Raw genomic sequence first — 230,686 nt, 5'->3', positions numbered from 1 at the left:
TCAATGAAGAGTGGCCGGAGATGGCACAGCAGAGAGCGACGCTGTCGCTTTTGCCCACGGCCTTGATTGGTGCGCTGCACGACACCCTCTCGATGAAAGCAGCCGACGATCGGGAACGAGCCGCACAACCCGAAATGATCAGGGCGCTCCAGTCAGCGCTCGATGCGAGACGTCAGCGCATCGTTATCAGCGAGTCTGCTGTTGGTGAGGTCAAATGGGTAGGGATTTTGCTTCAGGCACTTTGCACGTTGCTCGCCATCGCTATGGTTCACAGCGATAATCGGCGTGCCTGCGCGATATCGTTGACGCTGTTCGCGACGGGCATCGCGCTGTCGGTGCTGCTCATTGCCGCTTACAGCCGTCCCTTTACGGGCGCAAACTCCGTCGGACCGCAGCTGCTAAAACAGGTGATCGCGAGCATTGACCCCCTTCCAGCTGAAGTCCGCTAAGGGCCATTAGTAGACATGCAGTGTTGCAGACGCTCGCTTGCCGCCCGGTCTACTCCTTTCCTAGAGCGGAAAGTGTCGGCAACCACGGTCGTGTGTCCGTAACCTCTAGAGAGAAGACGGACTCTGAGGTTCGGGAGATCATGTTCGACCCACTCGTCTGAGGCGTGTTGGGTGTGGTTCGTTACGCCCCGCAACGACGTTCGCTCTCGCGTAAAGCTATTTGACTTCCAGAAGATACAGCGCCCAGACCCAGGTCGCTTCCACCTCCTGCGAGACTGCCTTGCCGTCGGTGCCGTGGATCAGCCAGGCCGGGCCGCGGCCGCCGATCGACAAGGGCGCGCCGTCGGCGCCGATGGCCAAGATCCAATCGTGTGCGGTTCTCGCCTCGGGCGTCAGCTCGATGTTGTAACCGTCGAGCGCGGTCGCGACGATGGTGGCATCCGCTGCGACGCCGGCCGCGGCCAACGCATCGAGCAACCGCGGTCCTTCGAGTTCGATCTTTCCCGGCCAGCCTTCGACGTTGGTTGAAATCTTGGTTTGCGGCAGAGACGCGAGTGAGGAGCGCGTGAAGACAAAGGCCTTCGTAAAGGTCTTGTCCTTGTGACTTAGGAATGCGTCGCGGAACGGGTCGAGTGCGCCGCGATTTGGATGCGAAATTTCGCCCGCGATCGTCAGGATCGGTGTTTCCGGCTCGGCGGAGGCGCTCGGTGCTCCAGCGATCAGCAGCGTGACAATGGCCGTCGCGATCGAAAGAAATTTCTGCACTCTTGCCTCCTCGGGTCGCCATCTAGCGACGGTAACCCTAGTGGGCCATCGGCATGGCGGCAATTGTGCGTTGCGATTATCCGAACCGGCTTTTGCTTAAGACTAACCGGGTGGCAGATGAGCCTTGGCGTTGTTTTGGATTGCGGGCCGCTCGGGTTGGTCTAGTCTTCAGCCGTTTGATGAGCTTTGCGGGAGGAGCGCTTGCGGAGAGGTTCAATTGGACTAGCTTCATCTCTGCGGTTGGGTATCTGCATGGCAATCGCTGGCATCGCGCTTCTCGCCTTGCCCGGAGGAGCGACTGCCAAATGCTTGTCGCCCAATGATGCTGTCGCCGGCACGCTGCGCAAAGTCACCATTCGGCATCCGGAAAACAGTCAATTGATCACCAATTGGCACATCGTGCCGAGCGAGCCCGTTTGCGTGACGATTGGCGACGTAACCTGGAAAAACCAGCTCGACATCCAAATCGATTTCGCGAAATCCGTCGATCTCGCGAAGATGGACGAGCAGTTGGGTATGCCGATTGGGTTCAAAGGCAAGATCGTCGGCTTTCGCGACGCGCGCGATACCGCAGATATTATCGTGACTGATGCCAAGCCTTATGGGGAACTCGACGATGCCGGAGAGCTCAAGCGCTGAGCGGTCGCGATGGCGTATCACTCCGGCCTTCATCGCATGGCATTGGAAGGGTGAAGCCCCATTCTGGCTGGGGCTGATCGGATGGACGCTGGCGCTGACGATATCGGTCTATGTCGTTGCCATGCTGTGGCTGACGCAATGGTCGCTGCAGGATACGCCCGTGTCTCGCATGATCCAGGGTGTGATCGCAGCCGTGCTGATCGGAGGCGTTGCGATCTGGCAGCTTGTCGGCACATGGCGGGCGAGTGCGCGCACGAAGACGCCGGAGCGCTGGTGGATCAGCCGCTGGATCGCGCGGTCGGTGGCAATCGTCGTTTGTATCGGCGGTCTGTTGATGCTGAGCGGGATCCCTCGGGGCATGTCGTCGCTTTATCTGCAGGCGACGGATCAGGACTGGATCGGCCAGAACGGTTATTCCGTCACGATCGAGGATGAGAACCTTGTCATCTCGGGACATCTGGCTTGGGGCATGCTCGATGCCGTGTCGCGTGAACTCTCTGCCAATCCTGGTATTCAAATGTTCATCTTGAACAGTCCGGGCGGGCATGTCGGCGTCGGGACGCGTCTCTACGATATCATCAAGTCGCGCGGGCTCGATACCTATACGACGGAGCTATGTGCGAGCGCGTGTATCATCCCGTTCCTTGCAGGCAACAACAGGTATCTGCAGAAGGGCGCGAAGTTGGGGTTTCACGCCGTCGGTGGCGAAGCGGGCAATTCGATTTCAGCAGGCACTGAAAAAGTGCTGTCGGTCTATCGGGCGGCGAATGTGCCCGACCCATTTATTGAGCGCATGCTCGCTACGCCAGTCGAAAGCGCCTGGTATCCTAGCCCCAAGGAGCTGACTGCGGCGAACGTCGTCACAGAGCTGGTCAATTGAATGCGGATCTCAGCCCTTCGTGAAACGGTTTCACGATGTGCGGCGCGTAAACGTCCGCTCAGTATCGGCATGAGGAGTTACAATGGGCATCACGCTTGTCGCCATCGCGCCCGACGGGAGCGTCGACACCTCGGTTGAACTCAGCCAACACGCTGCGCCAGTCATCTTAGCGACGCTCGACAACTACAAAGCGCGCGGCAACTTCGCGCCGTGGCTTTGCTATATGACATTCGATGCTGGCATCAATGTTGGAACCTGCGGTTTCACGATGCCGCCGACAGGCGACGTGGTGGAGGTCGCCTACTACACGTTTCCAGAACACGAGGGAAAAGGCTTCGCGCAACAAGCGGCGCAGGCGCTCGTGCGCATCGCTCAGGACGCGAAATCAGGGCTCGTGATCACCGCCCACACGTTGCCGGAGGAAGGGCCTTCTTGTCAGGTTCTTCGCAAAAGCGGCTTCACGCGGACGGCGTCCATCGACCATCCTGAAGACGGGCCTATTTGGGTGTGGACTTTCACAAGATCGTAGCCGCGGTCTTTCGGCGGATCAGCCATGTGAGGCTGCACGCGCACGGGTTCTACCGGCGGAAAGAATCGATCACTCGCTCCACGTCATGGACATCATAGCCGCTCGGCCGCAGAGCGGAGGCGATGCGCACCGATATGCGCACACGATTGACGTCCTCCGGAACAATCCTCTGTGTACTTATAGCTAAGCTCAAATAATTTGAATCGCATTCAACAGGTGATTCTACCTGTCATCAGAGGGGGAGCTGTCATGCGATTCAAACTGACGCTGGCGATTATTGCGAATCTTTTGGCGGCTCCGGCTATCGCTGCCGACAGCCCGGCACGCGGTATCTACGCCGGCGTTTTCGGCGGGGCGAGCTTCAGCAGCGCTACTGATGTCAGCCAGCTCGGCACCGCATTTTTTACTGAGGCCGAGGGAGGTCCGTTAGCCGTCAATGCAACGGGGCGAACCGACAGCGGTGGCGGCGGGTTTGTCGGTGGGCAGGTCGGTTATGAATTGGCGTATCCCTCGGTCGTGCTGCCCGCTTTCGAGATCGAAGGTTTTTATCTCGATACCGGGACCCGGCGCGCGACGCTGCAAAACCCGACGAACCGGCTGCCCGAGCATACGTTCGACACGACCTACCCAATGAATAGCGCCGTTTTTCTGGCGAATATGGTTTTCAGTTTTCCGACGTCCTATCCGGGTGTGACGCCCTATATCGGTGGCGGCATCGGCGGCGCGCGCGTCTCGATCGAGGGCGCGAAATCGCTCCAGACCGATCCTTCGGAGGGCAACCTGAATCACTTTAATTCCAGTACTGATTCAGAGGCGTGGACCTTCGCGGCACAAGTCAAAGCCGGTGTTCGCATCGCTCTTGGCCGCAACGCCTACGTGTTCGGCGAGTATCGCTATCTGTATGTCGGCTCCGTCGATCAGACGTTCGGTCCCACCGTGGATGCCAGCCATGTTCAGACCAGCGCGTGGACGGTCCGCTTCGATGGTACGTCTCACCACTTGGCAACCGCCGGCATCGGGTTTGATTTCTAGTTTGACGCCGTGGATGTGCCGCCGGGATACCGCGTCTCGGCGGCTGCGAAGTGTCACGAGCTGGCGAGGGCAGAACGCTTGACCTTGCCGTTCGGGGTGCGGGGGAGGGCGTCGAGGAAGCGGATCTCACGCGGGCATTTGTAGGCGGCGAGGCGCTCGGCCGCGAAGGCGAGCAGATCGGCGCTGTCCGGTTTCGCACCCGGTTTGAGCACGACGAACGCGCCGACCACATGCACATCGGCGCGCACGGCGACCTCGGCGCAGGCGACTTCCGCAACATCCGGATGGGTCGCGAGCACGGATTCCACTTCCATCGGCGAGACGCGATAGCCGAGGGCTTTCATGACGTCGTTGTTTCGCCCCAGGTGCGCGATGTAGCCCGCTTCATCCATGAGCCCCAAATCCCCGCCGGTGAACCACTCGCCGCGGCACACGTCGATCTGCTCGTCCGGGCGGTTCCAATAACCGAGCATCAAACCCGGATCGGAGCGGTGAACGGCGATGAGGCCTTCGGTATTCGGCGGCAGGGGCGTGTCGCCTCCGTCGGCCGGCAGGATGGCGACGCGTCGGCCAGCCTGCGCCTTGCCGACTGTGCCGGGCTTTCTCGGTACGTGCGGCCCGGTCGAGATGTAGGTCGAGATCTCGCTCATGCCCAAGGCTTCATAGAGCGGCTTGCCGGTGCGGCTCGTCCAATCCTCGAACAGGCCGGGAGGGGGTGCTTCGCCGGCCATAAGGGCGTGACGGAGCGTCGGCATCGCGGCGGGGGCGAGGTCGGCGTATTTGAGGATCTGCCGGAAGAGGCCCGGCACGCCTGCGAACAGCGTGGCTTCGGTGGCGTCGATCAGGCGCGGCCAGAGCGCCGGTTCCTTTTCGCCGGTGAAGATGAGCGCCGTTGCGCCGTTGGCCCAGGGGTCCGTCAGTCCGACGCCGAGCGTGAAGGTCCAGTTGAAGGCACCGGCATGGAGCACGCGATCCGTGGCGCCGATGCCGTACCAGCCCTGATACATCGGGCGGCGGCCGAGGGCTGCGCGCTGGGCGTGCAGCACGCCTTTCGGATTTGCGGTGGTTCCCGATGTGTAGATCAGAAACGCGGGACTTTCGGCGCGGGTCGCGGCGTAGTCGATGCGCGGGCCTTCGCGCATCATGCGGGCCACATCGTCGGGCGAGAGGATGAGCGGCGCTCCGTTGGTGGCAGTGAACGGTAGTGCGCTTGCGCACGCAATCGCTGCCGCGCCGCTGTCTTCGAGCAGGAATAGAGCCTCGCGGTCGGTGAGCTGGCTCGAAGCCGGCAACGCGACGAGGCCCGCCGCGATGGCGCCGAAGAAAAGGATCGCGTAGGCGCTGGTGTTGTCGAGGCGGATCATCACGCGGTCGCCTTCGACGAGGCCCGCTTTGCGCAGCGCGCCAGCCGTGCGCAACACCGCGTCCTCGAGATCGGCGTAGGACCAGACCTCGAGCGGCGGCGCGCCGACTTCGCCGATCACGATCAGCGCAGGCTTGTCCGGCGTCGCGGAGGAGCCTCCCGCCAGGCAATAGCGGGCCATGTTGAAGGGAGGATTTTCGGCGGGCGTAAAGAGCGGCGTCAGCATGTTCTTGTTCTGAGTGGCGGCGTGCTCCACCGCTTTTAGGGTCGGGCCCACCAGGTGTCGAGATTGAAGCCGAACAGCGGGATCTTGCCGGGATGGGCGAGGCGCTTCCAGGAAGCGATCCACTGGGCAGGCGCGTGAAACAGCGGGATCACATACTGGCCCGATAGCAGCACGCGGTCGAGGGCGCGGACGGCCGAGACGAAATCCTCGTTGCCTTCGGCGGCCAGCATCGCGGCGATCATGGCGTCTGCGGCCGGGTTCTGCACACCGGCGTAATTGTAGGAGCCGGGCGACGCGGCGACCTTCGACGACCAGCGGAACAGCTGCTCGTTGCCCGGCGACAGCGACGATGGCCAGGTGAACTGGATCATGTCGAAGTCGTAGTCTTTGAGGCGGGCCTGGTATTGGGCGCTGTCGACCACGCGGATGCGTGCGGCGATGCCGATCTTCTGCAGGTCCGCGGTAAAGGCACCGAGCAGGCGTTCCTGGCTGGTGGTCGCGGCCAGGATTTCGAAGGCGAGCGGCTTGCCGCTCTTGTCGACGAGGCGTCCGCCTTGCAGGGTATAGCCGGCGGCTTCGAGCATCTGATAGGCGCGGCGCGCGTTGGTGCGGTTCTGGGGGGTCCCGTCACTTTCGGGGACGCGATAGGTGCCGTCCAGGATGTCGGGGCGCACGGCATCGGGGAACGGTGCGAGCAGCGTATGTTCGCGCTCGTCGGCGGGCTTGCCGGCCGACGACAGCATCGAGCGCTCGAAATAGCTGGCGCTGCGCTTGTAGAGGCCGTTGAAGAAGCTCTTGTTGACCCATTCGAAGTTGAACAGGAGGATCAGCGCCTCGCGGACGCGCGGATCGGCGAAAACGGCACGGCGGGTGTTGAAGACGAGGCCGGTCATGCCGGCGGGGAGCCCGATCGGCATTTCCTCGCGCACGATGCGCCCATCGTTGGCCGCCGGAAAGTCGTAGCCTTTCGCCCAGAGCGCGGGATCGTCTTCGTTGCGGAGGTCGATGGCACCGGTCTTGAAGGCTTCGAACAGGGTCGATCCCTCGCGATAATAGTCGAAACGGATCTCATCGAAATTGAAGCGTCCGCGGTTGACCGGCAGATCGCGGCCCCAATAGTCGGGGTTGCGCTGATAGGTGATCGAGCGGCCGGGATTGACGGCGCTGATGCGGTAAGGCCCCGAGCCGATCAGGGGGGTGAGCGTGGTCTCGTCGAACTTTTCGAGGCTCATGGCATGGCGCGGCAGGATCGGCATCAGCGCCAGGATCAGCGGCAGCTCGCGATCCTCGGCGTCCTTGAACTGGAAACGCACCTCGTGGTCCGAGAGAGCTTCTGCCTTGGTGACCTTGGCGTAGTAGGTGCGGTAGTTGGGACGGCCCTTGTCGCGCAGAGCTTCGAACGAGAACAGCACGTCGGCGGCGGTGAGCGGCGTGCCGTCGGAAAATTTCGCGCGCGGGTCGAGCCGGAAGGTGACGCTGTCGCGGCTGTCCGGAACGTCGATCGATTGGGCAATCAGGCCGTAAAGCGTGAACGGCTCGTCCTGGCTGCGGGCCATCAGGCTTTCGATGACAAACTCGCGGATGCCCTGGACGGGCTCACCGCGGACGATCATCGGATTGAGGTTGTCGAAGGAGCCGGACGAGCCGAGCGTGATACGCCCGCCCTTGGGGGCATCGGGGTCGACGTAAGGGAAGGCCGTGAACCCTTCGGCAAGCGCGGGGTCACCGTGCATGGCAATCGCGTGTGCCGGCTCGGCCCGGGCGTCGGGGCTTGCCAGCAAGGCTCCGAGGATCGCGGCGAAGGCCAAAAGACTTGCGCAGGTCAGTCTTTGCACGGAGGTCTCCTCGACCGGATCGGACGTTTGGGCCGCGGCGCCGAGCCCTACCACTGCATAGATACCTGATTTGTCATGGTTCTAACGTGTCGAGCTCGTGTGTCCCGGCGTTCTCGTCGCTGTAGAGCCGCTTGGCAAGGTGTTGGATTTGCTGGCGTCGTCAAGCGTCCGTAGCAGCGCGGAAAGGCTGCTCCAAGGCAAGCGGTCGGTGACAGAGCGTTGCGGGTTTGCAACGCTCTGTTGCTACGGTTGTTGAATATGCCCGCTTCGTTTCTATGGCCACGGGATTGCCGTATTCCGGGCTTTACTGCCGGGCCGGATGACGCCGCGAGCGTCAATACGAGCGCGCCCAGGAATTGCCGATTTGAGCGCTGCGAAGTGGGGCTGAGTTGCCGGCTGGGGAACGCTGGGCGGCTCGTGAACTGGCTGAAAACGAAAGGTCGAATTCCTTATGTCACACAGAGATGGCATCGCAACGGGTTTGGGGCGCAGCGTTTTGGCGTGCGGCGCCACACTCGCCCTGATTTTTGGAATCGCTGCAGGTGGTCCGGCGTACGCACAGGACAAGAAAGACGCCGCTCCCGCGGCTAAGGATGCCAAGGGCGGTGCACCGGCTGGCAAGCAGAGCGCCTGGGTCAAGCTTTGCGAGAAGTCGCCGCTCGTGAAGAAGGACAAGGACGGCAAAGAGGTCAAGGAAGAGAAGGATATCTGCCTGACGCACCACGAGCGCCTCGATGGCAACTCGGGCATGGTGCTGGTTTCGGCAGCGATCCGTCAGGTCGAGGGCAGCGAGCATGATCACCTGATGATCATGGTTCCGCTTGGAATGGCCATTCCGCCGGGCATCAAGGCCGCTGTCTACTCGAAGGACCAGTGGGAGAAGGCTGCCAAGAACGAGAAGATCGAAGACAAGGATCTGAAGCCGATCGATCTCAAGTTCTCGCTCTGCCATCCGTCGGGCTGCACGGCTGAAGTCGAGGCGACCAAGGACATCGTCGATCAGATGAAGACGGGCGGCGGTATCATGGTTCTCGCCATGAATGCGCAGGCCCAGCCGATCGGCTTCCCGGTTCCGCTCGACGGCTTCACCGAGGCATTCGCCGGCAAGCCCGTCGACAACGCCGAATACAAGAAGGCCCGCGGCCAGCTGATGGCGCAGATCCGTCAGCGTCAGCAGGAAGCTTACGAGAAGTACAAGGCCGAGCAGATGAAGAACCTGCCGCCGCAGCCGGGTGCCGAAGGCGTTGCAGCTGCCGGCAAGGATGCAAAGAAGCCGGCCGAGAAGAAGTAAGCCGATCTCTTCTTAGAACGTTAGACATGGAAAAGGCCGCCCTTTCGGGCGGCCTTTTTCGTTTGAACGGGGCTCGATCAATCGTCTCCGAGCCGGCGGACGACCTCAGTGCGGTTGGAACACCGCGCGATAGCGGCCGTCCTCATCCTCGACGAAGTATTCGCCCAGTTGTGGATGGCGCAGCGGCTCTCCGCTGGTGTCGGCAAGCAGGTTCTGCTCGGAGACGTAGGCGACGTATTCGGTTTCCGCGTTCTCGGCCAGCAGATGATAATACGGCTGGTCCTTGACCGGACGGATCTCGGCCGGAATCGATTGCCACCAATCCTCGGTGTTGTTGAAGACCGGGTCGATGTCGAACACCACGCCGCGGAACGCATAGACGCGATGGCGCACGACCTGGCCGAGCGCGAATTTCGCCTTCCGGATTGCGGGAGACTTTTTCCCCTTGGCGGGCGTGCGCGTGGCGCGCTTGGTGCGGGGGCGGCGCGGTGTTGTCGTCGATGCGGGTTTGCGCGGCATAGCTTCGTTCCTAGGAATTTACATTCGAAGGGACGGTGCTCCGGATGTCAACGGTTCTGTGTAACATAGTTGATTGGCTATGGTTCCTGGCCGGCGAGCCGGCGTGATCCGCTTCGAATCGACGGGATCCGAAGCGGTCATTGGTTTGTCGTCAGACTTGGGAATTGCGCTGCAGGCGGTCAGGCCGAAGCGACTAAGGTTTAGAACCCGTAGGCAGTCGCGCGCTCCGGGTCCTTCTTGGCGACAAGGCGGGCGAGATCGACGATGACCTTGGCCTGCTTCCAGGTGGCGTCGTCCTGCATCTTGCCGTCGATCATCACGGCGCCGGTGCCGTCCGGCATGGCTTCGAGAATGCGCCTGGCGAAGGCGACTTCCTTCACGTCCGGCGAGAACACGCGCTTGGCGATATCGATCTGGGTCGGATGCAGCGACCAGGCGCCAAGGCAGCCCTGGATGAAGGCGTTGCGGAACTGGGCTTCACAGGCGGCGCCATCGGAGAAATCACCGAACGGTCCGTAGAACGGCTTGAGGCCGTAGGCGAGGCAGGCGTCGACCATCTTGCCGACGGTGTAGTGCCAAAGATCCTGCTGGAAGCGGGCGCGTGCGGCGCCTTCGCCGCCGGCGTCCTCAAGCACGTAGTAATCCGGATGGCCGCCGCCGACGCGGGTCGTCTTCATGCCGCGCGAAGCGGCGAGATCGGCCGGGCCGAGGCTCATGCCGTGCATGCGCGGGGAAGCCGCGGCGATGGCTTCAACATTCTTGACGCCTTCGGCGGTTTCGAGAATGGCGTGGATCAGGATTGGCTTGGTGACGGCGTACTTGGCTTCGAGCTGAGCGAGCAGCTGGTCGAGGTAGTGGATGTCCCACGGGCCTTCGACCTTTGGCAGCATGATTACGTCGACCTTGTTGCCGGCTTCGCGCACGATTTCCGTCACGTCGTCGAGCATCCACGGCGAATTCAGGCAGTTGATGCGCGTCCAGAGGCCGGTCGTGCCGAAATCGTTCTCGCGCGCCATCTGGATGAAGCCCTTGCGTGCGGCTTCCTTGTCGCCCACGGGGATGGCGTCCTCGAGGTTGCCCAGCACGACGTCGACCTGGGAGGCGATATCCTTGATTTTCGAACGGATCTTCTCGTTGTGCGGCGGCACGAAATGGATCATGCGCTCGATGCGGACCGGCAGCGCGCGATAGGGCTCGGGCGCGCCGATGGCTAGGGGCGCAAAGTGCTTCGCAGGCGTACGGACAGCGCTCATCGGGCGGACCTCAAGATTTCGGATCGGATGGGAAGGTTGGCCGCAATCTAGTGGGTGGGCGGCAAGAGTCAACGCGACGGGGCGCGGCATGAAATGCCGCCGTTAAGGGGCCGGATGGCCCCGCGTTTAGCGCCCAACCGGAGGCGTTAGCCAAAAATCAGCGCGCGGAGCCGTTCGGCGGGGTGGCGACCTGATGGGTGCGCCAGTCGACGACCTGTTCGCGCGCCTGATGCAGCGACCGGTAGGGAAGCGGCATTTTGGTCTCGTCGCTTCCGGTGCGGCGCTTGAATTGGACGGTGCGGATCATTTCGCGAATGCGCGGCTGGATCTCGGTGCGCCAGCGGGTGCCGCTAAAGACGCCGTAATGTCCGACGCCCGGCTGGACGTAACCATAGTGTTCGTCGACCGGAATGTTCGGACAGAGGTCGTGGGCGGCTTGTGTCTGGCCGAGGCCACAGATGTCGTCGCGCTCGCCCTCGACGGTCATCAGCGCCGTCTTGCGGATCGCCGAGCAATCGACGCGCTCACCGCGGTGCATCAGCTCACCCTTCGGCAGCAGATGTTCCTGGAACACGGCCTTGACGGTCTCGAGATAGAAATCCGCGGGCAAGTCCATGACCGCGAGGTATTCCTCGTAGAAGGCCTTGTGCTGGTTGACGCTGTCGCAGTCGCCTTTGACGAGGTTCTCGAACAGCTTCATGTGCGCCTGCGTGTGGCGCTCGAGGTTCATGGTCATGAAGCCGGTGAGCTGGATGAACCCCGGATAGACGCGGCGGCCCATACCCGCGTTCGGGAACGGCACGTAGTTGATGACGTTGTTCTCGAACCAGGAGAGCGGCTTCTCCTCGGCAAGCTTGTTGACCTGGGTGGGATTGCGACGCGTATCGATCGGACCGCCCATCAGCGTCATGGAGGCCGGCTGAGCGGGATCATCCTTGGCGGCCATGACCGCAACGGCGGCAAGCGCGGGAACCGCAGGCTGGCACACCGCGATCACGTGGGTGTTGGGACCGAGGAACTGGATGAACTCGATGATGTAGTCGACGAAGTCGTCGAAGCCGAAGTCGCCTTCGTACATGGGGATGTCGCGCGCGTCGGCCCAATCGGTGATGTAGAGATTGTGCTCCTTGATCATCGCATCGACGGTGCCGCGCAGCAGCGTCGCGTAGTGGCCCGACATCGGCGCGATGAGCAGCACTTTCGGATCGTAGCGCTTGCCGACGACGCTCTCGTCGCGATTGAAGTGAAGAAGATTACAGAACGTCTTCTTCAGCACGATCTCTTCCGTCACCGGGACGGTGAGACCGTGGATCTTGGTTTCCTTGATGCCGAACTCTGGCTTGCCGTAACGGCGCGTCATGCCCTCGAAGACTTCGCAGGCCGCGGCGATGTTCTTGGCAAATTCAGTATTGGCAAAGGGATTAAAGGGCGCCTCGACCTGAGCCTTGACCGCGCGGGTCATGAGGCGCACCGGGTGCATCAATGCGTGAGCAAGCTCATAAGAGTAATAGTGCATTCACCTAGCTCTCCCGAAGCCCCGGACATGTGCAATGCAGCAGGGCCATCCCCTGACGTCAAGCTTTCCGTCTTACAATTGTCGCAATTGATGAAAGCGCAGGCAATTATGTGACTAATCTTTAGTCGAGATGCCTCCAGAACCCGGCTTGACCATCAATTGCCTGACAATGCAGCATCGCTGCAATGCACAATACCAGCCTCAAGTTGTTATTTTGTTGTTCTTGCTTTGCTTTCGCCGGTCAGCCTTAATTTTGGTCGTGCTTCGCACCGGAAATCCGGTCTCTGTTCCGGAGAAGCACTTGAGAGGTTCTCGCCAGCAATGGCCATCCTAACCAGCCTGCATCACGTTACCCGCTACGTTTACGACCGCCCCGTCGCACTCGGGCCGCAGATCATAAGGCTCAGGCCGGCCGCGCACTGCCGGGTGCGAATCCCGAGCTATTCGCTGAAGGTCTCGCCGGAAAACCACTTCATCAATTGGCAGCAGGATCCGCACGGCAATTGGCTCGCGCGATACGTGTTTCCCGAAAAGACGACGGAATACAGCGTCACGGTCGATCTTCTGGCCGAAATGGCGATCGTCAATCCGTTCGATTTCTTCGTCGAGGGGTATGCGGAAAGTTTTCCATTTGCCTACGCCGATGCGCTCGAAGCCGACCTTGCGCCTTATCTCGTAACGGAGAAGGCCGGGCCGATGCTGAAGGCGCTGCTGGCCAAGATCCCGCGCAAGGCTGAGCGCACCATCGACTATCTGGTCGAACTCAATTCGCTGATCAATCGCGAAGTCAGCTATCTCATCCGCATGGAGCCCGGCGTGCAGACGCCGGAAGAATCGCTCGCGCTCAAGTCGGGATCGTGCCGCGATTCCGCTTGGCTGCTGGTCCACGTGCTGCGCCACCTCGGCCTCGCGGCGCGCTTCGTTTCCGGCTACCTCATTCAGCTCAAGCCCGACATCAAGTCGCTCGACGGTCCTGCGGGAACGGAGGTCGACTTCACGGATCTTCACGCCTGGACGGAGGTCTATCTGCCGGGAGCGGGCTGGATCGGACTGGATCCGACCTCGGGCCTGTTTTGCGGTGAGGGGCATATTCCGCTTGCCGCCACGCCGCATTATCGCAGTGCTTCGCCGATCAGCGGCAGCGTCGACCCGTCGGAGGTCACGTTCTCGTTCGATATGAAGGTCACGCGCGTCGCCGAGAAGCCGCGCGTGACATTGCCGTTCTCCGAGGAGAGCTGGGAGCAACTCGTCGCGCTCGGCGACAGGGTCGATGTCGATCTCGAAGCCGAGGGCGTCGGTCTCACCATGGGCGGCGAACCCACGTTCGTCTCGATCGACGACTACGAAACCGCGGAATGGAACACCTCGGCGGTCGGACCGACAAAACGCGCGCGTTCCGACGATCTCATTCGCCGGCTCAGAGCGAAGTTCGGGCCGGGCGGATTTCTGCACTACGGGCAAGGCAAGTGGTATCCGGGCGAAAGCCTGCCGCGGTGGACGTTCTCGCTTTACTGGCGCAAGGACGGGAAGCCGATCTGGCGCAACGATGCGCTGGTTGCCCGGGAAGGCTATCGCGCGCCGACCGACGTTGCGGGTGCCAAGGCTTTCTCGGACGGCATTGCCGAGCGCCTCGGCGTCGGGCGCGAATACATTATTCCGGCCTACGAGGATCCGGCCCATTGGATCGTGAGAGAAGCCCAGCTTCCGGTCAACGTCGATCCGCTCGATAGCAAGCTCGACGACAAGGAGGAGCGGGCCCGCATCGCACGCGTCTTCGATCGCGGCCTCGGAACTGCGTCGGGCTTCGTGCTGCCGATCCAGCGCTGGAACTCGCGCGCCGGAATCGGCTGGATGAGCGAGAAGTGGAAGCTTAGGCGCGGACAGCTCTACCTGACGCCGGGCGACAGTCCGCTCGGACTGAGGCTGCCGCTCAACGGTTTGCCGTGGCTGCCGCCACTCGCGGTTCCGCAGGTCGTCGAGGACGATCCGTTCATGGAGCGCGGCGAGCTTCCCGATCCGGACGAGGTCATGCAGGTCTATCGCCGGGTCGGTGACAATCCGTACCGGCAGCCGTTCCCGCTGTCGCAGGATATCGAAGGCGCCTCGGTACGGACCGCGCTCGCGGTCGAGCTCCGCGAGGGCAAGCTCTGCGTGTTCATGCCGCCGCTCGCTGCGCTCGACGACTACCTCGAGCTGTTGACGGTGGTCGAGGCCACGGCCGAGGAGCTTGGCGTGCCGGTGCATATCGAGGGCTATCCGCCGCCGGCCGACTATCGCCTGAACGTCATAAAGGTCACGCCGGATCCGGGTGTCATCGAGGTCAACATCCATCCGGCCGCGACGTGGCGCGAGTGCGTGAACACGACGGAGACCGTCTACCACGAGGCACGGCTCTCGCGGCTCGGCACCGACAAGTTCATGACCGACGGGCGCCATACCGGAACCGGCGGCGGCAACCATGTGGTGGTCGGCGGGGCGACGCCCTGGCAGAGCCCGTTCCTGCGCCGTCCCGACCTGATGAAGAGCCTGGTCGTGTTCTGGCAGCGGCATCCGTCGTTGTCGTATCTGTTCTCGGGACTGTTTATCGGGCCGACGAGCCAGGCGCCGCGTGTCGACGAGGGGCGCCACGAAAGCCTCTACGAGCTCGAGATCGCGCTGGGCATGATTCCCGGTCCGGGCGAGGGGCCGCCGGCCGCGCCGTGGCTGCTGGACCGGCTGCTACGCAACCTGATGGTCGATTCCTCCGGCAATACGCATCGCAGCGAGATCTGTATCGACAAACTCTATTCGCCGGACAGCACTTCGGGACGGCTCGGGCTCGTCGAGTTCCGCTCGTTCGAGATGCCGCCGGATGCGCGCATGAGCCTTGCGCAGCAGCTTCTTCTGCGCGCGCTGATCGCTAAATTCTGGAAGGCGCCCGAGCGCGGAGACCTCGTGCGCTGGGGCACGGCGCTGCACGACCGCTTCATGCTCGAGCATTATGTGTGGGCCGATTTTCTCGATGTGCTCGACGTGCTCAGGCGGGCAGGCTACGCTTTCAAGACAGAATGGTTCGAAGCGCAGCGGGAGTTCCGCTTTCCCTACTACGGGGCCGTGGAGCACGGTGGCGTGAAGCTCGAAGTGCGCCAGGCGCTCGAACCGTGGCATGTGATGGGCGAGGAAGGCTCGGCGGGGGGCACGGTGCGCTACGTGGATTCCTCTGTGGAACGGCTTCAGGTGAAAGCTGACGGCTTCAATCCGCGCCGGCATATTCTCGCTTGCAACGGGCGGCGCGTGCCGCTTGCCTCCACCGGGCGTTCGGGAGAGTTCGTGGCAGGTATTCGCTACAAGGCATGGTATCCCGCCTCGGGGCTGCATCCGACGATACCGGTGCATGCGCCGCTGACGTTCGACGTACTCGATACGTGGAGCCATCGCTCGCTCGGTGGATGCGTTTACAGCGTCGCGCATCCGGGCGGGCGCAGCTACGACACGTTCCCGGTCAACACCTACGAGGCCGAGGCGCGCCGGCTGGCGCGATTCCAGGACCATGGCCACACGCCGGGCCTGATGACGGTTCCGCCGCTCGAACGCAACGACGAGTATCCTTGCACGCTCGATCTCAGGCGGCCGCCAGCATGACGCACGGATTTGCGATGCCGTCGTGCCTGCTTCGGCCTTCCGAGGCTGGGGCTCCGTGTGATGTGCCGTGACGTTTGAGGCTGCGAAGATGTCGGAAGCTGGGGCGAGCGAGGCGTTGATCGCCGGCTATCGGCCACTGCCCGGCGTCTATGACGAGATGGTCGATGCGGCGGGGCGGGTGCGTCCGCATTGGACCGCGTTCGTCGACCGGCTTGCCGCGGAAGGGCAAGCGTCTCTTGCTCAGCGTTTCAACGCCGCCGACCGCTATCTCAAGGATTCCGGCGTTTACTATCGCGTCTACGACGATCCGACGGCCGGAGAGCGGCAATGGCCGCTGAGCCATGTACCGCTTCTGATTTCGCCGCAGGATTGGGCGGCAATCGAAGCGGGCGTGATCCAGCGCGCCAAGCTCATCGAAGCGGTGTTGAAAGACGTCTACAGCGGCGGGCGGCAGCTTTCGGCGCTGGGGCTTCCGGCGTCGCTGATTGCGGGCAGCCCCGACTTTCTCCGGCCGCTGGTGCAGACCGACCAGCCGTCGCCGCGCCAGCTGCATCTCTATGCGGTCGACATCGGCCGCAGCCCGAACGGGCAATGGTGGGTTCTGCGCGATCGCACGCAGGCGCCTTCGGGGGCGGGCTTCGCGCTCGAAAACCGGATCGCGCTGTCGCGGGCGATGGCGGACGTGTTTCGCGGGTTCGATGTCGAGCGGTTGGCGCCGTTCTTCGACGCGCTCAGGGTAGAGCTCGCAAGCCACCGGGAAACGGATGACGCGGGCGTGTGCCTGCTGACCCCAGGCCCGCTCAACGAAACGTATTTCGAGCACGCCTATCTTGCGCGTTATCTCGGCTTGCGGCTCGTGGAAGGCATCGATCTTCTGGTGCTCGGCGGATCCGTGTACCTGAGGACAGTCGGCGGATTGCGCAAGGTGAGGGTTCTGCTGCGGCGCATAGATGGCGACTTTGCCGATCCGCTGGAGCTCAACGGGCGTTCGCGGCTCGGCATTCCGGGTCTCGTGCAGGCCGCGCTTCGCGGCAATGTCACGCTCGCCAATGGCCTCGGATCGGGACTTGCGGAAGCGCGCGCGCTGCTCGGGTTTCTGCCGACGCTCGCCGAGCCGCTGATCAACGAGCGGTTGACGCTGCCGAACGTCGCGACGTGGTGGTGCGGCCAGCCTGCCGCGCGCGAGGCCGTGCTCGAATCCCTCGGTCAACGTGTCATTGCGCCCGCCTATTCACGCGTCGCCGGCGGTATTCCGCAGGGCGGGCCGTGGGTGATGCCGGATCTCGACGGGTCGCAGCGTGAGACGCTGCGGGCTGCCATCGAGCGCCGCGGCGTCGACTTCGTCGGGCAGGAGATGCTGAAGCTCTCGACGATGCCGGTGTGGGTCGATGGCCGGCTCGAACCGCAGCCGTTCACCTTCCGCGTGTTCGTGGCGGCGACGGCAGACGGCTACAAGGTGATGCCGGGCGGGTTTGCTTTGGTTGGGCCTCACGATCTCGGCGCCGTCTCGATGCAGCGCGGCGCGCGATCGGCGGACGTGTGGGTGCTTTCGGACGGCCCGGTGCAGCAGACGACGCTGATCCCTTCGGAAACGCAGATCGTCGTGCGGCGCGCGGCGGGCGTGCTGCCGAGCCGGGCCGCTGACAATCTGTTCTGGCTTGCCCGCTACATCGAACGCGCGGAAGAAACGCTGCGGCTGGTTCGTGCGCTTGCCGTGCGGGTTTCGGCCGAGCGCAGCGAGGGATTGCCTGGTGTCGGGGGGATCGCGGAACTTCTAGTGCGCTGGGGGGCGGCGCCGACCGACCCGCACGCCAATCCCGCGCTGATCGGTTTGACGGCGCTGGCTCGTTCTCAATTCGACGGCGCAGTGCCGGCGTTGGTTGCGGCGGCGCGGCGGGCGGCGTCGGTGACGCGGGACCGCTTTCCGGCCGATGCATGGCGCGCGCTTGAAGATCTCAACGCCTTCCTGCTTTCGCCCGAGACGCGCGAGATCGCCGAGGTCGCGGTTCTCGAAAAAGCGAGTACCGCGATCCGCCTGATCGCGGCGGTTACAGGCTTTCAGCTCGAGACTATGAACCGGCAGGCAGGCTGGCGGTTCGTGAAGCTCGGGCTCCGGATCGAGCGGGCACTCGCGACCTGCCGCTTCGCGCGCCAGTTCGCGCGGGCGCAAGGTGGGTCGCGCGACGAACTCGATTTGCTGCTCGAACTCAACGATTGCCATATCACTTATCGTTCACGCTATCCGCTTGGCGCCGCGTTCGCGCCGGTCATGGATCTCGTGCTGCTCGACGAGAGCAACCCGCGCTCGCTCCTGTTCCAGCTTTCGCGCCTCAAGGGGCACGTGCTGGCGCTGCCGCTGTTGCCGCCCACCAACCGGCCGTCGCCGGCACTCGCGGTGGCCGACCGGTTGCACGCGATCGTGTCCGTTCTCGATCCGGTGAAAATCCGGCACGACGATATTCTCGGCATCGAGAACGGCCTCATGCAGCTCTCGGACGAAATCTCGATGTCGTATTTCCGCGTGCGCGATCCCTTCGCGACGGAGGGCGAGGCGTCGTGATCTATGACATTCGCCAGACGACTTCGTATGCCTATGGCTCGTTCGTGCCGTTCGCCGCGCACGTTTTGAGGCTGATGCCGCTTTCGAATGCCGGTCTCGACGTTCTCGAATGCGACATGATCATCGATCCCAAGCCCAGCGAGTACGCGGTAACACGGGATTTCTTCGGCAACGCTACGACCCACGTCACGCTCAAGGCGCCGCATAACCGTCTCGTGGTGGAAAGCCGGTCGGTCGTGCAACTCGCCGTCGGACCGCTGATCGATCCCTTGACGACGCCGCCGTGGGAAGCGGTGCGCGGTGCCGCGCATGCAACGCCGAGCCTCGCGCCGCGATCGCCGGCGCATCAGATTTTCGCTTCGAAGCACGTTCCGATCGATGCAGCGTTTCTCGACTACGCCGCGCCGCTGTTTGCCCCGGGTCGGCCGATCCTCGCGGCGGCGATCGATCTCATGACGCAGATCCACACAGATTTTCGCTACGATCCGGCCGCGACCGACGTGATGACGCCGGCACGCGACGCGTTCGCGTTCCGGCGCGGCGTGTGCCAGGACTTCGCCCATATTATGATCGGCTGTCTCAGATCGCTCGGTCTCGCGGCTGCTTATGTCAGCGGCTATCTGCGGACGCATCCGTTGCCGGGCATGCCGCGGCTCGAAGGCGCGGACGCAATGCATGCGTGGGTGTCTGTCTGGTGCGGCGAGCGCGCGGGGTGGCAGGATCTCGATCCGACCAACGCGATCCGCGCCGGCGGCGGGGATCATGTTCCGCTCGCTTTCGGACGGGACTATTCCGACGTCTCGCCGATCGATGGCGTGATCTTCGATTCCGGTCGCCATTCGGTTTCAGTGGCGGTCGACGTCACCGAACGGGCAGAGGCGTAGTACGCCGCACGCCCTCCGGTCGATCGCGCGTGTCCTATTGGAGGACGGGGATTGCGGCCGGGCCCGTATCGCGGACCGGCAACGTTACTAGCAAGGCGGTTCCGGCCGGTTGCAGCGGTTCGATGACGAGCGTGCCGGATTGGGCGCGGACCCGCTCGCGCATCCCGGATAGGCCGAAGCCGATGGCTGCGCTTTCGGAGATGCCCACGCCGTCGTCGGCGATGCGTAGCCGGATACCGGGTCCAGACGGTGCTTCCTGGACGGCAAGGGCGATCGATACCAGCTTGGGCTTGCCGTGGCGCATGGCGTTGGTCAGTCCCTCTTGGACGCAGCGGTAGAGCGTGAGGTCGATGTCCTCGCCATAGCTTGCGGCGAGCCCCTGGAATTCGTGCGCAAAGCGCGTTCCCGAGTGGCGACGCTCGAAGGTCAGGATCAACTCTTCGAGCAGCTGGGACAGCGTCACGCGGCCGAGTGCGACGGGCCGCAGGCGGTTCAGAAGCGATCGGGTGAGACTTTTCAGGCGATCCGAGACGTGAGCGATCTCGGTGACGCAGGACAGGATGGCCGAGGACTGCGGCTCGGGCAGATTGCGGGCGTGACGCTCGATGGAGCCGGTTCCGGCGGTGATGCCGAACAGGCAGGGGCCGAACTCGTCGTGGAGATCGCGGGAGATCTGGCGGCGCTCGTCCTCCTGGACGGCGATGAGCTGGCGATAGAGGCGGCTATTCTCGGCGTTGGCGTTGTCGAGAGCTTCGGCGAGCGTGTTGAACGAGCCGACGATCGCAGCCAGCTCGCGGACTTTCGGCTGCGGCTCGATGCGGAGGCCGTAATGACCGTCCTCAAGTTCGCGCATGCCGTCAGCCAAGGTGACGAGCGGATCGAGGACGAAGCCGAGTACAAAATAGAGTCCCGTCATCATCAGCGCCGTGCCGCCGAGCCACAGGATCGACATCAGCTCGAGAAGCTCCCAGGCCTCCGCGATCTCGTCGTCCGGCTCGCCCTGAATGAGTACGGTGCCGAGGCGTTTTCCTTCGGCGGTGATGGGCACGCTTTGGACTTCGCTCGCGGGCTTTGCGAGATCAATGAACCATTGCGGGGCTGCCTCGCGCTCACCGCGCGCGGCGACTGTTCTTCCGTTCTGGGCTTCCGCCAGCGGCTTGTCGTTGGCATCGAGCACGCGGATGGTGACATGGCGCACCTGTGCCATCTCGTGGGCGAGGCGCCAGGAGAAGGGCGCGAGGTCGGCCGGTGCGTCGATCTCGCGGGCTTGCGCCGCAATGTGATGGCGCCACAGCTCGACGTTCGATTGCGTTTCGATGGCGGCGCGGTTGCGGGCGTCCAGGACGGCGAGGACGCCGCCGATGAGGCCCGTGAACATCGTCAGCAGCGTAATTGCGATCAGGATCTGCCAGCGGAACGGACACGCGTACCAGCCGTTCGATATGTTTTCGAAGAGGGCCTGGGCGCGGTTGCCGGTGCGGGCAGCGGCGGGGGGCTCCGATTGGCTCGGGGTATTGGGCATTCCGGGGTCCGGACAGGAGGGCCGCGGGTGGTGCCGCGGCGGCTGTGATCGAGAGCGCTAGAGACACCATAGGTGCGGCGCCTCGTCGTATCACAACTATGTTATATAGTTTCCTCGCGAGAGGCGACCTCGGAAGCGCCGTGGCGGGCTCTCACGTGCCAAGGAGAACGGACGCCGGGATCGGCCGGGATTTGACGTCGCGCAGCACAAAGCTCGAGCGGAGCCGGGTGACGCCAGGCAGCCGCGACAGCTCTTGCTTGTGGATGCGCTCGAAATCGGAAAGGTCCCGTGCGTGGACCGTCAGCAGGTAGTCGTCTTCGCCCGACATCATCTGGCAGCGGATCACGGATGGCGCGGCAAGGACGGCTGTCTCGAAGCTTTCGAGTTGCTGCTCGCTCTGGTTTTGCAGGCTGATGAAGACATGGACGGTGATTTCCAGGCCCATCGCCTTGCGGTCGATACGGGCCTGGTAGCCTTGGATGATGCCGCCCTGTTCGAGGGCGCGAATGCGGCGGGCGATGGCGGTCGGCGAGAGCGGAATGCGCTCGGAAAGCTGGACCTGGCTCAACCTGCCATCTTCGAGAAGAGCTGCGACAATGGCGCGATCGAGCGCGTCGAGGTTCTGAGGCATTTGATTTCTGCGAAAAACTTATGATCTGCGCAGATTATCTGCGCTAATCGGCTCCCGTTCAACGAAATTTGCGGAGTTCTGATGTCGGATGTTTGGTAAACTTCTATCTGTCATTTGAATTGCGCCGCCCCAAGGAGGCTTTCATGCGCATCGGTGTGCCGACTGAGATCAAAAGCAACGAGTTCCGCGTCGGATTGGTGCCGGGATCGGTGCGGGAACTCTCCGCGCGGGGGCACGAGGTGTTCATTCAGTCCGGCGCCGGTGGCGGTATCTTCGCCGATGATGCCACCTACGAGCGAGCAGGCGCCAAGATCCTGCCGACCGCCGAAGCGGTGTTCGACATGGCTGAGATGATCGTCAAGGTGAAGGAGCCGCAGGCGGTCGAGTACCAGCGTCTCAAGCCGCACCAGATCCTGTTCACCTATTTGCATCTGGCTCCGGATCCGGAGCAGGCACGCGGGCTGCTCGCCTCCGGCGCGACGGCGATCGCCTATGAAACAGTGACCGACGCCTCGGGTGCGCTGCCGCTGCTGGCGCCGATGAGCGAGGTAGCGGGTCGTCTCTCGATCGAGGCTGCTGCGATTGCCTTGCGCCGCCCGACCGGCGGGCGTGGTGTTCTCATGGGCGGCGTGCCTGGCGTGCGTCCGGCCAAGGTCGTCGTACTCGGCGGCGGCGTCGTGGGCACGCACGCGGCACGTATGGCGGCAGGGCTTGGTGCAGACGTCACCATTATCGACAAGTCGCTGCCGCGCCTGCGCCAGCTCGATGAGCTGTTCGAGGGCCGCGTGCAGACGTTGGCGTCGACGATGCATGCGATCGAAGAAGCGGTGCTGGATGCGGACGTCGTGGTCGGAGCGGTGCTCGTTGCGGGCGCGAGTGCGCCGAAGCTCGTTTCGCGAGCGATGCTGAAGTCGATGAAGCGCGGCGCGGTGCTGGTCGATGTTTCGATCGACCAGGGCGGTTGCTTCGAGACCTCGCGGCCGACGACGCACGCCAATCCGACGTTCGAGGTGGATGGCATCATCCACTACTGCGTCGCGAACATGCCGGGCGCAGTGCCGGTCACCTCGGCGCAGGCCCTCAACAATGCGACGCTGCCGTTCGTCCTCAAGCTCGCCGACAAGGGCCTCGCGGCATTCGATCGCGATCCGCATCTGGCGGCCGGGCTCAACGTCAAGGGCGGGCGGATCATGCATCAGGCGGTGGCGGCTTCGCTGGGCTTCGATCGCCTGGACGACGCCAAGGCGCGGCCGGTCGCGGCGGCTTAAGGTGGCCTTAAGGTAGGAAGGCGAGAAACCACTCAATTCGGGCGCGTCCTCCCCCCGTGAACACCCACGCGCCCGCCTCCCGGAGTGCCTGTGATCGGCTCACCGATCCCGACATCCAAGCGGCACTCCCAGCCGGCCCGTCCCCCGCGGGCCGGCTTTTTTCTTTGGTGCTCCGGCATTTGAGATGTGCCTTGCGGCTCTCACAATTGCCAACCAGTATCGCGCCGCGCTGGAATGGGGGGAACGATGCAGGATCTGGCACCGGTGGCCGAGATGGATCTTTCGCAGGCCGAGCAACAGCTCGTGCAAGCGATCCTGAAGGGGCGGCGCGCCGAGATGGGCGGACAGACCGTTCGTGCGTCCGTGCTGCGCGCGCTCGCAACCGAAAGCCGGTCCGACTGGGTGGTGCCGTTCGCGGGCCTTACCATCCACGATGCGACGATCGAAGGATCGCTCGATCTCGAAGGCTCCACCGTCGACAAGCCGATCGTGTTCCTACGCTGCCGCTTCACGCCGGCTGCGGGAGAGCGTTCGGCGCTGAGCCTGCGCGACGCGCGTCTGAAGCGCATCGCGCTCTACGAATGCACCGTCAACGGCGCGATCAAGGCGGACCGGTGCTTCATCGAAAGCGCGTTCTTTCTCACGACCTCGACCGTCACCGGGCTCGTGCGGTTGCGCGGCGCCTCGATCGGTGAAGCGCTGGCGATGGATGCTTCGACGATCAGCAACGGCTCGGATACGGCGATCCTGGCGGATGGACTCAAGCTTGGAGGCCCGTGGATTCTGCGGGCGGCAAAAGTTTCGGGCGAAACGCGGTTCGCCGGCGCGCGGATCGGTGGCGGCCTGCTTTGGGAGGAGGCGGAGCTCGGCTCGCCTACGGTCGCAATCAACGGCGATGGGGCGATGGGCGAGGGCGCCTGGATTTTGCGCCGGGCCAAGATCAGAGGCGCGGTGCGCGTGCGCGGCCTCGCGATCAAGGCCATCGATGCGCAGAACATCGCGATCACGGCGCCAGGCGAAGCATTGAACGCGCGGGGCGCGGACATCGGCAGCGACGTCATTCTCGACGGGGCGCGGATCGTCGGCGGCGTTCTGCTCGGGCGCACGCGGATCGGCGGAGAGCTTTCCGTTCGCGGCGCGGAGATCTCCGGCTCGGGCACCGACTGGGCGCTGGCGGGCGCGGGGCTGATCGTCGATCAGGGCGTCAACCTCGCCGGCGCGACGCTTACGGGCGGTGTGTCGCTAGCAGGCGCGCGCATCAGCCAGGGCATTCACGCCAACGACGTGACCATTGATGGTCCCGGACGGGCCATCGAGGCGGATGTGCTGCATCTCGGCGGCAACTGGATCATGCGGAACGGCAAGATCAAGGGCAGCATTCGCTTCGCGGGCGCGCAGATCGAAGGGCAGATCGGATTCACGGCGAGCCAGATCGAAGGGGGCGGCGATCTCGCGATCCGCGCTGACGGCGCGCAGATCCAGGGCGGGTGGTTCATGGGACGGGCGCAGATCCGCGGTCTCGTGCGGCTGCCTGCGGCGCGCGTCGGTAACGAGCTGCGGCTGCGCGATACGAAGATTTTCGTTACAAGCGGGCCGGCTTTGTTCGCCAACGGCGTGCGCATCGCACGCGAACTCGTGCTCGACGGCGGTTTCCAGGCGACGGGCGCGATCGCGCTCGATCACGCGCAAGTGGACGGAACGATCGATTTCAGCGGCAGCCAGATTGTCTCGGCCAAGCTTGCACGGGGCGATGCGCCCCACGCCAGCAACTACGATCCGGTGCTCGATCAGCGCTACGACGAGCTTGCAATCAGCCTTGTCGATGCGCGCGCCGACCGGCTCGTCATGCCGCATGCGGCCGCTGACCGGCCGCGTGGCATCATCGATCTCTCGCGGGCACACGTGGGCAGCTACGAGGATGCGGCCCAGGCGTGGCCGCCGCCGGCGCGTGGCAAAGGCTCCGAGAAGCGAGGGCGCACTTCTGACGGCCGCGACATCGATCATCTCGTGCTCGACGGCTTCCGTTACGAGCATTTGGAGCATCCCGCCGGGCAACCGGGCGACGACGATCCGAAGGCCAAGGGCGAGCGCAACGCCGCGCTGATGCGTTCGCGCTGGCTCGAAGGGCAAAGCGCAACCGACCTCGATCGCCATTTCAAGCCGCAGGCGTGGATGCAACTTTCGCGGCGGCTCGCGGCGCAAGGCTATCAGGACGAGGCGCGCGAGATCGCCATCGCGCGCCGCCGCCGCCAACGCCGCAGTGTTTCGGTCGGGCGGCTTCAGCGGCTCCAGAATTGGTGTCTCGACGTGTTCGCGCTTTACGGATTCAACCCGTGGCGCACGGTGATCTGGATGGCTGTGTTCGTACTGACGTTCGGCGCGATCTGGTCGTTTGCGGCACAGGGGTGCAGCCAGCGCGACTGCAAGGACGAGCAGGTGTTCGTCATGGCGCTCAAGGGCAACTTCGGCCAGAACGACGCGAAGTCCGAGGCCAACTATCCGCCGTTTGCACCGCTTGCCTATTCGTTTGATCTATTTGTGCCGTTCGTCGATTTCGGCTTCGAGGGGCATTGGCGGCCGCGGCTTGGCTATAAGCCGCTGGTGGAAATCCCGGCGCCGGAGTGGCTCGCCACAGGGGACGGCAACGGAGGACCGCGTCTCACGATAACGGCGGGCGTTCTGCTTTACATGCTCTCGGTGCTGGAAATGATCCTGGGTCTGGTGCTGACCTCGCTCGCCATCACGGGCTTCACCGGCATGCTCAACACGGAGGAAGATCCGCGATAGCGCACACAACGTGCCGTGCTCGCTTGTGCGCCTCTGCGATGCTTGTGGCGTCTTCTCAAATGACGGCAGCACGAATTCGCATAATCAAAGGCGTGCGGGGCTGCATAGATTTGCATCTCATCTTCGTTAGGGAATGTATCCCGATGTGATTTCCTTTTCTTCCCGATCCGCGACATGGCGAAGCGGCAGCGGGAATAGAAGGAGGAAATAAAACATGCAACGCAGCTCAATTGCGGCTGCCTTGCTGGGAACGGTTTTGCTATCGGCCCCGGCATTGGCGAACGACGAAGTTCAGAAGCTATCGGACGACCCCAACAACTGGGCGCAGCAGAACGGCGACTATGCGCTCACTCGCTATTCGAAACTCGACCAGATCAACACCTCGAACGTGAAGGATCTCAAGGTTGCGTGGACGTTCTCTACGGGCGTTCTGCGCGGACATGAGGGCTCTCCACTGGTGGTCGGCAGCACGCTCTATCTGCACGCTCCGTTCCCGAACACGGTGTTCGCCCTCAATCTCGATGACGAGCAGAAGATCATCTGGAAGTACGAGCCCAAGCAGGATCCGTCCGTCATTGCCATCATGTGCTGCGACACCGTCAATCGCGGTGTGGCCTATGCGGATGGAAAGATCTTCCTCTATCAGGCCGATACGGCGCTGGTCGCGCTCGATGCGAAGACCGGCAAGGAAGTCTGGAAGGTCGTCAACGGCGACACCAAGCGCGGCGAAACCGCGACCAGTGCACCGGTTGTCGCGAAAGACAAGGTGATCGTCGGCATTTCGGGCGCCGAGTTCGGCGTGCAGGGCTACATCACCGCCTATAACATCAAGGACGGCAAGCGGGCGTGGCGCGGCTATTCGGTCGGACCCGACGATCAGATCCTGTTCGATCCGGAAAAGACCACGTCGCTTGGAAAGCCGGTCGGCAAGGACAGCTCGATCAAGACCTGGACCGGCGATCAGTGGAAGATCGGCGGCGGCACGACCTGGGGCTGGTACTCCTTCGATCCCAAGCTCAACCTGATCTATTACGGCACCGGCAACCCTTCGACGTGGAACCCGGCCCAGCGGGCGGGACCCGACGGCAAGGCCATCGACCAGAAATGGTCGCTCTCGATCATCGCGCGTGACGTGGATACGGGCGTGGCGGCGTGGTCTTATCAGCTGACGCCGTTCGACGAGTGGGACTATGACGGCATCAACGAGTCGATCCTTGTCGACGACGTCGACATCAAGGGATCGAAGCACAACGTGCTCGTGCATTTCGATCGCAACGGCTTCGCCTATACCCTCGATCGCAAGACCGGCATTCCGCTCGTTGCGGAGAAGTACGATCCGGCGGTCAACTGGTCGACGGGTGTCGATCTCGATCCGAAGAGTGCGACCTACGGGCGTCCGAAGGTGGTCGCGAAATATTCGACCTTCCTCAACGGCGCGGACGTGAACACGAAGGGCGTCGTTCCGGCGGCGCTCGGTACCAAGGATCAGCAGCCGGCCGCCTACTCGCCGCTGACAAAGCTGTTCTACGTGCCGACCAATCACGTCGCGATGGACTACGAGCCGTTCAAGGTTTCGTACACGCCGGGTCAGCCGTACGTGGGCGCGACGCTCTCGATGTTCCCGCCTGAAGGCGACAGCCATCTCGGCAACTTCATCGCCTGGGATCATGCGACGGGCAAGATCGTCTGGTCGAACAATGAGCCGTTCTCGGTGTGGTCGGGTGCACTCACGACTGCCGGCGGGCTAGCCTTCTACGGCACGCTCGAAGGCTACATCAAGGCCGTGGACCAGAAGGATGGCAAGGAGCTGTTCCGCTTCAAGACGCCCTCCGGGATCATCGGCAACGTGTTCACCTATGCGCACAAGGGCAAGCAGTTCGTCGGCGTCTATTCGGGCATCGGCGGCTGGGCGGGCATCGGCCTTGCGGCCGGTCTCGACAAGCCGACGGACGGCCTCGGTGCTGTCGGCGGCTACTCCGGCCTCAAGCAGTTCACCGCGCTTGGTGGCTCTCTGACTGTTTTCTCGCTGCCATAAAAACTGGCCTCGCATCGCGCGGCGGACGTCCGTCCGTGCGATGCGAGGCCGGCGCTTCCTCCGAAGTTCTGGTTGCGAGCCACTGGGCCGGCATGGATCACGCTCCATGCCGGTCCTTTTTATTTCGGTCTTGTGCGATGTTTTGCGGTTGAGACGGGCTCAGTGGCCAGCGAGCTTCGAGGCCATCACCGAGATTGTGCGCTGGTAGACCTCGGCTCGGTTCCAGTCCTTGATGACGGCGTAGTTCGCGGTGCCAGGATGCCAGGGTTGCCCGGCCTGCCAGCCGTGCCCCTTCAGGAAGTTTGCGGTGGAGGCGAGGATGTCCGGCACGCTGTGGATCAAATCCTTTTTGCCGTCGCCGTCGAAATCCACTGCGTATTTGACGTAGGGTGTCGGCAGGAATTGGGTCTGGCCGATTTCGCCGGCCCAGCCGCCGCGCAGCTCGTCGGGCGACATGTGCGCGTTGTCGATGATGCGCAGGGCGTCGAGCAACTGGCCGGTGAAGAACGGCGAGCGGCGGCAATCGTAAGCCAGCGTTGCGAGTGAGCGAAGGATCGAGAACTTGCCGCTGGTATCGGCGCCGAAGTTGGTTTCGAGGCCCCAGATGGCGACGACGATTTCGCGCGGCACGCCAAACTGCTTTTCGACCCGGTCGAACGTGGCGCGATGGGTCTTGAGACGGGCGCGTGCGCGACCGATGAGGGCGGTGCCGACGCGGCGGGCGTAGAACTGCTCGAACGACAGCTTGAAGGATTTCTGGTTGCGGTCGAGGCGGATGATGCGCGGATCATAGGAGACGCCAGCGAGACCGGCGGAGATGGAGGACGCCGAGATGCCCTGTGCGGCCGCCTGCTTCTTGAAGCTTGCGAGCCACGAGCCGAAGCCGCCCGGGCCGTTACCGCAGGTGGCGGCGTGGGCAGGGGCAGCGGCTGCGAGTAGAAGCGCAAGCGGTGCAACGAAGAAGGCTGCGGTCTTGTGGGTCATGGTTTGGCGTCCTCACGTTTTGGGCGGGACGTTAGCGGGATGAGGCGGATTGGGAAAGCCGCCTCGGCGCGGCACTTTTTCCCGTCCATTGTCATCCTCGGGCTTGTCCCGAGGATCCATGGTCCGTGGGTTTGCGGCTCTTTTTTCTACGGAGCCTTCCCGTGCTGAGATTTGGTTCCTAGGCACAAGGCCTAGGATGACAGGGGAGGAGAGCAAATCGGCGCTGACGCGGGTTGCTCACGCCGTGGCGATGAGGTCTTGCAGACGGCGGCGCTGTTGGCCGAGGCCGTCGAAATTCGTGGGATCGAGCCAGCCTTCGTAGGCGCGCTTCAGCTTGGGCCACTCGCTGTCGATGATCGCATACCATGCGGTGTCGCGGCTCTCGCCCTTGGTGATCATGTGCTGACGGAAGAGTCCTTCGGGCTTAAACCCAAACCGCTCCGCTGCCCGCTTCGAGGCGTCGTTGCGGTTATTGCACTTCCATTCCCAGCGGCGATAGCCGAGGTCGTCAAAGGCGTGGCGCAGGAACAGGTAGTGGGCTTCCGTTGCGGCCGGCTTGCGGGCGATGGCCGGACCCCAAAGGATGTGGCCGATCTCGATGCAGCCATGAGCCGGCTCGATGCGCAGAAAAGTCTGCCGGCCGGATGCCTTGCCCGACGCCTTGTCGACGACGGCGAAATAGAGCGGATCTTCGCTCGCCTCAACCTTTTCGAGCCAAGCCTGGAATTCCGCCCGGCTCGTGGGCGGCTCCTCGCGCAGGTAGCGAAAGCGGTCGGCCGCGTCGGGCGTCGTCGAGATCTCGAACAGATCATCGCCGTGGCGCGCGGCATCGATCGGCTCCAGCCGCACGAAACGGCCTTCGAGCGTCGAGCGGGCCGGGCGCGGTCTCGGAGTCCAATGCTTCAGATCCGGCGCCGAAGCCATCCGCCTCAGTTCCGGCCGGTGAAGTTGAATTCGGCGCCGGAGCGGATGCCGGTCGGCCAGCGGGCGGTCACGGTCTTGATGCGCGTGTAGAAGCGCACGCCCTCGGGGCCGTAGACGGCATGATCGCCGAACAGCGAGCGCTTCCAGCCGCCGAACGAATGATAGGCGACCGGTACCGGGATCGGGACGTTGATGCCGACCATGCCGACCTCGATACGGTCGGCGAAGGTGCGAGCGGTATCGCCGTCGCGGGTGAAGATGGCGGTGCCGTTGCCGTATTCGTGGCTGTTCACGAGGTCGGCGGCCTCATCGTAGCTTTCGGCGCGGACGACCGAGAGTACGGGGCCGAAGATCTCCTGCTTGTAGATCGTCATGTCGCGCGTCACGTGATCGAACAGCGTGCCGCCGAGGAAGAAGCCGTTCTCGTAGCCCTGCAGCACGAGATCGCGGCCGTCGACGACAAGCTTTGCGCCTTCAGTGATGCCCGCACCGATGAGATCGGTGATGCGGCGCTTGGCTTCGCCGGTGACGACCGGGCCCATCTCGGACTCCGGATCGGTGGCAGGGGCGACCTTGAGCGCGCGCACACGCGGCGCCAGTGCTTCGACCAGACGATCAGCGGTTTTCTGGCCGACGGGGACCGCAACCGAGATCGCCATGCAGCGCTCGCCGGCCGAGCCGTAGCCCGCGCCCATCAATGCATCGACGGCTTTGTCCATGTCGGCGTCGGGCATGACGATCATGTGGTTCTTGGCGCCGCCCAGGGCCTGCACGCGCTTACCGGCTGCGGCGCCGCGCGTGTAGACGTATTCGGCGATCGGGGTCGATCCGACGAAGCTCACGGCGCGGACGTCCGGGTGATCGAGCAGCGCATCGACCGCGGTCTTGTCGCCGTGGACGACGTTGAACACGCCGGCGGGGAAGCCCGCTTCCTGGAACAGCTCCCAGATCAGCATCGGCGCGGAGGGATCGCGCTCGGATGGCTTCAGCACGAAGGTATTGCCGCAGGCGACGGCGACCGGGAACATCCACATCGGCACCATGGCCGGGAAGTTGAACGGCGTGATGCCGGCGACGACGCCGAGCGGCTGGCGATCGGACCAGCTGTCGATGTCGGGGCCGATGTTGCGGCTGTACTCGCCCTTCAGAAGATGAGGGATGCCGCAGGCGAAATCGACGACCTCAATTCCGCGCTGCAACTCTCCCAACGCGTCGGGGTGGGTTTTGCCGTGCTCGGTCGAGATCGCGCGGGCGATGGCGTCGGCGTTCTTCTGCAGAAGCTCCTTGAAACGGAACATCGGCGCGACGCGCTTCATCGGCGGCGTCGCGCCCCAACTCGCGGCGGCGGACTTGGCAGCGGCGACGACGGCGTTGATCTCGTCCAGCGTCGAGAGCGGGAGCTTGGCTACGACCTCGCCGGTCGCCGGATTGAAGACGTTCGCCGTGCGGGGCGACGCGGAGGCGACTTTCTTGCCGCCGAAGGCGTTCTCGATGATGCGCATGGGACCCTTCAGTCGGCTTCCTTGAGGACTTCGGTGACGACGTCGAACAGATGATCGATCTCGCTCTCCTTGATGATGAGCGGCGGCGAGAGCGCGATGATGTCGCCGGTCTGGCGGACAAGCACGCCGCGCTCGAAGCATTTGACGAAGCGATCGTAGGCGCGCTTTGCGGGCGCGTCGGCAATGGGCGCGAACTCGATGGCGCCGATCAGGCCGATGTTGCGGATGTCGATGATGTGCGGCAGCCCTTTCAAGGCGTGCAGGCGCTCTTCCCAGTAAGCGGCGAGCTTTGCTGCGCGCGTCAGCAGGCCTTCCTCGTGGTAGGTGTCGAGGGTGCCGAGCGCGGCGGCGGAGGCCATCGGGTGGCCCGAGTAGGTGTAGCCGTGGAAGAGATCGATGATGTTCTCCGGGCCGGTGGCGAAGGCCTCGTAGAGGTGGCTCTTGAGGAACACGACGCCCATCGGAATGGTGCCGTTGGTGACGCCCTTGGCGCCGGTGATCATGTCGGGCGAGACATCGAAATAGTCGGCGCCGAACGGCGTGCCGAGGCGGCCGAAGCCGGTAATGACCTCGTCGAAAATAAGCAGTATGTCGTGCTTGCGGCAGATGGCTTCGAGGCGCTTCAGGTAACCCTTGGGCGGGATCAGAACGCCGGTTGAGCAGGCGACGGGCTCGACGATGACGGCGGCGATGGTGGAGGCGTCATGCAGCGCGACGAGGCGCTCGAGATCGTCGGCCAGCTCCGCGCCATGCTCGGGCTCGCCTTTCGAGAAGGCGTTCTTGGCGAGATCGTGGGTGTGGCGGAGATGATCGACGCCCGCGAGAAGCGAGCCGAACATCTTGCGGTTGGGTGAGATGCCGCCGACCGACGTGCCGCCGAAGTTCACGCCATGATAGCCGCGCTCGCGGCCGATGAGGCGCACCTTCGAGGCGTTGCCCTTGGCGCGGTGATAAGCGAGGGCGATCTTCAATGCGGTCTCGACCGACTCGGAGCCCGAGTTGGTGAAGAAGACGTGGTCGAAGCCCTTGGGCGCAATGTTGACGAGGCGGGAGGCGGCTTCGAACGCCTTGGGGTGGCCCATCTGGAAGGTGCCGGCGAAATCCAATTCGGCGGCCTGCTTCTGGATGGCCTCTACGATGCGGGGACGGCAGTGGCCGGCGTTTACGCACCAGAGGCCAGATGTGCCGTCGAGAACCTTGCGGCCGTCTTCGGTGAAATAGTTGGTGTCCTTCGCGGAGGCGAGCAGGCGCGGCGCCTTCTTGAACTGCCGGTTTGCGGTGAACGGCATGAAGAAGGCTTCGAGGTCGTTGGTCTTGAGCTGAACGGTCATGGGTGTGATGTTCCCGTCGGGTGAAACGTGAGCGCCGGATGCGTTGTGGGGCCGATCGCGTGGTTACGCTGGCGGCGCCGTCACTGAAGCTTGCTGACGGCCTCGGTCAGGCTCGCCTCGAAGACATCCATGCCTTCCTTGACCAGTGTATCGCTCGCGGTCAGTGGCGGCAGGAAGCGGATGACATTGCCGTAGGTGCCGCACGAGAGCAGGATCAGGCCGCGCTCGTTGCCGGACTTCAGCACTTGTGAGGTAAGCTCGGGGGCCGGTTCGCCGCTGTTGGTGTCTTTCACGAACTCGACCGCGCACATGGCGCCGACACCGCGCACGTCGCCGATGCAGTTGAGGTTCGAGCGGGCGGCCAGCTCGCGACAGCGGCCGAGGATGATCTCGCCGATTGCGGTCGCGCGCTCGCAGAGCTTTTCGTCCTTGATGATGTCGAGCACGGTGTGGGCCGCGGCGCAGGCTACGGGGTTGCCGGCGTAGGTGCCGCCGAGGCCGCCGGGGTTGGACGCGTCCATGATGTCGGCCCGGCCGGTGATGGCCGAAAGCGGCAAGCCGCCAGCAAGGCCTTTCGCGAGCGTCACGACATCGGCCTTTACGCTGGTGTGATCGAGCGCGAACATCTTGCCGGTGCGCGCGAAGCCGGTTTGGATTTCGTCGGCAATGAGAACGATGCCATGCTCGTCGCAGATGGCGCGGAGGGCTGCGAGGAAATCAGGCGGCGCGATGTTGAATCCGCCCTCGCCCTGCACCGGCTCGATGATGATGCCGGCGATGCTCGACGGGTCGGCCTGGTGCTTGAAGAGAGACTTCAGCGCCTTGATGCTCTCGGCCACCGAGGTGCCGTGATAGAGGTTCGGGAAGGCGACATTGTAGATGTCGGCCGGGAACGGACCGAAGCCCTTCTTGTAGGGAACGGCTTTGCCGGTCAGGGCCATGCCCATATGGGTGCGGCCGTGGAAACCGCCCGAGAACGAGATGATGCCGGGGCGGCCCGTGAAAGCGCGCGCGACCTTGACGGCATTCTCAACGGCTTCGGCGCCGGTGGACGCCAGCATCGTTTTCGCAGGCCCAGAGACGGGTGCGATGGCATTCAGGCGCTCGGCAAGCGAGACGTAGTTCTCGTGCGGCGTAACCTGGAAGCAGACGTGACTGAACGACTTCATCTGCTCGGCGACGGCCGCAAGAATACGCGGGTGTTGATGGCCGGTATTGACGACGGCGATGCCGGCTCCGAAGTCGATGTAGCGCTTGCCGTCCTCGCTCCAGATCTCGGCGTTTTCGGCGCGCTTGGCGTAGATGGCGGTGGCGTGGCCGATGCCGCGAGGGACGGCTGCGGTGCGGCGTGCGTGAAGTTCGGCTGAGGTCGCCATCGGTCTCACCCTTCGTAGCTTGTGAGGCGGCGCGCGAAGCGCTCGGCCGCATCAGGTTTGCTCATTATTTTGAGCTGCAGACGCAAATTACTCTACAGCTTATGGCCGTTCAAGCACTGTGTTTCACGCCTAAAGTCGCAGTTGTGTGTTCGTTCGATCAATAAATTGATCAAATGTAGTCGTTTCAAAGTGGCGCCTTGTGCTAGGGTTTTCGCTTCGAACGCGACAGGTGGAGCCGGATCGGCATGGCACGACGCAAACGTTCCAGGGACGCAGGGCACGGGCGCAGCTCTGTCGATGTCGGAGCACGCCTCAAAGCGCTTCGCATCAAGGGCGGGTTCACGCAGCGGGATCTTGCGGGGAAAGCCGGCGTCACGAACGGCATGATCAGCATGATCGAGCAGAACAAGCACAGTCCGTCGGTGGCGACGCTGAACCGCCTGACCGACGCGCTGGGGCTTTCGTTCGCGGAGTTCTTCTCGATTGCGCTACCAGAGGCGCCGCGCGTGTTCTACCTCAAGGAGGAGCTTGTGGCGCTCACCGAGGGGAAAGTGCGCTTCATGGTGGTGGCCGGCGAGCGGCCGGAAAAGGCATTGCAGATCCTGCACGAAGTTTACGAGCCGGGCGGCGATACCGGTGCCACGATGCTGACCCACAAGGGCGAAGAGGGGGGGCTCGTGCTTTCGGGCCACATCGAGCTGACGGTCGGCGACCAGCGGCGCGTGCTGGGGCCTGGAGATGCGTACTACTTCGAAAGTACCATCCCGCATCGGTTCCGCAACGTCGGCAAGACGGCCTCGGTGATTATCAGTGCCTGTACGCCGCCGTTCATGTGACCCCGCGGCGGGCAGGATCATTCGGTGCGCAGGCGCGTCATGCTCTCGTCAAACAGGCGGGAAATTTCCTGCCCCGCGTATCGCGGGTATTCGCATTTCGCCATGACTTCGGCCGGCGGGAAAATGACGGGATTGTTCCTGTAGCTCTCGGGCATGAGCGCGGTTGCGGCCGCGTTGGGCGAGGGGAACTTGATCGTGGTGAAGATGTCCTTGCCGACGTTGGCGTCGAGCAGGAAGTTGATGAAGGCGTGGGCGTTCTCGGGATGCGGGGCGCCTTTCGGAATCGCAAGCGTATCGGACTGCTTCAGCGCGCCTTCCTTGGGCACGACGAAATCGATGTCGTCGTCCTCTTCCATGATTTGAGCGATGTCGCCGTTGTACTCCATCACGAGATCGACCTCACCGGAGAGCAGGAGGTCCTGGCCGTTGTCCTCGTGGAAGGATTTGATGTAGGGCCTTTGCATCGCGAGAATTCTTTCGGCCCTTTTGATCAGCTCGGGGGTCGGATTGTTTGCGGATTCACCGAGATACTTGAAGACATGGCGATAGAGCTCGCTGGCATCCGACACTACCGCGATGCGGCTTTTGTATTGATCCGAGTCGAACAGAACTTTCCACGTATCGGGAACGCTCTTCACGCGGCTTTTTCGATAGCCGATGCCGATTACGAGGTAGGTGTAGGGGAGGCTGTAGACGCGGCCCGGGTCATACGGGGCGTCGATGATGAACGTCGGGTCGATATTCTTGATGTTCGGAATTCTTGCGTGGTCCAGCGGCTCGAGTAGGCCGGCTGCGATCATCGGCTCCACGAACTCGCTCCCGGGCACAACAACGTCGAAGCCGGAGTTGCCGGAGCTGAGCTTGGCGAACAGTTCGTCGTTCGTCGCGTAGAGGCTCATGTTGACGTCGATGCCGGTGGCATTCTTGAAGTCGTCGAGCGTCGTGTTTCCGATGTAGGTGTCCCAATTGTAGAAATTGAGCTTCTTTTCCTCGGAAGCGCGAGCGTTTCGGGTAAAGGTGAGGCCGACGGCGGCCGCGCCAAGGCCGGCCAGGAACGAACGGCGGTTGGTTCGCCGGTTGAGCTTGGAAGCGAACGCGTTCGCCATTCGTGACTCCCCGTTTTCAGAAGCCGGATCGTTCAGGTGCCGAATCCTGAACGGTCTACAGGTTCTTGTCCTGTCGCGCATCCTGCCGGAAAACGGTTTCCCATCCCTAAGGTGTTAGGGTGAACGCCGGGAACGGGTTTTGGAGTAGTCAGATTTTCCGGGATGCACTCAACACGACAATAACCGGGCTTCGTGAAAACGGTGTGCGGAAAGTATAGTCACTGGCGGGTTTTGCTGCCTCGTTATGCGGCGATGCCTCCGAGGCAGATGAACTTGGTCTCGAGGTATTCATCGAGGCCTTCGGCAGCACCTTCGCGTCCGAGGCCGCTCTCCTTTACACCGCCGAAGGGTACGGTTTCGTTGGAGAAAATGCCTTCGTTGACGCCGACCATGCCGGCGTCAAGGGCTTCTGCAACCCGCCAAGCTCGGCCGATGTTCTGGCTGAAAAGATAGGCTGCCAACCCAAACGGCGTGTCGTTGGCGAGGCGAATGGCTTCCTCTTCTGTTTCGAATCGGATGAGGGCGGCGACGGGGCCGAAAATCTCCTCGTGCACGATCGTCATGTCGGGGGTGACGCCGGTGAGAACGGACGGCTGATAGAACAGCGGACCGGCCGGCGCGGGCGCGCCGCCGACGACGACCTTGGCGCCCTTGCCCACTGCATCGCGGACGAGGCCTTCCACTTTCTTGGCGGCTTCCGCGTTGATGAGCGGACCGATCACGACGCCTGCGTCACGGCCGGGACCTACCGTGAGCTTCTTGACCTCGGCGGCGAGCGCTTCGGCGAAACGATCGTAGATGCCGGACTGGACGAAGACGCGGTTGGCGCAGACGCAGGTTTGGCCGGCATTGCGATACTTCGAGGCCATGGCGCCGGTGACGGCCTGTTTCAGATCGGCATCGTCGAACACCAGCAGCGGTGCGTTACCGCCGAGCTCGAGCGTGAGTTTCTTCACGGTGCCCGCGCACTGGCGGTAGAGCGCCTTGCCGACTTCCGTCGAGCCGGTGAACGAGAGCTTGCGTACGCGCGGATCTTCGCACAGCACGGTACCGACCGGCGGCGCATTGTTGGTGGTTACGATGTTGAACACGCCGGGCGGTACGCCGGCATCGAGCGCGAGCTTGGCAATGGCAAGCGCGCAGAGCGGCGTGTCCTCGGCCGGTTTGACGACAATGGTGCAGCCCGCGGCGAGCGCCGGGGCGACCTTGCGGGTGATCATCGCGATCGGAAAGTTCCATGGCGCGATGGCGGCGACGACACCGATCGGCTGCTTGATGGTGATGTAACGCTTGCCCGCCATCGTGGTCGGGATGGTGCGGCCGTAGGCGCGTTTTCCTTCCTCAGCGAACCACTCGATGAAGGAGGCGCCGTAAGCCACCTCGCCACGCGCTTCGGCCAACGGCTTGCCCTGCTCGGCCGTCATCAGCTGCGCGAGATGCTCGGTTTCGGCGGTCACGAGATCGAACCAGCGCTTCAGGATCTGCGCGCGCTCCTTGGCGGTCTTGGCGGACCAGGCCGGCAGCGCCTTTTCGGCGGCATCGATTGCCTGCTTGGTTTCGGCCGCGCCGAGATTGGGGACGCGGGCGATTTCGGCGCCGGTTGCGGGATCAAGCACCGGGAACGTGTCCGGCGCCGTGACCCATTCGCCGCCGATGAGGGCTGCGCTCGGATAGCGGGGAGGAGAGACGTTCATGGGGCACCTTCAGACCAGCGTGATGGAGACCGATTTCAGGTCGGCATATTTGTGGAGTGCGTGGAGCGAGCGGTCGCGGCCGAAGCCCGATTGCTTGAAGCCGCCGAATGGCATGGTGATATCGCAGCTGTCCCAGCCATTGACCCAGACGAGGCCGGCGCGAATCTCGCGCGCGGCCCGATGGGCGAGGCTGACGTCGCGCGTCCAGAGGCCGGCCGCGAGCCCGAACGGCGTGTCGTTAGCGAGCTTCAGGGCTTCCTCGACGCCTTTGAAGCGGGTAACGGCGAGCACAGGACCGAAGACCTCCTCGCGGGCGAGGGTGGCGGAGGGGGCGATGTGGTCGAATATCGTCGGTTCGACGTAGAAGCCGCCGCTTTCGATGCGCGTGCGGTTGCCGCCGAGGCGAAGCGCGCCGCCTTCCTTGTTGGCGGTGTCGATGTAGCGGAGCGCAGTTTTCATCTGCTCGGTCGAGACCATCGCGCCGAAGACGGTGGCGGGGTCGAGCGGATCGCCCGCTGCGATGGTGCGAGCGACACCGAGCAGCTTGTCGACGAAGGCGTCGGCAATGCTCTCGTGAACCAGCAGGCGCGAGGCGGCTGTGCAGACTTCGCCCTGATTGTAGAAGATGCCCCATGCCGCATGCGTGGCGGCGGTTTCGAGATCGGGGCAATCGGCAAAGATGATGTGCGGAGATTTGCCGCCGAGCTCCAGGCTCACGCGCTTCAGGTTGCTTTGGCCGGAGTACTGCATCAGCAGCCGGCCGACGGCTCCAGAGCCGGTGAAGGCGATCATGTCGACGTCGTTATGAAGAGCGAGTGCCTTGCCGGCTTCGCTGCCCATGCCGGGCACGACGTTGAGCACGCCGGGGGGAAGGCCGGCTTCGAGCGCCAGCTCGCCGAGTTTCAGGGCGGTCAGCGGCGATTGCTCGGCGGGCTTCAGCACCACGGAATTGCCCATGGCAAGCGCGGGCGCCACTTTCCACATCGCCATGTGAAGCGGGAAGTTCCATGGCACGATCGCGCCGATGACGCCGAGCGGCTCGTGGACGGCGAACGAGAAGCGGTCCGGCGTTTCGGGGCCTACTTCGCCGTAGATCTTGTCGAGCGCTTCGGCGTAGTAGCGGGTGGTGCGGATCGCCTGCGGAATATCGGCCGATAGCGTGTTCGAAATCGGCTTGCCGACGTCGAGGCTTTCAAGCAGGGCCAGCGTTTCGGTCTCGCGTTCCATCAGGTCGGCGAGCTTGAACAGGATCCGCTTCTTGTCCTTGTACGACAGCTTGCGCCAGCGTCCGTCCGCGAAGGCGGTACGGGCGCTCTCGACAGCGATGTCCACGTCCGCCGCGCCGCACGCCGCAACCTGATTGAGGACGCGGCCGTCGCGTGGGGAGACGTTGTCGAACGTCGTGCCGCCGACCGCTGCAACCTTATGCCCGCCGATGACGGCTTTGCCGGGCAATGCGATGGAGCCGGCTAGCTTTTCAAAGTGCGCGAGGGTGCTTTGCTTCGTCATCGGTTTCCTCGTTCGCCGTCGGTTTCGGCACCCTCGCTTGTTTTGTTGTCGTGCTTCTTATCGGAAAACCGGGTTCCACTTTTCCGGAAGCACTCCGTCGAGGTCATGGGCGTGCCTCATGCAACATGAGCGTACCAGAGGTGGTCGAGCGAGGTAACAATGCGTTCGAAGTTCGCGCGCTCGGTTTCCTTGAGGCGCGTGAACACGTGCTGGAAATCGGCGCCGAACGCTTCGCGGACCACAGCCGACTGCTCGAACTGCTTCAGCGCTTCGGTCCAGGTCGTCGGCAGCGGCGTTGTTTGGAGCTTCTCGCTGTTGCCGTTGACCTCTGGGCCGGGGTCGATCTTGCCGGCGATACCGTGCGCCGCGCCCGCAAGGATCGCCGCAATCACCAAATAGGGATTGGCGTCGGCCCCTGCAACGCGGTGCTCGACGCGGGTGGCGGGCCCGCCCTGGTCGGGAATGCGCAGCGCGACGGTGCGATTGTTGAAGCCCCAGTGGGCGGCCATCGAGACGTAGGATTCGGGTACGTAGCGCCGATAGGCGTTCGCGGACTGGGCCCAGACGGCCATGAAATCCGCCATGGTGTCCTTGAGGCCGCCGAGCACGTTGCGGAACAACGGCGAGATCGGCTTGCCGGCGAACACGTTGGCGCCTGCCTTGTCGACGATGCTCATGTGAATGTGCATGCCCGACCCTGCCCAGTCGTGGTGGGGCTTGGCCATGAACGTGGCGACGAGGCCATGAGCGCGGGCGGCGGCCTTCACGGCGCGCTTCAGAAGCAGACCGTCGAGCGCGGCCTTCACCGCGTCGTCGCAATGCTTGAGGTTGATCTCGAACTGGGACGGACCGCTTTCCTGCGTCAGGGCATCGACGGGAAGTCCCTGGGCTTCGGCGATGCGGTAGATGTCGTCGTTGAACGCTTGCAGCGCGTCCATGTCGTCGAACTGGAAGGTCAGCGGGATGTCGGTCTCACGCGAGACGCCGGGGGGGATGTCGAGCGTGAACTCTCCGTTGGGGCCCGGCTTCGTCACGTAGAACTCGAGCTCGACGGCGGCGACGGGCGTGTAGCCGGACGCCTTGAGGCGCGCCTGCTGGGTGGCCAGCACGAAGCGCGGATCGAGCGGATCGTCCTTTTCGGGGACGATGACGCACTGCGCGAAACGGCCGCCGTCAACCGAAACAGGACCCAGCGTTCCGGCGAGAATGCGGAAGTTATAGTCGGGGTCTCCGGTCTCCCACAAGCGGCCGGTCTCGGCGATGCAGTTGCCGCGCGGGTCCATGATGAATACGGAGCCCGGCATCATCATGCCGCCCTTGGCGATGCCCGGAAGATCGTCGCGGCGCAAACGTTTGCCGCGCGGATGCCCGTTCATGTCGAGCACGAATGCATCGATCCACTGCACGGACGGGTGGGTGGCGAGGAACGCTTTTGCCTCGTCGACGGTAAGGAACGTGTTGGTCATTTAGAGGAACCTTTGACGGCGTCGCCGAAGCGGCGAAACAGCTCGACGGATGCGGGGTTGTTTCGCGCCTGGAATTCGGGATGCCATTGGACGCCGAGAAAGAAGGGATGCTCGTTCGGGCCGCGGACGGCTTCGATCAGTCCGTCCTTGGCGTGGGCTTCGGCGGTCAGGGGCGGGGCGAGACGCTGGATGCCCTGCCAGTGGAGCGAGTTCACGATGATCTCGTCTTCGCCGATCCAGTTCTTCAAGGTGCCAGAGAGCCTGATCGGATGGGCGGGGCCGAAGCGGTCGTCGATCGGGACGTCGGAGCGCTCGCGGTGATCGTGGCGGCCGTCAACGGTATGCACCGCCTGATCGAGCGTGCCACCGAGGGCGACGTTCACTTCCTGGAAGCCGCGGCAGATGGCAAACAGCGGCAGCTTGCGATTGAGCGCTTCGCGAACGAGCGGCAGCGTCAGCGCATCGCGCTGATGATCGAGGGCGCTTTCGTTGAGCGGCGGCTCGTCCAACCCATAGAGGCTCGGGTGGACGTTCGAGATGCTGCCCGAAAGCAGGATGCCGTCGGCGATATCGAGGAGTGCGCCCATGTCGAGCATGCTCGGCCCCAGAGGAGCGAGCAGCGGCTGACATTCCGCGACCTCGGCGACCGCCGACGAGTATTTTCTACCCACCGCATCGAAGGTCATGGTTTCGATGACTTTGGTGTCGGCGGGGATAATGACGATAGGCCGGCTCATGCAGCGAGTTCTCCGGCGACGTCAGCGAGCGTCAGATCGAGGCACTTGCCGATGATGCGCTCGGCCTCCGCGAACTCTTGGTCGCCCCAAATGAGGGGTGGGGCGCAGACCATGGTGTCGAAAACGGCGCGCATGATGAAGCCTTCGCGGAAGAAGTGGTCGCGGCAGATGAGACCGACGCGGCCGGGGTTGTCGAAGCGGCGCCGTGTGCGCTTGTCGGCGACGAGCTCGATGGCGCCGAGCATGCCGACCGAGCGGACTTCGCCCACAAGCGGATGATCTTTGAACTTGGAGAGCACTTTGGCGAGGGCGGGGCCGGCATAGTCCTTTACGCGCGGGACAAGCTTCTCGCGCTCCATGATCTCGAGGTTCTTCAGCGCCACCGCACACGCCACGGGATGGCCCGAGAAGGTGTAGCCGTGGTTGAAGTCGTCGTTGTGGCCCATCAACGCTTCGACGATGAGATCGTCGATCAGAAGGCCGGAGAGCGGGATATAGCCCGAGGTGGCAGCCTTGGCGAAGGTGATCAGGTTCGGCTTGAGGCCGTAGTAATCCGACGCGAACCAGGTCCCGACGCGGCCGAAGCCGGTGATGACCTCGTCGGCCAGGAACAGGATGCCGTACTTGTCGATGATCTTCTGGACCGCGGGCCAATAGGTGGCGGGCGCAATCTTGACGCCGCCGGCGCCTTGCACCGGCTCGCCTGCGAACGCGGCGACATTCTCGGGGCCAACCGCCAGGATCTCGTCTTCGAGCGCCTGGGCGGCGCGGAGGCCGAATTCTTCCGGCGTCTCTCCGTCCTTGCCTTCGCCGTACCAGTACGGGTCGATGATGTGGCGGAAGCCCTCGTAGACCGGATAGCTGTGCTGGTGGACGTGGGACATGCCGCCCATGGAGCCGGCGGCGATGGTCGAGCCGTGGTAGGCTTGGCGGCGTGAGATGATGATGCGCCGCTTCGGCTCGCCCTTGAGCGTCCAATAGTGGCGGATCAGGCGAATGGCGGTGTCGTTCGATTCAGAGCCGGACGAGCCGTAGAACACCTGATTGATGTGGGGCGGGGTGATCTCGGCCAGCTTCTGCGAGAGCGCGATGACGGGCGGGTGCGTGGTCTTGAAGAAGGTATTGTAGAACGGCAGCTCGATCATCTGATCGCGAGCGGCGTCGGCCAGTTCGACACGGCCGTAGCCGATGTTCGTGGTCCATAGGCCTGCCATGCCGTCGAGGATGCGATGACCTTCGCTGTCCCAGATGTAGGACCCCTCGCCCTTGACGATGACGCGCGCGCCGCTGCCGCGGAGCGACGCATGGTTGGTGAAGGGATGCAGATGATGGAGAGCGTCGAGATCCCGCAGCTCGGTGGTGCTATTCTTCAATTTGGTGGGGGATTTGTCGGTCTGGGACATGGGGGATGTTCCTCCAGCGTGAGCGGGGGCCTTAATCGGTGATGCGTCTCGCTTGAAAGCCGGCTCCGGCTTGCCGGGGACACTGGCTTTAGCGAGCACTTGTTTCCTTGTGCGTCTTCGGATTGCCACCTTGCGGCGGCAGCGGCTCAGACCGGCAATGGCGGCGTAAAGCCGATGCGCGCGCAGAGTTCGAGAAGCTCCGTCTTCCGCGTTTTCGAGGCTTTGCCGATGGCTGGCGTTACGCTTTCCAATTCCTTTGTCCTCAACGGGCTCTTGCTTCGGCGGTTGCGTCCGATCAAACGCTGAGCAAGAGATGCTCGCGCTCCCAGGGACTGATGACGCGCATGAATTCCTCGAACTCGCTGCGCTTGAGCTCCAGATAAACCTGGCAGAAGCGCTTGTTGAGGATGTCGTGCAGGTCGGTCGAGTCCTCGAATTCGGTCAAGGCCTCGAGCAAACCGCGGGGGAGCTGATGGGAATTGCGATAAGCGTTTCCGATCACTGCATCCCGCGGCTTCAGGCCCTTCTTCATGCCGAGGTAGCCGCAGGCGAGGCTGACGGCAAGAGCGAGATACGGGTTGGAATCGGCGCCGGCGAGGCGGTTCTCGACGCGGCGAGCGCTGTCGGGCGAGATCGGCACGCGTAAGCCTGCCGAGCGGTTGTCCTGGCCCCATTCGACGTTGATCGGCGCGGCGCCGTTCGGCACGAGGCGGCGGTACGAGTTGACGTAGGGCGCGAGGATGCACATGGCGGGGGGTAGGTAGGTCTGCTGACCGGCCAGGAAGTTATAGAACAGCTCGGTCGGGCCGCCGGCGTCGTTGGTGAAAATATTGCGCCCGGTTTTCGTGTCGACGATGCTTTGATGGATGTGCATGGCGCTGCCGGGCTCGTTGGCGAGGGGCTTGGCCATGAAGGTCGCGTAGCAATTGTGCGTGAAGGCAGCTTCGCGGATGGTGCGCTTGAACAGGAAGATCTGATCGGCGAGATCGACGGGATCGCCATGCACGAGGTTGATCTCGAGCTGGGCGGCGCCGCCTTCCTGAATGATGGTGTCGATCTTGAGATACTGGCGTTCGGCGAAATCATAGATGTCGTCGACGATCTTGTCATACTCGTCGACGGCGCCGAGGCTGTAGGCCTGGCGGCCCGCGCCGGGGCGTCCGGAGCGGCCCATCGGCGGCTCGAGCGGGTAGTCCGGATCCGGGTTGGTCTTGGTCAGATAGAATTCAAGCTCGGGCGCGACGACCGGTTTCCAGCCCTCCTGCCGATAGAGATCGACGACGCGCTTCAGGACGTTACGCGGGGAGATCTCGACCGGGTCGCCGTTCTGCCATCTGGCGTCGTGAATGACCTGCGCCGTCGGGCTCGAAGCCCAAGGGGCGGGGCGGATCGTAGAGAGATCCGGCACCATGATGAGGTCGCTTTCGGCGTAGAGGATCTGTTGGGCGCCCTCCTCGAAGCCGACGTAGTCGCCGGTAATGGTCTGGTGGAAGATCGAGATGGGCAGGTGGACGGCGCCGAGCTGGGCGAATTTTTCGGCTGGCATGGTCTTGCCGCGCGCGACGCCCGCGATATCGGGCACCGCACAATCGACCTCCTCGATGCGGTGATGGCTCAGCCAGGCCCGTAGGTTCTCGGGTTCCGTTCCGACCGTGAAGGTTTCGGAAGAGGAGCCAATCGTTCCGTTATCGGCAGACATAAATCACCTTGGTCAGACGGCCACTTCACGCAGTCGGGTGCACACCGGCGGGGAGACGCAGAAGGTGCGCCGCCTTGCCATGGGCTCGCCGCTGGGTGGCCCGGGTATCAGTCGATGATAATGTGATCACAAAAAGGACGCAAACTCAAGCGGCGGCGCGAGCATATCATGCTGGTTGCGGCAAGCAGCCTTGGAGTTCAAGTCTTTAGGTCGGGGCGCTTCAGGACGGCTTCGCCGATGAAATTCATGCCCTGGACGATGTCGGCTGTGATGGCCGCCTTCAGGGCCTTCCGGTCGCGATGCTCGATGGCGGCGATGGCGGCCTGGTGATGATCCTCCAGCAGCGAGGTGCCAATACGTCCGTAAGCCATGCGCATGAAGGGACCGAACTGGAGCCAGATGCTCTCAACGAGTGCAATGAGGATATCGGCGTGCGCCCGCTGGTAGATGGCGAAATGGAAGCGGTAATTGCCGCGCATGTAGGCCTGCACATCGCCCACGCCCATGGCGCGATCGACGGTCTGATCGATGGTCTTGATGGCGCGGATGTCGGCGTCGCTGATGTTGTCCAATGCGCGCGCGGCAAGCTCGGGTTCCAGTGTTTTTCGCGTAAAAACAATTTGTTCGAACGCTTCTTTGGTCATTGGGGGGACCAGGACGCGTCGGTTGTCCTGCAGCTTCAAGGCGCGTTCCGCGATGAGCCGGCGCACCGCTTCGCGAATGGGCATGGGACTTACGCCCATGGTTTCGGCCAAGCCCCTCAGGGTGACGGCGCTGCCGGGGAGAAAACCGCCGAAGAGAATGCGGTCACGTAAACCTCTGTACACGTTTTCGTGTGTGGTAACGCCAATGTCGCCCGTCTCGACAGGCAGCAGCTGTTCGGCTTTGACGCGAGTGCGAACAAGCGTTCTCTTGGTGCGATCTGTCGTGTGGCGCTGGGACATAGACCTCGTCGTCACCTCACACTTTTTCGTTTGCCGAACAAACTCTGCCTCAACCTTGGGCACTCAGCTTTCGATGCAGGCAGAGGCACGCCGTTATGTGCGCCGAATGCATTTGTTTGAACGAAATACTTGTAGCGCGCCATTAATGTGATCACAATGGGGAGGTTCAAGCCGGTGGCTGGGACGTGGAGGCTCGCGCCTTCGCCCCGCCGCGTGTAGGCTCCCTTGGAGGTCGCTGATGATCACTCTCAGAAGTTTTCGCTCGCCGATTGCGGGCTCGATTGCACTGGTTGCGTCGCTCGTTTCCGGCGTGGCTTCTGCGAAAGAGGTACGTATCTATAACTGGTCGGACTACATCGACGAGGAGGTTCTCAAGGATTTCGAAAAGGAAACCGGGATCAAGCCCATCTACGACGTGTTCGATAGCAACGAGCTGCTCGAGACCAAGCTGCTCGCCGGTGGCAGCGGATACGACGTCGTGGTGCCGACGGGGCCGTTCCTGGCGCGCCAGATCTCGGCGGGCGTTTTCCAGAAGCTCGACAAGTCGAAGCTTCCGAATCTCAAGAACACCTGGCCGCTCATCCAGGAGCGCACAGCGCTCTACGATCCCGGCAACGACTACTCAATCAACTACATGTGGGGCACCACGGGCATTGGCTACAACAAGGCCAAGATCGAAGAGCGCCTGAAGGATGCGCCGGTAAACTCGTGGGACCTGATCTTCAAGCCTGAGATAGTCTCCAAGTTCAAGGATTGCGGTATCTTCCTGCTCGACGCGGCCGACGACATCCTTCCGATCGCGCTGCTCTATCTCGGTCTCGATCCGAACAGCAGCGATCCCAAGGATCTCGAGAAGGCGGGCGCGCTGCTCCAGTCGGTCCGTCCAAACATCCAGAAGTTCCACTCTTCGGAATTCATCAACGCACTCGCCAACGGCGATATCTGCATCGCGGTCGGCTATTCGGGCGACATCCTGCAGGCGCGCGATCGCGCAGAAGAAGCCAAGAACGGCGTCGAGGTCGGCTATCACATCCCGAAGGAAGGCGCGCAGATGTGGTTCGACCAGATGGCCATTCCGGCGGACGCGAAGCATGTCGAGGAAGCGCACGCCTTCCTCAACTACATCCTGAAGCCCGAGGTGATCGCCAAGGCGTCGAACTACGTCAATTACGCCAACGGAAACCTCGCTTCGCAAGCCTTCATCAACGAGGAGATCAAGAGCGACACGTCGATCTTCCCGGACGATGAAACGCTGAAGCGGCTGTTCGTCAAGAAACCCTACGATGCGAAAACGCAAAGGGTCGTGACGCGCATCTGGACCAAGGTCGTTACCGGACAATAGAAAACAAACCGCGCCCGAGCCTCTCGGGCGCGGTTTTCTTTCAGAGGCTGCAGTTGGCGCCGGTTTGCCTCGCCGGAGGGATGTTGAAGGATTTTCATCATGAGTGAGGCTGCCGTGTTGGGCTCGTCGCAAACCGCCACATCGGGACCGGGCCAGAAGTCTCCGGTCCGAACGCCGGCACCTCAATCGGGCTTTGCGCCCTGGAAAGATCCCTCGCGCGAGCCCATCGTGCGCTTCCAGAACGTGGTGAAGCGGTTCGGCGATTTCGTCGCCGTCAAGGACTGCACGCTCGACATCTACGAACGCGAGTTCTTCGCGCTGCTCGGGCCCTCGGGTTGCGGAAAGACCACGCTGCTCCGGATGCTTGCGGGCTTCGAGAAGCCGACGAGCGGTCGCATCATCGTGGGCGGTCAGGACATCACCGACCTGGCTCCGTACGAGCGCCCCGTCAACATGATGTTCCAGTCGTACGCGTTGTTTCCGCACATGACGGTCGAGCAGAACATCGGCTACGGCCTGAAGCAGGATGCGATGGCGAAGCCGCTGATCGAGAAGCGCGTCGAGGAAGCCATGACGATGCTCGAGCTCAATCGTTTCGCCAAACGCAAACCGCATCAGCTTTCGGGCGGACAGCAGCAGCGCGTTGCGCTCGCCCGCGCGATCGCGAAGAAGCCGCGCATCGTTCTTCTCGACGAGCCGCTGGGTGCACTCGACAAGCGCTTGCGTCAGCAAGCCCAGTTCGAGCTGATGCGCATTCAGGAAACCACCGGGACCACGTTCATCATCGTTACCCACGACCAGGAAGAGGCGATGACGGTGTCGTCCCGCATCGCGGTCATGGATCACGGCGAGTTCAGGCAGGTCGCAACGCCCGGCGATATCTACGAAGCGCCGAATTCGCGCTATGTGGCGAACTTCATCGGCGACGTGAACCTGTTCGAGGGCAAGGTCGTCAAGGTGGACGGTAACTTCGCGGAGATCGATTGGGGGCCGGGGCTCGCGCGCTTCAAGTCGCTGGCGCCGGAGGGCTGTACTGGGGACCAGCAAGTGTGGCTCACGCTCCGCCCCGAGAAGATCCGCATCGCCTTCGAGAAGCCGTCGGATGCCAGCAATGCCGTGCCCGGCAAGGTGGTGGATGTCGGGTACCTGGGGTCGATCTCGCACTATCACGTCGAGCTCGGCAACGGGCAGCGGGTGAAAGCGCTCCGCGCCAACTCGGCGCGCACCGTCGAACGGCCGATCAGCTGGGAAGACAACGTCTGGCTCGAGTGGCCGCCGGAAACCGGCATCGTCGTGACACGCTAGGTCAGGGAGGGTCGCATGCGTCGCTGGCTGCTGATTTCGGTGCCCTACCTGTGGCTCGTGGTCTTTTTCCTCGTTCCGTTCTTCATTGTTTTCAAGATCTCGCTGTCGGATATCGCAACGGCGATTCCGCCGTATACGCCGACGTTCGACATCACCGATATCAGAGGGTTTCTCTCTCAGCTCGATTTCGAGAATTATGCGTTCATCTTCAGTGACTCCCTCTACGTGAATGCGTATTTCTCGGCGATCAAGATCGCCGCGATCTCGACGCTGCTCACGCTGCTCGTCGCTTATCCGATCGCCTACGGCATGGCGCGGGCACCCAAGGAGTGGCAGCCCACGCTCGTCATGCTGGTGATCCTGCCGTTCTGGACCTCGTTCCTGATCCGCGTCTATGCGTGGATCGGCATCCTCAAGAAAGAAGGGCTGCTCAACCTGTTCCTGATGAACCTCGGCGTGATCAGCGAGCCGCTGACCATCATGAATACGACGACGGCAGTCTATATCGGCATCGTGTATTCGTACCTTCCGTTCATGATCCTGCCGCTCTACGCGAGCCTCGAGAAGATCAATCCGTCGCTGCTGGAGGCGGCCGCCGATCTCGGCTCGCCGCCGTGGAAATCGTTCTGGCAGGTGACGTTCCCGCTTTCGCTGCCAGGCGTCATCGCGGGTTGTTTCCTCGTTTTCATTCCGGCGACCGGTGAGTTCGTCATTCCGGATCTGCTCGGCGGATCGGAGACGCTGATGATCGGCAAGACGCTGTGGGGTGAATTCTTTTCCAACCGCGATTGGCCGGTGTCGTCGGCTGTGGCGGTGGTGCTGCTCCTGGTGCTGGTGGTGCCGATCGTACTGTTCCAGCGAAACCAGGAAAAACAGCGGGAGGCCGCGTGATGAGACGGTTCAGCTGGTTCAACGCAACGTCCATCGCGCTGGGGTTCGCGTTTCTTTACATCCCGATCCTGCTGCTCGTGATCTACAGCTTCAACGAGTCGAAGCTCGTCACGGTGTGGGGCGGCTGGTCGACCAAGTGGTACGGCAGCCTTCTCGAAAACGAGGGCATCCTGAATGCGGCGTGGGTGACGCTCAGGGTCGCGATCGTCTCATCGACGCTCGCGACCATTCTCGGGACGCTGGCGGCTGTGGTGCTGGTGCGGATGGGCCGGTTCCGGGGCCGTACGCTGTTCTCGGGGCTCATCTTTGCCCCGCTCGTGATGCCGGAGGTAATCACCGGCCTCTCGATGCTGCTCCTGTTCGTTGCGCTCAACATGGACCGCGGATTCTGGACCGTCGTCATCGCGCACGCGACGTTCTCGATGTGCTTTGCAGCGGTGGTGGTGCAGGCGCGGCTCTACGATTTCGACAAGTCGGTCGAGGAAGCGGCGATGGACCTCGGGGCCACGCCCGTGAAGACGTTCATGGAAGTCACGCTGCCGATCATCGCGCCGTCGGTGATCTCGGCGTGGCTGCTCTCGTTCACGCTGTCGCTCGACGATCTCGTGATCGCGAGCTTCGCGACGGGACCGGGCGCGACCACGCTGCCGATGAAGATCTACAGCCAGGTTCGGCTCGGCGTGACGCCGGAGATCAATGCCATCTCGACGATCATGATCGGTCTCGTGACGATCGGCGTGCTGGTCGCCTCGTATTCGACCAAACGCGCAAGCCAGCGGCAGGAGCGGGAGTTGAAAGCCGTCGACGCAGGCGCCAAATAGCTCGGAACGAGAAGGCGCCGAGGTCTGCGACGCGCCCTTGCTCGGGCACGATTGATCGATCCGAGCCACGCTTCGCGTGATCAATCGGGCAATCCGTTCCCGCTCCCCAAGGGAGAGGACAAGCGGGGCGCGTTGTTATTCCTTCTTTCCCCGGTTGGGGGATGCGCCGTCGTGCAAGCTGGTGAGAGTGTTCCAACCGTCACCGAAACATCCTAGACAGGCTTCATGGCAGCCACCCATATCAATTCCTACTATGCCGCCACGGCGAATGACGGCGCGTGTTACCCGACGCTGAAAGGTACGCACAAGGCCGACGTCTGCGTCGTCGGCGGCGGCTTTTCCGGGATCTCGACGGCGCTGAGCTTGGCCGAGCGCGGCTATCAGGTGGTGGTTGTCGAAGCGCTACGCGTGGGCTGGGGTGCCTCAGGGCGCAACGGCGGGCAGATGATCGGAGGCATCAGCGGCGAGCATCGCATCGAGAGCCAGCTTGGCGAGGCCGGGCGGAAGATGCTCGCGGATATCCGCTATCTCGGACACGACATCATCGAGGACCGTATTCGCCGGTATCAGATCTCCTGCGATCTCAAGCATGGCTGGGCGGAAGTGGCGGCGCGTCCGCGTCACATGGACGGCCTCAAGGCTTATGTCGAGGAACGCCGTGCGGCGGGCGATGGGGATTATCTCGAGGTCGTCGAAGCCGATCGGATGGGCGAGGTGATCGGCGCGAAGATCTATCACGGCGCGATGGTGGATCGGCGCAGTGGGCACCTGCATCCGCTCAATCTGTGCGTCGGGGAAGCCCGCGCGGCCGCGGGGCTTGGTGTCAGGATTTTCGAGGAGTCGCCCGTCACGGCGTTCGGCGGCGGCGCCAAGCCCTTCGTCGAGACGGCGGAAGGGCGGGTCGAAGCCGCTTCGATCGTGCTCGGCGGATACATGGATCCGGCGTTCCAGCGCGGTCTGCTGCATGGGATCGCGTTTCCGACCGGCAGCTACATCGTTGCGACCGAGCCGTTGCCGGAAGACCTCGCGAAGGCGATCAACCCGCAAGACCTCGCGATCGCCGACAGCAATGTCGTGCTCGATTATTTCCGCTTGTCTGCGGACCGGCGCCTGCTGTTCGGCGGGCGCTGCAACTATTCCAATCGCGATCCAAGCGATATCCGCGAGACGCTGCGCCCGCGCATGGTCGAGGTGTTTCCGCAACTCGCCGACGTCGCGCTCGATTTCGCCTGGGGCGGCAAGATCGATATCGTGATCTCGCGGGTTCCTGCCATCGGCCGGCTCGAGCCGAACGTCTACTTTATGCAGGGCTATTGCGGGCACGGGGTCAACGCGACGCATATCGCGGGGCAGATCGTGGCGGATGCCATCTCAGGCACGATGGAGAGGCTCGATCTGTTCGAGCGTATCCGCCATGTGCGTCTGCCGATCGGGCAGTTTCTCGGTAATCAGATGCTGGCGCTGGGTATGCTGTACTACCGCCTTCGAGACCTGCTTTAGCCGCTCGTCAGAGTTTGCTCGTGCCGCCAAACGAAAGAGGCGCGCTTCCCGGTGAAGCGCGCCTCTAATTTGTTTAGCCGGTTCCCAGGGTCTAGAGCGTGGCGGCCTTTTCGAGCAGGCGCGCGATCGCCTGGTGGGCTTTGACGATGGCTTCGTCGCAGGCCACGTAAGCCGGCGTCGCGGCGCCCCAATTGCGGTTGCGAACTTCGTCGACCATTTTCGTGGCCTGGGTCTGCGCCGTGGAGAGGGCCTGCGAGAGGTCGGCTGCGAGTGCGGAGCCGCTGCCGGTCGCCTTGCAGAGCTCGTCGGCTTCGACCATGACGCCGGCTTGGGGGAGCTGAGGCGCGGTGGACGGGGTCGGAAGTGCGCCTAGCAGGATCTGGGCGAGCTGGCGCTTCCACGAGATGGCCTCAGCGCCGACGCGGATGAGCGCGGGGCAGCGAACCGGAAGCTCGACGTTGTCGAAGGCCTTGCGGAGCGTGCCTTCGCAATCCTCGAGGCGCTTGCCGATCTTCTGGACTTCGTCCTTGCTCTTGGTGGCCTTCTCGGAGATGCGGACGACGTTCTGGGTAATTTCGGTGGTGGCAGCGCGCTGCTGTTCGAGCACGTTGGAGAGGCCGCGAATGCGCTCGGCGACCTCGGCGACTTCGTCGCCCATGTTTTCGATGATGGTGCCGACCTGGGTGACGACGGCGCTGCCGGAGCTGACCGACTTCAGGCTGTCGGCGACGGCGTGGCGGATCTCGCGCATTTCGCGAGTCAGGGCCTCGACGCGCGAGCGAATTTCCTGGGTGGCCTTGCCGGTTTCGACGGAGAGAGTCTTGACCTCGGCGGCGACCACGGCAAAGCCGCGTCCGGCTTCACCTGCACGGGCGGCTTCGATGGTGGCGTTGAGGGCGAGGAGGTTGGTCTGGCGCGCGATCGAGTCGATGCTCGTCGCCATCTCGCCGATCTGATCAACGGCGCTTTGCAGAACCGAGACCTGTTCGCCGATCTTGCTCGACTGGCCCTGAATGTTGGTCATGGCGTCGACGGCAGCGCGGGCATCGTTGATGCAGCTGCGCATCGTATCGCGGGCGTTTTCAGTCTGGGTCGCGCTCGCGGCCGATACGGTCGACAGCTCGGCGATGGAAGCGGCCATCTCCTCGACGGCGCTCGAAATGGAAACGGTCGACTGGGCGACCTCGCCGAAATCGTGGGACAGCCAGCCGATGTTGATCGCGGCCTCGCAGGCTTCCTTGCCAAGGTCGTTGGCCAGCAGCAGCTGGTTGGTGTTTGCCGATTTCACGAGATGCACGAGGCGTGTCAGAGCGTTGCCGACAGCGCCATCGATTGCAACGTTCGAAGCGAGCTTGCTGCGGATCAGCGCTTCCAGGGCTTCGACGAGATGCTTCTCCGAAGCGGCGGAGGCGTTCGGTGACAGGGCGGCTTGTGAATTTTGGGGCTCGCCGGGGCGGCGCATTGCAAACACGGGCTTCTCCTTGGCAGGCGCTGTCGACCATTTTCGCGCCCAGGAAACCGAGCGCGAGTTGGAAGGACGATTCTTTGAACACCGTACCTGGACTTTAGTCAGCAGCCGTTAAAGGCCGCTTAACTGAGATGGAGACAACTGTATTTTGTTTGATCGCGGACTATTAATGTCTGATATGGCGCAGCAATTTTGCGCCTATTTTCGATAAGCCGGCAGCTTGCGCAGGAGGTTCTCGATCGGATTGTCGACCCAGGCCTGGGTGACGAAGCTGCGATGCGAGACATTCTCTCCGCCAGAAAGAAACGCGACGTCGCCCTGGTGAAGGGGGCGGTCCAGCTCGGTTGCATAGTCGATGTCGCGAGCGGTCAGGATGCCGGCCAGCTCGGAGTTCTTCTCGCGCGTCGAGCCAAGATAAGCGCTGACGAAGAAGGCCGAGCGATCGTTCTCGATCCACGAGGTGAACTTGCCAAGCTCGCCATAAAGCGCGTCGAGCAGTACCACGCCGCGCAGCCGCTTCTTGAGGCCGCCGTTGACGGCACACGAAGCCGCCGCGAGGTAGCCGCCGCTATAGGCGACGAAAATGACCGGGCTCGATGCGAAGCTGCGGACGCTCTTGGGATCGCCGTGCAGCTTGGCAAGGGCTTCGGCTGCCTCGCCCATGAAGCGCCCGAAGGCGCCCGGTTCCCAGAAGCGTCCCGCGCTCGAATCCGCGGCATCGACGGCAAACTGCGGGGCAATCAGCACGGCGTTGGCGCCGGACCGCGTGATCTGGTCGGCGACCTGCTGCCGGCGTACGACATCGCGCTCGAGGGTGGCGCCATGGCCATGGAAGAACACGATCATGATCGACGGGCGACGGATGTCGAAGCCCTTCGGAATATGCAGGAGCACGCGATTGTCGTTGTAGGTCTCGTCCTCCCAGTAGTGGCGGCCATAGGGGGTAACATGAACGCGCCGGCCATCCTCGGCGACCTCGAAGAACGGCTTGCCGGTGCCGGGTACATTGCCGTTGTAGGGGAAGGGTGCGGTCTGGAAGGGGACGAGGCTGGTTTTGGTTCGCTTCAAGGGGGCGGAGCGGGACTGGACCTGATGAGGCTCGGGAACCATGGCTTGCGCCCCGGCGCGGGCGGAGCGGGCTTCGGCCGAGGCAAGGCCGGTCGCGAGCGTGCTCAGCGCCACGGCGGCAAGCGCGGCTGAAACTCCCCTCCGATATGATCTGGCCCAGGGCCTCATCACGCGCTTATCCGACGTTGATCCTGTTCGGTGGGCCTTCCCAGGAGTGGGCTCGGCCATGGTGAACAAAAAAACAACCCTAAGCCCGGAATGGTTTCACGATGCTTGATGCCTGTTTTCTCGGCTCAGCTATCTGGGCTCAGCGGGCTTTCCAAGGCGATAGCGGCCAATCATGTCGACATCGGGGAGACGGATTGTGGCGCCCGGGCCGGGTGGGAGGTGCAATTCTGCAACTCGTTTAGCTCATTTTGCCCTTCGCCTTGTTGATCCGTGCCCGCACTCCTAGGGTGGATAACCCTTTCATGTCCCGGGTTTCCTCATGACATCGTCTGCTCCCGTTTCTCCGCCGGCCGAAGGTCTGGCCGCGCCGCACAAGAGAACGGTTTCGGTTACGACAGCCACCGCGATCGCGGTCGCCGATATGATCGGCATCGGCGTGTTCACGAGCCTCGGCTTTCAGTTGGGTGCCATCCCGTCGGGCTTCGCGATCCTCATGCTGTGGGTCATCGGGGGATTGGCCGCTCTCTCCGGAGCGCTCGCCTATGCGGAACTCGCGGTGGCGTTTCCCCGCTCGGGCGGCGAATACAACTTCTTATCGCGCATCTATCACCCGGCGCTCGGCTTCATGGCCGGGTGGATCTCGGCCACGGTTGGGTTTGCAGCGCCGGTCGCGCTGGCCGCGATGGCGTTCGGGGAATACTTCGCAGGTGTTGTGCCGGGTGCGCCGCCGCTGCTCGTCGGACTTGCCGTTGCCTGGGCGGTGACGCTCGTGCTGCTGTCCGGGGTCAAGCTCAGCACCACGTTCCAGAACGTCGCGACGTTCATCAAGGTCGCGCTGATTACGGTATTTGTCGTCGCGGGGTTCGCGATCGCCGATCCGCAGCCGATCTCGTTCCTGCCGCAGCCCGGAGACCTGGCGCATATCCTGAGCGCGCCATTCGCAGTGAGCCTCGTGTTCGTCATGTACTCCTATTCGGGCTGGAATGCCGCGACCTATATCGCGGGCGACGTGCGCGATCCGGAGCGGAGCCTGCCTATTGCGATGCTGGTCGCGACGTTGATCGTCATCGCGCTCTATGTCCTGCTCAATGCGGTGTTTCTTTACACGACGCCGGTGGCGGCGATGGTGGGGCAGCTCAACGTCGCCCAAATCGCGGGCGCGCACATCTTCGGCGAAGCGGGCGGACGCGTGGTGGCGGCGCTGATCTGCGTCGGCCTCGTCTCGGCGATCAGCGCGATGATGTGGATCGGCCCGCGCGTGACTGTGGCGATGGGCGAGGACTTCCCGCTGCTCGGCGTCTTTTCGCAGCTCTCGAAGAAGGGCGTGCCGACGACGGCGATGCTTCTGCAGATCAGCGCCGTGACCGTGCTGCTTCTGACCCAGAGCTTCGAGACCGTGTTGGAGTTCATTCAGTTCAGCTTGACGCTGTGCTCGTTCCTGGCGGTGCTCGGTGTCGTTGTTCTGCGCGTAACACAGCCCAATCTCTCGCGACCCTATAAAGTTTGGGGCTATCCGCTGACGCCGTTCGTGTTTCTCGGCGTCACGGGGTTCATGATGTATTACCTGTTCTCGGAGCGTCCATTGCAATCGTTGGCAAGCCTCGCGCTGATGGCGTCGGGCTTGCTGCTGTTCGTCTGGTCGCGGCGCGAAGGTAGCAAATCGCAGGCGCTGCAACGCGCGATGAAGGGATGAAAAGTCATATGAAATGTTTTGCGGCTCTTTTCGCAGCTCTGTTGCTGCTCGTGCCGGTTGCGGCTTCCGCGCAAGGTCCGGCTACGGCCGACGATACGGCGCGCGTGCTGGCGGGGCTTTCACCCGCAGCTGGATCTCCGCTCGAGACCTTCACCAAGGAAGCGTCGTGGCAGTCTCATGCCAAGTATTTCGACAAGGCGTGGGCGCAGCTCGACGAACGGCAGCTGACGAAGATCCGCACCTGGTCCACCAAGAACGTGCCGGCCCGCAAGCCGGTGCTGTTCTACATGTTCAGCGGTCCCGACTTCCTCTATGCGGACGCTTTCTTCCACGGCGCTTCGACCTATGTGCTTTCGGGTCTCGAGCCGGTCGGGCAGGTGCCGGATCTCGCGCCACTTTCGCCTAAGGCGCTCGGACATGAGCTTCGCGGGCTCCAGAATTCGCTCAACTCGGTTCTTTCGTTCAGCTTCTTCATCACCAAGAAGATGAAAACGGAGCTGCGCGACGGACGCCTCACCGGCACGCTGCCGATCCTCTACACGTTCCTCGCGCGGTCGGGCAAAACCATCCGTGAGACGACGCTCGTTTCGCTCAATCCGGACGGCACGGTAACGCCGCTCGCGGGCGAAATCGCGAAAGGATCGAGCCCGGGCGCCAAGATCTTGTTCTCGTCCAACGGCGGCCCCGAGCAGACGCTCTACTATTTCAACACCGATCTTTCTGACGGCGGCATCAAGACCAGCGGGTTCCTGACCTTCTGCAAGGGGCTTGGCCAGGGCGACAGCTTCGTCAAGAGTGCCTCCTATCTCATGCATTCGGACAACTTCTCGCTCGTCCGCAGCTTCCTCGTCGAGAACACGGCAACACTGGTTCAGGACGATTCCGGCGTGCCGCTTCGCTTCCTCGACGAGAAGGATTGGCGTCTCGCGCCGTACGGCCGCTATGTTCAGCCGCTCGGGATTTTTCCCAAGGCCTACCAGCCGAAGATGCGGGATCTGTTTGCCAAGGGACGGGCACAGCCGTTGGATTTCGGCATCGGCTATCGCTGGCGGCCGAACGAGTCCAACCTGCTGTTGGCGATCCGATCAGGAGAACTCAAGGCCGATGCAGCGCATTGACGAGACCGATGATTCACGCTTCGGACCGATAAGGTCCGAAGCGATCATGGTCTAAGGTCATCCCGGACGTGACGACGGCGGGCGGGGGCGGCGAAGATCCAGGAATATTTCTTGCTCCGCCGCCGGACGAAGGGTTTTGCCTAGCTTCAGTCCACATTGTACCGTATCGCCCGATTTCGCCGTGGGGTTTCGTTCCAATTGCCGCCGCCCGCCGGATTTCAAAGCTCGAGGACGGGTGGGTTCATAATGGTTTCGAGGGCCTGATCCAGTGTTCGGTGCGTGCCTAGCCGGGGCGCATCTCGAACGGTCGGGGCTCGTCGCGTAGGGGAGGTTGATGTGGCCACCGTCGTCACTGTACACGGGACGTTCGCGCATACGGCAGGGACGGCAGACGCTCTCAACATCGGCGAGCAGAGTGAGCCGCAATGGTGGCAAGAGGGGAGCGCGTTCGACGCCGACCTCAAGGCCTTCGCGAGCGGCGCCGAAGGGCCTCTCTATTTCATTCCTTTCAGCTGGAGCTCGGCCAACAGCGAACTCGACCGGCGCAAGGCGGGAACCGACCTTCTCCATGTGCTGCGCCAGCTCGACGCGCAGGAGGAGCCCTATTGCGTCGTGGGGCACAGCCACGGCGGATCGGTGATCGCGTCGGCGCTGATCGAGAGCGTTGCCAGGAAACGGCCGCTTACGCATCTCAGGAAGTGGATCACGGTCGGCACGCCCTTCGTCGGTATGCGCAAGGAGCGCTTCCTGTTCACGCGCCTTACGCTCACGCGTAAGGTGATGTTCGTCGCGTCGTTCATGCTGTTCATGATGTTTTTGTTCTACGTCGGCGCCGAGGCGCTCGACGATGCGCAGCATTTCCGCAACGAGCGCTACTACACGGCGATCCTGTTCTCCGGCGTGATGATGACGCTGCCGATCGTGTTCTTCTATCTCGTGTTCCGGTTTCTCGATAACCGGGAGTTGATGGGATACAGTGCGGGTTCAGTCGAGCGCGCGAAGCAGTACTATCAGGACAAGTGGCTGCCGCTTTGCCACAAGGACGACGAGGCGGTGCAGGGACTTCGCGTTCTTCCGAACGTGAAACTGCATTTCTTCGCCCCGGATTTCGCCACCTCGACTCTGACGAAGGCGTCGGTCATCGCGTTGCCTCTGCTTTATCTGTTCGTCGTGACCTCGCCAACGTTCATGCTCGCGATCTCGGATTTTCTACAGACGCGGGTTTACGACGTACAGGCGTTCGCGAGAGAGGACAGCTCCGCGACGCAGGCGCGCGATGAACTCAGAAACTTGGGCCGACGCATGCGCGACGCGCGCGAGCAAGCCGAGCGTGGCGGGTTGGAGCCTGCTTCGGCGGAGGAAGCGCGAAAGCGGGCGGACGAATTGCGTAGAGAGCTGTTCGCGAAGCGCCAGCAACTCGAGCAATCCTTCCCGGAATTCTCCAACGTGGAGCGCGCGCAGCGCTTCAAGCGGCGCTTCCTGCAGCGTGGAGGCCGTCCGCCGCAGCCTTGCGAGCAGAACCGTCTATGCGGTTTGGGACACGACTATGCGCTGAACAGCAAGCTGCTGTTCCATGTGGTGACGGACGAGCTTTCGGCCTCGGTCGTCGATGATGACGCTTTCGGCGGTGCCGTCGGCGGCATCCTGCGGTTGTTCGCTCCGGTCGTGCTGGTGCCGCTGGTGTTTGCCGCCATCGCGCTCGGCGTTCTTGCGATCATCCAGTACATCGCGTCCCACGTCAGCGGGTGGCTGAGCCGCGTGCTCAACTATCTGACGCTTTCGGAAGTCCGACGCTCGACATTCGGCAACGATACCGAGGGCGAGATCGTCGTCGGCGCGGACTATGGGCCGACCTGGCTCGAGCCCGTGACATTCATGCTTCCGATCGAGATCTCGGATCTGATCTCGGCGCACTCGAACACCATGGCCGCGCAATCGATCGCCAAGTTCCGCAATGCCATCAGCACGCTCGCGTTCGCGGAGGGTGAGGACACCAAATCCGGGCTGATCTCCAACTATCTCTCGTGGAAGGAGCTGGTGCACACGTCGTATTTCGATGCGCACGAGTTCCGAAAGATCATCGTGCAAGCCATTTCTCAGTCCGACGGGTTCATGCCGACGGAAGAGTTCAAGCGCGACGGCGATTTCGACCGCACGGCGCTCTGGCTCTCGGAGCTCGGCAAGAAGGTGGATCCCACGACTGGGCTCGTGATTGGAGAAACGCCGGCGATTTCGTCGTTGCCGTCTTGATCGGATCGGAGTGGGAACGCGGCTCTACCAACAGGCCGCGTTCCTGCGTCGCTCAGGATGACGCCCTGCTCAGGACGATGCCTTGATCTCGAGGAACTCGACCTCGGGATTTTTGCCGGCGTTGTAGTTGAGCGTGAAGATCGAGCTCGGCAGATAGACGTAGTCGCCGTCGAGGTCGGTGGCGACTGACGAGCGGTTCTGCTCGATGAATTTCTTGAGGGCCGCCGGGTCCTTCGAGCGGATCCAGCGGACCGCGTCGCAAGGGGCTGGATCGAAATCGGTCTTGAGGCCGTATTCGTGCGTCAGGCGGTCGGCCAACACATCGAGCTGCAGCGCGCCGATCACGCCGACGATGGGCTGGGTGCCGTCGACCGGGCTGAACACCTGCACGACGCCTTCCTCGGCCATCTCGCGCATGGCATCCTTGAGCTTCTTGGCCTTGATGGCGTCCTCGAGGCGGATACGGCGCAGGATCTCGGGGGCAAAGCTCGGAATGCCGAGGAAGGTGATGTCCTCGCCTTCTGTCAGCGCATCGCCGATGCGCAACGTGCCGCGGTTCGGAATGCCGACGACGTCGCCGGCGAAGGCTTCCTCGGCGATCGAGCGATCCTGGGCGAAGAAGAATTGCGGCGCCGAGAGCGCCATGATCTTGCCCGAGCGCACGTGCTTCACCTTCATGCCGCGCGAGAGCTTGCCCGAGCAGACGCGCATGAAGGCGATGCGGTCGCGATGGTTGGGGTCCATGTTCGCCTGGATCTTGAAGATGATCCCGGTCATGGCCGGTTCCGTCGCCTGGATTTCGCGCGTGGCGGCGTGCTGGGTGCGCGGCGGCGGCGCATACGTCTTGAGCGCGTCGAGCACGTCGCGGACGCCGAAATTCTTGAGGGCGGAGCCGAAGAACACCGGCGTCAGCGCGCCGTGCTGGAATTTCTCCAGGTCGAACTTTCCGCAAGCTGCCGCGACCAGATCGATTTCCTCGCGCCAGCGCTGGTAGGCGTCTTCTTCCAATAGCTCGGCGAAAAGCGGATCGTCGGGGCCGGTGATCGGCTGGCCGTCGAAGTTTTCGTCAAGGCGGCGTACGCGCGGCTGATAGAGGTCGTAGGTGCCGCGGAAGTCGCGGCCCTTGCCGATGGGCCAGACCATGGGCGCGGTATCGAGTGCGAGCGTCTTCTCGATTTCGTCGAGCAGGTCGAGCGGCTCCCGCGCTTCGCGGTCGAGCTTGTTGATGAAGGTGACGATCGGGATGTCGCGCATGCGACAGATCTCGAACAGCTTGCGCGTGCGGGTCTCGATGCCGCGCGCCGCGTCGATCACCATGATGGCGCTATCGACGGCGGTCAGCGTGCGATAGGTGTCGTCGGAGAAGTCTTCGTGGCCCGGCGTGTCGAGCAGGTTGAAAACCGCGCCGCCGTATTCGAACGTCATAACCGAAGTTGCGACCGAGATGCCGCGCGCCTTCTCAATCGCCATCCAGTCGGATCGCGTGGCGCGGCCGTCCTTCTTCGCCTTGACCTGGCCGGCAAGCTGAATCGCGCCGCCGAACAGCAGCAGCTTTTCGGTCAGCGTCGTCTTGCCGGCGTCGGGATGCGAGATGATCGCGAACGTGCGCCGACGATTGATCTCGTCCGCGAACCGCTGTCCCGCCGCGCCGGCTGGCTTGGCCGCCGGGGCTGCTGCCGTCTCAGCCGTATTGTTTTCGCTCATTTTATTCTGCTGAGTCCTGCTCAGAATGGGGTTTGGCGGGCTCTATAGCATCGATTGGCCAGAAAGCGAGACTCCCGTCCCTGTCGCAGAGTGTCGGGCGGCGGGACGTCGGGAGGCTATGCCAGCTCAGCGAGGACACATTTCAGGATGCCGTAGCTGAAGCGGCCTTCGAGGGCGGCATGGGCCGGGCCGAGCTTGCCGCTGTCGATGGTATCGTGGCGCTCGAAGGCGGCGTGGATCTCGTCGAGTTCGACGGGGTCGAGGTCGAGCACGGCATCCGCAACCAGGATACCGGCTTCGATGGCTTCGGCGAAATGGGTGTAAATGGTGCCGACATCGAGACCGCGCACTGCGGCGATGTCGTCGGCGCTTTTGCCTGCGAGATGCAACGCAAGCGTCTGGTTGACCGTGGACGACAGACGGTTGTCGAGCGCTGGGTTCGGCTTGAACGAGGCGATGATCTCGAGGAACGCTTTGCCGTAGCGCTTGATCTTGCTGGCGCCGAGGCCGGTGATGCCGTGCAGGCCTGCGTCATCTTCGGGGCGTTTGCCCGCCAGCTCGACGAGGGTCGTATCGTGGCAAATGACGTAAGGCGGCAGTTGGGCCTCGGTCGCGAGCCGGAGGCGCAACGCCTTCAGTGCGTCGTAGAGCGGGCGATCGGCGGCGTCGACCTTCTGGGCTGAGGCTGATGCGCTTTTCGATTTCGACTTGCGCTCCTTTATCGGAGCGATGCGCTGCATGAAGCGCTCTTCGCCGCGCAGGAGCGGGCGAGCCTTTTCGGTGAGCTGCACCGTGCCGTGGCCTTCGTCGTCGGAGGCGAGGAAGCCCAACGCCGTGAGCTGGCGGAAGAGCCCGCGCCAGACCGTCGCCTCCGTATCCTTGCCGATGCCCCACACAGAGAGGCGGTCGTGGCTGTTGCGGCAGGCGCGCTCGTTTTCTTTTCCCTGCAGCACGTCGATCAGATAGCCGACGCCGAAGCGCTGGCCGGTGCGATAGACAGTCGACAACGCCATTTGCGCAAGCACGGTGCCGTCTACGGTTTGCGGCGGGTTCAGGCAGTTGTCGCAGTTGCCGCACGGCTGGCTGCCGGTTTCGCTGAAATAGGCGAGCAGGAGCTGGCGGCGGCAGCTGGCTGCTTCGCAAAGGCCGACGAGGGCGTCGAGTTTCTGGCGCTGGGTGCGCTTGAACAGCTCCGAGCCTTCGCTTTGCGCGATCCACTGGGTCTGCTGGATGATGTCCTGCATGCCGTAGGCGAGCCAGGCGTTGGCGGCTTCGCCGTCGCGGCCGGCGCGGCCCGTCTCCTGGTAGTAGGCTTCCATCGAGCGCGGCAGGTTGAGATGCGCGACGAAGCGGACGTCCGGTTTGTCGATGCCCATGCCGAAGGCGATGGTGGCGACCATCACGATCGCGTCTTCCTTCAGAAAGCGCTCCTGGGCTTGCCGGCGCACATCGGCATCGAGGCCGGCATGGTAGGCGAGCGCCGTGCGCCCCTTGCGCGCGAGCCACGCCGCCGTTTCCTCGACCGATTTGCGGGAGAGGCAATAGACGATGCCGGCGTCGTTCGGGTGCTCCGTCTCGATGAACGACCACAGCCGCTCACGGGCGCTCATCGAGCCCATTTCGGCGATGGTGTAGCGGATGTTCGGGCGATCGAAGCTCGCGACGAAGCGGCGCGCGTTCTCCAGGCTGAGCTCGCTCGCGATCTCGTCGCGCGTGCGGTCGTCGGCGGTGGCGGTCAGCGCGATGCGCGGGGTGTTCGGGAAGCGCTGGGCCAGCACCTTGAGCTGGCGATACTCGGGACGGAAGTCGTGCCCCCACTGCGACACGCAATGGGCTTCGTCGATGGCGAACAGAGCGACTTCGGCGCGCTCGATCAGGCGCAACGTGCGGTCCTGCACGAGGCGTTCGGGCGCGACGTAGAGGAGATCGAGGTCTCCTGTGGCAAGCCGGCGTTCGATGGCCTCCTGCTGGTTGCGATCCTGGGAGGAATTGAGGAACGCGGCCTTGACGCCCGCTTCCTTCAGCGCATCCACCTGATCCTGCATTAGCGCGATGAGCGGCGAGACGACAATGCCGGTGCCGCGGCGCACGAGCGCCGGGATCTGGTAGCAGAGCGATTTGCCGCCGCCGGTCGGCATCAGCGCGAGCACGTCGCCGCCGGTAATCAGCGTTTCGATGATGTCCGCCTGATGGGGGCGGAAATTCGGATAGCCGAACACCTCCTCGAGCACGTGCTGGGCCTCGACGAGGCTCGGTGCGGGAGCGAGAGGGGCGATGGACGATTTCCGCGCGGCGGCAGGCGGCATGAAGGGACCCTGGGCCGTCGCCTCGGGGCGGATCGGCGCGTTTCGAGATGCTGCGTCAACACCTAGCGCGATTCTCTTGAGCGCCCGACGTGGCAACCGGGTTCATCCCGCGCTTTCTGCGCACCAAGCCCGAGACCTGTTTCGCGGGGATGGGATGTCGTAAACTCAGCCGGCGCCAGGGGTCTCATTTCACCCCGCCCTCCGTGGCGCCATTCGCTCGGAGGGGGGTGGCCCGAATATGCCGAATACGGCCGCAGGGCTCCTGGCGTCCTCGCGATTCCGGGAATGAATTCCCGAAAATTGGCGATGGACCCGTGTTCGGGTTGCTGTGGCGCAACAATCCGTTACGATTTTCCCCGGCGATCCTCTGTTGGCCTCCTAAACATAGTTTTGCAACGGTAGAATCACGCTAGGCAGAAATCTGCTTTTTGGTCGAAATCAATCAATCCATTGCAGATTTTTTCGGGAATGGTCATGACTTACAGCCGTTTTGCCAAGTCGGTTGCGGGGCTTTGCCTGGGTGTGGTGGCTGCGTTTTCGATATCGCCGGGACAGGCGCAAGCGCAGTCCACGCCGTCGCCGTGCTACTATCAAGCGATCGACACCAACCCGAGCTCGCCGACCTATAACGAGCTGGTCACCTACAACAGTTACAGTGAGTGCCATGAATCCGTGGGAGCGGTTTCAGCGATCGGCTCCGTGCTGTCGGGAATCGGCGAGGGCCTGGTCCAGCAGCAGCTCAATTTCGGTGCGGGTATTGGCTCGTTCGTCAATCCGACCGGGCGCCTGCGCCATACGCGGCACGACGGTCTGACCGAAAAGACGACGGGCTCTCAGCTCGAAGGTTTCGAGACCGACGAGGGGTCGGTGTTCGCGAGCGGGAGCTACGATCTGCCGGGCACGTATTTCGGCGGCAAGGTCCGGATCAACGGGCTGCTCGGGTATGACCGGCTCCATCAGGAAGCCGACGTCACAAACGGCAAAACACTGATCGACGCCTTCATCTACGGCGGCAGCTATCTCTGGAGCAAAGGCTCCTTCTACAGCATGTCGCTGCTCATCGGCGTCAGCGGCGAGGCCGATGGCCGTGCCGGTGGGGGTGTCGCGGCGGGCGATACCTATTCGTACGATGTCTCGGGTTACTTTTCGAACAGCGTGATCGGCTACACGTTCGATCTGCCGAATGCCTGGAAGTTCGATCTGCGCGGCGGCATCGGTCATTACGACGTGAGCACCGACAAGTTTGCTTTTGCCAATGCGGCCGGCTTCATCAAGGGCAGTGCAGAAGCGTGGAACGCATCGCTGACGGCGACTTTCTTCTCCATCCTGCAACTCGAGGGTGGCGTCGCACGGCCCTACCTGCTGCTCTCCTACAAGAACGTGTTCGATGAGGACATAAAGGTGAAGGGCGACGCCTTCGCGGCCTTCGCGCAGGCTGATGACTTCGGCAAGATCGAGATCGGTCTCGACTACGTGACCGGCCCGATGACCTACGGCGCGGCCGCCTATACGGAATTCTCGGAGGACGAGAGCACGATCGGGTTGCGGCTCGGGGCGTCCTACAAGTTCCAATAAACTCAGCGCTGGCGCACGAAGCCGGCCGGCAGGTTTGGTTAAGGATCGAGGGCGGGCGTGCTGGGCATGTCCGCCTTTTTTCTGCTTAGGTGCCCGCGATGGCGCAGGACTGTTTCGCAGGGAACAGACCCCGGCTAAGCGGCTGTGGTGTCTGGAAGAAAGATCTCGGCACGTCGGGGCGGGTTTGGGCCTTTGGTCGTGCTTCGAAGCAAGCCCGCTACTGGTCAGTATGCCGCCGATGGGGTACATTGTCCGGCGTTTTCAGGAGGTTCCGATGACGTATTGTTCCTATCGGTTGCGGGGCGCGGTTGCGGCGCTCACGCTCGCGATGAGCTTCGCGGCGCCGGTTGGGGTGGCATTTGCCGACCAGGCTGGAACGCCGTCGGTGCAGGACATCGTGGAGGCCTTGAAGCCGCGCAAGACGCGCGGGCTTTCGGTCAAGCCGACACAGGCCGAGATCGAGCGGGCCAAGACCATCGAGGACCTCAAGACCAAGGCGGCTACGCGTGGGCTTTCCGTTCCCGAGCGCAATCAGCTCGCGGATGCCGTCAGCGATAAGCCGCAGCTCGATTTCGTGATCTATTTCGATTTCAACTCCGCCACGATCTCCAGCCGCTCGAAGGCGTCGCTCGATGCGCTCGGCACGGCGTTGCAGGACGATGCGCTCAAGGGCGCGTCGATCATGGTGGCCGGACACACGGATGCGAAGGGGCGTGGCGAGTATAACCAAACGCTCTCGGAGCGGCGTGCCGATGCCGTGCGGACGTATCTCAATGACAAGTTCAACGTCGCGCACGATACGGTGACCGTTGTCGGTTACGGCGCCGAGCGCCTCAAAGACAAGGTCTCGCCCTATGCGAGCGTCAACCGCCGCGTTCAGATCGTGAACCTGACCGACAAGACCGCTTCCGCAAGCAAGCCAGTGGGTGATGCGGTCGCGCCGTGAGAGCTTCTGCCTGCGCTGTGGTTTGAGACCCGAGCCGAGTACGAGTTGAGAGGAGAGAGACAATGAGACCGAGCCTCGTTCTCCGTTCCGCGTTGTCCATCGCGGTCGTGGCCGTGTTGGCTGCCGGCACATCGGCTGAAGCAGCCGGGCGGCGCCTCGCGCTCGTCATCGGCAATTCGACCTATCAGCATGTGGCTGAGCTCACGAACCCGCAGAACGACGCCGCCGACGTTGCCGAAAAGCTTCGCAACCTGTCGTTCGACGTGATGCTCGGGACGAACCTCTCGCGCGAGCAGATGCACGAGGCCTTCCAGAAATTCTCCGAGGAGCTGAAGCCGGGCGATGAGGGACTGTTCTTCTACGCCGGCCATGGCATCTCGCTCAGCGGCGAGAATTTTCTGATCCCTGTGGACATGCCGGGCGAGATTCAGGTCGAGGACGAAGCGCAGAGCAAGGATGCGCTCGACAAGAACCTCGTCAACATTTCCTCGGTGATCGAGCCGCTGCAAAAGGCCAAGCTCGGCATGATCTTCCTCGACGCCTGCCGCAACACGCCTTCGCGCGAGGAGCTTGGTTTGCAGATCGTGGCGAAGGACGGCGAAACGCGGAAGGTTCGCTCGCTGTCGTTCAGCCGCGGCATGACAAAGGTCAACGTGCCGTCGACGAGCGGCGCATCGGGCATTTTCCGCGCTTACGCGACACAGCCGAACAATGTTTCGGACGATGGCGGCGGCCGCAACAGCCCGTTCACCAAGGCGCTGCTGAAGCACCTCGGCACGAAGGGCGTGGACGTGCACCAGATGATGATCAAGGTGCGGCTCGACGTGCAGAAGGAAACCAACGGGCGGCAGGTTCCGTGGGAAGAGAGCGCGCTGACCGACGTCTATTACTTCACGCCGACGGCGCCTGGCATGGCTGCGCCGCTGCTGCCGACCTACAACGGGGATGCAACGCCGGGCTCGGGCAAGAGCGGCAAAGCGACGGCGCAATCGCCGCGGAAGAACAAGAATGCCGGCGGTGGCGGGGCGCCTCGTCAGGCGCGCCGCAGCGGCCCGCCGCCGGGGCTTGGCGCTGGTGTCGGCGCGGGGCTTTAGAAGGCCGTCTGAGCTGTTCAAACGCTTTCGTCATCTGAGGCGATTGTGCCTGTGATCCAGGCCTCGCTCGAGGCGCGCTCGCTTTAACTGATCCTCGGTATTTGTGGCTGGCTGGATCCTCGGGACGAGCCCGAGGATGACAGTATGCGACAACGCACGCGCTCAGTTGACGCCGAGGCGGCGTAGGCCTTCGCTGCTGCTCACGCTGGCCGCGTCGAGCGAAAGGGCCTTGCGATAGTCGCTGATGGCGGCGCTTTTGGCGCCGCGCGCCTCCTGGATGTGGCCCCGCGTGTCCCAGATATAGGCCTTCGTGCCGTCGAGCGTGACGGCGCGGTTGGCGTCCTGCAAGGCCGAGGCGAGGTCGCCGGTCTTGTAGTAGGTCCAGGCCCGGTTGTTGACGGCTTCGGCAAGATTGGGGCGGATCTTCAGGGCTTCGGTGTAATCCTTGATGGCCTGAGCGAAGTCGCCCTTGTCGAAGTAGGCGATGCCGCGGTGATTGTAGGCGTCGGCGGTGCGTTTCAATTCGATGGCGCGGTTGTAGCTCTCGATGGCTTTATCGGCGTCACCCTTGTCGCGGAGCGCGCGTCCGTATTTGTAGCGGATGGTGGCCTGATCCTCGTCGGTGAGGCCGCCGGTGTCGATCAGCCCTTTGCAGGCTTCGACCGCGACATCGGCGTTGTCGCTCTCGTGACAATCCTTCCATTGCCGCGTCAGCACATAGCGCGACGCGAGTGGGTTCGGCGCGGTGCGGAGTGCGGTGTCGGTTGCCTGCTTAGGATCGGCCGTTGGAGGGGTTGCGGGTTCGCGCGCACTCTCGGCGGCGGGTGCCTGCGTGACATCGACAGGTTCGGGTGGCGCGGACGCGGGCTGTGGCGTGTCTTGCGTTGCGCGGGGGAGATATTCGTAGGCGTAGACACCGGCGAGAACCACGGCGAGGCCGGCAAGCACGAGCGTGACCCAATTGGATTGGAGATTGGCTTTAAGCTGTGCTGCTGCTGCCGGGCCTGTGGCTTTGGCTTGCGTCGTCTCCTTCGGGCCCGGTGGCTGCAACACGACCGCACCGGAGTTGGTGCCTTCGATCGACAGCGTGTAGGCGTGCACGCGCTCGGGAATGTTTTTCAACGCCTGGGGGCCGGCGTCGGCGAAGCGCAGTGTCATTTTGCTGGCGACGGCTTCATGAACCGAGCGCGAAACGCAGATGCCGCCGGGCGGCGCCACCGATTCCAGACGGGCTGCGATGTTGACGCCGTCGCCGAGCAGATCGCCGCCTTCGCGCTCGACGACATCGCCGATGGTGATGCCGATGCGGAAGTTCATATGGCGGCTCGGTGGGTAGGCGAGGTTGCGCGCCTTCAGACTTTCCTGGACGTCGACGGCACAGCGCACGGCTTCGACCGCGCTTTGGAATTCGGCCAGAATGGCGTCGCCCGCCGTGTTGAAGATGCGCCCGCCGCCGCGATCAACGAACTCGCTGAAGACGGTGCGATAGCCCTCGAAACGGCGGAGCGTTTCTTCCTCGTCCTCGGCGATCAGGCGGCTGTAGCCGGCAATGTCGGCCGCGAGAATGACCGCGATTTTCCGTTTCAAGTGAGCATCCCCGATTCTGCGCCGGTCCCGGCGAAGTGTTTCATAGTCGAGGTGTTCGGTGCAAGCGCGGTTGGCTGGATCGATCGCGCTGTGTTCGCCAAAAGGAAACGGCCACCGACGTTGCCGCCGGTGGCCGTTTTTCACGCGCTCAGGGGGAGTGGTGGGGGGAGTTAAGCGCGTGCGAGTTTGGCTGCGATGGTTGCGACGTGCTTGCCCTGGAAACGCGCGCCGGCAAGCTCGTTCTCGCTCGGCAGGCGCGAGCCGTCACTGCCGGCGATGGTGGTTGCGCCATAGGGCGAGCCGCCGCTGATTTCGGAAAGCGTGGTCTGGCCCTGGAACGAATAGGGCAGTCCGACGACGACCATGCCGTGGTGCAGGAGAACGGTGTGTGTCGACAGGATCGTGCTCTCCTGGCCGCCGTGCTGGGTGGCGGTGGACGTGAACACGGAACCGACCTTGCCGATCAGCTTGCCCTGGAACCAGACGCCGCCGGTCTGATCGAGGAAATTCTTCATCTGCGCGGCCATGTTGCCGAAGCGCGTCGGCGTACCGAGGATGATGGCGTCGTAGTCGGCGAGCTCGTCGACGGTGGCGATGGGGGCTGATTGGTCGAGCTTGAAATGGCTCTTCGCGGCAACCTCCTCAGGGACCAGCTCGGGCACACGCTTGACGTCCACTGACGCGCCCGCTTCGCGGGCCCCTTCGGCGACGGCCTCTGCCATGCGCTCGATGTGGCCGTAGCTCGAATAGTAGAGAACGAGGACTTTGCTCATGATGTTCGGCTTTCGGTTCGGGTGAATTCAGCAGCTCGGGCGAGCGCGGAAGGAAGGGCCGGGCGGCGATCAGGCCGCCCGGCAAAGAAGGGCTAGAGCGAAGGCGTTACGCGCCGATGTCGAAAAGGAGGACCTCGGCGTTGTCGTTGGCGGCGATCTTCACCTCCGCCTCGTCGGTCAGCGCGGCGCCGTCTCCTTTGCGGACGACCTCGCCGTTGACGGTGACCTCGCCGCGAGTCACCTGGACCCAGGCCTTGCGGCGCGGGGCCAGCGTGTGGGTGACGGCATCGCCCTTCGCGAGATTGGCGACGTGCAGATCGAGATCCTGGTGGATCGTCACAGCGCCGTCGCGGCCATCGCTGGCTCCGACGAGCTGAAGGCGTCCCTTGCGGGCCTCGGGCGGAAACGATTTCTGCTCGTAGCTCGGGGTCAACCCGCGCTGTTTCGGAAGCACCCAGATCTGAAGGAAGTGCACGGGATCGCTTTCGGAGGCGTTGAACTCGCTGTGGGCGATGCCGGTGCCGGCCGACATGCGCTGCACGTCGCCGGGGCGGATCACCGAGCCGGTTCCAAGGCTGTCCTTGTGCTCGAGCGCGCCTTCGAGAACGTAGGAGATGATTTCCATGTTGTCGTGCGGATGGGTGCCGAACCCGGCGCCGCCGTCGACGATGTCCTCGTTGATCACGCGGAGCGTGCCGAAGCCCATGTTCTTCGGATCGTAGTAGTGACCGAAGGAGAAGGAATGCTTGCTGTCGAGCCAGCCGAAATTGCTGGCGCCGCGCTCGTTGCTTTTGCGAATTGTGATCATGTCGAATTCTCCTTTCCTGCCGACGAGCCGCCTTGGCCGTCGCTGTTGAGGAGAAGATGTCATCGATTAATCTGAGAACCAATATAGTTATTTTGAAATAGATTGGTTCCTGTTTGGCGACAAATGAAAAAGGCGCCCATGCTGGCTGGGCGCCTTTGGTTTTCTGTCTATCGGCGCCCGTCTCGAGCGCCTTGGCTTACGCTCAGGCGGCCTTGGCGCCGAGGGTGGGATAGTCGGTGTAGCCTTCCGCGCCGCCGCCGTAGAACGTCGCCGGCTGCGGCTCGTTCAGCGGAGCGCTCTGCTGCAGGCGCTCGACCAGATCCGGATTGGCGATGAACGGGCGGCCAAAGGCGACGAGGTCGGCGTTGCCGCTTTCGACGGCATCGACGGCATGCTGGCGGTCGTAGCCGTTGTTGGCGAGGTAGGCGCCTTTGAAGCGGCTGCGCAGACTTGCGATGTCGGACGGGGATACCTGATCGCGCGGGCCGCCGGTCTGGCCTTCCACGAGATGCAGATAGGCGAGCTTGAACTCGTTCGCCTTGGACACGGCCGCGCCGAAGGTGCTCAAGGGGGCGCTGTCGGAAATGTCGTTGTAATTCGAGAACGGGCTGAAGCGGACGCCGACGCGATCCGCCGGCAAGACGGATGTGATGGCGGCGAGAACCTCACTGAGGAAGCGTGTGCGGTTTTCGGTGCTGCCGCCGTATTCGTCGGTGCGCTTGTTGGTGCCGTCGCGCAGGAACTGGTCGATCAGGTAGCCGTTTGCTGCGTGCAGCTCGACGCCATCGAAGCCGGCGCGCTCGGCGTTCTGGGCCGCCTTGCGATAGTCCTCGACGATGCGCTTGATGTCGGCGGTTTCGAGGGCGCGCGGCGCTGACGTATCGACGAAGCCCGTAGCGACGAACGTCTTGGAGTTGGCGGTAATGGCGGACGGTGCGACGGGAGCTTTGCCGTCCGGCTGAAGCGACGTGTGGGAGATGCGGCCGACGTGCCAGATCTGCGCGAAGATGCGGCCGCCCTTGGCGTGCACGGCATCGGTGACCTTGCGCCATCCTGCAACCTGCTCCGGGCTGTAGATGCCGGGTGTCGCGATGTAGCCCTTGCCCTCAGGCGAGATCTGCGTGCCTTCGGTAATGATCAAACCGGCGGACGCGCGCTGAGCATAGTACTCGACATTGAGCGCATGGGGTACATCGCCGTCGGCCGCGCGGTTGCGGGTCAGCGGCGCCATGACAATACGGTTGGGTAAGGTGAGCGTGCCGATTGTCAGCGGTGAAAAGAGCTTGGCGGACATGAAAGGATCTCCTGCATCGTATCGTTGCGTGCAGGCGTTCCCTGCGTACTCGCGCCGAGAGAACCACCCGCCCGGCATCAATATGGACCGCCAAGTACAGAAATAAAGGGGGTCGCCCGCTGCTGGAGCAAATTTGTGTGCGGTGCGCATGATTTGCTTTGCAGCGGCCGATATAAGTGACCCGCTTTTCAGCAGGTTCGTCCTATTTCTTTCTCTCCGCCAGGAGGCCCAAATAGTGCTGGAGCACGGTCGCCCCGGCGATCGAGGTGATGTCGGCGTGGTCATATGCGGGTGCCACTTCCACCACGTCGCCGCCGACGATGTCGAGCGCGCCGAGGCGGCGCAAGATCATGAAGGCCTCGCGTGAGCTGAGCCCGCCTGACACCGGTGTTCCCGTTCCCGGTGCGAACGCCGGATCGAGGCAGTCGATATCGAAGGTCAGATAGGTCTTGGCGTCACCGACCCGTGCGAGGATGCGATCGACGACGCCCGCAATGCCGAGTTCGGGAATGTCCTCGCCGTAGATGATGTCGATGCCGCAGGTTTCGGGCGCGTGGGTGCGGATGCCGATTTGGATCGAACGCTCCGGCAAAATGATGCCTTCACGCACGGCGCGGGCCACGAACGAGCCGTGGTCGATGCGCGCCTCCTCGTCGAACCAAGTGTCCTGGTGGGCATCGAACTGCACAAGGGCCATCGGTCCGTGCTTGCGAGCGTGCGCCTTCAAGAGTGGCCAGGTGACGTAATGGTCGCCGCCGATCGAAAGCAGCGCGGGACCCTGGTCGATGATTTCTCGGGCTTGGCCTTCGATCTGGCGCGGAGCATCGCCGTGCCGGCCGTAATCGAGCGCGCAATCGCCGTAGTCCACGACGGCCAGGCGTTCGAACGGATCGGCGTGGAACGGATACTGCGGGTCGCCTTCGAGCAGGGCGGACGCGCGACGTACACCCTGCGGTCCGAAGCGCGCGCCGGGCCGGTTCGAAACGGCCGCGTCGAAGGGAATGCCCCAGACGGCGACGTCGACGCCAGCGAGGTTGCGCGTCAGGCGGCGGCGCATGAAGGAGAGCACGCCGCTGTACTGCGGTTCGCGCGAGCAGCCCATGATGCTTTTTCCGTAGATGGCGTTGTCGGTCTCACGCGGGTGGAGCGGTGGGTTCAGCATCTGGTTCATCGTGATGTTTCCCGAAGTTTTGGCTTGCGGATCGGCATCTTGCGCGCGTGTTCGGCCCTGGGTGGCCGGCCACGGCTTTGCGTTTGGAATAGCTTCGAGGATCCGCCTTGCGAAACGACCTGACAAACGGCTATTTTTCCGCAATGAGGTGAGTAAAACTCATCTCACTCGTGCGTGCCCTCACGTGTTCGGTGTTCCCATGGCGCTCCCGTCATTGAATGCAATCCGCGCCTTCGAGGCGGCGGCCCGGCTTCAGAGTTTCAAGGATGCGGCGGAGGAGTTGCGACTGACGCCCTCGGCGGTCAGCCGGCATATCCGCTCGCTCGAGAATGCGCTCGGCGTCGCGCTGTTCGAGCGTGGGTTTCGGCAGGTGCAGCTCACAGAGAAGGCTGCCCCATATGCGCGCCGCCTCACCGTTGCGTTCGATGCGATCCGGGATTCGACCGAGGAAATCAGCGCCAACGGGCCGCAAAAGCGGCGTGGGCCCAAGCGCGTGACGCTGTCGATCAACGCCACGTTCATGAACCTCTGGCTTGCGGACCGGCTGCCCAAGTTTCGCGCCGCCTATCCGGCGTGCGAACTCGAAGTGTCGATCCATGACGATAGGGGCAAGGGTGGCAATCAGCGGGCGGACCTCAGAATTCTGTTCGCTCCCGACGACGTGGATGATCCGCGGCTGGTGCCGCTGATTTCACTGATCGTGCTGCCGGTCTGTGCGCCGTCTCTGACCAAAGGGAAGGCCGCGCTTCGGAAGCCCTCGGATCTCGCGTCCCACCGGCTACTGCATGAGAACACGATGGCGTGGTGGGAGGAGTGGATACACGGCGTCGGCGTCAAAGGGGTCGATCCGAGGACGGGTGCGATCTTTCACGATCCGTCGCTCGCCATTCGCGAGGCGGTCAACGGCGGGGGCGTTGCGCTCGGCGACAACATCATGGTCGAGGATCTTCTGGCGCGTGGGTTGCTTGTCACGCCGTTCCCGATCCGCCGCAAGATCCCGAGCTGCTATGCGCTGGCGGTGCGGCCGGGGGCGGCGTCTCTCGTGGGCGTCAAGCAGTTCCGGCAGTGGCTGCTCGCCGAGATTGCGCGGCATAAACAGGCCATGAATTTGGATTGAGTGGTTGCGCCGGGAGCACGCTCCGGCGACTCCTGAGTGTGCTTTATCGGTTGTTTTTCCGGCATCGTCTTTCGGCGGATTGTCGATCCGGGCTCGCCCGGCGCGCGTGCCGAACTGCCAAAATCCCGTAATTTGTACCGATGGGTCTGGAAATTGCCGCCGTGCGTGCGCACATTACGCAAAATGCGCGCTCGGAAGGCTGCCCTCGGGCAGTTGTGCGCATTCCATTGCAATGCAGTTTACGGGAGATCTGCATGACCCAATTCAAACTCAACGGTCGAGATGTGTCCGTCGAGTCGGAGGACGACACGCCGCTGTTGTGGGTCGTCCGCGACGAACTCGGTCTCATCGGAAGCAAATTCGGGTGCGGTGCCGCGCAATGCGGCGCGTGCACGATGTACCTCGACGGCCAGCCGATCCGCTCGTGCGTGACGGCAGTTTCGGACGTTTCGGGCAAGGAGATCACGACGATCGAGGGCTTGTCCGGCAAGGTCGCCGACGCCGTTCGTGACGCCTGGGTGAAGCTCGACGTGGTTCAGTGCGGCTACTGCCAATCCGGCCAGATCATGGCCGCTGCCGCGCTGCTGTCCGACAACCCCAAGCCGACCGATGACGACATCGACGGGGCGATGACCGGCAACATCTGCCGCTGCAACACCTATCAACGTATCCGCGCCGCGATCCACGTGGCTTCCGACACACTCAAGGCCTGAGGAGCACGACCATGCACGGACGGATGGATCTTTCTCAGTTCAAAACGCAAGCCGTCGCGGAGGCGCCAGCTCTTTCGGAGGCGCTTGCGCTCGACCGGCGCAATTTCGTGCGGCTCGCGTTGGGCACCGGCGCTGGTCTCGTGATCGGCGGCTGGGCCCCTGCGGGAGCGGCGCGCGCAGAAGCGGTGGCCAAGGCTGCCACGGCGGACGGCGTGTTCACGCCCTACGTCACGATCACGCCCGACAACGTGGTGACGGTGATCGTCAAGCATCAGGACAAAGGCCAGGGCATCGCCACCGGGCTCTCGACACTGGTGGCGGAAGAACTCGACGCGGACTGGGCGCAGGTGAAGCCGGAATTCGCGCCGGCCAACGTCGAACTCTACAAGAACTTCTTCTTCGGCGTGCAGGGCACAGGCGGCTCGACCGCGATCGCCAATTCTTACGAGCAATATCGCAAGGCAGGTGCTGCGGCGCGCGCCATGATCGTCGAGGCTGCAGCCAAGCGCTGGGGCGTCGATGCCGCGACGGTGATGGTCGCCAAGGGCGTGGTGACATCTGGAGCGCATACGGCGACGCTGGGCGAGCTAGCCAAGGAGGCCGCCGCCGTTCCGGTTCCAGCCGAGCCGAAGCTCAAGGCGCCGGAAAATTTCGTCTACATCGGCAAGTCTTTTCCGCGTGTCGACTCGGTTGCGAAAACGTCGGGTGCGCGGATCTACACGCAGGATGTGCAACTCCCCGGCATGCTGGTCGCGACGCTGGCACGTTCTCCGCGGTTCGGCGGCACGGTGAAATCCGTCGACGACAAGGCGGCGCGCGCCGTCAAGGGTGTCGTGGATGTCGTGACGTTGCCGAAGGGCGTGGCCGTGCTTGCGACCTCGACCTATGCCGCGATCCGCGCGCGCGATCTCCTGCAGATTACCTGGGACGACAGCAACGCCGAGACGCGTGGCACGGACGCCATCATCGCCGAATACAAGGCCCTCGCTGACAAGCCGGGGCTCGTCGCGCGAAAGGGCGATGACGTGGCGGGAGCACTGGCTAAGTCCGACAAGGTGATCGAGGCCGAGTACGTGTTTCCGTTCCTGGCGCACGCGCCGATGGAGCCGATGAACTGCGTGCTGCAGTTCAAGGACGGGCAGGCGACGCTGTGGACCGGCTCGCAGCTTCAAACCGTCGATCAGGCGGTGACGGGCGCGATCTTCGGCATCAAGCCGGAGAACGTCATCATCAACACGCTGTGGGCGGGCGGCTCGTTCGGCCGGCGCGGCGTGTACGATTCCGACTACATCGCCGAGACCGCCCAGATCGTGAAGACCTCTGGCCGCAGCGAGCCGATCAAGCTCGTGTGGACGCGTGAGGACGACATCAAGGGCGGCTACTATCGTCCACTCTATGTGCACAAGGTGCGGGTCGGGCTCGACAAGGATGGCGCGATCCTCGGCTGGCATCACCGCATCGTTGGGCAGTCGATCGCGACGGGAACGCCGTTCGAAAGCGCGATCGTCAAGGATGGCATCGATGGGACGTCGGTCGAGGGCGTGGCTGACACGCCGTACGAAATTCCGAACATGCATGTCGAGCTGCACAACACGAAGGTTGGAGCGCCGCCGCTGTGGTGGCGCTCGGTCGGTCATACCCATACCGCCTATGTAATGGAGACGATGATCGACGAGATCGCGGCGCTCGCGAAGAAGGATCCGGTCGAATTCCGCCTGTCCTTGCTCGCGAAGCATCCGCGGCATCGGGCAGTGCTGCAACTTGCGGCCGATAAGGCCGGATGGGGTACGCCGCCGGCCGAGGGCGTGTTCCGCGGCGTCGCGGTGCACGAAAGCTTCAAGAGCTTTGTCGCCGAGGTCGCGGAGTTGCGGATGGTCGACAGCAAGCCGAAGGTCGAGCGCGTGGTCGCGGCCGTCGATTGTGGTATTGCCGTAAACCCGGACAACATCCGGGCGCAGGTGGAAGGCGGCGTCGGCTACGGTCTTGGCGCGATCCTGCACAGCAAGGTGACGCTGAAGGATGGCGTCGTCGATCAGGGTAACTTCGACGGCTACGAGGTTCTGCGCTTCAACGAGATGCCGAAGGTCGAGGTGCATCTGGTGGCGTCGGACGCGGCGCCGACCGGCATCGGCGAGCCGGGCGTTCCGCCGATCGGCCCGGCGGTTGCCAACGCCATTGCGGCGGGCACCGGGCATCGCGTGCGTATTCTCCCATTTGCCGATGGGCTGAAACTTGGATAGCGCCATGCCAGACGCTGGGTTTGCAGACGAAATCCGTGGGCTTTCGGCCCACGGGGACGGCGAAAGTGCGCCGCGCGACGTGACCGAGATCGCGCGGCAGTGGCTCGACACGATCGGGGCCATCGCCCTCGCAACTGTAGTCAAGACGTGGGGTTCCTCGCCGGTTCCGGTGGGCGGGCAGCTCGTTGTCGGGCCTGACGATCGCTTCGAAGGCTCGGTCTCGGGCGGCTGCGTTGAAGGCGCGGTGATCACGGCGGCCGCCGAGGTGATCGCGACGGGAGCGCCGAAGCTTCTCGAGTTCGGGATTGCCGACGAGACGGCTTGGTCGGTCGGGCTTCCGTGCGGGGGGCGGATCGAGATTTTCCTCGAGCGCCTCAGCGGTGCCGACGATGAAGCCTATCTCGATCGCGTGCTCGCGCATCGCAAGGCGCGGTCGCTGCTGGTAGTGGAGACGGATCTCGCGACCGGCAAGCGCACGCTCAAGGACGAGGCGAGTTCCTATGCCGACGATACGGCCAAGCTGCTCAATGGCGGCGAATGCGTCTTGGTCGAAGGCCCGGAAGGACGGACGTTCCTCCATGCGCTGGTTCCGCCGGTACACGTGATCCTGGTTGGCGCCGGGCATATCGGGCAGGTGCTCTCAGATCTCGCGCAGCGCGTCGGCTATCAGGTGACGATGGTCGACCCGCGCACCGCGTTCTCGACGGCCGACCGGTTCCAGGGTGTCAACCTCAGCCATGACTGGCCCGAGGCGGCGTTGCCTGCGCTGGGTCTCGATAGCCAAACGGCCGTGGTTGCGCTGGCTCATGACTCACGTCTCGACGACGAGACGCTGATGCCGGCGGTGCGATCGTCTTGTTTCTATGTGGGCGCGCTTGGTTCGCGCCGGACGCACGAGAAGCGTGTCGAACGGCTCGGCAAAGCGGGCCTTACGGCGGCGGAGATCGCGCGTATCGATGCGCCGGTCGGCCTTCCGATCGGAGCCAAGGGACCCGGCGAGATCGCCGTTTCCATTCTCGGCGCGATCATCCGCGCGCGGCGCGGCGCGTGACATGACGTCAATTCCGCCAGCGCCGGCCGACGTGTCGCTCAGTGCGGTTCTGCTCGCAGGCGGGGCTTCGCGGCGCTTCGGTGCCGACAACAAGCTGCTTGCCGAGATCGGCGGCAAGCCGATGCTCGCCAAGGTGGCAGATGTGCTGCTTCGCGGCGGTATTCGCGATGTCGTCGTTGTGACGGGCGCCGAGCAGCAGGCCTATGCAGCGGCGCTCGCCGGACTGCCGGTGCGGCTCGTTCACAACGCGCTTTGGGACGACGGCATGGGGGGCTCGGTGGCGGCGGGTGTCCGCGCGCTTTCGGCGACCTCGCGAGGGGCGTTTGTCGTTCCCGGTGACCTGGCCAACCTTTCGTCCGATTTGCTGCGGCGTCTGGCCGAGGCTTTCGCTGGCGCAGGCGGTGAGCGTGTCGTCGTGCCGGTGACGGTGCGCGGCGAACAGCGAAATCCCGTGTTGTGGCCGCGCCGGTTGTTTCCCGATCTCGCCGCGCTATCGGGCGCCAGGGGCGGCAAAACCCTGCTTGACCGGCTTTCCTCGGGCGAACGCCTTGACGTCGCCTTCGAAGACGTCTCTCTGTTCGCGGATATCGACACGAGGGACGATTATGCGCGCCTCATTGGAGAGCCCGAAGGCGACACCGGCTGAGCAGTCTCAAGCTGCAGGCCGTGCGCCATCCGATGCGCTGCCGCTGCTCCGCGTTTTGAATGTGCGGAAGTCCTATGCGACGCCGCAGGGTCCGGTGCCCGTTCTCAAGGGCGTGGATCTGACGCTCGAAGCTGGCAGCAGCCTGGCGCTGCTCGGGGAATCCGGCAGCGGCAAAAGTACGCTTCTGCATTTGGTCGGCGGTCTCGACGAAGCGGATGGCGGCGAAATCATCCTCGATGGCGTGCGTGTCACCGGCCAGTCGGACGCGGAGCGCGCGGCGTTGCGGCGCGAGCGGGTCGGCATCGTTTTTCAGCAGTTCAATCTCGTGCCGAGCCTGACAGTGGCCGGGAACCTCGCTTTTCAGGCGCGGCTCGCCGGGCGTTTCGACGCCGACTGGCAGAGCGAGCTGGTGCGGCGGCTCGGGCTTGCCGGACTCGAGGCGCGCTATCCGGAACAGCTATCCGGTGGGCAGCAGCAACGTGTTGCGATCGGGCGGGCGCTTGCGATCCGCCCCCGGCTGCTGATCGCCGACGAGCCGACCGGCAACTTGGACGAAGCGACCGGCGACGAGGTTCTGGATCTGGCGCTCGATCTCATCCGGCGGACCGGCTGCGGTTTCCTGATGGTGACGCACAGCACGCGTCTTGCGGCGCGTCTCAACCGGCAGGTGACGCTCGCATCGGGAGTGATCGCCGCGTCGTGACCTCATCCCGCACATTGACTCAGGTGTTGGCGCAGGCGTTCTGGCTGTTTGCATCGCTGCTCAGCCATTGGCGGCGGCATCCGATGAACCTCGCGACGCTGGTGGTTGGGCTCGCTGTGGCGACGGCGCTATGGAGCGGCGTGCAGGCGCTGAACCAGCAAGCGCGCACGAGCTATGATCGCGCAGCGGCGGTGTTCGGAGAGGCCGGTGCTCGGAGCATCGTATCGGCATCAGGCTTGTTCGTGCCGCAGGAGACCTACGTGGCGCTGCGGCGCGCGGGTTGGAAAGTCTCGCCGGTGCTGGAGGGTACGGTGCGGATTGGCGGGGTTTCGTACCGGCTGATCGGTGTCGAGCCGTTGACCGTGTCCAAGGGGTCGCCGGTCGCCGGTCTTGCAACGGGCGCCGATCTCGAAGGCTTTTTGCAAGCGCCGGGGCGGACGCTCGTCGCGTCCGAAACATTAGCCGAACTCGGCGCGGTGGAAGGCGCGCGGCCGCGTACGGACGGAGCTCATAGCTTGCCACCCCTGGTCAAGGCCGATGCGGTGGCGCCCGGCCTTCTGGTCGTCGACATCGGCGCGGCCCAAGAGATCCTCGGGCGGCCGGGACAGCTCACGCGGCTCGTGGCCGACGCCGCGGACCGCCATGAAGAAGCGCATCTTGTGGGTATCGCCGGGCGCACGCTGCGGATCGAAAAGGCGGAAGAAGCCGGCGATCTCGCGCGGCTGACCGACAGCTTTCATCTCAACCTGACGGCGTTCGGGCTTCTGGCCTTCATCGTCGGGCTGTTCATCGTGCATGCGTCGATCGGGCTTGCGTTCGAGCAGAGGCTTGCGACGCTCAGAACACTGCGCGCGGTCGGCGCACCGCTGTGGCTGTTGTTGGCGGTCCTGGTCGGCGAGGTCGTTCTGCTTGCGCTTGTCGCTGGCGCGCTCGGCATGATCGCCGGCTACCTGATCGCGGCCGCCCTGCTGCCGGATGTATCGGCGAGCCTTTCAGGTCTCTACGGTGCGCATGTGGGCGGTCATCTCGTGATCGAAGCGCGGTGGTGGCTTTCGGGGCTCGGAATGGCGCTCGCGGGTGCGCTGCTCGCGTCGGCGATGAGCCTGTTCAAAGTCTACCGGCTGCCGCTGCTGGCGGTGGCGAAGCCGTTGGCCTGGCGGGAGGCGCAGCACGCACAGCTTCTGCGCCAGGGTGTATTCGCAGTGCTGTGCCTTTTGATCGCCCTTGCGGCCTTCTTGTGGGGGCGCGGCCTCGTTGCAGGGTTCGCGGTCATCGCCGGTGTTCTGCTGGGTGCGGCGTTGCTGCTGCCGCTCGGACTAGTTGCGGTTCTGCGTCTTGGCGAACGGCAGGCATCCGGCGCGCTTGCGCAGTGGTTCTGGGCCGATACGCGCCAGCAGCTTTCGGGATTGTCGCTGGCGCTGATGGCGCTGCTGCTCGCGCTTTCGGCGAACGTCGGCGTCGGGACTATGGTCGAAGGATTTCGCAAGACGTTCACCGGCTGGCTCGACGAGCGGCTCAACTCGGAGATCTACTTCGACGCATCGAGCATCGAAGATGCGCGCTTCATCGAAAGCTGGCTCGGCGGCGAGCCGAGGGTCACGGCCGTGCTTCCGGTTTGGAAAGCCGAAACGCGCATCAAAGGCTGGCCGGTGGATGTCTACGGCACGCGCGATCATGCAACCTACCGCGGTCATTTCTCTCTGCTTGGGCATACGGACGACGCGTGGGACCGGGTGCGGGACGGTGGCGGCGCTCTGATCAGCGAGCAGCTCGCGCGGAGAATGGGGCTCGCGCTTGGCAGCGTGATCTCGATCCCGACACCGGATAGCGTGTGGGATATTCCCGTGGTCGGGTTCTATCCGGATTACGGTAATCCGAAGGGCCAGGTGCGGGTGAACGTGGACCATCTGACCCGGCATTTCCGTGACGCGCGGCGTACGAGCTATAGCCTGCGTGTGGCGCCGGGCGCCGCTCCAGCGGTGATCCAGCGGATGCAAGCGGAGCTCGGCGCGAAGCTCGCGCGCGTCGTCGATCAAGCTTCCCTCAAAGCGATGTCGACACGCATCTTCGAGCGTACGTTTGCGGTGACGGGCGCGCTGAACACGCTGACGCTCATCGTCTCGGGCATCGCCTTGTTCGCGAGCCTGCTGACGCTCAGCGATTTGCGCCTCACGCAGCTGGCGCCGGTGTGGGCGCTCGGAGTCACGCGACGGCGGCTCGCGGATCTCGAGATCGGGAAGCTGCTGGTTCTGGCTGCGATCACGGCCGTGCTTGCGGTGCCGTTGGGACTTGTTCTGGCGTGGTGTCTGGTTGCGATCGTCAACGTGCAGGCGTTCGGCTGGCGCTTACCGTTCCACGTTTTTCCGATGCAGTGGGTGGTGATCCTGATCTCGGCGCTGGCGACAGCGTTTCTGGCCGCGATCATTCCGGTGATCCGTCTCCAGCGCACGGCGCCGCAAGATCTCATGAAGGTGTTCGCCAATGAGCGTTAGGGCGATCGTCGTGCTGTTTGCAATCACCGCGCTCGCCTGGGGCGTGGAGCGCGCAGGTGCAGGGGGCTTTGCGGGGCTTGGCGATAGTGCGTCCGGCTTTGCGGACGTAGTGCCGGGGAAGTCGCTTTCGTTTCCCGAAGATTTCGGTGCCCACCCCGACTACCGCATCGAATGGTGGTACGTGACGGCCAACCTCAAGGACGCCGACGGCAATGCTTACGGCGTGCAGTGGACGCTGTTCCGGCAAGCGCTGTCGCCCGGTCCGGAACGGGAAGGTTGGGCGAGCCAGCAGGTGTGGATGGGGCATGCGGCGGTGACGAGTGCGAAGGAGCATCGCTTTGCTGAAACGCTGGCGCGAGGTGGCATCGGGCAGGCGGGTGCGAAGGCGCATCCATTCCATGCGTGGATCGACGATTGGTCGTTCGTGAGTACTGAGAGCGCGAACGCTTCGGGATTAGGCTCGACGCTGTTGACGGCGAAGGGCGCCGATTTTTCCTATTCCCTCGCACTCAAGACCGGATACGCACCAGCGCTGCAAGGCGACAACGGCTACAGCCGTAAATCCGAACGCGGCCAGGCCTCCTACTACTATAGCCAGCCGTTTTTCGAGGTCAGCGGGACGCTGACATTGTCTGGCCGTTCGATCGCCGTGACGGGACAGGCCTGGATGGATCGCGAGTGGAGCAGCCAGCCGCTCGCTGCCGACCAAAAGGGTTGGGACTGGTTCTCGCTGCACCTGCCCGGCGGCGACAAGCTGATGCTGTTTCAATTGCGGGGTGCGGACGGCGATTTTTATCGCGCCGGAAGCTGGATCGGCGCCGATGGCCGGACCTCCGTGCTTGATGCGGCCGACATTGCCTTGACGCCGCTCGCCCAGAAGGACGTTGCGGGGCGGCGCCTTCCGATCTCCTGGAAAGTGGTGGTGAAGAGCCGTGGGCTTTCGATCGAGACGAAGCCTCTCAATGCCGAAAGCTGGATGGCGACGATCTTTCCCTATTGGGAAGGGCCGGTGCGCTTCAGTGGATCACACGCTGGCGTCGGCTATCTCGAGATGACGGGTTATTAGGATCTCAAAAAAAAGTGGGGCCGCTTTTGAGGGCGGCCCCGCTGCACAGGGATTGCGAAGCTCTTGTGCAAAGTTGGCTTGGGGGGATCAAGCTAGGGAGGGCTGCAGTGTCGTCGTCAGGTCAAGCCGCGGGAAGGATCTTCACTGCGATCCGTTGGCCGTGGCTTTCGCGGTAGAGGATGCGGACTTCCTCGCCCCGGCGCAGCGTCATGCCGGCAAGGCGCGGATTGTAGCGATAGGTCTGGCTCTTCACCGTGATGTGGTGGGCGCGCGGATTGAGGTGCTGAATCCGGCCCGTCACCTCCATCGCCGACGGACCTGCCGCAGCGGCCGCGCTGGCGCCTGCAGTGACTGCGAGTGCGACGATCGCCAGCTTCTTCATGTGTCTCATGGGTGTTTCCTAACTCGTCTCGGGATCTGGTTTTGCTGTTGAAAATGGGTTTGCGATTACTTCGAGTGGTGAACCTTGGAGGCGACCATCTTGCCGTCCTTGGTTTCGTAGGTGATGGCGACCTTGTCGCCGGCTTTGAATTTTTCGAGCTTCACATGCGTGCCGACCTCGAATGTCTCCCCGTTGGAGAGGGTCAGCTCGTGTTTGGCGGTATCGGTCGATTTGACATCTCCAGTCGCGGTTTGTGCGGCGGCAAGGGCTGCCGTCGAAAGGGCAGCGAGGCCGGCCAGAACAAGCGGCGCGACGAACTTCTTGGACATGGACTTCTCCTGTTTCTCGTCGTGGGCCGCCGGCTCACCAGCGCCCCACGCAGACAGTTATGAGCGCCCAAGCTTGCGGCTTCTTGGCCGGGGACATACGGATTGGTAAGAGAGGCTCAAGTGCTTGTATTGGCCTTGGGAAAAGAAATGGCGACGTTGAGGCCGGGGGCTTTGTCGCCAAGCTCGATGCGGGCGCCGTGCAGCTCGGCAACGGCGGCGGCGAGGGTGAGGCCGAGGCCGCTTCCTGGCGTGGTGCGCGCGCGTTCGAGCCGGTAAAGGCGGCGAAATACCTTCTCCCGCTCGTGCTGCGGAATGCCGGGACCATCGTCGAAAACCTCGGCCTTAAATGCGTCCGGCTCTTCGCGGAGCGTAAGCCCGATGTGCGTGCCGGGCGGGCAATGGCGGATGGCATTCTCGATCAGGTTGGCAAAGAGTTGCAGCAGAAGCTCGCGGTCGCCTCTGACGATCGCGGGTTTGTAGGTGCCGGTCGTCCATGCCAGCGTGTGGCCGGCGTCCTCGGCCACGGCCTCGTAGATGTCAGCCACGTCGTCGAGAACGGAGCCGAGGTCAATGTTGGCGAAGCGCGCCTTGCGGGCGCCGGCTTCGATCTGGGTGATGCGCAAGAGCGCGTCGAAGGTTTCGATCGTGGCGTCGAGATCGGAAAGTGCGGCTTCGATCGCGGCGCGAAACTCCGCCGGCGTTTTTGCACTCCGCCCGGCGATGTCGAGCCGCTGGCGCAGGCGTCCGACGGGCTTTTTCAGATCGTGGGCGATATCGGATGACGATTGATTGACGTTCTCGATCAGCTTCTGCAAGTGGTCGAGGGTCTGGTTGACCTGAGCGCCGACGTGATCGATGTCGTCGCCGGATTCGGTCATCGGGACACGGGCGGCGATCTGTCCGGCCGATACAGCCGACAGTGTTTTGGCGAAGGCGTCGATGCGGTGCTGCGTGCGGGCGGCCAGAAACGCGCCGCAAAGCCCGCCGAGCAACAGCGTGGAAACGAGGCCGATGCCGAGCACTTCGAGCAGAAATCTCTGCGTCCGGCGCAGCTCGCGATCGCTGCTGCCGACGAGCAGGCGCCCCTTCGAGACGTCCTGCCAGATGGCGTGGAAGCGGTCGTCGGGCTCGCCATTGTCCCAATCGGGCTGGATGTCGTCGCGTTCGAGCGTCAGCCAGGTCCCGGATTGTTTGATGCCACGGGCATTGCCGGCGACGTGCTGGCCGTTCTCATCGACGAGCTCGAAGATGAAATCGGCGTCGCGGATCGAGTCGCTCTCGCTGTTAACGACGGCGGCGAGATCGTCGAAGCCCTTCTGGCGATCCACGGCAACGAGCGCGTCGAGCGTTTCCTGGGCGCGGATGCGGATCTGGCTGCCGAGACTCGCGCTGATGCCGAAATAGAGGATCGCGAACAGGACGATGACGGTGGTGGCAAAGAGTGCCGTGAACGTTGCCGCCAAGCGGAAGGGCGTCCGTTTCAGCACGGGCGTTTCCCTGTCGTTCGGATTGTCATGGCCCTTCGTGCAAGCTGTAGCCGCTGCCGCGGATGGTGTGGATCAGCTCGGTTGCGAAGGGTTTGTCGATCTTGGAGCGCAGGCGGGAAATGTGGGTTTCGACGACGCTGGTCTTGGGATCGAAATGGAACGACCAGACGCGCTCCAGCAGCATGGTGCGGGTGACGACGCGTCCCTTGTTGCGCATCAGCACTTCGAGCAGGCGGAACTCGCGCGGTTGAAGATCGATCTCGGTGCTGCCGCGGAACACCTTCCGGGTAATGAGATCCAACGCGAGATCACCGACCTTGAGGCGCGTTTCCTCGCCCTTGAGATGCGGGCGGCGGGCGAGCGCATTGAGGCGGGCCAGCAGCTCCGAGAATGCGAACGGCTTGACGAGGTAGTCGTCGCCGCCGGCGTCGAGCCCATCGACGCGGTCATCGACGCCGCCGAGTGCCGTCAGAAAAATGACCGGCACCTTGTGACCGGCTGCGCGGACCGTCTTGACGATCATCATGCCGTCGAGGCCGGGGAGCATGCGATCGACGATCATGACGTCGTAAGTTTCGCCCATGGCTTGAGCGATGCCGTCGCGTCCGTCGATAGTGTGATCGATGGTGTGGCCCTCTTCTTCGAGGCCCTTGATGACATATGCGGCGGTATCGGGGTCGTCCTCAATGAGGAGCACGCGCATGGCTGGCGTCCGTATGAAAGTCCGGCGGAATAGGCGGAGGTGCCGCTTGCCGGACGGCAATGGGATGAAAGTATTGAAGCAAATATAGGCCCGTTACCTGTTCGGCCTCTTACGGGAGGGTTACAGATTGGTAAGGGCGGCCGGTTTTCCGACAGAACCGGCACAAGGGCAGGCGCGCAAGGCGAAACTAAGCCGGGAATTCCAATGCCCGCGACGGGGGTGGGGCTTCTTCCAGCTCGTGCTCGGGTTTGTGCTCGGCGGCGAGCACCAGATAGATCACGGGCAGGATGAAGAGGGTGAACACGGTTCCGATGGCCATGCCGGAGACCAGCATGATGCCGATGCTGTTGCGGGCTTCGGCGCCGGCGCCTGTCACGAAGACGAGCGGCAGATGGCCGAACACGGTGGCCGCGGTCGTCATCAGAATGGGGCGGAGGCGGGTTTTGGCGCCCTCGCGGATGGCGGCGATCTTGCTCAGTCCCTGCTTCTGCAACTCGTTGGCGAAGGCGACGATCAGAATGCCGTTCTTGGCGATGAGGCCGACGAGCGTGATGAGCCCGATCTGGCTGTAAATGTTGATGGTGGTGAAGCCCAGGAACGTGAAGACGAGGGCAGCCGAAAGGGCGAGCGGGACCGAGCCCAGCAGCACCACCAATGGATCGCGGAAACTGCCGAACTGGGCGACGAGCACGAGATAGATGAGCAGGACTGCGAAGCCGAGGGTTCCGGCGAGGGTAGTGCCTTCCTGGCGGAGCTGGCGCGATTCACCGGCATAATCGATCGTGTAGTCGGCCGGCAGGATGGAGCGTGCGGCGGTTTCGAGCGTTTCGAGGGCGGCCGCCTTGGTGATGCCGGGCGCGACGCCGCCGTAGACGCGGAAGCTGTCGGCCTGCTGGAAGCGAGAAAGCGTGCGGGGTGCGGTTCGGGTTTCGAGGCTGGCGATGGCGGAGACCGGGATTTGGGTACCGTCACGGGCGCGGATCTTGTAGTCGAGCAGGCGCGAAGCGACGGCACGCGCGTCGAGGTTGACCTGCGGAATGACTTTGTAAGCGCGGCCTTCGCGCGTGAAGCGGTTGACGTAGTTTCCGGAAATCAGGATGCCGAGTTGTCGGCCCACATCGGCGAGATCGAGGCCGAGGTCGGCGACCCGTTCGCGGTGGACCGTGACGAGAACCTGCGGCAGGTCAATCTTGAGATCGGTATCGGCGAACATGAACTGGCCGCTTGCGAAGGCGGCGTTGACGAGCTTGCCGGCGTAGTCGGCCATCTGCTCGGGTGTGCCCGGGCCTTTCAGCACGAGTTCGACGTCGTAGTTGCCCGCGCCGGGCAGAGCCGGAGGCAGCACCGGGAAAATCTGCAGCTCCTTGACCTTCGAGACGGCGCCATAGATCTCGGGCTGGATCTCCTTCGCGGTGCGGGCGCGATCGTGCCAGTTCTTCAGCATGAAGCCGCCGAAGCCGTTCGAGGGAAAGACGATCTCGAACATGCCGTCGTATTCCGGCAGCGCCTCGCCGATCTTCAGAACCTTGTCCATGTGGCCGGAGGTGTAGGCGAGCGAGGCGTCGGGGGCCGAGTTGACCATCAGCAGGATGAAGCCCTCGTCCTCCACCGGCGCCAGCTCCTGCGAGGAGAACAGATAGAGCGGGACGGCGAGCAGGCAAATGAACGCGCCGAACGCCAAGACCTGCGCGCGCAGATCGAGGACGACATCGAGGCAGCGGCCGTAGGTGTCCGAGAGCCGATCGAGCGCGTGGCCCACGAAGCGGCCGTAGCGGCTCTCCTGACCACCCTCGGGCGCCGTGTAGGCGCTCATGATCGGCGACAGCGTAATCGCGACGAAGCCCGAAACGATGACGGCGATGGCGAGCGTGAACGCAAACTCCTTGAACAGCACGCCGGTCAGGCCCGACAAGAAACCGATCGGCGCGTAGACCGCGGCGAGCGTGATGGTCATGGCGATGATCGGCGTGAAGAGCTGGCGCGTCGAGACGAGAGCTGCCTGAATACGGCCCATCCCATTCTGCATGTGGCGCGAGACGTTCTCGACCACGACGATGGCGTCGTCGACGACGATGCCGACCGAGAGCACGATGGCCAGCAGCGTCAACAGATTGAGCGAGAAGCCCATCGCCAGCATGGCGGCGGTGGCGCCGATGAGAGAGATCGGAATGGTGACGAGGGGAACCAGCGCGCTGCGCCAAGAGCCCAAGAACAGGAACACGATGAGGCCGACGATCAGCACAGTTTCGGTGAAGGTCTTGCCGATCTCCTTCAGCGAATTTTCCATGTAGACGGTGCCGTCGTAGGCGAGCGCGATGTCGGTTCCGGCGGGCAGGTCGGGACGGATGTTGTCGAGCGCGTCGCGGAGCGCGTAGGCGACGCTGATCTCGTTGGCGCCGGGAAGCGGCCAGACCGAGAGATAGACCGCGTCCTTGCCGTTGTCGCGTACGTTGGCGGTCTCTTCCTCCGAGCCGAGCTCGACGCGGCCGAGATCCGAGATGCGGACGATGTTTTTCTTGTCCTCGCGGACGATGAGACGCTCGAATTCCTCGACGCTCTTCAAATCGGTGTTGGCAAGCAGGTCGACCTGGACTTCGTTGCCTTTGGTGCGGCCGACGGCGGCGAGGAAGTTGTTGCGCTGGAGGGCGGCCTCCACCTCGTTCGCGCCGAGGCCGAAGGCGGCGAGCCGGTCGGCGTCGAGCCAGATGCGCATAGCCTGGGGACGTGCGCCTTCGAGGCCGACACGCTGCACGTTCGCGATGGTGCTCAAGCGCGGCTGGATATTTCGGGAGAGATAGTCGGTGATCTCCGGCGGCGTCATGCTTTCCGAGGTGACGCTGACGTAGAAGGTGGCGTAGGGCCGATCGGCGCGCTGCACCTCGACCACCGGGCTCTCGACTTCGGACGGGAGCTCGCTTCTGATTTGATCGAGGCGGTTGCCGACTTCGGCGAGCGCGACCGTACTCGGGTGGTTGAGCTTCAAACGTGCCGTTACCGTGCTCACGCCCGCGACGCTCGAACTCTCCACGTAGTCGATGCCGGTGATCGAGGAGACGGCGCGCTCGATGGGCGTGGTCACGAAACCGCGAATGCTCTCGGCAGAGGCGCCGACGTAAACGGTCGTGATGACGATCGAGGAGCTTTCGATGCGCGGATACTGCTGGATCGGCAGTTGTGTCGCCGCCCTGAGGCCGATCAAGACCAGCGCAAGGTTGACGACGATGGCAATCACCGGCCGCCGGACGAAAATTTCGAGCGCGCGCATGGGACCGCTTCCTTAGTTCACGCCGACGGCGGCGGGCGCGGCGGGTGTTTCGCCGATGTCGACAAGCAAGCCGTCGCGCAGCTTGAACGATCCCGATGCGGCAACAAGCTCTCCGGCGGCGAGGCCCTTGTCGACGGCGATCTCGTCGCCTTCTACGGCACCGGTTTGGACCGGACGCTCGCGGGCGCGGAGTTTGCCTTGCTCGTCGACGAGCACGAAGACGTGCTGGCCATTCGGCGAGCGGCGAACCGCGGCCAGCGGTACCATGATCGCAGCGCGGGGTTCCGAGGTGCGGACCGTGACGTCGACGAACGTGCCGGGGCGAAGGCGTTCGCCCAACCCCTTGGCGACGGCGCGGAAGCGAACCGAGCGGTTGCTGCCGTCGGCGCTATTGTCCTCGGCAATGACGCTGGCAGTGGTTTCGTGGCCCGGAACCACGGCTCCGCTCATGTTGACGGTCGAGCCTGGACGGATTGCGGCGGCGGCATCCTGCGGCAGTGAAAAATCGACGTAGGCGTCGTCGTCCGTGCCCTGGAGCGTCACGATGAGCGTGCCGGCATCGAGGAAGGCGCCGGGTTGCCAGTTGGTGATGCCGACGCGGGCGCGGAATGGCGCGACGATCCGTTTTTTCTCGACGACGACTTGCAGATTGAGGGCGCGTGCGGTTGCGGCGGCGAATTCCTCGCGTGAGCGATCCAGCTCCTGGGGAGAGAAGGCTGCACTGCCGCGCAATCCTTCGCGGCGATCGAGTGTCAGTTTCGCTAGGCGTGCGTCGGCCTCGGAGGCGGCGAGGGCTGCTTCTTCCTGGCGGGTGTCGAATTTGACGATCAATGCGCCTTTCTCGACGACGGCGCCGGATGTGAAGCCGATCTCCGAGATGACGCCCGCGATCTCGTTCTTGATCTCGACCTGACGCAGCGCGACGACGCTGCCGATGGCGCGGGTGGAGGTCGACCATTTGCCTTCGCGCGCGCGCACGGAGACGACGGCCTCTACGGGCTCCGGTGTTGCCTGGGCCGCTGCAATCGCGACTTGGATCTCATTGTATTTATAGAAGCCCAGCCCACCCGCGACTGCGGCAATGGCGAAGATCACACTCAACCAGGCAATGACGCGCCGAAACATGCTTCCCTCGGACATTCATATGTTGGTCATGGAAGGCCAGCGCGACAATCGCCCGGCGACGGTGGGCTGCTTGCGTGCTGCGCTCGGGAGCAAGCCGAGAGCGTCCTTAGGACGCGTAACCTCTCCCCCATCCGACATCATGACCGGATTTTTTGTTTATTCTTATGAAACTTGTTTCGGCCGGGTGTGAGGCGGAGGTCAAGCGATATATTGGGCAAGGGTTTCTCGGCGCCCTGAACCCCTACGTAGATGACAGGTGCCGCCGGCAACTTGTCCGCGATTCAGCATGTTGCATGGGGTGGGCCGGGTGTAATTCCCGCGCCGCCGGAAACAATCGATGGTTGAGTGCGCGCGATCAGTCTGCCGCCGGACGAACTGTGAGTTTGAGGGTATCTTTGCGGATGCCGTTCAGTTGGATCGAAAAGGGGCCGGATCCGATCTCGAAACGGACGCTTTTTCCGATGGCGTCACAGTTGTCCGACCCAGTGAAGCCAATCGCTTCGAGCGCCGCGCCGTTCTGTATGACATCGATCCAGCCGTGGACCGACAGCGTCACCTGGTACTGACCGGCTTCGATGTTGTCGAAATTCACGACGCCGCCGAAAGCCGACGCATCCTCGGGTTTCGGCGTGCTGGTGGGCTGAGTAACAAATTTCACCTGAGACGCAGGCAGCAATGCCACCTCGATCGCCTTGTCGGCGGGCGGTGCGGGCAGCTTGCTACCCGAAGCGAGCTTTTCGGAATTGGCGGTTTGCAGCCAAGCAATCTCGGTCGTGAGCGGCCATAGGAAGCCGTCGCATCCTGTCCCTTTTGCGGCCAAAGCCGGATAGGCAGCGGCGAGCAAAGAAGCACAGGCGGCAACGGCGAACGCGTATTTCCTCATCTCACTCCACCGCGACCATGACGTCCGAAGCCTTGATGACGGCAGAGGCCGTCATGCCGGGCGCGAGCTTCAATTCATCGACCGCCTCGTTGGTGATCGAGGCGGTGATGATGCTGCCGCCGAGATCGATCCGGATATGGGCGGTGGTGGCGCCCTTCTTCACGTCCACGATCTTGCCAGTGAGCACATTGCGCGCACTGAGTTTCATAAGCCTATCCTCTGCCTGGAGCGTTGAGTTGCCTCTTATATAGCGCCAGGCAGAGGATTTGAAGGTTGCGGCCTAGAACTTCACGCGCGCGTTGGCGAAGAACTGACGGCCCGGTTCCGGGAAGCCTTCGGCAAGCGCGAAGTTCTCGTCGGTCAGGTTGGTGCCACCGATCGCCGCCGAGAAGTTCTCGTTGAACTTGTATTCGGCCTGGATGTTGAAGAGGGCGTAGGCGCCGGTTTCGATGTAGGTGCGCGTCGTGCCGCTCGTGACGATGCTGTTACGTTCGCTCGCGAGTTCGAGGCTTGGCGTGATCGTGAGCTTGGGGGTCGCGCTCCAAGCGAGATAGATGAAGCCTTCGTGACGCGGCGTGCCCTCCGGCTTGGTACCCGGCGTGATATAATCGTAGTTGCGTTCGAGGTAGGTGTAGTTGCCGCCGATACGGATGCCGGGTGCGATGTCCCAGTCGACTGAGAATTCGGCGCCGTAGTGTTCGCCGTCGACGTTCTGGTTCTGGGAAGTTACGGCGTTCGTGTTCGGATTGACAATGTAGGCGGACTGGATCGCATCCTCGAGATCCGAATAGAAGATGGCTGCAGAGACACGCGCCTGGCGGAAGAGGGTGTCGGATACACCAAGCTCATAGTTGGTCGAGCGCTCGGGAGCGAGGTCCGGGTTTGGAGTCGCGTAGCCGAAGCGGGTGCTGTAGCGTTCGAATACCGTTGCGAAGCGCGTGCGGCTCGAAACCGTCGCGTGAACCTTGCCATCCTCGGAATAGCTGTAGATCGCGCCGCCTTGCCAATTCCACGCGTCTGCGGTCGTGACCTTGTTCTGTACGATCTGGCCGCTCGACGAATTGTAGTCTTCGGCTTCCTTGACGTCCTGATAGTCGTAGCTCACGCCAGCGATGATATCGAGCCGCTTCGTAGCATGGAACGCGTTCTCGACGGCGAACGACCACGTATCCTCGACGTTGTGCTGCCACGGCTCGACGTAAGCGGCGGCGCTGTCGGGCCGTGCGAAGTTGCGCTCGGCATGGTTGTCGCTGCGATAGTGGATAGAGGCCTTGGTGGTGTTGAACGGAATAAGTTCGGTGCCGAATTCCAGGAACCCGCCGTAGGAATAATCCTCGTAGTCGCTGTTGAAGGTGTAGCCGGCAGTCTGCTGCGAGTAAGGTGTGATGGATCCCGTCGGCGCATCGAACGAGCTCAAGCGGTTCTCGAAGGTGTTGTAGTAGACGTTGCTCTTGAAGTACGAGCTTTCACCGAGCTGCGTCTTCGACAACCATGACAGGCTGGTGATGTCCCAGTAGGGCCAGGTCCAGTACCGCTGGGTCTGTAGGCGCTCCTTGGCGATGTGGAGAGGCGCATTTTTTTCGCCGCTCTGGGTGGTCAGGTTGATGGTGTATTCATCGGTTGCGTTCGGCGTGATGCCGAGCTTGGCATTGATCTTCCAGTCCTGGAAACTGGATCCGTCGCGCGCACCGCCCTGCTCATAGGGGAAGTTGGCATCGTAGCCCGGGGTGCCCGGTTGCGTCGGCTTGAAATCATCGGACAGGTTGAAGGAGTCCTGATCGACGATGGTGCCGCTGATCTGGGCGTAATAGCCCTTCTGGCGGGTGCCGGCGTAGGCGTAGCTGCTCCACTGATTGAGATCACTGACGTCGCCGTTCATGACGAGGCCGGAGCGGGCTTCGAACTCGAGTTCCTTCGTCGGCTTGCGCGAAACGAGGTTGATGGCGCCGCCCATGCCGCCGGGGCCGTTCAGGACGGACACGTAGCCTTTTTGGATCTGAATTTCCGCGAGGTCCGGTGTCAGGAAGCGGGCCATGTCGAGCCGGTTGTCGGCGGGCAGGTAGATGCGCACGCCGTCGATGGACAGCGGCACGCGGAAGCGGTCGAAGCCGCGTACATAGATGTCGCGCTCGTTGCGGCGGCCGCCGGCCGAGTGGGACGTGACGCCGGGTGCAAGGCTGGCGGCCTTGTCGAGCGACTGGGTATTGAACGTCCAGATGGCTTCGTTGGTGATCGTGGAGCCGCCGATCAGGTCGAGCTGGCCGAGCGTGAACGCGCCGATGGCAGGACCTTCGGCTCCTGCTGCGCCGGCGGTGTCAGAGCTGCTTGCGGCTGCGCTTGTTCCTGCGCCGCCTGCACTGGTGGCAGCCTGGCTTTTTCTTTTACGGATCGGCTCGGAGGGGGCCTGCACGACGACCGGCGGGAGAGGTGTCGCCTCGTCGGCAGTGACATCACCACCTGCGGTGGCGGTGCTGGCGTCTTGTGCGAGGGCTGATGATGCTGCAACGCAAAGACCGGCCGCGCTCACAGCGGCAAACACGCACTTGTACATAGTCTATTTCCCCCAACGTGTATGGCCGAGAGGCCGTGTCCCCTTTGATGTTATATCCATATGAATATAGCGATGAGAGCAAGTGCAGATCTGCAACACTCTTCAACGCATCGATCAATTGGCTCAATGGAAGTCGCGGCTTTTGAGCGCAAGAGGTTCTGAGCTGAGCAAAGGCGCGCTGTCCGGCAGATTTTTTTCGAACAGATCCGGCTCGCGCAGAAGGGCCAGTTCCTCACTCAAGTCGATGAAGCTTTCGGCCAGGATATGGACGACCTCGCCCGCCCGTTGCAGGCGTCCGCGCACGGCGAGAAAGCGCGCCGACATCACCGTGCGACGGTTTGTTGCGAAGACCTTCGGCCAGATGATGATGTTGGCAATGCCGGTTTCGTCCTCGAGCGTGAGGAAGACGATTTTCTTTCCGCCGGGCATCTGGCGCGTGAGAACAAGGCCGGAAATGCTGATGTTTTGATCGTTTTTCGTTTTCGCTTCGTCGCGCGTGGCGCTGTTGCAGGTGACGCCTAGCCGCGATAGGCGCTCGCGGAAGAATGCTACGGGATGCGCTTTCAGCGAGAGGCCCGTGGTGGCGTAGTCCTCGGCCACATGCTCGGGAAGCGGCATGGCGGGGAGAGCGATAGCAGGCTCGGGAAAGAGTTCGTCTCCCAAGCGGGTATCGAAGAGTGGAAGGGTTTTTTCGGCGCGAGGGGACGGGCTTCCTTTTTCGGCGACGAGCCCGATCGTTCGCAGTCTGCGCGCCGACCAGAGCGCTGCGCGCCTGTCGAGCCCCATCGAGCGGAAGGCGTCGGCAGCGGCCAAGCGTTCTATCGAGCCATGCGATACGCCGTCGACGGAGGATAGGCGCTCGATGCTGGCGTAGCCATTGCTGCGGGCGGCGATGAGCGGCGTCATTTCCTTTTCGCTCAGGCCTTCGATCTGGCGGAGCCCGAGGCGGACGGCAAAGCGATGGGTTCCCGTCGAGGCCGGTTCCAGCGTGCAATCCCAGTGACTGAAGTTGACGTCGGCCTCGCGGACTTCGACGCCGTGCTCGCGGGCGTCACGGACGAGTTGGGCGGGTTGGTAGAAGCCCATCGGCTGGCTGTTCAGAATGGCGGCGCAGAATACATCCGGATAGTGGCACTTCATCCAGGCGGATGCGTAGACGAGCAGTGCGAAGCTCGCGGCATGGCTTTCCGGGAAGCCGTACTCGCCAAAGCCTTCGATCTGGCCGAAGCAGCGTTCGACGAACTCGGGATCGTAACCGCGGGCGGTCATGTTTTTGATGAAGGTGTCTCGATAAAGATGCACCTTGCCGGTATGGCGGAAGGTGGCCATGGCACGCCTGAGACCGTCGGCTTCATCGGGTGTAAATTTGGCAGCCGTGATGGCGATCTGCATCGCCTGTTCCTGGAACAGCGGGACACCCCGCGTGCGCTTCAACACCTCCTTCAATTCATCCTTGTCGCCGTGCTCTGGAGCCGGAGAGGGATATTCGATGGTCTCTGGATCCTGATCGCGCCGTTTCAGATACGGGTGCACCATGCCGCCCTGGATCGGGCCGGGGCGGACGATGGCAACCTCGATGACGAGGTCGTAGAACTCGCGCGGCTTGAGGCGCGGCAGCATCGACATCTGGGCGCGGCTTTCGACCTGGAACACGCCCACGGAATCGGCATGACCCAGCATCTCGTAGACCTGCTTTGTCTCAGTCGTGTTCTCGTCCTGCGGAATGGTCGCCAGCGCATAGTCCTTTTTGTAATGCGTGCGCAGGAGGTCTAGGCCGCGGCGCAACGTGCTCAGCATACCAAGCGCCAGCACGTCGACCTTCATCAGGCCGAGCGTATCGATGTCGTCCTTGTCCCATTCGATGAAGGTGCGATCCGTCATTGCGGCGTTGGCGATGGGGACCGTCTCGTCGAGGCGCCGCTTGGTCAGGATGAAGCCGCCGACGTGCTGGGAAAGGTGGCGCGGGAAGCCGATCAGCTCGCGCGCGAGCAGGATCGACTGGCGGATTTGCGGATTTGAGGGATCGAAACCCGCCTCGCGGATGTGCGTATCGGGGAGACCATCGGAGTGGCTGCCCCAGACGGTCTTGGCGAGCGCAGCGGTGACGTCCGGCGTCAGCCCCATGGCCTTCCCGACCTCGCGGATCGCTCGGCGCGAGCGATAGTGAATGACGGTGGCGCAGATGGCTGCGTATTCGCGGCCGTAACGCTGGTAGACGCGCTGGATCACCTCCTCGCGGCGTTCGTGCTCGAAGTCGACGTCGATGTCGGGTGGTTCGCGGCGCTCGGCGGAGATGAAACGGGCAAATAGGAGGTTGCTGGTGTTGGGATCAATTTCGGTGATCCCCAAGCAATAGCAGACGGCGCTGTTGGCGGCCGAACCTCGCCCCTGGCAGAGGATTTTCTGCTCGCGAGCATAGCGGACGACGTCGTGGACAGTGAGGAAGTAGCGCGCGTATTCGAGCTTGGCGATCAGCCTCAGCTCCTCGCGAAGCTGGTCTTCGACTTTCTCCGGAGTGCCACGCGGATAGCGTTCGCGCGCGCCGGCCCAGGTCAGATCTTCGAGGTGCTCTTGAGCGTTTTTTCCGGGCGGGACGGGCTCGTCGGGATATTCATTTTTGAGGTCGTCGAGCTTGAAGCGGATGGAGGCGGCGATTTCGAGCGTGCGCGAGATTGCATCGGGGAAATCTCTGAAGAGACGCGCCATCTCGGCGGGTGGCTTCAGATGGCGCTCGGCATTGGCGGCGAGGCGGAAGCCGGCCTCGTGGATCGTACATTTCTCGCGGATGCAAATGACGACATCAGCGAGCGGGCGGCGCTCCGGTGCGTGATAGTGCACGTCATTGATGGCGACGAGCGGGGTGCGCGTATGCTTGCTCAGCTCGTCGAGCCTGCCGAGACGGCGCGGCTCGTCGCCCCGATGGCGATGGATGCCGGCGAGGAAGCTTGCACCGGGAGCGGCATCGGCGAGCCTATCGAGGCGCTGGGTGAAATCGGGGTGCAGTTCCTCGGGAGGGAGCGCGATGAAGATCTGTCCCTCGGCGGCGTCGAGGATCTCCTCAAAGGTGAGGAAGCATTCGGTGTGCTCCTTGTGAGAGGTTTTGCGCTTGCCTTCCGTCAGCAGGCGGCAGAGGCGGGCATAGGCTTCGCGGTCGGTCGGGTAGGCGAGGACTTCGAACCCGTCGACGGTGACGAGGCGCACGCCGACGATCAGCTTCAGGGCAAGCTTGTGTTTCTTCCAGGCGTCGAAGGCCCGGACGACGCCAGCGAAGCTGTTGCGATCGGTTATGGCGAGGGCGTCGAGGCCCGCTGCTGCGGCAGCCAGCACCATTTCGCCAGGATGAGATGCTCCGCGGAGGAACGAGAAGTTCGTCGTGACGGCAAGCTCGGCATAGCGGGTTATCGTGATTTCTCTCATGCGAACATCCCGTGCACGAACCAGCGGGGGGCTGCGGTCTCGCGGCCGGGGATGCCTTCGCGGTAAAGCCATAGGCGCTGGCCGTCACCGCTCTCGACGACGTAATAATCGCGCGTGGGCTCAGGTGTCTTCGAGCGCCACCATTCGGCGGCAATGCGTTCCGGCCCTTGCGCGTGCGCGATCGTGTGCACCTTGCCGCGCCAGCGCAGGCGTTGCGGAGGCCCGTCGGGCAGGAGGGCGATGACATCGGCCGGCTCCGCGCGGGGGAGCAGAAGCGAGGGGCGAAGACCACGCGTCGCGGGAGTTGGCCAGGCAGCTTCTGGGTTTGAGTTCTGGCTGTGCTCGTTCGTTTGTTTCTCGCTGCGCCGGTCTGTTTGTTTTTCGCTTCGCTCGGGCCAATGACTGGCGACAGGCTCGAGATGGCGGACACGCTCCGAGCCCAGGCGCTGGCGCAACGCATCCAGGAGAGCCGTGCAGCGTTGCGCGCGCTCGGTTTCCTCCGATGTGGTGGCGAGTGCGCTTTGGTGCGGCACCATGCGTTCGGCGACGGTGACGGCAAGGCTCAGGGTTTCGAAGCCGAAGCCAGATTCGAGGAAGCGTGAGACGCGTTCGAGCTTGAGGCCGAGAAGGCGGGTGACATGCGCCGGGTTTTGCGTCGGCAGCGTCAGGGCGATGTCGATTTCCTGCAGGGCGCCATCGACGCGATAAAGGGCGAGGTTCAAAGACCGCGCGCCGACGCCGTCCGCTTCGAGCTTCGGGACGAGGTTCTGCATGAGGTGCGTCGTGGCGATGAGGATCGCGTCCTCGGTGCTGATGGGTTCGAGCAGCGAGCGGGTTTCGACGTAGGCGGGGGGCGGCGCGAGCAAGGGGAGCGGCTCAGGTGTGCGGCCGAGGGCCTGATCGAGGCGGCGCAGAAGCTCTTTCTCGAAGCGGGCGGCAAAGGGCGCGCGCGGCTTGTCGATCAAGGTGCCGATGCGCTTGAAGCCGAGGCGGCGCAGGGTGAGGGCCGTTTCGGGTGCGAGGCGCAAGGCTTCAACGGGGAGCGGCGCCAAGGTTTCGGCTTCGGTTCCGGCGGGAATGAGCGCGCATGGCGTGCGCGCGAAATGCGAGACGGCCCAGGCGGTGCCGGGATTTTCGGCGATCGCGAGGCGAGCGGGCAAGCCGAAGGCTTTCAAGCGCCGGGCGAGATCGGCCAGAAGGTTCTTTTCGCCGCCGACGAGATGCGTTGCACCGGTGACGTCGAGAAAGAAGCCGTCCAGTCCGCTGTGCTCCTTGAAGAGCGAGACGGACGGCGTGTAACGCGTGGCCCAGCGGGCGAGGCGCATGAGATCGGCTACGTCGGCGTCAGGCTCGGCGAGGCGGACCTGCAAAGCGCCGATCCGCGCGCGGGCGTCAGCCAGCGTTTCGCCGACGGCGAGCCGACATGCGGCTGCTGCCGGGTTCACGGCGGTGATGCGCGGCGCATCGGAGGCATCGGCCAGCACAAACGGCGCGCGCGGGTCGATCTGCGTGCGCGAGCGCTTACGTTGCTCCGCCGCAAGCCAGCGATGGATCGGCCATTGCGGCAGCCAGACCGAAACGATGCGTGGCATGATCGAACTCCAACATCCAATTCCCTGGTCTTCCGTTGCGGCAGCGCTCGAGCGTCGCGTGCCAGCGCCAGCCTGAAAGCAATCCGAAGCGATCGCGTGCGGCGGGAGCGGCTCCGATGCGCCAGCGCGTTGCCGCGGTGGCGACATCTGCCGCTTCGCCCGCTCTCAACAGCAGAAGCGGGAGGTTTGCTTCGCGCGCAGCGTGGGAGAGCCGCTGACTGTCTTTGAGCGTGAGCTTGCCGCCGAGAACGCCAGCGACTGCGGCGGGGCCTCGCGCGCGTACAGCCTCCTCCGTGGCCCACAAAGCCTCGGCCTCGTTGGCGGTTTCGACGAGCGTGAGGCGCGACGGATCGAGACCGAGATCGGCGAGCCCATCCCCGTGCGGCGTGCCGCAACGGGCGAGCTTGCGGGAGGAGAGCACGAGCAGCAGAGGTCCGTGCCCCGGCGTGCGGGCAAGCAGGCTCACGAAGAAACCGAACGCGGCGGGGAGATCGGCTTCGCTTGCGGCGGTGATCTCATGGACGGCGCCGAAGGCGAGGCCGTTTTGCGGAAGATACGTGTCGAGCGCGGGAAGGCCGAACGACAGGCGGGCTTCCTCCTGCTGCGCAACGCCCTCCATGCGAGAGAGCATGCGGCGTAGCTCGCTCAGGACCTCGGCGCGGTTCGGGTTCGATGGGGACGTGGCGGACGGCATCGAGACGGCTCTTCTCCTGCTTGCGAAGCATAGGAAAAGAGGATAGAACAAAATAGGAACATTTCAAGCGGAATGGATCGGGATGACGTTCATTCCGTGAAGGACGCGAGGTTTGCCAGGCTCGACGCGAGGCCCGCTTGGTGATCGCTTTCGCTGATGCCTGCGGGCACGTTTTCGCACGCGACGGTGACTTCGGTGCCGCCGGGCACGGGCTTCAAGGTGGTGATGATGGTCATCGGGCCGGCAAACGCCGGGTTGTCGGTGATGAATTCGATGTGCTCGACGATGCGCTGGTCTGGAATCAGTTCGACGAAGCGTCCCTCGAAGGTGTCGGCGTGGGCGGTGGTTTTGCCGGGGGCTTCGTCGCTGGCTTGCATGTAGATGAACGACATCCGATAGCCGCCGCCTTCGTGCGGATCGAAGGCATGGATCTCGGCCCGCATCCCTTGCGGCGGGCGCCAGGCTGCGATGGCGTCGCGATCCAGATAGGCGCGATAGAGTGTGTGTGCCGAAGCTGCGATCATGCGCGATGCGGTGTCGGTTCTCCGGTTGGCAGGGGCGCTCATCGCAGCGTTCTCCTTCGCGCTCAGCCGAAGCAGCCGGCGAACGAGTGATCAGCCCTTGGCGACGGCTGAGACGTGGGCGGCAAACTCCGGCGTCGACATCAGCGCCTTGCAGCGCTCGAAGCGGCCGGTGGCATAAGCCCAGAAATCGTCGGCGGGATTGTTGTTGGCGTGCTGGATCAGGCCCCACAAGGTCCAGAGCAGGTCGCACATGGCCTTGTAGATGACAACGCGGCCATGCTCGGCAGCGCTGGGCGTGCCGCCGAAGTAGGCGTCAATGAACTCCGCTTCCTTTGCCGTATCGAGCTTGGCTTCGATGATGACGTCGCCGACATCCCAAAGCGGATCGTTCATGCCGGAGTATTCCCAGTCGACGAGCCACATGCGCCCGCCCGCGTCGATGAAGTTCTCGGAGAGCGGGTCGCAATGGCAGGGGATGAGTGGCAGCGGATGGGCGTTGAGCGCGTGGCGCACGGTTTCGGCGGATTCCAGCACGTCGTGATAGCCGGTGGGAAGATCGATGGTCTTGGTCGACAGCAGCTTCAGATAGTCGTCGATCATGGCGAACAGCTCGAAGCGGAAGTCGAAGGTCTCTCCGCTGGTGTGGAGCTTGCGCAGCACTTGGGCTGCGCGGGTCGGCGCGCCTGGAATGGCGGCAAAGCCTTCGGGCGAGAGCGTCACGGCGTTCGGGATGGCCATCGTCAGCATCATGCCATCATCGGTCGTTGCGATCACGGGCGGGGACACGTTCGCCCGCGCCGCGGCCCGCGCGGCCACAGCCTCGACGCGGCGATTGATGTATTCTTCCGTGCCCGCGCCAGGGATGCGCAACACATGCGCGCCGCGGTCGGTCTCGATCAGGAATACGCGGTTGGTGAGGCCGCCGAGGCGACGGATGGATGCTTGAGCGATCTCGGCCTCGTTGAAGCAGCCGAGCCGGGTAAGAGCTGCTTTGACGTCCAGTGTCTCAGGATCCATCTCACCCCCAACGGCTGCTCGTCCTATGAAACTAGCCTCAAATTCTCGGGATCGTAAATCGTGCGCGCGACCTGGGTCGCCGCGTAGGTTTTGTCGTAGGCCTGGATTTCGAAGGTGGGTTCGGCCGCGACCTCGGCCGGCAGCCAGCCGAAGGCGATGGTTTTGCCGATCGTGTGGCCGTATCCGCAGCTCGCGGTCTGTCCGACGACGCGGCCGCCATACAGGATGGTTTCGCCGCCGAGGAACGGCGCGAAGCCTTCGACCGTGAACGAACACAGACGGCGCTTCGGGCCGTCGGCCTTGATCTTGTCGAGCGCGGCGCGGCCGATGAAATCTTTCGTGAGATCGACTGTTGTTTCGAGGCCCGCGGAAATCGGATCGTAGTCGGGGCCGATCTCGGCCGACCAGTAGACGTAGCCTTTCTCAAGGCGGCAGGTTTCGATGGCGCGATAGCCGGTATCGCGGATGTCGCACGCTTCGCCAGCCTTGCGCACGGTTTCATAAAGTGCTGCCGCGTATTCGGTCGGCACGTGCAGCTCGTAGCCCAATTCGCCGACGTAGCCGACGCGGACGGCACGCACGGGTACATAGCCGATCTCGATGTCGCGCACGGCGAGGAATGGAAACGCTGCGTTCGAGAAGTCGTCGTCGGAAATGCTCTGCAGAACGCTGCGTGCGTGCGGTCCCATGATGTTGAGGACGGCGGTGGCGGAGGTGACGTCGCGCAGCGACACGGCGCCATCTCGCGGGATGTGGCGGCGCACCCAGCTTGCATCGCGTACGCCGAAAGCCGATCCGCTGATCATCACGAAACGGTCAGGACCGAGGTGCTGAAGCGTCACCTCGGCTTCGATGCCGCCCTTCGTATTGAGCAGCGTCGTGTAGATGCAGCGGCCGGGCTCGCCGGTGATCCGGTTGGCGCATAGCGTCTCGAGCAGGGAGGTTGTGCCGGCGCCTTCGATCTCGAATTTCGAGAATGAGGTCTGGTCGGTCAGCGCGACGGCGTTGCGAATATGGTGATGTTCGGCGCCGACATGATCGAACCAGCCGGGCTTGCCCTCGAAGCTCGATTTCAATTCGTCGGCGCGCTGGGCCTCGCTGCGTGCGAACCAGAGCGGGCGCTCCCAGCCGAAGCGTGCGCCGAACACGGCGCCGTTGTCGTCGAGGTGGCCGTGCAGGGGTGAGCGGCGAAGGCCGCGTCCGGCGTGAGCTTCCTCGGCGGGCCAGTGAATTTTGTAGTAGCTGCCATAGGATTCGATCGCGCGCTCTTCGAGATAGCGCCCGGTGCTGTGCGGGCGACCAAAGCGGCGCACGTCGAAGGCCCACAGGTCCATGCCAGGATCGCCGTCCAGGATCCAATTGGCCATCGCTTCGCCCGCCCCGCCTGATGCGGCGATGCCGGCGGTAAAGCCGCAGGCGACGAAGAAATTGTCGAGCTCGGGCGCGAGGCCCATGATCGGTTCGCCGTCGGCCGAAACGGGGATGGGGCCGTTGATGATGGTCTGGATGCCGACCTCGTTCAGAACCGGCAGGCGTTCGGCGCAGGGGAGCGCGAACAGCTCCAGGCGATCGTAGTTCTCGGGAAACAATTCACGGCCGAATTCGAACGGCGGCTTCGAACGCCAGCAGCCCTTGGTGCCATCCTCCCAGCCGCCGATGGCGAACGAGGCGACGTCCGGCTTCAGGTAGAAGTTTTTGTCGGGGTCGCGCAGCGTCGGCAGCGTTTTCGGAATATCGAGCTTCTTCTCGGTCAGGAAGTACTGGTGCTCGACGACGCCGGCTGCGAGCGAGACACCGGCCATGTCGCCGAGGCGTTTGGCCCAGAGGCCGGCGCAATTGACCAGGATCTCGCAGCCGACGCTGCCGTGATCGGTCATCACGCCGGTGACGCGGCGTCCGTCCTTCACGATCTCGGTGACGCAGACGCCTTCCTGAATGGTGACGCCGGAGGCGCGCGCGGATGCGGCAAAGGCGTGGGTCAGGGCGTAGGGATCGACGTAGCCGTCGGAGGGAATGAACGCGGCGCCGACGACGCCTTCGGGATCGATGTAGGGGAAGAGGTTCTTGGCTTCGGCCGCCGAAAGAGCGTGGCATTCGAAGCCGAAGCTTTTTGCGAGGGTCATCGAGCGGCGGATCTCGCTCCAGCGCTCGGGGGATGAAGCCAGCCGCAGCGAACCCACCTTTTTCCAGTCGATGACACGGCCGGATTCGGCTTCGAGGCGATCGAAGACGGCGACCGAGTTCTGCATCAGGCGGGTGAGATTGCGCCGGCCGCGAAGCTGACCGACGAGGCCTGCCGCATGCCAGGTGCAGCCGTTGGTGATCTCGGATTTTTCAAGAACGAGCACGTCGCGCTCGCCGCGGCGGCCCAGATGATAGGCGAGCGAGCATCCGATCGCGCCGCCTCCGATGATCACGATCCGGGCGTGCCTATCGAACGTTGTCGTCATGTGGAAAGCGGCCTGTTCAGAAGCGGACGTTGCGAAGAATTGGCACGGAGGCCATGCAAGTCAACGAATATGTTGGAGTGTGTTTCAAAAAATAGGCTGTCATCTAGAATTTTGTGGATTTTTGTTGGGTGCTGGGACAGGTTTCGAAAGTCCTGAGGCCGGAGATGCAGTGTGAGGTTCTTTTTGTCATGAGCGATCCTGTCGCGATTTTCACCTTCGCGGACGCGCTCGCGGATCTGGCGCGTGATATTGCGCGCGAGCACTTCCGCTCGACAACGGCGTTCGAACTCAAGGCGGATGCGAGCCCGGTTACGGTGGCCGATCGCGCCATCGAACTTGCCATGCGGGTCGCCATCCAGGAGCGCTTTCCAGGGCACGGCATTCTTGGCGAGGAGATGGGGCGTCTCGTCGGAGACGACCAGCTCTGGGTGCTGGATCCCATCGACGGGACCAAGGCGTTCATCACGGGCATGCCGCTGTTCGGCACCTTGATCGCCTATCTGGAAGAAGAGGTGCCGCGGCTCGGCGTCATCGAGATGCCGGCGCTGGGCGAGCGGTGGTCGGCTTCGCTTGGCGTGACGGCGTTCGCGGGGAACCCTTGCCGGACCAGCGGTTGCCTGTCGATCGATGAGGCGCGGGTCTATACGTCGTCGCCGGATGTTTTCGCGGCGGCAGACTGGCAGCGCTACGAGCGCTTGAGCAAGCGGGCGGCGATGCGCCGGTTCGGCGGTGATTGCTATATGTACGGCCTATTGGCCTCCGGGCACTGCGATCTCGTGGTCGAGGCGGCGCTGATGCCTTACGACTACATGGCTTTGGTGCCGGTGGTGGAAGGTGCGGGCGGGCTGATGACGGACTGGGACGGTCGCCCGCTCGGGCTCGGATCGGATGGCCGCGTCGTGGCGTCGGCGAGTGCGGCGCTGCATGACCGAGCGCTCAAGGCGCTGGCGGAAAATAGCTGATTTTTCCGCACGTTTCGTTGAGGCGTTCGCGCCGCGAGCGATGCCGGCTAGACCGGGTCCGACACCGTTTCATCGGTGGCGACGACGATCTCGGTTCCTGCCGCGGTGAACTGCTGAAGCAGCTGCGGCGGGGGCGTCTCATCCGTCACCAATAGAGAGACGGGCTCGAAGCTGCAGACGCGAACGCGGGCCTTGGCGGTGAATTTCCAGGCGTCGGCTGCAACGACAACGCGGTCGGCGCGGTCGATCATGGTGCGCGCGATGCGGGCTTCATCGATGTCGAAATCCATGTAGCCGTCCTTCACGTCGATGGCGCCCATCGACAGGATCGCGAGGTCGGCGCGAAACTCCCGGATCAGCGCAATGGCTTCGTGGCCGATGGTTGCGCCGATGTCAGCGCGAAGAGCGCCGCCTGCAAAATGCACAGAGCAATCACCGCGACCGACCAGCGTGCGCGCAATCTCGAGCGAGTTCGTAATGACGGTGAGGCCGCTTCTCTGAAGCAGGGCTTGGGCGACATAGGTAGTGGTTGATCCGGAATCGATTAGCAAAGTCATGCCGTCCGATACGTGATCGACGACGCCTTTCGCAATTGCACGCTTTGCTGCAACGCGTTCTTTGATGCGGCGCGAAAACGGCGGTTCGGCCAGCGCACCCGCGAGAATGACGCCTCCGTGCACGCGATGAACTGCGCCTTGCTCGACGAGATCCTTGACGTGACGGCGGATCGTTTCGTCCGAAACATCAAGGCGTTCGGCGAGCGAGGCAATCGACTCCCGGCCGGTGATACGAAGCGCGTCGAGAATGGCGCTTTGCCAACGCGTTGGGAAATTCATGACGCTTCTCCAAGCTTTTGCTGGAGTTTTGGGCAAAACCCCACAAAATGCAATAAAGATATGGAATGTTTATTGACACTTTGTGGAGTCATGAGCGACGTTTGTCACGCGCTTTGTGGCCTGGCCGAGGAAACAGCGGCGACCATTCTGCGTCCGGAATTTTTGTCGGTTCCTCATGTCGGCTAACAAGGCAAACGGGTGAAAAATGGTGATGCTTCGCTCCACGTCCGCGCTTGCGGCTCTTGCGCTCGCCTTCGGTTTTTCGTCGCCGGTTTCGGCGGCGGATTCAAAAGATCCCATCAAGCTTACGCTTCATGACTGGACGGGCCAGCTCGTCAGCGCTCACATCATGGGCGAAGTGCTGAAGAAGGCGGGCCTCAACATCGAATACGTCCAGGCCGACTATCTCGCACAGTTCGCAGCGCTTCAGTCCGGTGACTTGCACGTCGCCATGGAGCTGTGGGCGACAACCGCGAAGGAAGCGCTGGAATCGGCGGTCGCCACCGGAAAGGTCGAGAACTTCGGCGAAACCGGTATGCAGGCCATCGAGGAGTGGTGGTATCCGCTTTACATGAAGGAAAAGTGTCCCGGCCTTCCGGACTGGAAAGCTCTCAAAGCCTGCGCGAAGGAATTCAGCATTCCGGAGACCGCGCCCAAAGGGCGCTACGTGGGTGCGCCGGCGACGTGGGGTGGTTTCGACGATGAGCGCGTGAAGGCGCTCGATCTCGATTTCGAAGTGGTTCACGCCGGAACCGATGCGGCGCTGTTCGCGGAACTCGAGTCCGCCTACCAGCGCAAGGCCCCGGTCGTGCTTTGGGTCTATGCCCCGCATTGGGCCCCGATCAAATACAAGGGTGAGTGGGTCGAGTTCCCGAAGTATGAGCCCGCCTGCTACACGGATCCCTCGTGGGGCATCAACAAGGAAGCCGCCTACGATTGCGGCAAGCCGCGCGGCCCGATCTGGAAAGCGGGCTGGGCAGGCCTGAAGGACAAATGGCCGACCGCCTACACGGCGATCAAGGGCTTCGAGCTCACCAACGACGAAATGGGCGCGCTGGTCGGGGCCATCGATCTCGACGGCAAGAAGCTCGACGATGTGGTTGCGGGCTGGATCAAGGACAACGAGCCGCGCTGGAAGAAGTGGATCGGCGGCTGACCGACGCTCCCCTCCCTTGATGTCGGCAGGTCCCAGACATGACGAACACCGCTACGCTCGTTTGCCGAAATTTGTGGAAGCTTTACGGTCCGGAACCGGAGCGCTTCCTGGCAAAGCATGGGCCGTCGCCCACCGAGGCCGCGCTTAGATCGGCGGGCCTCGTTTCGGCGGTGGCCGATGCCTCGCTCTCGATCGAGCGGGGTGAGATTTTCGTCATCATGGGCCTGTCGGGATCGGGCAAGTCGACGCTGGTCCGGTGCCTGTCGCGGCTGATCGAGCCGACCGGCGGCGAAGTGCTGTTCGAAGGTGTGGACCTGCTGCGCGCTTCGCCCGCCGATCTCATCGAGCTCAGGCGACATAAAATGGGAATGGTGTTCCAGCACTTTGCCCTGTTGCCGCATCTCTCCGTTCTCGACAATGTCGCTTTTCCGCTCGAGATCCGCGGTCTCGGCCGCAGCGAGCGCGAGAAGCCCGCCCGCGAGATGATCGAGCTGGTTGGCCTCCAGGGGCGCGAACACAATCTGCCGTATCAGCTTTCGGGCGGGCAACAACAGCGGGTCGGCATCGCCCGCTCTCTGATCACGGATCCCGATGTTTGGTTTCTCGACGAGCCGTTCTCGGCGCTCGATCCGCTGATCCGGCGCGAGATGCAGAACGAGTTCATGCGGCTGCAGGATCAGCTGCACAAGACCATCGTTTTCATCACGCATGATTTCGAGGAGGCGGTGCGCGTCGGCGATCGCATCGCGATCATGCGCGAGGGGCGGATCGTTCAGGTCGGAACACCGGAAGAGCTCGTGCGCGCGCCTGACAACGATTACGTGGCGGAATTCACGCGCGACGCGCCGCGCAGCAAGATTTTTTCGGCACGTTCCATCATGCGCGCGCCACGAACTGGCGAGGCGGTAGCCGGTGTCATTCCGGCCGCCAGCAAGGTTCGCGATTTTGCGGCCAAGGTGGAGGCGTCCGAACTCCCGTTCGGCGTCGCCAACGAAGCGGGTGAGCAGATCGGCGTCGTGGACCGGCGCGCGGTGATGTCGATCCTGGTCGGCGCCGGAGAGCCGGCATGACTGCGGCCGCCGTCGAGACCAAGATTCCTGCATCGGCCGAATGGATGCGGCCCGGCAGGGTCGCCGTCTTGCTCTTCGCCGTGCTTTCACTCGTAGCGTTTCTGCTGCCGGACGGAGTGCTGCCGGCGTGGACGCGCCAGCTTCCGGCCGAGTTTCGCATCGGGCTCGATACGTGGATCTCGGCCGCTCTCAAGTGGCTGGTCGAGGACGCGACTTTTGGCTTGTTCACATTCAAGGATCTGACGCGCGGCTTTGCGCAACTGCTCAACGTGCCGCTCGATATCGCGACGTCGATCCTGTCGACGGGCCTTCTGGACGGGCGTGGTTCGAGCGCGATTCAGCTTGCGCCGCCGCTGCCGTGGATTGCTGTCGTCGGCGTCGTCGCGGCGCTCGGCTATCGTTTCGGCGGGTCGAAGCTTGCGCTGCTCGCGGGCGGCGCGTTCCTCTATCTCGCCGTGTTCGGGCAGTGGGCGAGCGCGATGCTGACGCTGTCGTCTATCGTCGTGGCGGCACCGCTCGGCATCGCGGTCGGGCTCGCGACCGGCGTCGCCGGTTACCGGGTGCCGCTGCTCCGGCGGATCATCACACCCATACTCGATCTCATGCAGACGGTGCCGACGTTCGCCTATCTAATCCCGATCCTGTTCCTGTTCGGGTTCGGACCGGTCGCGGCGATGATCGCGACGATGATCTATGCCGCGCCGCCGATGGTGCGGGTGACGATGGCGGCGCTCGAAGGCGTGCCGCGCGAGATCGTCGAGTATGGCACCATGGCCGGCACGACGCCGCGCCAGATGATCACCAAGGTGATGCTGCCGGCCGCGCGGCCGCAGCTGCTTGTGGGCGTCAATCAGGTGATCATGCTGTCGCTCAACATGGTGATCATCGCCTCGATGATCGGAGCGGGTGGTCTCGGTTTCGACGTGCTAACGAGCCTCAGGCGTCTCGACATCGGGCGCGGCCTCGAAGCAGGCCTTGCGATCGTGGTGCTCGCCATCGCGCTCGACCGATTGAGCCAGGCCTACGCGGCGGGTGCACGCAAGCGCGACGCCGAAGGCGGATTGAAACCGTTCCTTTTTGGGCTCGCGGCGTTTGTTGCCGTGACCTATCTGCTCGCGCTTTTCGTGCCGCCGATCGCTACCTATCCGGAGGCGCTGCAGATCTCGACGGCGCCGTTCTGGACGGACGCGGTGAAGTGGATCAACGTCAACTTCTTCAACGTGTTCGACGCGGTCAAGACCTTCATCCTGTTGAACCTGTTGTTGCCGGTGAAGCGGTTCATGATGGCGCAGCCGTGGCCGCTGGTGGCGGCGATGGTGGGTTATGCGGGCTGGCGGCTGGGCGGCGCGCGCCTTGCGGCGCTGGTTGTCGGGCTCGCGTTGTTTCCTGTCGTCACCGGACAGTGGGACTACACGATGATGACCGTCTATCTCTGCGGCATCTCCGTCGTGGTTGCGGCGCTGATCGGCATTCCGATCGGCATCTATGGCGGGCTTTCGCCGCGGGCGTGGCGCGTGATCGAGCCAGCGATCGATACGCTGCAGACGCTGCCGAGCTTCGTCTATCTGATCCCGGCCGTGATGCTGTTCCGTGTCGGCGATTTCACGGCGATGCTCGCGATCGTGCTCTATGCGGTGGCGCCCTCCGTTCGATACGCCGCGCACGGCATTCGCAACGTTCCGACGATGCTGATGGAAGCCGGAACTTCCATGGGATGCACGCAGAAGCAGAGCCTTCGGCACATCCAGGTGCCGGTTGCGCTGCCGACGATCCTGCTCGGCATCAATCAGACGGTGATGCTCGCGCTCTCGATGCTGGTGATCACGGCGCTGGTCGGAACGCGCGATCTCGGCCAGCAGGTTTATATGGCGCTGACGAAGGCCGATACCGGCAAGGGTCTCGTGGCGGGGCTTTGCGTGGCGGCGATCGCCATCATCGCCGACCGTCTGATCGGCGCGGCGGCCCAGAAGCTCGCGGCACAACGCAGCGGAGCCGTCGATGCAACTTGATACGCACAGCGATCCACTTGTCGAGCGGGTGCGAAACCTCGATTTGTGGTTCGGTACTGTCGACCCCGAGCCGCTGCTCGGCGGGATCACCAACAAGAACTTTCTCGTTCTAGATCGCGGGCGGCGCTACGTCGTGCGGACGGGCGGCGACATTCTCGTGCATGGCGTGGTGCGGGCGAGCGAGCTTGCGGCGACGCGGGCGGCACATGCGGCGGGTATCGGTCCCGAGGTCGTTTATGCCGAACCGGGCCTGATGGTGATCGCGTTCATCGACGGGCGGACGTTCACGCCGGAGGATGTGCGCAATCCGGCCAATCTTTCGCGTCTCGTCGATCTGATCCAGCGCTGCCATCGCGACGTGGCGTTGCATCTGCGCGGCCCGGCGCCGATGTTCTGGCCGTTCCATGTCGTTCGCGATTACGCGCATACGCTGCGGGCAGGCGAAAGCCGATATGCGGGAACGCTCGCAGACCTGCTCACGCGCGCCAGCGATCTCGAAGGAGCGGTCGGCAAGATTGATGTCGTGTTCGGCCACAACGACCTTTTGGCCGCGAACATTCTCGACGATGGGCAAAAGCTATGGCTGCTCGATTGGGAGTATGCAGGGTTCAACTCACCGCTGTTCGATCTTGGCGGGCTCGCTTCGAACAGTGAAATGCCGGCCGATCTCGCCGATGGGCTCGTCTCCGCCTACTTCGGGCGGCCCGTCGATGCTGAACTCAAACGGCAGGCGGCAGCGATGACGGCGGCGTCTCTCTTGCGCGAGACGCTGTGGGCCATGGTCTCGGAAATTCATTCAAAGGTCGACTTCGACTACGCCGCCTACACGGCAGAAAACCTCGCGCGTTTTGAAACGTCCTACAGCCACTATAAGAAACTGGAGTCTCCATGAGCACGTTGCCCGCCTCAGCAAAGATCGTCATCATCGGTGGTGGCATCGTCGGTTGCTCGACGGCCTATCATCTCGGCAAGATGGGTCTCAAAGACGTGCTTGTTCTGGAGCGCGCGAAGCTTACGTCGGGCTCGACGTGGCATGCGGCGGGACTTGTCGGCCAGCTGCGCTCGAGCGCAAACATCACGCAGCTGCTCGGCTATTCGGTTGCTCTCTATGACCGGCTGGAAGCCGAGACGGGGCTTGCGACCGGCTGGAAGCGCAACGGCGGCCTGCGGCTTGCCTGCAATGCCGAGCGTTGGGAGGAGGTCAAGCGGCAGGCCACGACGGCAAAATCGTTCGGTCTCGACATGCATCTCTTGACGCCAAAGGAGGCGCAGGAGCTATGGCCGCTGATGCAAGTCGACGATGTGGTCGGTGCGGCGTTCCTGCCGACAGATGGGCAAGCCTCGCCCTCTGATATCACGATGTCGCTGGCCAAGGGTGCACGCCAAGGCGGCGTTACCATCAAGGAGGAGGTGCGGGTCACCGCGATCGAGACCGACCGCGGCCGTGTGCGCGCGGTCGTGACCGACCAGGGGCGCGTGGAATGCGAGAAGCTCGTGATCTGTGCCGGCCAATGGTCGCGCGCGGTCGGCAAGCTCGCGGGCGTCAATATTCCGCTGGTCTCGATGCAGCATCAGTATCTCATCACCGAGAAGATCGATGGCGTGACGCCAGGGCTGCCGACGCTGCGCGATCCGGACCGACTTACCTACTGGAAGGAAGAGGTCGGCGGTCTGGTGATGGGCGGTTACGAGCCCAATCCGAAGCCGTGGGCCGAGAACGGCATTCCCGATCCGTTCGATTTCCAGCTGCTCGAAAACGATCTCGAACACTTCGAGCCGCTGCTCGAGCTTGCGGCGGGCCGCGTTCCGGCAATGGAAACCGCCGGCATCCGGCAGTTCATCAACGGTCCCGAAAGCTTTACGCCGGACGGCAACTTCATCCTCGGCGAGGCCCCGGAAGTCCGAAACATCTACGTCGGCGCGGGCTTCAATGCGTTCGGCATTGCGGCGGGCGGCGGCGCGGGCATGGCGCTCGCCGAATGGGTCGCGAAGGGCGAGCCGCCGTACGACTTGTGGCCGGTCGACATCCGCCGCTTCGGGCGCAATCACCTGGATACCAATTGGGTGCGGACGCGTACGATGGAAGCCTATGCCAAGCACTACACCATGGCATGGCCGCACGAGGAGCATCATTCGGGGCGTCCGCTGCGCCGGTCGCCGCTTTACGATCGTCTCGTTGCGCAAGGCGCTGTGTTCGGCGAAAAGACCGGATGGGAACGTCCGAACTGGTTCGCCGATACGGCCGCGGGTGAGGCGGCGAAGGATGTCTACAGCTACGGCCGGCAGAACTGGTTCGAAGCCGTGGGGCGCGAGCACAAGGCGGCGCGCGAGCGGGTCGCGGTGTTCGACCAGACGTCGTTCGCCAAGTTCATGATGATCGGAGAGGACGCCGAGCAGGCGTTGTCGTGGATCGCAGCTAACGACGTCTCGAAGGCGCCCGGCCGGCTGGTCTATACGCAGATGCTGAACGGAAAGGGCGGCATCGAATGCGACCTCACGGTCGGGCGGCTCGCCTATGACGAATACTACATCGTGACCGGAACCGGCTTTGCCACCCACGATTTCGATTGGATCAAGCGGTCGATCCCCGATGGGCTCGATGCGCGTCTCGTCGACGTGACTTCGGCTTACGGCGTGCTGGCGGTCATGGGTCCGAAGGCGCGCGATGTGATCGCCGCGATCTCGTCGGACGACTTCTCGAATGCGGCGTTTGCGTTCGGACAGGTGCGGCGGGTGCAGATCGCGGGCGCGCCGGTCATTGCGCTTCGTGTGACCTACGTCGGAGAACTCGGTTGGGAATTGCATATCCCGGTGGAGTTCGTGGCGTCGGTCTACGAGGCGCTGATGGCGGCCGGCGAAAAGCACGGTATCGCGAACGCCGGTTACCGCGCGATCGAATCCCTGCGTCTCGAAAAGGGCTACCGGGCCTGGGGCTCGGAAATCGGTCCCGATCATTCGCCGCTGGTGTCCGGGCTCGGCTGGGCGGTCAAGCTCAAGGCGAACACCCCGTTCCAAGGGCGCGATGCGCTGAGCCAGCAGGCCGCAAAGCCGCTGCCGCGACTGCTTGCAGGCTTCACGACAGATCCCTCCATCGTGCTGCTCGGGCGTGAGACGATCTATCGGAATGGCGAGCGTGTGGGCTGGCTTTCGAGCGGCGGGTTCGGCTACACGGTGAACAAATCGATCGGCTATGGGTATGTGCGTCGTCCCGATCCCGGCGTCGATGCGGAGTTCGTGCTGTCGGGCACCTACGAATTGGAGGTCGCGACGAAGCGCGTGCCCGCGCAGGTGTCTCTGTCGCCGTTTTATGATCCCGAGAACGCGCGGATCCGCCTCTAGCGCATCCGCATAAAAAAGATCGGAGCAGCGAGGCTGCTCCGATCTCTTTCAACGCGTGGCAGGTGGGGTGTGCGCTACTGCTTAGCGCATGCAACCGATACCGTCGTTCCCGTCTCAGCAATGAATTTGGTGCAGGTCTCGGGGGCGGCGGCGACCGTCAGTTCGTTCTCCGGGCCATCCTTGCTCTTTGCGGTCTTGCTCGTTTCTTCCGAAGCGGGCGCCGTTTCAACGGCCGCAACTTTCGTCTGCTCGGCTTTCTCGGCGCGGGCCTGCTGAGCAGCGAGCGTTTTTCTCTGCTTGGCGGCGGCGACGGCGCGCGCCTGGGCCTTTGCCTGAGCGGCCTGACGCGCACGTTGCTGCTTCAATGCGTAGGATTGCTGCAAGCTCGCCTGGTAGGCGTGGAAGCCGCCACCGCGATGGCACCCGCCGGCGTTTGCCGTCGACATCTGCACGGCAGCGAGCAGGATCGTGGAGAGGATGATGGCAACGGCCTTGTACAGCATGACGGTCTCCCTTGGGGTCCGGTGTCTCAGGGAACGGCCGCGATGACCGCTCGTTGAGCCCTAAATGCCATGGGGAGGCGGGCGGCTCTGTCCCGGCTGGAACAGGGTGACGGATTTTCAGTTCGGTGCGTGTTTTGTCGGGCTAAATGGCCGAAGACGGGCTCATGCGCCGATAGATGAACGGCGGGGCGGGGGCGTTGCTCTCGCGTTCGGCAATTTCGGCAAAAGTCTCGTGCCAAGGTGAGAGGGCGCAGGCGGGGTCGGCGTTGGCTGCGTCTCCGGTTACGGCGAGGGCCTGGCAGCGGCAGCCGCCCCAGTCGATTTCGCAGCGGTTGCAGCTTCGGCAGGGCTCCTTCATCCAGGACGTGCCGCGATACTTTTGGAACGCCGGGCCGTCGAGCCAGATGCCGGCAAGCGGCCGATCGCGGACCGTTTCGATTTCGAGGCCGGGTAGGGTCTCGGCCGCATGGCAGGGAAGGACCTTGCCGGTCGGTGTGATGTCGATGAGGTTGCGGCCCCAGCCGCCCATGCACGGTTTCGGGCGGACGGCATAATGGTCGTGGGCCACGACGTCGAACACCAGGACGCCCTTGAGGCGCTCGCGCGCCTCCTTCGCGATTTCGAGTGAGCGGTAAAACTGTTCGCGTGTCGGGATGAGCGCGGCGCGGTTCTTGAGCGCCCAGGCATAGTATTGCGTGTTGGCGATCTCGATGCGCCCCGCGCCTACCTCGACGGCGTAGTCGATCAGGGCCGGGAGGTTGTCGATGTTGTGGCGATGCACGACGACGTTGACGGTGAGCGGCAGGCCAAGCTCACGGACCCAGCGGGCCACCTCGCGCTTTTTCGGAACGCCGCCCTTGTAGCCGGAGATCCAATCCGCCTTTGCGGGGTCGGTGTCCTGAATGGAGATCTGGACGTGGTCGAGCCCGCGCGCGGCCAGTCCCGCCAGCCGGTCGCGCGTGAGTGTCACGCCGGACGTGATCAGGTTGGTGTAGAGGCCGGCGTCGACGGCTCTGCTCAAAATCTCCTCGAGATCCTTGCGGGCACAGGGCTCGCCTCCCGAGAGATGAACCTGGAGTACGCCGAGGTCGGCGGCTTCGTTGAAAACGCGGTGCCATTCCGCCGCCGTCAGCTCGCCGCCGCGCTGCATCTCGATCGGATTGGAGCAGTAGGGGCATTGCAGAGGGCATCGGTAGGTCAGCTCGGCGAGCAGCCCGAGCGGTGCCAACGGGCGTTCGCAGGCCGGTGCCTCTTCAGCGTTCTGGACGTGCGCGTTTTCTGTCATTGGATTTTCGGCCTCGGATTGAAGAGCCGAGGCCTCCCGTTCCGTTTACGTCTCGTCGGGGCGGAAGGCGCCGGGCGGGATGAGCCCCACCACGTAGGCGTGATGCAGTGCGTCGAGCTGTGCCCACAGCACGTCGCACTTGAAGCGGACGGCGCCGACGCAAGCTTCTTGCAGCGCGCGGGTGGTGGCGTTCGCCTTGACGTATTCGAGGGCGAAGGTGGCGTCGCGCGGCGCCTGCGAAAGGCGGCGCTTGAAGTAGGCCATGACGTCGTCGTTGACGAAATCATAGTTGGCGAGCATGCCCGCGATGCGCTCGCGGTGAATGGAGGGGGCGAACAGCTCCGTCAACGACGAGGCGGCCGCGACGACCAGCGGTTGCTCGACGACGAAGCGCACGTAGGCTTCGACGGCGAAGCGCGTTGCGGGAAGCGCGCCGCGCATGCTCGTCACGTAGTCGCGATCGAGACCGAGGCAGTCGGTGAGCTTCAGCCATCGCTCGATGCCGCCATGCTCGTCAGGCAGCACGCCGTCGTGATCGTGGATGCGGTGCACCCATTCCCGCCTCAGCTCGCGGTCGTGGGTCCGGCTCATGAAGGCGGCATCCTTTCGCGGGATCGCCTCCTGGTAGCAGTAGCGGTTCAAGGCCCAGGCCGATACCTGACCCTTAGTAAGTTTGCCGCCGTGTAGGAGCTTATGGAACGGATGCAGGTCATGGTAGCGCGCGGGGCCGACGGCGCGAATTTCACTTTCCAGTTCGGCCGGCGTCCAGGGTTCGGCCTCCGCTGTGATCCGTCTTGCGATCTCGTTCATCTCTTGGAACCTTTCGTGTCCAGCAGGGCTAAACAGGGGTGCGGTTGCCGCGAACTTGCCGCCTCGCGGGTGGGTTTGCTTGATCGACGTCAAAATTCGGATCACAGCTCGTTCAAAGCGGCGTGTGTGACGCCGGCGGCTGCTGCGGTTCGATAAATGAAAAGGGAGCCATGCTCATGGTCGGACAAGCTGCCGCTGCAAGCCCCGTGATCGTTGTCGGCCATGCGGCGCTGGACCGGGTGTATCGGATCGACGCCTTTCCGGCGAAACCGACCAAGGTCAGCGCGCGGGAACACCGGGAGGAGGGCGGCGGCTCTGCAGCCAATGCGGCGGCGGCGATTGCTCAGCTCGGCGGTGCGGTGGCGCTCTGGAGCCGTGTCGGCGACGACGAGACCGGCCTCAAGGTGCGCCGCGCGCTCGAACATGGTGGCGTCGATGTGGGGTTCGTGCGCGCCTATCACGGTGCCACCACGCCCACGGCGGCGGTGATCGTCGATGGGAAGGGCGAGCGTCTCGTCGTCAGCGAGGACGATCGCATCATGCCGATGGATGTCGATTGGCTGCCAGTCGATCGGATTCCCTTCGCGGGGGCCGTGCTCAGCGATCTGAGCTGGCTCGAAGGAACGCTGGCGCTGTTCAGCGAGGCGCGGCGTGCGGGCGTGCCGACGGTGCTCGATGTTGATCTCGCAGGCGGCGGACTGTTCGAGCGCTTCGCGCCGCTGACCGACTACGCGATCTTTTCGGCTCCGGCGTTCGAGAAGTTCCTACCCGGCGCCGATGTCGACGCGCGGCTGTCAGCCGTTCTCGCCTACGGGGTGCGGCATGCCGGTGTCACGCGCGGCGCGCGCGGGTATGTGTGGCGGACGCCGGACGGGACTGGGCAACAGCCGACGTTTCCGGTTCCCGTCGTCGATACGACCGGTGCGGGTGATGCGTTTCATGGCGCGTTTGCGCTGTGCGTCGCGTCCGGTCTCGATGATGCGACGTGCGCGCGTGTGGCCTCGGCGGCGGCGGCACTCAAATGCCGGCGGCTGGGGGCGCGGCTTGGGTTGCCGACCGCAAACGAACTGGACGTGTTCCTGTTCGAGCAGACTGGGCAAGGGTTACCGGCGGCCTTGCTCGACGGGGATGGATTGATGCCGGCGTCCGGTCAGGGCCTTGCGGGATAGGCGTGACCGGTGACGAGGCGGTGGTAGAGCGCCGCTGCGCCGACGATGATCGCGCTGCCGACCAGAACCGGCATCACCAGGAAACTCGGCGTCGCCAGAGAGGCGAGTACGACGAGCGGATTTGCGCCGGCGGGCGGATGGACGGTGCGGGTCAGGATCATGGCTGAGATGCCAAGGCCAACGCCAATGCTCGCGGCCGTGATGCCGGGGCCGAATGCAGCGCACGCGAGAAGTCCCGACGCGGCGGTCACGAGATAGCCGCCGATGACATTGCGTGGCTGGGCGAGGGGGCTCGCGGGCAACGCGAACACCAATACGCATGACGCGCCGAACGGCGGAATGAACAGCGCGAACCCGCCGGACATCGTGAGCGCGGCGAGGCACGCGATGGTGAGTGCGCCGCCGAGGCCTGCAAGTGCGGCGCTTTTCCAGGGCTGATCGCGTAGCAGGCGCATGCCGGGGATCAGGGCGCCATCGAGAGATTCGCGTTGGCGTCGGTCGCTCATGGAGGCTCTCGTTTTTAAGATGGGATCGTGCAGCGCTTCGAAAGCGGGGCGAGCACGCTTGCCCGCCCCGATTCAGCTCCTTCGGAATGTCAGCGCTTGAACTTCGCCGCTTCCTCGGATCCGCCGGTGGCGTTGCCGGCGCTGTAGGAATGCGCGCCGACGCCCGCGAGCTTGCCGCCTTGAACGACGAGGTACTCGTTGCGGATCGGCTTGTTCGCGAAGTAGCACTCGAGGATCTCGCGCGTGCCGGCCGCATAGCGCGTCTGCGCCGAGAGAGAGGTGCCCGAGATGTGCGGCGTCATGCCGTGATGGGGCATCGAGCGCCACGGATGGTCCTGCGGCGGGGGCTGCGGGAACCAGACATCGCCAGCGTAGCCAGCAAGCTGGCCGCTTTCGAGCGCGCGCACGACGGCATCGCGATCACACAGCTTGCCGCGTGCCGTGTTGACCAAGTAGGCGCCGCGCTTGAAGTTCTTGAGCGACTTCTCGTTGATCATGTGCTCGGTTTCGGGATGCAGCGGGCAGTTCAACGTCACCACATCGCAAACCTTGGTGAGGCTTTCGAGGCTGGTGTGGTGGGTGAGGTTGAGTTCCTTTTCGACCGCATCCGGAAGCTTGTGGCGGTCCATGTAGTGCAGATGGACATCGTAGGGCTTCAGGAGGCGGAGAACGCGAAGGCCGATGCGACCGGCGGCAACGGTGCCGACATGCATGCCCTCGATGTCGTAGGAGCGGGCGACGCAATCGGCGATGTTCCAGCCGCCCTTGATGACCCAGTTGTAGGACGGGATGTAGTTGCGTACGAGCGAAACCATCTGCATGACGACATGCTCGGCGACGCTGTTCGAGTTGCAGTAAGTGACCTCGGCGACGGTGATGCCGCGATCCATGGCGGCCTGCAGATCCGTGTGATCCGAGCCGATGCCGGCGGTCACGATCATCTTGAGCTTCGGCGCTTTTGCTATGCGCTCGGCTGTCATGTAGGCGGGCCAGAACGGCTGCGAGATCACGATCTCGGCATCGTGGAGCTCCTGGTCGAGCTTGGAGTTGGCGCCGTCCTTGTCGGACGTCACGACGAGCGTGTGTCCGGCTGCTTCCAGGAACTTTCGCAACCCCAGTTCGCCCGAGACGCTGCCCAGCAGCGCGCCGGGCTTGAAATCGATGGCGGACGGCGTCGGTGCCGTCTGTCCATCTGGATACTTGGTGATCTTCGGGATGTCGTCGCGCGCATAAGTCTTCGGATAGCCGCCGACGGGATCGTCATAGAGAACACAAACGATCTTTGCCATTTTCATCTCCTCTGGAATTTTGACATAAGGAAGCGTTCGCTCCGGCGGGAGCCGGATGGCGTGGTCGATTCAATGTTCAAAGAGGGGCGTGGCCCGCGGCTCGTTACGATGCCGCTCGGGCGTTGCTCCTCGCGCTTCCTCGCCACATCAGGCCCGGCCCCTCTCGGTGGAAGCCTTCCTGCTCGATGCGGTCGCGGGACAGTCTGCCGCAACAGGAATTCGATCAAACAAATCAGTTTTGACGGTTGATCGATGCCGTCGATCAAACTGCGGCGGCGGCGATTTGTTCGGAGCCGCTCTTCGGAAGAACTCTAAACAGTGATCGGTGCGAGGCCGCGAAGGGCGGCTTCGAGATCGAGGCGGTCTGCGCATTTGACGAGGGCATGCGCAAGCGGCGACTGGGGATCGCGATCCAGCGTCACCAGGCCGATGGTCTGGCTGTGCACTGGGTCGATCAGGTCGACAATGGCCAGGTCTTCGCAGCCTGCGAAGATGTAGGCGAAGGTGTGGGGAATGATGCTCGACCAGCCGCCGCTTCGGACATGGGAACAGACGGCGAGGAACGAATTGGCGGTCACGGTCGGATTGAGTTCGACGCCGAGTGTCTGCGCGAGCTTGTTCAAGACGCGACGGTTCTGCATCGCTTCGTGCAGAAGGCAGAGGTTCTCATCGACGGCTTCGCGCCACGCGACGGCGGGTTTGTGGGCCATTGGATTGGCGACGTTCGTCACGAAGACGTAGCGCTCGCGGTAGAGCGGTTTCTTGCGCACGTTGGCGAGCGGCTCGTTGTCGAGATAAGTGATGCCGGCGTCGAGCTCGAATTTCTCGAGACCGCTCTGGATAGCGAGCGAGCTGACGGATTGGATATCGACCGTGACGCCGGGATGCTTGTCACAGAACGGCGCCGTCAGCAGCGCCACGGTAGGCATCGCCGCCGGAATGACGCCGAGCCGCAGCGTGCCTTTCAAACCTTCGCGGTAGTTGCCGACGTCCTGCTTCAGGCTGTCATAGTCGGCAACGATCTGACTGGCCCATTCCGCTACGCGCTCGCCCTCGGGTGTGAGGCCCATGAAACGGGGCTCGCGAATGACGAGCGGCATGCCGAGCTCGCGTTCGAGCGACTTGAGGCCGGCCGAGAGGGTCGACTGGGTGACGTGGCAGCTTTCGGCCGCGCGAGCGAAGTGCTTCTCGCGAGCCAGCGCGAGGAGATAGGTCATTTGCCGGATGAACATCGTTCTATCCTCGGACGATTGCGGCCCGCACCGCGCGTCGCGTTATAACGCATAGAATACAGCGCGGCGAGATTAACGTTGCCTGCGCCGTTCAACTTGCCGTTAGCCCTGTCGACAAGCTTGATATCTAAAGGCGGCGGGCGCTCGAATATTGTTCGCTTCTATCCTATATGGTGGTTCGAGCCCCTTCGGAGAAGCTTCATGACCCCCAGACGCGAAGAAACCGTCATCGTCATTGACAGGAACGCGGCCGCGACCGAGCTCACAGGCTGGCGGCGCTGGCTCGCCATCGGAGCGGGCTATCTGGTGTTCGCGCTGTTTGCGCTGGTGGGCCTGGCGCTGCTTCTGGGCCTGGCGATGACCTTTGCCATGGTGCTGATGGTGGCGGTGCCGCTTGCCATCGTGCTGGCGGTCATCGCGTACGCGACGGGGTACCTGAAAATCGATGCCACGCGTGGCCGGCCTTAATCGCACCACTGTCTCAAAGACTAAAGGATCGGCTTCCGGATAGGATCAGGGTGCCGGCGGCTCGGGTGGTTCCGGGATGTCGTCAAGCGACGGCTCAGCGCCCTTTGCCGGTTCCGCCTTGCGGGGCAATTGCGCCACCCACGGCACCACACCCTCCAGGACTTTCCTGAAGGAGGCATCCAGGGCTGCGACGGCGCTCGGCGCATCGACGGCCTTGAGAGCTGCGCTCTCGTGGAACACGCGGCTGCCTTCGATCTTGCCGCCGGCGCTCACCAGCTTGGCCACGATCTCGATGTCTGCGGTCGGGGTGGGCGTCAGCCGTACGGCGAACTGGCGGATCTCGGTCTGCAGTTGCTCGCTCTGTTCGAGGTTGTCGAGCGGGCGCGTGACGGCTGCAAAGCATCCCGAGCCCTCCAGGCTCTCGATCACCTTCGATTGCACGACGGAGGGAACGTTGTCGGTGAATTGCGCCTTCTCGAACGGCGCGTTTTCCGGCGGATCGCCGACGATGATGACCTTGTCGGAATTGAAGGCCATGGGGGCTGCGGGCTCGGGCACGACGAGCTGGGGCAAGTTGGCCTGCTTGCAGACCACAGCGCCTTGGCGGGCCGAGAGATTGTAGATTCCGGGCTTGGCCTTCGCGCCGCCTGCGAAGCGTTCGAGACCAGCGAGGATGCCGTCGATACGCTCGGAATTTCGCGCGAGCACGCCCGCAAACGCGCTGATGCCGGAGATGGCGTCATGGAGCGCGGAACTGTTGTCGTCGATCACCTTGTCGAGGCGGCCGAGGGTGGCGCGCGCGGACTGCGACAGGCTCTGGGTGCTTTCGTTGTTGGCGACGAGGAGCGGGGCTTCGCCGCCGACAGCTGCCAGCGGGGCAGCGCCCTTTGCGCCTCCCGTCAGCATGATGATGGGCGCTCCGGTGAGACCCTGGAAGTCGACGCTGACGACGGTATCGGCGCGGATCGGCGTCTTGGGATCGACGGCGATCGTCACCAGAACCTCTTTCGGCGCGTCGGGGCTCAGCGCGATATTGGTGACCTCGCCGACCCGGATGCCGTTGAATAGAACGTTGGAGCCGGTCAGCAGTCCGGACACCGAGCTTTCGAAGCGGACCTGGTAAATTTGCCGGTTGGCGAGGCCGCCCATGTTGTGGAGCCAGTAGACGAAGGCGAACCCTGCCAGCGCAACGGCCAGCACAAAGGTTCCAACCAGAGTATAGCGTGCCTTCGTTTCCATGTTTCGGGCCTCAAGGCTCAATATCTAAGTCATTGTTTCGATCCCCACCTCATGCGCCCGGCGGAGTGATGCCGGCATGGGCAGGGTTCGCGGGTGAGAACAGCGACGTCGCGCGACGGCCGCGGAAGTATTCCTGCACCCAGGGGTGATCGTTCTGGAGCATGGTTTGGATCGAGCCCGTCGCGACGACCTTGCCGTCTGCGAGCGCGCCGACGCGGTCGCAGATGGTCTTCAGGCTTTCGAGATCGTGGGTGATCATGAACACGGTGAGGCCGAGCGTCTGCTGGAGCGTGCGGATCAGCGCGTCGAAGTCTCCGGCGGCGATGGGGTCGAGGCCGGAGGTCGGTTCATCGAGGAACACCAGTTCCGGGTCGAGGGCGAGGGAGCGGGCAAGCGCCACGCGCTTGGTCATGCCGCCCGACAGCTCGGACGGCATTTTGTTGTGATCGGCCCGGCGCAGGCCCACCATGTCGAGTTTCGCGGCGGCCATCTCGTCCATCAGGCGCTGGGGCAGATCGAGGTATTCCACCATCGGGAATTGCACGTTCTGCAGCGCGGTGAGGGACGAGAACAACGCGCCTTGCTGAAAGAGAACGCCCCAGCGACGCTCAATCTGGCGGCGGGCTTCGTCGGTTGCGGTGTCGAGCCGCTCGCCCAGAACCTCAATCGAGCCGGAGCGGCGCGGCAACAAGCCGATGATGGTGCGGAGCAGCACGGACTTTCCGCTGCCCGAGCCGCCGACGAAGCCGAACACCTCGCCTTTGCGAACATCGAAGGTGACGCCGTTGAGCACGGCCCGGCTGCCGAAGGCAACCACCAGATCGCGGACATCGATGACGGGTTTTTCGATCATGGCCTACATGTCGACGGCTGCGAAGAAGACGGCAAACAGACCGTCCAGCACGATTACAAGAAAGATCGATTTGACGACAGAGGCCGTGGTTTCGAGGCCGAGCGACTCGGCGCTGCCCTTGACCGCGAGGCCCTGTGCGCAAGCCACGACGCCGATGACGAGCGCCATGAACGGCGCCTTGATCATGCCGACCTCGAAGTGGGTGAGGGAGACCGCTTCGCGCAGCCGCTCGATGTAGATGTCCGGGCTCATACCGCCGTAGAAATAGGCCACGACGCCGCCGCCGTAGAGCGCTGCCATGGAGCCGAGGAAGGTCAGGATGGGGAGGGCGATCACCAGCGCGAGAATACGCGGCAGGATCAGCACGTCGACGGGATCGCGACCCATGGTGCGGAGTGCGTCGATCTCTTCGCGCATCTTCATGGAGCCGAGCTCGGCGGTGTAGGCGCTGCCCGAGCGGCCGGCCATCATGATTGCGACGATGAGCACGCCGATTTCGCGGAGCACGAGAATGCCGACCATGTCGACCACGTAGGCATCGGCGCCGAACTTGCGGAAATGGAAGAAGCCCTGCTGAGCGATGATGCAGCCGATCAGGAAGGTGATCAGCAGCATGATCGGGACGGCCTTCCAGCCGACCCGGTCCAGGTGATGGACGGTCGAGGTCAGGCGGAAGCTTCTCGGATTGGCGATGACGCGGCCGAGCGAAAGGACGAGGGCGCCCAGCATCGACGCGAAGGCCAGAAGCTCGTTTCCGAACCCAACGGTCGCACGGCCGAGTTGCTCGAGCTTTCCGCTGATCGAGAAACGGGAAGGTGCGGGCACGGGTGGCGCGCGGTCGGCGCGCTGAATTTGGTCGAAAAGGCTTTTGTAGCGCTCAGGCAGGCCTTCGAGGCGGACGCCTCCCGGAAGGTTTTCGCGCGCCCGTACCAAGCGCTCGATCAGCCAGGCTCCGTAGGTATCGAGGGTGGTGATGCGGTGCATGTCGACGGAGACCGGCTGGCCCGGCGGCATGCGTTGCACCGTTTCGTCGATCAGGCCGTCGAGGCTGCGGGCGTGGGCGACGGTCCAGGATCCTTCGGCCGTAAGCTCGACCTGACCTGCACCGGGCCGCGCGACTAGCGAGGGTGGCGAACCCATCTGACCATCACCTCCTTGGGATGCCGGTATGCGTAGCCGCGCTATTTGTTATTTGCGCGACAAGCTGACAATGACGCTCTTGAGGGGAATGCCCTCGGTTGCGATTGCCACGTTCTGCTTCGCCTGATCATAAGTGATTGTCATGCTTCCCGCCACGCCGCCCGTGATCGCGAGGGCCAACTTCGTGTCGGAGAGCTTTCCCGTCACCGTGCCGCCGGCATTGTAGGTGCGCTCTTCCCAGTTTCCGCTGAGCGAGGTGCCATTGGCGCTGAGTTTCGAGCGCATCTCGATTTTGTTGGTGGCGCCGACGCAACGCACGGCGATGCCGAGCTGTGAGCCGGTTCCGGTATAGTAGGCGTCACACTTCAGCTTCTCGGAGGTGCCGTCCTGCAGCTTGTAGGTTCCGCTGCCGCCCCAGGAGCCGAGCAATGGGCTGAAAGTCGGATCGGCGGCGCTGGGCGTTGCCGTTGTGGTCAACAAAATGGCCGGGGCGGCAAGTGCGAGGAGAAAGCGGCGCCAGAGGCCGGAGCTTTCAGACGTCATGTGGTCGGTCCCTCAGAATTCCGTCGCACCCGTGTTGCAGCGATAGGCCGGCGCGTTGGGCTCCAAAAGACACTGATTATGGAGAAGGTGCAACAACGCATCGCAACAAAAGTGCGGCTTTTTGCGGGTGCTTTGCGCCGGATACGGGTTTGTGACGGAAGGCATTTCGCGGTTTGCGGATATCCGGCAGGTCACGGGTGGGGACGAATCCGCGAGCCTTACCGGCAAGGCTCGTCGGTCGGTCAAGCAGATGACCGTATATCTGATTTCTGTCGGCAGCTTGGCGGAATTTCGCCGGTTCGTGGCGCGACTGGATCGAATGTGCGTATGGGGAGAAAATTTTTGTCTGATCGTGTCCGATTGCGCAGGTGCGAGCCTGAGCCTTTCTGGTCAATCAGATCCTGCGGCTCACGCTGACGGAGCGGCCCGCCCGTCAGCGTGTGGTGGTGACGGCACTGTCATCAGCAGGCGTAGGCGACCCAGACGTTGGGCTCCTCGTAACGGCCGGTCCGCCGCTCGACATCGATGCTGACGGGCACGAGCCCGCCTTCGAGAGCGTAGGAGCCCGAGCGATCGTAGGTTTGCTTCGACCAGTTTTCCCAGAACGCCAGCGGCTCGTGGACGACCATCGAGCGTTCGCACGGACCGATGAGCTTGCCGCCACAAGAGAGGTGGCTGCGAATCCAGGGATCGTAGGTCTGGCCGTTGCCGTCGGTCCAGGTGATGTAGTCGTCGATCGCGACCCAAGGATGAATGGCCTTGGCGGACGGGCGGACGGGGGCGACCAGCCCATGCAGGCCTTTTTCCTCCGCGAGGTCGAGCAGGGCGCGGATCATCTTGCGGGCGTAGCCCTTGGAGCGGTGAATGGTCGGGACCGAGATGGCCAGCGCCCCCAGCATCGTGTGGGGACCAGTCGGGCGCGCAGCCGTCTCGACCAGCCAGTCCCAACCTTCCGGCGGCAGATCGTCAGGGCCCGAACAGGTCACGGGCACGCAATTGGCGACGGCAACGGGGTAGTTCGTTTCCTCGTCGACGAGGCAGAGCTGATAGTCGGCATACTGATTCAAGAGATCTGCATACAACCCATAGTGGGCGCGGGTGTAATTCAGATAGCCGAGCTCGCTCCAGGCGGCTTGTTCGATTGAAAGGGCGGCTTTTTTTAGTTCGTCGCTATCGGCGCGGGTGCGAACGACTAGAGAGGCGACCATAATCACACTCAGAGTTATGGTCAGCGCAAGTACAAGTATTAAGGCCGACCAGGCTACGCTTGGGCAGCTTTAATAAATCGTTAAGCAATTGGAAGCAATGAAAAAATAGTTAACGAACCACACAATTTGTTTATTTGGGACGCATATAAACTTTCTGTTTACGCTGATATCAGAGTTGGCTCAGCTCACGCGTCAATTAAACAATGACTTAGGTGTTGCCGGTGAAGATCAGAAAATATGTTGCGGATAGGCGCACCGATTTATGCTGCTCGGAGATACAACAAGTCTGTACGAGGGTGATCTTCGTCGTTTGACGAGGATTATTCGTGCCGCCATCTCGTTCTTTGGCGTGTTGTTGCTTGCCATCATCGCGTTCGCGGGTTGGTCGGCGAATAATAGCGCTACCGACAGAGAGCGGACGCTGCTCGAGAACGCAATCAACCAAAGCATCGGCAGCGTGCTGGACGGACTGAAGAGCGTCGCCTGGTGGGACGATGCCGTGATCAAGATCGGTGGCGATACCGTCGACGTGGCATTCGCAGAGACCGAATTCGGATTGTTTCTGACCGAGACCTACGGTCATGACGAGGTCTACATCCTCAATGAGCGCGATGAGCCAATCTTCTCCTACAAGGAAGGCGCGCGCGCGGGTGTAGAGGCATACGAGCTGCGGCGGACCGAACTTTCGTCATTGGTCGCCGAGGTGCGCCAAGGCAATAAGGCATCAGCATTGAAGAAGCGGCCCGACGAGTTTGGCCGTACCCAGGAGGACTACCGCTATCTCACCAAGGCCGTCGATGCCGCGCGGTGGGCTGGGCACATCATTTCCGTAGACGGCAAGCCGGCTTTCGTCGGCGCCATCACAATCGTTCCGAACATCGACTTGGAGCTGCTCAAAGGCACGCCGAAACTTCTCATCGGTGTGAGCTCCATCAAGCCTCAGTCCATTCTGAAAATCGCTCGTTCGATCCTGCTTTCGGATCTCAAGCTTACGCCACATCCGGTCGAGGCCAGTGGGGTTGTGTCTGAGCCGTTCGTGGGAGACGACGGGACGTTGGCCGGCTATCTTTCATGGACGACCCAGCGGCCAGGGCAAATTCTGCTCACCATCATCCTGCCGCTCGTAGCCTGTGGTGTGTTCGCGACGGGCGTGCTGTCCAGCAACATGTTCCGCCGTTTGTGGCGCGCGTCGAGCGAACTCGCACAGCGTGAGGCGCGATCCCGTCACGCGGCACGTCATGATGCGCTCTCTGGGCTGCCGAACCGCCAGCATATGGTCGAGGAGGTCGAGGCGAAGCTCGCGATGCTCGATCATGCGCCCCGCGGCACGCGTGCGATTGCGGCGTACATCGACATCGACCGGTTCAAGGACATCAACGATACGCTCGGTCACGAAGCCGGCGACAAGCTTATCGAGGCTGTGTCCAAGCGGCTGACGACGCGGCTCAGGGGTGATGATTTCCTGGCTCGGTTCGGCGGCGACGAATTTGCTGTTTTGTGCATCTCGGCCGAACCCTCCGGCGACATGCTGCTGGCGCATCGCATCGCTTCGGCGTTCGAGCAGCCGTTCGCGATCGACAACCAGGTAATTCCCGTCACGGCCTCCATCGGTATCGCGATGGCGCCGGAACACGGCCGCACGGTGGACGAACTGCTTCGCCATGCAGACATCGCGCTTTACGAAGGTAAGAGGCTCGGCCGCAACCGGGCGGTCTCGTTTTCGGCGGAGATGGCGCAGCAAGTCGAGACGCGCCATGCGATCGAGGTGGATTTGCGCGCTGCAATCGAGCGGGAAGAGCTCGAGGTTCACTATCAACCGATCGTGTCCTGCCGCACGGGTGCCATCGTGGGCGCAGAAGCGCTGCTGCGCTGGACGCATCCGACGCGCGGCGTGATTTCGCCGGCAACCTTTATTCCGATTGCGGAAATCGCCGGTTTGATGCCGACGCTCGGCACCTGGATCCTCGAAAGGGCGATCAAGGATTCGAAGCGGTGGCCGCAGCTCGAAATCTCGATCAATCTTTCGCCGGTTCAGTTCATCCAATCCGACCTCGAAACCGTGTTGCGCAGGCTCACACTCGAGCACGACGTGACGCCCAAGAGGTTCGTGCTTGAGATTACGGAAGGCGTACTGCTGGAAGCATCCGATCATACCCGCTCGGTGCTGGAGGCGATTCAGGCCATGGGCTTCAAGACGGCGCTCGACGATTTCGGCACCGGCTATTCGAGCTTGGCCTATCTGTGCAATTTCAAGTTCGACAAGATCAAGATCGACAGGAGCTTCGTCACCAACGTTTCGAACGCGTTGACCTCGCGCACCATCGTGCAATCGGTCGTCTCGCTGGGCCGCGGCCTCGGGATGCAAATTGTGGCTGAAGGTGTCGAGACCGAATACGAAGCGCTGATGATGAGCCACTTCGGATGTACCGAGCTGCAAGGGTTCTACTTCTCGGCGCCGGTGGCGGCCGACCAACTCGGCCCGCTCATCGAGAAGTTCGAGCCGCGCCGCATGACGGCGCCTGCCGAGCCCATGCCGGTGGAGCAGCCGCAAAGCGTGCGCGCTTGATTTTTGGAGCGCGTTGAGATCTGTGTCGTCTGCTGGTTGGGTCTGGCAGGGGACAAGGAACGCGATGGTCGATCAAGACGCTTCGGGTGACGCGAACGGAAACGCCGATTATCAATGGGCGAAGTTCGATTCCGAAGCGTATTTTCAACAGTACTACGGCGAGCCTCACCCCGACGACGATCTCGTGACGCGCCTCGCGGCGAAGGTATTGAAGAATGCCGGCCCTCCAGGGGCCGCGCTCGACGTCGTTGATGTCGGAACCGGTCCCAACCTCATTCCGTTCTTCTGTGCGCTTCCGCGCGCTCGCCGTCTCACGGCGTGGGAAAACGCAGATCCCAACATTGCCTGGCTGAGGCAAGAGTTCGAGCGGGACGACATGCGCCCCCAATGGCGCCACTTCTGGGACGTGACGCGCGAGGCATACGGTGCGGAGTGGAGCTTGCCGGACAACCCAATACCGGCGCTGCGCGAGAAAGCTGTCGTAACGAAGGGCTCGATCTTCGACATGCCGGCCCGGACCTGGGACGCGGCGACCATGTTTTTCTGCGCTGAATCGATCACCAAGCGGCAGGATGAGTTCGAAGCGGCCTGTATGGCTTTTGCGCGCTGCGTGCGAGTCGGTGGGACGTTGGCGGCGGCATTCCTCGCGCGTTCGGACGGCTATGTGGTCGCAGACCAATCGTTCCCCGCGCTCAAGCTTTCTCCGGAAGCGATCGAGGACGTGTTCAAAGCACACGCGCGGGACGTGCGTGCGGAGCTGATCGGGATCGTGGACCGGGAGATCCGCAGCGGATACACAGGCTGTATTTTTCTGACGGGTACCGCACGCTGAACGTTTCGGCGCCTATTTGCGTGGTGGGGGATTGAGGCGCGTGATGTCCTTCCTGATCCCCTCCATCATCTGGCGGGCGTGAGCGAGCTGACGTTCGAGATCGCTCACCTGACGCGCGTGCTGGTCGGCCAGTTTTTTGGGTTGAGCCGGAAGTGTGGCCGACACCCGGGCAAGATTCGCCTCGAGCTGGTTCATCACACCGTCGAGCGTTTCGCTGAGCTTGAGATAGGACGCGAGCGCGAGATCGATCGTTTGATCGAGCGTCGTGACGGGTGGTTCTGGAGGCGGCTTCCGCGGAAATTGGATCACCTTGACCATCGCGCCTGCTTCTCCGCATTGCGCTGCAGATCGACGGCAGCTTGGCGTTGCGGCGATCGAACGCGTGCCGCATACAAGTTTATATTGGGCTTGCGCGGTCCGCGTCCACGGAGCGGCGGCTCTGTGGCTGACAAAACGTTTCACGATTATTTCGATTCAAATGCATTCCGTTTCGGAATGCGCCGGATTGGCCGTACGTATGCCTAGGGTGCGGCACGCACGAGGTGCAGCATTGCGTCTTCGAGGCTCGGGACAGCGGCAGGAGAGACCGGCCGGGCGAACAGAAAGCCTTGTCCCTCCGCGCAACCGCTTGCAAGCAGGGTTTCCCGCTGTTGCTCGGTCTGAATGCCTTCCGCGAGCACCGACAGGCCGAGGCAGCGCGCCAATCCGATGATTGCCGATACGATCGCGGCCGAGGCCGGATCTGAGCCGATGTCGGTGACGAAGCTTCTGTCGATCTTGAGCTTATCGACCGGGAGCTTCTTCAGGTAGGCGAGCGACGAATATCCGGTGCCGAAATCGTCGACGGCGAGCCGGACGCCAAGTGCTTTCAGCGCCTCGAGCGTCGCCAGCGAGGCCGCATCGTTGGCCATCAGCGTGCCTTCGGTGATTTCGAGTTCGAGACAGCACGGTTCAAGACCGGTTTGCTGAAGTGCTTTGGCGACGGATGTCGCGAAGTCCGGGCGATTGAACTGCCGCGCCGAGATGTTCACGGCAAGCGCGTCGAGCTGATAGCCCGCATCGAGCCAGGATTTCATTTGCGCGCAGGCCTGCTCCAGCACCCATTGCCCGATCGGCACGATGAGCCCGGTTTCCTCGGCGACGGGAAGAAAATCGGAGGGAGCGATCATACCCCGATCGGGATCCTGCCATCGGATGAGGGCTTCGAAGCCGAAAACGCGCCGATCCTGCAAGGAAACAAGTGGCTGGTAGTGGACGACGAACTCTTGGCGGTTGATCGCGCGGCGGAGTTGGTTTTCCAGAGACAGGCGCGTGTTTGCGAGCGTGGTGAGATCCGACGAATAGAATTTGCAGGTTGATTTGCCGGCAGCCTTGGCTTGGTAGAGCGCCGCGTCGGCATGCTGCAGCAATTGTTCGGGCGAGGTGCCGTCCTTCGGAAAAAGGCAAATGCCGATGCTGGCGCCGATGGAGATTTCCTCTCCCGACGACAGGAAGAAGGGCTCGCTCAACTGCTCGATCAGATTGGAGGCGACTTTCGCTGCGCCGTCCCGGGTGGTGCGTTCGAGAAGAACAGTGAACTCGTCGCCGCCGAAGCGTGCGAGGAAATCACTCGTCCGAAGATTGTTTTTGATGCGCCAGGTCGCGAGGGTCAGAAGTTCGTCGCCGGCACCGTGACCGAGGCTGTCGTTGACGAGCTTGAAACGATCGAGGTCCACGAAAATGACCGCGCCTTCGGTGTCGTCGCGTATGGCGCGCGCCAGGATCCGCTCCAGGCGAACGTTGAGCAAGCGCCGGTTGGGTAGGCCGGTCAACTCGTCATGATGGGCGACGTGATCCAGCTTCAGCTCGGACTTCCTGATACGGCTGAGATCGGCGCTGTTTCCGATGTAGTGGGTCGGCGTGCCGCTCGTGTTGCGGACGCTGCTGATGGTGAGCAGCGCGGGATAGACCTCGCCGTTCTTGCGGCGATTCCAGATCTCGCCCTGCCAATATCCGGACTTGCCCACCCGTTCCCACATCTCACGATAGAACGCGCGGTGTTGGCGTCCGGATTGTAGGGCGCGCATGTTCTTACCGATGATTTCGGAGGCGCTGTATCCGGTAATGATCGAGAAAGCCGGGTTGACGGCGACGATGATCCCCTTGTTGTCGGTTACGACGATGGCTTCCTGGGTGGAGTTGAAAACGGCACTGGCGAGATTGACGACTGTCTCGGTCTTGTCGCGCTCCGCCCGGTGGGTGGGCGGAGCGCGCCAGTCAGGAAAAGTTGAAATCAGGTTTTCCATCGCGGGCGCCTCGTGAATTCGTCTGCGACATGTTCGCCCAGGTTGTGTCACGGATGAGTTAATGCCGGGGCTGATTTGCCGGGGTGTGGTGCCGATCTGGGCTTATCCCCCTCCGGCCGGAAGCATCTGCTTGCGACGCAAAACTATCCGTAGTCGTAATCTTGACGGCTACCGTCGTCTTCCTGATATTTCAGCGCGTTGCGGGGGGGCGGTATGCTGGCACTTGAGATTGGTGAACTGCTCTTGCAGCTCAGCAGAGGTCTGCTTGCAGAACGCGAGGGAGATCGTCTGACGTCTGCGCAATGGCTGGCTCTGCGCTTCTTTGCGCGCGCGAACGTGTTCAGCCGGACATTGTCGGGGTTGGCCGCCTATCAGGCAACGACCAGGGGCACGGCGTCCCAAACCATCAAGCTGCTCGAACGGCGCGGATACCTCAAGCGCGAGAAGTCTTTGTACGACGGGCGCAGCTCGATCCTGACGATTACGGACAAAGCGCAGAAGCGGCTGGTGGCGGATCCGCTGGCTTCTGTCTTCAACGACATCGATCAGCTCGACCCCAAGAAGCAGGAGCTGCTTCGCAATATTCTGAGGGGCCTCGTTGGGCAACTCGGCGGCGACGATCGCAGGCAAGCCGTCGGAAGTTGCCGGGATTGCATCTTTCTGTTGATCAGGCGGCTCACCGCCCAGGGCAACAATGTCCAAGTCAACTTCTTCTGCAAATGCGTGGGAATGCCCGTGAAGGAGTGCGAACTCGGCTTGCTCTGCACATCCTTCCAGGCGCGGGCCGCGATATCGGCGATGTCTTCGGACGAGTAGCCGTGTCGGGCGCTGATTGCGCCGGCGCACTTTCAGGTGGTGTTGCGCGTGCTGCTGGGGGCCGTGCCCGCGCCGCTGCTTTCTTCGATGCCGTGGGTCTTCCGCCGCAGAATGCCGTTCTTCGGGGCGAACAGAAACGCGATGAGGAATGCCGCCGTCTGGATCAGCACGATGCAGGGCCCGGTCGCGCCGTCGATGTGGAAGCTCACGAGCGTGCCGAGCACGCTCGATCCCACGGCGACCGCCGCCGACACCGCGAGCATACGGTCGAAGCGATCCGTCACGAGGTAAGCGGTTGCGCCCGGTGTCACCAGCATCGCCACGACCAGGATGACGCCGACAGCCTTGATGGACGCAACGATCGTCAGCGCCAGAAGGACCAGAAGTCCGTAGTGGATCACTCTCACGGAAAGGCCGATGGCACGGGCATGCTGGGGGTCGAAGCAATAGAGAAGGAGGTCGCGCCGTTTGGCGAGAACGATCGCCAGTACCGAGCCCGAGATCACGGCGATCTCGATCACATCACGCCACGTCACGCCAAGCATGTTGCCGAACAGGATGTGGTTCAAGTGCTGATCGGTCTCGATCTTGGTCATCAGCACGAGGCCGAGGCCAAACATGCCGGAGAATACGATGCCCATGACCGTATCTTCCTTGATGCGGCTATTCTCCTTCAGGTAGCCGGTGAGCACGGCGCACGATAGTCCAGCGGCGAAGGCGCCGAGCGTGAGCGGAAGCCCGGTCACGAATGCGAGCACGATGCCCGGCAGTACCGCGTGCGAGATCGCGTCTCCCATCAGCGACCAGCCCCTGAGCACCAGGTAGCACGAGAGAACCGAGCAGACGGCACCGATGAGCACAGCCGCGACCAGAGCGCGTTGCATGAATTCGTAACCGAGGGGCACGGTGAAGAAGTCGACTGCGCCGCTCATTGTGCCGAGCCTCCGCTTGCGTGCGGGCGGCGGGCGGCGAGGAGGCCGTGCTTGGGCGCGAAAACGAAGGCCGCCAGGAACAGCAGAGTTTGCAGTGTGACGATGACGCCGCCGGTCGCGCCGTCGAGGAAAAAGCTGAGATAGGCCCCGACCATGCTCGTCAATCCGCCAATCAGTACGCTCAACGTCAGAAGCCAGCCGAAGCGATCTGTCAAAAGATAGGCGGTCGCGCCCGGTGTCACGACCATCGCAATAACGAGGCAGGCACCGACAGTCTGGAGGGCCGCCACGGTGCAAGCGCTCAGAAGCGTGAAGAACAAGAGCTTCAGGCCCGTCGGGTTGATGCCGACGGTGCGGGCGTGCGTCTCGTCGAAGAAGACGACCATCAGGTCTTTCCATTTCACGAGGAGAATGGCGAGAGAGACGGCGGCGATCAGTACAACCTGGAAAGCGTCGTCGTCGGAGATGCCCAGAATGTTGCCGAGGACGATCGATTGCACATTCACGGCGGTGGGGTTGATCGAGACGAGCAGCAGGCCTGCCGCAAAGAACGACGTGAAGACGATGCCGATGACGGCATCCTCGCGCAGCTTCGATTGCTGGCGGACGAACCACATGGCGATGGATGCCAGAAAGCCGGCGATGAAGGCGCCGGCCGCGAATGGGATCTGCAGGAGGTAGGCGCCTGCCACGCCGGGGACGATGGAATGGGCAAGCGCGTCGCCCATCAGCGACCAGCCTCTCAGCATCAGGAAGGCCGAGAGGAATGCGCAGGTGGCCCCGACGAGGCCGCTGACCCATATGGCCTTGACCATGTAGTTGTATTCGAAGGGGACCAGCAGCTCGCTCATGGGGCTATTTCTTTCCGGCGGAGCCCGGCCGTTTGTCGCCGTTCTCTCCGTAGAAGACGAGCGGGCGCTCGTCGTCGGTGAGGACTGTCACCGCGCGGCGGTCGTCGTCGTCATGGAGGTCGGCGCCCCCGAGCTTGAAGTGGCGCAGGACGCCGCCGAAGGCCTTCTCAAGGTTGGCTTGCGTAAAGGTTGTTTCGGTTGGGCCGGCCGCCAACAGCTTCTTGTTGATCAGAACGACCTGGTCGCAGAAATCCGGCACGCTGCCGAGATTGTGGGTGGAAACGAGCATCAGGTGCTTCCGGGCGCGCAGATCGCGCAGCAGTTCTATGATGGCGCTTTCGGTTTTGACGTCGACCCCGGTGAACGGCTCATCAAGGAGAATGATGCGGCTCTGCTGGGCGAGCGCACGAGCGAGGAACACGCGTTTTTTCTGGCCGCCCGACAGCTCGCCGATCTGGCGCTTGCGAAAGCTCGCCATGCCGACGCGCTCGAGCGCTTCGCTCACTTTCGCGTGGTCTTCCTTCGCGGCGCGGCGGAGAAAGCCCATGTGGCCATAACGGCCCATCATCACGACGTCCTCGACGAGGACGGGGAAGTTCCAGTCGACGTCTTCGCTCTGCGGTACGTAAGCGACCAGATTGGCTTTGAGGGCTTCGTCTACCGGCATCCCGGCAATGCGGATTGAGCCGCGCGTCGGGCGCACGAAGCCCATGATGGTCTTGAAAAGCGTGGACTTGCCGCTGCCGTTGACGCCGACCAGGCCGCAGATCGTACCCGCGGCCAGATCGAACGACACATTCTCCAGCGCGACGTGACCGTTGCTGTAGGCGACCGTAATGTTTTCCGCGCTAATGGACGGCAACCTATCGGAAGGTCTCTCCCGGGCCGCATCAACGGGAGGCTTCGGATTCGCGCCTAAGTCAGCGTGCGCGTTCAAGATGTGAAGCCCTCGACAATGGTTTCGACTGTCACCTTCAGGAGGTCGACGTAAGTCGGCACCGGACCATTCTCGGCGCTCAAGCTGTCGACGTAGAGGACGCCACCGTAGCGGGCGCCGGTCTCTTTGGCGACCTGCTTTGCGGCTTTGTCCGAGATTGTGCTTTCGGAGAATACCACCGGGATCTTGTTGGCGCGTACGAGGTCGATCACGCGGCGGACCTGCTTCGGCGTTCCCTGCTCGTCGGCGTTGATCGGCCAGAGGAACGCTTCGCGCATGTTGTAGTCGCGGGCGAGGTAGCTGAAGGCGCCCTCGCTGGAAACGAGCCAGCGCTGAGCTTCCGGGATGGCGTCGATGCGGGCCCGGAGCGGAGCGTCGAGCGCTTTGATTTTCTCGGCGTAGGCGGCAGCATTGGCGTTATAGGCCGCGGCGTTGGCGGGATCGTGCTCGGCGAGCGCTTTGCGGATGTTCTCGACATAGACGAGGGCGTTCGACGGCGACATCCAGGCGTGCGGGTTCGGCTTGCCGGTGTAGGGGCCGTCGGTGATGCCCATCGGGACGATACCATCGCTCACGACCGCGCTCGGTACGCCTTTGACGTTGTCGAAGAATTTCTCGAACCAGCGTTCGAGGTTCATGCCGTTCCACAGCACCAAGTCGGCCGATTGAGCTTTGACGATGTCGAGGGGCGTCGGCTGGTAGTCGTGAATCTCGGCGCCGGGCTTGGTGATCGATTCCACAATAGCGCTGGTGCCGGCGACGTTCTGGGCAATGTCCTGGATGACGGTGAAAGTCGTGACGACCCGGAAGGGCTTGGCGGCTTTGGTCTCGGCTTCTGCTTGGGACGATGCCGGGAAAACGGCCGCTGCGAACAGGAGAGCGCACCCCGCAAGCGCCGTCATGAAACCGCGGCGGGTCCGTCTCGTCACAAGCAGCATAAGGGTCTCCTCAAGGGTTCGCGCTGTTCTCTTTATGCATATGCGAATGATTTGCAACTGTCAAATCCGCGTGCTTCGAGTTTCGGGTGGCCGAGCGCGTTTGTCGCGGGTGAAATCAAGAGCGCCGAAGGCGGGTTTTTTCGGGCGAGCGGCCGGCCGGATGGCGGTTTTATCGTGATGTCGGTTGTGGAAGCCCCGCTTACTTGAAGTGAAAGGGCATCCTGAAGCTTAGATTTGCGCCGGGGGGTGGGGTGGGGAAGGGGCCGGCGCCGCGAACGGCCGACAAGACGCTGGCATCGAGGCTCGTATTTCCGGATGAGCGGGAGACGCTCGCGGAGACGAGGGCCCCGGAGCGCGAGAGGCCAAAGAACACGACGACGGTCCCGCGCCTGCCGCCGCCTGCGGGTTTGCGCGCCGCTACGCGGCCGCGGACGAGGGCTGCATAGTTCACCGCCGATCCGGTGCTTGCGGAGACGCGCGCGGTCGAGCCAGCCGAGGCTTTTGCTGCGCTGGATTGGGCGGCGCCCTTCTTGACCGGCTTGGTGTCGGTTTTGTCGTTGGCGGCCGCATTGGTCACTTTCGCGGTTTTGACCGGGCGCTGCTGTTGCCGACGGTTGGTGTCCGGCTGCGTCTTTTCCCGACGCTGACTGGGCTCTTCTGCACCGGCCTGCTCGGTCTCTTCATGCCCGCCTTGCACGACATCGAGCCCTTTCGGCACTTCGACCTTGCTTTTAGGCTGTATGGGCTCCTTTGACGCGAGTTGCTGTTCGATCGGCACCGGTTCGAGCGCTTTCGGCGCGGCGCTCTCGGAGATGTCTTCCGCTGCGCCGGCTTCGGACTGGACGGAGCTTTGTGATGCGGCGACCGACAGGGCCGGCGACGTTGCGACGGCCTCGATCACTTCGCTTTGCAGGAATTCGAGGCTGATCGCTTCGGTGGGCGCGGAGATGGCACCAGGGCGCCGCTCGACCAGCAACAGCGCGGCTGCCAGCACGCTGCCGTGAAGCAGGATCGACATCGCGGCGCTTGCCGCGCTGACGAGCGCGCGGTTGGCGAAGCGATGATCGGTTGGCGTGATGGTCATTACTGAATCAATCGCGCGGTTGGTCTCCACCTGCGTTACGCAAATCGGCTTGCGGTGTCTCTGCGGCCCGATGCGCCGCCTGTCGATAAGTCGGGAGCAAGGAAGCCCGTCCGGATCCATGATGCAGCATGAACGCCGGCCGATCCTCCTTGTCCCATTCCTTCAAACGTCCCGCTTGGCGCCGCCTTAGTTGTTCGGCAGCGACATCGTCAGGCCGCCGTAGACGGAAAGGCCCGGCGTGTTGTAGCCCGTTGTGGTCTGATAATCCTCGTCGAGCAGGTTTTCGCCGCGGACGTAAGCCTTCCAGCCGGGAACCACCTCGTAGGATGCCTTGGCGCTCAACAGGAAATAATCATCGAGGTCGGCGCCGTTGCTGTCGATGGTATCGGCGACGTACTTGGCGGTGACGTTCAGCTCCAGCTTGTCGATGGGCTGGTAGTCGAAGCCCACCACGAAGTTGTGGCGTGGGACGCGGGGCAGGCGGTCTCCGCTTTCGAGCTCGGTGTCGACGTACGTGTAGCCGGTCGTGACGGCAAGACCGCTGGTGACGAGCGCGACGGCTGACAACTCCACGCCCTTCCGCTGGGTCGTGCCTTCGACGTTGGTGAGGCAGAGCGCCCCCGGCATGCCACAGCTGAAATTGTAGAGGATCAGGTTGTCGGTATCGAGTTCGAAGTAGGTCACGCCAAGCTTGATCCTGCCGTCGAGGAAACCTTGCTCGATGCCGGCGTCCCAGCTCTCGCTCTCTTCCGGTTTCAGGTTCGGATTGCCGTAGTCCGGCGCGAAGCCATACGAGCCGTACAACTCGTCCAGGCTCGGTGCGCGGAAGCCGGTACCGCGGCTGGCGCGGAATTTGGTTTCCGTGCCGGGCACGAGGTAGGCGGCGGTGAGCCTGTAGGTGTTGAAGTTGCCGAACGCGCTGTGATCGTCGATGCGTCCGCCGCCGGTCAAGACGAGGCCGTCGATGGGCTCCATCATGAGCTGAGCGTAGGTGCCGGTGACATCGGCGGTCTCGCGACCGGTGCTGTTGTTGTTCTCTGCGCCGGTCTGTTCCCAATCGGCCCCGGCCAGCAACGACAGTTGGTCGTTGAAGGTCAGAACGCCTTTGTATTCACCTTTGACGCGGTCGCCCTCGAACCAGCCGCTCGAGAGGCCATTCGAGAAGTTGTCACGCTCGACCTTCATGCCCTGGACGGCGATGGTGTTCTGGAACGCGCCGTCGAGGAAGGAGAATTCGGTTCCGACCCGTCCGGCGTGCTGGACGGATTTACCGAAGTCGTCGGTGTCGCCGAGCGCATAGGTGGGCGGTGCGAAGCCGTCGTAGTTGTGCTCCGCATCGAGCGAGCGGGCGGCGAAGAATACTTTCGCGGACGGAGAAAGGATGTATTCGCCGCGGCCGGAGAACGTGAGGTTCTGGTAGCCGTCATCCTCGCGGCCAACGGCGGCCGCCGAGAAGCCGTCGGTATCGACGCCCTGGACGCTCAAGGAAATGTTGCTGCCATTGGCCGTCGCGTAGCCGGCGGTGTAGGCGCCACGAAACGTATTGTACGCGCCGTATTCAGCGCCGCCGCTGTGGGAGAAGCCGAGCTTGGTGGCTTTCTTGGTTTCGATGCTGATCACGCCGGCGACGGCATCGCCGCCGTAGAGCCCGCTCTGCGATCCCTTCAGCACTTCGATGCGCGACACATCACCGACGAGCAGGTGCTCGAAGGCGGTTTGGGTGGTGGTCGCCGACGGATCGCTGATGTCGATGCCGTCGACCAGCACCTTGACGTAGGCGGCATTGGCGCCGCGCACGCTGATGCTCGTCGTCGAGCCGGGCGGCCCGTTCTGGCTGAAGTTCACACCGGGAAGCTGTTCGAGATAGTCCTTCACGAACGAGCGCGATTGGCTCGCGAGCTGCTGCTCGGTGATGACCTCGACCGACGAGCCGACTTTGGCGGCTTCGGTCGGCGTCTTGTTGGCCGAATAGATGGTGATGCCTTCGAGCTCGGTCACCTGTGCTTGGGCCGATGGCGAAGCGGCGAGCGCTGCGAGCAGCGTGCCCGACGACAGCAACAGCGTTTTCGACGCGATTGGCTTTCGTAGTGCGTTTGCGAAAATTCGATACGACAAAGGTTCCCCCGTCACGCATGATGGACGGGAGCTCCGGCAGGTGTCGCCCGAGAGGCTTGCTAGAAACGCACAACGCAAAAATCACCGCACTGACGCGGCGTAAACACGTTGCCCGCGAACAGCGAGCGCACTCATTCTTCAATCAGAAGGGGTTCGAGACCCTGGGCATGCCTGACGTTGCTCCCAATCGGTTGCACATCAGCCGCCACTACGGGTAACCGTTCCACCGAGCGTCCCGCACGGAGGATGGGCGACTTGTGCCGGCAGGTCTCCTGGCTCACGGCTCGAGCGTCCTTCTCCTGCCTTCCCGGTGGCTCAACGTGGGCCGCCAGTGGCGTCGTTGGAAAAAGACTCGCCGTTTACAGTTGCGGGAGCAGCCACGGGCTCAACTCGCTTCGCATTTTACTGCGTCGCGGATCTCACCGTGTTCCCTCTTCGTCGTCTCGGACTTGCGTACGGGACGACACCGTCACGGGCCTATCAGCGCTGAAGGGAGGGGGCCGTGTCAATCCACAATCCACGGGTGTCTCGACGCGGCGGTTTGGAATGATACGAAACGGCCACAGTTCGGGCTGGAATTCTGATCGCTATCAGCCAGGGCCTCATCGACGTGGGCGTCGCGAAGCTTGACCCTCCCGGTGAATTTGGTGACGGTTGCGCCTTTCCGAGGGGCGTGCCCCCGGTTCGTCCTTGGACCCAAGGTGGGCGGCGCTTGAGTTTACCTTTTTCGATTTCCGTTCGGCCTCAGCTGCTGGTGGCGAGCTTCGACGTGCCGCAATCGATGCTGAGCTGGTCGCTGACCAAGCCCGGTTTTCGAGACGCGCGCGAGGTCGCCTGGCTCGAGGTGCGGAACGCAGACCTGCCGCCTTCGGTGGATCCGGTCACCAGCATTTCGCAGTTGATGGCGGACGCGGGGCTCGCGGAAGCCATCGCGCTCGTCACCTCGCGTAATGTTGCGCGGTATCATGTTTCCCAGGCGAGCGTGGAGGGCGAGACGGCGACGTGTCTCGCGACCGTCGGTCTTTCCAACGGCGAGCGTGTTGGGGAACGTTGCGCGGAGCCGGTTTGGCTGCCCGGCACAATCAATACGCTGGTGCATGTCTCGCGTCCCTTGACGCAAGGCGCGTTGATCGAAACCGTTTCGATTGCCACCCAGGCGCGGACGGCCGCCATCCTCGATGCCAACGTTTATCGCGCGGGTGTCGCAATCACGGGAACCGGCACGGACTGCATCGTGGTGTCGGCGCCGAAGGGGGCTGACGAAGCTCAATTCGCCGGGCTGCATACCGCAATCGGTGAAGCCGTCGGCAAGGCGGTCTATCGGGCGGTCGCCGAGGGAACCGAGGTCTGGCGGCGGGATTTTGCCCGGATCGTCAGCCGCGAAGACGCGGCGGAGTAAGGCATCGTTTTGTTCGGCGTTGGCCCCGCAATCCGGGCGCTTCGCCCTGGGTTGCTTTACCATTCCGTTTGGAGCCTGCTTTCCGGGGCCGACGGCGCCGTTGCGCTGAGGGCGGCCGGCGTGCCATGAGCAGATGAGATCGGATCGAGAGGCAGGCTATGGCCGAGCGCGTGGTGCTGGTTACGGGATCGCTTGCGGAGCCGCGCGTGAAGCGCGTCGCCGAGCAGGTCCAGAGCGATGCGCTCGAACCCGTCGTCGCGAACGTCGGCGTTAAAGTAGCGGCGCTGATGACCACGGATATCGTGGAGCGGCGCCTCAAGCTGCCGGAGGGCGCGGATCGCGTGGTGATGCCGGGCCGCTTCCGCGGGGATCTCGATCGGTTGTCCGATCATTTCGGAACGCGTTTCGAGCGTGGGCCTGACGAGGTGGCCGATCTGCCGGAATACCTCGGGCACGCGAAAGAGAAGGTCGATCTCTCGCAGCACAACATGACGATCTTTGCGGAGATCGTCGATGCAACCTTGATGACGCCGGCGCAGATTGTCGAGCGGTCGCGCGTGTTGCGGGCAGACGGGGCCGACGTGATCGATCTCGGTTGCCTGCCGGATAGCCCGTTTCCGCATCTCGAAGAAGCGATCGCGGCGTTGCATGCGGACGGGGTGCGGGTCAGCGTCGACAGCTTCAATTCCGAAGAACTCTCCCGCGCCACGAAGGCCGGCGCCGATTTTCTGCTGAGCCTGTCGGAAAAGAACATCGACATCGCGGACGAAGGGCCGGCGGTGCCAATCCTGGTTTCGGCGGGTGCGGCCGATATGGACTCGCTCGATCGCGTCATCGACATCATGATCGCGAAAGGCAAGCCGTACTACGCCGATCCCATTCTCGATCCGATCCACTACGGGTTTGCGGCGTCGGTTGCGCGGTATGTGGATCTGCGCAAACGGCGGCCGGATGTTCCGATCCTGATGGGCATCGGCAATGTCACAGAGCTCACCGACGCCGACACGACCGGCATCAATGCGCTGTTGATGGGGCTCTGCTCGGAGCTCGATATCACGGCGGTGCTGGCGGTGCAGGTCAGTCCGCATTGCCGGACGGCCATTCGCGAGTTCGACCGTGCACGCCGCGAGTTCTATGCGGCCAAGAAGGCGGGCTCGCTGCCGCAGGGCTTCGGCGGCGGATTGATGGCGCTTCGCGACCGCCGAGGCTTTGCGACCACGTCGGACGAGATCAAGACGTTGGCCGCGCAGATCCGCGATGCGAACTATCGGATCGAGGTCGCCGAGGATGGTGTCCATATCTACAATCGCGACGGGCACCACGTGTCCGACGATCCATTCCAGCTCTATCCGCATCTCGATACGCGCGCGGATCCGGGGCACGCGTTCTATCTCGGGGTCGAGACGGCGCGTGCGGAAATTGCCTACCGCCTCGGCAAGCGTTACGCGCAGGACGAGCCGCTCGAATTCGGTGTGGTCGCGGAGACGCGTGGCTCGGCGGATGATGCGCATCTCATGAAGTTCAAGGATGCGGGATCGACGCTCAAGAAGGGCGAGACACCCGACAAGGGTTGAGCGCGCTATGCGCTGATCCGCTGCCCGAGCAGGACCGTGAGCCAATCAACAAACGCCTTGAGACGGCGCGAGAGATGCTGGCGGTGCGAATAGACGATGTGCATGGGCATCGGCGCCGCCCGATGCCGCGGCAGAACCTCGACGAGCTTGCCGGACGCCAGGTGATCGGCGACGTCGTAGGCGGGAACCTGGATCAGTCCGAGCCCGGCGAGGCAGCAGGCGATGTAGGCCTCGGCATTGTTGACGGTGACGCGAGCCTGCATCGGGCGCGTGCGAAGCTCCGATTTCTCCACCCACTCCCACTCTTCGATCTTGCCGGTCGCGGGAGACGCGTAGTTGACGGCGAAGTGCCGGTCCAGGTCGGCGATCCTGCGCGGAGTTCCGTTGGATTCGAGATAGGCGGGGCTGGCGCAGTTCACCAGTGCGAGGTCGGCCACCTTCCGCGCGATCAGGGTCGAATCCGAAAGCGGGCCGACGCGGAGCGCGCAGTCGATGCCCTCCTGAATGAGATCGACGGCGCGATCGGTTACGCCGAGCTCGATTTCGATATCGGGATGATGCGCGAAAAAGTCCGGCAGGGCGGGTGCGATGATGCGCCGGCCGATGCGGCCCGGTACGTCGATGCGCAGTTTTCCGTGCAGATGCGTTTGAGCGCCGCGGAACAGGCTTTCGGCTTCCTCGTAGTCGATGAGCAGGCGCTGGCAGCGCTCGTAAAACGCCAATCCGTCATGGGTGGCCGACACCTGCCGCGTGGTGCGATGGATCAGGCGGGCGCCTAAACGCTCCTCGAGCTGGCGGATGGCGCTGGACACCGTGGATCGCGGTAAATCCAATGTGTTCGCGGCGCGCGTGAAGCTCGCGGAATCGACCACGCGCATAAAAATCCGGAGCAGTTCGAGGCGGTCCACAGGTGGGGGCCATTGTTCGAGAATTTCGACAAGTAATGTTCAATTTTGTCACTTTATGCCGTCATCTGCAAACGATCATATGGCGGCTCTTTTTGGCGCGTTCTGCGCACTCAGCAATTTTCAGGAGGATCGGGCATGGCTGACCACAGCATCAAGGGAAAGACGGTTCTGATCGCGGGAGGCGCCAAGAACCTCGGCGGGTTGATCGCGCGCGACCTCGCCCAGCAGGGCGCGAAGGCCGTCGTCGTTCACTACAACAGTTCGGCCAGCAAAGCGGCTGCTGAAGAGACGGTGGCAGCGGTAAAGGCGCTCGGGGCCGATGCGGCGGCGTTTCAAGGCGATCTCACGACGGGCGGAGCCGTGGCCTGCCTCTTTGCCGAAACGATCGCGAAATTCGGCCGTCCCGACATTGCGATCAACACGGTCGGCAAGGTGTTGAAGAAGCCGATCGTCGAGATCACCGAGGCCGAATATGACGAGATGGCTGCGGTCAATTCGAAGTCGGCGTTCCTGTTCATCCAGGAAGCCGGCAAGGCGCTCAACGACAACGGCAAGCTGGTGACGCTCGTCACGTCGCTGCTCGGCGCCTTCACGCCGTTCTATGCCGCCTATGCCGGCAGCAAGGCGCCTGTCGAGCACTACACGCGGGCTGCCGCGAAGGAATTCGGGGCGCGCGGCATCTCGGTGACTGCGGTGGGGCCGGGTCCGATGGACACGCCTTTCTTCTACCCGGCTGAAGGGCCGGAAGCGGTCGCCTACCACAAGACGGCGGCTGCTCTCTCACCGTCCTCGCCGACCGGGCTCACTCACATCGAGGACGTGGTGCCGTTCATCCGTCATCTCGTCTCCGACGGTTGGTGGATCACCGGCCAGACGCTGCTGATCAACGGCGGCTATACGACGAAATAGAACATGTGGCGGCGCGACGGGCTCGCTCTTGGGCGCGTTGCGCAACTGCCGCCCGTTCGGCTATTCCTCCGAAGCGAGACGTGCGTGCAAGGTTCGGCGCCGGCTCGTCGCATCAAAAGGGGGACAGCGCGCCGATGGAACACCAACAAGGGGCAGACGGGGCCGGCTCTTTCGGGCTCGCGCTGCTGCGGCGGGCCGTCGATGTGCGAGGCTCGGAGGTGGCTGCGGCGCTGGGGTCGTTCGCCACGTTCGCGTTGGTGCTCGGCGGCTATTACCTGATCCGCCCGGTGCGCGAGAACGTCAGCGCTGAGGCGACTGCCGATCAGCGCCAGCTGTGGTTCCTGCTCGTGTTCGCGGTCATGCTGGCGGCGGTGCCAGTGTTCGCGTGGGTCGTGGCACGAGTGCCGCGGCGCGCCATCCTGCCCGGGATCTACATGTTCTTCGTCGGGCTGATGGTGTTCTTCTGGCTTACGCTTCGCTCCGGCGGGGACGGTACGCTGGGCGCTTCGTTCTTCGTGTTCGGCAGCGTGTTCAATCTGTTCGTCGTGTCGCTGTTCTGGATCTTGATGTCCGACATCTACGACAGCGAGCAGGCCAAACGTCTCTACGGCTTCATCGCGGCAGGCGGCACGACGGGCGCGGTGCTCGGTCCGTTCGCGGCCAATTCTCTGGTGACGGTCGTCGGCCAGGAGAATCTGCTGCTGATCGCGGCCGCCGTGTTCGTACTTGCAGCCGCGCTCTCGGTCTGGCTGCGCGGCGTGGCCGTGCGAGACCAGGCTGCGCCCAACGGCAAGAACGAAGCGCCGCCGACGCTCAGGTCGCTGCTGTCCGGCGCCGAGCGCGTGCTGCGGGATAGTTACCTGCTTCGCATCGCGTGTTACGTGCTGATCGCGAACCTGCTTTCGACCTTCTTCTATCTCGAGCAATCGCGGCTTGCGGGTGAGGTGTTGCCGGATGCAACGACGCGCGTGCAGTTTTTTGCCGAACGCGATCTGATCACGAGCGTGCTCAGCGTGCTGGTGCAGGTGTTCCTCACCGGCCGGATCATGGCGCGGTTCGGCGTTGGCGTGGCGGCGGCCGTGCTGCCGGCGCTGACCGTGATCGGTCTCGGTGTCTATGCGGCGATGCCCGCGCTGCACGTCGTGGCGGCGATCATGGTGGCGGAGCGCGTCGCGGCTTTCGCGCTGTCGAACCCGGCGACCAAGGTGCTCTATACGGCTGTCGATAGCGACGAGCGCTACAAGGCGCAGAGCTTCATCGATACGGTCGTCTATCGCGGCGGCGATGCGCTGTCGGGCGCTGTCTTCAACGGGCTTACGAAGGCCGTGGGGCTGCCGCTTTCGGCTGTCGCGGTGCTGTCGGTTCCCGTTGCCGGCATCTGGCTTGCGATGTCGCTGCGTTTCGATCGCGCGCTGCGCCAGCGTCTCGGCGAGACAGCCCGGTAAAGGCCGCGATCGAGGGGATTTAAGCGCGGGCTTCCTGGCTCGGTGATCCGAGCATGCGGGCGAGCGCGGCGAAGGCGCTGTCGAGATCGGCCAGCGCCAGCACGATGCGGCGCGCGACCTGATAGTCGTTGTAGCGCGGATCGAGCGAGGCGGCGTTGCCGGCCAGCATACGCAGAAGCGCTGTGAGATCGGATGTCAGCATCGTCACCAGGCGCTGGGCGGCGGGATTGTGCGACGGCCAGCGGACCGGCGTGGTCAGCGCGCGCGACGACGTGGAGGCGGGAACGCTGTCTCCGTTGATGACGCCGGGTCGCAGCTTCTCGGCATAAATGGCGTAGGCCTGCAGCAGTTCTTCGATGGCCATCGGCGGCGTTCTGATGCCGATCGCCAGTTGTTCGAGGATGACGTTGGAGCGGCTTTCCCAATCGGCCAGCACCGGGGCCGCCTCGGCGCGGATCTGATTGCTCTGCAGATGATGGAAGGTCAGGCGGGCCAGCCTGCGGACGATTTTCTCGGCCTTCTGTGTGCGCCGATCGGCAATTTCGACGGCGAGGCTTTCGACGCCGTTGCGGAGCGCTTTGGCGCCGCTTTCGATGTCCTCTTCCTCCGATCCGTCGGGCGTGTTCTCGGCGGCAACGAGAACGACCTCGCGGAACATGCCCTTGGTGAGGCTCTGCAGACGCTTGGTGACATGCTCGATTTCGTCGGCGCTTTGCAGGCTGTCCTGGTGGGTCGCGACGAGAATGGCGTTGCGGCAGCAGCGCTGCGGAAGCGTCGACCAGAGTGCGCGCTCGCTTTCGGTCCAGGCGCGGGTCGCGACCGTGCACCAGATCACGATGTCGGCTTCCTCTACGAACGACGAGGGCGTCGCGGAGGGTGGCGTGTCCAGGATCTGGTAGGTGCGAAGCCGTTCGAGGGGTAGCGCGACCTGAAGGGCGCGGAACGAGAGATCCGTCAGCGGGTCGTTCTCGTCGCCGTCGACGCGGATGCGTGCGCCGGCCTGGGTGATGCCATGGATCGCCGCGGTCTCGGCATAGGTCATCAAAACCGGCATGTTGGTGTTCGAGACCACGCTCGTCGGCAAGAGGCCGGACCCGATCAGGAGATCGGCGACCGACGTCTTGCCCGAATTGTATTCGCCCAGGATGACGACACGGAGCGGCCGGCGCAGGGCTTCCTCCATGCGCGCGAGGCCGGCGATGCAATAGGTCAGGGCCGTATCGGTGAGGCGCGTTTCGACCAGGCGCTCCCTGGCGGCGCCCAACAGCCGGAGAAACTGCTCGGATGCTTTGCTCATGTGGCTCGCGGCGCTTCGCTTTTCAGAACGGTGTCGATGTACTGAATGAGGTGCTCGAGGTGCTGAGTGAGGGTTTCGTTGTCCTTGACGCGCTGGGCCTGCGCACGAATCCGGTTGGCGCGCTCGTTTGCCGCTTGCTGGCTCTCGGGCGGAAAGGCTTCGCGGCGGGTCAGCTCGTAGTCTTCGCGCACGCGATCAAGGCGGCGCTGGAGCGCATGCTGGATGTTGCGGCAAGCGCCGAACGACCACTTGATCGTCGTCGTGCTGAAGTGATGGAAGGCGACGCCTGCGAGGTGGACGAGCTCGTCGGCGACGGAAGCGAACTCGCTCTTGATCAAGGCTTCGATCTTGCTCCCCGATATTTGCGGCGAGGGATTGCGGCTCCAGAACAGGCTCCAACGGGAGTTGTCGAGATCGAGCGCCATCAGGCGGCTCACCGGCGCAATGGTTGGCTCGGGGATGGCGAGGGTCTGGCCGTGCGGGTCGGGCATCACGGCGCCCGGTACGAGCGACGCCATGAGTTGATGCAACTCGGGTGCGACGCGGGCATGGAACGACGTCAGGCGGGTCGCGGAATTGCGGAAGCCGGTGCGGAAGGCTTCGGCGAGCGCGCGCCTCAGTTCGACGCCTTCGTGGGTCCATACCTTCGGTGCGCGGCCACGGGATAGCGTGTCGATCAGCACGTCGCGCTCGCGCGCGGCGTGGAATTCGATGGTGGCTTGGAGCTTGCGCCGCAAGGTTTCCTTTTCCTCCTGGATGATGCGGGCGAGCTGCTGCTCGATGCCGGCGGCGGAGGCTTCGATGTTGGCGGTGACGCGTGCGAGCAGCTCGCTCTCGCGCGCCAGCTCGACGAATTTCTCCTCGGCCCGACGTGGCACCTCGCGCTTTTCGTTCGCCGCTGTGAGGCTTTGCAGCTCGGCGCGCGCGGCGCCTTCGCAGGCCCGCGACATCTCCGCGAACGATCCGGTGATCTGGCGCATGACGTAAGTGGGACTCGCGGCGTCCATCAGGCTGTCCATGGCCTGATAGACGGCGGGCAGGCCGGACATGGCGAGAAGGGAGTGTTTCAGCCGCTCGTCGAAATCGGGGTTGCCGATGAAGCGGGGATCCAATTCGTCGGGGCGAAGGAGGCCGGCGCGCAGAAGGTAATTGGCGGAACGACGCTTCAGGATGCGGGTGATGGCATCGCGGTCGTAGGTCATGGCCTGGCTGCCCCACCAGGCGCTACCGTAAACGAGCGGGATCTCGGAGCCCGGCATCTCGGCGGCGAGCTTCTGGCGGATATAGTGGATGACGCGGGGTAGCTCGGCTTCGACGTCGGTCAGGTCGTCGATGCGATTGAGCAGGACGACGATGCGGTCCTTGTTGAGGCCGCGCATGATCCGAAGCAGCGTGACGTCGTTGTCCGACAGCGGCTGGCGAGCAGTGAGCACGATGACGTAGATGTCGGCCGAGCCGAGGCTGCGGCGCGTGATCTCATCGCGGATCAGGAAGGGATCGTTGGTGCCGGGTGTGTCGACGACGGTGCTCGGGAACGCGAACGGGCCGCGCTGGAAGTAGAGATCGGCGCTCTTGGTGATGTCGGAGTATTTGCCGATCGGGATGGTTCCCGTCTGAGCCGTGAAGTCGCCCGAGCAGACGTAATGCTGAAGCGTGCTGGGCGCGAGATTGATGAAGCAATGAGCCTGGCCCAAGAGCAGATCGTACTCGGGGCCGAGGCGATCCTGGGCGCGGGTGCGCAAAAGCTCGGCCTGCTGCTGCAGCAATCCGGGCTCGAAGCCGGGCACGAGCCGTTCGGTCAGTTCGCGAATCTTGCCGCCGGTCTCGGCGATCTCGCCCCATTCCTTGGGCTGGAGGAACGTGAAGATCGCGGAGTGAGGACCGGGCGGCGATTGCGCGAAGTGCAGATTGGTGACGGCCGTCGTCCACGGCGTGACGCTGGTCGGAAGAAAGTTTGGATGCTGAACGAAGGTGTTGATGAAGGAGCTTTTGCCGGATTTGATCTGCCCGACGACGCCGATGCGGCATACGAGCTGCTTCAGATCGACGAGGGCGTCGGCAATGAGAGGGCGGGCGGCGGGTTCCACGAGCCCGGCCAGCACGTGGCCGCAGCTGAGAAGCTGCTGACGCAGGCCTTCCAGCCTGGCCCCTATAAGGCCCGAGCTTGTTTCTTCCCCCGACATGCTTGCGTTCAAATGTCCTGCGCCTCCCGGCATGTGTGGCGTCCCAGGGACCACGGCGCGGAGTCAACAGTATGACCTACGCGCGAGGACAACGCGTCCGGTTGATGCGGGCGAATGTCGCGGGGGCGGAGGACGGGGGCGTGGCGTCGTTTGTCGGCGTACGTTCTATTTGATGACCGGGTTGGCCAGGTAGCTGGCGGCCTCCTGGGTGCCGAGAGCAAGCGCCCGTTCATACCAGGCTTTGGCAAGGGCCGGATTGGTCTGGCTATCGGCAAAGGTATAAGATCTCGACTGCGACGGGTCGTAGCTGCGGCCAAGCTTGAAAGCCGCTGCTCCTGAGCCCAGTTCTGCTGCCCGCTGCAGCAAGGCGCGGCCGGCTTCGACCTCGCCACTCTGTAGCAGAACATCGGCGCGCCGCACCAGGGCGTTGGCGGTGTCGGACTGCTGGCCGGGGCTTGCGCCGTTAGCGGCCGGCTGGTTGAGCTCAAGCCTTTTCTGGCCCAGCATCTCCGGACCCAAAGGCCCGATCTTGCCCTGCCAGGACATGATCATGAAGACGGTGAAGGTCGAAATGAGAGCTGCGGTCGCGGCGGCAACATAAACCGCGGCGCCCGAGGATTTCGCCACCTCCGGCGGAGGCGCGATAACCATCTCTTCGTCTTCGGAAACGGGAGCACCGCGCAGGGCGCCAACATAGCCCCGCTGATCCGGCTCCTGCGTCTTTTTGACTAAGCTCTTGTCCCCGTCCAGTCCATCCAGTCGACGGAGGAGCTTCTTGAGCTCGTCCATCTTGATCTCTTCACGGCGTGCCATACGCGTCTATCCCCATGCGCCACTCGCATATTGCTCGTAGTTTCCCCCGCATTGGTCCGGCCGCTCCCGCTCAGCGACCGATCGATACTCATAGTTATCAACAGGTAATTCGTAGTTCAGTGTGGCTTCCAGGACAAGGGCATTGCGTGATTTATATTTAGGCAGGGCGCCCAAACGGTTGGCACGCACAGCGTACTTGTCCTGTCATCCTCTCCTGTGATCATCTTGGAATGCATCCGTGAACAAACGCAGGGATTGCGGCGGGACGATGGGCGGGGCCGATTTGGCATGTGGATTGCCTCGGGACTTGCACGTGCCGCGACGGCGCGCGCTAGCATATTGATAGCGAAAGCGCTTTTTGGGGCGGGGAGGAGAGCACTGATGTCGGGTCACTCGAAGAGGCTGCAAGCGGTCCTGCTGGCGGTAACGCCGCTTGTATTCGGGTGGGCGGCCCCGGCGTGGGCGGCGCCCGACAAGGGCGATACGGCGTTCCTGATGGTTTCAACCGTCCTGGTGCTGCTGATGACGATTCCGGGTCTCGCGCTTTTTTATTGCGGGCTCGTCAGGACAAAGAACGCGCTCGCCACGTTGATGCAGGTTTTCGCGACGGTCTGCCTCGTCTGCCTGATCTGGATGCTCTACGGCTATAGCCTCGCGTTCACGGCGGACGAGCGCACGACGCCGTTCGTCGGCGGGCTCTCGAAAGCGTTCCTAGCGGGAATTACGCCGGATTCCGTCGCGGCTACGTTTTCGCCGGGCGTCTATGTTCCCGAGTATGCCTACATCTGGTTTCAAATGACGTTCGCGGCGATCACGCCGGCGCTGATCGTCGGGGCTTTCGCCGAGCGCATGCGCTTCTCGGCTCTGCTGCTGTTCATGGTGCTGTGGGTCACGATCGTCTATTGCCCGATCGCGCACATGGTTTGGTACTGGGCGGGACCGGATGCGTTGATCGACGCCGCGCGTGCGGTATCCGGCACCACGGGCGAAGCGCGCGCCGTCGCGGAAGCGAAGCTGCAGGGCCTGCTCGGTAGCGCTGGGCTTGCGGCACAGTGGGGTGCACTCGATTTCGCCGGCGGAACTGTCGTGCACATCAATGCCGGTATCGCTGGTCTCGTCGGTGCGCTGATGCTCGGGCCGCGCTCGGGCTATGGCCGCGAACCGATGCCTCCGCATTCGCTGACACTCAGCATGGTCGGCGCGGCGCTGCTGTGGGTCGGCTGGTTCGGTTTCAACTGCGGATCGAACCTCGAGGCGAACGGTACTGCCGCGCTCGCCATGGGCAACACGTTCGGCGCGACGGCGATGGCGGCACTGGCCTGGGTGTTTGCGGAGTGGGTACTCAAGGGCAAACCGACGACGCTCGGCCTCATCTCCGGTGTGGTTGTCGGCCTCGTTGCTGTGACGCCAGCGTCCGGCTTTGCGGGGCCGATGGGCAGCATCGTGCTTGGCTTCGTGGCCGGGATCTTCGGGTTCGTGGCGTGCACGTCGCTCAAGAGCGCGCTCGGCTATGACGATAGTCTCGACGTGTTCGGAGTGCACTGTGTCGGCGGCATCGTCGGCGCCATCGGCACCGGCATCCTGGTCAATCCGCACTTCGGTGGAACCGGCGTGGTGGATTACATCTCACAGCCGGGGCAGATCACCGTCACTTACGACATGGCCACGCAAATGAAGGCGCAGCTCAAGGCGGTTGCGCTGACGCTGGTGTGGTCGGGTGTGTTCTCGGCGATCATCTACAAGTTTGTGGATCTGGTAATCGGGCTTCGTTTGCCCCGTGAAAAGGAGCGCGCAGGTCTCGACGTCACGGAGCACGGCGAGCGCGGCTATTACTTCTGATCGTCCATTCCGGCTTGGGGGCGTGGCGTGCGGCGCGCTCCCATTCGCTCGCACGACGACGTGATGGTTACGAATTGGTCATGAGAGGAACCCCGGCGATCGGGACATCGTTTTTGTTTATCTGCGGGTGATCCGCGGATAAGCAAGGAGGATGCTCATGAAGAAGATCATGATCGGCGTTGCACTTGCGGCGCTGCTTGGCGCAACCCCTGCGGCCATCGCCAAAGATAAGGCGGCCAAGCCTCTGAAAGGGGCGGAGCAGTCTAGCATGGACGAGAATGCGAACCGGCACAAGGATGCCGACGGTACGTTCCAGGGCAAACCTGTCGTGCAAGGCCCGGCCAACTGGCATTCGTCGGCGAGTTCCGGCGCATCGACTGGTGAGGCTGGATCGAGCGGCTCTGGCAGCGACCGCGATATGAAGTAACGCAAAACCCGTCGTCGCTTCGAGCGCAAGGCTTCGAATGAAAATTCTGCAGCGCCATGCTGCTTGAGCTAGCGCTGGCCGGATTCGTTTGCGGGCGGCGTGACGCGCCACACAATATTGCCGACGTCATCCGCCACGAGCAGCGCTCCGGCGAGGTCCATGGCGACGCCGATTCCGGATTTCCGGACGGCGCCCCATCGACGAACGGAATGAAGACGACCTAATAGCCGCTCGGCGGATCACGGTTCCATGACCCGTGCTGGCCGACGAACACGCCGTCGCGCAGCCGCTCCGGGAGCAATGTTCCGCTCGAGAAGGTCAGGCCGAGCGAGGCCGTGTGTGCGCCGAGCGCGTAATCGGGAACGATGGCTTGGGCGACGAGATCGGGACGCGGCGGCTCAATACGCTCGTCGACATGCTGGCCGAAATAACTGTACGGCCATCCGTAGAAGCCGCCGTCCTTCACCGAAGTTAGATAGTCGGGCACGAGGTCATTGCCGATTTCATCGCGTTCGTTGACGACGGTCCAGAGCGTGCCGGATCGCGGTTCCCAGGCCAGGCCGTTCGGATTGCGAAAGCCCGATGCGAAGAGCCGCGTCACGCCGGTCGCGAGATCGATTTCCAGGATCGCGGCGCGGTTCTGCTCGGCGTCCATCCCGTTCTCGGCGACGTTGCTGTTGGAGCCGACCGTGGCATAGAGCTTCGCGCCGTCGGGGCTCGCGATGATGTTCTTGGTCCAGTGATGATTGAACGGAAGCGACGGGAGGTCTGCGATCTTGACGCCCGACTCGCGGATTTCCGTTTGTCCCGGCTTATACGGATAGCGCACCACGGCATCGGTGTTGGCGACATAGAAATTGTCGCCAACTAGTGCCATGCCGAACGGCGAGTTGAGTTCGGCAAGGAAAACTGTGCGGGTTTCGGCAACGCCGTCGTGGTTGTCGTCCCTCAGGAGTGTGATCCGGTTCGCGCTCGGTACGCCAGCGCCTGCTCGCGCCATGACGCGTCCCATGATCCATGCCGCCAAGCCGCTTCGGCCCCCCGAGTCCGGCGGCTTGTTGGTCTCAGCGACAAGCGCGTCTCCATTGGGCAGTACATAAAGCCAGCGCGGATGATTGAGCTCGGCTGCGAAAGCGCCGACTGCCAAGCCTTCTGCGGCGAGAGGCTTGCCGCCTGCCGGCCAGCCGGTTGCGGGCGCAATTTTGACTGTCGGAATGATTTGCCGGTTCGGTTCGGCGAGCTTCGGCTTGGGGCCGAACGTGTCCTGTTGAGGCAAGGCCGGCTCCTCTCCGCAAGCGGCAAGAAGAAGACCAACAACCATCGGAGGCGCGATCAGTGCCAGTTTCACGGCGGGCCTCGTGGTTCTGCTCACCTCAATGACTAAGGGAATGACGCAGAACGTGCGTGCAAAGTTCCCAGCGGCGTTTGCTGCAGGTGACCAGGATCGTCACTTCGGCGTCGCGTCTGCGCCGCATTTTTCGTTCAGCCTGACGGCTCGATTCTGAATGTCCGGAGAGGCTCACGGGGGCCGTGGAACGTGGGTATCGACGCGGCGCCAGCGTCCTAATCAGGCGTTAACAGATCGGATGTCGATCGATCGACCTGGCTCCTGCGTTTGGCGGAACTTTATTCACCTCTTCGATTTATGGACGTGCAACGGGGATGGGAGGGAACCATGGACTACGCCATTACCACTGCGCTTGTTTTTGCATTTTTTCTGGGAGCTCCGACGCTGTTCCTTTGCTCTCTCGCCGGTGTCGAGCCCGAGTGATCGGGGACCAACGAGGCGATGTCCCGTCCCACGGGGGCGGTGCTTAGAACGAAGCTCAAGCGTCGTCGGCGGCGTCCATATCCGACAGCGCGATTTTCTGGCAAACGGTGTCCTGCTGGCGTTCGGGCGTTACCGCCAAGCGTGCATGATAATGCGACCGCTATTTGAAAATCCCGGAGCGCGCCAAGTTTCGAACTTGGTGAAATGAAGCTCCCGCAGCATGTTCTCCAGGCAAAGAATATTTGGTCCCCAGTAGTTGGAGCCGTCGCCGTTCAACTCGGCGCTCAGATAGTAGCGCATGACCGGCTCAGGCCGATCGTTCATGTCGCTGTGCGTCTCGACGACCAATAGCTCCTTGGTCAGAGAGGCTGCCTTCTCCAATCCCCCGAAGGGATTTGGGAGGTGATAAAGGACGCCAAGCATCATCGTGACGTCGAATGTTCCGATCTGCTTCGGATCCAAGTCGAAGACGTCCACATCAAGGCTTTCAACCTTCGAGTTCAGGCGCTCATGGACGTAGTCGAAACCGTCCTTGGTTCCCCATCCTGGCCCTGACCAGCAGAAGTGATCAGTTGCCAGAACGCGGGACGCACCGCGCCGCTCGGCTTCGAACGAGTAAAAGCCATCCCACGCGCCGATGTCGACCACGGACTTACCGGCGACGGAATGCTTGAAAATGACATCCGCGTATCTGCGCTGCGAGTCTAGAGCGCTGAGGCCGTGGACGGTTTCGTTTGGAAGTTCAAATGAGTGGAAGAACTTGGTTTTAGTGCAGGCCAACATCAGCGAAACCCCGTTTTTTGGAGCGGACATGAGACAGCGCAACACCGATTGTCAGAGTTGATGCGACGTGACCGCCCTAGTTCGGATTAGTTTGATCAGCACAGCGAGCTGCCAGCAATCGGACGGCACACGGAATCCACTGTTTACTGACCGTTACCCGGCAATCCTCTGTGGAGAAGGTGGGGGCCGGCATTCGCAGGAGCCAGGAAGAGGAAGGCACCTTGGATCTAGATAAGACTCGTGGGTGCTTTACCTGCTCAGGGCTTTGAGCGGCTCGCTCCGCGTTCGGACAAATGTGAAAAGTCGCGTGTCGGCGACGTCCAACGTTTGAGAAAGGCGGATGTGGCGGTATATTTTTGAAGGGTGCGTAACGCCTTGACGCCACTGATAATTTTTGGCGACCCCGACAGGATTTGAACCTGTGACCCCCAGATTAGGAATCTGGTGCTCTATCCAGCTGAGCTACGGGGCCTTGCCAACAAAATCAAACAGTTAACAGCTTTCGCCGTGCGGACTGCGCCGCTCATGCGCCACTTGCACGCGCCTCATAGCACAATCCGTTGCCAGCGGCTTGTCTTGATGCATCGGGCTTGGAATGTCGATATGCCACGTCGCGCCGGGTGCTGCCCTGGCGTTGTTTCGCGCCGGCAATCCAAGGGATCAAGGAGTTCGAGTTTGGAAGGCGTTTGCGAGTCTCTCATTCTCGTCGATGAGGACGATCTGGAAATCGGCACCGCCGAGAAGATCGACGCGCATCAGCGTGCGCTGCTGCATCGCGCCTTTTCGGTCATCGTGTGGGATTCGCGCGGGCGGCAACTCATCCAGAAGCGGGCGTCGACGAAGTATCATTCCGGCGGCTTGTGGACCAACGCCTGTTGCGGGCACCCGCGCCCAGGCGAGGCTGTCGAAGCCGCGGCCGTGCGGAGGCTCGGCGAGGAAATGGGCTTTTCGTGTCCGCTCGAATGGCTCGGCCTCGTGCGTTACGACGCAGCCTTCGGCAATGGTCTTGCCGAGCGTGAAATCGTGCATGTCTTTCGCGGCCTCTACGATGGTCCGATCGCGGCCAATCCGGCGGAAGCCGAAGGCTACCAATGGTGCAGTCTCGCGAGCGTTCGGGCGGATATCGCTGCGATGCCGGATCGGTTCAGCGTATGGTTCCGCCGCTACATCGCCGAGGATTGGCCGATGGCGCTGGCGCCGCCGCTTATGGGCTCGGTCAGCGGCGCTTACCCGGTTCAGCCCGTCTAGATCTGGATGCTTTTGAGGCTGTTTGCCTATCGGATTAGCAAGGTGAGCTAATCCGGCCACAGTTGGTTTTGGCGCTCCGTTATCGCGCTCGTTCTTTTTTCGGTCCTTTAGGGTTTGCCCCTACGCTGCAAGGCGTTGAAGACATTTGGGTGGGCCAAGACAACATGAAGATCAATCACGGATTAACGACGCTCGGTCTCTTTTTCGCGGCTTCGGTGGCCGCGGCCACGCCCGCTGTTTCCGCAGATCTCGGTGGCGACTGCTGCGCCGATCTTGAAGAGCGGGTGGCCGAGCTCGAAGCGACCACGGCCCGCAAGGGGAACCGGAAGGTCTCGCTCACCATCTCCGGCTATGTGGCGCAGGAGATTACCGTCTGGGACGACGGCGGGGAAAGCAACGCCTACGTCCATGGGCTCGGGCCGACGCAATCCACTCATGTGAAGCTCAACGGGCAGGCGACGATCGTCCCGGGCTGGACAGCAGGCTACATGCTCCGCATTCAAGATCTTACCGGCAACGCCTTCTCCGGCGCGGGCGAACCGATCAACCAGATGAACGCGACCAAGAACGACAATCTCAATACGCAGATGTCGTTCTGGTATCTGCAAAGCAAGGAATTCGGCAAGGTTAGTATCGGGCGCCAGGCCCATGCCGCCAAGAGCGCGGCGATGTTCACCGACCTTTCCGGCACGCAGATTCTCGACAACTATACGTTCCTCGACGGATTTCCGCAGTTCCGTCTGCGCAGCGGCACGACCGGGGTTCTGCATCCGGCGTTGACCTGGGGCAACATGGGCTTCTGCTATTCGCAGCAGGCTCCGCTCGGCGGCGATTGCAACGGCATCGTCATGAACGGGGTGCGCTACGACACGCCGACCTTCGCGGGATTTTCGGCTTCGGCGAGCTGGGGCGAGGACGACTTCTGGGAGATCGCGGGCCGCTATGCCGGGGAGGTCGCCGGCTTCAAGGTGGCGTTCGGTATCGGTTACTCGGAGAATAGCGACGAGAACGCGGCGATTGCCGGCCCACCTGGAAGCGGCATCACCTTCAGCATCGATCACAAGAGTTCGAGTTATTTCCAGGCCGGCGGCTACATTCAGCATCTGGCGAGCGGGCTTTTCCTCCACGGCGCCTACGGTTCCGAGGACAACAACGATGCGACGCTGGTACGGTCGACGGGTGGAACCAGAGTGCTGCCGGACAGCGAGCACTATTACGTCAAGGCGGGCATTCGCCAGAAGTGGCTGCCGTTCGGTGCGACCGTGGTCTATGGCGACTACGCCCGCTACAACGACCAGATGGGTCCGGGGGCGTTGTTTGCCGGTGCGACGGGCAGCTCGTTCGACCGCTTCGGCGGCGGCATCGCGCAGGAGATCGATGCGGCGTCGATGACCCTCTATCTCAAGTATCAGCACTACGAGGGCGAGCTTGACGGCGTGGCCGCACTCACCGACATCGAGGATGCGGACTTCGTGAGCTTCGGCGGGCTGATCGCGTTCTAGATCGTGTCGTGAGTTCAAACACGACCATGGTGTTTCCACTCCCCGCTTCGGCGGGGAGTTCTTTTTTGCGCTCGTGCATGAATTGTGGATCCCCCGGCATGTTCCTGCGAAGCATGGCTTTGCCATGACCTCCGAGGACGACAGGGACGCGCCTACGGCACTGGACGAGGGTTGGAAGTGTTTACACCGCTTGCGGTTGGGGCTGTGCCTCGGTCTCGGCGATGAGACGGCGGATCTCCGGAATGCAGGAGCCGCAGTTGGTGCCGGCCTTGAGCTCGCGTCCGACCGCTTCCGGCGAGGTCGCGCGCCGGTCGGAAATTGTGCGGCAGATGGCGTTGCGGCCGACGCCGAAACAGGCGCACACCACGGGTCCGCTGTCGGTACCGGCTTCCGCGGCGCGACCGGCGAGCAGTGCGCGGCGCGCGGGCTCGGTGAGCGATGGCGCAGCAAGCTGTTGCTTCAGCCACTCCCAGCCAGGGAGCGCTTGAGGCGACTTGGCCAGGAACACACAGGCGTCGAGCGTCTCGCCACGAATGATCGCCGCGCGGTAGCGGCCCTGGCCCTCATCCAAGAGTTCGGCATAGATCTCGTCGTTGCCGAGTAGATCGCGCGCAATGTCAGCCCAATGCTTGGTGTTGGAGGACGGCACCGCGATCCGGTAGCCGAAGCCACCTTCGACGGTGGAACGCGCCCACCAGACGCCGGTGGGCAAGTCGACCGGCTTGCGCGTCAGGAAGAAGCCATGCATGGCGAATTGCACCGGCGCGATGGTAGCCTCTGTGGCTTTCATTTCCGGCTGGCCGGAGATGGGATCGCAGGCGGCGTGAACGAGTGCGCCAACGCGTGCGTCTGAGGCAGTTTCGCCGTTCCAGTGGATAGGTGCGAATATTTCGCCCCGGCGCTGGGACGGCGTTACGGCGACGCGCAGCACCGCGCTTCCGTGAAGCGTCGAGACGCGGGCGAAGGCGCCGTCCTCGATGTTGAAGCTTTGTGCGTCGTCAGGGTGAACGGCAATGCGCGGCTCTTCGATGTGGGCCCCGAGACGTGGGGATTTTCCGGTACGCGTCATGGTGTGCCACTGGTCGCGGATGCGCCCGGTGTTCAGGAGCAGCGGCAAGTAACGACCCGGTTCCGCAGCCAGCTTCGGCTTGGCGACGGCGACGAAGCGTGCACGCCGGTCTGGCGTGTAGAAGCCGCCCGCGGCGAACAAGCGTTTCGCGCCGTTGGTTTCGTTCTTTGCGACAGGCCATTGGACGGGGTCTAACGCAGCGTAGTCTTCGTGCGAAAGGGTGCCGAGACCGGCGATGTCGAAGTCGCGCGTGCCGCCGTTCTCGAACGCGGAGAGCGCGCAGTGCTCCTCGAAGATCTCCGCGGCCGACGCATAGTTGAAGGCGTTGGCGAATCCCATGCGTTTTGCGACTTCGGAAACGATCCACCAATCTGGTTGCGCTTCTCCCGGTGTTGTCAGAAATCCGCGCTGGCGCGAGATGCGCCGCTCCGAGTTGGTGACGGTTCCGTCTTTTTCGCCCCAGCCGGCCGCCGGGAGCAGGATGTGGGCGCCTGCGCGGATGGTGTCGGTCGCGGCAACGACATCGGACACGACGAGAAGCTCGAGATTTCCGAGCGCAGTGCGGACGGCGTCGGCGCGCGGCAGGCTTACGACGGGGTTGGTCGCCATGATCCACAGCGCCTTGATGCGGCCCTGGGCTACAGCATCGAACAAGTCGACGGCCTTGAGGCCAGGGCGCGGGGCGACGGCGGGGGCGTCCCAGAAACGGCGTACGCGGTCGACATTGCCAGGCTCGAAATCCATGTGCGCCGCGAGCTGATTGGCGAGCCCGCCGACCTCACGGCCGCCCATCGCGTTGGGCTGGCCGGTGAGCGAGAACGGGCCCATGCCAGGCTGGCCAATGCGCCCCGTCGCAAGGTGGCAATTGATGATGGCGTTGACCTTGTCGGTGCCTTGCGCCGATTGGTTGACGCCTTGTGAGTAGAGCGTCACTGTTTTGCGGGTGGCCGCGACCCAGGCAAAGAACGTTTCGATCCGCTCGCGCGGAACGTTGCATTGCTCGGCGACGGCTTCGGCGTCGGGTGCGATGTGGCGGGCGCGGGCGAGGGCTTCCGAAAAACCGTTAGTGTGGTCCCGGATGTAGTCGCGGTCGAGAACGCCCTGATCGGCGAGATAGGCGAGAAGCCCGGAGAACAGCACGGAATCCATGCCTGGCGCGATCTGGAGCAGGAGATCGGCTTCATCGGACGTCGGTGTCGCGCGCGGATCGATGACGACGATGCGTGCGCCGCGCTCACGCTTGTTCTTCAGCATGCGCTGAAACAGGATCGGATGACACCAGGCGGCATTCGATCCGGTCAGGATCAGGAGGTCGGCTTCATCCAGATCCTCGTAGCAACCGGGAACGGTGTCGGCGCCGAACGCGCGACGGTGGCCTGCGACCGACGATGCCATGCAGAGGCGCGAGTTGGTGTCGATGTTGGCCGAACCGATGAACCCCTTCATCAGCTTGTTGGCGACGTAATAGTCCTCGGTCAGAAGCTGTCCGGAGACGTAGAACGCGACCGAGTCTGGCCCGTGCCGCGCAATGGTTTCGCGAAAGCCCTTGGCTACGGCGTTGAGCGCGTCATCCCAGGGCGCCCTCGCCATGACGCCGGCCGGGCCACGCATCATCGGATGCAACAGGCGGCCGTCGAGCGACAGCGTTTCGCCGAGCGCGGAGCCCTTGGAGCAGAGACGGCCGAAATTCGCCGGATGCTCGGGATCGCCCTGCACCTGTGCGCCGCCGAAGCCGTCGGGGCGCGCAAGCACGCCGCATCCGACCCCGCAATAGGGGCATGTCGTCTTGACTGCCTTGGCCTGCAACGGGGCGTTCATCGGGCGCTCCTCAGTAGACGTCGGCTTGATAGCGGCCGACCTTCTTGAGGGCTGCGATGTAGGCTTTGGCATCCTCTGCCGAGACCTTGCCGTGCTCTGCGACCGCATTGGTCAGCGCCGTCTCGACATCCTTGGCCATGCGCTTGGCGTCGCCGCAGATATAGAAATGCGCGCCTTTCTCGAGCCATGCGAACAGCTCGGCGGCCTCTTCACGCATGCGATCCTGGACGTAGACCTTCTCGGCGGCGTCGCGTGACCAGGCAAGGGAGAGCTTGGTCAGCGTGCCGGCTTTCTGGAATACGCCGAGCTCGCCTTCGTAGAAGAAGTCGGTTGCGCTCTTCTGGTGGCCGAAGAACAGCCAGGCGGGGCCGGTGGCCTTCGTCACGTGGCGCTCCTGCAGGAACGAGCGGAACGGGGCGACGCCGGTGCCGGGACCGACCATGATGATCGGTGTCGCGCCGTCCTTGGGAAGTGCGAAGCCGTGCGCCTTCTGCACGTAGGCTTTCACGTGGGCGCCGGGCTCGACCCGATCCCCGAGATAGGTGGACGCGACGCCGAGGCGCTGGCGCTCACCGATCGCGTAGCGGACGGTATCGACCGTCAGCGAGACGCGTCCCGGGTTTGCCTTGATCGACGAGGAGATCGAGTAGAGGCGCGGCTGCAGCGGTTCGAGAACCTCGTAGAAGGCTTCGGGATCGGGATGCAGGTTCGGAAACTTTTCGAGAGCGGCGAGGACATCCAGGTTGGCGGCGTCACCATCCGGGTCCTGTCCCTTGGCGAGGGCTTGCGCCTTCTTCTTGCGGTCGCCGCCGGTCAAATACGTGATGAGCTGGAACAACGAATCCGGGGCAGGTGAAAGGGACGTGTCCTCGATCAGAGCCTCGCGCAGGGTTTTTTCGCCGATCGGAAAGTCTGCCGGTGCGTTGACCGCAGCAAGAATACGGTCGACGAGGGCGGGGTCGTTCGAGGGCAGGATGCCGAAGCTGTCGCCCGGCTCGTAGTCGAGGCCACACTCGGAAAGATCGATCTCGATGTGGTTTGTGATCTTTTCGGAGGCGGCGCCGTTGAGGCGCTGGCGCGAGACGAAGCGAGCCAGTACAGGGGCTTCGCGCGAGCGGCCGGGCACAACGTCCGAGGATTTCTCCGGCTTTGCGGACTTGGCCGCATCCTTGGCGGCTTTTTCGTCGGGGTCGAGCACGCCGCCGCCCATTTCCTCGACGAGGGTCTTGAGCATGCGGGCGGTGGCCTTGCCGCCGGGAACGCAGAGGTTGAGCCGCGGCTCGGCCTGCTCGGTGATGGCGTTGGCGTAGTCTTCGCAATTATAGCCGCACTGGCCGCAATCCTGCTGGGCCATCGCTGCCATCATGCGGCGGCGGAGGGGGCGGCCGTCTGCGAGCTTCATGCGCTCGTCGATTTCGATGGCCGGATCGTGCCAGGGAGCTGCGCCGTCGTCGCCGTCTCCATTCGGGAGGCTGGCGCCTGCGACGAGATCCGGGCTGATGGCGGCCGGGCCGGCGCCGTTGAGCGACAGGACGCCGGCAAAGAAGCCGTTCAACCAGGCTCGCTGGTCCGCTGAGAACGGGGCTGAGTCCGGTATCAGTGAAACGCCGGGCGCAGGGGATTGAATGGTCATGCGATCTGCTCCCCGGCGAGGCGCCTCAGCGTGTCGGTATCGGTGCGGTTGGCGAAGGCGAAGAAGGTCTCGGCGGCGTCGCTGCGATGGGCGAGATAGGCGGCGAGCAGGCGCTCGACGGCGGCCGGGCAATCCTCGCTCTTGATGTCGCGCCAAAGTTCGCGAGCGATCTTCGCGTCGCCGCCGGATCCGCCGCCAACCAGGATGTGGAATCCTTCGGCAGTGTCACCGTCGTCGTTGATGGGGACCTTGGCGCCGATCAGGCCGATGTCGCCGATGTAGTGCTGGGCGCACGAATGGTGGCAGCCGGTGAGGTGGATGTTGACCGGCGTGTCGAGCGTCAGCTTGGATTCGACGTGGGTCGCGATCTTTTCGGCGGTGCCCTTGGTATTCGCGGCCGCGAATTTGCAGCCGGGGCTGCCGGTGCAGGCGACGAGGCCGGCGCGGATGGCCGTCGCCTCGGACGCAAGGCCCATGGCTTCGATGCGCGCGCGGGCTTCGGCGACCTTGGCATCCGGGACGCCGGAAATGATCAGGTTCTGCCAGACGGTGAGCCGGATGTCGCCGTCGCCGACTTCACGGGCGAGTGTTGCGACGGCGCGCATCTGCTCGGCTGTCATCTTGCCCACCGGCAGAACGAGGCCGATCCAGTTGAGGCCGGCCTGCTTCTGGGCGTGCACGCCGATATGGGCGGTGCGATCGGGCGTGCGGCGCGGCTTCACGTGGTCGGTGGAAACGCGAGTGAGCTTGGCGCCGAGCTTTGCTTCGACGGCGGCGAGAAACTTCTCGAAGCCCCAGGCATCGAGCACATACTTGAGGCGCGCTTTGTTGCGGTTGGTGCGGTCACCGTGCTCGATGAAGACGCGAATGATGGCGTCGGCCACGCGGGTGGCCTCTTGCGGTGCGAGAATGACGCCGGTGTCGCGGGCGAGGTCCTTGTGGCCGGTGATGCCGCCAAGCACGAGGCGGAAGTAGACGCCGGCGGGGACGGAAGCGCCTTCCGTCACTTCCACGGCCTGGAAGCCGATGTCGTTGGTTTCCTCGAGGGCGGCGATGGTGCCGGCGCCGTCGTAGGCGACGTTGAATTTGCGCGGCAGACCGGTGAGCGAGCGATCGTTCAGCACATGGAAGTGCCAGTCGCGCGCGTAGGGGCGCGTATCGAGAAGCTCGTGCGGATCGATGCCGGCGGTCGGCGTGCCGGTGACATTGCGGATGTTGTCGGCGCCGGAGCCGCGCGAGCAGAGGCCGAGATCCTGAATGGCCTCGACAACCTTGACGGCGTTTGCGGCTTCGATCTCGCGGATCTGGAAGTTGGCGCGGGTGGTGACGTGGGTGTAGCCGCCGCCGAAACGCTCGGCGGTATCGGCAAGCCCGGCGAGCTGCCAGTGGGTCAGGATGCCGTTCGGAATCCGGAGCCGGCACATGTAGCTGTTCTGGGCGGGTGCGACGTAGAACAGGCCGTAGTAGCGCCAGCGGAAGTTATCCTGCGGCTTCGGATACTCGCCGCTCTCGGCCTGCGCCTTGAAGCGTGGGTAGGCATCGAACGGATGCTCCTCGCGCTTCCAGTTTTCCTGATCGACGAGCTTCTTGCCGGAAGCTTTGACGGCATCCTGGGCCTTGAAGTGATCGGCATCGGGGCCGGTCGGCACGCTCGCGGGCGTGTTGGCCGCGGGCTTGGCGCCTTGCGTCAAGCGTCCGGCCTGGACGCCCGACATGAAGCCTTCGAGATAGCGTTTCTGCTCGGCGGAAAATTCTGCGCTCATGGCTCGCTCTTTCTCCTCAAGCTGCGCATGCTTGCGGTTCGGCGAACGCGCGCCCGAACACGAGGTCTTCGCGCAAGGCGCCGATGGGTGCGCCCGAGCGGATCAGGTCGAGATACCAGAGGGCGTCGGCGGTATCGCCGACGAGCACGGCGCCGGTCAGACGATCCTCGTTGACGACGAGCTTGCGGTAGCTCTTGCGCCCCGGGTCGCGCAGCACGATCGGCTCGGTGCCTGGCGCGCCGAGGAAGTCCCCGGCCGAGAACACGTTGACGCCGGAGACCTTGAGGTTGGTCGAGAGCAGAGATCCCTCGTAGCTCGCAGGCTTTCCGGCGAGCGCGCGGGCGAGCGTGCGGGCCTGTTCGTAGGCGGGCTCGACCAGGCCGTAGCAGGTTCCGCGATGCTCGGCGCATTCGCCGAGTGCGTAGACATCGGGGTCGCTGGTTGCGAGATCGTCGCCGACGACGATGCCGCGGTTCACGCTGAGATCGGCGCCACGGGCAAGGCGTACGTTGGGCCGGATGCCGACTGCCATGACGATCAGGTCGGCTGGAATGTTGCGCCCGTCCTTGAGACGGAGCCCCGCGACCTTGCGGCGGCCCTGTACCGCCTCGCTTTCGGCATTGAGCACGACCTGAATGCCGCGCTCTTCGAGAGCGGCCTTGAGCAGGCCTGCCGCTTCGCAATCGAGCTGGCGCTCCATCAGGCGGTCCATCAGATGGACCACGCTGACCTCGGCACCAGCTTTCATGAGACCGTAAGCCGCTTCGAGGCCGAGCAGACCGCCGCCGATGACGACGGCACGGGCGCCCGTGCGGGCGCGTGACAGAATTGCTTCGACGTCGGATTTGTCGCGGAAGGTCACGACGCCCGGGAGATCGGCACCCGGCAAAGGAAGACGTACGGCTTCCGAGCCGATGGCGAGCACGAGCTTGCTGTAGTTCAGCTTGCTGCCGCCGCGCAGGCGCACGGCTTTCGCCTTGGTGTCGATCTCGACGGCGCGGCGCCCATAGACAAGCGTCACGCCGCGATCGCGCCACCACTCGGCTTTCTTCAGAGTGACGGCGTCTTCGTCGATCTCGCGCGCGAGCAGAGACGACAGCAGCACGCGGTTGTAAGCCAGTGACGGCTCCTCGCCGACGACCGCGATCGCATAACGGCCAGGCACGAGGGTGGTCAGCTCGTCGACGAGGCGCGTTGCCGCCATTCCGTTGCCGACAATAACGAGTGGTTCGCTCATCGTGTTCGATCTCGCACTGCGATTGATCGTTGTGGGAAGGCCGCTACGCCGCTTCGACGTAGCGGTGGCGCTCGTACAGGAACTTGAGAACGGCTTCGCGGGCGCGGATGTACTCGGCGTCGGCCACCAGCTCGAGCCGGTTGCGGGGGCGGGTGAGGGGAACATCCAGCACTTCGCCGACGCGAGCCGACGGGCCGTTGGTCATCATGACGATGCGATCCGACAGCAGCACCGCTTCATCCACGTCATGGGTGATCATGATGACGGTGTTGCCGAGGCGCGCGTGGATCTGCATCACGGTTTCCTGCAGGTGCGCGCGCGTCAGGGCATCGAGCGCGCCAAACGGCTCGTCCATCAGCAGGACCTTCGGCTCCATGGCCAGCGCGCGGGCGATGCCGACACGCTGCTTCATGCCGCCGGAGATCTCCGACGGGCGCTTGTCCTTGGCGTGCGTCATCTGGACGAGATCGAGGTTGTGGAGCGTCCAGGCGTCGCGCTCAGCGCGGCTCTTGGTTCTGCCGAACACCTTGTCCACGGCGATGCGGACGTTGTCGTAGACGGTGAGCCACGGCAGCAGCGAATGGTTCTGGAAGACGACCGCGCGCTCGGGGCCGGGCTCGTTCACCTCGCGGTTTTCGAGCAGGACGGCGCCGGTCGTGACCTGCGTCAGGCCGGCGACGAGATTGAGCATCGTAGATTTTCCGCAGCCCGAATGGCCGATGATCGAGACGAACTCGCGCTCGGCGATGTCGAGGCTAATGTCGCGGAGGACTTCGGTCTCGGAGCCGCCGCGCCGGAAGGTCTTGCAGACGGCTTCGAGACGTAGAAACGGCTTGCCCGAGGGGTGCGAGGTTTGGGGTGCGATGGGTTTGCTCATGGATATCTCCTCAGGCGCTGGCAGTGCCGCGGGTGGCGATACGGCCCACGAGCGCGACCAGACGGTCGAGCACGAAGCCGACAACACCGATGTAGATGAGGGCGACGACGATGTCGGAGAGACGCGAGGAGTTCCAAGCATCCCAGATGAAGAAGCCGATGCCGACGCCGCCGGTCAGCATCTCTGCGGCGACGATGGCGAGCCAAGAGAGGCCGATGCCGATGCGCAGGCCCGTGAAGATGTAGGGGGCCGCCGATGGGATCATGATGCGCCAGAAGTATTCGATCGGGTTCAGCCGCAGCACTTCGGCGACGTTGCGGTAATCCTGCGGGATGTTGCGGATGCCGACGGCAGTGTTGATGATCACCGGCCAAACGGCGGTGATGAAGATCACGAAGACCGCAGACGGGCCGCTGTCGCGGAAGGCGGCGAGCGAGATCGGAAGCCAGGCAAGCGGCGGCACGGTGCGCAGCACCTGGAAGATCGGATCCAGTCCGCGCATGGCCCACACGCTCTGGCCGACGAAGGCGCCGAGTACGATGCCGGCAATGGCGGCGAGGCCGAAGCCGTAGGCGACACGCTCGAGGCTGGTCAGCACGCGCCAGCCGAGCCCGATGTCCTGCGGGCCGTTGACGAAGAACGGCTGGGTGATCAGGTCACTCGAATCCGCCCAGATTTTGAGCGGCGACGGCAGCGTCGCGTCGGGACCACTGGTGGCGAGCTGCCAGACAAGCAGCATGAGAGCCAGCACGACGAGGGGCGGCACGACGGCGGCCGCAACATCGTAGGCGATGGCCACGGCGCGCGACGGCCGGTAGCGTTGCGGAGCCGGTAGCGGCACGACGGTCTGCTTCGCGGTGGCTGGTGCCGGCGCAGGCTGAGCCGCAGCCGCCGGCGGACGGCTGGCTGCGGTTTCGACCAGGACAGGCCTTGGGGGCGCTGCGTTGATGGAAAGCGGGGCATTCATTTGCGATCGAGGCTCCGTTTGAAACTCTGGCGCTCAGGCTGATGGATCAGGCGGTAATGCGCGTGATGGCGAGCGACGCGAGATAGGCGGTCGGATTGTCGGGATCGAAGACCTTGCCGTCGAAGAAGGTCTCTTTGCCGCGCGAGGTGCTGTCTGGCGCCTTGATGCCAAGCGCCTTGGCGGCCTCGCGCCAGATGTCCTCGCGGTTCACCTTGTCGACGAAGGCCTTCACGTCAGTCTTCGGGTCGAACTTGCCCCAACGGATGTCCTCGGTGACGAACCAGGCGTCGTGGCTCTTGAACGGATAGGAGACAGTGCCGTCCTCCCAGAACTTCATCAGCAAGTTGGTGCCGGTCTCCTTGCGGCCGCGGCCGTAGTTGATGTCGCCCTTGAGGCGTCCGATGATGTCGGCGGGCGGGACGTTGAACCACTGGCGCTTGCCGAGGATGGTGGCGAGCTCCTCCTTGTTGGCCATGGCCTCGCACCACTGCTGCGCCTCCATGACTGCCATGAGCAGCGCACGCGTGGCGGCCGGGTTCTTCTCGACCCAAGCGGAGCGCATGCTGAGCGCCTTTTCGGGATGGCGGGCCCAGACTTCGCCGGTGGTGCAGGCGGTGAAGCCGATGCCCTGATTGACGAGCTGTTCGTTCCAGGGCTCGCCGACGCAGAAGGCGTCCATGTTGCCGACCTTCATGTTCGCGACCATCTGGGGCGGCGGAACGACGATGGTGGAGACATCCTTGTCGGGGTCGATGCCGCCGGCGGCGAGCCAGTAGCGGATCCAGAGATCGTGGGTGCCGCCGGGGAAGGTCATGGCGACCTTCACGTCCTTGCCTTCGGCCCTCTTCTTGGCGAACGCTTCCTTGAGCGCGGAGGCATCGACGCCGACCTTGAGGCCTTCGTATTCCTTGGCAACGGAGATGCCCTGACAATCGTAGTTCAGGCGCGCCAGGATGCTCATCGGCACCGGCACGTTGTTCTGCGTGACCTTGCCGGCCGAGATCAGGTACGGCATGGGCGTCAGGATGTGGGCGCCGTCGATGCCGTTCGCTTGCGAGCCGAGCACGAGGTTGTCGCGCGTTGCGCCCCACGAGGCCTGCTTCAGGACCTCGACGTCCGGCAAGCCGTACTTGGCGAACAGGCCCTTCTCCTTGGCGACAATCAGCGGCGCGGCATCGGTCAACGCAATGTAGCCGAGCACCGCTTTGGTGGTCTCGGGGCCGGCAGCCCACGCAACCGACGCGCCACCGGGTACCAGCGTCTTTGCGGCTGCGATCACGGCCGCGGTGGCGGTGCCCTTCAGCATCGCGCGGCGCGACAGACCGGCCTTGAGTGCATCAGCTCCGCGTTTCGAACCAGTCATTCCGAATTCTCCCGTCTCGGTGCTTCCGAACCCGAAGGCCCGCGCCAAAAACAAAAAACGCCGCGTCGAAGAGCCGTGACCGAAGACCGGTCGCGTTCCGTCGAGGCAGCGTTGCCATGTGGGCGGCTCGCCGTTGAGCCGCTATGTCGAATTCCGAGCAGTTCGAGCTGCCGGTCTCGATGTGCTAATCATCAAGGATCGTGCCAAACTCGAATTGTTGAGAAAATCACGCGATATCAGCGTGTTGCGAGTTGTGGTCGATCGTGTCGCAGGGAGGTTTTTTGCGCAGCGTTTGTGCAATGCAAACTGAATCTGCCGAGTCGTTCAGCAGGCAAGACGCGTGCGGCGATCAGCGATTGAGCGTCGCGAAGGCTTCGATCTCGGCGCCGGCATGGCGGATCGGAAGGCGATCGAGATAGGTGAGCGCGGTTGCGGGATCGAAGCGTTCGCCGCCGAAAAAGTGCGGGTGGCTCGATCCGTTGTCGCTGCCTTCCGGCTTGTAGTCGGACGCCGGTGCGGCGTCCTTTTCTCCGGCCATCGCCTCGCGGTAGAGATCGGTTCTATAGACGCGCTCAGCGACGGCTTCGAGATTGAACGGCTCGCGGACCTGGCCCCAGCGGATCATCTGGGTCATCAGCCAGATCGCGTGCGAGCGCCACGGGAAGTTTGCGAAGCCGCGGTGAAACACCACGAGATCCGGATCGACGATATCGGCCTGGTGTCCGCCGCACTTCAAGGCACCCGTCAGCGGCCGCGCCAGGATCTCTTCGGCGACGCCGATGTATTCGGGACGGGCCAGAATGCGGGCCGCATCCTTGCGGTTTGCGGGCTCGTCGAGCCAGCGGCCGGCGGCGACGATGGCGCGGACGAGATCGCGAACAAGCTCGGGCTCGCGCTCGGCAAAGACCTCGCGAACGCCGAGCACTTTTTCCGGGCTCATGGCCCAAAGCTGGCTCTTGGTCGCAACGATTACGCCGTCGGCTTCGGCAACGGCCACGCTGTTCCAGGGCTGGCCGACGCAGAACCCGTCGACGCGGCCGGCCTTCAGATTCTCTGCAATCAGCGGGGGAGGCACGACGACGATGTTCACGTCATTGTCGGGATCGATGCCGGCGGCCGCGAGCCAGTAGCGCAGGTCATAGTTGTGGCACGAGAACGGGTAGACCATGCCGAAGGTCAACGGCTCGCGGCCGGCGGCCTGACGCGTGCGTACAACCTTCGCCAGCGCCTCCGCGGCCTGCATTCCCCCGGCCAGCGTCGCCGGCTCGTCGGCTGCGCGCATGTCCTCGTAAAGGCGGGTGGAAACCGTGATGGCGTTGCCGTTGAGGCTCAGGGCCATCGGCGCGATGATCGGCACCGTGGCACGCCCGAGCCCGAGATGGGCCGCAATCGGCATCGGCGCCAGCATGTGCGCGCAATCGAGCGCGCCGACGTCGACCTTGTCGCGGATGTTGGCCCACGAGGCTTCGCGATGGAGCGCGAGGGAGAAGCCGTGCTGGCGGTCGAAGCCGAGCTCGGAAGCGATGACGAGGGGCGCGCAATCCGAAAGCGGAATGAATCCGGCGTGTATTTCGCGTTTGCGGGCGGTTCCGATGGTTGCTTTTTCCGTCATGCGCTAGCCCTGGTCCTTCAGCAGATCGACGGCGCTGACGAGGGCCTGTGCGACATCTGCAATGCGTTTTCCCTGCGACATGGCGGTTTTGCGCAGAAGGTCGTAGGCCTTGTCCTCATCGACGCCGCGGCTCTTCATCAGGATGCCCTTGGCCTTCTCGATGATCTTGCGGTCCTTCAACGCGCTCTTGACCTCGTCGAGCTCGGCGCGGAGGCGGTTGAAGGCGTGGAAGCGCGAGACCGTCATATCGAGGATCGGCTTCACGCGCTCCTTCTTGAGGCCGTCGACGATATAGGCCGAAACGCCGGCGTCGATCGCGGCCTCGATCTCGCTCTTCTCGCTGCGGTCTACGAACATGGCGATGGGGCGGCGTACCGTGCGTGAGACCTGGAACATCTGCTCCAACACGTCGCGGCTCGGGTTCTCGAGGTCGATCAGGACGACGTCGGGGTCGAGATTGTAGATGTGATCGACGAGGCGGGTGGTGTTGGCGAGCATGGTCACCGCCGTGAACCCAGCCTCCTTCAGTCCCGCCTCAATGATGGCGCGCCGGATCGGGTTCTCGTCGATGACGAGGATCTTGAGGGTGGAGTCAGGATCGGATGGCTGCAAGGATGCGACTCTTGGCGTGGCGGCTCGCCTAAAGCATAATACACTTTGTCTCGGACTTGCGCTGGGGCATCCGCGCACAGAGCGTGCATTTGGCGGATGGGGTCTGCTTTCTTAAGGGTGAACCGATCGATACTCATGCTGGCTCAAGAGGCTAGGATGCGGGCAGTGTTGGGCGTTAAGCGCTGGGTGCGTGGCTTCGCGACGTCCCGGCCTGCCGGCTCAGGGTTTTAGATCCAACGTTCATACTGGCAAGGCGGAGACCCGCCATCTCCGCTTTCGGAACTGTGGGCGCCGCGTCCTTCGGAGCTGATGACATGCGGCGGCTCGTGGATGAGCCGCCGTGAAGTTTGCGCAAGGTGTCGTCCAGCGCAGACGACGCCACGCCGTTTGCCGGAAGGCGCGTGTGCGGTGCGCATTCACCAGGCGTCGCGATCTCGCTCGCCGCCACATGTTCCGCGCATATGCGTGGACTTTCGTAGCCTTGACCCTGAACGCGGGAATCCCCATGCTCCTCTGGTCAACGCAATCTTGCGGAAGAGACCGGGGCGAGCCCCGGCGCCGAAGGAGCAACCGCCCCGGAAACTCTCAGGCACCAAGGACCGCAAGACCACAAGACACTCTGGAAAGCGGCCGGCTTTGTTCCGGCCCACCGACGAGGAAACGGTGTTTCCCTGACTCCGGTTTTTAACCGGACAGGCACCTAATCTTTCAGGTTCCGCGACAGAGGGGGCTCCAATCGGCGCACGAAATGGCGCCTGAATTGAGCCTTGTGGAGCTTTGCATGAGCGGGGACGACGCCAAGACACCAACCGAGCCGTTGAGGCATACGCCGCTGCACAGCCTGCATGTGGAGCTTGGCGCGCGTATGGTGCCGTTCGCCGGCTACAACATGCCCGTGCAGTTCGCGGCCGGTGTGCTCAAGGAGCATTTGCATACGCGTGCGGCTGCCGGTCTGTTCGACGTCTCCCATATGGGGCAGATCGTGCTTCGGCCTAAGTCGGGCTCGGTGGCCGATGCGGCGCGGGCGCTCGAACGTCTGGTTCCGGTGGATATTCTCGGACTGGCGCCGGGTCGGCAGCGCTACGCCGTGTTCACGAACGAAGCCGGCTGTCTTCTCGACGACCTGATGGTCTCGAACCGTGGCGATCATCTGCTTCTCGTCGTCAACGCGGCCTGCAAGGCGGCGGATGCGGCACGTCTCGCTGAGCAGCTTGCGGGCGATTGCGAGATCGAGGTGCTCGATCGGGCGTTAATTGCGCTGCAAGGGCCCAATGCGCAATCGGCACTCGCTGAGCTTGCTCCTGGTTCGGCCGCGATGCGGTTCATGGATGTCCAGGAGATGTCGATCATGGGCGCGGCCTGCGTTGTGGCGCGCTCGGGCTATACCGGCGAGGACGGCTTCGAGATCTCGACGCCAGCGGACATGGCCCGCGAGATCGCCGAAGGTTTGCTCGAGAATTCGGATGTTCAGCCGATCGGGCTCGGGGCCCGCGATTCCCTGAGGCTCGAAGCGGGCCTGCCGCTTTATGGCGCCGACATCGACACGGCCACCACGCCGATCGAAGCCGGGCTTGCGTGGGCGATCCAGAAGGCACGACGCCATGGCGGCGAAAGGGCCGGCGGATTTCCGGGCGCAGCCGTCATACTCGATCAACTCGACAAAGGCGCTTCGCGCCGCCGCGTCGGCTTGCGGCCCGAGGGATGTGCCCCGGTGCGTGGGGGCGCGTTGCTGTTTTCCGATCTCGAAGCGCCCGATCCCGTTGGCGCCGTCACGTCCGGCGGGTTCGGCCCGAGTATCGAGGCGCCAATCGCGATGGGCTACTTGCCGTCGTCGTTGTCGGCCCCGGGTACGCGCCTCTTTGCCGAAGTGCGCGGCAAGCGATTGGCAGTCGACGTGGCTACGCTTCCGTTCGTTACGCATCGCTATCACCGCGGCTGAGCCGCGCAACCGAGGAGGTCGTTTTGCCGAAATTCACAGAAGATCATGAGTGGCTTGAACTCGACGGCGACGTCGTGACGGTCGGAATTACCGAGCATGCCACCGTACAGCTCGGAGACCTTGTCTTCGTGCAGCTTCCCGACATTGGCGCCAAGCTCGCCAAGGGCGATGGCGCGGCCGTCGTCGAATCCGTGAAAGCCGCGTCCGACGTTTTTGCGCCGCTCACGGGTGAGGTCGTCGCGGTCAACGAGGCGATCGTGGCGGACCCTGCGATCGTCAACACCGATCCGCTGAAGGCGGGGTGGTTCTTCAAATTGAAGCTCGCCGATGTCGGCGCGTTCCGGGACCTCATGGACGAGGCCGCCTACAAGACCTTCATCGGCGCATAGGAGATTTCATGACCCTGCCGGGCAGCTACGAGCCTTACGACTTCGCCAACCGCCGTCACATCGGGCCTTCGCCTGAGGAGATGACGGAGATGCTTAGGGTCTTGGGTGTGCAAAGTCTCGACGCACTGATCGCCGAAACCGTGCCTCAGGCTATCCGACAAGCCGAGCCGCTGGATTTCGGCAAGCCGCTGTCGGAAAGAGGCGGGCTCGATCATCTGCGCGAGACGGCCAACAAGAACCGCGTGCTGACCTCGCTCATCGGCCAAGGCTATCACGGCACCATCCTGCCGCCCGTCATCCAACGCAACATCCTGGAGAGCCCGGCGTGGTACACGGCCTATACGCCGTACCAGCCGGAGATCAGCCAGGGGCGGCTGGAAGCGCTGCTCAACTTCCAGACGCTGGTGTCTGACTTGACGGGGCTCGATGTCGCGAATGCTTCGCTGCTCGACGAAGCGACGGCGGCGGCCGAGGCGATGGCGCTTGCGCATCGTGTGACGAAATCGAAGGCGACGGCATTCTTCGTCGACGCGGAGTGCCTGCCGCAAACGATTGCGGTCGTTAAAACGCGCGGCGAGCCGCTGGGCTGGGATGTCATCGTCGGCGATCCGTTCAAGGATCTCGATCCTGAGCGCGTGTTCGGCGCGCTGTTCCAGTATCCCGGCGTCAGCGGCGCGTTTCACGATTTCTCGGAGGTGATCAGGCGCCTACACGCGGCCAAAGCGCTCGCTATCGTTGCTGCCGATCCGCTGGCGCTCACGCTGCTCAAGCCGCCCGGCGAAATGGGCGCCGATATCGCGGTGGGGTCGATGCAGCGGTTCGGCATGCCGATGGGGTATGGCGGACCTCATGCGGCCTACATCGCTGTCAAGGACATCTACAAGCGCTCGCTGCCGGGGCGGATTGTTGGCGTCTCGATCGATGCGCGCAAGAACCGGGCTTATCGGCTCTCGCTGCAGACGCGCGAACAACACATCCGGCGCGAAAGCTCGACATCGAACATCTGTACGGCGCAGGTTCTGCCCGCCGTCATTGCCTCGATGTATGCGGTGTTCCATGGACCAAAGGGCCTCAAGGCGATCGCCGAGCGCGTGCATCGCAAGGCAGCGCGGCTGGCGGAGGGGCTCGCTTCGCTGGGCTTCGACATTCGCCCGCAGGCGTTCTTCGATACGATCACCGTTGGCGTCGGGCCCTATCAAGGGCTTATCATGAAGAACGCCGTGGACTACGGCGTCAACTTGCGCAAGGTCGGCACGGATCGGATCGGCATCACCGTCGACGAGCGGACACGGCCGGCGACGCTCGAAGCGGTGTGGCGTGCGTTCGGGGGCTATGATCTCGTCTATCGCGACGCCTATCCGGAGTACCGCCTGCCGAAGGCGCTGATCCGTCATTCGGCTTATCTCACCCATCCCGTGTTCCATATGAACCGGGCCGAAAGCGAGATGACGCGCTATATGCGCCGGCTTGCGGATCGCGACCTCGCGCTCGATCGCGCCATGATCCCGCTGGGATCGTGCACGATGAAGCTCAATGCGACGGCGGAGATGCTGGCGATCACGTGGCCGGAGTTCGCCGAGATCCATCCGTTCGTGCCGGCCGATCAGGCGCGCGGTTACGCCGAGCTGATCGCGGATCTTTGCGACAAGCTGTGCCGCATCACCGGCTACGACGCATTTTCGATGCAACCCAACTCGGGCGCGCAGGGAGAATATGCGGGGCTGCTCACCATTCGCGCCTACCACAAGAGCCGCGGCGAGGGCCATCGCAACGTCTGCCTCATCCCGGCTTCGGCGCATGGCACCAATCCGGCTTCGGCTTCGATGTGCGGCATGAAGGTGCTCGTTGTCGCAACGGATGCGAACGGAAACATCGATCTCGACGATTTCCGCTCGAAGGCCGAAGCCAATGCCGGCGCGCTTGCGGCCGCGATGATCACCTATCCCTCGACCCACGGCGTTTTCGAAGAGACCGTGACGGATATCTGCGCGATCACGCACGCCAACGGCGGGCAGGTCTATCTCGACGGCGCCAATCTCAATGCGCTGGTCGGGCTTGCGCGGCCGGGCGACGTGGGCGCCGACGTGGGGCACATCAATCTGCACAAGACGTTCTGTATCCCGCATGGCGGCGGCGGTCCCGGTATGGGGCCGATCGGCGTCAAGCAGCATCTCGCGCCGTTCCTGCCCGGCCATCCCGAGACCGGCGGCAACGCGATGACGGTTTCGGCGGCGCCCTACGGGTCGGCGTCGATCCTTCCGATCTCGTGGAGCTATTGCCTGATGATGGGTGGTGCCGGTCTCACGCAGGCCACGCGTGTCGCCATTCTCAACGCGAACTACATCGCCACGCGGCTCGAGAGCACCTATGGCGTGCTCTACAAGGGCAGGGGCGGACGCGTCGCGCACGAATGCATCGTCGATACGCGGCCTTTGCTGGAGCGCGCGGGTGTGACTGTCGATGATGTCGCAAAACGGCTCATCGATTGCGGCTTTCATCCGCCGACGATGAGCTGGCCGGTTGCCGGTACGCTGATGATCGAGCCGACGGAATCCGAAACCAAGGCGGAACTCGACCGGTTCTGCGACGCGATGCTCGCGATCTACGACGAGGCGCAGGCTATCGCCGAGGGTCGTGCCGACAAGCAGAACAATGCGCTCAAGGGTGCGCCGCATACCGTCGAAGACCTGATCGGCGATTGGAACCGGCCCTATTCGCGCGAGGCGGCATGCTTCCCGGCTGGGGCGTTCCGCGTCGACAAGTATTGGCCGCCGGTCAATCGCGTCGACAACGTCTATGGAGACCGGAACCTCGTTTGTTCCTGTCCGCCAATGGAGAGCTACGTCAAAGCCGCGGAATGACCGCGCGTTGAGCGCGTGGTGGCGGACATCAGACCGCAGATTGTTGGAAGCTGCAGCCGGAGCGGTCGTGAGGTTTTGGCTGCCCGCTTCGCGTACGATTTGACGCACCCAAAGATTCACGACTTTTTTTGTAGAAATTTCCCACGCCGTTCCGTCGAGACATTATGGGCTGTGCCGCAACCGGGGGGAGCGGCGCGCCCAGCTCGATTGATGCTGGCGTGGGGAGTTCAGGAATGCGTAGTTCGAGACGAGGCGGCGAGGGGCGTGCCGCCTGGGTCCATGCACTTGCGGCGGCCGTGGCGCTGTCGTCATCTTTGGCGCCGAGCCATGGCGCTTTGGCGCAAACATCGCAAGCCCCGGCGGGCAAGCAACGCAGCTTCTCGGTTCCTGCAGGGTCAGTTTCGGCCGCGCTCGTTGCTTTCGGAAAGCAGGCGGGTGTTCAAGTCAGCTACGTGCCGTCGGTGGCGGCCGGCCTCACGACGTCAGGTGTCAACGGCACGCTATCGCCGGATGCGGCGCTGTCGCAAATTCTTGCCGGCACGGGGCTTTCGTTCAAGATGACTGGCGCCAAGACGGTGGTGATCGAGGGCTCGGCCGGCGGCAGCAGCGAGGCTGCGACGCTGCCGGGTGCGATTGCGCTCGATACCATCGATGTGGGTGGCAGCGCGACCGGCGCCGGTTACCAGGGAACGCCGGATTGGGTCTACGAGACACCGGCTTCTGTGAGCGTCGTCACGCGCGAAGCGATCCAGGCGCGGCCGACGCGCGATACGCGCGATCTCTTGGCCAATGCGGCGGGCGTCTATGCGGGTGAGGGTAACGGCAGCTTCCCGACAGTTTCGCCCAACATTCGCGGCCTTCAGGATTCGGGACGCGTCGTCGTCTCGCTCAACGGTGCGCGCCTGAACGCGCAGCGTGGCATGAGCTTCGGCGCCGGCTCTGGCAGCTACCAGTCGAACTCAGGGCAGGCGTTTGTCGACAGCGCGTTCATCCGCGAGGTGGATATCAGTAAAGCGACGGGGGCAAAGGCGGGCGATGCCGCTTCGCTCGGCGGCAGTGTTGCGTTCCGTACGATTGGCGCCGACGACTTGATCGCGCCCGGCGCGACGACGGGCGTCGAGATCAACATGCTGCGCGGCACCAACGAATACGACTTCCAGGGCTCGGCGCTGGCGGCGGTGCGGATCAGCGAGAGCTTGGCGCTGACCGGTGGCTTCAGCAAGCTCAAGGTCGGAGAGTATGAGCCCGGCAAGGAGGGTGATGCCTACGCGTTCAACAACTCGCTCGGCCGTGATACCTGGTCATCTCTGCTACAGCTTGAGTTCGACAATCGTGAGGACTTCAAGGCGTCGATCATGTGGATGCGTCAGGATCTGGGGTTCTCGTACGCCAACTATAATGATGTGGGCAACCACCAGGATGTCCTCACCGATACGGTGACAGCGATGTTCGACTGGGATCCGTCGTCCGAGCTGATCAAGGCCAAGGCGACCCTTTGGCTCAACGACACGCGGACCGATGAGTTGCGCGATTCGCGCCGAAGCGGAGGGGCTACGAGCCAGCCGCCGGACACCTTTCTCGATCTCGACCACAGGAGCTTCGGTGGCACGCTGGAGAATACGAGCCGCATCGAGACGGCACTCGGCGGGCTCACGCTCAACTACGGTGCCGAGGCGTTCCGCGACAAGGCGAATTCGTCGGCGACCAGCGAGACCATTGCGGAAAATCCGCTGTGGGAGACGAGCTACACGGCCTTCAATCCGCCCGGACAGCGCGACGTGGCGTCCGGCTTCTTCAACGGTGAGCTGAAGCCTGCGAGCTGGATCACGCTTTCGGGCGGTGTCCGCTACGACTGGTCGAGGCTCAAAGGCACACCAAGCTATTACGACACGCGTACCACCTCAACGAGCACACCCGACATACTTGCCCAGGCGGTTACCACCTGGGGAGCCTGGGCGCAGGTCAACAACGTCGATCTTTACAATTTACGCAGAGCTATTTGTGATACCGGAATCAACCCTAGAAGTGGGAGAGCCGTCACAGCTTCACAGCGAGCCAGCACTTGCGCTACCTTCAGTGCGGTAGGCGAGGCTGTCGGCCTTATCTGGTACAATGCGGGCTCCGTTAAAGTGGCCGGCACGACGACCAATGTTACCACCTATCCGGAATATGAACTCGATATCGACCGTACAGACGGTGCGTGGCTTCCGTCAGCGATCATCGAGTTGAAGCCGGTCGACTGGTTCCGTCCCTACGCGAGCTACAGCCAGAGCTTCCGGCCGCCGACCATTCTTGAATCTTTCCTTATGGGTGGGACACCGGGAGATGCGGTGGGTACTGCGTTCGCACCGAACGTCAGCTTGCGTCCGGAAACTGGCGAGACCTTCGAGATCGGTGCCAACATCAGCCGCAACGGAGTAATCCGTGACGATGATACCCTGCGCGTGAAAGCGGCGGCTTTCCACCGCGAGATCGACGACTACATCGTCATGGGCACAATCTACACGGACGATGTCTCGACCCGCACCTATTCGAGCTTCGTCAATATGGACGGCCCGACGACGATGCGCGGCATCGAGCTCGAAGGCAACTACGATATGCGTGTCGCCTACGTGGGCGCAGCGGCGACTTGGCTCGATACCGAGTGGGCGAAGAAGACGGAGCTGTTTTCCAATGGCACGACTACCACCAATGGCGATGTGTTCGCGGTGGCGGGCAACGTGCCGCCCGAGTTCAAGCTGACGGTCGATGCGGGCCTGCGCTTTTTTGACGAGCGGCTGACGCTCGGTGGACGTTACACTTATACCACGCCGACGCAGACGCGGCAGGTGGTGACCATCGGCAGCGATTTGGTCGTGGTGGATTCGACCGATCCCTATTCGGTCTGGGATCTCTACGGCTCGTACCGATTTGACGAGCACACGACCCTGCGGGTCTCGGTCGATAACATCACTGACCAGCGCTACGTGCCGGCCGGAGGCTTGTTCCTGGCTCCCGGTCGCACCGCGACCGCGAGTTTCCAGCTCAAGTTCTGATGAGCCGAAGCGGGGCGCCTTATCGGCACCCCGCTTTTTTGCGTTGCGGTGACTTAGCCTCCCGTGCGTCGTTTGGGCGGCATCAGATCGGTGATGGTGCCCTCGAACATTTCCGCAGCCTGGGCGAACGTTTCCGACAGCGTCGGGTGAGGGTGGATGGTCGCGCTGATGTCGGCTGCATCGGCGCCCATCTCGATGGCGAGTGCGGCTTCCGCGATGAGGTCTCCGGCATTGGGCCCGACAATGCCGCAGCCCAGGATGCGATGCGTTTCGGGATCGAACAGCACTTTGGTCAGGCCCTCGTCGCGTCCGAGCGACAGCGCGCGGCCCGAGGCGGCCCATGGAAAGCTGCCCTTGCCGTAGGCGATGTTTTTCTCCTTCGCGTCGCTCTCGGTTAGCCCAACCCAAGCAACCTCGGGATCGGTATAGGCAACCGATGGGATCACGCGCGCATCGAATGAGGATGTGAGGCCTGCAGCGGCCTCGGCTGCGACCTTGCCCTCGTGCACGGCCTTGTGGGCGAGCATCGGCTGGCCGACGACATCGCCGATGGCGAAGATGTGCGGGACGTTGGTGCACATCCGCCGGTCGACCGCAATGTAGCCGCGCGCGTCGACGCTGACGCCGGATGCCTCCAGGCCCAATTGCTTTCCGTTGGGGACGCGGCCGACGGCGACGAGGATTTTGTCGAAGGTTTCGGTTCGTTTTTGCTCGGCGCTCTCAAGGGTGACGGTCAGGCCCGCGGTCGTCGCTTCGACCTTTGTCACCTTGGTGGTGAGGTGGATGGCCTCGTAGCGTGCCTTGATGTGCTTCATCAGCGGGGCGACGATGTCGCGGTCGGCTCCGGGAATGATTTGGTCCATCAGCTCGACCACGCTCACGCGGCTGCCGAGGGCGTGGTAGACCGTCGCCATCTCGAGGCCGATGATGCCACCGCCGATAACGAGCAGCCGCTTCGGAATGTCCGCAAGGTCGAGTGCTCCGGTGGAGTCGAGAACGCGCGGGTCCGCATTCGGGACGAAGGGCAGCTTTACCGGCTCGGAACCTGCCGCGACGATGGCCTTCTCGAACGAGATCCGGCTCGTCTTGCCGTCGTGTGTCACGTCGATCTCGCGAGGAGACACGAAGCGTCCGGTGCCGGTGACCACTGTCACCTTGCGCTGCTTCGCGAGGGCGGAGAGCCCCGAGGTCAACCTGCCGACGATGCCGTTTTTCCAGCCGCGCAGCTTGTCGAGATCGGGTGCGTGCGCAGTGAAGCTGAGGCCGGCGGCGGTCATCTCATGGGTTTCCTCAATGACCTTGGCGGCATGCAGCAAGGCCTTTGAGGGAATACAGCCGACGTTGAGGCACACGCCGCCGAGAACGGGGGCGCGCTCGACGAGCACGACCTTGCGGCCAAGATCGGCGGCACGGAACGCGGCTGTATAGCCGCCGGGTCCTGCGCCGAGAACGAGGATTTCGGTTTCGATATCGGGTGCTTTTGTCATTGGATCTTAGAGTACCAGCTGGCGAACGTCGCAGAGGATTTCGGCGAGGCGGCGGGTGAAGCGGGCGGCGAGGGCGCCGTCGATGACGCGATGATCGTAGGAGAGGCAGAGCGGCAACATCAGGCGCGGAACGAACGTGTCGCCGGTCCACACCGGGCGCGTGGTTGCGCGCACGACGCCGAGGATCGCGACTTCTGGCGCATTGACGATGGGCGTAAAGTTGGTGCCGCCGATGCCGCCGAGGCTCGAGATGGAGAAGGTGCCGCCCTGGATATCGGCAGGCGCGATCTTGCCGTCGCGCATGCGCTGCGACACGGTCGATAGCTCCTGGCTGAGTTCAAGGATGCGTTTGCGATCGACCTCCTTGATGACCGGCACCACGAGGCCGTCCGGCGTGTCGACGGCAACGCCGATGTTGTAATAGTTCTTGAGGATCAGCGCGTCGCCTTCGGGCGTCAGCGAGGCGTTGAACTCCGGATGCTGTCTCAGCGCGCCGACGCATGCCATCAGCAGGAACGACAGCAGCGTGACCCGGTAACCCTTGAGCTTCGCCTCGTTGTCGAGCTCTTTGCGATAGGCTTCGAGATCGGTGATGTCGGCCTCATCAGTGTGGGTCACGTGCGGAACGTTAAGCCATGCGCGATGGAGGTGCGGCCCGGAGAGCCGCTTCAGACGAGACAGGGGCTGCATGGTCGTGGGTCCGAACTTCGAAAAGTCCTGCTGCGGGATGGCGGGGATGCCGGCGCCCGATCCCGCACCCGGAGCAGATCCGCCGCCGAGTGCGTCTTTCACGTCCTCCTTGGTGATGCGCCCCTTCGCACCGCTGCCTTTAATCTTGGCGATATCGATATCGAGTTCGCGCGCCAAACGGCGGATGGAGGGGCTGGCGAGAACACCGCCGAAGTCGATGGCAACGGGGAGCGTACTGGCGTCTGCGTGCGGCGATGGGGCGGAAGGGCCGACCTCGTGTGCGTGTTGCGGCGTCGGAGAAGGCTCTTTGCGCTGCTCTTGCGCGCTGCTCGCTCCCGGCGCGCTCGTGGCGCCGCCTTCCGGCACGAGCTTGAGGATCAGGCTGCCTTCACTCACCTTGTCGCCGACCTTGATGATGATCTCGGCGACCTTGCCCGCAGATGGCGCAGGCACCTCCATTGTTGCCTTGTCGGATTCGAGCGCGATCAACGGATCCTCCGCCTTCACGCTGTCGCCCGGTTTCACCAAAACCTCGATCACGGGCACATTGGCGAAATCGCCGATGGCCGGAACCTTCACGTCGATCATGGACATTGAGCTTTTATCCTTACGGCCGCAGTTGCTGCGGCGGCTGCTTTGCGGCGCGGGAGCGGCCTAGATTTTTACGGGGTCGGCTTTGGTGGGATCGATGCCGTACTTGGCAAGCGCCTCGGCGACCCGTGTCGAGGGGATCTTGTTCTCGTCGGCCAGCGCCTTGAGGGCGGAGACGGCAACGAAGTGCCGGTCGACCTCGAAGTGGAAGCGCAGCTTGCGCCGATAGTCGGAGCGGCCGAAGCCGTCGGTACCGAGCACGCGGTAGGTGCCCGGTACGAAGGCGCGGATCTGTTCCGCGAACGCCTTCATGTAGTCGGTCGCGGCGATCACAGGCCCAGATCCGTGCTCGCTGAGAAGCTGGGTTACGTAGGGCACGCGCGGCTGCTCCAGCGGATTGAGAAGGTTCCAGCGCTCCACGGCCTGTGCGTCGCGCGCAATCTCGGTGAAGCTGGTCACGCTCCAGATGTCGGCGGAGATGCCGAAGTCCTTTTCCAGAAGCTCGGCGCCCGCGATGACCTCGCGCAGGATTGCGCCAGATCCCATGAGCTGCACGGTGTGGCCACTCTTCTTCTTAGTGTCGGTCGCTCGCGCCTTGAGGCGGTACATGCCCTTGATGATGCCGTCCTCCACGCCTTCCGGCATGGCGGGGTGCTCATAGTTCTCGTTGAGCGCAGTGATGTAGTAGAAGACATCCTCCTGCCGCTCCATCATGTGGGTGAGGCCGTTCTGGATGATCACGGCCAGCTCGTAGGCGTAGGTCGGGTCGTAAGAGACGCAGTTCGGGATCGTCGCCGACATCAGGTGGCTGTGGCCGTCCTCGTGCTGCAGCCCCTCACCGTTGAGGGTCGTACGGCCCGACGTGCCGCCGATCAGGAAGCCGCGCGCGCGGCTGTCGCCCGCCGCCCAGGCGAGATCGCCGATGCGCTGGAAGCCGAACATGGAATAGAAAATGTAGAACGGGATCATCGGCACGTTCGAGGTCGAATAGCTCGTCGCGGCCGCGATCCACGATGACATGGCGCCGGCCTCGTTGATGCCTTCCTGCAGCATCTGGCCTTGGCGATCCTCCTTGTAGAAGCTCAACTCGCCGGCATCCGACGGCCGATAAAGCTGCCCGACCTGGCTGAAAATGCCGAACTGGCGGAACATGCCTTCCATGCCGAAGGTGCGGCTCTCGTCGGGCACGATCGGCACGATGCGCGGCCCGAGCGTCTTGTCGCGCAGCAGCGTCAAGAGAAGGCGCACGAAGGCCATGGTGGTCGAGATCTCGCGCCCGGCGCTGCCTTTGAGCTGGCCGTCGAAGGCCGACAATGGAGGCGCCTGCAAGCTTTCGGAGCGCTGCCGCCGGGCCGGCAGATAGCCACCCAGGGCTTCGCGCCGCGTGCGGAGATAATTCATTTCCTCCGAGCCGTCCGGGAAGCGGATCAGCGGCAGATTTGTGAGATCTGCATCTTCGACCGGAACCTGGAAGCGATCGCGGAACTGACGCAGGGCGTCGATCTCCATCTTCTTCTGCTGATGGATGATCATCTGCGCTTCGCCGGCGTTACCCATGCCGTAGCCCTTGACGGTCTTGGCGAGGATCACGGTCGGCTGGCCACGATGCTCGACGGCGGCTTTGTAAGCGGCGAATACCTTGGACGGATCGTGGCCGCCGCGGGTCAGCTTCCAGATCTGATCGTCGGTCCAATCGGCGACCATGGCCGCGGTTTCCGGGTAGCGGCCGAAGAAGTTCTTGCGGATGTAGGCGCCATCCTTGGATTTGAAATCCTGATATTCGCCGTCGACGCACTCTTCCATCAGCTCGCGCAGCTTGCCGGATGTGTCGCGTGCGAACAGCTCATCCCAGGTCGAGCCCCAGATCACCTTGATGACATTCCATCCGGCGCCGCGAAACACACCCTCCAGCTCCTGGATGATCTTGCCGTTGCCGCGCACCGGGCCGTCGAGCCGTTGCAGGTTGCAGTTGACGACGAAGATCAGGTTGTCGAGCTTCTCGCGTCCGGCGAGTGCGATCGCGCCAAGGCTCTCCGGCTCGTCCATCTCGCCGTCGCCGCAGAACGTCCAGACGTGGCGGTTGTCGGTGTCCGCGAGGCTGCGGCCGTGCAGATATTTCAGGAAGCGTGCCTGATAGATGGCCATGATCGGGCCAAGCCCCATCGAGACGGTCGGAAACTGCCAGAAATCTGGCATCAGCCAGGGATGGGGATAGGAGGAAATGCCCTTGCCATCCACCTCCTGGCGGAAGTTCAGAAGCTGCTCCTCGCTGAGGCGGCCTTCGAGGAAGGCGCGCGCGTAAATGCCGGGAGACGAGTGTCCTTGAATGAACAGGAGATCGCCGCCATGGGTTTCAGACGGCGCATGCCAGAAGTGCTCGAAGCCGGTGTCGTAGAGGGTTGCCGCGGACTGGAAGCTCGCGATGTGGCCGCCGAGCTCGGATGAGGTTTTGTTGGCACGCAAGACGATGGCCGCCGCGTTCCAGCGGATCGCCGAGCGGATGCGGTGCTCGACCTCTCGCACGCCTGGGTGCTTCGGCTCCTGATCGACCGAGATGGTGTTGACGTAAGCCGTGTTGGCGGCGAACGGCAGGCTGGCGCCCGAGCGGCGGGCGGTTTCGACGGCGCTGGTCAGAAGCTCATCGGCGCGACGCGTGCCGTCGAACGCGATGACCGACGAGATCGCCTCCTCCCATTCCCGCTTTTCCAGGCCTCTGTCGTCGGGTTTGTCGTCCATGGTGTGAAAGCCTTCGGTTTCGCATGCGCTCGCGTTCGCGGAGCAGCTTCAGCTGCTCCGCGTGATGGTCTCGGCAGATCGCGGCTCGCGCCGCGGTTGGTTTTTTATGAGTGTGGCGTGTCGCTCCCTTCGGGGAGAGATGCCAGCGATGCGTTGTTGCTACCTACGCATCGAGTTTTTCTCCGGTCGGAAGGCTGCGGAGGCGCTTGCCGGTGGCCGCGAAGATCGCGTTGCACAGGGCTGGCGCGAATGGCGGCACTCCCGGCTCGCCCACGCCTGTCGCGTGGTGCGACGGAGACGTCGGCTCGATGATGTGCACGTTGACCTTCTGCGGAAAGTTCGACATCCGCGCGACTTCGAAGTCGCTGAAGTTCGATTGCTCCACCTGGCCATCCTTGAAGGTGATGCCGCTGTAGAGGGCCGTCGACATGCCCATCACCGCCGCGCCTTCGATCTGCGATCGGATGCGCTCCGGATTGATGTAAAAACCGCAGTCGATGGCGGCCGTGACTTCAGGCACGCGGATGATGCCGTTGGCGTCGATCTCGACCCGCACCGCCATGGCGACGTACGAGACGAACGAGCGATGCACTGCGATGCCGAGCCCCTGCTTCGGCGGCAGCTTCTTGCCCCAACCGGCTTTCTCGGCGGCGACTTCGACGACATTCTTCAGGCGCGCCGTATCGATCGGGAACTCGGCATAGGGCTCGCCGTAGTTCCAGAAGTCCTCGGGCATGCCTGAGGACTTCGGATCGATCTTGCGGTCCGATCCGATCAGCTCAATCAGGAGATCCTTGGGGTCGCGGCCGAGTTTGTGGGCGAGCTCAGCGACGAACGACTGCACGGCAAAGGCGCGCGGAATGTTCGACACCGAACGGAACCAGCCGATGCGCGTGTGCGCAAAGGCCTGCCCGTTCTCGCAGCGGATGTTCGGAATCTCGAACGGCATGTCGGCGAAGCCCATGCCGTACTCGATATGGAACTGGTAGCCGCTGTCGGCGGCGAAGGTCGACAGGATCGATGGTGCGACCGTTCGATGGCGCCAGCCGACAACCTTGCCCGCTTTGTCCAAGGCGGCCTCGATCCGCTCGACGGATGTCGTGTGGTAGAAGGCGTGACGCAAGTCGTCGTCGCGTGTCCACTGCAACATGACCGGCGTTCCACCGAGCTTCTTCGAGAGCTGCACGGCTTCGATCATGTAGTCGCATTTCGATTTGCGACCGAAGCCGCCGCCGAGCAGCGTTACGTGGACGGTGACAGTCTCGATCGGCACATCCAACGCCTTCGCGATGTCCTCGCGTGCGCCGTAGGGGCTTTGAGCCGGGGCCCAGACCTCGATCTTGCCGTCGGAAATGCGGGCAAGCGCGACCGGCGGCTCCATCGATGCCTGAGCGACGTGGCTTTGGTGGTAATCGGCGGTGAACACCTCCGCAGCGCCAGCGAACGCGGCGTCGGGGTCGCCCTGGTTGCGAATGACCTTTCCGGGCTTGGCGGCCGTTGCGGTCATTTCTTCGCGGAAGGCGGCGGAATTGTAGCCCGCATGCGGACCGTCCTCCCACTCGATCACCAGCGCATCGCGGCCCTGCATGGCGGCGTACGTCGATCGTGCGACGACGGCGATACCGCCGAGGGGCAGAAACTTGGCGGGCGGAGCGTGGCCTTCGATCTCGTGGACGGCTTCGACACCGGGCACCTTCAGCGCTGCGGTAGCGTCATACTTCTTGACCTTTCCACCGACCACGGGCGGACGGGCGATGACCGCATACTTCATGCCGGGCACGCGTACGTCGGCTCCATACTGGGCCGTGCCGACCGTAATGCCGTGGAGATCGACGATCGGGGTCGTGCCCTTGCCGATGTAGCGGAAGTCTTTCGGCTGCTTGAATGCGAGCTTGTCACGTGAGGGAACAGGCTGGCTCATCGCCGCTGCGGCGAGTTCGCCGAAGCCGAGCTGGGTCTTGGTCTCGACCATCTCGCCGGCTGTCTTGCCTTTCTCCAGCAATACGACGTGATGCAATTTCGCCTTGCAGAGCGAGCGGTCCACGCCCCACTTGGCGGCGGCTGCAGATTCCAGCATGTAGCGCATCGCGGCGCCACATTCGCGCATGGGCTGGAGGAAGTGACGAACGCTGCGCGAGCCGTCGGTGTCCTGGTTGCCGTAGCGCGGCTCGTCTCCGGGAGCCTGGATGACGCGAACCTGAGACCAGTCAGCCTCCATCTCGTCGGCAACGACCATGGGCAGGCTGGTCTTGGCTCCGGTTCCCATCTCGGAGCGGTGCGCGACGATGGTGACGACGCCGTCCGCATCGATGGCGACGAAGACGTGCGGATCGTTGACCACGCCGCGCGGCATGCCAGCGGCACCCGTCGGATAGGACTCAAAGGCGCCGGCTGCGCCGCCTGGGACAACCTGCAGGGCAAGCACCACGCCGGAGGTCTTCAGCACGCCGCCGAGGAAGCTGCGTCGGCTCACGTTCTCGATGAGAGCCTGTGAGGTAACGTTGCCTTGCGTGGATCGTATTTCTTTCTCGATGAAGTGATACATGGCTTACACTCCTCCGGCTGCGAGGCGAACGGCGGCGTGAATGCGCTGATAGCAACCGCAACGACAGATGTTTCCCGCCATCTCGTCGACGATCTCGGCATCGCTCGGCGCCTGGTTCTTGGTCAGCAGGGAAGCGGCCTGCATGATCTGGCCGGCCTGGCAGTAGCCGCATTGCGGTACGTTCAACTGACGCCAGGCTTTCTGCACCACATGATTGCCGTCCGGGCTCAGGCCCTCGATCGTGGTGACGCTCTTGCCGTTGGCTTCGCTTATCGTCGTCAGGCAGCCGCGTACGGCGACGCCATCGAGGTGGACCGTGCAGGCTCCGCAAAGGCCCGCTCCGCATCCGAATTTCGTTCCCGTGAGCCCAAGTTCGTCGCGGACGAACCAAAGCAGCGGCGTGTTCGGATCGCCATCGAATTGGCGTTCCTGGCCGTTCACTGTGAGGGTAAGCATGACGTTCACTGTCCTTCTTCCGATCGTTGGTCAGTGGTAGAGCACGTCGATCCGCACCTGAAAATCTGGTGCGGATCGACGCCCTTCATAAGCGCGATGCTTGATTAGTCACCGAGCGCGAAGACCCAAACCGAGCCGCCTTCGGGAACCCATTTCTCCCAGCCGGCCTGCTCGTGCATCTTGCCCTGGATCCATTGAGCATCAACGCCCCAACCGGAGACTACGGCGATGTACTGCTTGCCGTCGATGGAGAAGCTGCTCGGCGGCGAAATAATGCCGGACGGCGTCGGGAACTCCCAAAGCAGCTTGCCGGTTTTTTCGTCGTAAGCGCGGAACATGCGGTCATTGGTGCCGCCAGCGAACAGGACGCCGCCGCCGGTGGTCAGGATCGAACCCCAGTTCCACGATCCCTTGTAGGTTTCACGCCAGACTTCCTTGCCGTCGCTGACGTTGCGAGCCTGAATGCCGCCGATGAAGGGGAAGTTGTCGTCGACTTTGAGGTCGAGACGCTTGATGTCGACGCCTGCAGACCATTGGCCGGGCACGATCGGCTGGATCATGCCGGTGAGCGTCATGCAGTGGTTGTCGTTGAAGGGAATGTAGAGCATTCCCGTCTTCGGGCTATAGGATTCGAAGGGCCAGTCCTTGCCGCCCCACAAGCTCGGGCAGTAGGTCGCCGTCTTGTCGGTGCCAGGCTTGGCGGCCTCGTTGTAGGTCGGGCGGCCAGTCTTGGGGTCGATGCTGGTGAAGACGTTGTTCTTCACGTACATCTGGGATTTATCGTAAGTAATTTTACCCTTGGCATCGCGCTCCAGCCAATAGAGCACGCCGTTACGCTGTGCGCTGATGAGGCCGGGGACCTTCTTGCCGCCGCGGTCGAAGTCGACAAGCGTCGGGGCGTTCATGCCGGCCCAATCCCACGAGTCGTTCCAGTGGTACTGGAAGTGGCCGACCAAATCGCCGTTGTCCGGGTTGATCGAAATGACGGACGCCAAATACAGGTTGTCGCCGGGACGCTGATCGCCGAGCCACGGCGCGCCGTTGCCGACGCCCCAGTAGATGACGTCGTTCTTCGCGTCGTAGTTGCCCGGCATCCACATCGTGCCGCCGCCGTTCTTCCAGGCGTCCTTCCAGCGGCCTTCCTGCGGCCACGTCTCGGAGCCTGCGTCGCCGGGAGCGGGCACGCTGTAGCGCGTCCACGCAAGTTTTCCGGTCTCCGCGTCGAATGCCTTGATGAAGCCGCGCACGCCGAACTCGCCGCCGGACGGACCGACGATGATCTTGCCTTTCACGGCCAGCGGTGCCGAGGTGATGTAAGCGCTTTCCTTCTCCCAATCGCAGACCTGCGATTCCCAGATCTTTTCACCGGTCTTGGGATTGAGCGCGGTCAGCATGCAGTCGATGCTGGCGACGTAGACCTTGTCACCCCACAGTGCGACGCCGCGATTGGTCATGTGCAACGTGCCGAAGCCTTCCGGCAGCTCGCGCTGATAGCGCCACAGCAGTCGGCCGGTCTTCGAGTCGAATGCCAACACCTGGTTGCGCGGTGTCGCGACGAACATGTAGTCGCCGTTGACGATGGCCGGGGCTTCGTGGCCCGAGGAGATGCCGGTGGCGGCCGACCAAACAGGCTTGAGCTTGGCGGCGTTCGCGGGCGTGATCTGTTCGAGGGGGCTGTAGCTCCAGCCCTGATAGTTGCCCTTCGTCAGCAGCCAGTTCTCGGGCTCCGGGTTGGCCAACCGTTGCTCGGTGACCGGCTTGTAATCGGCGGCATGCAATGCCGACGTCGCGACGAGCGCGAAGGCTGCGACGGATGTCCTTAGTTTCACGAGATTTCCTCCAATGCGTTTTTTTAGTCTCTTCGATTGACGTGAAGCCTGTTGAAGCGTGGCCTCACGCTGCTGGCGGCCCGATCGGACCGTCCAGTTTTCCTGCCACCACCAACGCTCCGTCGGTGATGGTCACCGGCAGCATGGCCAGCCTGCGCACCGCAGGTCCGTGTGCCACGGCGCCGTTGTTGCCGAGATCGAATGTCGAGCCGTGGCAGTTGCACACGGCCATGCGCTGATTTTCGTGATGGCCCGAGATCGGGCAGCCCTCATGCGTGCAGATGCCGGAATAGGCCACGATGCCGTCGGCCGAGTGCGGCTTCGTGGAGGGATCCAGATCGGCTTCCTTGAGCCGCATGAGCAGCAGCAGGCTGGCTCGCGAAATGAGAACGGTCTTCGTGGCCGGATCCATCGGATAGGCGAGCAGGGGCGGCTCTCCGATCTTCACATCGTCGGGAGCGACGGGCTGTCCTTCCTTGTCGCCGGTCATGAAGACAAAGTGGTGCCCGGGTTGCGGGCGCGTGCTCTGGGCGCCGGCCGGGGAGCTTCCCAGCAAGCCGGACGCGGCCAGACATCCAGAAACGGCAAGTCCTTGTATGATGGTGCGGCGGCCGACTTCAGGTGCGCCCCCGCTCTCCCGACCGGCCGTGTGGCCAGCTCGTGTATCCTTCGACATGGTCCTCCCGATCTCTTTTTCATTGTCGTGCGAGACGCGGAACGGCTGGCGCTCGACGCGACATCCTCCCCGCAAAGAGAGGTGGTCAGCATGAATCGTGCCAGCAGTTCGCGTGCGACGCGGGACGCTGTGGGAACCGCTGCTGCAGGCGGGGCTAACGTCGCGAGAATGCGCGCGAATTCGTGGGAATCGACGTTGGTCTATTTGGCCTTCCGAGCGCGCGTTTTGAGCTGCGATGGCCAGTCGAATGTACGTCGCCGGTAGACCACGTTACATCACGCAGACCCGCTGTGATGTCACAGTGTGACGCGGTGCGGTTGGGGTTGACAGCTCAGGGTGCGGAGTATCTGCCGTGCGTTGTGGCGCGCGAGGCACATCCCTTCTGCAAACGGATGGTTTTATCTCGCGGCTTCCAGGCTGGCCTCGTCGCGTAAAGTGCTCGTCTTCCTGAAAATTCGGTGTTGCGGCGGCTCCCGTCAGCCGATGGGAATTATTTTACATGCCGAGCTCGCTCGCTCTTGGCACGTCCTTTGCGTTTCTGCTCCCCGTGCAGTTCAAAGCGTCATTCAAGAGTAACGGAAAAACACGGCGACGATCGCGCAGATGACGCGAGGAAATTGGAAAAGGAGACCTGAATGGGTGGGGGACGTAAAAGAAAATTTTCAAGCGCGGCACTGGTTGGTGCGGCCGCCTTGGCGCTGATAAGCGACAGCGTGCTGGCCGCGGATCTCGGGGGAGATTGCTGCGCGGATCTCGAAGAACGGGTTGCGGAGCTCGAAGCGACGACGGCGCGGAAGGGGAACCGCAAAGTGTCGCTCGCCATCTCAGGCTGGATCACCGAACAGATCCTGGGTTGGGATGATGGCGTCGGCTCCGACGCCTATGTCGGAACGAGCTTGAACGATCTCGGCAACCGCCTCCACTTCGATGGAAGCGCAAAGATCGATAGCCAGTTTTCCGCGGGCTTCAGCCTGCGGATCGACGTCACGGGTGCCAACGGCTTCGTGCAGGATGCTTCCAACAGCAATGGCGGCGAGGGTCCGCCCGGCACGCTGAACTCCTATTGGTGGCTGAAGAGCGAAAAGATCGGACGCGTTTCCGTCGGTCGTCAGAGCCAGGCTTCGGATGACACCTGGGTCGACGTATCGGGCGCCGGCAGCGTGTTCGCCGCGAACCTTGTGATCTTCGACGGCCAGAATTTCCAACTCGTCCCCGAGGGTACGAAGACCCGCGCAAAGGCGCGCTGGGGTGACATCGGCAACTGCTACACCATTGGCGTCGGCATTTTTGCCGATTGCGGCGGCGATAGAACCAACAGCGTCCGTTACGACACGCCGACGATCGGCGGATTTGTCGGATCGGCGAGCTGGGGCCAGGACGACTTCTGGGATGTCGCGCTGCGTCACAGCGGAGAGTTCAGCTCGTTCAAGACGGCGTTCGGCGTTTCGTTTCAGTCGAACACGGATACGCGCATCAAAACGATCACGGACACGGATATCTTCCAGGTGAGCTTTGCGGCGTTGCACACGCCGACGGGCCTGTTCGGCAGTGTCTACTACGGGCACGAGAGTCCGGACGGGTTCAAGGATACCGATCAGCTTTATCTCAAGGCCGGTATCCGGGCTAACCTGAATTCGCTCGGTGCGACCGTGTTCTACGGCGAGTACGGGCGCGGCAACGACATGTTTGGCGGCCTCGAAGGTGGCGCGGTGTTCAGCGGCGTCACGGACCTCTGCGACGGCTTCGCGGGGACGGGCGGCAAGATCGACACGGCCTGCGGCGTTGCGGCATCCGTCAACACGAGCGGATCGACGTTCGATCGCTTTGGCTTCGGCGTGGTTCAAGAGATCGATGCCGCGTCGATGGCAATCTGGCTCAAGTACAAGAACTACGGCGGAGACATCGATTTCGTCGCTGACGGCGTGAAAGGGACGGAGGATCTCGAGGATCTCCACCTCTACGCGTTGGGAGCGGCCATTTTCTTCTGAGGCTTCGTCACGGCACTTCGCGTCTTCCTCGTCGGCACTTCTCCCGAGGTGTTCCTTGGGGCGATTGGCAACAATCGCCCCATTTTTGCGTCCGGGTTGGTTCGGTGCTGGTCGATTGAAGTTGCGACTTGGAATGCTCAGCCGTCGCAAAGCATCAGGTGAACGCTCTTGGGGCCGTGAGCGGGGCGCACGATGATGCCGCCGACGTCGGCCGTGCGCGAGGGGCTCGAGATGATATTGACCGTACGGGGCCAGTCCTCGCTTTCGGATCGCGCGCGGGCCCAGACATCTTCTGGATAATCGACTATATCCGAGGTCCTCAGCACGACGACGTGAACATCGGGCAGGAAGTTGAGCGTCGTCGGAGACGCCGGGGATGATCGCAGGATGATGCTCCCGGTTTCCACGATGCCGGCGACAGCCATGGTGACGCTCAACGGCTCGATCTTTCGTCCGGCGCCGAAGTTGACGTGCCAGGTACTCGGCCATCCCAAATGTTCGAGTTCCGGTGCGACGCTGATATCGGGCGCATCGGACGTTGAAGGCAAAAGCACTCGCACGGCGGGCACCAGCATTTGCAGCGAGGCAATGCGCTCGACCTTGATCAGATTGGCTTCGGCCTTGGCGACGAACTGTCCGAGCCGGTCTGCGTCCAATCGGGGACGCGGGCCGGTGGGTGGGCGAGTGAGCCGCTGCTCGAGTTCTTCGACGGCCTCAGGGGTGCGTTGCCGATCACCGAGGGCCTCTCTGATCCGCGCCAGCATGTCGTCGCGTCGTGTTCCGTTCACCGCTGCTGGTTCCTCTTGGCCCACGCCGCATGGAATGTCGTCCCTTGCGGCGCGGGCATGTCGCGTCCTGCTGTCCATCCGCCCGCGAGTGGCAAGCGTCTCATGCGGCCGTTGGATTTTCCCAGCCGTCCGAGAACCGCGGCGGCGAGGCGCGTCGCCGTGCGATACACCGCCGGATGCGTTGCAAACCACGCCCACAGGCCCACGCCCCAGCGGACCTTGCTTTTGATGAAGCCCGCTTCCCACTGCTCATGGCGCAATCGGCGCAGGAGATCGGGGAGGGGAATTTTGACAGGACAGACTTGCTGGCAGCGGCCGTTGAGCGTGCAGGCGTGCGGCAGCTCGCTCGCCTTCTCGTGGCGTGCGATCATCGGCGTCAGCACCGCGCCCATCGGCCCGGGATAGACCCAGCCGTAGGCATGGCCGCCGACTGACAGATAGACGGGGCAGTGGTTCATGCAGGCACCGCACCGGATGCAGCGAAGCATCGGCCGGAACGCACCGGCGAGCATCTTCGAGCGCCCATTGTCGACGAGCACGACATGATATTCCTCGGGACCGTCGAGATCGCCCGAACGGCGCGGCCCGGTCGACAACGTCGTGTAGCTCGTGATCTCCATGCCGAGCGCGCTGCGCGCCAGGAGCCGCAGGAGAACGGCGGCATCGTTCAGCGTCGGTACAACCTTCTCGATGCCGGCGGTTACGATGTGAACGCGGGCCAGCGTCGAGGTGAGATCGCCGTTACCCTCATTGGTCACGATGATGTTCGAGCCGGTCTCGGCGACGAGGAAGTTTGCGCCGGTGATGCCGACATCGGCTGCGAAATACTTGTCACGCAGGATGGTGCGCACCTGGCCGATCAGCTCGGCCGCGTCGGTTACGCGGTCAGTGAAGCCATAGGCGCGATGGTGTTCGTGGAAGAGGTCGGCGATGTCCTCCGTCGTCTTGTGCACGGTCGGCATGACGATGTGGCTCGGCGCCTCTTTGGCGAGCTGCACGATGTATTCGCCTGCGTCCGACTCGACGACCTCGAGGCCGTCCGCTTCGAGCGCTTCGTTGAGGGCGATTTCCTCCGAGACCATCGACTTGCCTTTGACGATGGTCTTGGCACCGGCGCGTGCGCAGATCTCGCGCACGATCCGGCAAGCCTCGTCGGCGTCGGCGGCCCAGTGGACGTGTCCGCCGAGCCGAACCACTTCGCGTTCGTAGCGTTCGAGGTAGAAATCGAGGTTGTCGAGGGTGTGATCCTTGATTGCCGCGCCTGCGTCGCGCATGGCCTCGTATTCGGGAAGCGCTGCAACCGCGCGAGCGCGGGCTGCGACGAAGCCGCGCTTCAGGTTCGAGACTGACTGCTGAAGGCTCGCGTCGCCGAGCGCCTTAGAGGCTCTCGCGCTGAAATCCTCGTTGGTGGTTTGCATCAGCGCGTCTCCGGATCGCCAATGCCGGCGCGGTCTGCCATGCCGGCCAGTACTTCGGCGGCGTGGTAGACACGGACGGTCTTGCCGAGGCGCCGCAACCTGCCGGCAATGTTCATGAGGCAACCGAGGTCGCCGCCGAGCAGCGTATCGGCGCCGGTCATGTCGATATTGCCGACCTTGTCGGAGACCATTTTGACGGAGATCTCCGGGTATTTGACGCAGAACGTGCCGCCGAAGCCGCAGCACGTTTCGGAATCCTGCTGCTCGGTGAGCGTCAGTCCATCGACCGCAGAGAGCAGGCGGCGCGGCTGTTCCTTGATGCCGAGGCTGCGCAGGCCGGAGCAGCTGTCGTGATAGGTTGCGTGGCCCTGGAAGTGGACTTTGGCCGTTGAAACGCCGAGCACGTCCGTGAGGAACGACATCAGCTCGTAGCTGCGTTCCGCCAGAGCCCGCGCCTGCGCATCCCAGGCCGCGTCGTCCTTGAACATCGCCGGGTACTCCTTGCGGATCGTGGCCATGCACGAGCCGGAAGGGCCGACGACGTAGTCGAAGCCGGTGAAGGTCTCGATCACCTGTTTGGCAATGCGGCGCGCCGAGGCCGCATCACCGCTGTTGTAAGCCGGTTGCCCGCAACAGACCTGCTGGCTTGGAACCTCGACGCGGCATCCTGCATCTTCGAGCAGTTTGACCGCGGCGAACCCGATGCTCGGGCGGAAGAGATCGACCAGGCAGGTGACGAAGAGGGCGACACGCGGGCCACTCTTCGTCTCAGGCGCTGGAGCAGAATTGTCTGTCATCGAGGGCATCTGCCGGACTTGAGCTAGGGAACGAGCAAGGTGAATGGCCACCAGTAGGCTTGGGCGGTCACGAACAGTCCAACCAGCATGGCCAGCGCGACGCTGTGGAAGAACACAAAGCGCAGGATGGTTCCCTCGTGGCCGTACCACTTGGTTGCCGTGGAGGCGACGACGATGCTTTGCGCATCGATCATCTTGCCCATCACGCCGCCCGAGCTATTGGCTGCGGCCATCAGCGTCGAATTGATGCCGAGCTGCTCGGCGCTGACGCGCTGCAGGCCACCGAAGAGTACGTTCGAGGCCGTGTCGGAGCCGGTCAGCGCAACGCCCAGCCAGCCGATCAGCGTGCCAAAGAACGGGTACAGCCAGCCGGTGTTGGCCAGGACGAGGCCGAGCGTGGCGTCGGTGCCGGAATAACGGGTGACGAACCCGATCGCGAGCATGCCGGCGATGGTGATCAGAGAATAGCGGACGAGATAGATCGTACGCGCATAGATGCGCGCGAGGCGCAACGGGCTGTGGCCCAGGACGAGCCCTGAGAGCAGAGCGGCAAGCAGGATGCCGGTGCCTGTCGCGGACAAGAGGTTCAGATTGTAGACGGCTGCTTCCGCGTGGGGAGTCGCGACGACGGGCGGCACTTTCTGCACGAGCTGGTCGAGGCCGACGACGGGGTGCTTATAGACCCAGAGGCTGTCGAGGTAGGCTTTGACCTGCGGCGTGCCCCACATGAACACGAATACGCTCAAGAAGAGCCATGGCGTCCACGCCCGTATCAGCGTCGCGCGCGGGATGGCAGGCGCGGCATCGACGGTGCTCGCTGGCGCGGAACCGCCGTCGTGATCCACCATTTCGCGCGCGGGCTTCCAGACTTTGAGGAACAGTGCAAGGCTGGCCATCGATACGATGGCGGCGATGATGTCGACCAGCCAGGGACCGTGGAAGTTCGACACGAGGTATTGAGGGATCGCGAACGAGATGCCCGCCACTGCGATCGGCGGCCATACCTCCAACATGCGGCGGAAGCCGACATAGGCCCAGATCACCCAGAACGGCACGATGATCGAGAACAGCGGAAGCTGCCGGCCGATCATGCCGCTCAGTTCGTGAAGATCGAGCCCGGTTACGGCTGCCAGCGCAATGACCGGAGAGCCTAGCGCGCCGAAGGCAACGGGCGCGGTATTGGCGATCAGGGACAGACCGGAGGCGGCGAGCGGAGGAAAGCCCAGACCGATGAGCATGGCGGCCGTCACGGCGACCGGCGTGCCGAAACCCGCCGCTCCCTCGAAGAAGGCGCCGAGCGAGAAGGCGATGAAGAGCACCTGCATACGGCGATCGCGGCTGATCCTGCCGATGCTGCGCTGGACGACCTCGAACTCGCCGTTCTCTGTGGTCAGCTGATAGAGGAAGATGACGTTGAGGATGATCCATCCGATGGGCAGCAGGCCGAAGGCTGCGCCATAGGCGGCGGCAAGGCCGGCCATCTGAGGCGGCATGCCGAAGGCAAAGATGGCAACGATGAGCGCTGCCGCGAGGCCGAGAAGCGCCGCGAAATGCGCCCGAACCTCAAAAAATGCGATCGCGCCCAACAGCACAACCACCGGAACTGCCGCCGCGCAAGCAGACAGCAGCATGTCCCCGAAGGGATCATAGACTTGAGACCACACGATTTTTTCCACCCTTTATCCGGAGGTCTAATCGGCCCTTCGAGAAGCCGACCGCCGCCTTGTTGGTAAAATTATTAGACCAACTAATTGCGATGGGAAATAGATAGTTTCAATTGACAGATGTGGATATTCTATTACTCCTGCTGGATCGCAGGGTGCTCCGCGTCTCCAAGGGAGCCGATTGGATAGGGCAATGACTGAACGCATCAAGCCGCAACGCGTGGCAGAGGCGATTGCGGATCATATCGCGAAGCTCATCCTGCAGGGTGTGCTCAGGCCGGGCGAGCGGCTCACGCCGGAGCGCGAGCTTGCCGAAAAGCTCGACGTATCGCGCCCCTCGCTGCGGGAAGCCATCGATATGCTCGCGGAGCGCGGTCTGCTGGTTACGACGCGCGGGGGCACTCACGTCGCGCAGTTCCTCTCGCCGCTGCTCAAGCCGCTTGCCTCGTTGCTCGCGGACAATCCGCAGGTTACCGCCGACTATTTCGAATTCCGTCAGGGTGTCGAGGCGCAGGCGGCCCGTTACGCGGCTTTGCGAGCGTCCGACATCGACCGTGAGGCCATCCGCGGGTGCATCGAGCGGATGAAAAAGGCGCACGAGATCGAGGATCCGACCGAGGAGTCTCAGGCCGACGTCGATTTTCACCTCGCCATTTACGAGGCGGGGCACAATGCGGTGATGCTCCATATCATGCGCGGGCTGGCCGAGCTGTTGCGGACCAACATCTTCTATAGCCGCGAGCAACTCTACGGGCGTCATTCGGTGCGGGCCAAGCTGCTGGCCCAGCATGTGGCGATCGCAGATGCGATTCTGGCCGGCAACCCAAAGGCGGCGGAGGCTGCTGCAACCGATCACGTCCGCTTCACTTTCACTAGTGTCGAGGACATCCTCCGCGACAGCATGAGGCTCAAGGCGTCTCTGCTGCGCGTCGAGCGAAGCGATTATCTGGCGAGGTAGAAAAACAACAACGCGCCCAGGACAAATACAAAAAACCTGTTGGGAGGGGCGAAATGAATGTGCTCGGTAAGGGAAAGGCGGCGGTTGGCCGATCGCCCGACTACGCTCATACGAAACGGATCATCGACGAGATCGCGCGCCGCGAGGATGGTGCGGTCGACGATGTTCCAAGCGTCATCGCGTCCTCCTGGAGGCGCTGCGTCAGCGAGTACAAGCTCGACCGGTCCCGGCATAAAGGGCCGGAGATCGTCACGACCAACGAGTTCAAGCTGGCGGCCGATCCGCTGGACATGCTGATCCATGTGGCGAAGCCCGAGATCGAGCAGTTGATGGGGCGCGTGGCGCCCTCGAACTATGTGATCATGCTCTCCGATGCCAACGGCATTGCACTCGATGTGCTGAGCTCAGCGCCGCCGGATCAAGCGCTGCGTCGCGTCGGTGTCTGTGCTGGGGCGGATTGGCGTGAGGAGCAAGCCGGCACCAACGGTATCGGCACCTCGATCGCCAGCGGCGCAGCGGTGACCATTCATCGCTCGCAACATTTCTTCTCCAATTATTCGAACCTCACGTGCACGGCCGCCCCTATTTTGGATGCGGGCGGCCGCGTGATTGCGGCGCTCGATGCGTCCTCGGTGGTGGATCTGCCAGAGGAGATGCAACCGTTCGTGCTGGAGCTGGTTGCCGCAACAGTGCGCCGCATCGAACAGCGCTATTTTCTCGAGCGCAATCGCAACCGCGTCATTCTCAGGATCGAAACGGGGCTCGCGGGCGCGCAGGACGGCAACGGGCTCATGCTGGCGCTGGACGACAACGGCTGTGCCGTCGAGATGTTGGGTGGGACCGGCGGCGATCTGCGCGTGACCGACCGGCAAGAGATGATCGGCAGTCCGCTTTCGGACGTCATGGAGATCCATTGGCAGGATACAGGACGCGGGCATGAGGATGTTTCGGCCGAGCGCATCGGGATCGCGCGCCTGAAGGGCAGCGATCGTCCGTGCTTTGCGAGCCTCACGGTGCCGGCACAATCGAGCGGCGCCAGACTTGCGAAGCTGGCGGGGACATCCCAGCGGGTGGCCAAGCCGCAGGCCGCACTGCGAAACGGCGGGTTGGGGCTCGAGTCCCTTGCCGGAAACGATCCGGTGATGCGCGAGCATGTTCGTACCATCCGCAGGCTCGTCGACAAGCGGCTGCCAGTACTGCTCCAGGGCGAGACCGGAACGGGCAAGGAAGAGTTCGCGCGCGGCATTCATGAGGCGGGCTCGCGCGCGGCGAAGCCGTTCGTGGTCATCGATTGCTCGTCGATCCCGGAAAGCCTGATCGAGAGCGAGCTTTTCGGCTACGAGACCGGAACCTTCACGGGCGCTCGCCGCGAGGGGCGGCGCGGACGCGTTGCCGAAGCCAATGGTGGCACGCTGTTTCTCGACGAGATCGGCGACATGCCGCTCGCTTTGCAGACGCGGCTGTTGCGCGTGCTCGCGCAAGGCGAGGTCGTTCCGCTCGGCTCCGCAAAGCCGATCAAAGTCGATTTCAACCTGGTCTGCGCGAGCCATCAGAACCTGTCGAAGATGGTATCGGACGGGCGCTTCCGCCAGGATCTCTATTACCGTATCGCCGGTATCCGGCTCGAGCTTCCCGCTCTCAGGGCGCGCGCCGACAAGGCGGACGTGATCCTGGGCGCGCTGGAGATAGAAGCTGCGCACCTGGGCTTCGGCCCCGCGCCCCGTCTCTCGCCGGCAGCGTTCGCCGTTCTTCTCGCCCAGAAGTGGCCCGGCAATATGCGCGAACTGCGCCTTGCGCTCCGCTATGCGCTGGCCTCGTCCGTGGGCGACGAGATCACGGAAAATCGCTTGCCGACTTGGCTCAACCTCGACGCTGCGGATACGTGCGACGAGCCGGTGATAGACGATCCGGTGACACCGGATCTGATCGAGGTTCTGGAGCGCAACAACTGGTGCATCTCGGACGTCGCCTGCGAACTCAGGGTCAGCCGGCAGACCTTGTATCGGTGGATCAAGAAGCAGAATCTCGTGCGGCCGAGCTGAGCGCGCGTCGGATTGTGGGGCTCGGATCATGAGTGCTCTCCTTCCATGCCCGCCGCTCGATACCTCCGCGGCAGGTCTCTTGTCCGAAGAGGACGTGTTGCCGGATCTGTGGGTGTGGCATCGCCAGGGCCTCCGCACCGCTCTGGTGACGCTGGTTGGAATAGATGGCGCGGCGCCGCGTCCGCTCGGCGCCCAGATGGCGGTAGCCGAAGACGGCCGCCACGTCGGTTATCTCTCCGGCGGGTGCCTGGAGCAGGCGATCGTGCTCGAGGCGCAGGACGTGATCCGCGCTGCGCAAAATCGACTGGTGCGCTACGGACGAGGCTCGCGCTACATCGACATCAAGCTTCCGTGCGGCAGCGGGCTCGACCTTCACTTCGATATCACGCTGTGCTCCGAGCAGATGAGCACAATGGCGCTCTATCGGGCGGCCCGCAAAGGCTTCGCGCTCAGAAGTTCGCTTTCGGGTGGATCAAGTCAGGTCACGCTATTGGCAAAAGACGCGCCCCGCCTTTGCGCGCGCGAGGGGGATGTGTTCTCGCGCGTGTTCCTGCCGCGGATGCGCCTCTTGCTTCTGGGCAGCGGCCCGGCGCTGACGGCGCTCGCCCGTTTGGCTCAGGCCGTCGGTCTCGAGACCGAAGTATGGTCTCCGGACGCGGCGACACGCTTGGCGATCCGGAGCGCCGGTCTCGAAGCCGGGGGCGAGCCGCGGTTGAACGAGGATGCGATCGACCGGCTCGATTCCAGCTCGGCGGTTGTCCTCGTGTTCCATGAGCACGACGTGGAGCCCGATATTCTCGCACGGCTGTTGCGGCGCGACTGCTTTTACATTGGCGTTCTCGGCAACCGGGCGGTCCATACGCAGCGCTTGCACGCTCTGTCCGCTCTCGGGGTCGATGCCGAGGATCTTGCACGCCTGCGTGCGCCTGTCGGATCCATTCAAGGCGCCAAAACGAAAACGACGCTCGCCGTGGGTATCCTCGCCGAGCTTATGGCCGAAGCCAAGGCCCGCCATCTCGTCGCCTGACCTTTTATCCGGCGCCAATAAAAAGGCCTCTCCGGTGGTGTGCCGGAGAGGCAGGACGGGCCGCGGAGAGGACGATCTATCAGCCGTGCTGGAGATAGACGGCCTGAGTTTCGGTGTATTCGTAGAGGCCGTGCTTTCCGTCCGCGCCGCCGATGCCGGATTTGCGCCGGCCGGCGTGGAAGCCCTGCATGGCTTCGAAGTGTTCGCGGTTGATGTAGGTTTCGCCGAAGCGAAGATCACGGCTTGCGCGCATGGCGGTGTTCAGATCGTTGGTGAAGATCGACGACGTCAGGCCGTAGTCGGAATCATTCGAGAGAGCGATCGCTTCCTCGGCGCTGTCGACGACCTGGATCGGAAGCACCGGTCCGAAGATCTCCTTGCGCATGATCTCCATGTCGGCGCGGCAGTTGACGATGACGGTCGGCTCATAGTGATAGCCGCGCGCGAGGGTGGCGGTCTTGCCGCCGGTGACGATCTCGGCTCCGGCATCGCGGGCCCGTCCAACCATCGCTGCCACCTTGTCGAGGCTCGGACGGTTGATAAGCGGCCCCATGTGAAGATCGCGGTCGACCAGCGGGTCGCCGTAGCGCGTGGCCCGCATGAGGGTCGTGATGCGGTCGATGAAGGCATCCGCCACGGCGCGATGCACGTAGACGCGCTCGGCGCAATTGCAGACCTGGCCAGTGTTGATCACGCGGGAATCGTAGATGGCCTTTGCCGCGAGATCGAGGTTGGCATCGGCGAGCACGATAGCGGGCGCCTTGCCGCCGAGCTCCAGGTTGATGCGCGTGAGGTTGGCGGCAGCCGTCTGCATGATCTTGCGGCCGGTCTCGACGCTGCCGGTAAAGCTGACGAGGCCGATATCGCGATGGCCTGATAGTGCGGCCCCGGTGGCGGCACCGCTGCCGCTCACAAGGTTGAAGACGCCTGCGGGCAGCTGGGTTTCGGCGACGAGGGTCGCGAATGCGAAGGCATTGAGCGGGGTTTCCTCGCTCGACTTGATGACGATGGTATTACCGGTGATCAGCGCAGGCGCCATCTTGCGGGCGATCAGGAAGAACGGGAAGTTCCACGGCAGAATGCCTGCCGTCACGCCGATGGGCTTGCGCAGCAGGAAGATGCTTTCGCCGACGCGATCGCTGGTCAGGATCTCGCCCTCGATGCGCCGTGCCCACTCGGCCATGTAGTCGATGTAGTCGGCGGTGAAATTGACCTCGACGCGGGCGAGGGGAAGGATCTTGCCCTGCTCCTGCGAGATGAGGTGGGCAAGGATCTCGGAGCTGGCGCGTATTTTCTCAGAAATGGATCTGAGATGACGGGCGCGCTCGATTGCCGGCAGCTTTTCCCAGGCCGGTTGCGCTTTCCGCGCGGCTTGCACCGCTTCGTCGACGACGTCCGGTCCGCTTTCGGGTACGCGGGCAATGACTTCGAAGGTGGCGGGGTTCGTGACGTCCAGCGTTGCGCCGCGGTTCGGGACAAATCTTCCGTCGATGAAATTCTGATAGTTCGCCGTTGCGCTGCGCTCATTGAGCTGTTGCATCGTTTTCTCCCTCCAGGATTTTTTCGTTTCATGGCGCTTCGCGACGGAGGCCGCCTGTCGCGCGTCGGAGGGGTGTCAGCAAGCGCTATGCCAATAGGGGAATAACGTGAGGTGTGAGCGGCCCCGGCGTGCGCAAGATGTTGGGACGGATCGGCTATTTTGATTTCGTTCGCGTGCCGATCGGTTTGTGGCGCGCCGTCTTGGCGTGTCACATGAGGTTGGGGGGTGTTACGTCCGCGGGTGACACGTCTCCGGCAATCGGCCTGGCACGATGGCGGCCGCAGCACGTTGTCGCCGCGACGGGAAAGCGGCTAGGGGATGGGTTCCGCTAGCGACCGGGGAATGCTAGGCAGCTGAACCGGCGCGGGAAATTCAGCTGTACCGAACCGAACGCCATGCGCGGCGGCGGCTGGCAAGGAAGATCGACCTGACATGAGCCATTCAAGTCACCGCTTCTGCGTGGCACCCATGATGGATTGGACGGACCGGCATTGCCGGGTCTTCCATCGCATCCTGAGCCGGAGTGCGCGCCTTTATACGGAGATGGTGACGGCCGATGCCGTGATCCACGGCGAACGCGCGCGTCTGCTCGGGTTCGGCGCCGAGGAGCATCCGATTGCCCTGCAGCTCGGCGGCTCGGATCCGGCCAAGCTCGCCGAGGCGGCGGCGATTGGCGAGGCTGCCGGCTACGACGAAATCAATCTCAATGTGGGCTGCCCGTCGGACCGCGTCCAGGAGGGCCGGTTCGGCGCCTGCCTGATGGCGGAGCCGGACCTCGTAGCAGCGAGCGTGGCTGCGATGCAGAAGCGCGTCGCCATTCCCGTCACGGTCAAATGCCGGATCGGCATCGACGACCAGGACAGCGAAGCAGACCTCACCCGCTTCGTCGAAACGGTCGCGGATGCGGGGGCTCGCATCTTCATCGTCCATGCGCGCAAGGCGTGGCTCAAGGGGCTCTCACCGAAGGAAAACCGCGAGATCCCGCCACTCGATTACGGACGCGTGTATCGTCTCAAAGCGGCGCGGCCGGATCTCACCATCATCATCAACGGTGGTGTCGAAACGCTCGAGGCTTCGGCCGCGCATCTGCAGCACGTCGATGGCGTGATGCTGGGGCGCGCGGCGTATCAGACGCCCTATCTGCTCGCTGATGTCGACCAACTGCTGTTCGGCTCGACCGAACCTCCGCTGTCGCGTGGCGAGGTGCTTCGCCGTCTCGTGCCCTATGTGCAGGACCATCTCGCGCAAGGTGGGCGGCTCAATTCCGTCACGCGGCATGTCCTCGGCGTCTATCACGGGCAGCCGCGCGCGCGGGTGTTCCGGCGGCATCTTTCCGAGCATGGTGTCGGCGAAGGGCCTGGGATCGACGTTTTGCTCCAGGCGATCGCGCTCGCCGAAGGGCGCGTGAACGATGCTGCGCGTGACAGCGCCGCTGGCGCTCTCGCCGCGGAATAGGAAATCTCGAACATGGATCTCGCTCTTGGCAACGGCGAACTCGCCTGGCTCGTCGTGGCGCTGCTCGCGGCCGGCCTGATGACAGGTTTTCTCGCGGGTCTGCTCGGCATCGGCGGCGGCGGTGTGCTGGTGCCGGTGCTCTACGAAACGTTCACGTTCCTGCATGTGCCGGACGCCATTCGCATGCACATGGTGCTCGGCACGTCGTTTGCGGTGATCGTGCCGACGGCGATCCAATCTTTTCGTTCACACCGGGCAAAGGGTGCTGTCGACGAGACCGTGCTCAAACGGCTGGTTCCCTATGTGGTCGCTGGTGTCCTGCTCGGCATCACGCTGGTTTCTCTTGTTTCGAGCGGCGGCCTGAAGTGGGTCTGGATCGTGTGCGGCGGCCTGCTTTCGATCAAGATGGCGCTGGGGCGCGAGGACTGGCGGCTCGCCAACGACGTGCCGGACAATTGGATCGTGCGCGCTGTGGCGTTCCTCATCGGTCTCATTTCGACGCTGATGAGCATCGGTGGCGGTATGTTCATCGTCACGATGTTCACGCTGTGCGGCTGGTCGATCCTGAAGGCGGTGGCGACGTCGAGCGGGTTCGGGCCGTTCATCGCAATCCCGGGTTTGCTCGGTTATGTGTGGGCCGGGTGGGGCAATCCGGACTTGCCGCCGGTGTCGCTCGGGTTCGTGAGCGTGCTCGGCGCTACGCTCATCATTCCGATGAGCGTTCTGGCGGCCCCGTACGGGGTGCGCGTGGCGCACGGCATTTCCCGTCGCAAGCTGGAATTGGCGTTCGCGGCGTTTCTGTTCGTCGTCTCGATGCGGCTTCTGATCTCGACGCTTTAACGGTGCTGCGTCAGGTCATCTTCTCGTAGACTGCGTCGAACGCGGCTGCGGTGCCGGCCGACGTCGTGCCGGGATAGCCCTGCGCACGCCAGAAAGCGAAGCCGCCAACGAAGCCGCCTGTCGTCATGGCGAGCGCCATCATCGCAGACTTGTTTCCGTCCGGTTCGCTCGACATCCCAAAAGCAATTCCAAGCCCGGCGCCAAGTACCAGGCCGATGCCGATATCCGCCCAGCCACGCGGCACGCGAAGAAGGCGGGCGAGATCCGACAGCGCCACCGTCGGAATGTAGAGGATCAGCGCGAGCGTCGGCAGGATAGGAATAGCGAGGAACAAAAGCACGGGGCCGGCCTGAAACACGCGGTTCTCGACGCCGCTAAGGAAGAAAAGCGCGGCGACGAAGGCGGCGGTGCCGGCGAGGCACGCGTTGAAATAGGCTTTTCCGCGCGAGGCGGCAGTGGTCACGTCAGTTGTCACGACCTCGGCTGCTTGGGCAAGCGCTTCGCGGGTTCGCGCCTCCGGGCGGTTCGAGATCGTCGGGCGCCGATGCGGCGCTGGACGCGCGGAAGCCTGGCGTGGCTTCACGGCTTCGCGGCGGCCGAAGCTCGCGGCCGAACGGAGGGTTGGTTGCTTGCTGAACCTCATCGTGCCGTCTCTGCTCTCTCTGCAAGAGCGGCAACTATGGGCGCCAAACTGCGTGCGTTCGCTTAACGCAGGCTGTGGGCAATCCCCGATCCCGTTGCGGCGGTTAACCGGGGATTGCCTCGATGCCTCAAATCTTCTGGTTGTACTCGCCGACCTCGGGGAACTTGGCGAGGCGGGCTTCGATATCGCGGAAGATCGCGACCTTGTTGGCTTCCGACACCGGGCTTTCGACGACGATCACCAGCTCGGGCTTGTTGGACGAGGCGCGAACGAGGCCCCAGGTGCCGTCTTCCAGCGTGACGCGGACGCCGTTGACGGTGACGAGATCGCGGATTTTCTGGCCGGCAATGGTTCCGCCGTTCTTCGCGATGCCCTCGTAGTCCGCGACGACCTTCTCCACGATGCCGTACTTCTTCTCGTCGTCGCAGTGAGGCGACATCGTCGGCGACTGGTAGGTTTTGGGCAGTGCGCGGCGCAGGTCGGCGACGGTCTTGCCTTCGGCGCGCTCGAGCATGTCGCAGACGGCGAGGGCCGCGACGAGGCCGTCGTCATAGCCGCGACCGAGCGGCGGCTGGAAGAAGAAATGTCCGCTCTTCTCGAAGCCGACGAGTGCCTTCTGCTCGAAGGTGTAGCGCTTCATGTAGGAATGGCCGGTCTTCCAGTAGAGGGTCTTGGCGCCGTTTGCCTGCAGAACAGGGTCGGTCATGAAAAGGCCGGTCGATTTGACGTCGGCGACGAACACGGCGTCCTTGTGCCGGGCCGAGATATCGCGGGCGAGCATGACGCCGACGGTATCGGCAAAGATCTCGTGGCCTTCGTTGTCGACCACGCCGCAGCGGTCGCCGTCGCCATCGAAGCCGAAACCGACATCTGCCTTGTGCTTCACCACCGCTTCCGCGATGGCGTGCAGCATCTTCATGTCCTCGGGGTTCGGATTGTAGCGGGGGAAGCTGTGATCGAGCTCGGCGTCGAGGGGGACGACCTCGCAGCCGATGGCTTCGAGAACCTTGGGCGCGAATGCGCCAGCGGTGCCGTTGCCGCAAGCGGCGACGACCTTGAGGCGGCGCTTGAGCTTCGGGCGGTCGGCGAGGGCGGCCATGTAGCGCTCGGCGAGGTCGGGTACGAAAAAGTAGCGGCCGCCGTCCTGCGGCTTGAAGTTGCCCGCGAGCACGATTTCCTTGAGGCGGCTCATCTCGTCGGGGCCGAAGGTCAGCGGGCGATTGAGGCCCATCTTGATGCCGGTCCAGCCGTTGTCGTTGTGGGAGGCGGTGACCATCGCCACGCCTTCCACGTCGAGCGCGAACTGGGCGTAGTAGGCCATCGGCGAAAGCGCGAGGCCGATGTCGTGAACTTCGAAGCCGCCGGCCAGAAGACCGGTGATCAGGGCCTGCTTCACCGACGCGGAATACCAGCGGAAATCATGGCCAACGACGATGCGTTTCTTGACGCCGCGCTCTTCGAAAAGGACCGCCATGCCGAGGCCAACTGCGTTGAGCCCCATGAGGTTGATCTCTTGCGGGAACAGCCAGCGGGCGTCGTACTCGCGGAAGCCGGTGGGCTTGACGAGGGGCAGGCGTTCGAAGTCGGCGGTGTTGGGGACGAGATCGGCGCGGGGTTTGGGAAACATCGAGAGACCTTGTTCTGGGACTCACCGGCGAAATTTCCGGCGAACGGGCAGGCTCATGGAGGCGGAATACGGCGAAATACGGTGCGGAAGTGATGACGTCCGTGGACGTTTTTTTCCTTATGCACCACACGCGTATAACATTCGCTAGGGGGCACGTTGCTTTAATGCGCGAAGGCTTAAGACGGTTCGCGCATCGTGTCTTTGACGAGAAGCCCGAATTTACATGTCAGATGAGGTTATTCGACCAAGGTCAAGCGGCCCTGGGAGATGTCGACGCGGTCGAGGCGTGACAGAAAGCTCATGCCGAGCAATGTCTTATTGAGGCGCCCGCGTTCGCAGACGGCGGCGCGGACGTCGCGGACGGTGACGCGGCCGATGGTGATCCGGTCGAGGGTCACGGGCGCGACGGAAGCCACGCCGTTGGCAGTGTTCACCCGGCCGGTAAAATCCGACGGCCTGAGCCGCAGGCCCGCGCGCTCGGCATCCTCGTATGTCAATGCAACCATGGACGCGCCGGTATCGACCATGACGTCGACCGAGCGGCCGTTGATCTCGGCTTCGGCATAGTAGTGGCCGTCGGCAGCAGCTCGCAGCTGCTCGGTGCCACCTCGTGGAGCCGGCTCTTGCGGGTCGGCGCGGGCTTCTTCCTGCGTCGTGGTGGGGGTGCTCGCGACGCCAAGCATGCCGCTCAGTTCTGCGCGCAGAGTGTCATAGTGGGCCGCGCCCAAGCCCAGGATCAGGGCTGCTGCCGCCCAGCTTGCGACTTCTCCGAAGAAAGACCGTGCTCCGGATGAAAGAGCCATTCAAACGCTCCCGCGTGGAGGCACCCCACGCGCTTTCGGAGGGGCTCAGAGGCCGGCCGTCAGCCTCGGAGGGTGAGGAAGTCGCCGGAAAACTCATAGGAGCGCAAACGCTTTAAGAAACTCATACCGAGCAGGTTTTCCGAGAGCGCGCCGGGTTGGGCGACGAGGGCTTCGACGTCGCGGACTTCGAGCGGGCCGACGGAGATGGTCTTGAGCCGGATGGGTGCCGCAAAGGTGCTGCCGTTCGCGGTCGAGACGGGGGTGGTGAAAGACAGCGACTTGGTGTCGATCCCGGCACGCTCGGCGTCGGCTGGCTTCAAGACCACGGTCGAGGCGCCGGTATCGACCAGCAACGACATTGTCACGCCGTTGACTGCGCCGCGGGCGATGAAATGCGCGTTGTCATGGCGGCGCAGGCGCACGGCCTGTTCGCCTGTGGGGGCCGTCTCGACGAGGAGCGAATGACCGGGCGGAAGCACCTCGCCGGCGACGCGATAGGCGACCGTCTTTATTTCCTCGCGGTAGGTGTAAGCGACGATCAGCGCCAGTCCGATCCCGATCCAGGTGGCGGCGTGGCGCACGGCGTCGCGCCGCCTCCCTTGATAGTCGCCGCTGAGGGTCAAGAGATAGAGCGCGGCCAGCGCGAGCGCGCCGACGATGTAGGGGGCATTCTCGCCGGCGAGGGCCGAGAAGGAATCCGTATCGCCGCTGAGGCTCCAATAGAGCGCGACCAGACCCAGCAGGATGGCAATCAGGACGGCGAGCATGTCAGGGCGTTTCCATCATTCGTTGAGATCCATCGACATGCGGCCCAGGGGGAGATGAGGCCTACTATTCACGCTTCAGGCATTTCCTGCGCTGCCGATTCACGCCGCGCCCGATAGGGGCGCGACGATTGGAGCGCGTGGTCTAGCCATTGGCCCGTACACGACGGAGTTTCAGCTCCTGCATGATTGTCCGGCGTTCAGCGTCGGAATAGGACGACCAGCAGGCGATCTCATGGCGGGAGCGGAAACAGCCGTCGCAGAGGCCGTCTTTCGGATTGATCACGCAGGTTTTTATGCAGGGAGATTCCATCGGTCGCCGCGGTGGCGCGCTCCGTATTGTGTCAGTCGGCGTGCAATTTAGTCAGTCCGGCCTCACGCCTCAATGCCCGGAAAGCGCGGCAAACACGCATAGGGCCGCGAACCGGGGCCGAATTCAGGCGACGCGGGGCGGCCGCGTCGGCGACGTGGGTTTGGGGGGGATGCGGAGGCGCGGCTGGCGGCTCGACGGTGGGGGCACCGCCTGGCGATGCCGCTCGGCCCCGAGCGGCTGCAGCGGCGCGACAGTCGCCAGCACGCGCTTGGCGGGCAGCGTAACGGAGACCTCGGTGCCCTTGCGGAGTTCGGATTGCAGCTCAAAAACGCCGTCATGCAACTCGGCGAGGCTTTTCACGATCGGCAGTCCGAGGCCGGTTCCGCCTTCCGCGGTCTCGTGGGCGAGTGACCCCTGGCCGAAGGCTTGCAACACCTTGGGGATTTCGTCCTCGGGAATGCCGGGCCCGGTGTCGCGGACGGCCATGCGCTGGCCGCCGTCTGGTGTCTGCGCGACAGTGATCGTGACGTTTCCGCCTTTCGGCGTGAACTTGATCGCGTTCGACAGGAGGTTGAGGCAGATCTGGCGCATGGCGCGGACATCGATCCAGACCTGGGGCAAGTCAGCCGCGATGTCGAGAGTAACTTGCAGGCCCTTGCCGCTGGCGCGGAGCGCGAGCAGGCGCTTGCAATCCTCGGCGATGTCGCCCAAGTGGGCGCGTTCCTCGACAAGTTCGTAGCGGCCCGCTTCGATGCGCGAGAGATCGAGGATCTCGTTGATGAGCTGGAGCAGATGGCGGCCGCTCTCGTAGATATCGCGTGAGTAGTCGCGATAGAGCGGCGTGGCGTGCTCGCCGAACAGCTCGTCCTTCATGACCTCCGAGAAACCCATGATGGCGTTGAGCGGCGTTCTCAGCTCGTGGCTCATGGTCGCGAGAAAACGGGATTTGGCCTTGCTGCCGGCTTCGGCGCGCTTGCGGGCCTCGTCGCTGACGAGCTTCTCCTCGTCGAGCTCGGCGATCAGGATGTCCTTCTGCGCGCGGAATTCGAGCATCTGCAGCGTTGTCTGCTGCAGGCCCTTGGCGAGGAAGATGAAGTAGACGTGGACGCCCACCGCCATGGTGGCGAGTGCGTAGTAGAACGGCTCGTGCAGCAGGATGAGCCGGGTGGCGACGGCGACCGTCATCGGGATGGTGCCGACGTAGAGCAAGCTCATCATCGACGACGTGAAGGTCATCCGGACGGCGAGCAGGACGATCCGCGAAGCGAAGATGAAAACGTGGGATGAAAATACCGCCGATTGCTCGAGCGGAGACTGACTGTCCATTCCGACGAGGGCGAAGCCTGCCCAGACGACTCCGTTGAACAACTCGGCGAGAAGGAAGCGCCGGCGCCAGACACCGAGATCGCCATCGGGGCGGGCTTCGCGCTCGAAACGGCGACACAGTTGAAGCAGGACGACCTTCGAGCCGATGACCAGCAGAAGCCACATGCAGCCTTCCGCCCAAGGCGCCCAGAACATGGATGCGAGGGAAAAGATGGCAGCGAGGGCCCAGATCGTGACGGCGGCCGAGAGCTCGTTCCGGGCGAACATCGCCATGAGCTCGTATTCGAATTCGGGCTTGATTTCGCTGCCTCGGGTCAGGCGATCGCGGGCAGCCTTCACGTCGTCGTCCGTGCGTTTGCGCGCGGCGTGACGCGTTCTAAGCTCGGCGAGGATTTGTTTTCGCGTTTCTTTGTCCATGCTTCCGCCGCGCAGCGTTCACGACGGCCAAATGGCCCAGTCGCTCCCGGTATTGGGGGTGCTTGTCGCTAGCCCGCCGAGAGTGATAGGTCGTGTGTCTGCCCACCGCTAATCTCACCAGAATTCGCTAACGATGAGTTTACCCACGGGTCGAGTTGGATATTCCGCCTGTTCCCAACGGAACAGTCCGGTGGCGCGCCGCCAGGCAATGTGCGGGATTATTCGGAAAATGCGCGTGCGGGAGCGGGCATGAAGGTTACGATTATCGGATCCAGCGACGCCTTCGGCTCCGGAGGACGTCTTCAAACGTGCTTCCACGTGGCTTCGGACGCGGGGCAGTTCCTGATCGACTGCGGGGCCACGTCGTTGATCGGGCTCGAGCGGCAACACGTTGATCCGAATGATATTTCAACGATTTTTATCACGCATCTGCACGGCGATCATTTTGCGGGTCTAGTGTGGTGGCTGATCCATGCCGTGCATCTCGTGAAACGCACCAAGCCGTTGACCGTGGTCGGCCCAGCAGGGATCGAAGCCCGCTTCAACGCCGCTGCGGAGGCGCTTTTTCCAGGCTCGACGGCAGTGGCGCGGCGGTTCGATCTGGTTTTTCGGACTTACGAGGATTTCGTGCCGCTGGAGGCGGGCGGCGTGAAAGTTACGCCGTTTGTCGTCAGCCATCCGTCGGGCGCGACGTCCTATGCGCTCCGCTTCGAGGTCGACGGCAAGATTCTGACCTTCTCCGGCGATACGGAGTGGGTCGAAAGCCTGATTGGCGCTGCAAACGGGGCTGATCTCTTCATTTGCGAATGCTTCGCGTTCGAGCAGGCCGCCCGGTACCATCTCAACTGGCGGACGATCGAGGCCAATCTGGAACGGCTCGGCGCCAAGAAGGTTCTGCTGACGCATCTGGGCCCGGAAGCCCTCGCCAACCAGGGGGCGATCCGTCATCCAATTGTTGCGATTGCCGAGGACGGGCTCCAGCTCGACCTCTGACAGCGGGGCTCTCGAGTTGCCGCCGCTCCTCGCTCCTTGGGCGGATTGAGCGCGATGGGCCGCTAACGCGCCAGATTGTTCGTCCAAACAGTAAAATTGCCTCAATTAAATCGCTTGACCGCAGAGCCCGAACAAACTGATCTTGCGTTTGCTCCTTATTCGGAAAATCCATTCCAACTCTGCGGTTGCCGTATGCTCGATGACATGGACGTCAAAATTCTCGCGATCCTGCAGGAGGACTGCACGCGGCCGGTGGCCGAAATCGGGAAAGAGGTGGGCCTTTCGACAACGCCCTGCTGGCGGCGCATTCAGAAGCTCGAGGAGCTTGGCGTCATCAAGCGGCGGGTTGCGGTTCTGGATCCCGTCAAGGTGAATGCCGGCGTCACCGTTTTCATCTCGATCAAGACCGACAAGCACAGCCTTGCTTGGCTCGAGCGCTTTCACGGCGCGGTCTCGGATTTTCCGGAAGTCGTCGAGTTCTACCGGATGTCCGGCGAGGTCGACTATCTGCTTCGCGTGGCGGTCCCGGATATCGCCGCTTATGACGTTTTCTATAAAAAGCTCATTTCCCACGTCGAGATCGCAAAGGTGTCGTCGGCGTTCGCGATGGAAGAGATCAAGCATACAACGGCGCTGCCGCTCAACTTCGCGCGCGCGCCTTCGGAAAAGCGGCGCAGCGGCTGACGTCCGCTTGGCGTCGTATCGTCGGTCTACACGATCAGGTTGAGGCCCGCGAACGCGAAGCAAATAAAGGCCGCGAAGCCGATCGCGACAAACGTCAGCATCATGCCAAGCGTGCGAAGCTTCAGATTGTGCGGCGTCTGCGAGAGTGCATAGGCGTGGACGTAGCGGCCGGCCACCAAGGCAAGCCCGAGCGCGTGCAAGAAGGCCGACGGCGCTTTCAGGCTTTCGGCGAAAGCCAGCAGCAGAAGCGCAAGCGGCACGTATTCGGCGAAATTCGCGTGGACGCGAGCGCGGCGCAGAAGCTCGGCGCTTTCGCCATGGCCGATCTCGACGCGCGCCTCGCGGCGCTGGGCGATTACGCGTACCGACAGCAGCAGAAACAGGAAGGCCAGGAGCGACGCGTAGAAGGCGGTGATCGGCATGGCATGACCCGTTGCAAATGTGTGTGAAGGTCCCCGTGGTCTTTCGATGCTTGCGGTCGGCTGAGGCTATTTGGTGGTCGCGGGCGAAGGCAGGCGTGCGATCAGGCTCGACGTATCCCAGCGGCTGCCGCCGAGCTTCTGAACGTCACTATAATACTGATCGACCAGTTCCGTGACAGTCAGCTTCGAGCCGTTGCGGCGCGCTTCGGCGAGGCAGATCCCGAGATCCTTGCGCATCCAATCGACGGCGAAGCCAAACTCGAAGCTACGTTCATGCATGGTCTTCCAGCGGTTTTCCATCTGCCACGATTGCGCAGCGCCCTTCGAGATCGTGTCGATGACGGCGGCCACATCGAGCCCGGCATTCTCGGCGAAGGCGATGGCCTCGGAGAGGCCCTGGAGGAGGCCCGCGATGGCGATCTGATTGACCATCTTGGCGAGTTGGCCAGAGCCCGCCGGGCCCATCAGGCGCACGGCCTTGGCGAACGAGCGGATCACCGGATCGGCGGCGTGGAAGGCTTCCTGATCCCCGCCGCACATGACGGTGAGCTGTCCGCTTTCGGCGCCGGCCTGACCACCCGATACGGGCGCGTCGATGAAGGCGATGCCTTTTTCCTTGGCGCCACTATGCAACTCGCGGGCGACGTCGGCCGAGGCTGTCGTGTGGTCGATGAAGACGGCGCCGGGGCGCATCGTGGTAAACGCGCCGTCAGGACCGGTCGTGACCTGGCGCAGGTCGTCGTCGTTGCCGACGCAGGCAAAGACGAAATCGGCGCCTTCGGCAGCGGCGGCGGGCGTCGAATGGGCGCTTCCCGCGCCCTGGGCCGTGACCCAGGCCTGGGCCTTGGCGCCGTTGCGGTTGTAGACGGACAGGTCGTGGCCGCCCCGCTTCAGGAGGTGCCCGGCCATCGGGTAACCCATGACCCCCAATCCGATCCATGCAACTTTGGCCATGCCCTTCGGTCCTCGTTTCGGTTATGACGCGGGTCGTTGTATCGAATCCCGCACCCGCCTCCTACCCCCGATCGATGCGGCGGGATCTCTCAAGGCAAGGACCCATGGTCAAGAACAGCTCGGATGCTCAGGTCGCGGTCACGCTCGAGGATGTGCGGCGCGCGGCAAAGATCATCGAAGGCGCGGTGGTGCGAACGCCCTGCGACCGGAGCCGGACGCTCGGCCACGATCTCGGCTCCGACATCTGGCTCAAGTTCGAGAACCTGCAGTTCACCGCCGCCTACAAGGAGCGTGGCGCGCTCGTCAGGCTGTCCGCGCTTTCGCCGGCTGAGCGCAAGCGGGGCGTCATCGCGATGTCGGCCGGCAATCATGCGCAAGGCGTTTCCTATCACGCGGGCCGTCTCGGCATTCCGGCGACGATCGTCATGCCGGAAGGGACGCCGGCGGTGAAGGCGGAGAACACCAAGCGCTGGGGCGCGCATGTCATCCTCGAAGGTAAGACGCTCGAGGAAGCCGCGCGCTTCGCCCGCGCCTATGGCGAAGAGCAGGGACTGGTGTTCGTGCATCCGTTCGACGATCCGCTGGTGATCGCGGGGCAGGGTACGGTTGCGCTCGAGGTGCTGGAAGCGGTGCCGGATCTGGACGTTCTGATCGTACCGGTCGGCGGTGGCGGGCTCATCGCCGGCATGGCGGTGGCGGCGAAGGCGATCAAGCCGGACATCGAGATCATTGGCGTCGAGGCGGCGCTCTATCCCTCGATCTACAACAAGATCAAGGGCACGCATCTGCCAACGCGCGGCGATACGCTGGCCGAAGGCATCGCGGTCGCGAACCCGGGCGATATCACGACCGAGATCATCTCCCGCCTCGTCGACGACATCGTGCTCGTCAGCGAGACGGATCTCGAACGGGCGACGTTCGCGCTGCTGATGATCGAGAAGACCGTGGTCGAAGGGGCAGGTGCTGCCGGGCTCGCCGCGATGATGGCCGACAAAGAGCGTTGGAAGGGCCGCAAGATCGGGCTCGTGCTGACCGGCGGCAATATCGATCCGAGATTGCTCGCGAGCGTGCTGACGCGCGAGCTTGCGCGCGAAGGGCGCCTGTCGCGTCTCACCATCGACATTCCGGATCGGCCGGGTGAGCTGTCGCGCGTTTCCGGCGTGGTGGGGCAAGCCGGCGCCAACATCGTCGAGGTCTATCACCAGCGCGTGTTCACGGATCTACCGGCGCGCGGGACCGAGCTCAATCTCGTGATCGAGACGCGGGACCGCTCGAACCTCGAAGCAGTGCTCGCGCGGCTCGAAGCTTCCGGCTATCGCGTCGTCGTAAAGAGCAGCCAGGCTACGCTTTAGAGAACAGCGGGCTCTGGCGCGTGTGCGCTGGATTCACGGCGCAAGCGCGAGGGTTCAGCGACCTTCGCGCCACCAGGCCATGGCCATGAGGGCGAGCAGTGCGGCGAGGGCGAAGCCGCCGGTGAACATCGGCGTCAGCTTCACGCCCTTGGTCACGAAGGCCTCGCGGTCGCGCAAGCCCATCCAGCCGGTGCCGGACAGCACGCGGGCGCCCGACATCAGTGCGACGCGCGGCAGCGTGACGTCGCCTCCGGCGCTCGTCGGATCGGTGCGCGTCCAGTAGAGACCGCCGCCGGTTGCTTCGAGCAGCGGCTTCAGTTTCTGGTCCGTGGCGACCACCTCGCTCATCTCGCGCGGATCCTCGATGCCGGCATGGGCAACGGCGGTGAGAAGGCCCGAGGGGCCTTCGCTCTCGGCCTTGTAGAGGCCTGGCAACTTGACATCGATCGTGGTTTTCCAGACGCCGGGGCGTTCCCGTTCGAGCGTGACTTCGCTCTTCTCGCCGCCGGGGGCGGAGATGGTGACGGGGGCGACCTTATCTTCCAGCGTGCGCCGCTCGATGGTGAGCTTGAGCCCGCGTGCGGACGCGATCAGCCGCTCCTCTTCGAGATCGGGCTCTTTCATCAGCCAGTGCGAGAGACGGCGCAGGAGGTCGGTGTGGGGGCCGCCACCTTCGTAGCCGCGCGCCCACAGCCAGGCGTGGTCGGACGTGAGAAGTGCGACGCGGCCTTTGCCCTTGCGATCGAGGACGAGCAGGGGGCGATCCTCGGCGCCTTCCATCACCACGCGACCGCGGTCCGGGCGCACCTCTGCCTGGCGGAACCAATGGCCCCAGGTGGCGGGACGATCCGGCCCGATCGCGTTGGCGCCGATGAGGCCCTGGGTCACCGGATGACGGAAGCCTTCGTCAGTTATTTTTGCGCGGAACGGCTCCTCCAACACACGCCCCGTGGGCGCGGCAGGGAGAATGGGCGATAGGGGCGTGCGGTAGAGGCTGGTCATGCCGGCGTAGTCGTCGCCCGCGGCCACGAGTACGGCGCCGCCGTGGTTTTCCACGTAACGGGAGATGTTGTCGTAGTAGATCAGCTGCAGGATTCCGCGATGCTCGTAGCGATCGAAGATGATGAGATCGAAATCCTTGATCTTGTCCGAGAACAGCTCCTTGGTCGGGAAGGCGATCAGCGAGAGCTGGTTGATCGGCGTGCCGTCCTGCTTCTCGGGCGGGCGCAGAATGGTGAAGTGGACGAGATCGACCGCGGCGTCCGATTTCAGGAGGTTGCGCCAGGTGCGCTCGCCGGCGTGGGGCTCGCCCGAGACCAGGAGCACGCGCAGGTTTTCGCGCACGCCTTCAGCGACAATCACCACGCGGTTGTTGGCGGGCGTCAGCTCGCCTGGAGTGGTTTCAAGCTCGACTTCGAGAATGTTGGTGCCGGCATGCGGGAACGGCATCTCGATCGAGACGGGTTCGTTGATGGCGGCTGTTCGCACTTCGTCGGGGCGGCCTTCGCGGCGCACCTTGAGCGTCACCGGGCTGCCTGAGGCCAGGGCCGACTTGCCGCTTTCGCGAACCGCAATCTCGATATCGCGGGACTGGCCGACGAGGCCGTAACGCGGCGCCTTCAGCGTTTCGATGCGCCGGTCGAACTCGTTCGGAGTGCCGGTGAGGAGGGCATGAACCGGCGCGTCGAAGCCGAGGGCGGAGGTGGACTTCGGAATGTCATGGACCTGGCCGTCGGTGACGAAGATGACGCCGGCGATGCGGTCCGGAGGCGTGTTGGTGAGGGCCTGGTTCAGCGCTGCGAACAGCTGCGTGCCTTGCGCCGTCGTTGCGTCCTGCTTGGCGGCGGTCACCCATTTGACTTCGAGGTTCTTGATCTTGCCGAGGCGCTGCTCGAGATCGGTCTTGATGGCGGCGCGCTGCTCGGGGCGTTTGTCGAGCGCCTGGCTCGTGCTCTCATCGATTACGACGAGGGCGATGTTGGCAAGGCTTTCGCGCTCTTCCTCGCGCAGCGTTGGGTTGAGGAGGGCCGCGATCAAGGCGGCGAGCGCAAGCCCGCGCCAGAGGGCGCCACGGCTCTTGCGGAACAGCAGGATGGCGACGAGCAGCACAGCTGCTGCCGCGGCCGCCCAAATCAGGGGGACCGGAACAAGCGGCGCGAACTCGATCGACCAATTCATACGTCAGGTATCCTCACGCGGCGATTTCTTCGCCGCAATCAAATCTCATTCACTGGCCCAGGCGCTCGAGCAGCGCGGGCACATGCACCTGGTCGGCCTTGTAGTTGCCGGTCAGCGCATGCATCACGATGTTGACGCCGGTCCGCATCGCGATCTCGCGCTGGCTCTCGCCGCCGGGCACGACCGGATAGAGCGGGCGGCCGCTGCTATCGAGCGCCCAGGCGGAGGCGAAATCGTTGGACGTGATCATGATCGAAGTCACGCCGTCGGCGCGGCGGGCCTTGCGGCTGTCGCCTTCGTGATCCTCGCGCGCTTCGACCCAGAGCTGTCCGCCTTCCCAGCGGCCGGGGAACGAACGCAAGAGGTAAAACGATTTGGTCAGCACGTGGTCCTCGGGGACGGGCTCCAGCCGCGGTACGTCGAGCGAGCCCATCAAGCGCTTCAGCGCGAGGCCGTTCTTGCCTTCGAGCGTCGTGCCGGAGGGCATACCTGTGCCGAAATCGCGGGTGTCGAAAATCAGCAGGCCGCCCTGCTTCATATAGGCGTCGATCTTCGCAAGCGTAGGCTGCGGCAGAGGCTTGGCGTTCTCGACAACCGGCCAATAGAGGACCGGGAAGAAGGCAATCTCATCCTTCACGATGTCGACGGCGATCGGCTCGCCAGGCTCGACGGCGGTGCGCACGGCGAGGATGCGCGAGAGGCCCGAAAGCCCAGCCTTGCTGGTCGCGTCGGTGGTTGGATCTCCGGTCAGCACATAGCCGAGGGTGACATTCTCGGTTGCCTTTTGCGCGGTGGCGCCGCCCGGCAGCTCTTCCACGGACGTCTGGGCGTGGGCTGCGTCCGGCGTGAAAGCGGTTGCGGACAGAAGCGCCACGAGCAGCGCGCCTGCAGCGGGCCGTGCGCGCGGCTTCAGCCAGGACGCGAGCCAGCCGAGCGCGCCGAGCAGGGCGATGACGGCCACAATATCGGCGAAGATGAGGGCCAGCGAGCCCGTGAGCAGGGCAGGCGCGAGCGGCGTCGAAGGTTGGCTTTCGTAAAGCATCCGCGAGGCTCCCAACGGCCGAGCGGGAAGCGGCGCGAGCTCGCTCTTGGAGCCAAGAACGTTGAGCGCGCGCGGACTTCCTTGCGCCCCATAGTAGCCGGGCGGATGCACAAGGCTAGCCTCTGCGGACGCCAGTTTTTCGGTCGGGATGGCCTCGGCCGTGGGAGGAGGAGGCCTCAGAATGCCAAAGCCATCAAGCGTCTGGACCGGTGCGAAGGCGTCCAGGTTGACGGGGGGTGCCTCGCCCGCTGCCGCTTTGTCGGCGGCGGCTTCCTCGCCCGAACCGATGGGCGCAAGGCTGCCGAGCGCTGTGATCCGGCGCAGCATTTCGACGAAAAGGCCCGAGATCGGGAGGTTCGACCAATCCGAATTGGCGGTGACGTGGAACAGGATGACTTGCCCGGCGCCAAGCGTGGTCGCGGTGACGAGCGGCGTGCCGTCGCCGAGGCGAGCCCAGACGTTGACCGAGGCCGTCAGCTGTGCGGGGTCGGCGAGGACCTGGCGGTTGACGGCGACGTCCTTGGGAACGGCGATGCCGGAGAACAAGCTAGTGGTGTCGAAGTCGGCGAGCGGTTGCGGGCTCGACCACGAGAGTGCGCCTCCGAGCGTTCGTCCGCCGATGCGCAGCGCCACTGGCAGCAGATCGTCGCCGCCGCTTTCGAGGCGGGGCCCGGCAAAGCGGACAAGCACGCCGCCGCTCTCGACCCACGCCTTCACGCGGTCCTTCACCTCGCCCGACAGTGTGCCGATATCGGCGAGCATCAGAACGCTCGCCTTCTGCTTCAAAACCGCGTCGATGCCCTGGGCGAGGTTGTGATCCTTGGGGCGAATGATCTCGGCGTAAGGCTGAACCGCCTTTTCGAGATAGTAGAGGGGGGCGAGCAATGGCTGGGACTGCTCCTGGCTTTCGCCCGAGATCATGCCGACGCGTTGCCACTGGGAACGGCCATCGAGCAGGCTCACGGAGCCGGCGGAGCGGTCGGATGCAATTTCGAGGCGCGTCACCTGGTTGCGCAACTCGAGCGGCAGATCGAACGTCACTTCGGCCGAACGGGTGCCGGACGACAGTGTGAAGATCGCTTCGCCCATGCGCTGGCCGCGTGCCGAAAACGCGTCGATACGGCCGGTTCTTGCGGGGCCGCCGGTGCGCAGGACGGTGGCAACGAGCTTGCCGTCAGGGCCGAGGCCTGCGGTCAAGCCAAGCGGCTCCTCGCCGCCGGTGTCCTCGACGACCGCGAAGGTGCCGCTGCCTGCAGCCTGCTGGAGGCCGTCTGCGAAGGCCGACGCATCGGCCTTGTGATCGATGCCATCAGCGAGCCAAAGAATGCTGGCCGCCGTTACGTTGGTGGCCTTCAGCGTTTCATTGAGGGTCGCGAGGGTCGCCTTGCGATCCGGCGCATACGGACGTGGTTCGAGCGCAGCCAGCGTGGCACGCGCTTCGCCTGGGGCTTCGAGCTTGAACGTGCGCGATTTCGTGGCCGGTGCCGTGTCGGCGATCACCACGGCGCGGTTCTGGCGCTGGGCATCGGCGAGAATTTCTTGTGCCAGCGCGGTGCGGCGCGCCCAGCCGGAGGCTGCCGCCCAGCCATTGTCGACGACGAGCACGACGGGGCCGGTTCCAGTCAACGCGCGCTCGCGGGCGGGGTTCAGCACTGGCTCGGAGAGCGCAAGGATCACGAGGGCGGCCGCCAACAAGCGGATCAGCAGCAGCCACCAGGGTGTCTTGGCGGGTGTCTTTTCCTCGTTCTCGAGGCCGACGAGAATGCGCGTGGCCGGAAACGCCACCTGCTTCGGGCGGGGCGGAACGGTTTTGAGCAGCCAATAGATGAGCGGAAGCGTGGCGAGCCCCGCCAGCAGCCAGGGATTGAGGAATGTCAAAGCGCCGAGGCTCATGAACTTCCTTCCGTGCCTTGAGCGCCCGGCGTCGCTCCGGTGGCCGGGCCCTGCCAACGGTAGCCGGAATCGCGGCCTTCGAGGCGCATGATCAGGTTCAGAAGCGGCTCAGTCGGCGGGCGATCGGTGTGATGGACCAGGAACGACCAGCCGAGACGTACGGCGAGGGCCTGCAATTCGTCGCGATGGGCCTTGAGGCGCGCCTGATAGCGAGTACGCAGGCTTTCGGCGCGATCCGCGATCCAGCTCTCGCCGCCTTCGGACCCGAGAAATTCGGTGCGGCCTTCGTAGGGGAGCGTTTCCTCGGCCGGGTCGAGCACCTGGATGAGGTGGCCGGTGGCGCCATTGGCGGCCAGAACCTCGATGCTCTCGCGCAGGTTCTCGATCGGATCCAGGAAGTCGCTGACGAGGATGAGGCCGGAAAAGCGGCTGACGCGAGCGTTCGATGGCTTACCGGACGCGAGCTGCGGCGCGTCCGCATGGGAGGCGATGGTTTCGGCGAGGCGCGTGGCTGCGCGGCGGCTGGACGTGGGAAGCGTGAGCCCCAGGAGGCCGACGCGCTCGCCGCTGCGGACGAGGAGCTCGGCAGCAGCAAGGGTCAACACGAGCGCACGGTCGCGCTTCGTCACCGGCGCGAGGTGGCTCTGGAAATTCATCGATGGCGAGAGATCCGGCCAGAGCCACAGGGTGTGGGCGGCCTCCCATTCACGCTCGCGCACGTAAAGGTGGTCGGAGCTGGCGGAGCGGCGCCAGTCGATCAGTTGCGCGGAATCCTGCGGCTCATAGGTGCGGAACTGCCAGAAGGTTTCGCCCGGACCCGAGCGGCGCCGGCCGTGAATGCCGTGCGCGACGGTCTGGGCGATGCGATCGGCTTCCAGCAACAGATCCGGCAGGCGGTCGGCCACGCCATGGGCATCGCGCTCGACCGCGAAGATGCTTGCGTCGTGGCTGACGGCCGACTGTCCAGTTTCACGGCCGCGGGATGCCGCCATCCTGCTTACTCCACCGCGTGGGCGAGACGCGCGATCAACGGACCCAGCTCCTCGCCTTCGGCACGTGCAGCGAACGACAGCGCCATGCGGTGCTTCAGGACCGGCTCGGCCAGCTCGATCACGTCGTCAATCGAGGGGGCGAGGCGGCCATCAATCAGCGCCTTGGCGCGGACGGCCAGCATCAGGGCCTGGCTCGCGCGCGGGCCGGGGCCCCAGGCGACGAAGCGGTCGGTTTCGGCATTGGCGCCGGTGCCGGGACGGGCTGAGCGCACGAGCTTCAGAATCGATTCCACGACCTTGTCCGGCACAGGGATCTGGCGGACGAGACGCTGAATGGTCATGAGGTCGCCGGCCGACAGCACGCTTTCGACGATGCGTTCCTCGTTGCCGGTGGTGGCATAGAGCATGCGGCGCTCGGCGGCGAGATCCGGATACGTCACGTCGATCTCGAGCAGGAAGCGGTCGAGCTGGGCTTCGGGCAGCGGATAGGTTCCCTCCTGCTCGAGCGGGTTCTGGGTCGCGAGCACATGGAACGGCGCCGGGACGTCGTGGCGGGTGCCGGCGACGGTGACGTGATGCTCCTGCATGGCCTGCAGCAGAGCCGACTGCGTCTTGGGTGAGGCGCGGTTGATCTCGTCGGCCATCAACAGCTGGGTGAAGATCGGCCCCTTGATGAAGCGGAACGAGCGGCGCTGGCCGGGCGCCTCTTCCAGCACTTCCGAACCGATGATGTCGGAGGGCATGAGGTCCGGCGTGAACTGGATGCGCTTGGCGTCGAGGCCGAGCACGCGGCCGAGCGTCTCGACCAGCAGCGTCTTGGCAAGGCCGGGCACGCCGATCAACAGCGCGTGGCCGCCGGACAGGATCGTGATGAGCGTACGCTCGATCACCACATCCTGGCCGAAAATCACCGAGGCCGCTGCCTTGTGCGCCCGCTTGATGCGTTCGGCTGCGGCTTCGAGACGGGGGACGATGGCTTCTTCAGTCTGGATAACGGTGCTCATGGATCGAAAGGGCCCGGTTCTCATGTTGAAGGGCGCAACGTCGGGCAGGCCTGACGCGCATTACAGGCGATGTGACCGGCTGGCGGGGGCCGAGGTCAAGTTAATACTCGGTAAGTCGCCGTGCGGTGGGCTACTTAGCCGTTGAAAGTTAGCCGTTGAAAGACCGGCCGCATCGCGCAAGTTTTATTTTCACACAATATGGGGCCTCTCGGCGACCTTTGCCTCATCGGAGCGTTTGGGGACTATGAGCCTGGCGTTGCCAGAAGTTCCTGGCACCGGCGTTGCTGGCGCCTGGCGGTGCGGACAGCATCAGCGTTTTGATGTGCCGCGATATTCACGTTTTTGAACAAAGGTGATCGCTTCGGCGACATGAACAAGCTCGAAGACCTTCTCAAGCAAGCCCAGGGCGACAGTCCGGCACCGGTCGAGCGGTGGGATCCCCCCTATTGCGGCGACATCGGGCTCAGCATTCTGCGCGATGGGCAGTGGCACTATCAGGGAAGCGCGATTCCGCGGCCTGCGCTGGTCAAGCTGTTCGCGCGCGTGCTGCGGCGCGACGAAGATGGCCGCTTCTTCCTGGTAACGCCTGCAGAGAAGGTGGATGTCGCGGTCGCCGACGCGCCGTTCATTGCGGTCGAGATGCAGGCATCTGGCCGGGGCCGCTCGCAATCGCTGTTGTTTCGGACCAATGTCGACGACGTCATCAAATGCGGAGCGGAGCATCCGTTGAGGTTCGTCGCGGGCGAGCCGGATCACGGGCTCAAACCCTATGTTCATGTGCGCGGGCGACTCGAGGCGCTGGTGGCGCGGGCGCTGGTCTACGATCTCGTCGAGCTTGCCGATCGAGGTCCAGACGGCGCGGGTCTCGGCCTCTGGAGCGACGGCACGTTCTTTCCGCTGCCGGAGGCCGGATAAAGGGCTCGATCAGGGCGTCGACGTGGACGCTTTCGCTGGTGTTTCCGCGGCGGCGGGAGCTGCCTTTTCGGTCTTGGGTGCTGCGGGCTTAGCAACCGGCGGTTTTACGGCGGGGCTGGCGACTTTGGTCTTGCCGTCCTTGGCGTCTTTCTTGTCGGCGATTTCCGGCTTGGCGTTGGGGCCGTAGCGTTTCGCGCATTGCTTGTGCACGAACTTGTCGATGGATTTCAGCATCGGGCGATGGAAAATCCCGATGGTGTCCTCGAGCTTGGCGGCGGTCCAGATCGTCGATTTCACATCCGACGGGCCTTCGATGCTTTCGAGATTGATCCAGACCTTGTCGGCCTTGCCGTTCTTGAAGGTGAGCTTGGGCGCGAGCTTGATGGTGAGCGGCTTGATCTCGCCTTCGCGCTCGATCACGCAATTCACCTGCTGGGCGGGAATGCGGATGGTGTGCTTCGGCTGGGTGAGGGCCGCGATGATATCGGCGCGTTCAAGCTTGATGTTGGCCTTGCAGCGCGCGTCGCCGAAGCCCCACGAGACGCCCTTGCTTTTGCCTTCCTCGAGGGTCGATTTTGCCCAGGTCTTCTGGACGTCGCATTTGAGGTCGTCGCCCTTGGGGTTCTTTTCGAGGATCATCGTGCAGACGCGCTTTTCGCAGGCCTTGAGCTCGGCGGCTTCGCCGGGGGGCTCCTCGAGCGCTTGGCCGGTGCCGGCTGCGGCGACCAAGGCGAAGATGCCGGCGCCGAGGCCGAACCAACGGGCGCGCCAGCCTTTTTCGGGGCTTGCAGTCGGGCGTCTGAACATCGGCGGTGCCTTGGCCTTTGGTCGGGATCCTTGCAGCCTGCCGGTACTGACACTCGAATTTGCCGAGATTTAGGCCCTTCGCGCCCGTGCGTTCCTCCCCCGAACGGATTGTCTGGTCTTTTGGCGGACTTGATGCCAGGAAAGCCTTGAGCTACCAAGCAACACAAGTAAGCAAATCAGCCAAAGCAAATCAGGGAGGCTTTTATGGGGGTCAACACGTCGGGCGGTCATCCTGCCATGGACTATGCCGAGCATAACCGCACGTACGCCAACTTCCTCGGCTGGACCAAGGTCGCCGTCGTGTTTCTGGTTCTGCTGCTTGCCGGCATGGCCTTCTTCCTCGTCTAATTCACCAATTCGACTTCGCGTGTTCCGGGACCACGACGGCGCGCCGACGTTCTGAATTTAGTGCCGCCTGTCCTACTGGGATGCTGGTTGCGCTGCGCCTGCCGGGCTTGGCCCGACGGGCACGGCCGGTCTCATCGAGAGCGTGTCTCCTGTCGGGGAACGCATGTCTGGGGATAGTTTGATGGTTACCATTGCTGTCACGGCCGAGGGGCCAGATGAGCCGCGCGTCGCCGTTTCGCCCGAGACGGTGAAGAAGCTCTTAGCTCTCGGCGCCAAGGTTCGCGTCCAGAGCGGGGCGGGGCTTCGCTCGCGGTTTTCCGACGACACCCTGAAAGCACAGGGTGCGGAGATCGCGGCGTCTGCCGCTGAGGCCCTCGCGGGCGCGGACATCCTGCTCAAGGTGCGCCGGCCGTCGTCCGATGAAGTTAAGCAGCTGAAGCCTGGCGCTTTCGTTGCGGCGCTCCTCGATCCCTTCGACAAGGCCGCTCTCGAGCCGCTGGCCGGGACGGGTGCCAGTCTTTTCTCCATGGAATTCGTGCCGCGCATCAGTCGCGCGCAGTCGATGGACGTGCTGTCGAGCCAGGCGAATCTCGCCGGCTACAAGGCCGTCGTGGATGCCGCGTCGCTGTTCGGCCAGGCGCTGCCGATGATGATGACGGCGGCCGGTACGGTACCTGCCGCGAAGACCTTCATCATGGGCGTCGGCGTTGCGGGCCTGCAGGCCATCGCAACCGCGCGCCGTCTCGGCGCCGTGGTCTCGGCGACCGACGTTCGACCCGCTACGAAGGAGCAGGTGCAGTCGCTCGGCGCGAAGTTCGTCGCCGTCGAGGACGAGGAATTCAAGCAGGCACAGACGGCCGCCGGATACGCGAAGCCGATGTCGCCGGAATATCAGGCCAAGCAAGCCGAGCTGGTCGCCAATCACATCAAGGCGCAGGACATCGTCATCACGACGGCGCTCATTCCGGGCCGTCCAGCGCCGCGCCTTATCACGCGGGCGATGGTCGAGAGCATGAAGCCGGGATCGGTGATCGTCGATCTCGCGGCGGAGCGGGGCGGTAACTGCGAAGCGACCGTGCCGGGCCAGACGGTTGAGGTTGGCGGCGTAAAGATCGTCGGGCCGCTCAACCTCGCGGGAACGGTGCCGGTGAACGCCTCCAGTCTTTACGCGAAAAACCTTTATGCGTTTCTGGAGCTGTTTTTCGACAAGAAAGACAAGTCGTTCAAGGTCAACTGGGACGACGAGATCATAAAGGGCACGCTGGTGGCCAAGGACGGCCGCATCGTGCATCCCAACCTCGTCCCGCAATCCGCCGCCTGAGGGTTTTCAGCCATGAAGAAGGCTTCGCACTTCCACTCACTGATCGTTGGTGGCCTTGGCGCGGTTGTCGCTCTCGCGTTGCTGCCGTCGGCGGCAATGGCGAGCGAAGGCATCGGCGGCGCGGTCGATCCGTTCATCTACCGCCTCATGGTGTTCGTGATGGCGATCTTCGTCGGCTACTACGTGGTGTGGAGCGTCACGCCCGCGCTGCATACGCCGCTGATGAGCGTTACCAACGCCATCAGCTCGGTGATCGTGGTCGGCGCGCTTCTAGCTGTCGGGCTCGAGCTGGTGGCCGAGGGCACGACGCTCGCGCGGATCTTCGGCTTCCTCGCGCTGGTGATGGCCTCCGTCAACATTTTCGGCGGCTTCCTCGTCACCAGCCGCATGCTTGCCATGTACAAGAAAAAGGACAGCTCCGGCGGCAAGGGCGGGCGTCACTGATGCTTCGTCCGTTGGGAGAAACGCTGCGGCTTTCGGCTGTGTTGGCGCTGGCGCTCGTGCTCGTTCACGGGTGGGACAGGGCTGCCGCGGCGCGTGATCTCAGCAGCGCCGAAGTCAGCTCGCTCAAGGAGACCGTCACGCGGTTCGACGCGGCGATGCACGGCAGCAACTACGAGGTCGTTGTCGACACCATTCCGCCGCGCGTGCTGGCCCACATCGCCGAACAGTCCGGGTTCGAAAGAGCCAAGCTACGCACCTTCGTCATCGCGACGATGAAGCAGACGCTTGCGGCAGTGAAGCTCGTCTCTTTCGGGATGGATACCGACAAGCTGGACCAGAAGCAGCTTGCCGATGGAACACCGTTCGCGCTGATCCCGACCCTCACCGTGATGGATGCCGGAAACGGCAAGATCTCGGTGAACTCCCATACGCTCGCGCTGATCGACAACGGCACTTGGTATCTGCTGCGCGTGAGCGAAGCGCAGCAGATCGAAATTCTGAGGAAGGTCTATCCCGAGTTCGCCGGCGTGGTGTTCCCCGCTGGCTCGGTCGAAGCCATGAAGGACTAATTCGTCATGACCGCAAATGCCGCTTCGTTCCTTTATCTCGTCTCGGGCGTGTTGTTTATTCTCGCGCTGCGCGGGCTTTCGCATCCGGTGACAAGCCGTAAAGGCAATCTCTACGGTATGATCGGCATGACGATCGCGGTGGCGACGACGCTGGCCGTATCGGCGCCGAAGGACGTGCTGAGCTGGGTCTTGATCCTCGGCGGCCTCGGTCTCGGTGCTGCGATCGGCGCCGTCATCGCGAAAAAGATCCCGATGACGCAGATGCCGGAGCTGGTGGCGGCATTCCATTCGCTGGTCGGCCTTGCGGCGGTGTTCGTCGCGGCTGCTGCCCTCTATGCGCCGGAAGCCTTCGGTATCGGGCATCCCGGTTCGATCGGCGCGGCGAGCCTCATCGAGATGGGTATCGGCCTTGCGATCGGCGCCATCACGTTCACGGGCTCGGTCATCGCGTTCGCGAAGCTTTCGGGACGCATGTCGGGCGCGCCGATCATCCTGCCATTCCGCCATTTTGTGAATCTCGGCCTGCTCGCGGCGTTGATCGTGCTCGTCTATCAGTTCTGCAATTCGGGCGGCGATCCGACGCTGTTCTGGACGATCACGCTGATCGCGCTGGTGTTCGGCGGGCTCATCATCATTCCGATCGGCGGCGCGGACATGCCGGTCGTCGTGTCGATGCTGAACTCCTATTCGGGCTGGGCCGCGGCCGGTATCGGCTTCACGCTCGGCAATATCGCGCTGATCATCACCGGCGCGCTGGTCGGCTCGTCGGGCGCGATCCTGTCCTACATCATGTGCAAGGGCATGAACCGCAGCTTCCTGTCGGTGATCGCCGGCGGGTTCGGCGGCGAGACGGCAGGACCTTCGGGTGGCGGCGAGCAGAAGCCGGTGAAACTTGGCTCCGCCGAGGACGCTGCCTATGTGCTGAAGAACGCTTCCAAGGTCATCATCGTACCCGGCTACGGCATGGCCGTCGCCCAGGCTCAGCATGCGCTGCGCGAGATGGCGGACGCCATGAAGAAAGCCGGCGTCGAGGTGAAGTACGCGATCCATCCCGTCGCCGGACGCATGCCGGGGCACATGAACGTGCTGCTTGCGGAAGCCAACGTTCCCTACGACGAGGTGTTCGAACTCGAGGACATCAACTCGGAGTTCGCGCAGGCCGACGCCGTCTATGTCATAGGCGCCAACGACGTCGTGAACCCGGCCGCCGAGGATGACAAGACCTCGCCGATCTACGGCATGCCGGTGCTTCAGGTCTGGAAGGCCGCGACCGTGTTCTTCAACAAGCGCTCGCTCGCGTCCGGTTATGCCGGCATCGACAATCCCGTGTTCTATCGCGACAACACGGTCATGGTGCTCGGCGATGCCAAGAAGATGACCGAGGAGATCGCCAAGGCGATGGCGCACTAGGGCCCGATATGGCGGTCGTCTTTTTGCCGCCGTGCGCCGTGACGACATCAAAATCAGCTATCGATAGCTCCTCGACATAGCCAATGCCGAGATCACTGCTCGGCGCTGGCGACTCAGGCCGTGCAAAATATGGGACTTGCGCCCGTCGCTTAGTTCGGTGGTGGGTTTGTCGCGTGGCGAGATGGCGGCTATCCGGTCGAGGCCGTGTCTCGGGCATGGCCGCGTCAATCTCGGGATTGACGTTCGGTTTCAGGATGTTGTGCGCTGCGTGTGCACAGGCCGGCCGGTGCGTCAATGTTATCCCCTTGCGGCGGGGATCGGTCAGCCTCTAGCCTTCGTATGTGAGAGGGACATTCGGACCAATCCAAGAGGCTAGCCGCATGCGGGCACTCACTGGAGTACTGGCACTCGTCATCTGTCTCACGACGTTCGCTTCGAGCGAACGCGCGCGCGCGGCCGACGAGCTGGTGGTGCAGCCGGTGATCGGCGGCAATCCGATGCGGTGCTACGACTACCGGGGCGCGGTGGTGCGGACGCTGCGCACGTCCGAGCTCGGCGACGTGGGGCGCGCCTCGATCATCGCGCGGATGCCCATCATCTCGCTCGATACCGATCGGCTGGCGACATTGCCCGCGAAGATGCAGGTGTTCTTCTACATGCACGAATGTGCCCACCACGTGCTGGGGCACGTGATCCGGCCGACGCTCGAAAGCGAGCGCGAAGCCGACTGCTGGGCGATCGATTACGGCCGCTGGGCGGGATTGTTCACGCGCGCCGACATCGAGGGGTTCGCTCCGCATTTCGCGAGCAGCCGCGGCTCGAAGTATGGGCATCTTCCGGGGCCTGAGCGGCAAGCCTACCTGCTCAAATGCTTCGACGAGCCGCGCACCGAGGGTACGCAAGCCGCCTTCAGCCGATAGCGCGTTTTTGGGTGCGTGCTGCGGCGGTTCCGCTCGATCAAAAACTATCACGCGCTTGGGCTGTCTCGTTGAGCCGAGACATACGACGAGCCTGCAAAGTAAAAGGCCGCGCAGCGCTCCGTCTCGGTTCGCCGCGCGGCCTTCTCAGCTTCAAGCGTGCTCGCGTCAGCGCGCCGGGGTCGCGTTGGTGTGGTACGTGATCATCAAGAGTGCCATCAGCACGGCAGACAAGAGACCGGCGAACGTGCCGACGAGGACCGACGAGGGCGGGCTCGCAACGAGACCGGCGAGGTCGTGCGCGGCGAGGCTACCGGCAATCGATGCGATCGCGGCGTTGACGACGAGCACGCCCGGCACCTTCGACTCGTCGACGCCTTTGCCTGCGCCGAGGAATACGATCTTGTAGCGTGCGATGGAGGCAATGATCGTAGCGGTGAGACCGGCCGTGATGGCGAGCGAGCGCGTGCCCGGCAAAACGCCGTCGAGTGCTAAGCCGATCAATGCCCCGATCGCTGTCGCGATCAGAACGAGGACAATGATACTTGTCGAGATGACGCCGCTGCGTGCTGCCATATTTCGGATTCCCCTGCTTATCTCTGTTTTTTGCGTTCTAAATCTACGGACGCAAAAAACAGTGGCGCGTTCGTGCACGCCGGTCAACGCCGCTTGGCGCCGGTAACGACACGACGGTGGGCAGGCGTTTCACGCGGGGAAAGTTTGCTTCCGAACGAGACAAACCCGTCAGCGATAGCGCGTAGGTATGACGAGACGCTGGCCTATGGCGATGCGCTCATTCGGGAGGCGGTTGGCGGCAATCAGATCGCTCACCGGGATATTGTAGCGGCGCGAGAGACCGTAGAGGGTATCGCCCTCGCGGACTTCGACGACCTGCGGATTGCTCGGCGCATAGCCAGCGGCCGGACCTCTGTCGACCGGACCTGTGGCTGTGACGGGGGCCGGTTGCGACCAGCGCGACGGCGGTGTCTGCTGCCAGCGTCCGTTATTGTCGTAGCCGTTCGGCGCGGTGTTGCCGGAATTTCCAACGCTGCCCGTCTGGATGGTCGGCTGCTGCCCGTATCCCGCCTGGCCGCCGTAGTAAGGCGTGGCCGTTGCGACCTGGCGCGGTGTCGGCTGACCGGGATCGACATAGCGGCGCGGAGCTTCCGCATAGGGGCGACCGTAGGTGCCGTCCGAGTAGGATCCGTTGGAGTAGGGGCGCCCTGCGGTCGAGCCGTCGGGATAGGTGCGCGACATGCCCTCTTGCGGGCGCGGGCCGAGGTTGCTCGTCGTGAAGGATTCCTGGGAGCCGCCGGAGCTGCAACCGGCTAGGGTGGCCGCAAGGCCGGAGAGGATCAGCGCGCTGGCGCAGATCGAGCGGGGACGGGAACGCATGACCAAAAACTCCGCGAGACGCATACCCACACAACAAGCGCAGCTTTTGGTTAATCGAGCCTTAAGCATAAGGGCGTGGTAGGGTTTGTACGGAGGCTCGAGCGCGTTCAGGCGCGTTGTCGGCGAGGGAGTGCGTCCTTGAAGCTGGTGCTCGGAACGGCAGTCGGAGTGGCGTTGGTGATGGGTCTGTTGGCTGCAATCGTTCCCACCCTGCAGCGTCATCTCATGTACTTTCCGGACACCACCTACTTCACGCCGAAATCAGCCGGACTCACGGGCGTTTCGGAAGAGGTGCTGGAGACGCCGGACGGCGCGCGCGTGCTGGCGTGGTATGCGCCTGCCAAGGCCGGGCAGCCGACGCTTCTCTATTTTCACGGCAATGCCGGTTCGCTCGAGACACGCATCGAGAGGATCCGGAAATACATGGCGCGCGGGCTCGGCGTGTTCATGATGACGTATCGCGGCTTCGGCGGCAGCAGCGGGGAGCCGTCGGAAGCGGCGAATGTCGCGGATGCCAGGCTTGCCTACGACACGCTGACGGAGCGCTTCGGCATCGCGCCCGCCGACATCATCTTGTACGGGGAGTCGCTCGGCACCAGCGTTGCGGTGCAGGTTGCGGAAGCGCGCGAGGTCGCCGGTATCGTGCTCGATGCGCCGTACACGTCGATGGTCGATCTGGCGGCGCTGCATTATCCGTGGGTTCCCGGGCGATGGTTCATGACCGATCGCTACGAAACGCGCCGGCACATCAAAGCCGTCGCCGCGCCGCTGCTGATCCTGCATGGCGAGATCGACGACATCGTTCCGGTCGCCATGGGGCGCGAGATTTTCAACTTGGCGAACGCTCCGAAGACGATCCGGACGTTTCAGGGGGCCGGGCACGCCGACCATTACCTGTTCGGATCCTACGATGCGCTTTACGCGTGGATCGCAGCGCTACGCCGTGCCGAGGGCGCACGGCAGCCGGGATAGCGCAAGCGAAGCTCTTTGCGATCAAGTGGTGAAGAGGGCGATGACGCCAACGAGCAGCAGCACGAACACGGCGGTGCCGATGCCGGCGAAATACGGATAGGCGCGCACGCGGCCGGCCGTGGTGTCGAGTTCCTTCATGATCACGAAGCCGCCCATGCCTCGGCGGAACCAGCCCGTTACGCTGCCTTTTTGATTGATGTGCGGTTTGATCCGCCGCCAGCCGGTCCAAAGGTCGCCGAGCGGTCCTAGAAGCGAGCGGAAATCGACGTTGATGCGGCCGGAGGGGTCCGCGAAGACGGTGTCCTCGCCGAATACGGAGCCGGCATCGACGCGGCCGATCACCTCTCCTTCGAGGCGCACCGGGCGGCCGATGACTGGAGACGCGGCAACGTCGCCCATCAGATCGACGACGGTTTCGTTGGCGGGGGCTGACGATGGATAGATGATCGGAATGAAGGCGAGCCAGGCGAAGATGCCGGCCGGCACCGCGAGCAGGGCAAGGGCTGGCGTCTCGCTGGCAAGGCCCCAAAGTCCAACGATCGCCGCGACGACGACAGGAAGCACGAGGACGCCGACCTCGCGCCAGAATTTGGTCCAGAGCGCGGACGGATTGACGTTGGCGCGCTTGGCCGCTGCTTCGACGTCGATGTCGGGGAACGCCTGGCGTTTGTGGTTTGCGATCGTTGCCAATGCCTGGATGCGTTTGCCGGTCAGCGGATGGGTGGAGCTGAGTTCGATCAGCTTGGCCCAGGGATTGTAGATGTCGAACAGCATGGCATTGGCGGTCGCCTCGGGATGGGTCTTCGACGCTTCGACGACAAGGCCGAGGTGGCGCGCACCCTTGAAGTCGACCGAGCCCATGTGGCGGGTGGAGGCGAGAAGCTCGCGGGATTGCTCCGTGTCGGCGGCTTCGGCGATGCCGTAGGCAATTTTCACCAGCGCGTTGGCGAGATGGCGCGCCTCGACGCGTTCGGCCGAGAAGCTGTCGGCTAGATATTCGCGGGTGCGGCTGAGGTAGAGCAGGATGTAGGTGCCGAGCAGATACATCACATAGGCGACGATGCCGACGATGAAGAGGTTGTTCTTGCTTTTGGAGTTGCCGCCGCCCGAAGGCCTGCGGGTGAGGCTCGAATAGATCACGTAAAGCATCTGCACGAGGGTGCCGGCGACGGTCATCACGAGGAAGTCGCGGTTGACGATGTGGCCAAGCTCGTGGGCGGTGACGGCGCGGGCTTCCTCCTCGTTGAGGAACTCGAAAATGCCGTCGGTCAGGATGATGCGGGCATTTGAGCGGAAGAGGCCGTAGGTGAAGGCGGTCGGGTTGCGATCCGGGATGATGCCGACGGACGGCGCCGTGAAGCCGTACTCGCGTGCCACGTCGTGAATGATGGCGTGGATGTGCGGGTATCGGGCCGCGAGCATCTTGTCGTCGATGAAGGCGACCTGGTTCACCCATTTCAGCATCAGGTCGGTGAGCCAGGGGCTGATGAAGAAGATCAGCGTGTTGATCGCCAGCACCATCAGGAGCGCCATGCCGACGTCGAGAGAGCCCATGGCGACGAGGGCTGCGATCACGACGCCCGCGACCATGGCGGTCAACAGCGAGAGCGTGACGAGGGAAGCGAAATAGAGTTTGGCCATCAGAGCACGTCCATTCCTGCTTCGATCGAAGCTCAACTTGCCGGTCGAGCGTCAGTCGCGCCGATTCCCGAGCAATAGTCGAGGTCCGTGTACGGAGTTAGGCGGGATTGGCACGTCGATGTGGCGCTGCTCAAAAAAAACAACCGCCGGCAAACTGCCAGCGGCTGCTCTCAAATCGAATTGAAGGCGTCAGGCCGAAAGGCCGAGCGCTTAGCGGCTGCCGTAGCCGCCGCCACCACCGCCAGCGCCACCGCCGAAACCGCCGCCGCTGCTGCCGCCAGCCGAACGACCAGCGCCGGGGCCGCCACGGCCGGGGCCCTTG

Annotated in this window: 179 protein-coding genes, 1 tRNA gene, 1 pseudogene and 2 riboswitches (1 of these 183 cut by a window edge); of the genes and pseudogenes, 72 read left to right on the top strand and 109 right to left on the bottom strand. The window is 63.5% G+C overall.

What is annotated here, in order from left to right:
- Nucleotides 1-449 carry the 3' portion of a DUF4239 domain-containing protein gene (locus RCO24_RS13130; RefSeq protein ID WP_308962697.1) on the top strand. Its footprint begins 442 nt before the window's first position, so the window shows 449 of its 891 coding nt (coding positions 443-891); its start codon lies beyond the left edge, outside the window; the stop codon is at nt 447-449.
- Between the two features lie 216 nt (nt 450-665).
- Here the strand turns inward: RCO24_RS13130 and RCO24_RS13125 are convergent, their stop codons facing one another.
- Complete coding sequence (locus RCO24_RS13125) at nt 666-1,214, bottom strand: hypothetical protein (RefSeq protein WP_308962695.1); 549 nt, start codon at nt 1,212-1,214, stop codon at nt 666-668.
- Nucleotides 1,215-1,400: 186 nt separating this feature from the next.
- On the opposite strand from RCO24_RS13125, the gene RCO24_RS13120 reads away from it, so the two are divergent.
- The 4 genes from RCO24_RS13120 (at nt 1,401) to RCO24_RS13105 (ending at nt 4,294) form a co-directional block, all read left to right on the top strand.
- Nucleotides 1,401-1,853, top strand: coding sequence for a hypothetical protein (locus tag RCO24_RS13120; protein ID WP_308962694.1), 453 nt, complete (start codon nt 1,401-1,403; stop codon nt 1,851-1,853).
- On the top strand, nt 1,831-2,733 hold the full coding sequence (locus RCO24_RS13115; protein WP_308962693.1) for a hypothetical protein: 903 nt from the start codon (nt 1,831-1,833) through the stop codon (nt 2,731-2,733). The genes RCO24_RS13120 and RCO24_RS13115 overlap by 23 nt, the downstream gene beginning before the upstream one ends.
- 82 nt (nt 2,734-2,815) lie before the next feature.
- Nucleotides 2,816-3,262 (top strand): GNAT family N-acetyltransferase, encoded by a 447-nt coding sequence (locus tag RCO24_RS13110; protein ID WP_308962691.1) that lies wholly within the window; start codon nt 2,816-2,818, stop codon nt 3,260-3,262.
- Between the two features lie 249 nt (nt 3,263-3,511).
- On the top strand, nt 3,512-4,294 hold the full coding sequence (locus RCO24_RS13105; protein ID WP_308962689.1) for an outer membrane beta-barrel protein: 783 nt from the start codon (nt 3,512-3,514) through the stop codon (nt 4,292-4,294).
- Between the two features lie 53 nt (nt 4,295-4,347).
- On the opposite strand, the gene RCO24_RS13100 is transcribed toward RCO24_RS13105, so the two are convergent.
- Both RCO24_RS13100 and RCO24_RS13095 read right to left on the bottom strand, forming a co-directional pair.
- Nucleotides 4,348-5,883: a class I adenylate-forming enzyme family protein gene (locus RCO24_RS13100; RefSeq protein WP_308962811.1), complete on the bottom strand. Its 1,536-nt coding sequence runs from the start codon at nt 5,881-5,883 to the stop codon at nt 4,348-4,350.
- Nucleotides 5,884-5,918: 35 nt separating this feature from the next.
- Nucleotides 5,919-7,616, bottom strand: a complete 1,698-nt coding sequence (locus RCO24_RS13095; RefSeq protein WP_374990963.1) for an extracellular solute-binding protein — start codon at nt 7,614-7,616, stop codon at nt 5,919-5,921.
- A 553-nt stretch (nt 7,617-8,169) separates the two neighbouring features.
- Between RCO24_RS13095 and RCO24_RS13090 the strand changes: the two genes are divergently transcribed.
- Nucleotides 8,170-9,009 carry an invasion associated locus B family protein gene (locus RCO24_RS13090; protein ID WP_308962685.1) on the top strand — a complete coding sequence of 280 codons (840 nt, stop codon included), beginning with the start codon at nt 8,170-8,172 and terminating at the stop codon, nt 9,007-9,009.
- 105 nt (nt 9,010-9,114) lie between these two features.
- Here RCO24_RS13090 and hspQ read toward each other — a convergent pair whose 3' ends face one another.
- From hspQ to RCO24_RS13075, 3 genes are all read right to left on the bottom strand, one after another.
- A complete protein-coding gene (gene hspQ, locus RCO24_RS13085; protein WP_308962683.1) occupies nt 9,115-9,528 on the bottom strand; it encodes a heat shock protein HspQ in 414 nt (137 codons plus the stop codon).
- Between the two features lie 200 nt (nt 9,529-9,728).
- Entirely contained in the window at nt 9,729-10,781 is a 1,053-nt protein-coding gene (locus tag RCO24_RS13080) for a CoA ester lyase (RefSeq protein WP_308962681.1), read from the bottom strand.
- A 157-nt stretch (nt 10,782-10,938) separates the two neighbouring features.
- On the bottom strand, nt 10,939-12,297 hold the full coding sequence (locus RCO24_RS13075) for a polyhydroxyalkanoate depolymerase (protein ID WP_308962680.1): 1,359 nt from the start codon (nt 12,295-12,297) through the stop codon (nt 10,939-10,941).
- 321 nt (nt 12,298-12,618) lie between these two features.
- Between RCO24_RS13075 and RCO24_RS13070 the strand changes: the two genes are divergently transcribed.
- The 3 genes from RCO24_RS13070 to RCO24_RS13060 all read left to right on the top strand — a co-directional run bounded on the left by RCO24_RS13070 (nt 12,619) and on the right by RCO24_RS13060 (nt 19,362).
- Complete coding sequence (locus tag RCO24_RS13070; protein ID WP_308962679.1) at nt 12,619-15,918, top strand: transglutaminase family protein; 3,300 nt, start codon at nt 12,619-12,621, stop codon at nt 15,916-15,918.
- An 88-nt stretch (nt 15,919-16,006) separates the two neighbouring features.
- Nucleotides 16,007-18,478: a circularly permuted type 2 ATP-grasp protein gene (locus RCO24_RS13065; RefSeq protein WP_308962678.1), complete on the top strand. Its 2,472-nt coding sequence runs from the start codon at nt 16,007-16,009 to the stop codon at nt 18,476-18,478.
- Nucleotides 18,475-19,362, top strand: coding sequence for a transglutaminase family protein (locus RCO24_RS13060; protein ID WP_308962676.1), 888 nt, complete (start codon nt 18,475-18,477; stop codon nt 19,360-19,362). Before RCO24_RS13065 ends, RCO24_RS13060 begins: the two co-directional genes overlap by 4 nt.
- 34 nt (nt 19,363-19,396) lie before the next feature.
- Here RCO24_RS13060 and RCO24_RS13055 read toward each other — a convergent pair whose 3' ends face one another.
- Both RCO24_RS13055 and RCO24_RS13050 read right to left on the bottom strand, forming a co-directional pair.
- Nucleotides 19,397-20,884 (bottom strand): LapD/MoxY N-terminal periplasmic domain-containing protein, encoded by a 1,488-nt coding sequence (locus RCO24_RS13055; RefSeq protein WP_308962675.1) that lies wholly within the window; start codon nt 20,882-20,884, stop codon nt 19,397-19,399.
- 151 nt (nt 20,885-21,035) lie between these two features.
- Nucleotides 21,036-21,515, bottom strand: a complete 480-nt coding sequence (locus tag RCO24_RS13050) for an Lrp/AsnC family transcriptional regulator (RefSeq protein WP_308962674.1) — start codon at nt 21,513-21,515, stop codon at nt 21,036-21,038.
- Between the two features lie 143 nt (nt 21,516-21,658).
- Between RCO24_RS13050 and ald the strand changes: the two genes are divergently transcribed.
- The 3 genes from ald to RCO24_RS13035 all read left to right on the top strand — a co-directional run bounded on the left by ald (nt 21,659) and on the right by RCO24_RS13035 (nt 27,605).
- A complete protein-coding gene (gene ald / locus RCO24_RS13045; protein ID WP_308962673.1) occupies nt 21,659-22,783 on the top strand; it encodes an alanine dehydrogenase in 1,125 nt (374 codons plus the stop codon).
- A gap of 246 nt (nt 22,784-23,029) precedes the next feature.
- A complete protein-coding gene (locus RCO24_RS13040; protein WP_308962672.1) occupies nt 23,030-25,570 on the top strand; it encodes a hypothetical protein in 2,541 nt (846 codons plus the stop codon).
- A gap of 214 nt (nt 25,571-25,784) precedes the next feature.
- Complete coding sequence (locus tag RCO24_RS13035; RefSeq protein ID WP_308962671.1) at nt 25,785-27,605, top strand: methanol/ethanol family PQQ-dependent dehydrogenase; 1,821 nt, start codon at nt 25,785-25,787, stop codon at nt 27,603-27,605.
- A gap of 159 nt (nt 27,606-27,764) precedes the next feature.
- On the opposite strand, the gene RCO24_RS13030 is transcribed toward RCO24_RS13035, so the two are convergent.
- The 5 genes from RCO24_RS13030 to gabT all read right to left on the bottom strand — a co-directional run bounded on the left by RCO24_RS13030 (nt 27,765) and on the right by gabT (nt 33,722).
- A complete protein-coding gene (locus tag RCO24_RS13030; protein ID WP_308962670.1) occupies nt 27,765-28,589 on the bottom strand; it encodes a lytic murein transglycosylase in 825 nt (274 codons plus the stop codon).
- A 237-nt stretch (nt 28,590-28,826) separates the two neighbouring features.
- Nucleotides 28,827-29,513 carry a GNAT family protein gene (locus RCO24_RS13025; RefSeq protein WP_308962669.1) on the bottom strand — a complete coding sequence of 229 codons (687 nt, stop codon included), beginning with the start codon at nt 29,511-29,513 and terminating at the stop codon, nt 28,827-28,829.
- Between the two features lie 5 nt (nt 29,514-29,518).
- Entirely contained in the window at nt 29,519-31,015 is a 1,497-nt protein-coding gene (locus RCO24_RS13020; RefSeq protein WP_308962668.1) for a CoA-acylating methylmalonate-semialdehyde dehydrogenase, read from the bottom strand.
- 8 nt (nt 31,016-31,023) lie between these two features.
- Nucleotides 31,024-32,346, bottom strand: coding sequence for an aspartate aminotransferase family protein (locus tag RCO24_RS13015; RefSeq protein ID WP_308962667.1), 1,323 nt, complete (start codon nt 32,344-32,346; stop codon nt 31,024-31,026).
- An 80-nt stretch (nt 32,347-32,426) separates the two neighbouring features.
- The gene (gene gabT / locus RCO24_RS13010; RefSeq protein WP_308962666.1) at nt 32,427-33,722 is read right to left on the bottom strand and encodes a 4-aminobutyrate--2-oxoglutarate transaminase; all 1,296 of its coding nucleotides are present in this window, start codon (nt 33,720-33,722) and stop codon (nt 32,427-32,429) included.
- Nucleotides 33,723-33,967: 245 nt separating this feature from the next.
- On the opposite strand from gabT, the gene RCO24_RS13005 reads away from it, so the two are divergent.
- Nucleotides 33,968-34,558: a cupin domain-containing protein gene (locus tag RCO24_RS13005; RefSeq protein WP_308962664.1), complete on the top strand. Its 591-nt coding sequence runs from the start codon at nt 33,968-33,970 to the stop codon at nt 34,556-34,558.
- A gap of 17 nt (nt 34,559-34,575) precedes the next feature.
- On the opposite strand, the gene RCO24_RS13000 is transcribed toward RCO24_RS13005, so the two are convergent.
- From RCO24_RS13000 to RCO24_RS12965, 8 genes are all read right to left on the bottom strand, one after another.
- Nucleotides 34,576-35,664 (bottom strand): spermidine/putrescine ABC transporter substrate-binding protein, encoded by a 1,089-nt coding sequence (locus tag RCO24_RS13000; RefSeq protein ID WP_308962663.1) that lies wholly within the window; start codon nt 35,662-35,664, stop codon nt 34,576-34,578.
- Nucleotides 35,665-35,906: 242 nt separating this feature from the next.
- Nucleotides 35,907-37,358 carry an NAD-dependent succinate-semialdehyde dehydrogenase gene (locus tag RCO24_RS12995; protein ID WP_308962661.1) on the bottom strand — a complete coding sequence of 484 codons (1,452 nt, stop codon included), beginning with the start codon at nt 37,356-37,358 and terminating at the stop codon, nt 35,907-35,909.
- A 9-nt stretch (nt 37,359-37,367) separates the two neighbouring features.
- Nucleotides 37,368-38,867, bottom strand: a complete 1,500-nt coding sequence (locus tag RCO24_RS12990; RefSeq protein WP_308962659.1) for an aldehyde dehydrogenase — start codon at nt 38,865-38,867, stop codon at nt 37,368-37,370.
- 116 nt (nt 38,868-38,983) lie between these two features.
- On the bottom strand, nt 38,984-40,333 hold the full coding sequence (locus RCO24_RS12985) for a glutamine synthetase family protein (RefSeq protein WP_308962657.1): 1,350 nt from the start codon (nt 40,331-40,333) through the stop codon (nt 38,984-38,986).
- Nucleotides 40,330-41,070 (bottom strand): gamma-glutamyl-gamma-aminobutyrate hydrolase family protein, encoded by a 741-nt coding sequence (locus tag RCO24_RS12980; RefSeq protein WP_308962656.1) that lies wholly within the window; start codon nt 41,068-41,070, stop codon nt 40,330-40,332. Before RCO24_RS12980 ends, RCO24_RS12985 begins: the two co-directional genes overlap by 4 nt.
- Nucleotides 41,067-42,473 (bottom strand): aspartate aminotransferase family protein, encoded by a 1,407-nt coding sequence (locus RCO24_RS12975; RefSeq protein WP_308962655.1) that lies wholly within the window; start codon nt 42,471-42,473, stop codon nt 41,067-41,069. The genes RCO24_RS12980 and RCO24_RS12975 overlap by 4 nt, the downstream gene beginning before the upstream one ends.
- A 295-nt stretch (nt 42,474-42,768) precedes the next feature.
- On the bottom strand, nt 42,769-44,172 hold the full coding sequence (locus RCO24_RS12970; RefSeq protein ID WP_308962654.1) for a glutamine synthetase family protein: 1,404 nt from the start codon (nt 44,170-44,172) through the stop codon (nt 42,769-42,771).
- Nucleotides 44,173-44,369: 197 nt separating this feature from the next.
- Nucleotides 44,370-45,116, bottom strand: coding sequence for a GntR family transcriptional regulator (locus tag RCO24_RS12965; protein ID WP_308962653.1), 747 nt, complete (start codon nt 45,114-45,116; stop codon nt 44,370-44,372).
- Between the two features lie 238 nt (nt 45,117-45,354).
- Between RCO24_RS12965 and RCO24_RS12960 the strand changes: the two genes are divergently transcribed.
- From RCO24_RS12960 to RCO24_RS12940, 5 genes are all read left to right on the top strand, one after another.
- A complete protein-coding gene (locus tag RCO24_RS12960; protein ID WP_374990960.1) occupies nt 45,355-46,458 on the top strand; it encodes a polyamine ABC transporter substrate-binding protein in 1,104 nt (367 codons plus the stop codon).
- A gap of 99 nt (nt 46,459-46,557) precedes the next feature.
- A complete protein-coding gene (locus RCO24_RS12955) occupies nt 46,558-47,763 on the top strand; it encodes an ABC transporter ATP-binding protein (protein WP_308962652.1) in 1,206 nt (401 codons plus the stop codon).
- 15 nt (nt 47,764-47,778) lie between these two features.
- A complete protein-coding gene (locus RCO24_RS12950) occupies nt 47,779-48,654 on the top strand; it encodes an ABC transporter permease subunit (RefSeq protein WP_308962651.1) in 876 nt (291 codons plus the stop codon).
- Entirely contained in the window at nt 48,654-49,475 is an 822-nt protein-coding gene (locus RCO24_RS12945) for an ABC transporter permease subunit (RefSeq protein ID WP_308962650.1), read from the top strand. Before RCO24_RS12950 ends, RCO24_RS12945 begins: the two co-directional genes overlap by 1 nt.
- A gap of 225 nt (nt 49,476-49,700) precedes the next feature.
- Nucleotides 49,701-50,975, top strand: coding sequence for an FAD-binding oxidoreductase (locus tag RCO24_RS12940; RefSeq protein WP_308962648.1), 1,275 nt, complete (start codon nt 49,701-49,703; stop codon nt 50,973-50,975).
- A 91-nt stretch (nt 50,976-51,066) separates the two neighbouring features.
- Here RCO24_RS12940 and RCO24_RS12935 read toward each other — a convergent pair whose 3' ends face one another.
- Both RCO24_RS12935 and RCO24_RS12930 read right to left on the bottom strand, forming a co-directional pair.
- Nucleotides 51,067-52,437 carry a methyl-accepting chemotaxis protein gene (locus RCO24_RS12935; protein WP_308962808.1) on the bottom strand — a complete coding sequence of 457 codons (1,371 nt, stop codon included), beginning with the start codon at nt 52,435-52,437 and terminating at the stop codon, nt 51,067-51,069.
- Between the two features lie 204 nt (nt 52,438-52,641).
- Nucleotides 52,642-53,625 carry an alpha/beta hydrolase gene (locus RCO24_RS12930; RefSeq protein WP_308962647.1) on the bottom strand — a complete coding sequence of 328 codons (984 nt, stop codon included), beginning with the start codon at nt 53,623-53,625 and terminating at the stop codon, nt 52,642-52,644.
- A gap of 373 nt (nt 53,626-53,998) precedes the next feature.
- On the opposite strand from RCO24_RS12930, the gene RCO24_RS12925 reads away from it, so the two are divergent.
- From RCO24_RS12925 to RCO24_RS12915, 3 genes are all read left to right on the top strand, one after another.
- Nucleotides 53,999-55,372, top strand: coding sequence for an amino acid permease (locus tag RCO24_RS12925; RefSeq protein ID WP_308962645.1), 1,374 nt, complete (start codon nt 53,999-54,001; stop codon nt 55,370-55,372).
- 8 nt (nt 55,373-55,380) lie between these two features.
- A complete protein-coding gene (locus RCO24_RS12920; RefSeq protein WP_308962644.1) occupies nt 55,381-56,490 on the top strand; it encodes a hypothetical protein in 1,110 nt (369 codons plus the stop codon).
- Nucleotides 56,491-56,826: 336 nt separating this feature from the next.
- Entirely contained in the window at nt 56,827-58,740 is a 1,914-nt protein-coding gene (locus RCO24_RS12915; protein ID WP_308962643.1) for a hypothetical protein, read from the top strand.
- 69 nt (nt 58,741-58,809) lie between these two features.
- Here the strand turns inward: RCO24_RS12915 and RCO24_RS12910 are convergent, their stop codons facing one another.
- Nucleotides 58,810-60,444, bottom strand: coding sequence for a peptide chain release factor 3 (locus RCO24_RS12910; RefSeq protein ID WP_308962642.1), 1,635 nt, complete (start codon nt 60,442-60,444; stop codon nt 58,810-58,812).
- A 116-nt stretch (nt 60,445-60,560) separates the two neighbouring features.
- Entirely contained in the window at nt 60,561-62,750 is a 2,190-nt protein-coding gene (gene recQ, locus RCO24_RS12905; RefSeq protein ID WP_308962641.1) for a DNA helicase RecQ, read from the bottom strand.
- A gap of 474 nt (nt 62,751-63,224) precedes the next feature.
- On the opposite strand from recQ, the gene RCO24_RS12900 reads away from it, so the two are divergent.
- The 3 genes from RCO24_RS12900 to RCO24_RS12890 all read left to right on the top strand — a co-directional run bounded on the left by RCO24_RS12900 (nt 63,225) and on the right by RCO24_RS12890 (nt 66,365).
- Nucleotides 63,225-64,325: an autotransporter domain-containing protein gene (locus RCO24_RS12900; RefSeq protein ID WP_308962640.1), complete on the top strand. Its 1,101-nt coding sequence runs from the start codon at nt 63,225-63,227 to the stop codon at nt 64,323-64,325.
- A gap of 274 nt (nt 64,326-64,599) precedes the next feature.
- The gene (locus RCO24_RS12895) at nt 64,600-65,271 is read left to right on the top strand and encodes an OmpA family protein (protein WP_308962639.1); all 672 of its coding nucleotides are present in this window, start codon (nt 64,600-64,602) and stop codon (nt 65,269-65,271) included.
- A 62-nt stretch (nt 65,272-65,333) separates the two neighbouring features.
- On the top strand, nt 65,334-66,365 hold the full coding sequence (locus RCO24_RS12890; protein ID WP_308962637.1) for a caspase family protein: 1,032 nt from the start codon (nt 65,334-65,336) through the stop codon (nt 66,363-66,365).
- A 162-nt stretch (nt 66,366-66,527) separates the two neighbouring features.
- Here RCO24_RS12890 and RCO24_RS12885 read toward each other — a convergent pair whose 3' ends face one another.
- The 5 genes from RCO24_RS12885 to speB form a co-directional block, all read right to left on the bottom strand.
- Entirely contained in the window at nt 66,528-67,952 is a 1,425-nt protein-coding gene (locus tag RCO24_RS12885; protein WP_308962636.1) for a tetratricopeptide repeat protein, read from the bottom strand.
- A 170-nt stretch (nt 67,953-68,122) separates the two neighbouring features.
- Nucleotides 68,123-68,725 carry an NAD(P)H:quinone oxidoreductase gene (gene wrbA, locus RCO24_RS12880; protein WP_308962635.1) on the bottom strand — a complete coding sequence of 201 codons (603 nt, stop codon included), beginning with the start codon at nt 68,723-68,725 and terminating at the stop codon, nt 68,123-68,125.
- Nucleotides 68,726-68,831: 106 nt separating this feature from the next.
- On the bottom strand, nt 68,832-69,533 hold the full coding sequence (locus tag RCO24_RS12875; RefSeq protein WP_308962634.1) for a pirin family protein: 702 nt from the start codon (nt 69,531-69,533) through the stop codon (nt 68,832-68,834).
- Nucleotides 69,534-69,735: 202 nt separating this feature from the next.
- Nucleotides 69,736-70,827 carry an alkene reductase gene (locus tag RCO24_RS12870; protein ID WP_308962633.1) on the bottom strand — a complete coding sequence of 364 codons (1,092 nt, stop codon included), beginning with the start codon at nt 70,825-70,827 and terminating at the stop codon, nt 69,736-69,738.
- Nucleotides 70,828-71,029: 202 nt separating this feature from the next.
- Nucleotides 71,030-71,998: an agmatinase gene (gene speB / locus RCO24_RS12865; protein ID WP_308962632.1), complete on the bottom strand. Its 969-nt coding sequence runs from the start codon at nt 71,996-71,998 to the stop codon at nt 71,030-71,032.
- A 199-nt stretch (nt 71,999-72,197) separates the two neighbouring features.
- Between speB and RCO24_RS12860 the strand changes: the two genes are divergently transcribed.
- The 8 genes from RCO24_RS12860 to RCO24_RS12825 all read left to right on the top strand — a co-directional run bounded on the left by RCO24_RS12860 (nt 72,198) and on the right by RCO24_RS12825 (nt 82,026).
- Nucleotides 72,198-73,115, top strand: coding sequence for a LysR substrate-binding domain-containing protein (locus RCO24_RS12860; protein ID WP_308962630.1), 918 nt, complete (start codon nt 72,198-72,200; stop codon nt 73,113-73,115).
- Between the two features lie 254 nt (nt 73,116-73,369).
- The gene (locus RCO24_RS12855) at nt 73,370-73,828 is read left to right on the top strand and encodes a 2Fe-2S iron-sulfur cluster-binding protein (protein ID WP_308962628.1); all 459 of its coding nucleotides are present in this window, start codon (nt 73,370-73,372) and stop codon (nt 73,826-73,828) included.
- A gap of 11 nt (nt 73,829-73,839) precedes the next feature.
- Entirely contained in the window at nt 73,840-76,068 is a 2,229-nt protein-coding gene (locus tag RCO24_RS12850) for a xanthine dehydrogenase family protein molybdopterin-binding subunit (protein ID WP_308962626.1), read from the top strand.
- A 4-nt stretch (nt 76,069-76,072) separates the two neighbouring features.
- A complete protein-coding gene (locus tag RCO24_RS12845) occupies nt 76,073-77,119 on the top strand; it encodes an XdhC family protein (protein WP_308962624.1) in 1,047 nt (348 codons plus the stop codon).
- A 1-nt stretch (nt 77,120) separates the two neighbouring features.
- Nucleotides 77,121-77,765: a nucleotidyltransferase family protein gene (locus RCO24_RS12840; protein ID WP_308962622.1), complete on the top strand. Its 645-nt coding sequence runs from the start codon at nt 77,121-77,123 to the stop codon at nt 77,763-77,765.
- Nucleotides 77,766-77,808: 43 nt separating this feature from the next.
- Nucleotides 77,809-78,468 carry an ABC transporter ATP-binding protein gene (locus RCO24_RS12835; protein ID WP_374990962.1) on the top strand — a complete coding sequence of 220 codons (660 nt, stop codon included), beginning with the start codon at nt 77,809-77,811 and terminating at the stop codon, nt 78,466-78,468.
- Between the two features lie 26 nt (nt 78,469-78,494).
- Complete coding sequence (locus RCO24_RS12830) at nt 78,495-80,960, top strand: FtsX-like permease family protein (protein ID WP_374990961.1); 2,466 nt, start codon at nt 78,495-78,497, stop codon at nt 80,958-80,960.
- A complete protein-coding gene (locus RCO24_RS12825) occupies nt 80,950-82,026 on the top strand; it encodes a lipocalin-like domain-containing protein (protein WP_308962619.1) in 1,077 nt (358 codons plus the stop codon). The genes RCO24_RS12830 and RCO24_RS12825 overlap by 11 nt, the downstream gene beginning before the upstream one ends.
- Before the next feature lie 121 nt (nt 82,027-82,147).
- Here RCO24_RS12825 and RCO24_RS12820 read toward each other — a convergent pair whose 3' ends face one another.
- The 15 genes from RCO24_RS12820 to RCO24_RS12750 all read right to left on the bottom strand — a co-directional run bounded on the left by RCO24_RS12820 (nt 82,148) and on the right by RCO24_RS12750 (nt 102,445).
- Nucleotides 82,148-82,417, bottom strand: a complete 270-nt coding sequence (locus RCO24_RS12820) for a hypothetical protein (protein WP_308962617.1) — start codon at nt 82,415-82,417, stop codon at nt 82,148-82,150.
- Nucleotides 82,418-82,473: 56 nt separating this feature from the next.
- Nucleotides 82,474-82,737 (bottom strand): DUF1344 domain-containing protein, encoded by a 264-nt coding sequence (locus tag RCO24_RS12815; protein WP_308962616.1) that lies wholly within the window; start codon nt 82,735-82,737, stop codon nt 82,474-82,476.
- Nucleotides 82,738-82,853: 116 nt separating this feature from the next.
- Nucleotides 82,854-84,224 (bottom strand): ATP-binding protein, encoded by a 1,371-nt coding sequence (locus tag RCO24_RS12810; RefSeq protein ID WP_308962615.1) that lies wholly within the window; start codon nt 84,222-84,224, stop codon nt 82,854-82,856.
- 25 nt (nt 84,225-84,249) lie between these two features.
- Entirely contained in the window at nt 84,250-84,927 is a 678-nt protein-coding gene (locus RCO24_RS12805; protein WP_308962613.1) for a winged helix-turn-helix domain-containing protein, read from the bottom strand.
- A 187-nt stretch (nt 84,928-85,114) separates the two neighbouring features.
- Nucleotides 85,115-88,192, bottom strand: coding sequence for an efflux RND transporter permease subunit (locus tag RCO24_RS12800; RefSeq protein WP_308962611.1), 3,078 nt, complete (start codon nt 88,190-88,192; stop codon nt 85,115-85,117).
- A 12-nt stretch (nt 88,193-88,204) separates the two neighbouring features.
- Nucleotides 88,205-89,317, bottom strand: coding sequence for an efflux RND transporter periplasmic adaptor subunit (locus tag RCO24_RS12795; protein WP_308962609.1), 1,113 nt, complete (start codon nt 89,315-89,317; stop codon nt 88,205-88,207).
- Nucleotides 89,318-89,672: 355 nt separating this feature from the next.
- The gene (locus tag RCO24_RS12790; RefSeq protein ID WP_308962608.1) at nt 89,673-90,200 is read right to left on the bottom strand and encodes a hypothetical protein; all 528 of its coding nucleotides are present in this window, start codon (nt 90,198-90,200) and stop codon (nt 89,673-89,675) included.
- A gap of 1 nt (nt 90,201) precedes the next feature.
- Entirely contained in the window at nt 90,202-90,408 is a 207-nt protein-coding gene (locus RCO24_RS12785; protein ID WP_308962607.1) for a TOBE domain-containing protein, read from the bottom strand.
- Nucleotides 90,409-90,480: 72 nt separating this feature from the next.
- Nucleotides 90,481-92,751 (bottom strand): TonB-dependent receptor, encoded by a 2,271-nt coding sequence (locus tag RCO24_RS12780; protein ID WP_308962606.1) that lies wholly within the window; start codon nt 92,749-92,751, stop codon nt 90,481-90,483.
- Between the two features lie 123 nt (nt 92,752-92,874).
- A complete protein-coding gene (locus tag RCO24_RS12775) occupies nt 92,875-96,168 on the bottom strand; it encodes an error-prone DNA polymerase (protein WP_308962605.1) in 3,294 nt (1,097 codons plus the stop codon).
- Nucleotides 96,165-97,760 (bottom strand): DNA polymerase Y family protein, encoded by a 1,596-nt coding sequence (locus RCO24_RS12770; RefSeq protein WP_308962603.1) that lies wholly within the window; start codon nt 97,758-97,760, stop codon nt 96,165-96,167. Before RCO24_RS12770 ends, RCO24_RS12775 begins: the two co-directional genes overlap by 4 nt.
- On the bottom strand, nt 97,690-98,454 hold the full coding sequence (locus RCO24_RS12765; protein ID WP_308962602.1) for an ImuA protein: 765 nt from the start codon (nt 98,452-98,454) through the stop codon (nt 97,690-97,692). Before RCO24_RS12765 ends, RCO24_RS12770 begins: the two co-directional genes overlap by 71 nt.
- A gap of 89 nt (nt 98,455-98,543) precedes the next feature.
- Nucleotides 98,544-99,020, bottom strand: a complete 477-nt coding sequence (locus RCO24_RS12760; RefSeq protein WP_308962601.1) for an SRPBCC family protein — start codon at nt 99,018-99,020, stop codon at nt 98,544-98,546.
- 48 nt (nt 99,021-99,068) lie between these two features.
- A complete protein-coding gene (locus RCO24_RS12755; protein WP_308962600.1) occupies nt 99,069-99,995 on the bottom strand; it encodes a phosphotransferase family protein in 927 nt (308 codons plus the stop codon).
- A 23-nt stretch (nt 99,996-100,018) separates the two neighbouring features.
- Nucleotides 100,019-102,445 (bottom strand): FAD-dependent oxidoreductase, encoded by a 2,427-nt coding sequence (locus tag RCO24_RS12750; protein ID WP_308962599.1) that lies wholly within the window; start codon nt 102,443-102,445, stop codon nt 100,019-100,021.
- A gap of 188 nt (nt 102,446-102,633) precedes the next feature.
- On the opposite strand from RCO24_RS12750, the gene RCO24_RS12745 reads away from it, so the two are divergent.
- A complete protein-coding gene (locus tag RCO24_RS12745; protein ID WP_308962598.1) occupies nt 102,634-103,407 on the top strand; it encodes an inositol monophosphatase family protein in 774 nt (257 codons plus the stop codon).
- 47 nt (nt 103,408-103,454) lie between these two features.
- Here RCO24_RS12745 and RCO24_RS12740 read toward each other — a convergent pair whose 3' ends face one another.
- Complete coding sequence (locus RCO24_RS12740; protein WP_308962596.1) at nt 103,455-104,243, bottom strand: DeoR/GlpR family DNA-binding transcription regulator; 789 nt, start codon at nt 104,241-104,243, stop codon at nt 103,455-103,457.
- Nucleotides 104,244-104,448: 205 nt separating this feature from the next.
- On the opposite strand from RCO24_RS12740, the gene RCO24_RS12735 reads away from it, so the two are divergent.
- The 5 genes from RCO24_RS12735 to RCO24_RS12715 are packed head-to-tail and all read left to right on the top strand — an operon-like array spanning nt 104,449 to nt 111,817.
- Nucleotides 104,449-105,399, top strand: coding sequence for an ABC transporter substrate-binding protein (locus RCO24_RS12735; RefSeq protein ID WP_308962595.1), 951 nt, complete (start codon nt 104,449-104,451; stop codon nt 105,397-105,399).
- Between the two features lie 38 nt (nt 105,400-105,437).
- The gene (locus RCO24_RS12730) at nt 105,438-106,469 is read left to right on the top strand and encodes a betaine/proline/choline family ABC transporter ATP-binding protein (RefSeq protein ID WP_308962594.1); all 1,032 of its coding nucleotides are present in this window, start codon (nt 105,438-105,440) and stop codon (nt 106,467-106,469) included.
- Complete coding sequence (locus RCO24_RS12725; RefSeq protein ID WP_308962593.1) at nt 106,466-108,478, top strand: ABC transporter permease subunit; 2,013 nt, start codon at nt 106,466-106,468, stop codon at nt 108,476-108,478. The genes RCO24_RS12730 and RCO24_RS12725 overlap by 4 nt, the downstream gene beginning before the upstream one ends.
- The gene (locus RCO24_RS12720; RefSeq protein WP_308962591.1) at nt 108,468-109,370 is read left to right on the top strand and encodes a phosphotransferase; all 903 of its coding nucleotides are present in this window, start codon (nt 108,468-108,470) and stop codon (nt 109,368-109,370) included. The genes RCO24_RS12725 and RCO24_RS12720 overlap by 11 nt, the downstream gene beginning before the upstream one ends.
- Complete coding sequence (locus RCO24_RS12715; RefSeq protein WP_308962589.1) at nt 109,367-111,817, top strand: FAD-dependent oxidoreductase; 2,451 nt, start codon at nt 109,367-109,369, stop codon at nt 111,815-111,817. The genes RCO24_RS12720 and RCO24_RS12715 overlap by 4 nt, the downstream gene beginning before the upstream one ends.
- A 74-nt stretch (nt 111,818-111,891) precedes the next feature.
- Here RCO24_RS12715 and RCO24_RS12710 read toward each other — a convergent pair whose 3' ends face one another.
- The 3 genes from RCO24_RS12710 to pqqC form a co-directional block, all read right to left on the bottom strand.
- Nucleotides 111,892-112,320 carry a hypothetical protein gene (locus RCO24_RS12710; RefSeq protein ID WP_308962587.1) on the bottom strand — a complete coding sequence of 143 codons (429 nt, stop codon included), beginning with the start codon at nt 112,318-112,320 and terminating at the stop codon, nt 111,892-111,894.
- Nucleotides 112,321-112,462: 142 nt separating this feature from the next.
- Nucleotides 112,463-113,605 carry a pyrroloquinoline quinone biosynthesis protein PqqE gene (gene pqqE, locus RCO24_RS12705; RefSeq protein WP_308962585.1) on the bottom strand — a complete coding sequence of 381 codons (1,143 nt, stop codon included), beginning with the start codon at nt 113,603-113,605 and terminating at the stop codon, nt 112,463-112,465.
- Between the two features lie 45 nt (nt 113,606-113,650).
- Nucleotides 113,651-114,415: a pyrroloquinoline-quinone synthase PqqC gene (gene pqqC, locus RCO24_RS12700; RefSeq protein WP_308962583.1), complete on the bottom strand. Its 765-nt coding sequence runs from the start codon at nt 114,413-114,415 to the stop codon at nt 113,651-113,653.
- A gap of 176 nt (nt 114,416-114,591) precedes the next feature.
- Between pqqC and RCO24_RS12695 the strand changes: the two genes are divergently transcribed.
- Nucleotides 114,592-115,584: a PfkB family carbohydrate kinase gene (locus RCO24_RS12695; RefSeq protein ID WP_308962582.1), complete on the top strand. Its 993-nt coding sequence runs from the start codon at nt 114,592-114,594 to the stop codon at nt 115,582-115,584.
- On the opposite strand, the gene RCO24_RS12690 is transcribed toward RCO24_RS12695, so the two are convergent.
- The 3 genes from RCO24_RS12690 to RCO24_RS12680 form a co-directional block, all read right to left on the bottom strand.
- Nucleotides 115,566-116,090 carry an HPP family protein gene (locus RCO24_RS12690; protein WP_308962581.1) on the bottom strand — a complete coding sequence of 175 codons (525 nt, stop codon included), beginning with the start codon at nt 116,088-116,090 and terminating at the stop codon, nt 115,566-115,568. The two genes, RCO24_RS12695 and RCO24_RS12690, sit on opposite strands and share 19 nt — an antisense overlap.
- 89 nt (nt 116,091-116,179) lie before the next feature.
- A complete protein-coding gene (locus RCO24_RS12685; RefSeq protein WP_308962579.1) occupies nt 116,180-117,379 on the bottom strand; it encodes an NAD-dependent formate dehydrogenase in 1,200 nt (399 codons plus the stop codon).
- 311 nt (nt 117,380-117,690) lie between these two features.
- Nucleotides 117,691-118,611, bottom strand: coding sequence for a LysR family transcriptional regulator (locus RCO24_RS12680; RefSeq protein ID WP_308962577.1), 921 nt, complete (start codon nt 118,609-118,611; stop codon nt 117,691-117,693).
- Between the two features lie 201 nt (nt 118,612-118,812).
- Here RCO24_RS12680 and RCO24_RS12675 point away from each other — a divergent pair, with 201 nt between their 5' ends.
- Nucleotides 118,813-119,079, top strand: coding sequence for a hypothetical protein (locus tag RCO24_RS12675; protein WP_308962575.1), 267 nt, complete (start codon nt 118,813-118,815; stop codon nt 119,077-119,079).
- 45 nt (nt 119,080-119,124) lie between these two features.
- Here the strand turns inward: RCO24_RS12675 and RCO24_RS12670 are convergent, their stop codons facing one another.
- The 5 genes from RCO24_RS12670 to RCO24_RS12650 form a co-directional block, all read right to left on the bottom strand.
- On the bottom strand, nt 119,125-120,318 hold the full coding sequence (locus RCO24_RS12670; protein ID WP_308962573.1) for an MlaD family protein: 1,194 nt from the start codon (nt 120,316-120,318) through the stop codon (nt 119,125-119,127).
- 49 nt (nt 120,319-120,367) lie between these two features.
- Complete coding sequence (locus RCO24_RS12665; RefSeq protein WP_308962571.1) at nt 120,368-121,171, bottom strand: ATP-binding cassette domain-containing protein; 804 nt, start codon at nt 121,169-121,171, stop codon at nt 120,368-120,370.
- A 3-nt stretch (nt 121,172-121,174) separates the two neighbouring features.
- A complete protein-coding gene (locus tag RCO24_RS12660; RefSeq protein WP_308962569.1) occupies nt 121,175-122,311 on the bottom strand; it encodes an MlaE family lipid ABC transporter permease subunit in 1,137 nt (378 codons plus the stop codon).
- A 48-nt stretch (nt 122,312-122,359) separates the two neighbouring features.
- Nucleotides 122,360-122,854, bottom strand: a complete 495-nt coding sequence (locus tag RCO24_RS12655) for a hypothetical protein (RefSeq protein WP_308962567.1) — start codon at nt 122,852-122,854, stop codon at nt 122,360-122,362.
- Between the two features lie 461 nt (nt 122,855-123,315).
- Nucleotides 123,316-124,062, bottom strand: a complete 747-nt coding sequence (locus tag RCO24_RS12650) for a GNAT family N-acetyltransferase (protein ID WP_308962565.1) — start codon at nt 124,060-124,062, stop codon at nt 123,316-123,318.
- 310 nt (nt 124,063-124,372) lie between these two features.
- Between RCO24_RS12650 and RCO24_RS12645 the strand changes: the two genes are divergently transcribed.
- Both RCO24_RS12645 and RCO24_RS12640 read left to right on the top strand, forming a co-directional pair.
- Nucleotides 124,373-126,628 carry an EAL domain-containing protein gene (locus tag RCO24_RS12645; protein WP_308962563.1) on the top strand — a complete coding sequence of 752 codons (2,256 nt, stop codon included), beginning with the start codon at nt 124,373-124,375 and terminating at the stop codon, nt 126,626-126,628.
- A 64-nt stretch (nt 126,629-126,692) separates the two neighbouring features.
- Nucleotides 126,693-127,460 (top strand): hypothetical protein, encoded by a 768-nt coding sequence (locus RCO24_RS12640; protein WP_308962561.1) that lies wholly within the window; start codon nt 126,693-126,695, stop codon nt 127,458-127,460.
- A 12-nt stretch (nt 127,461-127,472) separates the two neighbouring features.
- On the opposite strand, the gene RCO24_RS12635 is transcribed toward RCO24_RS12640, so the two are convergent.
- Together RCO24_RS12635 and RCO24_RS12630 are read right to left on the bottom strand one after the other, a co-directional pair.
- Nucleotides 127,473-127,778, bottom strand: coding sequence for a hypothetical protein (locus RCO24_RS12635; RefSeq protein ID WP_308962560.1), 306 nt, complete (start codon nt 127,776-127,778; stop codon nt 127,473-127,475).
- A 203-nt stretch (nt 127,779-127,981) separates the two neighbouring features.
- Nucleotides 127,982-129,745 (bottom strand): EAL domain-containing protein, encoded by a 1,764-nt coding sequence (locus RCO24_RS12630; protein ID WP_308962558.1) that lies wholly within the window; start codon nt 129,743-129,745, stop codon nt 127,982-127,984.
- A 213-nt stretch (nt 129,746-129,958) separates the two neighbouring features.
- Here RCO24_RS12630 and RCO24_RS12625 point away from each other — a divergent pair, with 213 nt between their 5' ends.
- Nucleotides 129,959-130,561: a MarR family transcriptional regulator gene (locus RCO24_RS12625; RefSeq protein WP_308962557.1), complete on the top strand. Its 603-nt coding sequence runs from the start codon at nt 129,959-129,961 to the stop codon at nt 130,559-130,561.
- A 32-nt stretch (nt 130,562-130,593) separates the two neighbouring features.
- Here RCO24_RS12625 and RCO24_RS12620 read toward each other — a convergent pair whose 3' ends face one another.
- The 6 genes from RCO24_RS12620 to RCO24_RS12595 form a co-directional block, all read right to left on the bottom strand.
- Nucleotides 130,594-131,493, bottom strand: a complete 900-nt coding sequence (locus RCO24_RS12620) for a metal ABC transporter permease (protein ID WP_308962556.1) — start codon at nt 131,491-131,493, stop codon at nt 130,594-130,596.
- Nucleotides 131,490-132,344, bottom strand: coding sequence for a metal ABC transporter permease (locus RCO24_RS12615; RefSeq protein WP_308962555.1), 855 nt, complete (start codon nt 132,342-132,344; stop codon nt 131,490-131,492). The genes RCO24_RS12620 and RCO24_RS12615 overlap by 4 nt, the downstream gene beginning before the upstream one ends.
- Before the next feature lie 4 nt (nt 132,345-132,348).
- Nucleotides 132,349-133,206 carry a manganese/iron ABC transporter ATP-binding protein gene (locus tag RCO24_RS12610; RefSeq protein ID WP_308962553.1) on the bottom strand — a complete coding sequence of 286 codons (858 nt, stop codon included), beginning with the start codon at nt 133,204-133,206 and terminating at the stop codon, nt 132,349-132,351.
- A 71-nt stretch (nt 133,207-133,277) separates the two neighbouring features.
- The gene (locus RCO24_RS12605; RefSeq protein WP_374990959.1) at nt 133,278-134,219 is read right to left on the bottom strand and encodes a metal ABC transporter substrate-binding protein; all 942 of its coding nucleotides are present in this window, start codon (nt 134,217-134,219) and stop codon (nt 133,278-133,280) included.
- A gap of 199 nt (nt 134,220-134,418) precedes the next feature.
- Nucleotides 134,419-135,303, bottom strand: coding sequence for a TonB family protein (locus RCO24_RS12600; protein WP_308962552.1), 885 nt, complete (start codon nt 135,301-135,303; stop codon nt 134,419-134,421).
- Between the two features lie 186 nt (nt 135,304-135,489).
- Nucleotides 135,490-137,418 carry a TonB-dependent receptor domain-containing protein gene (locus RCO24_RS12595; protein ID WP_308962551.1) on the bottom strand — a complete coding sequence of 643 codons (1,929 nt, stop codon included), beginning with the start codon at nt 137,416-137,418 and terminating at the stop codon, nt 135,490-135,492.
- A 244-nt stretch (nt 137,419-137,662) separates the two neighbouring features.
- Nucleotides 137,663-137,904, bottom strand: a riboswitch (cobalamin riboswitch).
- Nucleotides 137,905-138,130: 226 nt separating this feature from the next.
- Here RCO24_RS12595 and RCO24_RS12590 point away from each other — a divergent pair.
- Both RCO24_RS12590 and RCO24_RS12585 read left to right on the top strand, forming a co-directional pair.
- On the top strand, nt 138,131-138,817 hold the full coding sequence (locus tag RCO24_RS12590) for an adenosylcobinamide amidohydrolase (protein WP_308962550.1): 687 nt from the start codon (nt 138,131-138,133) through the stop codon (nt 138,815-138,817).
- A 158-nt stretch (nt 138,818-138,975) separates the two neighbouring features.
- Entirely contained in the window at nt 138,976-140,391 is a 1,416-nt protein-coding gene (locus RCO24_RS12585) for a DUF6513 domain-containing protein (protein ID WP_308962548.1), read from the top strand.
- Nucleotides 140,392-140,396: 5 nt separating this feature from the next.
- Here the strand turns inward: RCO24_RS12585 and RCO24_RS12580 are convergent, their stop codons facing one another.
- On the bottom strand, nt 140,397-141,299 hold the full coding sequence (locus RCO24_RS12580) for a LysR family transcriptional regulator (RefSeq protein WP_308962547.1): 903 nt from the start codon (nt 141,297-141,299) through the stop codon (nt 140,397-140,399).
- A gap of 135 nt (nt 141,300-141,434) precedes the next feature.
- On the opposite strand from RCO24_RS12580, the gene RCO24_RS12575 reads away from it, so the two are divergent.
- Entirely contained in the window at nt 141,435-142,208 is a 774-nt protein-coding gene (locus tag RCO24_RS12575) for an SDR family oxidoreductase (protein WP_308962546.1), read from the top strand.
- A gap of 134 nt (nt 142,209-142,342) precedes the next feature.
- Complete coding sequence (locus tag RCO24_RS12570) at nt 142,343-143,653, top strand: MFS transporter (protein WP_308962544.1); 1,311 nt, start codon at nt 142,343-142,345, stop codon at nt 143,651-143,653.
- A 19-nt stretch (nt 143,654-143,672) separates the two neighbouring features.
- On the opposite strand, the gene RCO24_RS12565 is transcribed toward RCO24_RS12570, so the two are convergent.
- From RCO24_RS12565 to RCO24_RS12555, 3 genes are all read right to left on the bottom strand, one after another.
- On the bottom strand, nt 143,673-144,950 hold the full coding sequence (locus tag RCO24_RS12565) for a hypothetical protein (protein WP_308962543.1): 1,278 nt from the start codon (nt 144,948-144,950) through the stop codon (nt 143,673-143,675).
- Complete coding sequence (locus RCO24_RS12560) at nt 144,947-147,133, bottom strand: dynamin family protein (protein ID WP_308962541.1); 2,187 nt, start codon at nt 147,131-147,133, stop codon at nt 144,947-144,949. The genes RCO24_RS12565 and RCO24_RS12560 overlap by 4 nt, the downstream gene beginning before the upstream one ends.
- Before the next feature lie 165 nt (nt 147,134-147,298).
- Nucleotides 147,299-147,946, bottom strand: coding sequence for a hypothetical protein (locus tag RCO24_RS12555; protein WP_308962539.1), 648 nt, complete (start codon nt 147,944-147,946; stop codon nt 147,299-147,301).
- Nucleotides 147,947-148,327: 381 nt separating this feature from the next.
- On the opposite strand from RCO24_RS12555, the gene RCO24_RS12550 reads away from it, so the two are divergent.
- Nucleotides 148,328-149,785 carry an ammonium transporter gene (locus RCO24_RS12550; protein WP_308962537.1) on the top strand — a complete coding sequence of 486 codons (1,458 nt, stop codon included), beginning with the start codon at nt 148,328-148,330 and terminating at the stop codon, nt 149,783-149,785.
- Nucleotides 149,786-149,942: 157 nt separating this feature from the next.
- Complete coding sequence (locus RCO24_RS12545) at nt 149,943-150,212, top strand: hypothetical protein (protein ID WP_308962535.1); 270 nt, start codon at nt 149,943-149,945, stop codon at nt 150,210-150,212.
- 68 nt (nt 150,213-150,280) lie between these two features.
- On the opposite strand, the pseudogene RCO24_RS12540 reads toward RCO24_RS12545, so the two are convergent.
- The 3 genes and pseudogenes from RCO24_RS12540 to RCO24_RS12530 form a co-directional block, all read right to left on the bottom strand.
- Nucleotides 150,281-151,533: pseudogene (locus RCO24_RS12540) on the bottom strand (PQQ-dependent sugar dehydrogenase).
- A 579-nt stretch (nt 151,534-152,112) separates the two neighbouring features.
- On the bottom strand, nt 152,113-152,766 hold the full coding sequence (locus RCO24_RS12535) for a hypothetical protein (protein WP_308962533.1): 654 nt from the start codon (nt 152,764-152,766) through the stop codon (nt 152,113-152,115).
- A 395-nt stretch (nt 152,767-153,161) separates the two neighbouring features.
- Nucleotides 153,162-153,238, bottom strand: a tRNA-Arg gene (locus RCO24_RS12530).
- A 203-nt stretch (nt 153,239-153,441) separates the two neighbouring features.
- Here RCO24_RS12530 and idi point away from each other — a divergent pair.
- Nucleotides 153,442-154,014, top strand: coding sequence for an isopentenyl-diphosphate Delta-isomerase (gene idi, locus RCO24_RS12525; protein WP_308962532.1), 573 nt, complete (start codon nt 153,442-153,444; stop codon nt 154,012-154,014).
- 164 nt (nt 154,015-154,178) lie between these two features.
- The gene (locus RCO24_RS12520) at nt 154,179-155,516 is read left to right on the top strand and encodes a porin (RefSeq protein ID WP_308962530.1); all 1,338 of its coding nucleotides are present in this window, start codon (nt 154,179-154,181) and stop codon (nt 155,514-155,516) included.
- A 181-nt stretch (nt 155,517-155,697) separates the two neighbouring features.
- Here RCO24_RS12520 and RCO24_RS12515 read toward each other — a convergent pair whose 3' ends face one another.
- The 9 genes from RCO24_RS12515 to RCO24_RS12475 form a co-directional block, all read right to left on the bottom strand.
- Nucleotides 155,698-158,403 carry a molybdopterin-dependent oxidoreductase gene (locus tag RCO24_RS12515; protein WP_308962528.1) on the bottom strand — a complete coding sequence of 902 codons (2,706 nt, stop codon included), beginning with the start codon at nt 158,401-158,403 and terminating at the stop codon, nt 155,698-155,700.
- 10 nt (nt 158,404-158,413) lie between these two features.
- On the bottom strand, nt 158,414-160,036 hold the full coding sequence (locus RCO24_RS12510; RefSeq protein ID WP_308962527.1) for a sulfite reductase subunit alpha: 1,623 nt from the start codon (nt 160,034-160,036) through the stop codon (nt 158,414-158,416).
- A complete protein-coding gene (locus RCO24_RS12505) occupies nt 160,033-161,799 on the bottom strand; it encodes a NirA family protein (protein WP_308962526.1) in 1,767 nt (588 codons plus the stop codon). The genes RCO24_RS12510 and RCO24_RS12505 overlap by 4 nt, the downstream gene beginning before the upstream one ends.
- A gap of 16 nt (nt 161,800-161,815) precedes the next feature.
- Nucleotides 161,816-163,036 (bottom strand): FAD-dependent oxidoreductase, encoded by a 1,221-nt coding sequence (locus RCO24_RS12500; protein WP_308962524.1) that lies wholly within the window; start codon nt 163,034-163,036, stop codon nt 161,816-161,818.
- A 43-nt stretch (nt 163,037-163,079) separates the two neighbouring features.
- Nucleotides 163,080-163,913 carry an ABC transporter ATP-binding protein gene (locus RCO24_RS12495; protein WP_308962523.1) on the bottom strand — a complete coding sequence of 278 codons (834 nt, stop codon included), beginning with the start codon at nt 163,911-163,913 and terminating at the stop codon, nt 163,080-163,082.
- A gap of 10 nt (nt 163,914-163,923) precedes the next feature.
- A complete protein-coding gene (ntrB, locus tag RCO24_RS12490; RefSeq protein ID WP_308962522.1) occupies nt 163,924-164,880 on the bottom strand; it encodes a nitrate ABC transporter permease in 957 nt (318 codons plus the stop codon).
- Nucleotides 164,881-164,926: 46 nt separating this feature from the next.
- On the bottom strand, nt 164,927-166,243 hold the full coding sequence (locus tag RCO24_RS12485; RefSeq protein WP_308962521.1) for a CmpA/NrtA family ABC transporter substrate-binding protein: 1,317 nt from the start codon (nt 166,241-166,243) through the stop codon (nt 164,927-164,929).
- 349 nt (nt 166,244-166,592) lie between these two features.
- The gene (locus RCO24_RS12480; RefSeq protein WP_308962520.1) at nt 166,593-167,855 is read right to left on the bottom strand and encodes a CmpA/NrtA family ABC transporter substrate-binding protein; all 1,263 of its coding nucleotides are present in this window, start codon (nt 167,853-167,855) and stop codon (nt 166,593-166,595) included.
- 3 nt (nt 167,856-167,858) lie between these two features.
- Nucleotides 167,859-168,467 (bottom strand): ANTAR domain-containing protein, encoded by a 609-nt coding sequence (locus RCO24_RS12475; protein ID WP_308962519.1) that lies wholly within the window; start codon nt 168,465-168,467, stop codon nt 167,859-167,861.
- 521 nt (nt 168,468-168,988) lie between these two features.
- Nucleotides 168,989-169,079, top strand: a riboswitch (glycine riboswitch).
- 169 nt (nt 169,080-169,248) lie between these two features.
- On the opposite strand from RCO24_RS12475, the gene gcvT reads away from it, so the two are divergent.
- From gcvT to RCO24_RS12455, 4 genes are all read left to right on the top strand, one after another.
- Nucleotides 169,249-170,406, top strand: a complete 1,158-nt coding sequence (gcvT, locus tag RCO24_RS12470) for a glycine cleavage system aminomethyltransferase GcvT (RefSeq protein ID WP_308962517.1) — start codon at nt 169,249-169,251, stop codon at nt 170,404-170,406.
- Nucleotides 170,407-170,429: 23 nt separating this feature from the next.
- The gene (gene gcvH, locus RCO24_RS12465; RefSeq protein ID WP_308962516.1) at nt 170,430-170,795 is read left to right on the top strand and encodes a glycine cleavage system protein GcvH; all 366 of its coding nucleotides are present in this window, start codon (nt 170,430-170,432) and stop codon (nt 170,793-170,795) included.
- Nucleotides 170,796-170,803: 8 nt separating this feature from the next.
- Entirely contained in the window at nt 170,804-173,656 is a 2,853-nt protein-coding gene (gene gcvP, locus RCO24_RS12460; RefSeq protein WP_308962514.1) for an aminomethyl-transferring glycine dehydrogenase, read from the top strand.
- A 233-nt stretch (nt 173,657-173,889) separates the two neighbouring features.
- On the top strand, nt 173,890-176,691 hold the full coding sequence (locus RCO24_RS12455) for a TonB-dependent hemoglobin/transferrin/lactoferrin family receptor (RefSeq protein ID WP_308962513.1): 2,802 nt from the start codon (nt 173,890-173,892) through the stop codon (nt 176,689-176,691).
- Between the two features lie 53 nt (nt 176,692-176,744).
- Here RCO24_RS12455 and lpdA read toward each other — a convergent pair whose 3' ends face one another.
- From lpdA to RCO24_RS12420, 7 genes are all read right to left on the bottom strand, one after another.
- Nucleotides 176,745-178,178 carry a dihydrolipoyl dehydrogenase gene (gene lpdA / locus RCO24_RS12450; protein WP_308962512.1) on the bottom strand — a complete coding sequence of 478 codons (1,434 nt, stop codon included), beginning with the start codon at nt 178,176-178,178 and terminating at the stop codon, nt 176,745-176,747.
- Between the two features lie 6 nt (nt 178,179-178,184).
- Nucleotides 178,185-179,462: a 2-oxo acid dehydrogenase subunit E2 gene (locus tag RCO24_RS12445; protein ID WP_308962510.1), complete on the bottom strand. Its 1,278-nt coding sequence runs from the start codon at nt 179,460-179,462 to the stop codon at nt 178,185-178,187.
- Between the two features lie 60 nt (nt 179,463-179,522).
- On the bottom strand, nt 179,523-182,195 hold the full coding sequence (gene aceE / locus RCO24_RS12440) for a pyruvate dehydrogenase (acetyl-transferring), homodimeric type (RefSeq protein ID WP_308962508.1): 2,673 nt from the start codon (nt 182,193-182,195) through the stop codon (nt 179,523-179,525).
- A gap of 163 nt (nt 182,196-182,358) precedes the next feature.
- Nucleotides 182,359-184,740 carry a molybdopterin cofactor-binding domain-containing protein gene (locus RCO24_RS12435; RefSeq protein WP_308962506.1) on the bottom strand — a complete coding sequence of 794 codons (2,382 nt, stop codon included), beginning with the start codon at nt 184,738-184,740 and terminating at the stop codon, nt 182,359-182,361.
- Nucleotides 184,741-184,743: 3 nt separating this feature from the next.
- Nucleotides 184,744-185,196 (bottom strand): 2Fe-2S iron-sulfur cluster-binding protein, encoded by a 453-nt coding sequence (locus RCO24_RS12430; protein WP_308962505.1) that lies wholly within the window; start codon nt 185,194-185,196, stop codon nt 184,744-184,746.
- A 104-nt stretch (nt 185,197-185,300) separates the two neighbouring features.
- Complete coding sequence (locus RCO24_RS12425) at nt 185,301-187,025, bottom strand: PQQ-dependent dehydrogenase, methanol/ethanol family (RefSeq protein WP_308962503.1); 1,725 nt, start codon at nt 187,023-187,025, stop codon at nt 185,301-185,303.
- A gap of 64 nt (nt 187,026-187,089) precedes the next feature.
- The gene (locus tag RCO24_RS12420) at nt 187,090-187,701 is read right to left on the bottom strand and encodes a Rieske 2Fe-2S domain-containing protein (protein ID WP_308962501.1); all 612 of its coding nucleotides are present in this window, start codon (nt 187,699-187,701) and stop codon (nt 187,090-187,092) included.
- Nucleotides 187,702-188,336: 635 nt separating this feature from the next.
- On the opposite strand from RCO24_RS12420, the gene RCO24_RS12415 reads away from it, so the two are divergent.
- Nucleotides 188,337-189,689 carry a porin gene (locus RCO24_RS12415; protein ID WP_308962499.1) on the top strand — a complete coding sequence of 451 codons (1,353 nt, stop codon included), beginning with the start codon at nt 188,337-188,339 and terminating at the stop codon, nt 189,687-189,689.
- Between the two features lie 137 nt (nt 189,690-189,826).
- On the opposite strand, the gene RCO24_RS12410 is transcribed toward RCO24_RS12415, so the two are convergent.
- From RCO24_RS12410 to RCO24_RS12395, 4 genes are read right to left on the bottom strand one after another with little or no spacing between them, the layout of a single operon-like run.
- Complete coding sequence (locus tag RCO24_RS12410) at nt 189,827-190,477, bottom strand: LUD domain-containing protein (RefSeq protein ID WP_308962497.1); 651 nt, start codon at nt 190,475-190,477, stop codon at nt 189,827-189,829.
- The gene (locus RCO24_RS12405; RefSeq protein WP_308962495.1) at nt 190,474-191,895 is read right to left on the bottom strand and encodes a LutB/LldF family L-lactate oxidation iron-sulfur protein; all 1,422 of its coding nucleotides are present in this window, start codon (nt 191,893-191,895) and stop codon (nt 190,474-190,476) included. The genes RCO24_RS12410 and RCO24_RS12405 overlap by 4 nt, the downstream gene beginning before the upstream one ends.
- Nucleotides 191,895-192,692, bottom strand: coding sequence for a (Fe-S)-binding protein (locus tag RCO24_RS12400; RefSeq protein WP_374990958.1), 798 nt, complete (start codon nt 192,690-192,692; stop codon nt 191,895-191,897). The genes RCO24_RS12405 and RCO24_RS12400 overlap by 1 nt, the downstream gene beginning before the upstream one ends.
- Before the next feature lie 23 nt (nt 192,693-192,715).
- Entirely contained in the window at nt 192,716-194,359 is a 1,644-nt protein-coding gene (locus RCO24_RS12395; RefSeq protein ID WP_308962804.1) for an L-lactate permease, read from the bottom strand.
- Between the two features lie 190 nt (nt 194,360-194,549).
- On the opposite strand from RCO24_RS12395, the gene RCO24_RS12390 reads away from it, so the two are divergent.
- From RCO24_RS12390 to RCO24_RS12380, 3 genes are read left to right on the top strand one after another with little or no spacing between them, the layout of a single operon-like run.
- Nucleotides 194,550-195,314: an FCD domain-containing protein gene (locus RCO24_RS12390; RefSeq protein ID WP_308962492.1), complete on the top strand. Its 765-nt coding sequence runs from the start codon at nt 194,550-194,552 to the stop codon at nt 195,312-195,314.
- A 53-nt stretch (nt 195,315-195,367) separates the two neighbouring features.
- Nucleotides 195,368-197,356 carry a sigma-54-dependent Fis family transcriptional regulator gene (locus RCO24_RS12385; RefSeq protein WP_308962490.1) on the top strand — a complete coding sequence of 663 codons (1,989 nt, stop codon included), beginning with the start codon at nt 195,368-195,370 and terminating at the stop codon, nt 197,354-197,356.
- Nucleotides 197,357-197,384: 28 nt separating this feature from the next.
- Nucleotides 197,385-198,383 carry an XdhC family protein gene (locus RCO24_RS12380; protein ID WP_308962488.1) on the top strand — a complete coding sequence of 333 codons (999 nt, stop codon included), beginning with the start codon at nt 197,385-197,387 and terminating at the stop codon, nt 198,381-198,383.
- Between the two features lie 79 nt (nt 198,384-198,462).
- Here the strand turns inward: RCO24_RS12380 and aldA are convergent, their stop codons facing one another.
- Nucleotides 198,463-199,923: an aldehyde dehydrogenase gene (aldA, locus tag RCO24_RS12375; protein ID WP_308962486.1), complete on the bottom strand. Its 1,461-nt coding sequence runs from the start codon at nt 199,921-199,923 to the stop codon at nt 198,463-198,465.
- Between the two features lie 432 nt (nt 199,924-200,355).
- On the opposite strand from aldA, the gene dusA reads away from it, so the two are divergent.
- Both dusA and RCO24_RS12365 read left to right on the top strand, forming a co-directional pair.
- Complete coding sequence (dusA, locus tag RCO24_RS12370) at nt 200,356-201,378, top strand: tRNA dihydrouridine(20/20a) synthase DusA (RefSeq protein ID WP_308962484.1); 1,023 nt, start codon at nt 200,356-200,358, stop codon at nt 201,376-201,378.
- 12 nt (nt 201,379-201,390) lie between these two features.
- Entirely contained in the window at nt 201,391-202,218 is an 828-nt protein-coding gene (locus RCO24_RS12365) for a sulfite exporter TauE/SafE family protein (RefSeq protein WP_308962482.1), read from the top strand.
- Nucleotides 202,219-202,228: 10 nt separating this feature from the next.
- Here the strand turns inward: RCO24_RS12365 and RCO24_RS12360 are convergent, their stop codons facing one another.
- The 6 genes from RCO24_RS12360 to RCO24_RS12335 all read right to left on the bottom strand — a co-directional run bounded on the left by RCO24_RS12360 (nt 202,229) and on the right by RCO24_RS12335 (nt 208,111).
- Nucleotides 202,229-202,861, bottom strand: coding sequence for a hypothetical protein (locus RCO24_RS12360; RefSeq protein WP_308962481.1), 633 nt, complete (start codon nt 202,859-202,861; stop codon nt 202,229-202,231).
- A 127-nt stretch (nt 202,862-202,988) separates the two neighbouring features.
- Complete coding sequence (locus RCO24_RS12355) at nt 202,989-204,488, bottom strand: phosphomannomutase/phosphoglucomutase (RefSeq protein ID WP_308962479.1); 1,500 nt, start codon at nt 204,486-204,488, stop codon at nt 202,989-202,991.
- A gap of 236 nt (nt 204,489-204,724) precedes the next feature.
- Complete coding sequence (locus tag RCO24_RS12350) at nt 204,725-205,291, bottom strand: TIGR02281 family clan AA aspartic protease (RefSeq protein WP_308962477.1); 567 nt, start codon at nt 205,289-205,291, stop codon at nt 204,725-204,727.
- A gap of 59 nt (nt 205,292-205,350) precedes the next feature.
- Complete coding sequence (locus RCO24_RS12345; RefSeq protein ID WP_308962475.1) at nt 205,351-206,058, bottom strand: TIGR02281 family clan AA aspartic protease; 708 nt, start codon at nt 206,056-206,058, stop codon at nt 205,351-205,353.
- Between the two features lie 142 nt (nt 206,059-206,200).
- Nucleotides 206,201-206,368 carry a DUF1289 domain-containing protein gene (locus RCO24_RS12340; protein ID WP_308962474.1) on the bottom strand — a complete coding sequence of 56 codons (168 nt, stop codon included), beginning with the start codon at nt 206,366-206,368 and terminating at the stop codon, nt 206,201-206,203.
- Nucleotides 206,369-206,491: 123 nt separating this feature from the next.
- Complete coding sequence (locus RCO24_RS12335) at nt 206,492-208,111, bottom strand: ATP-binding protein (RefSeq protein ID WP_308962472.1); 1,620 nt, start codon at nt 208,109-208,111, stop codon at nt 206,492-206,494.
- Between the two features lie 249 nt (nt 208,112-208,360).
- On the opposite strand from RCO24_RS12335, the gene RCO24_RS12330 reads away from it, so the two are divergent.
- On the top strand, nt 208,361-209,104 hold the full coding sequence (locus RCO24_RS12330; RefSeq protein ID WP_308962470.1) for an MBL fold metallo-hydrolase: 744 nt from the start codon (nt 208,361-208,363) through the stop codon (nt 209,102-209,104).
- Nucleotides 209,105-209,296: 192 nt separating this feature from the next.
- On the top strand, nt 209,297-209,788 hold the full coding sequence (locus RCO24_RS12325; RefSeq protein ID WP_308962468.1) for an Lrp/AsnC family transcriptional regulator: 492 nt from the start codon (nt 209,297-209,299) through the stop codon (nt 209,786-209,788).
- A gap of 26 nt (nt 209,789-209,814) precedes the next feature.
- Here the strand turns inward: RCO24_RS12325 and RCO24_RS12320 are convergent, their stop codons facing one another.
- Complete coding sequence (locus RCO24_RS12320) at nt 209,815-210,210, bottom strand: MAPEG family protein (protein ID WP_308962467.1); 396 nt, start codon at nt 210,208-210,210, stop codon at nt 209,815-209,817.
- A gap of 66 nt (nt 210,211-210,276) precedes the next feature.
- Nucleotides 210,277-211,164 carry an NAD(P)-dependent oxidoreductase gene (locus RCO24_RS12315; protein WP_308962465.1) on the bottom strand — a complete coding sequence of 296 codons (888 nt, stop codon included), beginning with the start codon at nt 211,162-211,164 and terminating at the stop codon, nt 210,277-210,279.
- 104 nt (nt 211,165-211,268) lie between these two features.
- Between RCO24_RS12315 and RCO24_RS12310 the strand changes: the two genes are divergently transcribed.
- On the top strand, nt 211,269-212,516 hold the full coding sequence (locus RCO24_RS12310) for a threonine ammonia-lyase (RefSeq protein ID WP_308962463.1): 1,248 nt from the start codon (nt 211,269-211,271) through the stop codon (nt 212,514-212,516).
- Between the two features lie 54 nt (nt 212,517-212,570).
- Here RCO24_RS12310 and RCO24_RS12305 read toward each other — a convergent pair whose 3' ends face one another.
- From RCO24_RS12305 to RCO24_RS12290, 4 genes are read right to left on the bottom strand one after another with little or no spacing between them, the layout of a single operon-like run.
- Nucleotides 212,571-214,694, bottom strand: coding sequence for a hypothetical protein (locus RCO24_RS12305; RefSeq protein WP_308962461.1), 2,124 nt, complete (start codon nt 214,692-214,694; stop codon nt 212,571-212,573).
- A gap of 49 nt (nt 214,695-214,743) precedes the next feature.
- On the bottom strand, nt 214,744-217,629 hold the full coding sequence (locus tag RCO24_RS12300) for a DUF4159 domain-containing protein (RefSeq protein WP_308962460.1): 2,886 nt from the start codon (nt 217,627-217,629) through the stop codon (nt 214,744-214,746).
- A complete protein-coding gene (locus RCO24_RS12295; protein ID WP_308962459.1) occupies nt 217,626-218,621 on the bottom strand; it encodes a DUF58 domain-containing protein in 996 nt (331 codons plus the stop codon). Before RCO24_RS12295 ends, RCO24_RS12300 begins: the two co-directional genes overlap by 4 nt.
- 5 nt (nt 218,622-218,626) lie before the next feature.
- Nucleotides 218,627-219,625, bottom strand: a complete 999-nt coding sequence (locus RCO24_RS12290) for a MoxR family ATPase (RefSeq protein WP_308962456.1) — start codon at nt 219,623-219,625, stop codon at nt 218,627-218,629.
- Between the two features lie 342 nt (nt 219,626-219,967).
- On the opposite strand from RCO24_RS12290, the gene RCO24_RS12285 reads away from it, so the two are divergent.
- Complete coding sequence (locus RCO24_RS12285; protein ID WP_308962454.1) at nt 219,968-220,540, top strand: DUF1285 domain-containing protein; 573 nt, start codon at nt 219,968-219,970, stop codon at nt 220,538-220,540.
- A gap of 9 nt (nt 220,541-220,549) precedes the next feature.
- Here RCO24_RS12285 and RCO24_RS12280 read toward each other — a convergent pair whose 3' ends face one another.
- On the bottom strand, nt 220,550-221,347 hold the full coding sequence (locus RCO24_RS12280) for a hypothetical protein (protein ID WP_308962452.1): 798 nt from the start codon (nt 221,345-221,347) through the stop codon (nt 220,550-220,552).
- A gap of 204 nt (nt 221,348-221,551) precedes the next feature.
- Here RCO24_RS12280 and RCO24_RS12275 point away from each other — a divergent pair, with 204 nt between their 5' ends.
- The 6 genes from RCO24_RS12275 (at nt 221,552) to RCO24_RS12250 (ending at nt 226,359) form a co-directional block, all read left to right on the top strand.
- On the top strand, nt 221,552-221,695 hold the full coding sequence (locus RCO24_RS12275) for an aa3-type cytochrome c oxidase subunit IV (protein ID WP_374990957.1): 144 nt from the start codon (nt 221,552-221,554) through the stop codon (nt 221,693-221,695).
- Between the two features lie 181 nt (nt 221,696-221,876).
- A complete protein-coding gene (locus tag RCO24_RS12270) occupies nt 221,877-223,016 on the top strand; it encodes a Re/Si-specific NAD(P)(+) transhydrogenase subunit alpha (RefSeq protein ID WP_308962450.1) in 1,140 nt (379 codons plus the stop codon).
- A gap of 12 nt (nt 223,017-223,028) precedes the next feature.
- Nucleotides 223,029-223,460 carry a proton-translocating transhydrogenase family protein gene (locus RCO24_RS12265; protein ID WP_308962449.1) on the top strand — a complete coding sequence of 144 codons (432 nt, stop codon included), beginning with the start codon at nt 223,029-223,031 and terminating at the stop codon, nt 223,458-223,460.
- Nucleotides 223,460-224,029 (top strand): hypothetical protein, encoded by a 570-nt coding sequence (locus RCO24_RS12260; RefSeq protein WP_308962448.1) that lies wholly within the window; start codon nt 223,460-223,462, stop codon nt 224,027-224,029. Before RCO24_RS12265 ends, RCO24_RS12260 begins: the two co-directional genes overlap by 1 nt.
- A gap of 6 nt (nt 224,030-224,035) precedes the next feature.
- Nucleotides 224,036-225,439, top strand: coding sequence for an NAD(P)(+) transhydrogenase (Re/Si-specific) subunit beta (locus RCO24_RS12255; RefSeq protein WP_308962447.1), 1,404 nt, complete (start codon nt 224,036-224,038; stop codon nt 225,437-225,439).
- 380 nt (nt 225,440-225,819) lie between these two features.
- Nucleotides 225,820-226,359: a hypothetical protein gene (locus tag RCO24_RS12250; protein ID WP_308962446.1), complete on the top strand. Its 540-nt coding sequence runs from the start codon at nt 225,820-225,822 to the stop codon at nt 226,357-226,359.
- Nucleotides 226,360-226,524: 165 nt separating this feature from the next.
- Here RCO24_RS12250 and RCO24_RS12245 read toward each other — a convergent pair whose 3' ends face one another.
- Nucleotides 226,525-226,932 carry a hypothetical protein gene (locus RCO24_RS12245; protein ID WP_308962445.1) on the bottom strand — a complete coding sequence of 136 codons (408 nt, stop codon included), beginning with the start codon at nt 226,930-226,932 and terminating at the stop codon, nt 226,525-226,527.
- A 168-nt stretch (nt 226,933-227,100) separates the two neighbouring features.
- Nucleotides 227,101-227,751 carry a LysM peptidoglycan-binding domain-containing protein gene (locus RCO24_RS12240; RefSeq protein ID WP_308962443.1) on the bottom strand — a complete coding sequence of 217 codons (651 nt, stop codon included), beginning with the start codon at nt 227,749-227,751 and terminating at the stop codon, nt 227,101-227,103.
- Nucleotides 227,752-227,898: 147 nt separating this feature from the next.
- Between RCO24_RS12240 and RCO24_RS12235 the strand changes: the two genes are divergently transcribed.
- Entirely contained in the window at nt 227,899-228,723 is an 825-nt protein-coding gene (locus tag RCO24_RS12235; protein ID WP_308962802.1) for an alpha/beta hydrolase, read from the top strand.
- Nucleotides 228,724-228,744: 21 nt separating this feature from the next.
- Here RCO24_RS12235 and RCO24_RS12230 read toward each other — a convergent pair whose 3' ends face one another.
- Nucleotides 228,745-230,364 carry a zinc metalloprotease HtpX gene (locus RCO24_RS12230; RefSeq protein ID WP_308962442.1) on the bottom strand — a complete coding sequence of 540 codons (1,620 nt, stop codon included), beginning with the start codon at nt 230,362-230,364 and terminating at the stop codon, nt 228,745-228,747.
- Between the last annotated feature and the right edge of the window lie 322 nt (nt 230,365-230,686).

The sequence above is a fragment of the Hyphomicrobium sp. LHD-15 genome, assembly GCF_031157355.1.
Taxonomy (GTDB): Bacteria; Pseudomonadota; Alphaproteobacteria; order Rhizobiales; family Hyphomicrobiaceae; genus Hyphomicrobium_C.
The sequence above is the reverse complement of the archived record's forward strand: the minus strand, read 5'-3'. Positions and strand labels throughout refer to the sequence as shown.

What these genes read in the sequence shown, in the direction of transcription:
- RCO24_RS13115 (WP_308962693.1), top strand. Translation starts at nt 1,831, where the DNA reads ATGCCGGAGAGCTCAAGCGCTGAGCGGTCGCGATGGCGTATCACTCCG.
- RCO24_RS13110 (WP_308962691.1), top strand. Translation starts at nt 2,816, where the DNA reads ATGGGCATCACGCTTGTCGCCATCGCGCCCGACGGGAGCGTCGACACC.
- RCO24_RS13105 (WP_308962689.1), top strand. Translation starts at nt 3,512, where the DNA reads ATGCGATTCAAACTGACGCTGGCGATTATTGCGAATCTTTTGGCGGCT.
- RCO24_RS13100 (WP_308962811.1), bottom strand. Translation starts at nt 5,883, where the DNA reads ATGCTGACGCCGCTCTTTACGCCCGCCGAAAATCCTCCCTTCAACATG.
- RCO24_RS13095 (WP_374990963.1), bottom strand. Translation starts at nt 7,616, where the DNA reads ATGCACGGTGACCCCGCGCTTGCCGAAGGGTTCACGGCCTTCCCTTAC.
- RCO24_RS13090 (WP_308962685.1), top strand. Translation starts at nt 8,170, where the DNA reads ATGTCACACAGAGATGGCATCGCAACGGGTTTGGGGCGCAGCGTTTTG.
- hspQ (WP_308962683.1), bottom strand. Translation starts at nt 9,528, where the DNA reads ATGCCGCGCAAACCCGCATCGACGACAACACCGCGCCGCCCCCGCACC.
- RCO24_RS13080 (WP_308962681.1), bottom strand. Translation starts at nt 10,781, where the DNA reads ATGAGCGCTGTCCGTACGCCTGCGAAGCACTTTGCGCCCCTAGCCATC.
- RCO24_RS13075 (WP_308962680.1), bottom strand. Translation starts at nt 12,297, where the DNA reads ATGCACTATTACTCTTATGAGCTTGCTCACGCATTGATGCACCCGGTG.
- RCO24_RS13070 (WP_308962679.1), top strand. Translation starts at nt 12,619, where the DNA reads ATGGCCATCCTAACCAGCCTGCATCACGTTACCCGCTACGTTTACGAC.
- RCO24_RS13065 (WP_308962678.1), top strand. Translation starts at nt 16,007, where the DNA reads ATGTCGGAAGCTGGGGCGAGCGAGGCGTTGATCGCCGGCTATCGGCCA.
- RCO24_RS13055 (WP_308962675.1), bottom strand. Translation starts at nt 20,884, where the DNA reads ATGCCCAATACCCCGAGCCAATCGGAGCCCCCCGCCGCTGCCCGCACC.
- RCO24_RS13050 (WP_308962674.1), bottom strand. Translation starts at nt 21,515, where the DNA reads ATGCCTCAGAACCTCGACGCGCTCGATCGCGCCATTGTCGCAGCTCTT.
- ald (WP_308962673.1), top strand. Translation starts at nt 21,659, where the DNA reads ATGCGCATCGGTGTGCCGACTGAGATCAAAAGCAACGAGTTCCGCGTC.
- RCO24_RS13040 (WP_308962672.1), top strand. Translation starts at nt 23,030, where the DNA reads ATGCAGGATCTGGCACCGGTGGCCGAGATGGATCTTTCGCAGGCCGAG.
- RCO24_RS13035 (WP_308962671.1), top strand. Translation starts at nt 25,785, where the DNA reads ATGCAACGCAGCTCAATTGCGGCTGCCTTGCTGGGAACGGTTTTGCTA.
- RCO24_RS13030 (WP_308962670.1), bottom strand. Translation starts at nt 28,589, where the DNA reads ATGACCCACAAGACCGCAGCCTTCTTCGTTGCACCGCTTGCGCTTCTA.
- RCO24_RS13025 (WP_308962669.1), bottom strand. Translation starts at nt 29,513, where the DNA reads ATGGCTTCGGCGCCGGATCTGAAGCATTGGACTCCGAGACCGCGCCCG.
- RCO24_RS13020 (WP_308962668.1), bottom strand. Translation starts at nt 31,015, where the DNA reads ATGCGCATCATCGAGAACGCCTTCGGCGGCAAGAAAGTCGCCTCCGCG.
- RCO24_RS13015 (WP_308962667.1), bottom strand. Translation starts at nt 32,346, where the DNA reads ATGACCGTTCAGCTCAAGACCAACGACCTCGAAGCCTTCTTCATGCCG.
- gabT (WP_308962666.1), bottom strand. Translation starts at nt 33,722, where the DNA reads ATGGCGACCTCAGCCGAACTTCACGCACGCCGCACCGCAGCCGTCCCT.
- RCO24_RS13005 (WP_308962664.1), top strand. Translation starts at nt 33,968, where the DNA reads ATGGCACGACGCAAACGTTCCAGGGACGCAGGGCACGGGCGCAGCTCT.
- RCO24_RS13000 (WP_308962663.1), bottom strand. Translation starts at nt 35,664, where the DNA reads ATGGCGAACGCGTTCGCTTCCAAGCTCAACCGGCGAACCAACCGCCGT.
- RCO24_RS12995 (WP_308962661.1), bottom strand. Translation starts at nt 37,358, where the DNA reads ATGAACGTCTCTCCTCCCCGCTATCCGAGCGCAGCCCTCATCGGCGGC.
- RCO24_RS12990 (WP_308962659.1), bottom strand. Translation starts at nt 38,867, where the DNA reads ATGACGAAGCAAAGCACCCTCGCGCACTTTGAAAAGCTAGCCGGCTCC.
- RCO24_RS12985 (WP_308962657.1), bottom strand. Translation starts at nt 40,333, where the DNA reads ATGACCAACACGTTCCTTACCGTCGACGAGGCAAAAGCGTTCCTCGCC.
- RCO24_RS12980 (WP_308962656.1), bottom strand. Translation starts at nt 41,070, where the DNA reads ATGAGCCGGCCTATCGTCATTATCCCCGCCGACACCAAAGTCATCGAA.
- RCO24_RS12975 (WP_308962655.1), bottom strand. Translation starts at nt 42,473, where the DNA reads ATGTCCCAGACCGACAAATCCCCCACCAAATTGAAGAATAGCACCACC.
- RCO24_RS12970 (WP_308962654.1), bottom strand. Translation starts at nt 44,172, where the DNA reads ATGTCTGCCGATAACGGAACGATTGGCTCCTCTTCCGAAACCTTCACG.
- RCO24_RS12965 (WP_308962653.1), bottom strand. Translation starts at nt 45,116, where the DNA reads ATGTCCCAGCGCCACACGACAGATCGCACCAAGAGAACGCTTGTTCGC.
- RCO24_RS12960 (WP_374990960.1), top strand. Translation starts at nt 45,355, where the DNA reads ATGATCACTCTCAGAAGTTTTCGCTCGCCGATTGCGGGCTCGATTGCA.
- RCO24_RS12955 (WP_308962652.1), top strand. Translation starts at nt 46,558, where the DNA reads ATGAGTGAGGCTGCCGTGTTGGGCTCGTCGCAAACCGCCACATCGGGA.
- RCO24_RS12950 (WP_308962651.1), top strand. Translation starts at nt 47,779, where the DNA reads ATGCGTCGCTGGCTGCTGATTTCGGTGCCCTACCTGTGGCTCGTGGTC.
- RCO24_RS12945 (WP_308962650.1), top strand. Translation starts at nt 48,654, where the DNA reads ATGAGACGGTTCAGCTGGTTCAACGCAACGTCCATCGCGCTGGGGTTC.
- RCO24_RS12940 (WP_308962648.1), top strand. Translation starts at nt 49,701, where the DNA reads ATGGCAGCCACCCATATCAATTCCTACTATGCCGCCACGGCGAATGAC.
- RCO24_RS12935 (WP_308962808.1), bottom strand. Translation starts at nt 52,437, where the DNA reads ATGCGCCGCCCCGGCGAGCCCCAAAATTCACAAGCCGCCCTGTCACCG.
- RCO24_RS12925 (WP_308962645.1), top strand. Translation starts at nt 53,999, where the DNA reads ATGACATCGTCTGCTCCCGTTTCTCCGCCGGCCGAAGGTCTGGCCGCG.
- RCO24_RS12920 (WP_308962644.1), top strand. Translation starts at nt 55,381, where the DNA reads ATGAAATGTTTTGCGGCTCTTTTCGCAGCTCTGTTGCTGCTCGTGCCG.
- RCO24_RS12910 (WP_308962642.1), bottom strand. Translation starts at nt 60,444, where the DNA reads ATGAGCGAAAACAATACGGCTGAGACGGCAGCAGCCCCGGCGGCCAAG.
- recQ (WP_308962641.1), bottom strand. Translation starts at nt 62,750, where the DNA reads ATGCCGCCTGCCGCCGCGCGGAAATCGTCCATCGCCCCTCTCGCTCCC.
- RCO24_RS12900 (WP_308962640.1), top strand. Translation starts at nt 63,225, where the DNA reads ATGACTTACAGCCGTTTTGCCAAGTCGGTTGCGGGGCTTTGCCTGGGT.
- RCO24_RS12895 (WP_308962639.1), top strand. Translation starts at nt 64,600, where the DNA reads ATGACGTATTGTTCCTATCGGTTGCGGGGCGCGGTTGCGGCGCTCACG.
- RCO24_RS12890 (WP_308962637.1), top strand. Translation starts at nt 65,334, where the DNA reads ATGAGACCGAGCCTCGTTCTCCGTTCCGCGTTGTCCATCGCGGTCGTG.
- wrbA (WP_308962635.1), bottom strand. Translation starts at nt 68,725, where the DNA reads ATGAGCAAAGTCCTCGTTCTCTACTATTCGAGCTACGGCCACATCGAG.
- RCO24_RS12875 (WP_308962634.1), bottom strand. Translation starts at nt 69,533, where the DNA reads ATGATCACAATTCGCAAAAGCAACGAGCGCGGCGCCAGCAATTTCGGC.
- RCO24_RS12870 (WP_308962633.1), bottom strand. Translation starts at nt 70,827, where the DNA reads ATGTCCGCCAAGCTCTTTTCACCGCTGACAATCGGCACGCTCACCTTA.
- speB (WP_308962632.1), bottom strand. Translation starts at nt 71,998, where the DNA reads ATGAACCAGATGCTGAACCCACCGCTCCACCCGCGTGAGACCGACAAC.
- RCO24_RS12860 (WP_308962630.1), top strand. Translation starts at nt 72,198, where the DNA reads ATGGCGCTCCCGTCATTGAATGCAATCCGCGCCTTCGAGGCGGCGGCC.
- RCO24_RS12855 (WP_308962628.1), top strand. Translation starts at nt 73,370, where the DNA reads ATGACCCAATTCAAACTCAACGGTCGAGATGTGTCCGTCGAGTCGGAG.
- RCO24_RS12850 (WP_308962626.1), top strand. Translation starts at nt 73,840, where the DNA reads ATGCACGGACGGATGGATCTTTCTCAGTTCAAAACGCAAGCCGTCGCG.
- RCO24_RS12845 (WP_308962624.1), top strand. Translation starts at nt 76,073, where the DNA reads ATGCCAGACGCTGGGTTTGCAGACGAAATCCGTGGGCTTTCGGCCCAC.
- RCO24_RS12840 (WP_308962622.1), top strand. Translation starts at nt 77,121, where the DNA reads ATGACGTCAATTCCGCCAGCGCCGGCCGACGTGTCGCTCAGTGCGGTT.
- RCO24_RS12825 (WP_308962619.1), top strand. Translation starts at nt 80,950, where the DNA reads ATGAGCGTTAGGGCGATCGTCGTGCTGTTTGCAATCACCGCGCTCGCC.
- RCO24_RS12820 (WP_308962617.1), bottom strand. Translation starts at nt 82,417, where the DNA reads ATGAGACACATGAAGAAGCTGGCGATCGTCGCACTCGCAGTCACTGCA.
- RCO24_RS12815 (WP_308962616.1), bottom strand. Translation starts at nt 82,737, where the DNA reads ATGTCCAAGAAGTTCGTCGCGCCGCTTGTTCTGGCCGGCCTCGCTGCC.
- RCO24_RS12805 (WP_308962613.1), bottom strand. Translation starts at nt 84,927, where the DNA reads ATGCGCGTGCTCCTCATTGAGGACGACCCCGATACCGCCGCATATGTC.
- RCO24_RS12800 (WP_308962611.1), bottom strand. Translation starts at nt 88,192, where the DNA reads ATGCGCGCGCTCGAAATTTTCGTCCGGCGGCCGGTGATTGCCATCGTC.
- RCO24_RS12795 (WP_308962609.1), bottom strand. Translation starts at nt 89,317, where the DNA reads ATGTTTCGGCGCGTCATTGCCTGGTTGAGTGTGATCTTCGCCATTGCC.
- RCO24_RS12790 (WP_308962608.1), bottom strand. Translation starts at nt 90,200, where the DNA reads ATGAGGAAATACGCGTTCGCCGTTGCCGCCTGTGCTTCTTTGCTCGCC.
- RCO24_RS12785 (WP_308962607.1), bottom strand. Translation starts at nt 90,408, where the DNA reads ATGAAACTCAGTGCGCGCAATGTGCTCACTGGCAAGATCGTGGACGTG.
- RCO24_RS12780 (WP_308962606.1), bottom strand. Translation starts at nt 92,751, where the DNA reads ATGTACAAGTGCGTGTTTGCCGCTGTGAGCGCGGCCGGTCTTTGCGTT.
- RCO24_RS12775 (WP_308962605.1), bottom strand. Translation starts at nt 96,168, where the DNA reads ATGAGAGAAATCACGATAACCCGCTATGCCGAGCTTGCCGTCACGACG.
- RCO24_RS12770 (WP_308962603.1), bottom strand. Translation starts at nt 97,760, where the DNA reads ATGCCACGCATCGTTTCGGTCTGGCTGCCGCAATGGCCGATCCATCGC.
- RCO24_RS12765 (WP_308962602.1), bottom strand. Translation starts at nt 98,454, where the DNA reads ATGCCGTCCGCCACGTCCCCATCGAACCCGAACCGCGCCGAGGTCCTG.
- RCO24_RS12760 (WP_308962601.1), bottom strand. Translation starts at nt 99,020, where the DNA reads ATGAGCGCCCCTGCCAACCGGAGAACCGACACCGCATCGCGCATGATC.
- RCO24_RS12755 (WP_308962600.1), bottom strand. Translation starts at nt 99,995, where the DNA reads ATGGATCCTGAGACACTGGACGTCAAAGCAGCTCTTACCCGGCTCGGC.
- RCO24_RS12750 (WP_308962599.1), bottom strand. Translation starts at nt 102,445, where the DNA reads ATGACGACAACGTTCGATAGGCACGCCCGGATCGTGATCATCGGAGGC.
- RCO24_RS12745 (WP_308962598.1), top strand. Translation starts at nt 102,634, where the DNA reads ATGAGCGATCCTGTCGCGATTTTCACCTTCGCGGACGCGCTCGCGGAT.
- RCO24_RS12740 (WP_308962596.1), bottom strand. Translation starts at nt 104,243, where the DNA reads ATGAATTTCCCAACGCGTTGGCAAAGCGCCATTCTCGACGCGCTTCGT.
- RCO24_RS12735 (WP_308962595.1), top strand. Translation starts at nt 104,449, where the DNA reads ATGGTGATGCTTCGCTCCACGTCCGCGCTTGCGGCTCTTGCGCTCGCC.
- RCO24_RS12730 (WP_308962594.1), top strand. Translation starts at nt 105,438, where the DNA reads ATGACGAACACCGCTACGCTCGTTTGCCGAAATTTGTGGAAGCTTTAC.
- RCO24_RS12725 (WP_308962593.1), top strand. Translation starts at nt 106,466, where the DNA reads ATGACTGCGGCCGCCGTCGAGACCAAGATTCCTGCATCGGCCGAATGG.
- RCO24_RS12720 (WP_308962591.1), top strand. Translation starts at nt 108,468, where the DNA reads ATGCAACTTGATACGCACAGCGATCCACTTGTCGAGCGGGTGCGAAAC.
- RCO24_RS12715 (WP_308962589.1), top strand. Translation starts at nt 109,367, where the DNA reads ATGAGCACGTTGCCCGCCTCAGCAAAGATCGTCATCATCGGTGGTGGC.
- RCO24_RS12710 (WP_308962587.1), bottom strand. Translation starts at nt 112,320, where the DNA reads ATGCTGTACAAGGCCGTTGCCATCATCCTCTCCACGATCCTGCTCGCT.
- pqqE (WP_308962585.1), bottom strand. Translation starts at nt 113,605, where the DNA reads ATGACAGAAAACGCGCACGTCCAGAACGCTGAAGAGGCACCGGCCTGC.
- pqqC (WP_308962583.1), bottom strand. Translation starts at nt 114,415, where the DNA reads ATGAACGAGATCGCAAGACGGATCACAGCGGAGGCCGAACCCTGGACG.
- RCO24_RS12695 (WP_308962582.1), top strand. Translation starts at nt 114,592, where the DNA reads ATGGTCGGACAAGCTGCCGCTGCAAGCCCCGTGATCGTTGTCGGCCAT.
- RCO24_RS12690 (WP_308962581.1), bottom strand. Translation starts at nt 116,090, where the DNA reads ATGAGCGACCGACGCCAACGCGAATCTCTCGATGGCGCCCTGATCCCC.
- RCO24_RS12685 (WP_308962579.1), bottom strand. Translation starts at nt 117,379, where the DNA reads ATGGCAAAGATCGTTTGTGTTCTCTATGACGATCCCGTCGGCGGCTAT.
- RCO24_RS12680 (WP_308962577.1), bottom strand. Translation starts at nt 118,611, where the DNA reads ATGTTCATCCGGCAAATGACCTATCTCCTCGCGCTGGCTCGCGAGAAG.
- RCO24_RS12675 (WP_308962575.1), top strand. Translation starts at nt 118,813, where the DNA reads ATGACCCCCAGACGCGAAGAAACCGTCATCGTCATTGACAGGAACGCG.
- RCO24_RS12670 (WP_308962573.1), bottom strand. Translation starts at nt 120,318, where the DNA reads ATGGAAACGAAGGCACGCTATACTCTGGTTGGAACCTTTGTGCTGGCC.
- RCO24_RS12665 (WP_308962571.1), bottom strand. Translation starts at nt 121,171, where the DNA reads ATGATCGAAAAACCCGTCATCGATGTCCGCGATCTGGTGGTTGCCTTC.
- RCO24_RS12660 (WP_308962569.1), bottom strand. Translation starts at nt 122,311, where the DNA reads ATGGGTTCGCCACCCTCGCTAGTCGCGCGGCCCGGTGCAGGTCAGGTC.
- RCO24_RS12655 (WP_308962567.1), bottom strand. Translation starts at nt 122,854, where the DNA reads ATGACGTCTGAAAGCTCCGGCCTCTGGCGCCGCTTTCTCCTCGCACTT.
- RCO24_RS12650 (WP_308962565.1), bottom strand. Translation starts at nt 124,062, where the DNA reads ATGGTCGCCTCTCTAGTCGTTCGCACCCGCGCCGATAGCGACGAACTA.
- RCO24_RS12640 (WP_308962561.1), top strand. Translation starts at nt 126,693, where the DNA reads ATGGTCGATCAAGACGCTTCGGGTGACGCGAACGGAAACGCCGATTAT.
- RCO24_RS12635 (WP_308962560.1), bottom strand. Translation starts at nt 127,778, where the DNA reads ATGGTCAAGGTGATCCAATTTCCGCGGAAGCCGCCTCCAGAACCACCC.
- RCO24_RS12630 (WP_308962558.1), bottom strand. Translation starts at nt 129,745, where the DNA reads ATGGAAAACCTGATTTCAACTTTTCCTGACTGGCGCGCTCCGCCCACC.
- RCO24_RS12625 (WP_308962557.1), top strand. Translation starts at nt 129,959, where the DNA reads ATGCTGGCACTTGAGATTGGTGAACTGCTCTTGCAGCTCAGCAGAGGT.
- RCO24_RS12620 (WP_308962556.1), bottom strand. Translation starts at nt 131,493, where the DNA reads ATGAGCGGCGCAGTCGACTTCTTCACCGTGCCCCTCGGTTACGAATTC.
- RCO24_RS12615 (WP_308962555.1), bottom strand. Translation starts at nt 132,344, where the DNA reads ATGAGCGAGCTGCTGGTCCCCTTCGAATACAACTACATGGTCAAGGCC.
- RCO24_RS12605 (WP_374990959.1), bottom strand. Translation starts at nt 134,219, where the DNA reads ATGCTGCTTGTGACGAGACGGACCCGCCGCGGTTTCATGACGGCGCTT.
- RCO24_RS12600 (WP_308962552.1), bottom strand. Translation starts at nt 135,303, where the DNA reads ATGACCATCACGCCAACCGATCATCGCTTCGCCAACCGCGCGCTCGTC.
- RCO24_RS12585 (WP_308962548.1), top strand. Translation starts at nt 138,976, where the DNA reads ATGGCCGAGCGCGTGGTGCTGGTTACGGGATCGCTTGCGGAGCCGCGC.
- RCO24_RS12575 (WP_308962546.1), top strand. Translation starts at nt 141,435, where the DNA reads ATGGCTGACCACAGCATCAAGGGAAAGACGGTTCTGATCGCGGGAGGC.
- RCO24_RS12570 (WP_308962544.1), top strand. Translation starts at nt 142,343, where the DNA reads ATGGAACACCAACAAGGGGCAGACGGGGCCGGCTCTTTCGGGCTCGCG.
- RCO24_RS12565 (WP_308962543.1), bottom strand. Translation starts at nt 144,950, where the DNA reads ATGAGCAAAGCATCCGAGCAGTTTCTCCGGCTGTTGGGCGCCGCCAGG.
- RCO24_RS12560 (WP_308962541.1), bottom strand. Translation starts at nt 147,133, where the DNA reads ATGTCGGGGGAAGAAACAAGCTCGGGCCTTATAGGGGCCAGGCTGGAA.
- RCO24_RS12555 (WP_308962539.1), bottom strand. Translation starts at nt 147,946, where the DNA reads ATGGCACGCCGTGAAGAGATCAAGATGGACGAGCTCAAGAAGCTCCTC.
- RCO24_RS12550 (WP_308962537.1), top strand. Translation starts at nt 148,328, where the DNA reads ATGTCGGGTCACTCGAAGAGGCTGCAAGCGGTCCTGCTGGCGGTAACG.
- RCO24_RS12545 (WP_308962535.1), top strand. Translation starts at nt 149,943, where the DNA reads ATGAAGAAGATCATGATCGGCGTTGCACTTGCGGCGCTGCTTGGCGCA.
- RCO24_RS12535 (WP_308962533.1), bottom strand. Translation starts at nt 152,766, where the DNA reads ATGTTGGCCTGCACTAAAACCAAGTTCTTCCACTCATTTGAACTTCCA.
- RCO24_RS12520 (WP_308962530.1), top strand. Translation starts at nt 154,179, where the DNA reads ATGAAGATCAATCACGGATTAACGACGCTCGGTCTCTTTTTCGCGGCT.
- RCO24_RS12515 (WP_308962528.1), bottom strand. Translation starts at nt 158,403, where the DNA reads ATGAACGCCCCGTTGCAGGCCAAGGCAGTCAAGACGACATGCCCCTAT.
- RCO24_RS12510 (WP_308962527.1), bottom strand. Translation starts at nt 160,036, where the DNA reads ATGACCATTCAATCCCCTGCGCCCGGCGTTTCACTGATACCGGACTCA.
- RCO24_RS12505 (WP_308962526.1), bottom strand. Translation starts at nt 161,799, where the DNA reads ATGAGCGCAGAATTTTCCGCCGAGCAGAAACGCTATCTCGAAGGCTTC.
- RCO24_RS12500 (WP_308962524.1), bottom strand. Translation starts at nt 163,036, where the DNA reads ATGAGCGAACCACTCGTTATTGTCGGCAACGGAATGGCGGCAACGCGC.
- RCO24_RS12495 (WP_308962523.1), bottom strand. Translation starts at nt 163,913, where the DNA reads ATGAGCAAACCCATCGCACCCCAAACCTCGCACCCCTCGGGCAAGCCG.
- ntrB (WP_308962522.1), bottom strand. Translation starts at nt 164,880, where the DNA reads ATGAATGCCCCGCTTTCCATCAACGCAGCGCCCCCAAGGCCTGTCCTG.
- RCO24_RS12485 (WP_308962521.1), bottom strand. Translation starts at nt 166,243, where the DNA reads ATGACTGGTTCGAAACGCGGAGCTGATGCACTCAAGGCCGGTCTGTCG.
- RCO24_RS12480 (WP_308962520.1), bottom strand. Translation starts at nt 167,855, where the DNA reads ATGACGGAAAAAGCAACCATCGGAACCGCCCGCAAACGCGAAATACAC.
- gcvT (WP_308962517.1), top strand. Translation starts at nt 169,249, where the DNA reads ATGAGCGGGGACGACGCCAAGACACCAACCGAGCCGTTGAGGCATACG.
- gcvP (WP_308962514.1), top strand. Translation starts at nt 170,804, where the DNA reads ATGACCCTGCCGGGCAGCTACGAGCCTTACGACTTCGCCAACCGCCGT.
- RCO24_RS12455 (WP_308962513.1), top strand. Translation starts at nt 173,890, where the DNA reads ATGCGTAGTTCGAGACGAGGCGGCGAGGGGCGTGCCGCCTGGGTCCAT.
- lpdA (WP_308962512.1), bottom strand. Translation starts at nt 178,178, where the DNA reads ATGACAAAAGCACCCGATATCGAAACCGAAATCCTCGTTCTCGGCGCA.
- RCO24_RS12445 (WP_308962510.1), bottom strand. Translation starts at nt 179,462, where the DNA reads ATGTCCATGATCGACGTGAAGGTTCCGGCCATCGGCGATTTCGCCAAT.
- aceE (WP_308962508.1), bottom strand. Translation starts at nt 182,195, where the DNA reads ATGGACGACAAACCCGACGACAGAGGCCTGGAAAAGCGGGAATGGGAG.
- RCO24_RS12435 (WP_308962506.1), bottom strand. Translation starts at nt 184,740, where the DNA reads ATGTATCACTTCATCGAGAAAGAAATACGATCCACGCAAGGCAACGTT.
- RCO24_RS12430 (WP_308962505.1), bottom strand. Translation starts at nt 185,196, where the DNA reads ATGCTTACCCTCACAGTGAACGGCCAGGAACGCCAATTCGATGGCGAT.
- RCO24_RS12420 (WP_308962501.1), bottom strand. Translation starts at nt 187,701, where the DNA reads ATGTCGAAGGATACACGAGCTGGCCACACGGCCGGTCGGGAGAGCGGG.
- RCO24_RS12415 (WP_308962499.1), top strand. Translation starts at nt 188,337, where the DNA reads ATGGGTGGGGGACGTAAAAGAAAATTTTCAAGCGCGGCACTGGTTGGT.
- RCO24_RS12405 (WP_308962495.1), bottom strand. Translation starts at nt 191,895, where the DNA reads ATGCAAACCACCAACGAGGATTTCAGCGCGAGAGCCTCTAAGGCGCTC.
- RCO24_RS12400 (WP_374990958.1), bottom strand. Translation starts at nt 192,692, where the DNA reads ATGACAGACAATTCTGCTCCAGCGCCTGAGACGAAGAGTGGCCCGCGT.
- RCO24_RS12390 (WP_308962492.1), top strand. Translation starts at nt 194,550, where the DNA reads ATGACTGAACGCATCAAGCCGCAACGCGTGGCAGAGGCGATTGCGGAT.
- RCO24_RS12385 (WP_308962490.1), top strand. Translation starts at nt 195,368, where the DNA reads ATGAATGTGCTCGGTAAGGGAAAGGCGGCGGTTGGCCGATCGCCCGAC.
- RCO24_RS12380 (WP_308962488.1), top strand. Translation starts at nt 197,385, where the DNA reads ATGAGTGCTCTCCTTCCATGCCCGCCGCTCGATACCTCCGCGGCAGGT.
- aldA (WP_308962486.1), bottom strand. Translation starts at nt 199,923, where the DNA reads ATGCAACAGCTCAATGAGCGCAGCGCAACGGCGAACTATCAGAATTTC.
- dusA (WP_308962484.1), top strand. Translation starts at nt 200,356, where the DNA reads ATGAGCCATTCAAGTCACCGCTTCTGCGTGGCACCCATGATGGATTGG.
- RCO24_RS12365 (WP_308962482.1), top strand. Translation starts at nt 201,391, where the DNA reads ATGGATCTCGCTCTTGGCAACGGCGAACTCGCCTGGCTCGTCGTGGCG.
- RCO24_RS12360 (WP_308962481.1), bottom strand. Translation starts at nt 202,861, where the DNA reads ATGAGGTTCAGCAAGCAACCAACCCTCCGTTCGGCCGCGAGCTTCGGC.
- RCO24_RS12355 (WP_308962479.1), bottom strand. Translation starts at nt 204,488, where the DNA reads ATGTTTCCCAAACCCCGCGCCGATCTCGTCCCCAACACCGCCGACTTC.
- RCO24_RS12350 (WP_308962477.1), bottom strand. Translation starts at nt 205,291, where the DNA reads ATGGCTCTTTCATCCGGAGCACGGTCTTTCTTCGGAGAAGTCGCAAGC.
- RCO24_RS12345 (WP_308962475.1), bottom strand. Translation starts at nt 206,058, where the DNA reads ATGCTCGCCGTCCTGATTGCCATCCTGCTGGGTCTGGTCGCGCTCTAT.
- RCO24_RS12340 (WP_308962474.1), bottom strand. Translation starts at nt 206,368, where the DNA reads ATGGAATCTCCCTGCATAAAAACCTGCGTGATCAATCCGAAAGACGGC.
- RCO24_RS12335 (WP_308962472.1), bottom strand. Translation starts at nt 208,111, where the DNA reads ATGGACAAAGAAACGCGAAAACAAATCCTCGCCGAGCTTAGAACGCGT.
- RCO24_RS12330 (WP_308962470.1), top strand. Translation starts at nt 208,361, where the DNA reads ATGAAGGTTACGATTATCGGATCCAGCGACGCCTTCGGCTCCGGAGGA.
- RCO24_RS12325 (WP_308962468.1), top strand. Translation starts at nt 209,297, where the DNA reads ATGCTCGATGACATGGACGTCAAAATTCTCGCGATCCTGCAGGAGGAC.
- RCO24_RS12320 (WP_308962467.1), bottom strand. Translation starts at nt 210,210, where the DNA reads ATGCCGATCACCGCCTTCTACGCGTCGCTCCTGGCCTTCCTGTTTCTG.
- RCO24_RS12315 (WP_308962465.1), bottom strand. Translation starts at nt 211,164, where the DNA reads ATGGCCAAAGTTGCATGGATCGGATTGGGGGTCATGGGTTACCCGATG.
- RCO24_RS12310 (WP_308962463.1), top strand. Translation starts at nt 211,269, where the DNA reads ATGGTCAAGAACAGCTCGGATGCTCAGGTCGCGGTCACGCTCGAGGAT.
- RCO24_RS12305 (WP_308962461.1), bottom strand. Translation starts at nt 214,694, where the DNA reads ATGAATTGGTCGATCGAGTTCGCGCCGCTTGTTCCGGTCCCCCTGATT.
- RCO24_RS12300 (WP_308962460.1), bottom strand. Translation starts at nt 217,629, where the DNA reads ATGAGCCTCGGCGCTTTGACATTCCTCAATCCCTGGCTGCTGGCGGGG.
- RCO24_RS12295 (WP_308962459.1), bottom strand. Translation starts at nt 218,621, where the DNA reads ATGGCGGCATCCCGCGGCCGTGAAACTGGACAGTCGGCCGTCAGCCAC.
- RCO24_RS12290 (WP_308962456.1), bottom strand. Translation starts at nt 219,625, where the DNA reads ATGAGCACCGTTATCCAGACTGAAGAAGCCATCGTCCCCCGTCTCGAA.
- RCO24_RS12280 (WP_308962452.1), bottom strand. Translation starts at nt 221,347, where the DNA reads ATGTTCAGACGCCCGACTGCAAGCCCCGAAAAAGGCTGGCGCGCCCGT.
- RCO24_RS12275 (WP_374990957.1), top strand. Translation starts at nt 221,552, where the DNA reads ATGGGGGTCAACACGTCGGGCGGTCATCCTGCCATGGACTATGCCGAG.
- RCO24_RS12270 (WP_308962450.1), top strand. Translation starts at nt 221,877, where the DNA reads ATGGTTACCATTGCTGTCACGGCCGAGGGGCCAGATGAGCCGCGCGTC.
- RCO24_RS12265 (WP_308962449.1), top strand. Translation starts at nt 223,029, where the DNA reads ATGAAGAAGGCTTCGCACTTCCACTCACTGATCGTTGGTGGCCTTGGC.
- RCO24_RS12260 (WP_308962448.1), top strand. Translation starts at nt 223,460, where the DNA reads ATGCTTCGTCCGTTGGGAGAAACGCTGCGGCTTTCGGCTGTGTTGGCG.
- RCO24_RS12255 (WP_308962447.1), top strand. Translation starts at nt 224,036, where the DNA reads ATGACCGCAAATGCCGCTTCGTTCCTTTATCTCGTCTCGGGCGTGTTG.
- RCO24_RS12250 (WP_308962446.1), top strand. Translation starts at nt 225,820, where the DNA reads ATGCGGGCACTCACTGGAGTACTGGCACTCGTCATCTGTCTCACGACG.
- RCO24_RS12245 (WP_308962445.1), bottom strand. Translation starts at nt 226,932, where the DNA reads ATGGCAGCACGCAGCGGCGTCATCTCGACAAGTATCATTGTCCTCGTT.
- RCO24_RS12240 (WP_308962443.1), bottom strand. Translation starts at nt 227,751, where the DNA reads ATGCGTTCCCGTCCCCGCTCGATCTGCGCCAGCGCGCTGATCCTCTCC.
- RCO24_RS12230 (WP_308962442.1), bottom strand. Translation starts at nt 230,364, where the DNA reads ATGGCCAAACTCTATTTCGCTTCCCTCGTCACGCTCTCGCTGTTGACC.